The organism is Ralstonia soli (assembly GCF_023955655.1).
Taxonomy (GTDB): domain Bacteria; phylum Pseudomonadota; class Gammaproteobacteria; order Burkholderiales; family Burkholderiaceae; genus Ralstonia; species Ralstonia soli.
Map to the genome: position 1 here is coordinate 624668 of NZ_JAMXHT010000001.1, position 200933 is coordinate 825600.

The 200933-nt window shown below is 65.2% G+C and carries 184 protein-coding genes, 2 tRNA genes, 1 other RNA gene and 1 pseudogene (1 of these 188 cut by a window edge); 95 read left to right on the plus strand and 93 right to left on the minus strand.

Annotated features, from left to right (window positions below):
- The 4 genes from NG900_RS02915 to NG900_RS02930 all read left to right on the plus strand — a co-directional run.
- A protein-coding gene (locus NG900_RS02915) for a M16 family metallopeptidase (protein ID WP_252676500.1) crosses the window boundary here: on the plus strand, nt 1–817 show its 3' portion. It extends 536 nt beyond the left edge of the window; 817 of the gene's 1353 nt are visible here — the last part of the coding sequence; the start codon falls outside the window, past its left edge; it ends in the stop codon at nt 815–817.
- 73 nt (nt 818–890) lie between these two features.
- Nucleotides 891–1547, plus strand: a complete 657-nt coding sequence (gene rsmD / locus NG900_RS02920; RefSeq protein ID WP_252676502.1) for a 16S rRNA (guanine(966)-N(2))-methyltransferase RsmD — start codon at nt 891–893, stop codon at nt 1545–1547.
- A gap of 214 nt (nt 1548–1761) precedes the next feature.
- Nucleotides 1762–2265 carry a pantetheine-phosphate adenylyltransferase gene (gene coaD, locus NG900_RS02925; protein ID WP_252676504.1) on the plus strand — a complete coding sequence of 168 codons (504 nt, stop codon included), beginning with the start codon at nt 1762–1764 and terminating at the stop codon, nt 2263–2265.
- A 50-nt stretch (nt 2266–2315) separates the two neighbouring features.
- Nucleotides 2316–2576 carry a YfhL family 4Fe-4S dicluster ferredoxin gene (locus NG900_RS02930; protein ID WP_252676506.1) on the plus strand — a complete coding sequence of 87 codons (261 nt, stop codon included), beginning with the start codon at nt 2316–2318 and terminating at the stop codon, nt 2574–2576.
- A 56-nt stretch (nt 2577–2632) separates the two neighbouring features.
- Here the strand turns inward: NG900_RS02930 and NG900_RS02935 are convergent, their stop codons facing one another.
- From NG900_RS02935 to NG900_RS02970, 8 genes are all read right to left on the minus strand, one after another.
- Nucleotides 2633–3277 carry a DUF4124 domain-containing protein gene (locus tag NG900_RS02935; protein WP_252676509.1) on the minus strand — a complete coding sequence of 215 codons (645 nt, stop codon included), beginning with the start codon at nt 3275–3277 and terminating at the stop codon, nt 2633–2635.
- Between the two features lie 24 nt (nt 3278–3301).
- Entirely contained in the window at nt 3302–3904 is a 603-nt protein-coding gene (gene pth, locus NG900_RS02940; RefSeq protein WP_252676510.1) for an aminoacyl-tRNA hydrolase, read from the minus strand.
- A gap of 183 nt (nt 3905–4087) precedes the next feature.
- Nucleotides 4088–4714 carry a 50S ribosomal protein L25/general stress protein Ctc gene (locus tag NG900_RS02945; RefSeq protein ID WP_252676518.1) on the minus strand — a complete coding sequence of 209 codons (627 nt, stop codon included), beginning with the start codon at nt 4712–4714 and terminating at the stop codon, nt 4088–4090.
- Nucleotides 4715–4878: 164 nt separating this feature from the next.
- Nucleotides 4879–5829 carry a ribose-phosphate pyrophosphokinase gene (locus NG900_RS02950; RefSeq protein WP_252676520.1) on the minus strand — a complete coding sequence of 317 codons (951 nt, stop codon included), beginning with the start codon at nt 5827–5829 and terminating at the stop codon, nt 4879–4881.
- 82 nt (nt 5830–5911) lie between these two features.
- A tRNA-Gln gene (locus NG900_RS02955) sits at nt 5912–5988 on the minus strand.
- 50 nt (nt 5989–6038) lie between these two features.
- Nucleotides 6039–6908, minus strand: coding sequence for a 4-(cytidine 5'-diphospho)-2-C-methyl-D-erythritol kinase (ispE, locus tag NG900_RS02960; protein ID WP_252676522.1), 870 nt, complete (start codon nt 6906–6908; stop codon nt 6039–6041).
- Nucleotides 6909–6923: 15 nt separating this feature from the next.
- Nucleotides 6924–7553: a lipoprotein insertase outer membrane protein LolB gene (gene lolB, locus NG900_RS02965; protein ID WP_420804114.1), complete on the minus strand. Its 630-nt coding sequence runs from the start codon at nt 7551–7553 to the stop codon at nt 6924–6926.
- A gap of 5 nt (nt 7554–7558) precedes the next feature.
- Nucleotides 7559–9496: a tetratricopeptide repeat protein gene (locus NG900_RS02970; RefSeq protein WP_252676526.1), complete on the minus strand. Its 1938-nt coding sequence runs from the start codon at nt 9494–9496 to the stop codon at nt 7559–7561.
- 100 nt (nt 9497–9596) lie between these two features.
- Here NG900_RS02970 and mutM point away from each other — a divergent pair, with 100 nt between their 5' ends.
- From mutM to mutY, 3 genes are all read left to right on the plus strand, one after another.
- On the plus strand, nt 9597–10460 hold the full coding sequence (mutM, locus tag NG900_RS02975; protein ID WP_252676528.1) for a bifunctional DNA-formamidopyrimidine glycosylase/DNA-(apurinic or apyrimidinic site) lyase: 864 nt from the start codon (nt 9597–9599) through the stop codon (nt 10458–10460).
- 279 nt (nt 10461–10739) lie between these two features.
- Entirely contained in the window at nt 10740–12683 is a 1944-nt protein-coding gene (locus NG900_RS02980) for a dynamin-like GTPase family protein (RefSeq protein WP_252676530.1), read from the plus strand.
- 103 nt (nt 12684–12786) lie between these two features.
- Nucleotides 12787–13935, plus strand: a complete 1149-nt coding sequence (gene mutY / locus NG900_RS02985) for an A/G-specific adenine glycosylase (RefSeq protein WP_252676532.1) — start codon at nt 12787–12789, stop codon at nt 13933–13935.
- Between the two features lie 22 nt (nt 13936–13957).
- Here mutY and NG900_RS02990 read toward each other — a convergent pair whose 3' ends face one another.
- The 12 genes from NG900_RS02990 to NG900_RS03045 form a co-directional block, all read right to left on the minus strand.
- Complete coding sequence (locus tag NG900_RS02990) at nt 13958–14611, minus strand: LON peptidase substrate-binding domain-containing protein (RefSeq protein ID WP_252676534.1); 654 nt, start codon at nt 14609–14611, stop codon at nt 13958–13960.
- Nucleotides 14612–14712: 101 nt separating this feature from the next.
- On the minus strand, nt 14713–15606 hold the full coding sequence (gene rapZ / locus NG900_RS02995; RefSeq protein WP_252676536.1) for an RNase adapter RapZ: 894 nt from the start codon (nt 15604–15606) through the stop codon (nt 14713–14715).
- Nucleotides 15607–15699: 93 nt separating this feature from the next.
- Nucleotides 15700–16044, minus strand: coding sequence for a PsiF family protein (locus NG900_RS03000; RefSeq protein WP_252676538.1), 345 nt, complete (start codon nt 16042–16044; stop codon nt 15700–15702).
- Nucleotides 16045–16231: 187 nt separating this feature from the next.
- Nucleotides 16232–17206, minus strand: coding sequence for an HPr(Ser) kinase/phosphatase (gene hprK, locus NG900_RS03005; RefSeq protein WP_021196399.1), 975 nt, complete (start codon nt 17204–17206; stop codon nt 16232–16234).
- A gap of 82 nt (nt 17207–17288) precedes the next feature.
- Entirely contained in the window at nt 17289–17744 is a 456-nt protein-coding gene (gene ptsN / locus NG900_RS03010; RefSeq protein ID WP_252676911.1) for a PTS IIA-like nitrogen regulatory protein PtsN, read from the minus strand.
- A 347-nt stretch (nt 17745–18091) separates the two neighbouring features.
- Nucleotides 18092–18445, minus strand: a complete 354-nt coding sequence (gene hpf, locus NG900_RS03015) for a ribosome hibernation-promoting factor, HPF/YfiA family (RefSeq protein WP_252676540.1) — start codon at nt 18443–18445, stop codon at nt 18092–18094.
- A 50-nt stretch (nt 18446–18495) separates the two neighbouring features.
- On the minus strand, nt 18496–19995 hold the full coding sequence (locus tag NG900_RS03020; protein ID WP_252676542.1) for an RNA polymerase factor sigma-54: 1500 nt from the start codon (nt 19993–19995) through the stop codon (nt 18496–18498).
- A 108-nt stretch (nt 19996–20103) separates the two neighbouring features.
- A complete protein-coding gene (gene lptB, locus NG900_RS03025; protein ID WP_252676544.1) occupies nt 20104–20892 on the minus strand; it encodes an LPS export ABC transporter ATP-binding protein in 789 nt (262 codons plus the stop codon).
- 32 nt (nt 20893–20924) lie between these two features.
- Entirely contained in the window at nt 20925–21491 is a 567-nt protein-coding gene (gene lptA / locus NG900_RS03030) for a lipopolysaccharide transport periplasmic protein LptA (RefSeq protein WP_252676546.1), read from the minus strand.
- A 58-nt stretch (nt 21492–21549) separates the two neighbouring features.
- Nucleotides 21550–22182: an LPS export ABC transporter periplasmic protein LptC gene (gene lptC, locus NG900_RS03035; protein WP_252676547.1), complete on the minus strand. Its 633-nt coding sequence runs from the start codon at nt 22180–22182 to the stop codon at nt 21550–21552.
- Between the two features lie 4 nt (nt 22183–22186).
- On the minus strand, nt 22187–22783 hold the full coding sequence (locus NG900_RS03040; protein ID WP_252676549.1) for a KdsC family phosphatase: 597 nt from the start codon (nt 22781–22783) through the stop codon (nt 22187–22189).
- A 10-nt stretch (nt 22784–22793) separates the two neighbouring features.
- Nucleotides 22794–23777, minus strand: a complete 984-nt coding sequence (locus NG900_RS03045) for a KpsF/GutQ family sugar-phosphate isomerase (protein ID WP_252676551.1) — start codon at nt 23775–23777, stop codon at nt 22794–22796.
- Nucleotides 23778–24112: 335 nt separating this feature from the next.
- Here NG900_RS03045 and NG900_RS03050 point away from each other — a divergent pair, with 335 nt between their 5' ends.
- Nucleotides 24113–26092 carry a monovalent cation:proton antiporter family protein gene (locus tag NG900_RS03050; RefSeq protein WP_252676553.1) on the plus strand — a complete coding sequence of 660 codons (1980 nt, stop codon included), beginning with the start codon at nt 24113–24115 and terminating at the stop codon, nt 26090–26092.
- Nucleotides 26093–26107: 15 nt separating this feature from the next.
- Here NG900_RS03050 and NG900_RS03055 read toward each other — a convergent pair whose 3' ends face one another.
- Nucleotides 26108–26512, minus strand: coding sequence for a ribbon-helix-helix domain-containing protein (locus NG900_RS03055; protein ID WP_252676555.1), 405 nt, complete (start codon nt 26510–26512; stop codon nt 26108–26110).
- A 51-nt stretch (nt 26513–26563) separates the two neighbouring features.
- On the minus strand, nt 26564–27142 hold the full coding sequence (locus NG900_RS03060; protein WP_252676557.1) for a DJ-1/PfpI family protein: 579 nt from the start codon (nt 27140–27142) through the stop codon (nt 26564–26566).
- Nucleotides 27143–27267: 125 nt separating this feature from the next.
- Between NG900_RS03060 and NG900_RS03065 the strand changes: the two genes are divergently transcribed.
- From NG900_RS03065 to NG900_RS03075, 3 genes are all read left to right on the plus strand, one after another.
- A complete protein-coding gene (locus tag NG900_RS03065) occupies nt 27268–27876 on the plus strand; it encodes an adenine phosphoribosyltransferase (RefSeq protein WP_252676559.1) in 609 nt (202 codons plus the stop codon).
- Nucleotides 27877–28001: 125 nt separating this feature from the next.
- Nucleotides 28002–28619 carry a LysE family translocator gene (locus NG900_RS03070; RefSeq protein WP_252676561.1) on the plus strand — a complete coding sequence of 206 codons (618 nt, stop codon included), beginning with the start codon at nt 28002–28004 and terminating at the stop codon, nt 28617–28619.
- A 37-nt stretch (nt 28620–28656) separates the two neighbouring features.
- Nucleotides 28657–30339, plus strand: a complete 1683-nt coding sequence (locus tag NG900_RS03075) for a Na/Pi cotransporter family protein (RefSeq protein WP_252676563.1) — start codon at nt 28657–28659, stop codon at nt 30337–30339.
- Between the two features lie 46 nt (nt 30340–30385).
- Here the strand turns inward: NG900_RS03075 and uvrA are convergent, their stop codons facing one another.
- Entirely contained in the window at nt 30386–33250 is a 2865-nt protein-coding gene (gene uvrA / locus NG900_RS03080) for an excinuclease ABC subunit UvrA (RefSeq protein WP_252676565.1), read from the minus strand.
- Nucleotides 33251–33482: 232 nt separating this feature from the next.
- Here uvrA and NG900_RS03085 point away from each other — a divergent pair, with 232 nt between their 5' ends.
- Nucleotides 33483–34646, plus strand: a complete 1164-nt coding sequence (locus tag NG900_RS03085; protein WP_252676913.1) for an MFS transporter — start codon at nt 33483–33485, stop codon at nt 34644–34646.
- A 46-nt stretch (nt 34647–34692) separates the two neighbouring features.
- Complete coding sequence (locus tag NG900_RS03090) at nt 34693–35244, plus strand: single-stranded DNA-binding protein (RefSeq protein ID WP_252676568.1); 552 nt, start codon at nt 34693–34695, stop codon at nt 35242–35244.
- A 93-nt stretch (nt 35245–35337) separates the two neighbouring features.
- Here the strand turns inward: NG900_RS03090 and NG900_RS03095 are convergent, their stop codons facing one another.
- The 10 genes from NG900_RS03095 to NG900_RS03140 all read right to left on the minus strand — a co-directional run bounded on the left by NG900_RS03095 (nt 35338) and on the right by NG900_RS03140 (nt 45530).
- A complete protein-coding gene (locus tag NG900_RS03095) occupies nt 35338–35643 on the minus strand; it encodes a hypothetical protein (protein WP_420804115.1) in 306 nt (101 codons plus the stop codon).
- A 23-nt stretch (nt 35644–35666) separates the two neighbouring features.
- A complete protein-coding gene (locus tag NG900_RS03100) occupies nt 35667–36128 on the minus strand; it encodes a hotdog family protein (RefSeq protein WP_252676571.1) in 462 nt (153 codons plus the stop codon).
- Complete coding sequence (locus tag NG900_RS03105; protein ID WP_252676573.1) at nt 36125–36961, minus strand: beta-ketoacyl synthase chain length factor; 837 nt, start codon at nt 36959–36961, stop codon at nt 36125–36127. The genes NG900_RS03100 and NG900_RS03105 overlap by 4 nt, the downstream gene beginning before the upstream one ends.
- Nucleotides 36958–38196 (minus strand): beta-ketoacyl-[acyl-carrier-protein] synthase family protein, encoded by a 1239-nt coding sequence (locus NG900_RS03110; protein ID WP_252676575.1) that lies wholly within the window; start codon nt 38194–38196, stop codon nt 36958–36960. Before NG900_RS03110 ends, NG900_RS03105 begins: the two co-directional genes overlap by 4 nt.
- 71 nt (nt 38197–38267) lie before the next feature.
- Nucleotides 38268–39131 carry a polysaccharide deacetylase family protein gene (locus tag NG900_RS03115; protein ID WP_252676577.1) on the minus strand — a complete coding sequence of 288 codons (864 nt, stop codon included), beginning with the start codon at nt 39129–39131 and terminating at the stop codon, nt 38268–38270.
- A complete protein-coding gene (locus NG900_RS03120) occupies nt 39128–41569 on the minus strand; it encodes an MMPL family transporter (protein WP_252676579.1) in 2442 nt (813 codons plus the stop codon). Before NG900_RS03120 ends, NG900_RS03115 begins: the two co-directional genes overlap by 4 nt.
- On the minus strand, nt 41566–42177 hold the full coding sequence (locus NG900_RS03125; RefSeq protein ID WP_252676581.1) for an outer membrane lipoprotein carrier protein LolA: 612 nt from the start codon (nt 42175–42177) through the stop codon (nt 41566–41568). Before NG900_RS03125 ends, NG900_RS03120 begins: the two co-directional genes overlap by 4 nt.
- Entirely contained in the window at nt 42174–43136 is a 963-nt protein-coding gene (locus NG900_RS03130) for an LpxL/LpxP family acyltransferase (protein ID WP_252676583.1), read from the minus strand. The genes NG900_RS03125 and NG900_RS03130 overlap by 4 nt, the downstream gene beginning before the upstream one ends.
- Nucleotides 43133–44836 (minus strand): AMP-binding protein, encoded by a 1704-nt coding sequence (locus NG900_RS03135; RefSeq protein ID WP_252676584.1) that lies wholly within the window; start codon nt 44834–44836, stop codon nt 43133–43135. The genes NG900_RS03130 and NG900_RS03135 overlap by 4 nt, the downstream gene beginning before the upstream one ends.
- Nucleotides 44837–44864: 28 nt before the next feature.
- Nucleotides 44865–45530: a COG4648 family protein gene (locus tag NG900_RS03140; RefSeq protein ID WP_252676915.1), complete on the minus strand. Its 666-nt coding sequence runs from the start codon at nt 45528–45530 to the stop codon at nt 44865–44867.
- Between the two features lie 444 nt (nt 45531–45974).
- Here NG900_RS03140 and NG900_RS03145 point away from each other — a divergent pair, with 444 nt between their 5' ends.
- Together NG900_RS03145 and NG900_RS03150 are read left to right on the plus strand one after the other, a co-directional pair.
- Nucleotides 45975–46235 (plus strand): phosphopantetheine-binding protein, encoded by a 261-nt coding sequence (locus NG900_RS03145; protein ID WP_252676586.1) that lies wholly within the window; start codon nt 45975–45977, stop codon nt 46233–46235.
- 60 nt (nt 46236–46295) lie between these two features.
- Nucleotides 46296–47066, plus strand: a complete 771-nt coding sequence (locus NG900_RS03150) for a glycosyltransferase family 2 protein (RefSeq protein ID WP_252676588.1) — start codon at nt 46296–46298, stop codon at nt 47064–47066.
- 60 nt (nt 47067–47126) lie between these two features.
- Here the strand turns inward: NG900_RS03150 and NG900_RS03155 are convergent, their stop codons facing one another.
- Genes NG900_RS03155 through NG900_RS03165 form a run of 3 tightly spaced genes read right to left on the minus strand, consistent with a single transcriptional unit; the run spans nt 47127 to nt 48835 of the window.
- A complete protein-coding gene (locus tag NG900_RS03155) occupies nt 47127–47936 on the minus strand; it encodes a c-type cytochrome (RefSeq protein WP_252676590.1) in 810 nt (269 codons plus the stop codon).
- 49 nt (nt 47937–47985) lie between these two features.
- Complete coding sequence (locus NG900_RS03160) at nt 47986–48399, minus strand: DUF6691 family protein (RefSeq protein WP_252676592.1); 414 nt, start codon at nt 48397–48399, stop codon at nt 47986–47988.
- A gap of 1 nt (nt 48400) precedes the next feature.
- Nucleotides 48401–48835, minus strand: coding sequence for a YeeE/YedE family protein (locus tag NG900_RS03165; protein ID WP_252676593.1), 435 nt, complete (start codon nt 48833–48835; stop codon nt 48401–48403).
- 156 nt (nt 48836–48991) lie between these two features.
- Between NG900_RS03165 and NG900_RS03170 the strand changes: the two genes are divergently transcribed.
- Complete coding sequence (locus NG900_RS03170) at nt 48992–49951, plus strand: alpha/beta hydrolase (RefSeq protein ID WP_252676595.1); 960 nt, start codon at nt 48992–48994, stop codon at nt 49949–49951.
- Nucleotides 49952–50014: 63 nt separating this feature from the next.
- Entirely contained in the window at nt 50015–50818 is an 804-nt protein-coding gene (locus NG900_RS03175) for a hypothetical protein (RefSeq protein ID WP_252676596.1), read from the plus strand.
- 23 nt (nt 50819–50841) lie between these two features.
- Here NG900_RS03175 and NG900_RS03180 read toward each other — a convergent pair whose 3' ends face one another.
- Nucleotides 50842–51351: a gluconokinase gene (locus tag NG900_RS03180; protein ID WP_252676917.1), complete on the minus strand. Its 510-nt coding sequence runs from the start codon at nt 51349–51351 to the stop codon at nt 50842–50844.
- A 243-nt stretch (nt 51352–51594) separates the two neighbouring features.
- Here NG900_RS03180 and NG900_RS03185 point away from each other — a divergent pair, with 243 nt between their 5' ends.
- From NG900_RS03185 to NG900_RS03205, 5 genes are all read left to right on the plus strand, one after another.
- On the plus strand, nt 51595–53310 hold the full coding sequence (locus tag NG900_RS03185; protein WP_252676598.1) for an AMP-binding protein: 1716 nt from the start codon (nt 51595–51597) through the stop codon (nt 53308–53310).
- A 689-nt stretch (nt 53311–53999) separates the two neighbouring features.
- The gene (locus NG900_RS03190) at nt 54000–55283 is read left to right on the plus strand and encodes a hypothetical protein (protein WP_252676600.1); all 1284 of its coding nucleotides are present in this window, start codon (nt 54000–54002) and stop codon (nt 55281–55283) included.
- 127 nt (nt 55284–55410) lie between these two features.
- The gene (locus NG900_RS03195; protein WP_252676602.1) at nt 55411–55869 is read left to right on the plus strand and encodes a hypothetical protein; all 459 of its coding nucleotides are present in this window, start codon (nt 55411–55413) and stop codon (nt 55867–55869) included.
- A gap of 19 nt (nt 55870–55888) precedes the next feature.
- The gene (locus NG900_RS03200; RefSeq protein WP_252676604.1) at nt 55889–56569 is read left to right on the plus strand and encodes a C39 family peptidase; all 681 of its coding nucleotides are present in this window, start codon (nt 55889–55891) and stop codon (nt 56567–56569) included.
- Between the two features lie 30 nt (nt 56570–56599).
- Nucleotides 56600–57127 carry a hypothetical protein gene (locus tag NG900_RS03205; RefSeq protein ID WP_252676606.1) on the plus strand — a complete coding sequence of 176 codons (528 nt, stop codon included), beginning with the start codon at nt 56600–56602 and terminating at the stop codon, nt 57125–57127.
- A gap of 22 nt (nt 57128–57149) precedes the next feature.
- Here NG900_RS03205 and NG900_RS03210 read toward each other — a convergent pair whose 3' ends face one another.
- The 3 genes from NG900_RS03210 to ilvA all read right to left on the minus strand — a co-directional run bounded on the left by NG900_RS03210 (nt 57150) and on the right by ilvA (nt 61048).
- A complete protein-coding gene (locus NG900_RS03210; protein WP_252676608.1) occupies nt 57150–58472 on the minus strand; it encodes an acetate kinase in 1323 nt (440 codons plus the stop codon).
- A gap of 201 nt (nt 58473–58673) precedes the next feature.
- Nucleotides 58674–59522, minus strand: coding sequence for an NADPH-dependent 7-cyano-7-deazaguanine reductase QueF (queF, locus tag NG900_RS03215; RefSeq protein WP_252676610.1), 849 nt, complete (start codon nt 59520–59522; stop codon nt 58674–58676).
- Between the two features lie 5 nt (nt 59523–59527).
- The gene (ilvA, locus tag NG900_RS03220; protein WP_252676612.1) at nt 59528–61048 is read right to left on the minus strand and encodes a threonine ammonia-lyase, biosynthetic; all 1521 of its coding nucleotides are present in this window, start codon (nt 61046–61048) and stop codon (nt 59528–59530) included.
- 142 nt (nt 61049–61190) lie between these two features.
- Here ilvA and NG900_RS03225 point away from each other — a divergent pair, with 142 nt between their 5' ends.
- The 27 genes from NG900_RS03225 (at nt 61191) to NG900_RS03355 (ending at nt 94998) form a co-directional block, all read left to right on the plus strand.
- The gene (locus tag NG900_RS03225) at nt 61191–62108 is read left to right on the plus strand and encodes an ion channel (RefSeq protein WP_252676620.1); all 918 of its coding nucleotides are present in this window, start codon (nt 61191–61193) and stop codon (nt 62106–62108) included.
- Between the two features lie 31 nt (nt 62109–62139).
- Nucleotides 62140–63387 carry a nucleoside recognition domain-containing protein gene (locus NG900_RS03230; RefSeq protein WP_252676622.1) on the plus strand — a complete coding sequence of 416 codons (1248 nt, stop codon included), beginning with the start codon at nt 62140–62142 and terminating at the stop codon, nt 63385–63387.
- Nucleotides 63388–63444: 57 nt separating this feature from the next.
- A complete protein-coding gene (locus tag NG900_RS03235; RefSeq protein WP_252676624.1) occupies nt 63445–64026 on the plus strand; it encodes a YqaA family protein in 582 nt (193 codons plus the stop codon).
- A gap of 200 nt (nt 64027–64226) precedes the next feature.
- Nucleotides 64227–68249: a DUF3683 domain-containing protein gene (locus tag NG900_RS03240; protein WP_252676626.1), complete on the plus strand. Its 4023-nt coding sequence runs from the start codon at nt 64227–64229 to the stop codon at nt 68247–68249.
- A gap of 8 nt (nt 68250–68257) precedes the next feature.
- On the plus strand, nt 68258–68698 hold the full coding sequence (locus tag NG900_RS03245) for an HIT family protein (protein WP_252676628.1): 441 nt from the start codon (nt 68258–68260) through the stop codon (nt 68696–68698).
- 97 nt (nt 68699–68795) lie between these two features.
- Nucleotides 68796–70640 carry an ABC transporter ATP-binding protein/permease gene (locus NG900_RS03250; RefSeq protein WP_252676630.1) on the plus strand — a complete coding sequence of 615 codons (1845 nt, stop codon included), beginning with the start codon at nt 68796–68798 and terminating at the stop codon, nt 70638–70640.
- Nucleotides 70641–70675: 35 nt separating this feature from the next.
- A complete protein-coding gene (locus tag NG900_RS03255) occupies nt 70676–71092 on the plus strand; it encodes a gamma-butyrobetaine hydroxylase family protein (RefSeq protein ID WP_252676632.1) in 417 nt (138 codons plus the stop codon).
- A 52-nt stretch (nt 71093–71144) separates the two neighbouring features.
- A complete protein-coding gene (ubiE, locus tag NG900_RS03260) occupies nt 71145–71876 on the plus strand; it encodes a bifunctional demethylmenaquinone methyltransferase/2-methoxy-6-polyprenyl-1,4-benzoquinol methylase UbiE (protein WP_252676634.1) in 732 nt (243 codons plus the stop codon).
- Nucleotides 71877–72013: 137 nt separating this feature from the next.
- On the plus strand, nt 72014–73054 hold the full coding sequence (locus NG900_RS03265) for a Tim44 domain-containing protein (protein WP_252676636.1): 1041 nt from the start codon (nt 72014–72016) through the stop codon (nt 73052–73054).
- A gap of 136 nt (nt 73055–73190) precedes the next feature.
- Nucleotides 73191–73844 (plus strand): ubiquinone biosynthesis accessory factor UbiJ, encoded by a 654-nt coding sequence (locus NG900_RS03270; RefSeq protein ID WP_252676638.1) that lies wholly within the window; start codon nt 73191–73193, stop codon nt 73842–73844.
- The gene (ubiB, locus tag NG900_RS03275) at nt 73841–75418 is read left to right on the plus strand and encodes a ubiquinone biosynthesis regulatory protein kinase UbiB (RefSeq protein WP_252676640.1); all 1578 of its coding nucleotides are present in this window, start codon (nt 73841–73843) and stop codon (nt 75416–75418) included. Before NG900_RS03270 ends, ubiB begins: the two co-directional genes overlap by 4 nt.
- A 23-nt stretch (nt 75419–75441) precedes the next feature.
- Nucleotides 75442–76071, plus strand: a complete 630-nt coding sequence (locus NG900_RS03280; RefSeq protein ID WP_252676642.1) for a methyltransferase domain-containing protein — start codon at nt 75442–75444, stop codon at nt 76069–76071.
- 237 nt (nt 76072–76308) lie between these two features.
- Entirely contained in the window at nt 76309–77748 is a 1440-nt protein-coding gene (locus NG900_RS03285; RefSeq protein ID WP_252676650.1) for a high affinity choline transporter 1, read from the plus strand.
- Between the two features lie 269 nt (nt 77749–78017).
- Nucleotides 78018–78362: an FmdB family zinc ribbon protein gene (locus NG900_RS03290; protein ID WP_252676652.1), complete on the plus strand. Its 345-nt coding sequence runs from the start codon at nt 78018–78020 to the stop codon at nt 78360–78362.
- 30 nt (nt 78363–78392) lie between these two features.
- Nucleotides 78393–79130 (plus strand): DUF502 domain-containing protein, encoded by a 738-nt coding sequence (locus NG900_RS03295; RefSeq protein ID WP_252676654.1) that lies wholly within the window; start codon nt 78393–78395, stop codon nt 79128–79130.
- A 106-nt stretch (nt 79131–79236) separates the two neighbouring features.
- Nucleotides 79237–81063, plus strand: a complete 1827-nt coding sequence (gene aspS, locus NG900_RS03300) for an aspartate--tRNA ligase (RefSeq protein WP_252676657.1) — start codon at nt 79237–79239, stop codon at nt 81061–81063.
- A 150-nt stretch (nt 81064–81213) separates the two neighbouring features.
- Nucleotides 81214–82074 (plus strand): hypothetical protein, encoded by an 861-nt coding sequence (locus NG900_RS03305; protein WP_252676659.1) that lies wholly within the window; start codon nt 81214–81216, stop codon nt 82072–82074.
- Between the two features lie 136 nt (nt 82075–82210).
- Complete coding sequence (nudB, locus tag NG900_RS03310; RefSeq protein WP_252676661.1) at nt 82211–82696, plus strand: dihydroneopterin triphosphate diphosphatase; 486 nt, start codon at nt 82211–82213, stop codon at nt 82694–82696.
- A 1-nt stretch (nt 82697) separates the two neighbouring features.
- A complete protein-coding gene (locus tag NG900_RS03315) occupies nt 82698–83444 on the plus strand; it encodes an endonuclease/exonuclease/phosphatase family protein (protein WP_252676662.1) in 747 nt (248 codons plus the stop codon).
- The gene (clsB, locus tag NG900_RS03320) at nt 83441–84709 is read left to right on the plus strand and encodes a cardiolipin synthase ClsB (protein ID WP_252676664.1); all 1269 of its coding nucleotides are present in this window, start codon (nt 83441–83443) and stop codon (nt 84707–84709) included. The genes NG900_RS03315 and clsB overlap by 4 nt, the downstream gene beginning before the upstream one ends.
- Nucleotides 84710–84747: 38 nt before the next feature.
- Nucleotides 84748–86412, plus strand: coding sequence for an acyl CoA:acetate/3-ketoacid CoA transferase (locus NG900_RS03325; RefSeq protein ID WP_252676666.1), 1665 nt, complete (start codon nt 84748–84750; stop codon nt 86410–86412).
- A 401-nt stretch (nt 86413–86813) separates the two neighbouring features.
- Entirely contained in the window at nt 86814–87404 is a 591-nt protein-coding gene (locus NG900_RS03330) for a TetR/AcrR family transcriptional regulator (protein ID WP_252676668.1), read from the plus strand.
- Between the two features lie 52 nt (nt 87405–87456).
- The gene (locus NG900_RS03335; protein ID WP_252676670.1) at nt 87457–89244 is read left to right on the plus strand and encodes an acyl-CoA dehydrogenase C-terminal domain-containing protein; all 1788 of its coding nucleotides are present in this window, start codon (nt 87457–87459) and stop codon (nt 89242–89244) included.
- A gap of 83 nt (nt 89245–89327) precedes the next feature.
- The gene (locus NG900_RS03340) at nt 89328–91805 is read left to right on the plus strand and encodes a 3-hydroxyacyl-CoA dehydrogenase/enoyl-CoA hydratase family protein (RefSeq protein WP_252676672.1); all 2478 of its coding nucleotides are present in this window, start codon (nt 89328–89330) and stop codon (nt 91803–91805) included.
- 32 nt (nt 91806–91837) lie between these two features.
- Nucleotides 91838–93037 (plus strand): acetyl-CoA C-acyltransferase, encoded by a 1200-nt coding sequence (locus tag NG900_RS03345; RefSeq protein WP_252676674.1) that lies wholly within the window; start codon nt 91838–91840, stop codon nt 93035–93037.
- Between the two features lie 211 nt (nt 93038–93248).
- Nucleotides 93249–94202, plus strand: a complete 954-nt coding sequence (locus NG900_RS03350; RefSeq protein WP_252676676.1) for a DegV family protein — start codon at nt 93249–93251, stop codon at nt 94200–94202.
- A gap of 31 nt (nt 94203–94233) precedes the next feature.
- Nucleotides 94234–94998 carry an enoyl-CoA hydratase gene (locus tag NG900_RS03355; RefSeq protein ID WP_252676678.1) on the plus strand — a complete coding sequence of 255 codons (765 nt, stop codon included), beginning with the start codon at nt 94234–94236 and terminating at the stop codon, nt 94996–94998.
- 63 nt (nt 94999–95061) lie between these two features.
- On the opposite strand, the gene NG900_RS03360 is transcribed toward NG900_RS03355, so the two are convergent.
- Nucleotides 95062–95481 (minus strand): acyl-CoA thioesterase, encoded by a 420-nt coding sequence (locus tag NG900_RS03360; protein ID WP_252676680.1) that lies wholly within the window; start codon nt 95479–95481, stop codon nt 95062–95064.
- A gap of 109 nt (nt 95482–95590) precedes the next feature.
- Between NG900_RS03360 and NG900_RS03365 the strand changes: the two genes are divergently transcribed.
- Nucleotides 95591–97414: an ABCB family ABC transporter ATP-binding protein/permease gene (locus NG900_RS03365; RefSeq protein WP_252676682.1), complete on the plus strand. Its 1824-nt coding sequence runs from the start codon at nt 95591–95593 to the stop codon at nt 97412–97414.
- A 3-nt stretch (nt 97415–97417) separates the two neighbouring features.
- Here NG900_RS03365 and NG900_RS03370 read toward each other — a convergent pair whose 3' ends face one another.
- On the minus strand, nt 97418–98425 hold the full coding sequence (locus tag NG900_RS03370; protein ID WP_252676684.1) for an isopenicillin N synthase family dioxygenase: 1008 nt from the start codon (nt 98423–98425) through the stop codon (nt 97418–97420).
- A 620-nt stretch (nt 98426–99045) separates the two neighbouring features.
- Between NG900_RS03370 and NG900_RS03375 the strand changes: the two genes are divergently transcribed.
- From NG900_RS03375 to NG900_RS03420, 10 genes are all read left to right on the plus strand, one after another.
- The gene (locus NG900_RS03375; RefSeq protein WP_252676686.1) at nt 99046–100050 is read left to right on the plus strand and encodes an ABC transporter substrate-binding protein; all 1005 of its coding nucleotides are present in this window, start codon (nt 99046–99048) and stop codon (nt 100048–100050) included.
- A 57-nt stretch (nt 100051–100107) separates the two neighbouring features.
- Nucleotides 100108–100980, plus strand: a complete 873-nt coding sequence (locus NG900_RS03380) for an ABC transporter ATP-binding protein (protein ID WP_289813619.1) — start codon at nt 100108–100110, stop codon at nt 100978–100980.
- Nucleotides 100981–100994: 14 nt separating this feature from the next.
- On the plus strand, nt 100995–101789 hold the full coding sequence (locus NG900_RS03385; protein WP_252676688.1) for an ABC transporter permease: 795 nt from the start codon (nt 100995–100997) through the stop codon (nt 101787–101789).
- Nucleotides 101786–103240, plus strand: coding sequence for an amidohydrolase family protein (locus NG900_RS03390; protein WP_252676690.1), 1455 nt, complete (start codon nt 101786–101788; stop codon nt 103238–103240). The genes NG900_RS03385 and NG900_RS03390 overlap by 4 nt, the downstream gene beginning before the upstream one ends.
- Before the next feature lie 81 nt (nt 103241–103321).
- The gene (locus tag NG900_RS03395; protein ID WP_252676692.1) at nt 103322–104266 is read left to right on the plus strand and encodes a LysR substrate-binding domain-containing protein; all 945 of its coding nucleotides are present in this window, start codon (nt 103322–103324) and stop codon (nt 104264–104266) included.
- A 165-nt stretch (nt 104267–104431) separates the two neighbouring features.
- On the plus strand, nt 104432–105733 hold the full coding sequence (locus NG900_RS03400) for a Glu/Leu/Phe/Val family dehydrogenase (protein ID WP_252676694.1): 1302 nt from the start codon (nt 104432–104434) through the stop codon (nt 105731–105733).
- A 528-nt stretch (nt 105734–106261) separates the two neighbouring features.
- Entirely contained in the window at nt 106262–107170 is a 909-nt protein-coding gene (locus tag NG900_RS03405; protein ID WP_252676696.1) for a glutamate/aspartate ABC transporter substrate-binding protein, read from the plus strand.
- Nucleotides 107171–107270: 100 nt separating this feature from the next.
- Nucleotides 107271–107999: an amino acid ABC transporter permease gene (locus NG900_RS03410; protein WP_252676698.1), complete on the plus strand. Its 729-nt coding sequence runs from the start codon at nt 107271–107273 to the stop codon at nt 107997–107999.
- Nucleotides 108000–108017: 18 nt separating this feature from the next.
- Nucleotides 108018–108701: a glutamate/aspartate ABC transporter permease GltK gene (gene gltK / locus NG900_RS03415; protein ID WP_252676700.1), complete on the plus strand. Its 684-nt coding sequence runs from the start codon at nt 108018–108020 to the stop codon at nt 108699–108701.
- Nucleotides 108698–109432 (plus strand): amino acid ABC transporter ATP-binding protein, encoded by a 735-nt coding sequence (locus NG900_RS03420; RefSeq protein ID WP_252676702.1) that lies wholly within the window; start codon nt 108698–108700, stop codon nt 109430–109432. Before gltK ends, NG900_RS03420 begins: the two co-directional genes overlap by 4 nt.
- A 77-nt stretch (nt 109433–109509) precedes the next feature.
- Here NG900_RS03420 and NG900_RS03425 read toward each other — a convergent pair whose 3' ends face one another.
- Nucleotides 109510–110340, minus strand: a complete 831-nt coding sequence (locus NG900_RS03425) for a class II glutamine amidotransferase (RefSeq protein ID WP_252676704.1) — start codon at nt 110338–110340, stop codon at nt 109510–109512.
- A 189-nt stretch (nt 110341–110529) separates the two neighbouring features.
- On the opposite strand from NG900_RS03425, the gene NG900_RS03430 reads away from it, so the two are divergent.
- The 5 genes from NG900_RS03430 (at nt 110530) to rnpB (ending at nt 115148) form a co-directional block, all read left to right on the plus strand.
- Complete coding sequence (locus NG900_RS03430; RefSeq protein ID WP_252676706.1) at nt 110530–111621, plus strand: tartrate dehydrogenase; 1092 nt, start codon at nt 110530–110532, stop codon at nt 111619–111621.
- A complete protein-coding gene (locus NG900_RS03435) occupies nt 111618–112913 on the plus strand; it encodes a glycerate kinase type-2 family protein (RefSeq protein ID WP_252676707.1) in 1296 nt (431 codons plus the stop codon). The genes NG900_RS03430 and NG900_RS03435 overlap by 4 nt, the downstream gene beginning before the upstream one ends.
- Before the next feature lie 32 nt (nt 112914–112945).
- Nucleotides 112946–113980, plus strand: a complete 1035-nt coding sequence (gene pyrC / locus NG900_RS03440; protein ID WP_252676709.1) for a dihydroorotase — start codon at nt 112946–112948, stop codon at nt 113978–113980.
- Nucleotides 113981–113990: 10 nt separating this feature from the next.
- Nucleotides 113991–114788 carry a DUF3025 domain-containing protein gene (locus tag NG900_RS03445; protein ID WP_289813620.1) on the plus strand — a complete coding sequence of 266 codons (798 nt, stop codon included), beginning with the start codon at nt 113991–113993 and terminating at the stop codon, nt 114786–114788.
- Nucleotides 114789–114807: 19 nt separating this feature from the next.
- Nucleotides 114808–115148, plus strand: an RNA gene (gene rnpB / locus NG900_RS03450) — RNase P RNA component class A.
- Nucleotides 115149–115175: 27 nt separating this feature from the next.
- Here the strand turns inward: rnpB and NG900_RS03455 are convergent.
- Nucleotides 115176–115601 (minus strand): OsmC family protein, encoded by a 426-nt coding sequence (locus tag NG900_RS03455; protein ID WP_039599121.1) that lies wholly within the window; start codon nt 115599–115601, stop codon nt 115176–115178.
- A gap of 632 nt (nt 115602–116233) precedes the next feature.
- Here NG900_RS03455 and rplM point away from each other — a divergent pair.
- From rplM to erpA, 5 genes are all read left to right on the plus strand, one after another.
- Nucleotides 116234–116662, plus strand: coding sequence for a 50S ribosomal protein L13 (rplM, locus tag NG900_RS03460; RefSeq protein ID WP_009239122.1), 429 nt, complete (start codon nt 116234–116236; stop codon nt 116660–116662).
- A 12-nt stretch (nt 116663–116674) separates the two neighbouring features.
- On the plus strand, nt 116675–117067 hold the full coding sequence (rpsI, locus tag NG900_RS03465; protein ID WP_004633190.1) for a 30S ribosomal protein S9: 393 nt from the start codon (nt 116675–116677) through the stop codon (nt 117065–117067).
- 231 nt (nt 117068–117298) lie between these two features.
- Nucleotides 117299–118054 (plus strand): DUF6776 family protein, encoded by a 756-nt coding sequence (locus tag NG900_RS03470; protein ID WP_252676711.1) that lies wholly within the window; start codon nt 117299–117301, stop codon nt 118052–118054.
- A 47-nt stretch (nt 118055–118101) separates the two neighbouring features.
- A complete protein-coding gene (locus NG900_RS03475; protein ID WP_252676713.1) occupies nt 118102–118506 on the plus strand; it encodes a bactofilin family protein in 405 nt (134 codons plus the stop codon).
- A 127-nt stretch (nt 118507–118633) separates the two neighbouring features.
- A complete protein-coding gene (gene erpA / locus NG900_RS03480) occupies nt 118634–119008 on the plus strand; it encodes an iron-sulfur cluster insertion protein ErpA (RefSeq protein WP_252676715.1) in 375 nt (124 codons plus the stop codon).
- A 66-nt stretch (nt 119009–119074) separates the two neighbouring features.
- On the opposite strand, the gene NG900_RS03485 is transcribed toward erpA, so the two are convergent.
- Both NG900_RS03485 and NG900_RS03490 read right to left on the minus strand, forming a co-directional pair.
- On the minus strand, nt 119075–120253 hold the full coding sequence (locus NG900_RS03485; protein ID WP_252676717.1) for an anhydro-N-acetylmuramic acid kinase: 1179 nt from the start codon (nt 120251–120253) through the stop codon (nt 119075–119077).
- Between the two features lie 10 nt (nt 120254–120263).
- Nucleotides 120264–120431, minus strand: a complete 168-nt coding sequence (locus NG900_RS03490; protein WP_252676719.1) for a hypothetical protein — start codon at nt 120429–120431, stop codon at nt 120264–120266.
- Here NG900_RS03490 and tyrS point away from each other — a divergent pair.
- Genes tyrS through cobC form a run of 3 tightly spaced genes read left to right on the plus strand, consistent with a single transcriptional unit; the run spans nt 120430 to nt 122897 of the window.
- Nucleotides 120430–121701, plus strand: a complete 1272-nt coding sequence (gene tyrS / locus NG900_RS03495) for a tyrosine--tRNA ligase (protein WP_252676721.1) — start codon at nt 120430–120432, stop codon at nt 121699–121701. The genes NG900_RS03490 and tyrS overlap by 2 nt on opposite strands.
- Nucleotides 121698–122198 carry a D-aminoacyl-tRNA deacylase gene (gene dtd, locus NG900_RS03500; protein WP_252676723.1) on the plus strand — a complete coding sequence of 167 codons (501 nt, stop codon included), beginning with the start codon at nt 121698–121700 and terminating at the stop codon, nt 122196–122198. Before tyrS ends, dtd begins: the two co-directional genes overlap by 4 nt.
- Nucleotides 122199–122216: 18 nt before the next feature.
- Nucleotides 122217–122897, plus strand: coding sequence for an alpha-ribazole phosphatase (gene cobC / locus NG900_RS03505; protein ID WP_252676725.1), 681 nt, complete (start codon nt 122217–122219; stop codon nt 122895–122897).
- A 293-nt stretch (nt 122898–123190) separates the two neighbouring features.
- On the opposite strand, the gene NG900_RS03510 is transcribed toward cobC, so the two are convergent.
- The 9 genes from NG900_RS03510 to NG900_RS03550 form a co-directional block, all read right to left on the minus strand.
- The gene (locus NG900_RS03510) at nt 123191–123901 is read right to left on the minus strand and encodes a queuosine precursor transporter (protein WP_252676727.1); all 711 of its coding nucleotides are present in this window, start codon (nt 123899–123901) and stop codon (nt 123191–123193) included.
- Between the two features lie 19 nt (nt 123902–123920).
- The gene (gene ruvB / locus NG900_RS03515) at nt 123921–124991 is read right to left on the minus strand and encodes a Holliday junction branch migration DNA helicase RuvB (protein WP_252676729.1); all 1071 of its coding nucleotides are present in this window, start codon (nt 124989–124991) and stop codon (nt 123921–123923) included.
- Between the two features lie 288 nt (nt 124992–125279).
- Nucleotides 125280–125861 (minus strand): Holliday junction branch migration protein RuvA, encoded by a 582-nt coding sequence (gene ruvA / locus NG900_RS03520; protein WP_104655438.1) that lies wholly within the window; start codon nt 125859–125861, stop codon nt 125280–125282.
- A 95-nt stretch (nt 125862–125956) separates the two neighbouring features.
- A complete protein-coding gene (gene ruvC / locus NG900_RS03525; RefSeq protein ID WP_199029271.1) occupies nt 125957–126502 on the minus strand; it encodes a crossover junction endodeoxyribonuclease RuvC in 546 nt (181 codons plus the stop codon).
- An 83-nt stretch (nt 126503–126585) separates the two neighbouring features.
- Nucleotides 126586–128160 carry a bifunctional phosphoribosylaminoimidazolecarboxamide formyltransferase/IMP cyclohydrolase gene (gene purH, locus NG900_RS03530; RefSeq protein WP_252676731.1) on the minus strand — a complete coding sequence of 525 codons (1575 nt, stop codon included), beginning with the start codon at nt 128158–128160 and terminating at the stop codon, nt 126586–126588.
- An 88-nt stretch (nt 128161–128248) separates the two neighbouring features.
- Nucleotides 128249–128482 (minus strand): Fis family transcriptional regulator, encoded by a 234-nt coding sequence (locus tag NG900_RS03535; RefSeq protein WP_004635563.1) that lies wholly within the window; start codon nt 128480–128482, stop codon nt 128249–128251.
- Nucleotides 128479–129546, minus strand: coding sequence for a tRNA dihydrouridine synthase DusB (gene dusB / locus NG900_RS03540; RefSeq protein WP_252676733.1), 1068 nt, complete (start codon nt 129544–129546; stop codon nt 128479–128481). Before dusB ends, NG900_RS03535 begins: the two co-directional genes overlap by 4 nt.
- A 231-nt stretch (nt 129547–129777) precedes the next feature.
- Complete coding sequence (locus NG900_RS03545; protein ID WP_252676736.1) at nt 129778–131025, minus strand: UbiH/UbiF/VisC/COQ6 family ubiquinone biosynthesis hydroxylase; 1248 nt, start codon at nt 131023–131025, stop codon at nt 129778–129780.
- Nucleotides 131022–132398, minus strand: a complete 1377-nt coding sequence (locus NG900_RS03550) for an aminopeptidase P N-terminal domain-containing protein (RefSeq protein WP_252676738.1) — start codon at nt 132396–132398, stop codon at nt 131022–131024. The genes NG900_RS03545 and NG900_RS03550 overlap by 4 nt, the downstream gene beginning before the upstream one ends.
- Nucleotides 132399–132584: 186 nt before the next feature.
- Between NG900_RS03550 and NG900_RS03555 the strand changes: the two genes are divergently transcribed.
- Complete coding sequence (locus tag NG900_RS03555; RefSeq protein ID WP_252676740.1) at nt 132585–134642, plus strand: putative bifunctional diguanylate cyclase/phosphodiesterase; 2058 nt, start codon at nt 132585–132587, stop codon at nt 134640–134642.
- Nucleotides 134643–134654: 12 nt separating this feature from the next.
- Here NG900_RS03555 and murU read toward each other — a convergent pair whose 3' ends face one another.
- The 4 genes from murU to NG900_RS03575 are packed head-to-tail and all read right to left on the minus strand — an operon-like array spanning nt 134655 to nt 137485.
- Nucleotides 134655–135356 (minus strand): N-acetylmuramate alpha-1-phosphate uridylyltransferase MurU, encoded by a 702-nt coding sequence (gene murU, locus NG900_RS03560; protein WP_252676742.1) that lies wholly within the window; start codon nt 135354–135356, stop codon nt 134655–134657.
- A gap of 7 nt (nt 135357–135363) precedes the next feature.
- Nucleotides 135364–135690: an AzlD domain-containing protein gene (locus NG900_RS03565; protein ID WP_252676743.1), complete on the minus strand. Its 327-nt coding sequence runs from the start codon at nt 135688–135690 to the stop codon at nt 135364–135366.
- Nucleotides 135687–136412 (minus strand): AzlC family ABC transporter permease, encoded by a 726-nt coding sequence (locus tag NG900_RS03570; protein WP_252676744.1) that lies wholly within the window; start codon nt 136410–136412, stop codon nt 135687–135689. The genes NG900_RS03565 and NG900_RS03570 overlap by 4 nt, the downstream gene beginning before the upstream one ends.
- On the minus strand, nt 136412–137485 hold the full coding sequence (locus NG900_RS03575; protein WP_252676745.1) for an aminoglycoside phosphotransferase family protein: 1074 nt from the start codon (nt 137483–137485) through the stop codon (nt 136412–136414). Before NG900_RS03575 ends, NG900_RS03570 begins: the two co-directional genes overlap by 1 nt.
- A gap of 176 nt (nt 137486–137661) precedes the next feature.
- Here NG900_RS03575 and NG900_RS03580 point away from each other — a divergent pair, with 176 nt between their 5' ends.
- From NG900_RS03580 to rsmA, 4 genes are all read left to right on the plus strand, one after another.
- The gene (locus NG900_RS03580; protein WP_252676746.1) at nt 137662–140103 is read left to right on the plus strand and encodes an LPS-assembly protein LptD; all 2442 of its coding nucleotides are present in this window, start codon (nt 137662–137664) and stop codon (nt 140101–140103) included.
- A 7-nt stretch (nt 140104–140110) separates the two neighbouring features.
- Complete coding sequence (locus NG900_RS03585; protein ID WP_252676923.1) at nt 140111–141601, plus strand: peptidylprolyl isomerase; 1491 nt, start codon at nt 140111–140113, stop codon at nt 141599–141601.
- 87 nt (nt 141602–141688) lie between these two features.
- On the plus strand, nt 141689–142705 hold the full coding sequence (gene pdxA / locus NG900_RS03590; RefSeq protein ID WP_252676748.1) for a 4-hydroxythreonine-4-phosphate dehydrogenase PdxA: 1017 nt from the start codon (nt 141689–141691) through the stop codon (nt 142703–142705).
- Between the two features lie 31 nt (nt 142706–142736).
- Nucleotides 142737–143594 (plus strand): 16S rRNA (adenine(1518)-N(6)/adenine(1519)-N(6))-dimethyltransferase RsmA, encoded by an 858-nt coding sequence (gene rsmA, locus NG900_RS03595; protein WP_252676750.1) that lies wholly within the window; start codon nt 142737–142739, stop codon nt 143592–143594.
- On the opposite strand, the gene NG900_RS03600 is transcribed toward rsmA, so the two are convergent.
- From NG900_RS03600 to NG900_RS03660, 13 genes are all read right to left on the minus strand, one after another.
- Nucleotides 143581–144486, minus strand: coding sequence for a DMT family transporter (locus NG900_RS03600; protein ID WP_252676753.1), 906 nt, complete (start codon nt 144484–144486; stop codon nt 143581–143583). The two genes, rsmA and NG900_RS03600, sit on opposite strands and share 14 nt — an antisense overlap.
- Entirely contained in the window at nt 144470–144877 is a 408-nt protein-coding gene (gene gloA / locus NG900_RS03605; RefSeq protein ID WP_252676755.1) for a lactoylglutathione lyase, read from the minus strand. Before gloA ends, NG900_RS03600 begins: the two co-directional genes overlap by 17 nt.
- A 73-nt stretch (nt 144878–144950) precedes the next feature.
- The gene (locus NG900_RS03610; RefSeq protein WP_252676757.1) at nt 144951–146669 is read right to left on the minus strand and encodes a ShlB/FhaC/HecB family hemolysin secretion/activation protein; all 1719 of its coding nucleotides are present in this window, start codon (nt 146667–146669) and stop codon (nt 144951–144953) included.
- Nucleotides 146670–146759: 90 nt separating this feature from the next.
- Nucleotides 146760–148343: a two-partner secretion domain-containing protein gene (locus NG900_RS03615; protein WP_252676758.1), complete on the minus strand. Its 1584-nt coding sequence runs from the start codon at nt 148341–148343 to the stop codon at nt 146760–146762.
- Nucleotides 148344–148460: 117 nt separating this feature from the next.
- Nucleotides 148461–149330 carry a M48 family metallopeptidase gene (locus tag NG900_RS03620; protein WP_252676760.1) on the minus strand — a complete coding sequence of 290 codons (870 nt, stop codon included), beginning with the start codon at nt 149328–149330 and terminating at the stop codon, nt 148461–148463.
- Nucleotides 149327–150079, minus strand: a complete 753-nt coding sequence (locus NG900_RS03625; RefSeq protein WP_252676762.1) for a lysophospholipid acyltransferase family protein — start codon at nt 150077–150079, stop codon at nt 149327–149329. Before NG900_RS03625 ends, NG900_RS03620 begins: the two co-directional genes overlap by 4 nt.
- Before the next feature lie 10 nt (nt 150080–150089).
- Nucleotides 150090–150668: a D-glycero-beta-D-manno-heptose 1,7-bisphosphate 7-phosphatase gene (gmhB, locus tag NG900_RS03630; RefSeq protein WP_252676764.1), complete on the minus strand. Its 579-nt coding sequence runs from the start codon at nt 150666–150668 to the stop codon at nt 150090–150092.
- Between the two features lie 31 nt (nt 150669–150699).
- Nucleotides 150700–152796, minus strand: coding sequence for a glycine--tRNA ligase subunit beta (glyS, locus tag NG900_RS03635; protein WP_252676766.1), 2097 nt, complete (start codon nt 152794–152796; stop codon nt 150700–150702).
- A 73-nt stretch (nt 152797–152869) separates the two neighbouring features.
- Nucleotides 152870–153529 (minus strand): hypothetical protein, encoded by a 660-nt coding sequence (locus NG900_RS03640; protein ID WP_252676768.1) that lies wholly within the window; start codon nt 153527–153529, stop codon nt 152870–152872.
- A complete protein-coding gene (glyQ, locus tag NG900_RS03645) occupies nt 153526–154515 on the minus strand; it encodes a glycine--tRNA ligase subunit alpha (RefSeq protein WP_252676925.1) in 990 nt (329 codons plus the stop codon). The genes NG900_RS03640 and glyQ overlap by 4 nt, the downstream gene beginning before the upstream one ends.
- Nucleotides 154516–154712: 197 nt before the next feature.
- The gene (gene lnt / locus NG900_RS03650) at nt 154713–156215 is read right to left on the minus strand and encodes an apolipoprotein N-acyltransferase (protein WP_252676770.1); all 1503 of its coding nucleotides are present in this window, start codon (nt 156213–156215) and stop codon (nt 154713–154715) included.
- A gap of 64 nt (nt 156216–156279) precedes the next feature.
- Nucleotides 156280–157173, minus strand: coding sequence for an HlyC/CorC family transporter (locus tag NG900_RS03655; protein WP_252676779.1), 894 nt, complete (start codon nt 157171–157173; stop codon nt 156280–156282).
- A gap of 162 nt (nt 157174–157335) precedes the next feature.
- Nucleotides 157336–157689, minus strand: a complete 354-nt coding sequence (locus NG900_RS03660) for a hypothetical protein (protein WP_252676781.1) — start codon at nt 157687–157689, stop codon at nt 157336–157338.
- A gap of 44 nt (nt 157690–157733) precedes the next feature.
- Between NG900_RS03660 and NG900_RS03665 the strand changes: the two genes are divergently transcribed.
- On the plus strand, nt 157734–158015 hold the full coding sequence (locus tag NG900_RS03665) for a hypothetical protein (protein WP_252676783.1): 282 nt from the start codon (nt 157734–157736) through the stop codon (nt 158013–158015).
- Nucleotides 158016–159021: 1006 nt separating this feature from the next.
- Here the strand turns inward: NG900_RS03665 and ybeY are convergent.
- The 13 genes from ybeY to NG900_RS03730 form a co-directional block, all read right to left on the minus strand.
- Nucleotides 159022–159816, minus strand: a complete 795-nt coding sequence (gene ybeY / locus NG900_RS03670) for an rRNA maturation RNase YbeY (RefSeq protein WP_252676791.1) — start codon at nt 159814–159816, stop codon at nt 159022–159024.
- Between the two features lie 2 nt (nt 159817–159818).
- Nucleotides 159819–160811, minus strand: a complete 993-nt coding sequence (locus NG900_RS03675; RefSeq protein ID WP_252676793.1) for a PhoH family protein — start codon at nt 160809–160811, stop codon at nt 159819–159821.
- 21 nt (nt 160812–160832) lie between these two features.
- On the minus strand, nt 160833–162200 hold the full coding sequence (gene miaB / locus NG900_RS03680) for a tRNA (N6-isopentenyl adenosine(37)-C2)-methylthiotransferase MiaB (RefSeq protein ID WP_252676800.1): 1368 nt from the start codon (nt 162198–162200) through the stop codon (nt 160833–160835).
- Between the two features lie 57 nt (nt 162201–162257).
- On the minus strand, nt 162258–162662 hold the full coding sequence (locus tag NG900_RS03685; protein WP_252676802.1) for a hypothetical protein: 405 nt from the start codon (nt 162660–162662) through the stop codon (nt 162258–162260).
- A gap of 90 nt (nt 162663–162752) precedes the next feature.
- Nucleotides 162753–163751, minus strand: a complete 999-nt coding sequence (locus NG900_RS03690) for an NAD(P)/FAD-dependent oxidoreductase (protein WP_252676804.1) — start codon at nt 163749–163751, stop codon at nt 162753–162755.
- A 117-nt stretch (nt 163752–163868) separates the two neighbouring features.
- Nucleotides 163869–164789 (minus strand): OmpW/AlkL family protein, encoded by a 921-nt coding sequence (locus NG900_RS03695; RefSeq protein ID WP_252676805.1) that lies wholly within the window; start codon nt 164787–164789, stop codon nt 163869–163871.
- A gap of 212 nt (nt 164790–165001) precedes the next feature.
- Nucleotides 165002–165913, minus strand: coding sequence for a DUF1571 domain-containing protein (locus NG900_RS03700; protein ID WP_252676927.1), 912 nt, complete (start codon nt 165911–165913; stop codon nt 165002–165004).
- A gap of 20 nt (nt 165914–165933) precedes the next feature.
- The gene (locus tag NG900_RS03705; protein ID WP_252676807.1) at nt 165934–167673 is read right to left on the minus strand and encodes an AMP-binding protein; all 1740 of its coding nucleotides are present in this window, start codon (nt 167671–167673) and stop codon (nt 165934–165936) included.
- Between the two features lie 98 nt (nt 167674–167771).
- On the minus strand, nt 167772–169103 hold the full coding sequence (locus NG900_RS03710) for an acetyl-CoA C-acetyltransferase (protein WP_252676809.1): 1332 nt from the start codon (nt 169101–169103) through the stop codon (nt 167772–167774).
- 4 nt (nt 169104–169107) lie between these two features.
- Complete coding sequence (locus NG900_RS03715) at nt 169108–170037, minus strand: MaoC/PaaZ C-terminal domain-containing protein (RefSeq protein ID WP_252676811.1); 930 nt, start codon at nt 170035–170037, stop codon at nt 169108–169110.
- 8 nt (nt 170038–170045) lie between these two features.
- Nucleotides 170046–171458 (minus strand): 3-oxoacyl-ACP reductase, encoded by a 1413-nt coding sequence (locus tag NG900_RS03720; RefSeq protein ID WP_252676813.1) that lies wholly within the window; start codon nt 171456–171458, stop codon nt 170046–170048.
- 31 nt (nt 171459–171489) lie between these two features.
- Entirely contained in the window at nt 171490–174000 is a 2511-nt protein-coding gene (locus NG900_RS03725) for an acyl-CoA dehydrogenase (protein WP_252676815.1), read from the minus strand.
- A 113-nt stretch (nt 174001–174113) separates the two neighbouring features.
- Complete coding sequence (locus NG900_RS03730) at nt 174114–175178, minus strand: TetR/AcrR family transcriptional regulator (protein WP_252676817.1); 1065 nt, start codon at nt 175176–175178, stop codon at nt 174114–174116.
- A 526-nt stretch (nt 175179–175704) separates the two neighbouring features.
- Here NG900_RS03730 and NG900_RS03735 point away from each other — a divergent pair.
- Both NG900_RS03735 and NG900_RS03740 read left to right on the plus strand, forming a co-directional pair.
- On the plus strand, nt 175705–177363 hold the full coding sequence (locus NG900_RS03735) for a DEAD/DEAH box helicase (protein ID WP_252676818.1): 1659 nt from the start codon (nt 175705–175707) through the stop codon (nt 177361–177363).
- Nucleotides 177364–177368: 5 nt separating this feature from the next.
- Nucleotides 177369–178412, plus strand: coding sequence for a serine/threonine protein kinase (locus NG900_RS03740; protein WP_252676820.1), 1044 nt, complete (start codon nt 177369–177371; stop codon nt 178410–178412).
- A gap of 27 nt (nt 178413–178439) precedes the next feature.
- Here the strand turns inward: NG900_RS03740 and NG900_RS03745 are convergent, their stop codons facing one another.
- Entirely contained in the window at nt 178440–179345 is a 906-nt protein-coding gene (locus tag NG900_RS03745; protein ID WP_252676822.1) for a pirin family protein, read from the minus strand.
- Nucleotides 179346–179497: 152 nt separating this feature from the next.
- Here NG900_RS03745 and NG900_RS03750 point away from each other — a divergent pair, with 152 nt between their 5' ends.
- The 3 genes from NG900_RS03750 to NG900_RS03760 all read left to right on the plus strand — a co-directional run bounded on the left by NG900_RS03750 (nt 179498) and on the right by NG900_RS03760 (nt 182018).
- Nucleotides 179498–180415 carry a LysR family transcriptional regulator gene (locus NG900_RS03750; protein WP_252676824.1) on the plus strand — a complete coding sequence of 306 codons (918 nt, stop codon included), beginning with the start codon at nt 179498–179500 and terminating at the stop codon, nt 180413–180415.
- Between the two features lie 456 nt (nt 180416–180871).
- Nucleotides 180872–181612, plus strand: a complete 741-nt coding sequence (locus NG900_RS03755) for a response regulator transcription factor (protein ID WP_252676826.1) — start codon at nt 180872–180874, stop codon at nt 181610–181612.
- 73 nt (nt 181613–181685) lie between these two features.
- Entirely contained in the window at nt 181686–182018 is a 333-nt protein-coding gene (locus NG900_RS03760) for a cupin domain-containing protein (RefSeq protein WP_252676828.1), read from the plus strand.
- On the opposite strand, the pseudogene NG900_RS03765 reads toward NG900_RS03760, so the two are convergent.
- Nucleotides 182002–183216: pseudogene (locus NG900_RS03765) on the minus strand (FAD-dependent oxidoreductase). The gene NG900_RS03760 and the pseudogene NG900_RS03765 sit on opposite strands and share 17 nt — an antisense overlap.
- Nucleotides 183217–183276: 60 nt before the next feature.
- Nucleotides 183277–183945, minus strand: a complete 669-nt coding sequence (locus NG900_RS03770) for a TetR/AcrR family transcriptional regulator (protein ID WP_252676832.1) — start codon at nt 183943–183945, stop codon at nt 183277–183279.
- A 121-nt stretch (nt 183946–184066) separates the two neighbouring features.
- On the opposite strand from NG900_RS03770, the gene NG900_RS03775 reads away from it, so the two are divergent.
- Both NG900_RS03775 and NG900_RS03780 read left to right on the plus strand, forming a co-directional pair.
- Nucleotides 184067–185617 (plus strand): flavin-containing monooxygenase, encoded by a 1551-nt coding sequence (locus NG900_RS03775; protein ID WP_252676833.1) that lies wholly within the window; start codon nt 184067–184069, stop codon nt 185615–185617.
- 23 nt (nt 185618–185640) lie between these two features.
- A complete protein-coding gene (locus NG900_RS03780; protein ID WP_252676835.1) occupies nt 185641–186597 on the plus strand; it encodes an alpha/beta fold hydrolase in 957 nt (318 codons plus the stop codon).
- A 71-nt stretch (nt 186598–186668) separates the two neighbouring features.
- Here NG900_RS03780 and NG900_RS03785 read toward each other — a convergent pair.
- The 5 genes from NG900_RS03785 to NG900_RS03805 all read right to left on the minus strand — a co-directional run bounded on the left by NG900_RS03785 (nt 186669) and on the right by NG900_RS03805 (nt 191277).
- Nucleotides 186669–186745: transfer RNA gene (locus NG900_RS03785), tRNA-Met, on the minus strand.
- Nucleotides 186746–186793: 48 nt separating this feature from the next.
- Complete coding sequence (locus tag NG900_RS03790) at nt 186794–188497, minus strand: MFS transporter (protein WP_252676837.1); 1704 nt, start codon at nt 188495–188497, stop codon at nt 186794–186796.
- Nucleotides 188498–188697: 200 nt separating this feature from the next.
- Nucleotides 188698–189003: a sodium/substrate symporter small subunit gene (locus NG900_RS03795; protein ID WP_252676839.1), complete on the minus strand. Its 306-nt coding sequence runs from the start codon at nt 189001–189003 to the stop codon at nt 188698–188700.
- The gene (locus NG900_RS03800) at nt 189000–190562 is read right to left on the minus strand and encodes a sensor histidine kinase (protein WP_252676841.1); all 1563 of its coding nucleotides are present in this window, start codon (nt 190560–190562) and stop codon (nt 189000–189002) included. Before NG900_RS03800 ends, NG900_RS03795 begins: the two co-directional genes overlap by 4 nt.
- Entirely contained in the window at nt 190555–191277 is a 723-nt protein-coding gene (locus NG900_RS03805) for a response regulator (protein ID WP_252676843.1), read from the minus strand. The genes NG900_RS03800 and NG900_RS03805 overlap by 8 nt, the downstream gene beginning before the upstream one ends.
- 266 nt (nt 191278–191543) lie before the next feature.
- Here NG900_RS03805 and recA point away from each other — a divergent pair, with 266 nt between their 5' ends.
- The 9 genes from recA (at nt 191544) to NG900_RS03860 (ending at nt 200598) form a co-directional block, all read left to right on the plus strand.
- Entirely contained in the window at nt 191544–192602 is a 1059-nt protein-coding gene (gene recA / locus NG900_RS03810; RefSeq protein ID WP_252676844.1) for a recombinase RecA, read from the plus strand.
- Between the two features lie 93 nt (nt 192603–192695).
- Entirely contained in the window at nt 192696–193175 is a 480-nt protein-coding gene (gene recX / locus NG900_RS03815) for a recombination regulator RecX (protein ID WP_252676929.1), read from the plus strand.
- Nucleotides 193176–193461: 286 nt separating this feature from the next.
- Nucleotides 193462–194100, plus strand: coding sequence for a DUF2889 domain-containing protein (locus NG900_RS03820; protein WP_252676846.1), 639 nt, complete (start codon nt 193462–193464; stop codon nt 194098–194100).
- Between the two features lie 75 nt (nt 194101–194175).
- Nucleotides 194176–195342, plus strand: coding sequence for an ADP-forming succinate--CoA ligase subunit beta (gene sucC, locus NG900_RS03825; RefSeq protein WP_252676848.1), 1167 nt, complete (start codon nt 194176–194178; stop codon nt 195340–195342).
- 85 nt (nt 195343–195427) lie between these two features.
- Nucleotides 195428–196309, plus strand: coding sequence for a succinate--CoA ligase subunit alpha (gene sucD / locus NG900_RS03830; RefSeq protein ID WP_252676850.1), 882 nt, complete (start codon nt 195428–195430; stop codon nt 196307–196309).
- Between the two features lie 182 nt (nt 196310–196491).
- Nucleotides 196492–197187, plus strand: a complete 696-nt coding sequence (locus NG900_RS03835) for a TerC family protein (protein WP_252676852.1) — start codon at nt 196492–196494, stop codon at nt 197185–197187.
- Between the two features lie 219 nt (nt 197188–197406).
- A complete protein-coding gene (locus tag NG900_RS03845) occupies nt 197407–197880 on the plus strand; it encodes a pilin (RefSeq protein ID WP_289813623.1) in 474 nt (157 codons plus the stop codon).
- A 221-nt stretch (nt 197881–198101) separates the two neighbouring features.
- Complete coding sequence (locus NG900_RS26575) at nt 198102–198593, plus strand: pilin (RefSeq protein ID WP_289813624.1); 492 nt, start codon at nt 198102–198104, stop codon at nt 198591–198593.
- Between the two features lie 265 nt (nt 198594–198858).
- Nucleotides 198859–200598, plus strand: a complete 1740-nt coding sequence (locus NG900_RS03860) for a PglL family O-oligosaccharyltransferase (RefSeq protein ID WP_252676854.1) — start codon at nt 198859–198861, stop codon at nt 200596–200598.
- Nucleotides 200599–200933 lie beyond the last annotated feature (335 nt).

Genomic DNA, 200933 nt, shown 5'->3' on the forward strand with positions numbered 1-200933 from the left:
GGCCATCTACGGCACGCATCCGTATGGCCAGACGGCGTCGCCCGAAACGGTGGAGAGCATCACGCGCGATGACATCGTGCGCTACTACCAGGCCAACTACACGGCCAAGCGCGCGGTGGTGACGCTCATTGGCGCGATCAGCCGCCAGGAAGCCGAGACGATCGCTGAGCAGATCACGCGCGGCCTGCCCGCCGACGGCGCAACGCCTCCGCCATTGCCCGACGTGAAGATGCCGCTGGCGAAGGCCCAGACAATCCGCATTCCGCATCCGGCGCAGCAGGCCAGCATCATCATCGGCCAGCCCGGTATCACCCGCAGCGATAAGGATTACTTTGCGCTGCTGGTCGGCAACTACGTGCTGGGTGGTGGCGGCTTCAGCGCACGCCTGACCAACGAGGTGCGCGAGAAGCGCGGCCTTACCTACAGCATTGGCAGCTACTTCGCGCCGGCAGCGCAGCCCGGCCCGTTCGAGCTGGCATTGCAGACGCGCAAGGACCAGACCGAGGCTGCGCTGACCGTGGTGCGTGACACCGTTGCCAAGTTTGTCGCCGAGGGGCCTACCGACGTGGAATTGAAGGCGGCCAAGGACAATCTCGTCAACGGTTTCCCGCTGCGGCTGGACAGCAACCGCAAGCTGCTGGACAACGTCGCCAACATCGGCTGGTACAACCTGCCGCTGGATTATTTGGATACGTGGACGCAGCGCATCGCGGCCGTGACGCGCGACCAGGTGCGCGCGGCGTTCCAGCGCGTGCTGCAGCCGCAGACCATGGCGACGATCGTGGTGGGTGGTCCGGAGAAGCAAGCCGCGAACTGACGTAGGCGCCTTCATCCGAAAAAACCGGCGGCATTCCCGCCGGTTTTTGTTTGGGCCACTTACAATCGCGCGCATGGCACCTCGTACCCCCAGCTCCAAAGGCCCCAAGGCCAAGACCGCGACCTCGCACGCACGCGCGCCACAGCAGGTGCGCATCATCGGCGGGCAATACAAGCGCACGCCGCTGCCGGTGGTCGACGCCGATGGCCTGCGCCCCACCAGCGACCGCGTTCGCGAAACCGTCTTCAACTGGCTCGGGCAGGATCTGACGGGCTGGCGCTGCGCGGACCTCTTTGCCGGCACCGGTGCGCTCGGTTTTGAAGCCGCCTCACGCGGCGCTACCCAGGTGACGCTCATCGAGAACCACGCCCCCGCCGTGCGCGCGTTGCAGGCTGTGCGCGACAAGCTGGGCGCCAGCATGGTCCACATCGTCTCGGGCGACGCCTTTGCCTGGCTGGCCCGACAGCCTGACGCGGCGCTCGATGCGGTGTTCATCGACCCGCCGTTTGCGCAGGACTGGACGTTGCGCGCATTGGAAGCCGCCACGCGCGTGGTCAAACCGGGCGGCGTGATCTACCTTGAAGCCGCGCAGCCGCTCCTTGATGTGAGCGCTGATTCGCATGGAGATGACGTGGCCGCGGGTATCGCGCTGCCCACCGATTTGGTGCTGCACCGACATCTGCGCGCCGGTGCGGTGCACGCCCATTTGCTGCTCCGCAAAAACGGTTAAACTACGCCGCTCGCAACCGGTGCATGGGCACCGGGCGGCACCTGCATCGGGCGCGTTCCGGTTCTGGGGCTTGCCCGGCCAGTCTCGGAAGCGTGCAGGCGGCAGGCTCGGGATCTGCCGCGCTCGATAACGCAACGGTATCCGAACGCAGTACAGGCGCGGCCATGTCCCACGCCACGCTGACGGATGCGCTTTTCCCCTTGGTGGAGGAACCATGGTGATCGCGGTTTATCCCGGCACTTTTGATCCGTTCACGCGCGGCCACGAAGACCTCGTGCGGCGTGCGTCCAACATCTTCGACGAACTGATCGTCGGGGTGGCACAGAGCCCGAACAAGCGGCCGTTCTTCGCGCTGGAAGAGCGCATCGAGATCGCCCGGGAAGTGCTCGGCCATTATCCGAACGTGCGGGTCGAAGGGTTTTCCGGCCTGCTGAAGGATTTTGTGCGCAAGAACGGCGCGCGCGTGATCGTGCGGGGCCTGCGGGCCGTGTCGGACTTCGAATACGAATTCCAGATGGCCGGCATGAACCGCTATCTGCTGCCCGACGTGGAAACCATGTTCCTCACGCCGTCGGACCAGTACCAGTTCATCTCGGGCACGTTCGTGCGCGAGATCGCCGTGCTGGGTGGCGATGTCAGCAAGTTCGTGTTCCCGTCGGTCGAGAAGTGGCTCCAGGAAAAGACCGGCAAGGCGGAAGGGTCTGGCAAATCGGAATAAAATGATGCTTTGGCGGGCACGGGCTCGCCGGTCATTTCAAGGAAGGCATCATGGCGCTCATCATCACCGATGAGTGCATCAATTGCGACGTATGCGAGCCTGAGTGCCCGAACAACGCCATTTCGATGGGTACGGAGATCTATGTGATCGACCCGGGCAAATGTACCGAATGCGTCGGCCACTTTGACGAGCCTCAGTGCCAGCAGGTCTGCCCGGTGGATTGCATCCCCAAGGACCCCGCCCACGAGGAAACGCACGATCAATTGATGCAGAAATACATCCAACTCACTTCGGCCCCAGGCGCGGCGTGAGCATACAAGAAGAGACGGCCCAGGCCGTCTCTTTTCATTGGTGCCTGCCGAACGGCTTACTGGATCGGCAGCAGATCTTCCGGGCCTTCATACGCATAGCCCGGCTCGCAGACGATGCGGTAGTGCGGGTAATGCGGACGCGGTGGGCGCGGCGCGATCGGTGTGGGTGCCGCAGGAGCTTGCGCGAACGGCTTGGGGCCATTGCCGGGCTGACGCAGTGCACCGGCAGGGGGCGTCGGCATGGTAGTGGGCGGGTGGATCCCCGGCATCGGTGTCGGATAAGGCTGCGGGTAGGGCGTTGGCCCCACGTAGACGCGGTGACAGTAGCGAACGCCTTCCTGCGCAACCACCACCTTTCGCTGCTGCTCGCGACGCGCCTGTTCGGCGGCCTGCGCGGTGATCTGGGCCTGGCGCGCGTCTTCTGCAGCCTGGGTCTTGCGCCGCGTAGTTTCCATCTCGCGCACCTGGGCGGCTTCTGCGCTGGCGCGTTCGCGGGCGGCTTTCTGATCGGCGGCGGTTGGGGTGTTGTCGATCAGCGGCACGGCCACGGAGCGCGAGCCGCACGGATGATCCGAATACACCGTCTGCCCGCCTTCCGTGCACCGGTACACCTCTGCGTATGCCGACAGGCCGCCGGCAAGCCCGAGCACCAGAACTGCCAGCGCAGCGGCGCGTGAAGTGAATCTGGCGAGCGGCGTCATGGCGGTGTCCCGGGTGTTGGCGAATCAGCGTGCGGTGTGCAGGCGCATCATGGCCTTCTCAGCGTTGCCGGCGATCAGCTCGGGCAACGCATCGAGGCTCTGGTCGATGGCGCGGTCGATGAGGTCTTGCTCTTCCCTACGCGGCGCCTTCAACACGAAGTTGGCGACGTCGTGCTGGCCGGATGGGGCTGTGCCCGGCGGCAGCAGATTGCGCGGATGGCCGATGCCCAGCCGCAGGCGCCAGAACTGCTGGGTGGTTAGATGCGCAGCTATGTCCTTCAGGCCGTTGTGGCCGCCCGAGCCGCCGCCGAGCTTGAGCTTGACTGCACCAGGCGGCAGGTCCAGTTCGTCATGGACGACCAGGATTTCGTCCGGCATCACCTTATAGAAGCGCGCCAGCGCTACGGTGGCCAGGCCGGAGCGGTTCATGAAGGTCTGCGGCTGCAGCAGCCACACTTCATGGCCCCACAGGTTGGCACGCGCGGCATAGCCGTGAAAGCGCGTCTCGTTGCGCAGCGTCACGTTGCCAATGCGCGCGAGCTGGTCGACCAGCCAGAAGCCGGCGTTGTGCCGCGTCGCTGCATATTCGGCGCCCGGATTGCCGAGCCCGACGATGAGTTTGATCATGCGATTCGTATCAGGTTGAGGTGCAGGAAGCGCCCCGTGATCGTAGAAGCATAGCTGCTTTCCGGCAGCCTGGAGGCAGGTAGGCTCGGGCCGCGCGGGCAGAAAAAAAGCCCGGCGAGACAGGCTCAGCGGGCTTTTTTGACTCGCGCCGGAGCGCGAGGTGCGGCAGCTCAGTTTAACAACTTAGGCAGCCGGCTTGTCTTCGCCTTCAGCAGCGGCGCCTTCAGCGGCAGCGGCGGACACTTCGCCAGCCGGCACGGTGATGTTGGCGACGGCCGGGTTCTCATCGCCACCGTGGGTGAGGATGGTCACGCCCTTCGGCAGCTTCAGGTCGGCGATGTGCAGGGTCTGGCCGATTTCCAGCGCGCCCAGGTCCACTTCGATGAACTCCGGCAGGTCGGCCGGCAGGCACGACACTTCAACGTCGTTCAGGATGTGGTTCACGATGCCGTGGCCCAGCTTCACGCCCGGTGCGGTTTCCTGGTTCAGGAAGTGCAGCGGCACCTTGACGTGGATCTTTTCCTTGGCCGACACGCGTTGGAAGTCGACGTGCAGAACCAGTTGCTTGAACGGGTGCAGTTGGAAGTCGCGCAGCAGCGCCTTTTCCACCTTGCCGGCCACTTCGATGTCGAGGATCGACGAGTGGAAGGCTTCCTTCTTCAGCGCGTGGTACAGCGCGTTGTGATCGAGTTCGATCATCTTCGGATCGGCTTCACCGCCGTAGATGATGCCTGGGGTCTTACCGGCGTTGCGCAGGCGGCGGCTCGCACCAGTGCCCTGAACGCTACGCTCGAAAGCGACGACTTTCATGATTGCTCCAAACGAAAAAGACGACTCGCGACCAAGCCGTCCGGTGAACGGGGCGCCATATTGCGCCCCGCAGACACCGCAGAAATGCCGTTTAGTCGACGTTTTCTGCAGTAAAGCCTTGAATTATAACAGTAAGTCGACGAACTGCCGAACTGCGTGCTGAATTATTCAGCAAACAGCGACATGATCGAATCACCACGCACGATGCGGGTGAAGGTCTCGGCCAGCAGCGGGGCGGTCGAGAGCTGACGGATCTTGCTGCATTTGGCAGCGTCGTCGCGCAGCGGGATGGTGTCGGTCACAACCACTTCATCCAGCGCCGAGTCGGCAATGCGGGCGGCCGCGCCACCCGACAGCACCGGGTGCGTGCAGTACGAGAACACTTGCTTGGCACCGCGCTCTTTGAGCACCTGGGCGGCCTTGCACAGCGTGCCGCCGGTGTCGATCATATCGTCCATGATCACGCAGTTGCGGCCGTCGACTTCACCGATGATGTTCATCACCTCGGCCACGTTGGCCTTGGGACGGCGCTTGTCGATGATGGCGAGGTCGGTGTTGAGCTGTTTGGCGAGCGCACGGGCACGCACCACGCCGCCGACGTCCGGCGACACGACCAGCAGGTCGCTGTAGTTCTTCTTGCGCAGGTCTTCGAGCAGCACCGGCGACGCGTAGATGTTGTCGACCGGAATGTCGAAGAAGCCCTGAATCTGGTCAGCGTGGAGGTCCATCGTCAGCACGCGCTCGACGCCGGCGACTTCCAGCATGTTGGCCACGACCTTGGCCGTGATAGCCACACGCGCCGAACGCGGGCGGCGATCCTGGCGGGCATAGCCGAAGTAGGGGATGGCCGCCGTGATGCGGCGGGCAGACGCGCGCTTGAGCGCATCGACCATCACCATCAGTTCCATCAGGTTGTCGTTGGTCGGGGCGCAGGTGGATTGCAGGATGATCACGTGCTTGCCGCGCACGTTTTCCTGGATCTCGACCTGAACTTCACCATCGGAGAATCGGCCGACGAGGGCCTTGCCGAGCGGGATGCCTAGGTGCTTGACGACAGCTTCGGCGAGTTTCGGGTTGGCGTTGCCGGTAAAAACCATCAAGCCTTCGCTGCTCATCGGGGCACCTGTTTTTTCGACTTCAGACGCGCCGGCTGGTGAAGCACCAACCGGGCTATTGCTGGGAACATAAGGAAGAAAATGGCAGGGGCGGAAGGATTCGAACCTACGCATGCCGGAATCAAAATCCGGTGCCTTAACCAGCTTGGCGACGCCCCTACACAACCGATCGGTTACTGCTTCCATTGCAGAAGCAATAACTGCAAACCTTACACAGCAAATCTTGCGAGCGGGTGATGCGCCAGACCTGCCGCACACCGACCTTCCCATTCGGAAGGCACCTGATCCGCTACCGCTTGCGCATGCTCGACGTTGTCGAACGGAGCAAACACGCAGGCGCCGGATCCGGTCATTCTTGCCAGTGAACTGAATTGACGCAGCCACACAAGAGCTCGGGCGATTTCGCCGTATTTCCTTTCCGCCACCGCTTGCAGATCGTTGCGACCGTAAGCGAAAACAATTTGTTGGTCAGGAAAGTCCGTAATTATGGTGCGCGGCGTATCACGTGTCAACCCTTCATCGGAAAAAATTGCGGGGGTGGGTACATGCACGCGTGGATGGATCACCACGAACGCGGCCGGGGGCAGCGTGACGGGGGTGAGTTCTTCGCCGATGCCCTCGGCGAAGGCGTTCTGGCCGAACACGAAGAAGGGTACGTCGGCGCCGAGTTTGAGGCCGAGCGCCATCAACGTCGTGCGGGGCAGGTCGAGGCCCCACAGGCGGTTGAGCGCGAGCAGCGTGGTGGCCGCGTCGGACGAGCCGCCGCCGATGCCGCCGCCCATCGGCAGGCGTTTCTCGATGGCGATGTCGGCGCCGTAGGTGCAGCCTGTCTCGGCTTGCAGCAGGCGCGCGGCACGAATGGCGAGATCGTCGTCCGCCGGCACACCGGGGATGTCGGTGGTGCGCACGAGGCGGCCGTCGGTGCGGCGCGCGAAGTGCAGCGTGTCGCTCCAGTCGATCAACTGGAAGACCGTTTGCAGCAGGTGGTAGCCGTCGGGCCGGCGGCCGACCACGTGCAGAAAGAGATTGAGCTTGGCGGGCGCGGGGCAGTCGCGCAGCTCGACGGGCGAGGAAGACATCACGAAGCGATGGTGTTACTGGTCGAGCACGAGCCGCACAGAAAGCGGGCCGTTGGCGCCGTGCTGGCGGTCGAGGTCGAGCCGGCGGATGCGTGCCTTGGCGGCGTCACCGTTGTTGCTGTCATCGCTCCAGGCGACGTAGCGCACGGTCCAGCCGTTCTGCTCGATGGTTTCGGGGCGTGATTGCGCGTCGCGTGCTACGCGGGCCGGTGTGCCTTGCGCGGGGCGGGCGCGCAGCCAGTCGCGCAGGCCTGACACCGGCAGCGAGAAGCCGAGCGCGTCCTGCATCAGCGTGTCGACTTCGGGCGCGCGCCGCGGTGGCTGGTTCGGTAGTTCGAGCGTGGCGCCCCGGTTGCTTTGACTGACGATGGCCAGCGTCTGCCCCAGCGGCGACATCAGTTCGAGTTGCACGTCGGGTCCGCGCTCGCGCCAGAGGAAGCTGCCGACGGCGCTTTGCTCGGCGTTGCCTTGCGTGTAGCGGGCCGAGAAACGACCTTGATAGCGCGTGACGGTGGCATCGGCGTCTTGCGTGCCGGCGAAGAGGTCGTTGGCCGGCCGCAAGCTCGCGCAGCCGGTGAACAGCGCGCAACCGGCGCCCAGCATTAGCACACTGAGCGCGCGCGAACCCGCACGAAAGAACGGCATTGCCATCAGTTTGCGCTCACGGGCGCGTTGGGAATCGGCTGGCCGAAGCGGCGCAGCGTGTCGCGCAGGGTGGCGTCGTTCACGTCGAGCTTGGCGGCTTCGGTCCAGATCTGGCGGGCATCGTCCTGCTTGCCCGATTGCCACAGCACTTCGCCCAGGTGGGCGCCGATCTCGGCTTGCGGGGCAGTGGACCATGCCTTGCGCAGGATGTCGGTGGCAGCGGGCAGATCGCCGCGACGGTATTTGACCCAGCCGAGGCTGTCGGCGATGTACGGATCATCCGGCGCCAGCGACACGGCCTTCTCCAGCAACTCCTGCGCTTCCTGCAGGCGCACGTTGCGATCGGCCAGCGAGTAGCCGAGTGCGTTGTAGCCGATGGCCTGGCCGGGACGCAGGTCGATCACCTTGCGCAGCAGCGTTTCCATGTTGTCGTAGTGGCCGTCGTGCTCTTCGAGCATGGACAGCTGATACGTGTACTCGACGTTGTCCGGGTCGTTCTTCAGCAACTCGTTGACGCGGGCGCGGGCGCGGCCATAGGCCTTGGCGTCCATCAGCATGCCGATCTCGGCCTGCCGGATGCCATCCATCAGGGCCTGGCGGCGCGGGCCGTCGGGGATGTCTTCGGAATCGGCGACGAGTTCGTCGAAGGTCTGTTGCGCCTCGTCGATGCGGCGCAGCTTGCCGAGCAACTGGCCGCGCTTGATGCCGGCGGCGAGCGCGGTCTGGCCATCGGCGTCGCCGTTGGCGGAACCGGTGATCTTGTCGACCCAGCCCAGTGCGCCTGCGTAGTCGTGCTTTTCCTCGGCCAACTGCGCGAGGCCCTGGTAGCCGGGCTCGGGGCTCAGTGTGGGCGACTTGGCGGTGGCCGCTACGTATTCCTTCAGGTAGCGCTCGGCGTCGTCGTACTGGCGCTGCTGCAGGTTCAGCAGGCCCAGCGCGAGCGTGATGCGCGCATCCTTGGGCGCGATCTTCTTGAGCGTTTCGAATTCGGCCCGTGCCTTGTCCTGCTGATTGCGCACGAGGTACATGCGGGCGAGCGCCAGGTGGCCATCGATGGACGCCGGCGCGGCTTTCAGGAACGTGCGCAGGCCGGCGATGGCGGCATCGGGGTCACCGTCGGCGCGCAGCTCGGCGGCGAGGATGGCGGCATCTTCATAGCCGGGACGCAGCTTGAGCGCGGTGTCCAGTTCCGACAGCGCGCCGGGCAGATCCTTGGCGGCGACCTTGGCGCGCGCCAGGGCGAGGTGCGTTTCAGGGCGCTGCATGTCGTGCGCGGCGATGTGCTGCAGCGCGGTCACGGCACCTTCGGGGTCGTTGCTCTTGGACATCTGTTGCTGCAATTGCAGCAGGGCATCGGCACGCTGACCGGGCGACACCTTGTTCAACTGCGCCTGCAGCATCGGTTCGACTTCCGACCACTGGCCGGTGGCCACCAGCAAGAGCTGCTGCACCTGACGCGCCGGCATGGAAGTCGGCGACAGCTCCACCCACAGGCGCGAGGCGGTCAGCGCTTGCGTGGGCGAGCGCGTCAGGAAGGCGATCTCGGTGGCGCGCTGGGCGAAGCGCGGGTCGCGCGTGTCCTGCGCGAGGCTGAGGTAGGTGCGATAGGCCGGCTCGACGAGTCCGCGCTGCAGCGACACTTCCGAGGCCAGCACGCGATACATGATGTCTGCCGAGAGCGGCACCGACGGCAAATCTTTGCGCTCCGAATTCAGCAGCCCGGCGCGCGGGCGCGAGCGCTCGATCTGGATGGCTGCGCGGCCTCCGGTGCCGCCCTCTTGCGCGGCCTGGGCGAGCAGCGTGCCTGCCGCCGCCGAGTGCGCCGCCCACGCCGGCAGACTGGCCAGCCCTCCTGCCACCAGCGCGGCCAACAGGGCCGCTCGGCTGCGCGGGAATCGCCGCGGGCGCTGCGTCGCAGGCGAACGGGAGAGGGCGTGAGGCATGGTTTTGAAGCTCCGGAAGGGGTTCGAGGCATTGTAGCCTGACCGCTACAATCGCCCGCATCGTCAAAAAGATTGGAGCAGCACATGGGATGGAGGTTCGATGCCTGAGTTGCCGGAGGTCGAAGTCACCCGCCTTGGTTTGCTTCCGCATCTGACGGGGCGACGTATCGTGCGCGCCGTGGTGCGCCACCACGGGCTGCGCTGGCCGATCGATCCGGCGCTGCCCGAGTTGCTCGCCGGCCTGACCGTCACGCGCCTGCTGCGCCGGGGCAAGTACCTGCTCGTCGAATGCATGCCCGAGGCCAATCATCCCGATGCGGTTGGCGGCTGGCTGCTGATCCACCTCGGCATGACGGGCACTTTGCGCGTGCTGGAGACGCCCGTGCTGCCCGGCCCACACGATCACGTCGACATCGAACTGGCCGCCACAACCGGCGTGCCGATCACACTTCGCTACCGCGATCCGCGCCGTTTTGGCGCTGTGCTCTGGCATCCGGGCGATGAAGCTGGGCTGGCGGAGCACCCGCTGTTGCGCAATCTGGGTATCGAACCGTTCGACACGCGTTTTGACGGCGACTGGATGTACACCCGCACGCGCGGGCGCCGCGTTGCCATCAAGTCGGCGCTGCTGGCGGGCGACATCGTGGTGGGCGTGGGCAATATCTATTGCTCGGAGAGCCTGTTTCGTGCCGGCATCCGGCCGACCACCGCTGCCGGCCGCATCAGCCGGCAGCGCTATGCCGCGCTGGCCGAGGCGATTCGCGCCACGTTGGCCGACGCCATTTCCCGGGGCGGAAGTACCCTGCGCGACTTTGTCGGCTCGGACGGGCAGAGCGGCTACTTCCAGCTCGAGGCGTTCGTGTACGACCGCGCCGGTCTGCCATGCCGCGTGTGCAGCACACCGATCCGCCAGATCGTCCAGGGTCAGCGCTCCACGTTCTACTGCCCGACCTGCCAGCGCTGAACGGCCGGGGCCATCTGAAACCGCGCGCTGGAGCCATTCAGGCGCCATTTCGCAAGGGTTTCGAAGGGGGGTATGGGACTGCCGATGGCATCCCGCAACACTTGGCTGCCTGGGCTGGGGCCACCGGCGGAAAGTTCTCCCGGAAGCTAGCGGTTCGCTGTATCGTTCCACCTAAATTTGTGCATTTCTGTGCCGTAATGGGCGGTAATGGCGATGCCGAGGGGCGCGCGCGCGTTTTTTGGGACGCGTGGTCGGGTCGCGCACACAAAAGACAGAACGATGAACAACACGCTGAGCACACAGTTCGAGCAGTACAGCGCCTGGCGCGCTTCGGTATTGCAGTCGGTGGGCGAGTTCCAGGACTGGCTGCAAGCCCAGGAACTGTACGACGCCCAGGCCGACATGCGCGCGCAGCGCATCCGCGGTGTCCTGCGCAGCGACAAGCTCAAGGTCGCCTTCATTGCCGAGTTCTCTCGCGGCAAGAGTGAGCTGATCAACGCCATCTTCTTTGCGGACTTTGGCCGCCGCATCCTGCCGTCGTCGGCGGGCCGGACCACGATGTGTCCGACCGAGCTGATGTACGACGAAAGCTACCCGCCGTCGATCCGCCTGCTGCCGATCGAGACGCGTCTGCACGATGCGTCGACCGCCGACTTCCGCGATGCCGGCAGCCATTGGCTTTCGGTGCCGCTCGACCCGTCGTCGCCCGAGGGCATGCTCGATGCATTCCGCCACGTGGTGGAAACCGTGCGTGTGCCGAAGGAAGAGGCGGAGCAGCTCGGCCTGTACAACGACGCCGATCCGGACGCCTCCTTCTCGGTGGACGCCGCCGGCACGGTCGAAGTGTCGAAGTGGCGTCACGCGATCATCAATTTCCCGCACCCCATGCTCCAGCAGGGGTTGGTGATCCTGGATACGCCGGGCCTGAACGCCATCGGTACCGAGCCGGAACTGACGCTGCGCTTGATTCCGGATGCGCACGTCGTCGTGTTCGTGCTGGCCGCCGATGCCGGTGTGACCAAGAGCGACCTGGAACTGTGGCGCTCGCACGTGGGGGGCGGCCAGCGCAAGGGCTGCATCGCCGTGCTCAACAAGGTTGATGGCCTGTGGGATCCACTCAAGACCGAGCAGGAAATCGAGAACGAAGTCAGCCGCCAGATCATGACCACCGCGCAGGTGCTCGATATCGATGTCGAGCGCGTGTATCCGGTGTCGGCCCAGAAGGGGCTGCTGGCCAAGGTCAGCCACGACCGTGAACTGCTGGCCAAGAGCCGCCTGCTGGAACTGGAGTCGGTGCTGTCGGATCAGCTGATTCCGCAGCGCCGTGAAATCGTCACCGAGCAGGTGCAGCTGGCAGTGAAGGACATGGCCGCCGGCGCGCAGCAACTGCTGCAGATGCGCCGCCGCGACATCGTCGAGCAGTTGTTCGAGCTGCGCGGCCTGCGCGGCAAGAACCACACGATGGTCAAGCACATGCTGATGCGCGTGCAGGGCGAGAAGGACGAGTTCGAGCAGAGCATTGCCAAGTTCCAGGCGCTGCGCACGGTGTTCGGCCGCCACAGCGCGGAGATCATCAAGAGCGTGCAGCTCAAGCAGATCCGCTCGACCATGCGCGAAGCGCGCGAGAAGATGAAGGAGCGCGTGTTCTCGCGCGGCCTGCGCGACGACATGGACAAGCTCTTCGCCCATCTGACGGGTCTGGTGCGCGACGCCGCCGGCCGCATCGACCAGCTGCACCAGATGGTCGACGGCATGTACAAGAAGTTCAACACAGAGCACGGTTTCACGCTGTCGCCGCCGCTGCGCTTCCTGGGCACGCGCTACGACGCCGATCTGAAAGAGACGCTGCTGCTCGCGCACAACCATTTTGGCGCGTTCAGCTTCCTGACCCGCCCGAAGCCGCAGCTCGTGCACGGTGCGTTCTCGACGGTGGCCAGCCGCGTGCTGGATACCTTCCAGGACATGAACCGCGATATCGAGATCTGGCTGAAGTCGGTCATGACGCCGCTCGAAGCGCAGGTGCGCGATCACCAGAAGCAACTGCGCAAGCGTGTCGACTCGATCGAACGCATCCACGAAGCCACCGATACGCTGGAAGCGCGCATTACCGAGCTCGAAGCGCTGCTCAATACGTTGGATGAGCGAAGCGGCACGATCGCCCAGTACACCGACCGCATCCTCGCGGCGGGGACGATCCTGGAGCGGGAGTCGTACGCGGCCTGACACGCCCGCATGTTCGTGAAAAAGGCGCCTGGGGGCGCTTTTTTCGTTCTGGTAGGATCGCCGCCGGCGCGCATCTTCCGTGCGCCGCTTCTTCATCACACGCATGACCGCCACCCTACGCCGCACGCGCCGCGCCGCAACGCCTGCTCCTGCATTACCTGTGCTTCCCGACGATTTCGCCGTGCGCGTGATCGCATGGCAGCAGCGTCACGGCCGTCACCACCTGCCGTGGCAGAACACGGGCGACGCGTACCGCACGTGGCTCTCCGAGATCATGCTGCAGCAGACGCAGGTGAGTGCGGTGCTCGGTTACTACGCGCGCTTCATCGAGCGTTTCCCGACCGTGCAGGCCCTGGCTGCCGCACCGGCTGACGACGTGATGGCCGCATGGGCCGGCCTCGGCTACTACACGCGTGCGCGCAACTTGCATCGCTGCGCACAGATTGTCGTGGCCGAGCATGGCGGTATCTTCCCGCGTGATCCGGAAGTGTTGGCCTCGCTGCCCGGCATCGGCCGCTCGACCGCTGCGGCCATCGCCGCGTTTTCGTATGGCGTGCGGGCGGCGATCCTCGACGGCAACGTCAAGCGTGTGTTTGCACGCGCATTCGGTATTGACGGCTTTCCCGGCGACAAGCGGGTGGAAGACGCCATGTGGCGCATCGCCGAAGCCGTGTTGCCGCCGGCCGAGGGTATCCAGCCGTACACACAGGGCTTGATGGACCTTGGCGCCACCGTCTGTACGCGTGGCAAGCCCGCATGCCTGACGGGCGAGCGTGCTTGCCCGCTGGAATCGCTGTGCGAGGCGCGCAGTTCAGAGCGCGTGATGCAGTTGCCGGTGCCCCGCCCGCGCAAGGCGACGCCCGAGCGCGCAGCCACGCTCATCATCGCGCTGCATGGCGACGCGGTGCTGCTGCAACGGCGTCCGCAACGCGGCATCTGGGGCGGGTTGTGGTCGCTGCCGCTGGTGGGCGAGATGGACGACGCCCTCGACGCGCATCCGCTGGATGCGGCGACCGTGCGCCGTGCCGCGCAGGCCTATGGCGCCGTTTCGACCGTGGACATGGCCGGGGCGCTCACGCACACCTTCACGCATTTCCGCCTGCATATGCATCTGCTGCGCGCAGAGATCACCGCGCCTGCCGCGCTTGATGACGACTGGCGCTGGATACCGCTCGCGCAGCTCAATTCAGTGGGATTGCCCGCGCCGGTGAAATTGGCGCTGGAGACGCTGGTGCAGCCGAGCCTGATTTAACGCCAGCTCCGTCGACACTGCATCACAGGATGTGATGCTGCTTCATGTAACGGTGGACGATCTCGATGCGCATGCCCGCGTCCATCAGTTCCATGAGTTTTTGCTTGGCCTTGAGCGGCACCGGCAGCAGTTCACACAGCCGGTTCGCGACCCAGCTCGGGCTCGTCCACTCGTAAGGTTCCGCGATCAGCAGGTTGCCGTCTTCGCGCGTGCCAAGCGTGGTGATGATGCGGCGCAGGGCACTTACGCAGTCGTCGAAGAGCTCGCCCTTGCAGTCTTGCACGTCGGCACCGATGGGCTCCACCGTGCCGCGCATCAGGCCGTTGGGCGCGCTCTCGAACGACAGCACCTTGAAGCGCTGCGTGCCGCGCACCTTGATCATCAGCAGGCCAAGCTGCTCCATGTCGCATTCGGTGATGTGCGCGATGCAGCCGACATCCACCGGCACGGTGGTGCTGTCCGTGGTGGCGACTTCGTTGCCGCGCTCGATCAGACATACGCCAAACGGCGTCTGGTCGCGCAGGCAGGTGCGTACCATGTCCATGTAGCGGGCTTCAAAAATGCGCAGGGGGAGCAGGCCGCCGGGAAACAGCACCGTGTGCAGGGGAAACAGCGGCAGCTCGGTCGGCAGCGGCGGCAGCGGCGAGAACGGCGAGAGAGCGATGTCTTCTTGCATGGACGGGCTTTGGGCAGGCGGCGGCAAGACTTTCGCGTGGCGCCGCGCAAGCCGTATCCAAGCAGAGTTGTCCGGCGCGTCGGTTGTGTCCGGCGCCCGGTTCAGCCGTCTACGGCCAATTCGCGGTGGCGGACTAACACATTACCATGCGCGCGGAAGTACGTGGCAAGCCGTTCGGCGATGTACACGGAGCGATGCTGACCACCCGTACAGCCGATTGCCACGGTCAGGTAGCTGCGGTTGTCGGCAATGAAACTCGGCAGCCACTTTTCGACGTAGGCGCGGATGTCTTCGGCCATCGCCAGCACCATGGGCTGGCTTTGCAGGAAGTCGATGACGGGCTGGTCGCGGCCGGTGAGCGGGCGCAGTTGCGTGTCGTAGTACGGGTTGGGCAGCGAGCGCACGTCGAAGACGAGGTCGGCATCCGTGGGCACACCGTGCTTGAAGCCGAAAGATTCGAACATCAACGTGATGTCGTGCGGCTCGTCGCTGATGAATTCCTTGATGTAGGCGCGCAGGGCGTTGGTGCGCAGCGTGCTCGTGTCGATGCGGTGCGCGGGGTCGGCCAGCGGGCTGAGCAGTTCGCGCTCCATCTCGATGGCCTCGACGAGCGAGGTGTCGAGGCCCTGGGCGGCGGCTTGAACGTTGGCGGTGGCATCGGGGCGGCCGTTGCGGATCGACAGCGGATGGCGCCGGCGCGTCTCGGAATAGCGCTGCACTAGGGCGTTCGTGCTGGCGGTCAGGAACAGCATGCGCACGTCGTGTTCCTTGCGCAGGACGGTGATCGTCTCGGGCACCTTGCGCAGCGACTCGCGGCTGCGGATATCGGTGGCCACGCCCAGATGCGTGTACCCCTGATCCGCCAGATAGCGCGCCAGTTCGGGGATGAACTGCGCAGGCAGGTTGTCGACGCAGTAGTAGCCTGCGTCTTCGAGCACGTTCAGGGCGACCGATTTCCCTGAACCCGACATGCCAGTGATGAGAATGATCCGCATCCCGCGAGGATAGCATTCCTCTGTGGCAAACCAGCGACCCTACAAAAAGGCGACCGCTCGGGTCGCCTTTCGGGTGGTGCGCTAAGCGGAAGCTCAGTTCTTGAGGCAGTCGCTCTGGGCCTTCTTGTACTCGGCGCCCTTCTTGCCCTTGTTGGCCTTGGAGCAGGCGGCCATCTTTTCCTGCTGGGTCATCGGTGCGGCGGCCGGCGCGGCATCGGTCTTGCCCGACAGGCAGTCGCTCTGGGCCTTCTTGTACTCGGCGCCTTTCTTGCCTTTGTTGGCCTTGGAGCAGGCGGCCATCTTGTCTTGCTGCGAATTCTTGGCTGCCGGTGCAGCGGCGGGGGCAGCTGGCATGGCTGCCGGTGCGCTGGCTTGGGCGAACGCCTGGCCGGCCAGGAACGGGAGCGCCAGGGCGCAAGCGGCAATCAGTTGTTTCATCGTCGTGTTCTCCTTGGGTACCGTCAGAAGAGCGGGCAGAAGTATGCCGCCGCGCTCGCGATGAACGCCGCCGCGTGCGTGCTCGGCGCATTCCCTCCCACAACGGAGAGGGCGCATGTCGGGTTGACGTTTCGCAACGAAAACTAGGGTAAAACCCGTCCGATTGCGAAATTTTGTGGCGGCTTTGTTAAAGCAGACGGCCCTGAGGCGAATGCGAGGCCGCTTCGGCTTGCATGGCGGCGCGCTGGCGGTCCATGAAATCGCGCAGCGTGTCGATGCCGCGCAGGCGCAGGATGGTGTTGCGCACGGCGGCCTCAACCAGCACGGCCAAGTTGCGGCCGGCCGCCACCTGGATCTTCACCATATGGATCGGCAGGCCCAGCACATCGAGGTACTGCGAATCGAGCGGCAGGCGCTCGAACTCGCCGTCGTTGCGGCGCACGAGCTGGACGATCAGCTTGATCTTCATCTTCCGGCGCACCGCCGTCTCACCGAAGATCGTCTTGATGTCGAGCAGGCCCAGGCCGCGCACTTCCAGCAGGTTCTGCAGCAGCGGCGGGCAGCGGCCTTCAATGAAGTCCGGCCCCAGGCGCACGAAATCGACCGCATCGTCGGCAACCAGGCCGTGGCCGCGCGAGATCAGTTCCAGGCCCAGTTCGCTCTTGCCCAGGCCCGAGTCGCCCATGATCAGCACGCCCATGCCCAGGATGTCGAGAAACACCCCGTGCATCGTCACACGTGGCGCAGAGATGCGCGACAGGTACAGCCGCAGGTGGTCAATGACGGCAGCCGACGAAATCGGCGAGGTGAACAGCGGCGTGGACGAACGCGTGCAGCGCAGTTCCAGGTCCGGAGGCGGGTCCACGCCATCGGCCACCACCAGGAAGGGCGGCTCGAGCAGGATCAGCTCGCCCATCTGGCGCTTGCGGTTTTCTTCCGACAGACGCTGGTAGTACGTGATCTCGGGCTTGCCGAGCACCTGGATGCGGTTCGGGTGGATGAGGTTCAAGTGCCCGACCAGGTCAGCCGCGGACGTCGCTTCCTTGGCGAAATCCACGTCGAACGCGCGGTCCGCGCCCTCCAGGCCGGCGACCCACGACAGCTTCAGGTCCGCTGCGTTGTCGTCGAAGATCGATTGGGCGGTGACGCCGGTCAGTTCCATAGCAGGGCACAGTGGCGCCGATTGGGGCTCAACGCATTCGCAATCGGTTGCTGGCCAGGCCTGCGCACCGATTGCACTGCGATCAGGGCCGCCAGTCGGTCAGTAGCTGGTGAATCGCCTCGGGCGACGGCAGGGTGGCGAGGCCTTCGCGCATGTCACGGTCGGACAGCAGCTGGGCGATTTCAGACAGGATTTCCAGATGCTGCTGAGTGGCCTGTTCCGGCACCAGCAGGAAGATCAGCAGCGAGACCGGCTTGCCGTCGGGCGACTCGAACGGCACCGCTTCGGACAGGCGCATGAACGCCGCCAGCGGTTGCTTGAGCCCTTTGATGCGGCCGTGCGGGATGGCTACGCCGGCGCCCAGGCCCGTGGAGCCAAGCGACTCGCGCGCGAACAGGTTGTCGGTCACGACAGCGCGCGCCACACCGTGATTGTTCTCGAACAGCAGCCCGGCCTGTTCAAATACCCGCTTTTTGCTGGTTACGCTGACGTCGAGGGCAATGTTCCCGGGCGGCAGCAGTTTGGCCAAGCGATTCATGTGCAATGCGTGAAATGAGCGGCGTCCTTCTGCACCAAGATGGCGCGCGGACAATAGGGTCATTATAGACCACGTGTCGCGCGGCATTGTGCGGCGCACCAGCGGCGTGCCGCGCAGGACAGAGAGGCGAATCCCCCAAGGCTGCGATCGGCCGTTGCCGGCAAAGCGCGCCCGGCATCGACCCTGTTTTTGCCAGCATCGCGCCAAAAGCCACGCCACGCCAAGCATTCATACTTTCGTCAGATTTTAGCCCGACTTAAATCGGTTGCAATCGGATTCGTCGGGAATGCACCACGGCATAAAAAAACCGCGCCAACTCGGGGCGCGGTTTTTGCGGTGCAGCCTTCCTATTGCTGCATCTGCACGGCCTGGAAGGCTTGGTGCTTCATGCTGTCACGGTCGTGCCCTTGCACACGGTCCTTGTACTTGATCACTTGCCTGTCCAGCTTGTCGACTAGCAGGTCGATCGCCGCATAAAGATCTTCATGGTGTGATTCAACGAAGACGTCCTTACCCTTGAGGTGCAGGTTGATTTCCGCGTACTGGCGACGATCCTTCTCCTTGTGGTTATCGACCGATAGCAACACGCTGACGCCAATCACCTGATCGAAGTGCCTGATCACACGCTCCAGTTTCGTTTCCACGTACTCACGCAACGGGGGCGTGATGTCCAGGTGGTGTCCACTGAGTTTGAAGTTCATAGCGGTTCTCCTTCTCAAGATGGGCCGCATCGGAACTGCCCGCGATGCGGCTATAAAGACTTACGCAGATTCACTGCAGGGATCTTGAGGGCTTCGCGGTATTTGGCCACCGTCCGACGGGCCACCACGAATCCTTGTTCGCCTAACAGCTCGGCAATTCTGCTATCGGACAGAGGATTCTTCGGGTCTTCGGCTCCTACAAGTTGCTTGATGAGCGCGCGTATCGCGGTGGATGACGCGGCCCCGCCGGTTTCCGTCGATACATGGCTGCCGAAGAAGTACTTCAGCTCAAACGTCCCCATCGGGGTTGCCATGTACTTGTTGGTCGTCACACGGGAGATCGTGGACTCGTGTAGACCCAGTGTATCGGCTATTTCCCGCAAAACCAAGGGGCGCATGGCGATTTCGCCGTGCGTGAAAAAGCTCTTTTGACGCTCGACAATGGCTTGCGAGACTCGCAGGATCGTGTCGAAGCGCTGCTGGATGTTCTTGATCAGCCAGCGCGCTTCCTGCAGCTTTTGCTGCAGATTGGCGGCACCCGCTTCGCCGCGACTGCTGCGCAGAATCTGCGCGTACATGTCGTTGATGCGCAGGCGCGGCATGACGTCGGGGTTCAGTTGCGCCGTCCAGCCCGCGCTGGTCTTGCGCACGACCACGTCAGGCACCACGAAGTCCGCTTCCGCCCGACCAAACGCATGGCCGGGGAACGGTGCCAGCGAGCGAATCAGTTCATGCGCGGCCTTGAGTGCCGGCTCGTCGACGCACAGTGCCTTCTTCAGGCGCGTGTAGTCGCGCGCGGCCAGCAATTCGAGATGCTGATTGACGATGGTCAGTGCCAGCGCCTTCGCGGGCGAATCGAGCCGATGCAATTGCAGCGACAGGCATTCGGCGGCCGAGCGCGCACCGATGCCCGGCGGATCGAAGCTCTGCAGCATGCGCAGCGCGGCTTGCAATTCGTCGAGTTCGACTTCGAGTTCGGCGGGCAGGTCGGCGAGGATCTCGTCGAGCGTGGCCGAGAGATAGCCTTCGTCGTCGAGCGATTCGATCAGGAAGATGACGAGGCCCTTGTCGCGCATCGACAGCTTGAGCGGCGCGAGCTGTTCCATGAGGAATTCGCGCAGGCTTTGTTCGGCTTCACGCAGTTGCAGCGGAGCGCGGTCGTCCTCATCAGATTGCGGCTTGCGGGCGAAGTCGTCGAGACTCCAGTCGGAGCGGTCGGAGCCGTAGTCGCTGTCGAAATCGGCGCCGTTCTCGTAACTGTTGTCGGGCGTGTCGTTGCTGTCCGCGCCGTTGGGGGCGGGCGGCGGCGATTCCGTCGGCAGGGGCGTTGCGCTGTTGCTTTGCAGCGCGTTGACGGAGCCGTCCGCGCCGATGCGGGCAGACGTGTCGAGCCATTCGTTTTCCCGCTCCAGCAGTGGGTTCTCGGTCAGGGCCTGCTCGACTTCCTGCTGCAATTCGATGGTCGACAGCTGCAGCAACCGGATCGATTGCTGCAGCTGCGGTGTAAGCGCGAGATGTTGAGAGAGACGGAGCTGGAGCGACTGTTTCATGCGGGCTATTCTATGCCCAACAGTCAGCCGATGGAACGGAATTTGCTTTAAGGTGCGCCCTTACCACGCCCCTTCGCACGTCCTAACGACGTAGGTGTGCAACGCGGATTACATCCGGAAGTTGTCGCCCAGATACACCTTGCGCACATCCTCGTTTTCGATGATCTGCGCGGGGCTGCCGGCTGCCAGCACGGTGCCTTCGCTGATGATGTAGGCGTGATCGCAGATGCCCAGCGTTTCGCGCACGTTGTGATCGGTGATCAGCACGCCGATGTTGCGTTCCTTGAGGAAACTGACGATACGCTGGATTTCGCCCACGGCGATCGGGTCCACGCCCGCAAACGGTTCGTCGAGCAGGATGAAGCGCGGCGACGAAGCCAGCGCGCGGGCGATCTCCACGCGGCGGCGCTCGCCGCCCGAGAGCGACAGTGCCGGGTTGTCGCGCAGGTGGGCAATCTGCAGGTCGTCGAGGAGGGCGTCCAGGCGGCGGTTGACCTCGTCTTGCGACAGCTTCTTGCCGTCCTGCTCCTGCAGTTCCAGCACCGCGCGGATGTTCTCCTGGACGTTGAGCTTTCGGAACACCGAGGCTTCCTGCGGCAGGTACGACAACCCCATGCGCGCGCGCTGGTGGATCGGCAGGCGACTGATGTGCTCGCCGTCGAGCACGATGTCGCCGGCGTCCAGCGCCACCAGGCCGACGATCATGTAGAACGAGGTCGTCTTGCCCGCGCCGTTGGGGCCGAGCAGGCCGACCACTTCGCCGCTCTTCACGTCGAGCGATACGTCTTTGACCACCGTGCGCGTGCCGTAGCGCTTCTTCAGATGGCGGACGACCAGCGTGCTGGAGGTCGTGGCCTGCGGCGCAGCGGTTTTGGGGGCGAGGGTGGTGGTGGACATAAGCGAAACAGAAAGACTGGCGTGCGTGCGGATCAGGGTTTGGCGGCAGGGGTGCTCGTGCGCGGTGCTAGCACGGCGCGCACGCGGCCCGACGGGTTGGCGGCGGTGGTGTTCTCTGCGCCGCCGGAGGCCGTGTAGAACTCCTTCTGGCCGTCGTACGTGATGACCGCGCCGCGGATCTCGTCGAGCTGGGTGGCGCCCTGCAGGCGTTCCATGCGTGCGCGGCTGATCAGCTTCGAAATCTCCTGCTTGCCGTCGTATTCGATGCGCTCGGCCCAGCCTTGGATATATTCGTCGACGTTGTCGCGCTTCTGGCGGATGAAGGCCAGGTTGCCGGGCTTGGACGTGGCGATGGCGTAGTTGTAGCCCTCCGGGTCGGTGCGCAGATCGGCCTCGTCGGAGCGCAGCACCATGGTGCCCTTGGTCAGGACCACGTTGCCGGTCAGGTGGTAGACCTGCTTCAGATCGTCGTAGCTGGCGTTGTCGGCTTCGAGCACGAGCGGCTTGTCGCGGTCGGCGCGCTCGGCATGCGCGGTCAGGGCCGGGAGCAGCAGGGCAACGGCGATGGCAAGGCCGGCGGCGCGGAGGGAGTGGGTCATGGAGGTCAAGTCAGAGAAGAGCGCGGTCGATGGGCGTTTTCAGCTGCGGGGGTGAAGTCTACTGCTTCGGCGCCCCCAGCCCTTCGATTCGGCCGCGCACATTGCCCAGCAATTGTACTTGGCGCGTCACGTTATTGAAGGTGAGCCCGTTGGCGTTCATGATCGACGGGCCGCGGTGCAGCTCGACCGGCTTGTCGGTGCGCACGACGTCGTCGTTGAGCAGCACCTGGAAATAGGTCGAGTCGGCGGTCATCAGCGGGTCCTGGCGGGCGTCGGGCCCTTGCGCGCGGATGACCTTGGCGTTGTTGTACAGATCGATGATGGTGCCATCGCCGTTCATCTTGCCCAGGTCTGCGCGGGCCGTGACCTGCGGGCGGTCGGGCGCATACACGCGCAGCGCCGGGTACGTGACGTCGTAGGTCAGATCGTCCTCATAGTGGTTCATGTGGACGCCGGTGAAGCGGTATTTGGTCGTGCCGGTCTCATCCAGCGCGGTGGCCGAGACACCGTCCATGGTGTAGTCGGCGACGTGGCGCTTGGGCTGGTTGGCGGTTTCGTCAGCTTGCGGCGTGTTGACCTGCACGAGCAGGAAGGTGACGCCGCAGACGATCGCCATCAGCAGGATCGGCAGCCCGCGCAGCATCAACTGCATCACGGTGGAGACTAGGCGTTCGGAGCGTTCGCTGGCCATGTGGTCAGAAAGTTTGCGAGGCCTGCAGCACTTGCACGAGCAGGGCATCGTAGGCGCCTTGCGCCTTCAGGATCAGGTCGGCCACTTCGCGCACGGCGCCGCGTCCGCCCGTCGCCTGGGCGACGTAGTGGGCGCGGCTGCGCAGTTCGGCGTGAGCCTGGGCGGGGCAGGCGGCAAAGCCGACCATCGTCATCACCGGCAGGTCGGGCCAGTCGTCGCCCATGTAGCCGGCGTCGGCGGCCTGCAGTTCGGTGGCGGCCAGCAGATGGGCAAACGCCTCGCGCTTGTCGGCCACCCCTTGGTACAGATGTTCGATGCCGAGTTCCCCGGCGCGCCAGGCGACGATTTCGGATTGCCGCCCGGTGATGATGGCCGAGGGGATGCCGGCCTGCGCGAGCAGCTTGATGCCGTGGCCGTCCAGCGTGTCGAAGGCCTTGCTGATCTCACCCTCGGGTCCGACCAGCAGGCGGCCGTCGGTGAGCACGCCGTCCACGTCGAACACCATCAGGCGCACGCGGGCCGCGCGCTCCATCGCCTGCGGAAAGCGTGCGTCGATGTTGCTGTGGACGGTGTCGGTGGAGGACGGGGCTGGGTGCGTCATCAGCGGTTTGTCAGATGACCTTGGCGCGCGTCAGGTCGTGAATGTGCAGCGCGCCCACCAGCAGGCCGGCGGCATCAACCACCAGGAGTTGGTTGATGCGATGCGTTTCCATCACTTCGACGGCTTCCACGGCGAGCTGGTCGGGGCCGATCGAGCGCGGGTTGCGGTGCATGACCTCGTGGATCGGTACGGCGCGCCAGTCGCGCGGGGTTTCGAGCAGGCGGCGCAGGTCACCGTCGGTGAAGACGCCCACGGCGCGGCCGTCGGCATCGACCACGGCCGTCATCGCCATGCCCTTGCGGGTGATTTCCATCAGCGCCTGCGACAGCGGCGTGTCTTCGTTGACGCGCGGGATGGCCTCGCCGGCGCGCATGACGTCGCGCACGTGCGTCAGCAGCTTGCGGCCGAGCGAGCCGCCCGGATGCGAGCGCGCGAAATCGTCTGCGCCGAAGCCGCGCGCGTCGAGCACGGCCACGGCCAGCGCATCGCCCAGCGCGATCTGCGCAGTGGTGCTGGCGGTAGGGGCGAGGTTCAGCGGGCAGGCTTCCACGTCGACGTGCGAGTTGAGCACCACATCCGCATGTTTGCCGAGCGAGGACTCCGGGTTGCCCGTCACGGCGATCAGCTTGGCGCCCAGCCGCTTGACGAGCGGCAGGATGGCGTTCAGCTCGGAAACCTCGCCGGAATTGGAAAAGCCGATGAAGACGTCGTCGCGCGTGACCATGCCGAGATCGCCATGGCTCGCTTCAGCCGGGTGCACGAAGAAGGCCGGGGTGCCGGTCGAGGCCAGCGTGGCCGCGATCTTGCGCGCCACATGGCCCGATTTGCCCATGCCGGACACGACCACCCGGCCGGTGCAGCCGAGCACCATCTCGACCGCGCGCGCAAAGTCGGCGGACACCTGGGATTTGAGGCCGAGCACGGCTTGCGCTTCGATGTCGAAGGTCTGCTGGGCCAGCGCCAGCGCTCGATCCGGATTGAAATTCGCTATCATGGCGGCGAAGTATAACAACGATTGACACTGGCCCCCGGCCGCTTGCAGCGCGGTTTCGCATGCATCAGGGGCCGGGCTGCGGGGGAGTTTGCGGAGCGTACGGGCGCTTCGTTTGCTGCGCCGCGGCATTCGGCTTTCCAACCCCTTTTCTTCCCGTCGCCACGCCGTCATTTTTTGCTCTGCGGCGTCTCGCGTGTCACGCTCTTCGTATATACCCTGGCATCGGTCTTGCAGTGCGCCGCGTGCTGCGTGCGGCATGTTTGTCGCATGCACCGCCTTGGTGCGCGGGTGCCACCTGTCCTGTCCAACCTCTTTCGCCCGGTTTTTCGCGTCGCATGCATTCGCCGCTGGAACTCACCCTCGTGTTGTTGGCCGCCGCCGTGATTGGCGTGGTGCTGTTCCGCATGCTGCAACTGCCGCCGATGCTGGCCTACCTCGTGGTGGGCGTGCTGATCGGCCCGAAGGCGACGGGGCTGGAGTCTGATTCCGCCCAGACGCGCTACCTGGCCGAGTTCGGGGTGGTGTTCCTGATGTTCTCGATCGGGCTGGAGTTCAACCTCTCCAAGCTGCGGTCGATGCGGCGGCTGGTGCTGGGGCTGGGCGCGTCGCAGGTGGTGCTGACCATGCTGCTGACGATTCCGGTGTCGCTGCTGCTCTCACACTGGTATCCGCTGTCGTGGCAGGCGGGGCTCGCGCTGGGCGGCGCGCTGGCGATGTCGTCCACCGCCATCGTCTCGAAGATGCTGGCCGAGCGCCTGCAGCTGGAGACCGAGCACGGCCGCAACATCATCAGCGTGCTGCTGTTCCAGGACTTGGCGGTGGTGCTGCTGCTGATCGTGATTCCGTCGCTGGGCAAGAACCCGACGGACCTGGTGCTGGCGCTTTCCGTTGCCGCCCTGAAGATCACCGTGGCGCTGGTGCTGATCCTGTTCCTGGGGCAGAAGCTGCTGTCGCGCTGGTTCCATCTGGTGGCGGCGCGCCGCTCGCAGGAGCTGTTCATGCTGAACCTGCTGCTGGTGACGCTGGGCATGGCAGCGCTGACCGAGCGGCTGGGTTTGTCGATGGCGCTGGGTGCGTTTTTGGCCGGCATGCTGGTGTCGGAAACGCCGTACAAGCTGCAGGTGGAAGAAGACATCAAGCCGTTCCGCGACGTGCTGCTCGGCCTGTTCTTCGTGACGGTAGGCATGCTGCTGGACCCGCGCGTGGTGGTCGAGCACTGGGCGCTGGTGCTGGGGCTGGTGGCCGGGCCGGTGCTGTTCAAGTTCGTGCTGATCGCGTTGCTGGCGCGCGCCTTCGGCTCGGGCGGCGGCGCGGCGATTCGTACGGCACTGGGGCTGGCGCAGGCCGGTGAATTCGGCTTCGTGCTGCTCAACCAGATCGATGGCATGAAACTGATCGACCCGCTGCTCGGCCAGGCGATCCTGGCGGCGATGCTGCTGTCGATGCTGCTGGCACCGTTCCTCATTCAATACAGCGACGTGATCGCCATGCGGCTGTCGCGCACGGACTGGCTGATGCAATCGCTGGCGATGACGAAGATCGCCGCGCAGAGCATTGCCACCGAGCGCCACGTCATCATCTGCGGCTATGGGCGCAGCGGCCAGAACCTGGCGCACATGGTGGAGCAGGAGGGCATCGGCTACGTGGCGCTAGACCTCGACCCCGACCGCGTGCGCGATGCTGCGGCCGCCGGCGAACACGTGGTCTATGGCGATGCGGCGCGGCGCGAGTCGCTGGTGGCGGCTGGTATCCACCGCGCGGCGGCGGTTGCCATTACCTATGCCGATACGGCCTCAGCGCTGAAGGTGCTGCACCACGTGCAGGCGCTGGAGCCGACCCTGCCCGTGATCGTGCGCACGATCGACGATGCCGATCTGGACCGTCTGCAGCAGGCCGGCGCGACCGAGGTCGTCCCCGAGATCATCGAAGGGAGCCTGATGCTGGCCTCGCACGCGTTGGTGCTGCTGGGCGTGCCGCTGCGCCGCGTGGTGCGGCGTGCGCAGGAAATGCGTGATGCGCGTTACAGCCTGCTGCGCGGCTACTTCCACGGCCAGGATGACGAAGAAGACATGCTTGAGCGCGATGCCGTTCGGCTGCACTCGGTGCCGCTGGCCCAAGGCTCGCCGGCCATCGGGCGCAAGCTCGGCACGATGGGGCTGGAGACGTTCAAGACGTCAGTCACGGCGATCCGGCGCCAGGGGATACGCGCATTGGACCCTGATCCGGATACGGTGCTGGAGCAGGGCGATATTGTCGTGCTGCGCGGCACGCCCGAGGGCTTGCAGATGGCGGAAGAGCGGCTCTCGCCGCGCTGACGCCGATATGGGCGCCTATTTGATCAGCGCTTCCAGCAGCGGCCCACGCGAACGGCGCGGCGGCGGGACATCCGCCAGGTTGGGCGGCAAGCCTTCAAGCACCGCCGCTGCATCCAGCGAGCCGATCGATACCCGCGTGTCGGCGGGAATGCGCCCGTCCTGCTGCAGCATCAGGTAGCGCAGGCAGCACACCCGCAGGAACGAGGCGAAGTTCGCCACCTCGCCGCGCCGCTCGAACAGCTCGTCATAGAGCTTGCTGATGAGCTGGTTGACCGTCAGACCGTCGCGCTGGCCGATCTCTTCGAGCACCTCCCAGAACAGGCACTCCAGCCGCACGCTGGTCGCCACGCCGTGCAGGCGTAGCGAGCGCGCGAGGCTGTCGTACGAGTGGGGATTGGCGCGGATGAAGATTTCGCACATGACCGGGGCTCCTGAAGTGCCCGGTGGACGGGGCACCGGCGGGCAACCGGATCAGTGTAGAACCCGCGTGCCCAGGACTTCAAGAAACTGTGCCAGCCACGCCGGGTGGGCCGGCCACGCGGGCGCGGTGACCAGCTTGCCGTCGGTGTGGGCCTGATCGACGGGGATGTCCTTGAAAGTGCCGCCCGCTGCCGTGACTTCCGGGCCACACGCCGGATACGCCGAGCACGCCTTGCCTTCCAGCACGCCCGCCGCCGACAGCAATTGCGCACCGTGGCAGATGGCCGCGATGGGTTTGTCTGCCTGGGCGAAATGCTGAACGATCTCAAGCACGCGGGCGTTCAGGCGCAGGTACTCCGGCGCGCGGCCGCCGGGCACGACAAGTGCGTCATAGGCTGCCGGATCGACGTCGGCAAAGCTGGTGTTGAGGGTAAAGCGGTGGCCGGGCTTTTCGGAGTACGTCTGCGCGCCCTCGAAATCGTGGACGGCGGTGGCCACTGTTTCTCCGGCATGCTTGTCGGGGCACACGGCGTGCACCGTGTGGCCGACCATCTGCAGCGCCTGGAAAGGGACCATGACTTCGTAGTCTTCAACGTAGTCGCCGACCAGCATCAGAATCTTCTTCGCCATCACCGTGTCTCCTGTATGGTTGCAATCCGAGGTAACAACCGGCCCATTGTGGTTCGGTGCCCCTCGGCCCGGGTGGTAGCCCATTACCGCAGACCACGTTTTCCCTGCTTTTTTCGTTTGTTGCCATGAGCCAAGTCCCGCACCATCAGGCCGCGTTGCTGACGCCGTCGTCTATTCCCGCCTCGACCGAACTGGGTGACGTGTCGCGCTACCTGCGTGACCGCATCCGCACGGTGCCGGACTGGCCGCAAGCCGGCGTGATGTTCCGCGACATCACGCCGCTGTTGCAGGACCCGAAGAGCCTGCGCGTGCTGGTGGACGTGTTCGTGCATCGCTACATGGGGCAGGGGCTGAATCTGGTGGCGGGCATCGATGCGCGCGGGTTCATCCTCGGCTCGATCGTGGCGTATGAACTGAACCTGGGTTTCGTGCCGATCCGCAAGAAGGGCAAGCTGCCGTTCAACACGGTGGCCGAGGAGTACATGCTCGAATACGGCAGCGCGACAGTGGAGATCCACGCCGACGCCTGCAAGCCCGGCGACCGCGTCCTGCTGATCGACGACCTGATCGCCACGGGCGGCACCATGATGGCCGGCAAACGCCTGCTCGAACGCCTGGGCGCAACCGTGGTGGAGGGTGCGGCGATTGTCGACCTGCCCGAACTGGGCGGCTCGCGACTGCTGATCGAGGGCGGGCTGCCGTTGTTCACCGTCTGTCGCTTCGACGGCCACTGAGCGGCCATTCGGCCCGCGGAGCGATGCCTGCACTGCATACGCTCATGTGACAAAAATATGACGCTCTGCTGCCGCGCGCAGTAGGATGATCCTTTTCTTTTTTTGCGTTGACCAGGGAGGCGCCGATGCCACATGTGCTCTTGTTCCTGCTGACTTCGATCGCCATCACGGTGATGCCGGGGCCGGACAATCTGCAGGTGATCGCGCGCGGCGCGAGCCAGGGGCGCAGGGCGGGCCTGTCGGCGGCGGCAGGATTTGCATCGGGTTGCCTGTTCCACACGACGCTCGCCGCGCTGGGGCTGGCGGCGGTACTGCAATCGTCGCCGGTGGCGTTTCAGGCGATCCGCTGGCTGGGCGCGGCTTACCTGCTCTGGCTTGGCGTGCAGGCACTGCGCAGCAAGGGCAGTGGCCTGAAGAATGCTGGACCGCAGGCGGCGCCCGATCTGTGGCAGGTGTACCGTCAGAGCGTCTTCGCCAATCTGCTCAACCCGAAGGTGACGCTGTTCTTCGTGGTGTTCCTGCCGCAGTTCGTCGATTCGCAGGCGGGTCATGCCGCGCTGCAGATGCTGCTGCTGGGCGGCGTGTTCATGGCGCAGACCATCGTCGTGTTCAGCGTGTACGGCTGGTGCGCGGCGGCACTGGGCGGCTGGATGCGCCGCACGCCGCGCGCGTCGCTGTGGCTCGATCGGGTGAGCGGCTGCATCTTCATCGGGCTGGGCTTGCGCGTGGCGCTGACCAAATAACGCATCAACCAATCAACCCATAGACGCAACGCAATCGATGTACACGCTGCTCAAACTGCTCTCTGGCGTGGCCCTGCTGGTGTGGGGCACGCAGACCGTCAAGGTCGGCATGCTGCGCCTGTACGGCGCGGACTTGCGCCGCCTGCTGTCGCGCAGCGTGTCAAACCGGTTTTCTGCGCTGCTGGCCGGCATCGGCGTGACGTGCCTGGTGCAGAGCAGTAACGCCACAGCCACCATCGTCGGGGCGTTTGTTGCGCAGGGGCTGATGGGCGTGTCGTCGGCGCTGGCAATTTTGCTGGGCGCCAACGTCGGCACGGCCATCATGGCGCAGGTGTTTGCGCTGGACTTGTCATGGCTGTCGCCACTGCTGATCTTCTTTGGCGTGATCCTGCACCTGTCGCGCAAGGGCAGCGCGGTGGGGCACTTCGGGCGCGTGCTGATCGGCCTGGGGCTGATCATGATGGCGCTGGAGCTGATCTCAGTGGCGTCGAGCCCGATGGTGGAGGCCAACGCGCTGCGCGTGCTGCTGAGCTCCTTCTCGTCGGATACCGGGCTGAACATGCTGATCGGCGCGGTCCTCACGCTGCTGTGCTACTCGAGCCTGGCTGTGGTGCTGTTCTGCGCGACGCTGGCGACGTCCGCCGCAGTGTCGGTCAAGGTGGCGTTTGCCATCGTGCTGGGCGCCAACATCGGCAGTGCAGTGGCCGCGCTGGCGACCACGCCGTCTTCGAGCCAGGCCGCGCGCCGTGCAACGCTCGGCAATTTGCTCTCGCGCATGCTGGGCGCGGCGCTGGTGCTGCCCTTCCTGGACAAGCTGGCCGAACTCGCGCCGCATGCGGGCGTGGCGCTGCAGCACGTGGTGGTGGCGTTCCATGTGGTGTTCAACGTGGCGCTGGCGGTGCTGCTGATCGGCCTGACCGACCAGATGGCGCGGCTCTGCGCACGCATCCTGCCGGGCGGCGCACATATCGATGACCTGGTGGCGCCGCGCTATCTCGACCCCTCGGCGCTGGCCACGCCAACGTTGGCGCTGGGCAATGCCGCACGCGAGGTGCTGCGCATCGGTGATCGTGTCGAACACATGCTCGACAACACCCTGCGCGTGCTCAAGACCAACGACGTCCGCCTGCTGCAGACCACGCGTGCCATCGATGACGAGGTCGATGCGCTCTATACCGCCATCAAGCTCTATCTCACGCAGTTGAGCCACGAGGCGCTGGATGCGCGCGAAGGCAAGCGCTGGGCCGACATCATCTCGCTCACCATCAACCTGGAACACGCCGGCGACATTCTCGACCGCCTGCTGCAGGACGTGCGTGAGAAGAAGATCGCGCACAAGCTGGCGTTTTCCGAGGCTGGCATGGAAGAGCTGGAAGACATGCACGCGCGGCTCGTCATCAACCTCAAGCTCGCACTGTCGGTGTTCCTGACGGGCGACCTGCGCAGCGCGCAGAAGCTGATGCTGGAGAAAGCGCACTTCCGCGATCTGGAGAAACGGTACTCGCGCAGCCACCTCACACGCGTGTCGGCGCAGACGGCCGAGAGCATCGAGACCAGCTCGCTGCACCTGGACATCATCAGCGACTTCAAGCGGCTGAACTCGCTGTTCTGCGCGGCGGCGTACCCGGTGCTGGATGAGGCCGGGGCGCTGAACCGCAGCCGCATGAAGGACGCCGACGAAGTGCAGTCCGACGCCGAAACGGCTCCGATCAGCCAATAAAAAAGCGCAGCCGAAGCTGCGCTTTGTCGTGACGCGATCGCCGCGCTTAATTCCGCTTGAGCAGTGGCGCGAGGTACTTCCCGGTAAAACTCGCCTTGTTCTTCGCCACATCCTCCGGCGTGCCCTTGGCGATGATCTGCCCGCCGCCCGCACCGCCTTCCGGCCCCAGATCCAGCAGCCAGTCCGCCGTTTTGATCACATCAAGGTTGTGCTCGATGATGACGATCGTATTGCCGTGGTCGCGCAGCTTGTAGATGACCTTGAGCAGCAGCTCGATGTCGTGGAAGTGCAGACCGGTGGTCGGCTCATCCAGGATGTAGAGCGTGCGGCCGGTGTCGCGCTTCGATAGCTCCAACGACAACTTCACCCGCTGCGCTTCACCGCCCGAGAGCGTCGTCGCCGATTGCCCCAGGCGGATGTAGCCGAGGCCCACGTCGAGCAGCGTCTGCAGCTTGCGGCGCACCACCGGCACCGGCGCAAAAAATTCGTGCGCCTGCTCGACCGTCATCTCCAGCACTTCGGTGATGTTCTTGCCCTTGTAGAGCACCTCGAGCGTTTCGCGGTTGTAGCGCTTGCCGTGGCACACGTCGCAGGGCACGTACACGTCGGGCAGGAAGTGCATCTCAACCTTCAGCACGCCGTCACCCTGGCAGGCCTCGCAGCGACCGCCCTTGACGTTGAACGAGAAGCGGCCTGGGTCGTACCCGCGCTCCTTGGCCGACGGCACGCCGGCAAACAACTCGCGGATCGGCGTGAACAGCCCCGTGTAGGTCGCCGGGTTCGAGCGCGGCGTACGCCCGATCGGGGATTGATCGACGTTGATGACCTTGTCGAAATGCTCCAACCCGTCGATACGATCGTGCGCCGCCGGCTCGGGCGTGGAGCCGTACAGATGCCGCGCCACCGCGTGATACAGCGTGTCGTTGATCAGCGTCGACTTGCCCGAGCCCGACACACCCGTAATGCAGGTCAGCAGCCCGATGGGGATCTCCGCCGACACATTCTTCAGGTTGTTGCCCGTGGCGTTGATGATGCGCAGCCAGCGTTCGTCATCCGGCGCGGTGCGCTGCTTGGGCACCTCGATGCGGCGCTTGCCCGACAGGTAGTCGCCCGTGAGCGACGCGGGCGATTGCTCGATCTGCTTCGGTGTGCCCTCCGCAATGATCTGTCCGCCGTGCACGCCGGCGCCGGGGCCGATGTCGACCACGTAGTCCGACGCGCGGATCATGTCTTCATCGTGCTCGACCACCAGCACCGAGTTGCCGAGGTCCCGCAGGTGCTTGAGCGTGCCGATCAGGCGATCGTTGTCGCGCTGGTGCAGGCCGATGGAGGGCTCGTCCAGCACGTACATCACGCCGGTCAGCCCCGAGCCGATTTGCGACGCCAAGCGAATACGCTGCGCCTCGCCGCCCGAGAGCGTATCGGCGCTGCGCTCCAGCGACAGGTAATCCAGCCCGACGTTGTTCAGGAAGTTCAGGCGCGCGCTGATCTCCTTGACGATCTTGTCGGCGATCTCGCGCTTGGCGCCGTGCATGTTCAGCGTCAGGAAATACGTGAGCGCGTCGCGCAGCGGCCACCCGTTGATCTCGTAGATGCCGCGCGCCTGGTCGGCCTCGCCGATCTTGACGAAGCGCGCCTCACGGCGCAGGCGGGTGCCGTGGCATTCCGGGCAGGGCTGGTTGTTCTGGTACTTGGCCAGCTCTTCGCGCACGGCGATGGAGTCGGTCTCTTTGTAGCGCCGCTCCAGGTTGGGGATGATCCCCTCGAACGCGTGCTCGCGCACCGTGGTCTTGCCGCGCTCGTTGATGTACGTGAACGGAATCTGCTGCTTGCCCGAGCCGTGCAGCACGATCTGCTGGATTTCGGCCGGCAGGTCTTCAAACGCGACATCGATGTCGACGTCATAGAAGGCCGCCAGGCTCTGCAGCATTTGGAAGTAGAACTGGTTGCGGCGGTCCCACCCCTTGATGGCGCCCGAGGCCAGCGATAGATTCGGGAAGGCCACCACGCGCTTCGGATCGAAGAAGGTGATCTGGCCCAGGCCGTCGCAATGCGGGCACGCGCCCATCGGGTTGTTGAACGAGAAGAGGCGCGGCTCCAGCTCCTGCAGCGAATACGAGCAGATCGGGCAGGCGAACTTGGAGCTGAAACCGTGCTCCTTGCCGGTGTCCATTTCCAGCGCGATGGCGCGGCCGTCGGCCAGGCGCAGCGCGGTTTCGAACGATTCGGCCAGGCGTTGCTTGAGTTCCGGATTGACCTTCACGCGGTCGACCACGACCTCGATCGAATGCTTGTCGTTCTTCTTCAGCGTGGGCAGGTTGTCGACCTCGTAGACCTTCGCTTCCGCCTCGTGTGCGGTGCCGCCGCCCGAGCGGATGCGAAAGCGCACGAAACCCTGCGCCTGCATCGCTTCAAACAGGTCGACGTGCTCTCCCTTGCGGTTGGCCACCACGGGCGCCAGGATCATCAGCTTGGTGTCGGCCGGCAGCGCCAGCACGGCATCGACCATCTGCGACACGCTCTGCGCTTCCAGCGGCTGGCCGTGGTCGGGACAGTAGGGCGTGCCGGCGCGGGCGTACAACAGACGCAGGTAGTCGTGGATCTCGGTAACCGTGCCCACCGTCGAGCGCGGGTTGTGGCTCGTGGCCTTCTGCTCGATGGAAATGGCAGGCGACAACCCTTCGATCAGGTCCACGTCGGGCTTTTCCATCAGCTGCAGGAACTGCCGGGCATACGCCGAGAGCGACTCCACGTAGCGCCGCTGCCCCTCCGCATACAGCGTGTCGAACGCGAGCGACGACTTGCCCGACCCCGAAAGCCCGGTGATCACGATCAGCTGATTGCGCGGCAGATCGAGGTTGATGTTCTTCAGGTTGTGGGTACGGGCCCCACGAATCTTGATTTCGTCCATGTGCGGCTGAATGCGGCTCAATGCAGCGTCGGAGCGCGGACCGCCTGCGGCAATCGGCGGGAGGGGTGAAAAAGGGTAAGCCTGCTAATATACCGAACTTCGGTTTTGCGGGTATCCGCCCCCAGATGGGGCAATCTGCAAATCGGTTCAAGTGTCCTTGCCGCCGCTTTTTTGCGGCGGTTTCCGCACCATGTCTTCCGCCTCCCCATCCATGACTTCCGCTTCCGGCCGCATGACCGGCCTTGAGCTGCGCGCCGCCGCTTCGCTGGCCGGCATCTTCGCGCTGCGCATGTTGGGTCTGTTCATGATCATGCCGGTCTTCGCGGTGTTCGCGAAAACGCTGCCGGACGGCAACAACACCCAGCTCGTCGCTTTTGCCATCGGCGTGTACGGCCTGACGCAGGCCGTGCTCTATATCCCGTACGGCTGGCTGTCGGACCGCTTCGGGCGCAAGCCCGTCATCGTGACGGGCCTGGTGATCTTTGCGGTGGGCAGCCTGGTGGCGGCGTTTTCGCACAGCGTGGCGGGCATCGCCGTCGGGCGGGCCATCCAGGGCGCCGGAGCAATTTCGTCAGCGGTCATCGCCTTCGTGGCGGATCTGACGCGAGAAGAACATCGCACCAAGGCCATGGCCATGATTGGCGGCAGCATTGGCCTGTCGTTTGCCGTGGCCATCGTGAGCGCGCCGGTCATCTTCCGCTGGGTCGGCATGCCGGGCATGTTCACGGCGATCGGCGTGCTGGCCATCGTCGCCATCGGCGTGGTGCTGTGGGTGGTACCGAACCCGCCGCGCCCGCCCGAGCATGTGAAAGCCCCGTTCCGTGAAGTGCTGCGCAACCCCGAGTTGCTGCGCCTGAATTTTGGCGTGTTCGCCTTGCATGCCACGCAGACCGCGCTGTTCGTCGTGCTGCCGCACATGCTGGAAGCCGCCGGTCTACCGGTCGATTCGCACTGGAAGGTGTACCTGCCGGTGATGGGCGTGTCGTTCGTGCTGATGGTGCCGGCCATCATCGCCGCGGAAAAGCGCGGCAAGATGAAGATCGTGCTGCTGTCGGCCGTGGCGCTGGTGATGGTGGCCCAACTGGCGCTGGGCGAGGTGCATCCGACGCTCACCGCGCTGGCGCTTGCGCTACTGGTGTATTTCCTGGGCTTCAACGTGCTGGAGGCCTCGCAGCCGTCGCTGGTGTCGAAGTACGCGCCGGGTGTGCGCAAGGGCGCGGCCATGGGCGTGTACAACACGACGCAGGCGCTGGGGCTGTTTGCAGGCGGTGCGGGCGGCGGCTGGATTTTGCTGCACGCAGGGCAGAGCGCGGTGTTCTTCACATGCGCCGGGCTGGCCTTGGCTTGGCTTATAATCGCGAGCCCCATGCAGATGCCGACGTTGCGTCGACACTAAACCGGGCCTACGGCGGCATCACTCAACCTACCTTCGGAAACTCATCATGGCGTCCGTCAACAAAGTCATCATCGTCGGCAATCTCGGCGCCGATCCTGAAACGCGTTACATGCCCAGCGGCGACGCCGTCACCAACATCCGCGTGGCGACCACCGACCGCTACAAGGACAAGGCCAGCGGCGAAATGAAGGAAGCCACCGAGTGGCACCGCATTGCCTTCTTCGGCCGCCTGGCTGAAATCGCCGGCGAATACCTGAAGAAGGGTTCGTCGGTCTACATCGAGGGCCGCCTCAAGACCCGTCAATGGGAAAAGGACGGCCAGAAGCAATACAGCACCGAAATCGTCGCAGACCAAATGCAGATGCTCGGCGGCCGCGGTGGTGAGGGCGGCGGTGGCCAAGGTGGCGGTGGTGGCTACTCGCGCGGCGGCGAAGGCGGTGGCGGTGGTGGTTACGGCGGTGGCCGCAGCCAAGGCCAGGGCGGTGGCGGTGGCTACTCGCGCGGCGGCGAAGGCGGTGGTGGTCAGGGCGGCGGTGCGCGCCGTCAACCGGCGCCGTCAAATGGCTTCGAGGATATGGACGACGATATTCCGTTCTGAGTCCGTCTCACCAGACAACAAAAAACCCGGCAGTCCGCCAAGGACGCCGGGTTTTTTGTTTGGGTGCCGCCGTGCCGCGGTGTTCTGAGCCGGTCAGTTGTTCGAGCAGGGCTTGTTGAATACATGCTTGACGCCGCACTTGGTGGCGTGCGCAGCGTCCCGGAAGCCGTGGCCGACGGTGCGGGCGCCGTTGGCGGTGGCATGGCCGACGGCCTTCGCTCCATCCCGCGTGGCGTGGCCCACCGCTTTCGTGCCGTCACGCGCGGCGTGGCCAGTTTTCTTTGCGGCGTCCTTGGTACCTTGCTTGATGTCCTGCTTCATTTCCGTCAGGTCGGCGTGTGCAACAGGGCTCAGGAGTGCCAGCATCAGCGTGGCGGACAGGAACAGGCGGCTTTTCACGGCAGACATCCTTTCAATCGGGTTCAGACGGCAGAGGCATCGAGCACCACGGCGGCGCGGCCCGTCAACAGGATGCGCGCACCGTCGCGCACGGTAAAGCAATACAACATGTTGTTACCGTCGCCGCCGATGCGTTCGGCTTCGACGTCCAGCAGCGCATCGACCGTATCGAGCCGGGCGACATGGGCCTCAACGCCACGCACGCTGGCGAGAAACCCGGCGCGCGGGCGCTGCTGCGTGGCGTCGCACAGGGCGCCGTGCACGGCCATTGCCTGCGCGGCGTATTCGATGCCGCAGACGGCTGCCAGTTGGTCGTGCGAGCGCAGCGGGTTGGCCGGATCGCGGTGGCTCGTGGCGGTGCAGTGGATGTGCGTGTTGCTCCAGGAGACGACCGCATCCAGCAGGCACATGGCGCCGCTGTGCGGAATGCGTGCGGCGATCCAGTCGCGATCTAGCGGCGGCGATGGCTGGGCTTGCAGGTTCATGGCGTGCCGACGGGCTCGCTGAATTGGCCCGACGCATCCGGCAGGGCGATGTCCACCTGCACTCGCGTGTCCGGCAGATAGTCGAGCGCGACGCGGGTGGCGCGCGGCGCGGCCAGCGCCTCCAGCAGCGGCAGCACGCGGGCGGCGGCGTTGCCGCGCCACAGCGTTTGCAGTTCGGCGTGTGCCGGTGCGGTGGCGGGCGCCTCGGTGAGCACGACATCGATGCGCGCGAGTGTGCGCACGCTGGGCTCGGGCGTGAGCACCAGCGCCACCGCAAACGCATCGGGCACCGGGCGCACGGCATGCAGCGGCTCGGGATATTCGCCGTCGTACGCAACCAGCAGGACCGGTGTCGCGTCGATCGTGACCTGGCAGAGGCCATCCAGCAGGCCCGCGGCGAAACTGCCATCGTGCGCGCACAGCACGTTCGACGGTGCCATCGCTTGCGTGGCGATGCTCCAGTAGCCGGCCGGCGCGTTGTGCACGGAGTTGTGGAAGCGCGTGGGCGAGAGCTTGCGATCGTCGCTCGCCAGGGTTTCGCAGATCGCGTGGCAGTTCTGCCCATCCCCGCCCGAGGAGGTGAACACGGCGGCCAGGGTGGCGGCATCGCGCCCGCTGCCGGCCACGGCTTCGTGGCCGACCGCCAGCGCCAGCTTGACGACCGGCCCTGTTCTACGGCGCTCGACTGAGGGCAGACCGGCGGGCGGCGGCAGCTCGGTCGGCGCATGCGCATAGGGCGTGCGGTCAGCAAGCACATCGGCGGTGCGCGGCCAATTCGGCAGGCCCGGTCCGAGCACGCCGATGCTTTCGATGAAGGCGCTCAGTCGAGTCATGACGACAGGCCCAGGGTGTCCAGTTGATCGGCACGGCCGAAGACCAGGCTGCAGTTTGTGCCGCCAAAACCGAAGGCGTTGCTCAGCGCGGTGCGCACGCGTGCGTCGCGGCTGGTGGTCAGGTAGTTGACGCCCAGCGCCAGGTCGGGTTGTGTGGTGTTGATGCCGGCGGGCAGCAATTGATGCCGCAGCGCCAGCATAGTGATGACTGCTTCCAATGCCCCGGCTGCGCCCAGCGTATGGCCGGTCGCGCCCTTGGTCGAACTGCTTGGAGGGGCAGATGCGGTACCGTCGAACAGCGCGTGAATGGCGCGGGCCTCCGCCGCGTCGTTGCTGGGCGTGCCGGTGCCGTGCAGGTTGATGTAGTCGATGTCCGAAGCGGCAAGGCCGCTGCTGGCCAGCGCTTGCGCCATCGCCGCGCGTGCGCCCAGCCCATCCGGATGCGGCGACGACATGTGATGCGCGTCGCTCGATTCACCGATGCCCAGCAGCAGGATTGCGTTGTCGTCCAGCGCGCCGTCAGCTTCGGGTGCGCGCTCCAGCAGCGCAAAGGCTGCCGCCTCGCCGATCGAGATGCCGTCGCGCGCCACGTCGTACGGACGGCATGGTTGCCGCGACAGCAACTCCAGCGAGTTGAACCCGTACAGCGCAGTCAGGCACAGCGAATCGACACCGCCCACCACCGCCGCATCGATCAGCCCCGCAGCCAGCATGCGCCGCGCCGATGCAAACACCTTGGCCCCGGACGAACACGCCGACGAGATCGCCATGGCCGGCCCGCCGAGCCCGAAATACGCCCGCACGAACGCGGCGGGCGAGTAGATGTTGTGCGTTTGCGCGTACCGGAAATCGCCCGGCAGCGCGCCCGTCTGTGGATCGCGGTGCTGGTAGGCGTGTTCCGTTTCGAGAATGCCCGACGTGCTGGTGCCCACGAACACGCCGATGCGCTTGGCACCGTAGCGCGCCTTGGCGGCCTCGACGCGTTCGGCAAAGCCGTCCTGCGCCAGGCCGATCTGGGCGAGGCGGTGGTTGCGGCAATCGAACGCCGCCAGGTCTGCGCGCATCGGCTCGGCGTCGACGCCGTCGACCGCACCGATCCACGTGTCGAGATCAGCCCGCGGGAAGTCGCATGGCGCAAGGCCGCCTCGTTGCCCGCGCAACGCATCCAGCGTGGCGTCGAGGCCACGTCCGAGACAACTGGTGGCGGTGAAATGCGTGAGCAGTAAGGGCTTCACGGGGGCGGCGTCGAGATGATGAAGGCGCAGGGTGGGCTCGGCAGATGGGTGCCGCTAATGAACAAATTTTATCAAACGGCCATTTTGGCGCTCGCTACTCGCGTGGCATCGAGTGCGAGTGCCGCGCGCAGTGTCGTGCAGCGCAATTGGGCTTGTGCAGCGGCTTCGAGCAGTTGCGGCAGGGCGGCCAGAAGCACCGGCTCACCACGTGCATCGCGCGCCGCATGGCCGTCGTGAAGCAGCAGGATGTCTTGCGGCGCCAGGCCGCGTAGAAGCCGCTGCGTAATGGCGTCGGCGCTGCGCGAGCGGGTGTCGAAGCCGCGCCGGGTCCAACTGGCCAGTTGCAGGCCCAGCTGGCACAGCACCGGTTCAAGAAACGGATTGCGCAATCCCGCCGGCGCGCGGAAGAACAGCGGGCGCGTACCGGTGATCTGCGCGAGCGTGTCTTGCGCGGTTTCGATTTCACGCCGCAGCGCGCCCGGCCCCTGCAGCGAGAACGTATGTCGATGGCGCTGGCTGTGGTTTTCCACCGCGTGCCCGCGCGCGACGATGTCTTCTACGCAGCGCGGGTGCCGTTGCGCCAGCTCGCCGATGCAGAAGAAGGTGGCGCGGGCACCGTAGCGGTCGAGCACATCCAGCACGCGCGGCGTGACCTCGGGGTCGGGGCCGTCGTCGATGGTCAGGGCGATCTGCTGGCCGGCGGCGGCGGGCAGGCGGGTCCAGTTCGGGCCGAGCCATGCACTGCGCGGCCACAGTCCGCCGGCCATCAACACCAGATGCGAGGCGATCACGCTGCCGCCAGCCCATGGCCACGTCGATGGCGCTGCTGCCACGGCAACCGCTGCGCCGGCATGCAGTGCCAGCGCGCCGCTGATCAGCGGGGTCGGCTTCCAGCGGCGTGCGGTGTTGGGTGGCGGGGTGAGCGGTGCGTTCATGCGGCAGCGGGGTGAGCGTGATCGGGCGGCGGCGCCAGGATGGCGGCAAACACCAGCGCGAGCATGGCGCCGGGGCCAACGGTCAGCCCGAACGTTTCCAGCATCGGCACATGCGAGAAGGCGAGCAGGCCGAAGCCGGCGACCGTCGCGAGGTTGGCCACCAGCAATGACACCAGCGTCTGCGGCGCGATACGCTGTTCCGCCGCGCCCACGCGCTGGTTGAAGAACAGCGCGTAGTTCGACCCCACCGCCACGATGAGCAGCATGCCAACCAGATGCAGGATGGTGAGCTGCACGCGGGCCAGCGCAAAGCCGGCCGTCACCACCAGCACCGCAGCCACCAGCGGGGCCAGCGCACGCAACGTCCGCTGCAGCGAGCGCAGCGCGACGAGCAGCAGCAACGCAATCACCACGAACCCGGCCAGCGACAGGTGGAGGTCTTCGCGCACGTAGTCCACGTACAAGCGGTCCGCTTCGGCTTTCAGATCGACGAAGAGCGCGCCGGGCACGTTCGCATGCTCGACGGCGGCGCGAATCGGCCCGGCATCCAGGCTGGGCTGGTTGGCTGCGGTGGTTGCGCTGGCCGGTGCGCGCAGCGGCAACATGGCGCTCCACTGGCCGGCGCGTTCGGTCAGCAGCGCATCGACGGCCAGCGCCATCGACGTGCCTTTCAGATCGGCGCGTTGCAGCAGCGGCTGCGATCGCGCGGCATTCACATCGGCGATGAACGGTGCGAAGAGATCGGGCTTCACGCGGATCGGCTGGTCTTCAACGGCGCTGCGCATGCGTGCTGCGAGCGTGCCGGCGTCGGGCAGGCTGGCGAGGCGTGCGCGCTGCGTGGCATTGCTGGGCAGATAGCGGGCGGGATTTTCGAAGCCGGCGAGCACGCCGCTGTCGACCAGCGGTTGCAGCTGCGCGGCGATCTTTTCGGCGGCTTCAAGCGCGGCCTGTTCTGTCGCACCCGGGATCACGACGAGGTAGCGCACGTCGGGTGCCCCCACGTCAGCGCGCAGGCTGGCATCGAGCGCCTGGCTCTTCGCGGGCACGGGGCTCAGTGCGGCGAGTTCGCGGCTCCACAGGCCATTGCGATGCAGTGCAAGCGCAGCACACGCGCCCACCAGTACAAGCACCAACAGCCAGCGCAGGCGCGGGGCTACCCGTGTCGCCCGGGCCAGCCATGCACCGAGCCGCGATACGTCGCGAATCGCCACCTGCGTGCCCCGCAGATGCGGTAACACGTAACGCGTGACGAGCGCCGCCGTCACCAGCCCGACAATCGAATACAGCCCCAGCTGCACGAGCCCCGGAAAGCCCGAGAACAGCATCGACGCAAAGCCGCACACCGAGGTCAGCACGCCCAGGCGGATGGTCGGCCAGTACGCTGCAATCCACGCGCGCAGGCTTTCGCTGGGATTGGCATTGCGTGCGCGGGCGGTCTGCGCGGATTGCACGAACAGGTAGATCGAGTAGTCCACCGCCTCGCCGATGAGCGTGGTGCCGAAGCCGAGCGTGAGCCCGTGCACCGCGCCGAACGCCAGGCTGACCGCCGCCACCCCGGCCGCCACGCCTGAGAGCACCGGCAGCAGCCCCAGCGCCACCGTGCGCGGCGAGCGATACACCGTCAGCAGCAGCGCCACCACCAGCACGAGGCTCAGGGTGGAAAGCCGCTCCACGTCGTGCTTGATGGTGTCGCGCGCATCGACGGAGAAGACACCCGGGCCGGTCATGACGATGCGCGTGGATGCTGCGTTCGGCACCGTGCGTGCAGCGGCATCGAAAGCGCGGCGCACCGTGCCGATGGCGCGTGCCTGGGCGTCGGTGTCGGAACCGGCGGCGGCTGTCTGCACGACCAACACGGCGCGCTGGCCATCGCGCGAGGCCCACACGCCCTGCACCGACGACGGCAGCGCGGCGCTGTCGAGTTGACTGACCAGCGCCGCCACCTCACCGGTCGGGTCGCGCGGCAGCAACTGCTTGGCGAACAGCCCGGCGGATGAGCTCAGCAGGTCGAGGCTCTCGCCCAATGCGGCGTGCAGCCCTTCGGCGGAAAAGCGCTGCGGTGTGACGGTAGGGCTGAGTACGTAGCGATGGTCGAAGATGAACTGCCGGTCGCGCGCTTCGCTCACGGGCTCGCCGTTGTTGACGGCGCTGAACTGCGCATTCGCACGCAGCGTGGCGGCGAGCTGCTTCGACAGTGCCGCCCGCGTGGTCGCATCGCCGCCCTCGATGCCGACGAGGATGAGCCGCGACACCAGCCCCTCGCGCAGCTGATCGACCAGCACGCGTTGCTCGGCACTCGGCGAGTGCGGCAGAAACGCCGACAGGTCGGCCGTGAAGCTGGTGCGCCCGATCACCAACGCGCAGAGCAGCAGCCCGATCAGCCACACCAGCACTGCAGGCCGGCGCAGGGCATGAAGGCGTTCCGCGTGCCCGCTCACTGGCTGCCCTTGGCGGTGTCGGGTATGCGCTGTAGGCGCATCACCGAATGATCGCCGTCGGCCTGGCGGATCGCCACGCTGCGCAGCACGTCACGCGTGCCATCGAGCGTGATCGTGCTCACCACCTTCTGCATGCGTGCGTCGATCGGAGTGAGGGTGAGCGTCCAGTCATCGCCGCGGCCCGTGATGGCGACGGTGTAGATCGCCTCTAGTGCGTAACGGTTGCCGGCCAGCGTGGCGCGGATGCTCTCGATGAACGCGGCCAGCTCCGGATACTGCCCGAGCGGCATCGTGAACTTGCGCTGGTTGCGCTCCACGGTGAGCTTGTCGCCATCGATCACCATGTGTTCGGGCTTCGGGCGCAGTGTGTGCTTTTCCAGATGATCGGGCGCAATGAACACCAGCTCGCCGGACGACACCACAGGCTCCGCCGCAATCGACAGCGTCTTGGTTTCCGTGAACGTGGCGCGACCCGATTTGTTGTGCGCGAGGGTGGACATCAGGCGGTCGAGCGTCCAGGCGGTGTCTGCTGCGTGGGCGGCAGCGGCCAGCAGGGTCGCTGCGAGCACGGCCTGAACGGCGCGGAGGAGCGGGCGCGTTGCAATCATGGCGTTGGGGTGGTCGGGTGCGTGGCCGGGGGGCGTTGCCGTGCGCTGGCCGCGTCGGCATCCTGCCAGAAGTCGAAGAAATTGAACCAGTTGTATGGCGCGATGCGGCAGTCGTGCTCGATGCGCTGCACGTAGCGGGCCAGCGCGGTTTGAACCGCGGCGGCACGGTTTTCGCGGCGGACATCGGTGAAGTCGGCCAACTGATCGAAATGCACGGCGTAGCGGTTGCCGCCCAGGTGCAGCCCCGTCATAAACAGCACGGGCCGCTTGAGCATGGCCGCCATGTGCAGCGGTCCGAGCGGAAACGCCGCCGGGCTGCCCAGAAACATCATGCGCTGCACCGACGGGCCCGCTTCGCGCAGCAATGTACGGTCGGCCAGCATGCCGACGAGGCGGTTGTCGTCGAGCGCCTCGCGCACTTGCAGCATGGCGTCTACGCGCCCGAGCGGAATGACTTCGGGCGCGGCCTTCGGGTTGATGGCGGCGACGGCGGCGTTGATGTTGCGGGCGTTGTCCTCGTACATGGCGACGGCCACGTGCAGGTCCGGCACCGTGCGGCCGAGCGCGCGCACCACCTCGAAGCTGCCCATGTGTGCGCCCAGCAGGAACGCACCACGCCCTTGCGCGAGCACGGCATGCACGTGCTCCTGCCCCTGCAACTCAATGTCGAACAGATCGAACCGTCCGCTGATCAGGTAGATGCGGTCATGGATGGTGGTGGCAAAGGTGAACATGTGGCGGAACACGTCGCGCAGGCGCACCGGCCGGCCCAGCGTACGGCGCAGGTAATCGCGCGAAGCACGACGCGCCGCCGGCGAGAACGCCACGAAGTACACCGCAACGAGCCGCAGCAGGACGCGTCCGAACGGCCGCCCCAGGCGTAGCGAGAGCCACGTCATCACGCGCAGCAGCGCGAGGTTGCTGCGCTCCGGACGCTCGGCCCATTCCGTGCGCTTCATGCCGGTACGCCCTCCGTGGGTGCCGACAGCACGCCGCTGGCCACTTCCCGTTCGCCTGCGCGGATCGAGAAGCGGATGGCGCCGCTGGCCGTCGTCTCGAACGTGAGATCGAGCGGCTGGCCGGGTGCCGCCGGGCTGAGGAACTTGGCCGAGCTGATCCGGCACGCGTCGAGCGATTGGCCCAGCGCGGTGCCGATGGCGTGCAGCGCATGATCGAGCAGCACCACGCCCGGCACGATCGGGTGGCCGGGAAAGTGGCCCGGCAATGCCGGATGATCGGCGGGAATGGTGAAGCGCATGGCAGGCTTGTTGGAAGTGCGCGCGTTGCGCGGCCAATGTTGTGCGACCAGCGCGGTCAGGACGTCGCGCGCGAGCTTGCCCGTTTCGTTACGCGGCAGCGCGTCAACCATGAGCAGCGGGCGCGGCAGGAACGCGGCATCGATGCGCTCGTGCAGGGCGCGCAGCACATCCGCTGCGCTGAGCCCCGGCGCCGCCACCAACGCCACCAGACGCGTGACCGCCGCCACGCCGTACGCATGCGGAGCGGTGGGCGCGTCGTCGGGCATGAAGAACACGCCGTCGACCACGCCGGGAATCGCGTTGAGCTGGTGGTTCAGATACGCCAGCGACGTCCGCTTGCCGGCAATATTGATCAGGTCCGCCTTGCGGCCGTGCAGCAGGAAATGCGTGTCGTCGATCCGTTCGATGGCGTCGCCCATCGGCACCGGGGTGTCGACGTGTCCGCCGCAGACCCAGACGGTGGGGTCGTCGTCTTCGGCGGTGCCGGGGCGCAATTCCATGCGCACGCCCGGGTACAGGTGCCACGCTGTTTCCTGCGCCGTGCGGCGGGTGGCGATCTGGCCGGTTTCGGTGCTGCCGTAGATCTCAAGCAGCGGCGCGGCCAGGCGGGATTCAGCCTCGCGCGCAAGCGCCTCGGACAGCGGCGCGGTGGCCGACAGCACGAGCGATGCACTGGGCAACGTCGGCTCCGACGCCAGCAGCGCGCGCAGATGCACCGGCGAGGTCACCAGCACGCGCGGTTGCGGCACGGCCTCCATCGCCTCGCGGATGTCGGCCGGATAGAACGGCAGCCGGTTGCTGAACGCCAGACCACCCTGCAGCGCAAGCAGCACCGTTACCTCGAAGCCGTACATGTGTTGCGCGGGCACCGTGCCGACCAGCGTGAACGCGCGGCCATCATCCAGTCCCAGCCGCGCCACTGCGGTGCGCATGCATTGCACGAGCGCGCCCCAGGTCTTGCGATGCGGTACCGGCGTGCCTGTCGAGCCGGATGTGAAGAGCACGGCCATGACCTGCGCGGCGTCGATCTGCGGCACGTCTGCGGGGGCTTCGCTTGGCGGCAAACCGTCGGGGTAACGGAAGCCCGGCAGATCCACCGGGCAGGCATCCGTGTCGTACAGGCAGAACACATCGGGCGCGAACGCTGCGAGCTGGCGCACCATCTGCGGCGTCTGCATGGGCGGCAGCAAGCTGATCTTGCCGGCCACCAGCGTCGCGCACAGGCCGACGGCAAAGCGATAGCGGTCCGCGCAGGCGTTGAACACATGGCCGCCCGGCGGCAGCATCGCGGCCAGCGTCATCACATCGCCGAGGAATGCGCGCGCGGAGACGGGCGCACCGTCGCGCCAGGCAAGCGTGTCATCCAGCGATGGGTGGGAGACCAGCGGGTGAGTCGGCATCAAGCGAATCTCGGGTGAGTCGGGGAGGTCAGCGGGGGCGGTCCGTGGCGGCTGGCGTGGAGTGCCCCGATTGACGATAGGCGCGCACTGCGTCGAACAGGCTTGAGCTCGGCTCGCCGCGCAGCACGACGCGCCGGCACAGGTATTCCACCACGAACATCACGCCCACCAGCGGCAGCGACAGGGTGTTCGCGAACGTCGACCATGTGACGATCGACGCCGTGGCAAACAACAGCGTGGAGATGGCGGCCGTGGCCAGGAAGAACAACGTCCACGCCAGCGTGACCTGCCGCGAATAGCGTGCAATGCGCGGCGTCAGCGTGCCGTGCACGATGCGTGCGAAGTGCGTACACAGCGGCTCGCGCCCCGCCATGAGCGTGCGGCCGAATACGTAGGCCATCATCACGTTGAAGCTGGCGTGCTCAAGATACAGGCCCCAGCCAAACTGGCGCGCGAGCGGCTCGCGTGCCATCCAGAGCGTCGCGCAGACGAGCGTCCAGACCGGCACCAGCCACGCGCGTCGGCCCGAGCGGATTGCGGCCACCAGGGCGATCGCCAGCGGCGGCACCAGCGCCATCGCCAGCCCCAGGCCGTGCGCACCCGGCGTGGCCGCCGCGTAGTGCGCACCCGCCTGATATGCTACGACCGCACCGACGCCGCCCGCGCCGCGCGCGAAGCTCGTCAGTCGGCCCATGGCGGAACGGGGTGGGAGAAACGGCGCTGCATCGGTGTCATCAGGTTGGCCGGGCATTTTTTTCATCATACGCATGCCTTCGGCCATGGGCAGGGCACGCGTTCGGGCGCCACATTCTAGGGCCCGGCACGTGCCTCGCCGGGCGTGAGGCCGATAGGTTTGTAACCGGATGTACAACGTGCCGCCGGCGCATTGGCTGCGGGCTTGCCGATTTTCGGCACCGTGCAAGCGGTTGAATCGTTTGCGTCACTTCGTGTAAACGCGCCGATATGCGGTCTTTGTCACGGTTTCTCGCTATACGAGGTGTGACCCTTCGACTAGAATCCGCCTAGCTTAAACGACCCCCGTTCACAGGCGGGGCAGGGCAAGGCAGGGCTTCAGGCGAGGAAAACGTCGTCGTTTCTGGCCGCGTCCCGCAGTGCGCTGCCTGTGCATGCAAGACCGATGAACGATCTGGAAAAAGAGCTCGCCGCGCTGATGATCGGCGAACTGAATCTCGAAGACATTCAACTCGACGCCCTGACCGCCGATACGCCGCTGTATGGCGAAGGGTTCGGGCTCGACTCCATCGATATCCTCGAAATTGCGCTGCTGATCTCCAAGAAGTACGGCTTCGAGCTGCGTTCGGGCGATCCGGACAACCAGAAGATCTTCGCCTCGCTGGGCGCACTGGCCGCCTACGTGGCCGTACATCGCACGCGCTAGGCAGGCGCCACTGCCCGACATTCCCAGCGCTGTTTCCCCAAGTCTTGCCGGACCGACGCCATGCCGATGACCGGCGCATCTTCCACGCACCTCGTCCTGATCCCCAGCTACAACCCTGGCCCCAAGGTTGACGACACCGTGCGCAGTGCGCGCGCGCAATGGAACCCGGTGTGGGTGGTGGTGGACGGCAGCACCGACGGCAGCACCGAGCGCCTGCAGGCCCTGGCTGCGCAAGACCCCGGGTTGCGCGTGATCGTGCTGCCGCGCAATCGCGGCAAGGGCGTGGCCGTGCTGGCCGGATTGGAAGCCGCCACCGCGCAGGGCTTTACCCACGTGCTGACCATGGACGCCGACGGCCAGCACCCGGCACACCTCATTCCGGAGTTCATGGCTGCTTCGGCGGCTGCACTCGATGCGATGATCCTCGGGCAGCCGGTGTTCGACGCCAGCGCGCCGTGGCCTCGCGTGCAGGGCCGGCGCCTGTCCAACGGGTGTGCAGACCTTGAAACGCTGTGGGCCGGCATCGGCGATACGCTGTTCGGCTTCCGCGTGTACCCGATCGCGCCGCTGGCTGCGATCATGCGGCGGCACGCGTCCATGCGCGGTTTCGATTTCGACCCGGAAGCGGCGGTACGCCTGTGCTGGGCCGGCGTGCGCCCGATCCGGCGGGATGCCCCGGTGCGCTACTTCCGCGCGCATGAGGGCGGTGTATCGCACTTCCAGTATCTGCGCGACAACGTCCTGCTGGTCGGCATGCACCTGCGCCTGCTGGCCGGGGGCGCATTACGGCTGCCGTCGATGATTGCGCGGCGCGTGCAGCGCGGCTGGTAGCCGGCCACTCAGGCCGTCTCCTTTTTCCTGGCGACGGCATGGTCTCCTGGCGCGGAGGACCTAGCGCGCGTCTTTCGGGCGACCGCCCTTGGGCCAGTCGTTCGCGCGTGCCGCAAAGTCCGGGCGCGGCTGCTGGGTGAAGAACGCGGCGACATCCACGGCTTCCTGCGCGGTGAGCGTATTGCCCTGGCCGAGCGGCATGTTGTGCTTCACGAACGCAGCGGCGGTGAACATACGCGCCATGCCTGCCCCCACATTGAACGAATCCTTGCCCCACAGCGGCGGCATGGCGTAACCGCCTTGCCCGTTGGGCACGCCCTGGCCTTCCGCGCCATGGCATGCGGCGCAGCGTTGCGCGTAGATGGCCTTGCCGTTTTCGCTGTTCGGGGTGAGCGCGGTGTCGATCTTCTCAAAGCCGCGCCCGGCCACGTTGGTGCCCACGGGCACGCCGCTCGACAGCCATTTCATGTAGGCGAGGATGGCGTTCATGTCGTCGCCGTCGAAGGCGATCGGCTTGCCGTTCATCGAGCGCTGGAAGCAATCATTCACGCGTTCCTGCAGCGAGATCACCTTGCCGCTGCGCGAGCGGTATTCTGGAAACGCGCCCGTCAGCCCCACCCACGGCGAGGCGTAGGCGGTCGTGCCGCCGTTCAGGTGGCAGTTCGTGCAGTTCAGGCCGTTGCCCACGTTGTGCGGCAGCTGGCGCTTGGTGTCGGTCAGGATCACCTTGCCGCGCCGGATGGCATCGCCCACCGGGCCGGCGGGGATCGTGGCGTCATCCGGCACGGGCATCGTGACCGGTGCGGTTTGCGCGAACGCGGATGTGCTGATGGCAAGCGCCAGTACGGCGCTCAGCTTGCGCAGCGTCATGTTGTCTCCTGTGGGTTATTGATTGGTGTGGAGGCGCGATGCGGTTTGGCTAGCGATTGCGTTCCAGCCAGCCGAAGACGGCCATGCCCGCCAGCATGGCCGCGACAAAGCCGATGGCCTTGGGCACGCCCGCGCCCAGCGCCACCAGTGCGGGCCCCGGGCAGAATCCCGCCAGCCCCCAGCCGATGCCGAAGACCGCGCTGCCGAGCACCAGCCGCTTGGTGATGCCCATCGCGGCCGGCCATTGAATCCACGATCCGAGCAACGAGCGGCCGCGCCGCCGGGCCATGAAGAAGGCCACCGTGCCGACGGCAATGGCCCCGGCCATCACGAACGCGAGCGACGGGTCCCAATGGCCGAACAGATCCAGAAAGCCGAGCACCTTGGCCGGATTAGCCATGCCCGACACGATGAGCCCCGCGCCAAACAGCAGGCCCGCGATGAGCGCAATCACGATCCCCATGTCAGCCCCCCACCACGTGACGAACCACGAACACCGTGACGATGCCCGCAGCCATGAACGTGAGCGTCGCCACCAGCGAACGCGCCGAGCCGCGCGACAGCCCGCACACACCATGGCCGCTCGTGCAGCCGCCTGCGTAGCGTGTGCCGAGGCCGACCAGGAACCCCGCCGCCAGCACTTCGCCCCACCCGGCCGCGATGTCCGGCACGACGGGGTGCCCGAGGAGCCCGGCAATGACCGGCGCGCCGATCAGCCCGATCAGGAAGGCAATGCGCCAATCCATATCGCCGCGCGGGCGCTGCAGCAGCCCGCCCACGATGCCGCTGATGCCGGCGATGCGGCCATTGCCCAGCACCAGCACTGCGGCCGCCAGCCCGATGATCAGGCCGCCGGCGAGGGCGGCGCCCGGCGTGAAATGTGCAAAGTCGATCGACATGAGGAGGGGGAAGCGTCAATTAAGCTTCTTATAATATATAAATTTGTAGATTGTTTGTCAGCCCCCTAGACAGCCCTTGGCTTAAACAGGGTCCGAACCGATTGTCTGGGCAGCGCATCCTCGCTAGGCTGGTGTTTTGCTGTGGAGGGTCGCGCGATGAGCTGGCAGAACTGGGTCGTCTCGTGGATGGTGCGAAACCAGGTCAAGAAGCCGACCGAGCGGGAGCCCTTCGACCCCGTCGCCACGCGCCTGCATGCCGAAAAGCGCAAGATGCCCTCGCCGGTGGAGCTGCCGGCGGACTGGCGCATCGTGGCTGCAAACCATGGCCTGACCGGTGAGTGGATCGAACCCGCCGATCCCGACTTGCACGACGATGCGCCCGTGGTGCTCTACCTGCACGGCGGTGGCTACTTCTTCTGCAGCCCGCGCACGCATCGCCCCATCACCATCGGCCTGGCCACGCATGCGCGGGCGCGCGTGTGCGTGCCGGATTACCGCCTCGCGCCCGAGCACCCGTTTCCGGCACCGGTGGAAGATGCGCTCTTCACGTATCGCACGTTGGTGGCGCGGGGCGTGGCGCCGTCGCGCATTGTGGTGGCAGGGGATTCTGCCGGCGGCGGCCTGGCGCTGGCGCTGCTCGTGGCCCTGCGCGATGCGGGCGACCCCCTGCCGGCCGGCGCGATTCTCTATTCGCCATGGACGGACCTGGCCGCCACCGGCCAGAGCCTGATTGACAACGACGAATCGGATGTGATGTTCCGCGGTGCCTGGATGGCCCACGGCGCGGCGCTGTACCTCGGCGACTCCGGTGCGCCGACCGACCATCCGCTCGCCTCGCCGCTGTATGCCGATTTCACGGGCCTGCCCTCGCTGCACTGCTATGTGAGCACGAGCGAGGTGCTGCGCGACGACACCCTCCGAATGGCCGAGCGCGCGCGGGCCGCCGGGGTATCCGTTTCGGTAGAAATGGGCCGCCGGCTTCCGCACGTGTGGCCGATCTTCTATCCTTTCCTTCCGGAGGCGCGCTTTGCGCTCAGGCAATCGGGCGCGCAGATCCGCGCGCTGGTTGCCGCCCAACACGAGAAACGAGAACCGGCGGAACTGACACCGGCATGACCCCACCGGCGCCTATCGCAAGACCTGGCAGGCCGGCAGGGAGGCGAGAACGGGGAGCCCAGCATGCGTCGGGTGGTGGTCTTGGGATTGATGCTGGTGGCTGTGGCGGGCGCGGGCGTGTGGACCCGGCACCATCGCGCATGGTTGGCCAAGGTGCGGTTCGAACCTGTCGAGCCCGTTGCCGCGGCAACCGGCCCGGGCGCCGTGGGCGTGCCGGTCAGCATGCCGGGCCCCAAGGCGTACTGGCTCAAGGTCTGCGACGAGAAGCTGGGCCCCATGCAGGTGACCGTGCATGCCAGCGAAACACCGCTGCGCTTTTCCAACGACCGCACGGTCGACCAGTTGACCGCCGAGGCGCCGCCCTATGACCGGGCCGCGCGGGTCCTGGGCAAGACCTACGCCACGCTTGTCGCGCAGTTTGGCGTCAGTACGCGCTACCTGGCCTTGCCCACGCAACCGCCCACGACCTGCCTGCGGCCGTCGGTCGAGGTGGAGCTGATCGTGAACGATTTTCGTGTGGCGGTGGCGCGCGAGTTTGTCCCTGGCTCCTGCGCGTACAACGCCATCCGCGAACACGAGCTGCGGCACGTGGCCGTCAATCGCGCAGTGCTGCCGCACGCCGCTGAAATGATCCGCAGGGAAATCCAACGCGCGTATGGCGGCCGGCTTTATTTTGGCGACCCGGATCGCATTGCCGACGATCTGCAGACGGCGCTGACGCGGCATTGGTTGCCGCGCGTGCAATCGTTGATCGAACTGGGGTTGCAGGCGCACGAGCAGATCGATACGCAGCAGGAGCAGGAGCGCATGAGCCGCGTCTGCAATGGTGACGTGCAAGCCGTGCTGCAGCAGCTCATGCGCAGTTAGCGCACGGGTTGCGTGCCGGGACGTCAGGCTGCCGGGCGGTGCGCGGCGCGTGCCTGCAGTTGCGCCACAGCCTGGTCGACGATGGCCTCGGGCGCCAGCGCAATGCTGACGACGATGGCATCGGTCGGTTCTTCCAGCGCATCGAACTGGCTGCGCAGCAGATTGGGGTTGAAGAAGTGGTCCTTGCGGGCCGACAGGCGGCTTTGCAGCAATTCGAAATCGCCCTTCAGATAGACGAACTCGGTGTTGGCCGCGGTGCCACGCAGCACGTCGCGGTAGCGCTGCTTGAGTGCGGAGCACGCGACCACCAGCGAGCGGCCGCCGCTCGTCATCTCGTCCATGTAGGCGCGGATGGATTCGAGCCAGGGTTTGCGGTCGTCATCGCCCAGCGGAATGCCGGCATGCATCTTGGCGCGGTTGGCATCGCTGTGGAATTCGTCGCCATCACGGAAAGCGCAGCCGAGCCGCTCGGCGATCTTCTGGCCCACCGTGGATTTGCCGCAACCCGAGACACCCATCACTACTACGATCATCGTCATTCCTACGTGCAGAAAAGCGCGCACCCACGCGCAGAACGTCAGGCCGGCATGTTAGCGCGTTGGCGGCGGCGGACGCCGACTTTTGCTGCTGCGGCGCAGCATTTGTTCCGCATCATTGTTCGTCTGGGAGCGGATTGCCAAAAGCGTCAAGCTGCGTCAAATTGCGGGCAAAGCAGTGGTTACAAATCGTTCAAAACAAGGCCTCAAAAGGGCCAACGTTGATTGGAGGAGACATCCATGGCTGGTGAAGTTTTCGACCCGCGACCGCGCAACAACGCATCGTACGTAGTGGGCGACACGACGGTGCCGCTGGCGCACGTGACGGTCTCGGCGTTGCTGGCGGAGACCGTGCGCCGATACCCTGATGACGAGGCGGTCGTGTTCCGCGAGCAGGGCGTGCGCTGGACGTGGCGTGCCTTTGCCGAGCAGGTCGACGCGCTGGCCGCGGGCCTGCATGCGCTGGGGCTGGAGCGCGGAGACCGCATCGGCATCTGGTCGCCCAACCGCCATGAATGGGTGCTCACGCAGTTTGCGACCGCGCGCCTGGGGCTGATTCTCGTCAACATCAATCCGGCGTATCGGCTCTCGGAGCTGGAATACGCGCTCAACAAGGTCGGTTGCAAGGCCATCGTGGCGGCCGAAGCGTTCAAGACCTCACGCTACCTCGAGATGCTGCAGACGCTGGCGCCCGAACTGGCGACCGCGCAGCCTGGTGCACTGCACGCTGCCAAGCTGCCCGCGCTGCGCTGGGTCATCCGGATGGGCGAGGACAGCACGTCGGGCATGATCAACTTTGCCGACGTGATCGCGCGCGGCAAGGGTGTACCTGTTGAAGCGCTGGATGCCATCACCAACACGCTGTCGCCCGACGACGCCATCAACATCCAGTTCACTAGCGGCACCACCGGCGCGCCCAAGGGCGCCACGCTCACGCACATGAACGTGGTCAACAACGCGCGCTTCGTCGCTATGGCGATGAACCTTCAGGCGGGCGACCGGCTGTGCATTCCCGTGCCGCTGTATCACTGCTTCGGCATGGTGATGTCGGTGCTCACGTGCACGGCCACCGGCGCGTGCATGGTGTTCCCGGGCGAAGCGTTCGACCCGCTCGCCGCGCTGCAGACCGTGGCGCAAGAGCGCTGCACGCAGCTGCACGGCGTGCCGACCATGTTCATCGCGCAGCTTGATCATCCGGACTTCAAGACCTTTGACGTATCGAGCCTGCGCGGCGGCATCATGGCCGGCTCGCCCTGCCCGATCGAGGTGATGAAGCGCGTGGTATCCGAGATGAACCTGCGCGAAGTCACCATCGCCTACGGCATGACCGAGACGAGCCCCGTGTCGTTCCAGAGTGCCGTGACCGACCCGCTCGACAAGCGCGTGACCACCGTCGGCCGCATCCAGCCGCATCTGCAGGTCAAGCTGGTGGACGGCGCGGGCGAGGTGGTGCCGGTGGGCGAGAAGGGCGAACTCTGCACCAAGGGTTATTCGGTCATGCTCGGCTACTGGGATGACGAGGCCAAGACCGCCGAGTCCATCCACGACGGCTGGATGCACACGGGTGACCTGGCAACCTTCGACGCCGAGGGCTACTGCAACATCGTCGGCCGCGTGAAGGACATGCTGATCCGCGGCGGCGAGAACGTGTACCCGCGCGAGATCGAAGAATTCCTCTTCCGCCACCCCAAGGTGCAGGCCGTCAACGTGTTCGGTGTGCCCGATGCGAAGTACGGCGAAGAGGTGTGCGCGTGGATCGTGCTCAAGCCCGGCCAGCAGGCCACGGAAGACGAGATCCGCACGTTCTGCCAGGGCCAGATCGCGCACTACAAGATCCCGCGCTACATCCGCTTTGTCACCGAGATGCCGATGACGGTGACGGGCAAGGTACAGAAGTTCGTCATGCGCGACCGCATGATCGAAGAGCTCAAGCTGACGGTATCGGCCACCGCTTGAGCCTGCAGTTTCGCGGCTGAAATGCGAACCCGTTGCGCGCGGCATGTCGTTGCCATGACGATGCTTGCCGCGCGCAATGTTTGTATCTGCGCTTGGCGATGTCACGGGCTGCGCATCAAGACGCGGTTCCCGCACGTGTCTTGCCGATAGGGAGCACTCGCGAGCCACCGGCGGCCCGCTCCACGTGGGCGCGGTCACCGGCCGGCGCGCGGTGACGTGCTCACGCACCAAGTGCATCACGGGATGCACGCTGTCAGGAATCGGCCGCTCGCGCAATGTGAGTCGGAAGGCGCCGATGTATCCATGGTGAAACCTCTCGCGAACGGGCGTCCGCAAACACCAGCGTGATGGCGATCGGCGGGCGGCGTCTGCATCTTCGGCCGATGGTGGAACGCCGGTGGGTGCATTCGGCCCGGAACGGGTGTTACAGCACTGCAACCGAATGCCGTCAATCGCTCGGCCGAAATGACGAGGTCCTGACACGATTGTCCGCGACCTATCGCGCGGCGATTTTTTGATTCCTTGCGTTTTCAATTGCTTAGCCACGCGACGCGTGTGTGCGTGGCCGGATGGCATTGAATATGCAAACGACGCGCCCCGGGGGTGGGTGATGTTTTTCCCACTGGCAGAGCGAGCCGGCCGTATCGGTCGCGCTTCCAACCGCCCCTCTCACCTTTATGGAGTGCGTTATGAAGAAGACCTTACTGGCCACCGCGATCGCCATGGGATTGGGGGTCTCTGGCGTTGCACTGGCCGATATCGGGAACGTTGCGTCTGGCCCGGGTAACAAAACCCAGACCAACACAGCGACCATTACCAACACCAGTACCGACACAGACACCACCACCACGAATACCAATAACTCCAACCAGCACAACAACCAAAGCCAGGGAAATAACCGCGACAACGCTGGATGGGCGAATGCCGCGGGTTATGGCACCGCTGCTGCCAATAATGGCGGCGTTTCCACTGCGACATTCAGCAATGCCTTCAACACCAGCAAGGCGATTGCCATCTCCAGGCTGGAAGGCACGGTTACCAACCTCAGTGTCTCGGGCATCGGCAATGTCGCCACCAATAACGGCGGCACGGCCAATGGCGGCAGTGGTGGACGCGGCGGTACGGGTTATGGCGGCGTTGGCATGGGTGGCAACGGCGGCAATGGCGGCGCGGGCGGCGCGGGCGGCAGCGGCGGCTCGGGCGGCAGCTCCGGCAATGTCACGCACGGTAGCGCGACCAACGGCGGCGCCACGGCAGGCGATGGCGCCAATGGCGGCAACGCCACGGGCAACGCCGGCAATGGCGGCGCCGGCGGCAGCTCCGGCACGCTGTCGGCCAGCCTCGGGGCAGGCCTTGGCGGTTCGGCTGGCAGCGCCAGCGCTGCGGCCGGCGGCCATGGCGGCAGCGGCGGCGGAGCTGGCGCCAGCGGTGGCGATGCCAATCGCCACAGTGGCAGCGGGTCGGCAACCGGCGGCACGGGCGCAGCAGCAGGCGGCAACGGTGCGGCTGGAGGCGCCGGTACGGCTGGCACTTCGACGGCTTCCGGCGGCGCAGGCACCGGCACGAGCGCGGCAACCGGCACCAGCACGGGCGGTGCAGGCGCGGCGGGCGGTGCTGCCACCAACGTGGCCGGCAACGGCGGTGCTGGCGGCGCAGCCGCCAACGGCAGCGCAACCAATGGCTCAGCCTCGTCAACCGCCGGCAACGGTGCGGTGGGCGCGATGGGCGCCATGGGCGCGGCGGGTGGTGCAGGCGGCACGGGCAACGGCGGTGTCGGCAACGGTGCTGTTGGCGGTGCAGGCGGTGCAGGCGGCGCAGTGATGGTGGATGCGGGCACGTTCAACATGTCCAATGCCATGACCAGCGTCGGCCAGTCGGCTGCCGGGATCATGATTGCGAACCAGAACAGTGGCTTCGCTTCGCTGATCCAGCAAAGTGTCAACGTGCAAGCCAACCTGAACGTCGGCCACTGAGCGGGCATCGGGCTTGAGCGGGGAAGCGTCGCTGCCGGTGCCATGTCGTTGTGGCATGCAGGCAGCGGTTGACCGGCCGGGCTGCGTTGGCGGCTCGGCCCCAGTTGGAGCGTAGAGGAGACATTCGATGCGATCCGACAGAAGAACCACAGCAGGACGGATGGCATGGCCGGTGGCGTCACTGCTGGCGTGCGGTCTGGCAGTGTGGCCGGCGGCAGCAGCGATGGCGGCGGACGACGCGCCGATCGCAGACAGTGCGCAGACAACCCACACGGAAGCGGTGCGTCCCCCGGTCGCCGCAGCCGTGTCGGTGCCTGCGTTTGTCCCCAGGCTGGGTCATGCGGTGGGTGCAGACACGCTCGAGCGCTATCGCGGCGGCACGCAGGATCTCTACCAGACCGTCAACGATGCGCGCCTGTCGGGCACCGTGAGCGACAACGCCGCCGTGAATGTGGCGACGGGGTCGAACATCGTGCGCGACGGCTCGCTCACCAATGCCGCCGGGATCCCCACGGTCATCCAGAACACGGGTGCAAACGTGCTGATCCAGAACGCGACCATCGTCAACGTGCAGTTCCGGCCCTGAGTGCATGAAGGATGCGTTGATGCGCAAGACGTGCGGTGCATTGCTGATGGCACTGGTGTGCGGGCCTGTGCTGGCGGGCGAGATCGACATGCTCGGGTCGGGCGGCGGCACATATGCCGTGCCCGTGACGAGCATGAAGGCGGCCCGCTACCTGCGCACCGTGCATCAGCGGTTTGACTTCAGTTGCGGGTCGGCCGCCGTAGCGACGCTGCTCACTTACCAGTACGGCTATGCGGTGAGCGAGCAGGTGGTGTTCCAGGCCATGTACACGCATGGCAACCAGGAGAAGATCCGGCGAGAGGGTTTTTCGCTGCTCGACATCAAACGCTACCTGGAGTCGCAGGGCTTTGCCGCCGACGGTTTCGAGCAGCCGCTGGATGCATTGAAGGACGCCCATCTGCCGGCCATCGTGCTGTTGAGCGAGAACGGCTATCACCACTTCGTGGTGGTCAAGGGCGTGCAGGAAGGGCGTGTGCTGGTGGGCGATCCGGCCATGGGCACACGCGCCATCCCGCGTGCGAGTTTCGAGAGCATGTGGGACAACCATTTGCTGTTCGTCGTCCACAACCACGAGGCGGGGGCGACGTTCAACGCGGCATCGGATTGGCGCGTTGCGCCGCGCGCGCCGCTGGAGGAAGGGATGGATCGCAGCGGGCTGGGGAACATCGTCGTCCCCAAGCATGGCCCGAGCGATTTTTGAACGCAGTCCGGTGGCATGCAGGAGGGCATCATGAGGCGGTTTGGCAAGGCTGCGTGGGCCATCGGTTGGCTCGCGCTGACGGCGGCCGGGCACGCGTGCGGCGCCGGCATGGATGGCAACCCCGTCCACGCATGGCAGGCCGTGTCCGAAGATAAGCTCGACGATATGCGTGGCGGGTTTGATGTGCCGTCCGCCGCGGGGCTGCGTATCTCGTTCGGCATCGATCGCGCGGTGTATATCAACGGCGATCTGGTGGCGAGCGCGTCGGTCAATGTTCCCGATGTGGCGCGCATGACGGCCGCGCAGGCGCAGCAACTCTCCAACGTCGTGAACACGGTCAACCTGGTGCAGAACGGGCCGAACAATGCCGCGCCGCCGGACATTGCGGCGGGCACCGCTGCGGCGGCCACCATCATTCAGAACACCCTGAACAATCAGACGCTGCAGGCCGTGACGACCATCAACGCGGCCGTCAACAGCCTGCCGCAGTTCCGCCAGATGAATCTTGCCAACGTGCTCCAGGGAGCGCTTGCCAACGTCGCCACCGTGCTGCACTGAAGGTGCCGACGCGGCTTCGCACTCAGAACTGGATCGGCACGCGCAGCGTCACCGTCAGGTCGGGCGTGTCGCGCGTGAGGCCGGCGCCCACCGACAGGTTCATCGTCATTCTGGGTGAGAACCGGTACGAATAGCCGACCAGCAGCGTGCCCAGGATGGTGCGCACCGAGCCCGGCACGCGCTGGCCGTTCTGCTTGGTCGGCCCGATGATGCTCTGGTCGTAGCCGATCGAGAACGATGCCTTCTCGTTCAGTGCCAGCCCCATGCCGAAGTTCAGGCCGATGATGTCGCCGGCCTTCACGTTGCCCAGAAACTGCTTCGAGCCATCGACCAGGTTCAGGCTCACGTCCTTGCGCTCGAAGTTGTGCAGATAACTGACGCTGCCGAAGAACACCGCCGGGTCGGTCGGGAACAGCCACGTCAGGCCCGGCTGCACGGCGAAGAAGCCTGAGCCCGTGGGTTGCTGCAATGGCAGGCCGGTGCCGGTGGTGTTGCTTACACAGCGCGTTACGCAGTCGGTGGTGACTTCGAACGGATCTTTGCCCGTGCGTGTCTTGAAGCGCATCCAGCCGATGTAGAACGGCTTGTCGACGCCGCCCGCGTTGAGCTGGTAGCGCGCCGTCAGTTCCACGTCGCCGATGCCGTGGCCGTGCGAGCTGAAGGCGTTGTCCGTCGCGGTGCCCGTGAAGATCTCGCGGCTGACGGTGTCGCTGGTGCTGTAGACGTACGGCACGCGCGCTTCCAGTTCCCAGCGCTTGGCCAGGCCGTAGCGCACGGCCAGCGTGCTGGTGAGCGTGGTGGTCTTCACCTGCCGTACGTCGATCAGCCCGATCAGCAGCGCGGGGATGATGGTGTAGCCCACCAGCGCCACGCGGTCGGACGACGAATACGCCATCTGCAACGACGGCTCGACGACGAACTTGCCGGGCGGCGTGAGCGCGCTGGGCTCATCAAAGATCTGCGCGATGCGCGGCGGCTGGTCGGGCGGCTCCGGCGGCTTGCCGACGGGCGTGTTGCCCGGCTGCTCGTTCTGCGCGAGCTGCGGCACGTCGGCGCCTGCGCCCGGCGCACCCGCACCGCGCACGGTATCGAGCTGGCGCTCGCTCATGCCGAGCGCGCGCCGCATGCTGCGCAAATGGGCTTCCTGCTGCTGGATCGAGCGCTTGAGTTCCTGCAGGCGCGCCTGCGCTTCGGCAAGCTGCCGCTGGATGGCTTCCAGGCTGGGTGGTTTGTCGTCCACCGGCTCGTTGGTCTGCGCGAAGACCGGCCCGCTGCACAGCAGCAGGCATGCGCACGCAACCGCATGCATTGATCCGCACTGCGGCCACCATGGCAAAGGCGTCATGGCACTGTCCCCCGTCGAGAGCGTCCTGCCCGCACACAGCGGACGGACCCTTCACGATTCCCCCGGGTGGCTTACTGCGGATATCACTATAGGCGAGCGCGCGTGAAACGACAGGGCGTTGGCGTCCACAAAAAGGACGAGGCGCACACGCCCGTTTGGTCGATCGTCAGGGCAAGAAAAAAGCGCCCGAAGGCGCTTGGCTTACTGGCGGGCGTTCCTGGTGTTGTCGGGCCACGGCGTGTTGTAGTTCGTGCGGAAGGGGTTGATGTCCAGCCCGCCGCGCCGCGTGTAGCGCGCATACACGGCCAGCTTGACCGGCCGGCACTGGCGCAGGATATCGGTAAAGATGCGCTCGACGCACTGCTCGTGAAACTCGTTGTGCTCGCGGAACGAGATCAGATACTTGAGCAACGCTTCCTGGTTGATCGGCGCGCCCACGTAGCGGATCTGCACGCTACCCCAGTCCGGCTGGCCCGTCACCAGGCAGTTGGACTTGAGCAGGTGCGACACCAGCGTTTCTTCCACCGGGCTTTCTTCCTCGTCCGTGTGCAGCAGTTCGGGCGTGGGCTGGTAGACGTCGGTTTCGATATCCAGGCGGTCGAGCAGCATGCCGTCGAGTTCGCCCATTTTCTGCCGCGCAAATTCTTCCTGCGGCACGATGCGCACCTGCACCGGTGCACCGCACGCTTCCGACAGATCGTGGTGGATCAGCTGCTGCAGCGCTTCGTGCGACGCCACCTTGGTCTGGTTGAACGAGTTCAGGTACAGCTTGAACGACTTCGATTCGACAATGTTGGGCGAATCCGCTGGCACGATCACGGTACCCACCGCCACCTGTGGCTTGCCGCGCAGGTTCAGCCACGACAGCTCGTACAGGTTCCACAGGTCCACGCCGAAGAAGGGCAGGGCGCTGCCGGCGGGCAGGCCGATCTCGTCGCGCTTGCCCTGGCGCGGAATCGGAAACAGGAGGCTCGGGTCGTATTCCGTCTTGTAGGCGGAAGTCTTGCCTAATGGCGACTGCTCGGGCGAATGTTCGGGGTGGTTGCTCATCACACTTACAAAAACAGGCTGTAGACGGGATTTTCGCTTTCGTCCCAATAGGTATAGCCCAGCGTGGAGAGGAACGCCTTGAACTCGCGCTTCTCGTTCTTCGGCACCTGGATGCCGACGAGGATGTTGCTCGAATCGGCGCCCTGATTCCGGTAGTGGAACAGGCTGATGTTCCAGTTCGGGCTCATGCTCGAGAGAAACTTCATCAGCGCGCCCGGCCGCTCGGGAAACTCAAAGCGATAGAGGTGCTCGTTCTCCGCCAGCGGCGAGCGCCCGCCCACCATGTAGCGGATGTGTTGCTTGGCCAGTTCGTCGTTCGACAGGTCCAGCGTCGGGAAGCCGTGCTTGCGGAAGTTCTCGGCAATCTTGTCGCTCTCGGAGCGCGACGCAATCTGCACGCCCACGAAGATGTGCGCGGCGTCTTTGCTGGCAATGCGGTAGTTGAACTCCGTCACGTTGCGCGACCAGCCGACCAGCTCGCAGAAGCGCTTGAAGCTGCCGCGCTCTTCGGGAATCGTCACGGCAAACACGGCTTCGCGTGCCTCGCCCACTTCGGCGCGCTCGGCCACGAAGCGCAGGCGGTCGAAGTTCATGTTGGCGCCGCTGGCCACGGCCACCAGCGCTTCGTTCTTGAGCTTGTTCTTCTCGGCGTATTGCTTGAGACCGGCCACCGCCAGCGCGCCCGAGGGCTCGAGCAGGCTGCGCGTGTCCTGAAACACATCCTTGAGCCCGGCGCAAATCGCATCCGTATCTACGGTGATGATCTCGTCGACTAGCTCGCGCGTGAGACGGAAGGTCTCCTTGCCCACCAGCTTGACGGCGGTGCCGTCGGCAAAGAGGCCCACATCCTTCAGCTCGACGCGCTTGCCTGCAGCCACTGAGCGCGCCATCGCGTCGGAATCCACGCTCTGCACACCGATCACCTTGATGTCCGGCCGCACGGCCTTCACATACGCCGCGATGCCCGAGATCAGCCCGCCGCCGCCGATCGCGCAGAAGATGGCATGGACCGGCTGCGGATGCTGGCGCAGGATTTCCATGGCGATGGTGCCCTGGCCGGCAATCACTTCCGGATCGTCGAACGGGTGCACGAAGGTGTAGCCGTGCTTTTCCTGCAGCTTGGCAGCGTGGTTGTAGGCGTCGGAATAGCTCTCGCCGTGCAGCACGACTTCGACCCACTCGCCGCCGCGCGAGCGCACACCGTCAATCTTGAGCTGCGGCGTCGTCACCGGCATGCAGATGATGGCCTTGCATTCCATGCGGGCCGCGCTGAACGCCACGCCCTGCGCGTGGTTGCCGGCGGAGGCCGTAATCACCCCGCGCTTGCGCTCGGCCGGCGTGAGCGAGGCCATCTTGTTGTAAGCGCCGCGCAGCTTGAACGAAAACACCGGCTGGTCGTCTTCCCGCTTGAGGTAGACGCGGTTGCCGGTGCGCGCCGACAGGTTGGGCGCGAACTTGAGCTCGGTTTCCACCGCGACGTCGTAGACCTTTGCGGTCAGGATTTTCTTGAGGTAATCGATGGCCATGGTGCGGACCGGGTTGGACTTGGGGGATAGCCCGTAAGCCTATCATGCGGCGCCGGGGCCGCCTTGCAGGACGGGCGGGGCGGTCGGTACACTGCCCCGGCCGCGCCAACGGGGTGCGGCCCCTCATCGGCGCGAGGCTCCCATGAACACCCCGTCGTCTTCGTCCCGGCCCTCCCGCGATACGCGCCAGGGCCGCAGGATCTGGTCCGGTACCCAGCACGTCATCGCCTACGGCATGCCCCCGCTGGGCTGGCGCGACATCTACCACCACGCGCTGGAGGTCAACTGGCCGACCTTCTTCGCGCTGCTGGCGACGATGTTCCTGACGCTCAACGCGGTATTTGCGGGGCTGTATTCACTGGGCGATGCTCCGATTGCCAACCAGTCACCGCCGGGCTTTGCAGGGGCGTTTTTCTTCAGCGTCGAGACGCTGGCCACGGTCGGCTATGGCGATATGCACCCGCAAACGCTCTATGCCCACATCATCGCCACGCTGGAGATCTTCATCGGCATGTCGGGCATTGCCATGGCGACGGGGCTCGTGTTTGCGCGGTTCTCGCGCCCGCGCGCCAAGATCATGTTTGCGCGCAACGTGGTGGTGCGGCAACTCAACGGCAAGCCGACATTGATGCTGCGCGCTGCCAACGCGCGCCAGAACGTCATTGCCGAGGCCACGGCGCGGCTGCGCCTGATGCAGGACGAGCGCTCGCCCGAGGGCTACCTGATCTACAAGATCCGCGACCTGAAGCTCGAGCGCAGCGAGCACCCGATCTTCCTGCTCGGCTGGGTGATGATGCACGTCATCGATGAGGCGAGCCCGCTCTACAACGCCACCGCCGAGTCGCTCGCCGCGGGCGATGCCTTGCTGCTGCTCACCATCGAAGGCGCTGACGAGACCGCCGCGCAGACGGTGCAGGCGCGTCACTCCTGGCGGCATGACGAGATCCGCTGGAACCACCGCTATGTCGACATCATCCGCGATGAAGGCGGCGTCACGTCGGTCGACTACGACAACTTCCACCTGATCGAGCCGATCGACGCGCCGCCGCAGGCACAATGAGCGCCTTGTCGAATTCCCGCTCGCAACGTCCGTGGCACTGAACCTCGTCTGGCTTGGCTTCTTCCTCATCGCCTTTGTCACCGCATGCGTGCAAGTCGTGCAGGGCGACATGGAAGTCTTCTCCCGCATGCTGACCGGCATGTTCGACGCCGCGCGCACGGGCTTCGAGATCGCGCTGGGGCTGACCGGCATGATGGCGCTGTGGCTGGGCATCATGCGCGTGGGCGAGCGCGCCGGGGTGGTCGACCTGTTTGCGCGGCTGGTGAACCCGCTGATGCGGCACCTGTTTCCGTCTGTGCCCGCCGGTCACCCGGCCAACGGCGCGATGATGATGAACGTGTCGGCCAACGTGCTGGGCCTCGACAACGCCGCCACGCCGCTGGGCCTGCAGGCCATGCGCGAGCTGCAAGAGATCAACCCGCAGCCGCAGCGCGCCAGCGATGCGCAGTTGATGTTCGTGGTGCTCAACACGGCGGGCGTCACGCTGGTGCCGACCTCCGTCATCGCCATCCGGCAGGCCATGGCGGTCAAGCAGGGGCTGGTGGGCTTCAACGCGGCGGACATCTTTTTGCCGACGCTGCTGTCCACCTTCATCGGCTTCTGTGCGGGCATTGCGGCGGTGGCGTGGTACCAGCGCATCAACCTGTTCAAGCCGGCGCTACTGGCGTATTTCGGCGGCTTTGTCGCGGTGATGGGGTTGCTGTTTGCTTGGCTGCGCCAGTTTCCGCCGCAGCAGATGGCGGCGTGGATCGGGCTGATCGGCGCCGGGTCCATCCTCACCATCGTGGTGGCGTTCCTGACCTGTGGGGCAATTCGCCGCATCAACGTCTACGAAACCTTCGTGGATGGCGCCAAGGACGGCTTCCAGGTGGCCATCGGCATCGTGCCGTACCTGGTGGCCGTGCTGGTGGGCATCGCCGTGTTCCGCGCGGCGGGCTGCATGGAATTCCTGATGCAGGGGCTCGCCGCGCTGTTTTCGCATCTGGGCATCGATACGCGCTTCGTGCCGGCGCTGCCCGTCGGCATCATGAAGACGCTCTCCGGCGCTGGCGCGCGCGGCCTGATGGTCGACGTGATGACGACCTACGGCGTCGACTCCTTCCAGGGCAAGCTGGCTGCCATCATCCAGGGCTCGACCGAGACCACGTTCTACGTGCTGGCCGTGTACTTCGGCAGCGTCGGCATCAAGGACACCCGATACGCGCTCGCCTGCGGGCTGTGGGCCGATTTGATCGGGCTGATCGGCGCCGTGCTCGTCGCCTACCTGTTCTTCACCTGACCCGGTAGGGCGGCCCCCAAGCGACGTCTGGGCCGCACGCCCACTACAATCGACCACATGGAACAGTGGATCGACACGCTTTTTGCCACCCTCGCCTTGCCCAAGGTTGGGCTGCCAGCCATCTTTCTGGTCAGCTTCATCTCGGCGACGCTCTTGCCGCTGGGCTCCGAGCCCGCCGTCTTTGCCTATATCAAGCTCAACCCGGAGATGTTCTGGCCGGCCATCATCGTGGCCACCATCGGCAATACGCTGGGCGGCGTGGTCGACTGGTGGATGGGCTATGCGGCCAAGCTCGCGCTGGTGCGCTACCACCTGGCGCGCCGCCGCCGTCAGCACGACGCCGAGCACGCACACCATGTGCCGCACCCCAAGCGCCACCGCGAGCCGCCGCTCGACAAGAAATACTTCCGCTGGATGCGCCGCATCGGGCCGGTGTCGCTGCTGGTGTCGTGGCTGCCGGGCATCGGCGACCCGCTCTGTACGCTGGCCGGCTGGCTGCGTCTGAAGTTCTGGCCGAGCGTGATGTACATGGCGATCGGCAAATTCCTGCGCTATCTGGCCATGACCGGCGCGTTGATGACGCTGCCTGACGGTTTCTGGCGGGGCATCCTCGGCTGGGTCAAGAACCTCCTGATGTGACGTTTGCGCGGCGCATTCGTCACATAATGGGCGGCCGATCTGTCGCAAGCCTTTGATAACGCGGCAGTTTTTGCGGCCATGCTCCCGGCATGGAATACCGTTGCTGCATCGCATCAACGCCAAAGCATGCAGTACAATCGCCCTTTAAAGACCGCGCGGCTCGGGACTTCTTTGCCGCGCCCCCTCCCCAGCGGCACGCCATGAATGCCCCACTTCTGATCGACGCCAAACTCACGGCGCACGACGCTGCGCCCCGGCTGCGCGAGATTCCCTACAACTACACCTCGTTCTCGGATCGGGAAATCGTCATCCGTCTGCTGGGCGAATCTGCATGGCAGATCCTGAGCGAGCTGCGCGCTGAGCGTCGCACCGGCCGATCGGCACGCATGCTGTACGAAGTGCTGGGCGACATCTGGGTGGTGCGCCGCAACCCGTACCTGCAGGACGACCTGCTCGAGACGCCCAAGCGCCGGCAGATGCTGATCGACGCGCTCAATCACCGCCTGGCGGAGATCGAGAAGCGCCGCGTGGCCGACCACGATTCGCACCACGACCCCGAGGGCGACGAGCGCGCCAGCAAGGTCGAGCAACTGGTCGTGCATGCCCGGCGCGCCGTCAAGGCGTTCCAGGAAGAATTCGCCCAGGTGTATGACCTGCGCCGCCGCGCCCAGAAGGTGCTCGGCCGCGTCACCGCCAAGGACAACATCAAGTTCGATGGCCTGTCGCGCGTCTCGCACGTGACGGACGCCACCGACTGGCGCGTCGAATATCCGTTCGTGGTGCTCACGCCCGATACGGAAGAAGAGATCGCCGGCATCGTCAAGGGCTGCTTCGAGCTGGGCCTGACCATCATCCCGCGCGGAGGCGGCACCGGCTACACCGGCGGCGCCGTGCCGCTCACGCCGTTCTCGGCCGTGATCAACACCGAAAAGCTGGAACGCCTGGATGCGGTAGAGATGACCGATCTGCCGGGCGTCGACCAGCCGGTAGCGACCATCTATTCGGGCGCCGGCGTGGTGACGCGCCGCGTGGCGGAAGCCGCTGAAAAGGCCGGCCTCGTCTTCGCTGTGGATCCGACCTCGATCGACGCCTCGTGCATTGGCGGTAACGTCGCCATGAACGCGGGCGGCAAGAAGGCCGTGCTGTGGGGCACTGCGCTGGACAACCTCGCCTGGTGGCGCATGGTCGATCCGGACGGCAACTGGCTGGAAGTCACGCGCCTTGACCACAACCTCGGCAAGATCCATGACGCGCCGATGGTGACGTTCGAGCTGAAGTGGTTCGACGGCAATGCGCCGGTCGGAGCCAAGCTGCTGCGCACCGACACGCTCACCATCGAAGGCCGCAAGTTCCGCAAGGAAGGCCTCGGCAAGGACGTTACCGACAAGTTCCTGGCCGGCCTGCCCGGCGTGCAGAAGGAAGGCTGCGACGGCATCATCACGAGCGCGCGCTGGATCCTGCATCGCATGCCCAAGTCGATTCGCACCGTGTGCCTGGAGTTCTTCGGCCAGGCGCGCGATGCGATCCCGAGCATCGTCGAGATCAAGGACTACCTCGACGCCGAGACCAAGAAGCCTGGCGGCGCCATCCTGGCTGGCCTGGAACACCTGGACGAGCGCTACCTGCGCGCGGTCGGCTACGCCACCAAGAGCAAGCGCAACGCATTCCCGAAGATGGTGCTGATCGGTGACATCGTCGGTGACGACGATGATGCCGTGGCGCGCGCCACCTCGGAGGTGATCCGCCTGGCCAACGGCAAGAGCGGCGAAGGCTTCGTGGCCGTGAGCCCCGAGGCGCGCAAGAAGTTCTGGCTTGATCGCTCGCGCACCGCCGCGATTGCCAAGCACACCAACGCCTTCAAGATCAACGAAGACGTGGTGATCCCGCTCAACCGCATGGGCGAGTACACCGACGGCATCGAGCGCATCAACATCGAGCTGTCGATCAAGAGCAAGCTCAAGCTGGTCGACGCGCTGCTCGAGTTCTTCGCCGGCAGCAACTTGCCGCTGGGCCGCACCGACGACGCCAACGAGATCCCGAGCGCCGAGCTGCTGGAAGACCGCGTGCAACAGGCGCAGCAACTGCTGCGTGCCACGCGCGCACGCTGGCAGTACCTGCTGGACCACCTCGACACGCCGGTTGCCACCGCGCGTGCCAGCCTGATCGGCCTGGGCCTGGGCTATCTTGCGCAGACCATCGAAGACCGTCTGCAAAGCCAGCCCGACGCCAACCTGTTCCACCTGCTGCAGGACCGCACGATCCGCGTGTCGTGGAAGGCGGAGATTCGCGCCGAGCTGCGCAAGATCTTCAACGGCGGTGAGTTCAAGCCGATCCTTGACGAGGCCCAGGCGATCCACAAGAAGGTGCTGCGCGGCCGCGTGTTCGTGGCCCTGCACATGCACGCCGGCGACGGCAACGTGCACACCAACATCCCCGTCAACTCGGATGACTACGACATGCTGCAGGACGCCCACAAGGCGGTGGCCCGCATCATGACGCTGGCGCGTTCGCTCGACGGCGTGATCTCGGGCGAGCACGGCATCGGCATCACCAAGCTGGAATTCCTGACCGACGACGAGATCGCCGATTTCGCGGCCTACAAGCGCCGCGTCGATCCGCATGGCCGCTTCAACAAGGGCAAGCTGCTGCGCGACGTGAACGACCCGCAAGGGCTGGCCGCTGATTTGCGCAATGCCTACACGCCGTCGTTCGGCCTGATGGGGCACGAGTCGATCATCATGCAGCAGAGCGACATCGGCGCCATCTCGGAGAGCATCAAGGACTGCCTGCGCTGCGGCAAGTGCAAGCCGGTGTGCGCCACGCACGTGCCGCGCGCCAACCTGCTGTACAGCCCGCGCAACAAGATCCTCGCCACCTCGCTGCTCATCGAAGCGTTCCTGTACGAAGAGCAGACGCGCCGCGGCGTGTCGGTCAAGCACTGGGAAGAATTTGCCGACGTGGGCGATCACTGCACGGTCTGCCACAAGTGCGTGACGCCGTGCCCGGTCAAGATCGACTTCGGCGACGTGTCGATGAACATGCGCAACCTGCTGCGCAAGATGGGGCAGAAGAAGTTCAACCCCGGCACCGCCGCGTCGATGTTCTTCCTGAACGCGACCAACCCCGAGACGATCAACCTGACCCGCAAGGTGATGATCGACTGGGGCTACAAGGCACAGCGTCTGGGCAACGACATCCTGAAGAAATTCGCCAAGAAGCAGACCGCGCATCCGCCCGCCACAGTGGGCCGGGCGCCGGTGCGCGAGCAGGTGATCCACTTCATCAACAAGAAGATGCCGGGCAACCTGCCCAAGAAGACGGCGCGCGCGCTGCTGGACATCGAGGACAACGAGATCGTCCCGATCATCCGCAACCCGAAGACCACCACGCCCGACAGCGAGGCGGTGTTCTACTTCCCGGGCTGCGGCTCGGAGCGCCTGTTCTCGCAGGTGGGTCTGGCCACGCAGGCGATGCTGTGGGAAGCCGGTGTGCAGACGGTGTTGCCGCCGGGTTACCTGTGCTGCGGCTATCCGCAGCGCGGCACCGGCCAGTACGACAAGGCCGAGAAGATCGTCACCGACAACCGCGTGCTGTTCCACCGCGTGGCCAACACGCTCAACTACCTCGACATCAAGACGGTGGTGGTGAGCTGCGGCACGTGCTATGACCAGCTCGCCGGCTATGAATTCGACAAGATCTTCCCGGGCTGCCGCATCATCGACATCCACGAGTTCCTGCTCGAAAAGGGCATGAAGATCGACGGCGTGCAGGGCGCGCGCTACATGTACCACGATCCCTGCCACACCCCGATCAAGACGATGGACCCGACCAAGCTGGTCAACCAGCTGATGGGCGGCAACATCGGCGCCGATGGCGAACTGCGCGCGATCGAGAAGAACGACCGCTGCTGCGGGGAATCCGGCACGCTGGCGGTCACGCGTCCTGACATCTCCACGCAGATCCGCTTCCGCAAGGAAGAGGAGATGAAGAAGGGCGCCGACAAGCTGCGCACCGATGGCAACGGCCAGGCGTTCAACGGCGACGTGAAGATCCTCACGAGCTGCCCGTCGTGCCTGCAGGGCCTGTCGCGCTACAGCGAGGATGCGTCGGTGCAGGCCGACTACATCGTGGTTGAAATGGCGCGCCACGTGCTCGGCGAAACCTGGCTGCAGGACTACGTGGCCAAGGCCAACGCCGGTGGCATCGAGCGGGTGCTGGTGTGACGACCGGCATGACCGGTGAGCGGGCCCCTGGCTGCGCGCTGTGCGAAACCGACGGCGGTGAGCCCGTCTGGCGCAATGCCAGGGCGCGCGTGGTGCTGGTCGAGCACGCGCGCTTCCCGGGCTTCTGCCGCGTCATCTGGAATGACCACGTCGCCGAGCAGACCGACTTGTCCGACGCCGACCGACATTGGCTGATGGAAGTCGTCACCCGTGTCGAGCGTGTGCTGCGTACCGAGCTGGCGCCGGACAAGATCAATCTCGCCAGCTTCGGCAACTTCGTGCCGCATCTGCACTGGCACGTCATTCCGCGCTACCGGTGGGACACGCATTTCCCGGAAGCCGTGTGGGGCCCTGCGCAGCGTGAGGCGGATGCCGCGCGCATGGCCGAGATCACGGCCAGGCTGCCGGCGCTGTCGTACGCGCTGCAATCGGCGCTCGCTGACGTCTGACCGGTTACCGCCAGTAACGCATCGCCACGACCCTGCGCGGAACCCCCACGGCGCGCAGGCCGTCAGATTCTTTTTCTGTCGTGCTACAGCCACCGCCATGACGACACCGCGCACCGCCGCCACGCCCGATTCCCACAAGGATTCCATCGCCGAGCTGAATGTTCACCACGGCCGTCTGAACCTGTCAGAGACGTGGCAGCTTATCAAGCCGTTCTGGGTGTCTGAGGTCCGTTACAAGGCGTGGGGGCTGCTGGCGCTGGTGGTCGCGCTCAGCCTGTTCGTGGTCTACATGAACGTGCTCTTCACCGACTGGAACCGGCTCTTCTATAACGCGCTGGAACAGAAGGACAAGGCCGAGTTCTGGCACCAGCTCGGGCGCTTTTCGTGGATTGCGGCGCTGATCATCATCGCGTCCGTGCTGCGGCAGTACTACACGATGATGCTGCGCATGCGCTGGCGGACGTGGATCACCGGCAGTTTCGTCGACAGTTGGCTCGGCAAGCAGGCGTTCTATCGTCTGGAGCAGACGCACACCGCCGACAACCCCGACCAGCGGATCGCCGACGACCTGCGCAACTTCACCGATGCCACGCTCACGCTGGCGCTGGGCTTTCTCAACGCGGCGGTCACGCTGGTGTCGTTCTTCGGGATCCTGTGGGCGGTATCGGGACCGCTGGCCTTCGCGCTGGGCGGGCATGACTTCGTCATCCCCGGTTACATGGTGTGGTTCGCGCTGCTGTACTCGGTGCTGGGCTCGGTCATCATCCACTTCGTTGGGCGACCGCTGATCGGGCTGTCGTTCCAGCAGGAGCGCTACGAGGCGTATTTCCGTTTCCTGCTCGTGCGCGTGCGCGAGAACAGCGAGAGCATCGCCCTGTACCGCGGCGAGCCCACCGAGAAGGCGATCCTGCGCGGCCGCTTCGAGCGCATCCGCGCCAACTGGGATCAGTTGATGGACTACACGCGGCGCCTGAACTTCGCCAGTTCGGGCTATGCGCAGTTCGCGATCATCTTTCCGTTCCTGGTGTCGGCGCCGCGCTACTTTGGCGGCACGCTCACACTGGGCGGCATGATGCAGGTGGCCACGGCGTTCGGGCAGGTGCAGGGCGCGATGTCGTGGTTTGTCGACAACTACAGCACGCTGGTGAGCTGGAAGGCCTCCACCAACCGTCTGATCGAATTCCAGCGTGCCATGCGCGCCGCCGAGCGCGAGGAAGAACACCGCGCCGGCGTGCGTGACGTTGAAGTCGAAACCGTCGCCGTGCCCGCCATCGAGGCCCACGACCTCGCCCTCAACTTGCCGAATCGCCAGCCCGAAGACCTGCTGGTCGAGCCCTTCGACATGACCCTCGCGCGCGGCGAACGCGTGCTCGTCAACGGCCCGTCGGGCTGCGGCAAAAGCACGCTGGTGCGCGCCGTGGCCGGCATCTGGCCGTACGGCAGCGGCCGCATCGAGATTCCGGACGACGCCCGCGTGCTGTTCCTGCCGCAGCGCAGCTATCTGCCGTCGGGCACGCTGGCCGATGCGTTGTCGTATCCGGATCTGGCCACCCAGTACACCGCTGAGCGCCTGGCCCAGGTACTGATCGCGTGCCGCCTGCCGGCACTGGTCGACCTGCTGGACGAGGTCAGCAACTGGAGCCTGCGTCTGTCCCCCGGTGAGCAGCAGCGGCTGGCCTTCGCACGCGCGTTGCTGCAGCGTCCCGACTACCTGTTCCTCGACGAGGCCACCAGCGCACTCGACGAAGACACCGAGGCGTTCATGTACAGCCTGATGCTCGAATCGATGCCCCATGTCACCATCGTCAGCGTGGCGCACCGCAGCACCGTGGCGCGGTTCCACCATCGCCGCCTGCGCTACATCCCAGAGGGCGACCCGTTGACTGCGGTAAGCTATCGGGTGGTGGAAGAGCCGGCACACGTAGCGCTGGCGGCTTCCTGAAGCGCAGTTTTGACGCAATCAACGAGACGTTTTTCATGGCCGGACTTTCCGCCGACACCCCGCACCCGACTGGCTTGACCGTGCACACGCAATCGCGTGTGCTGGAGATCGCCTTTGCCGATGGCAAGCAGTTCCGCCTGCCGTTTGAATACTTGCGTGTGCTGTCGCCGTCGGCCGAAGTGCAGGGGCATGGGCCGGGGCAGGAGGTGCTGCAGACCGGCAAGCGCGAGGTGGGCATCGTCGGCGTCGAGCCGGTGGGCAATTACGCGATCCGGCCGCTGTTCTCCGATGGTCACGATTCCGGTATCTACGATTGGGCCTACCTGTATCGCCTGGGCGTCGAGCACGACGCGCTGTGGCAGGGCTATCTCGATCGTCTTGCCGCCTCGGGCCTCGACCGTGACGCCCCGATGGCTGCCAACGGCGGCCACGCCTGCGGCCACAGCCACTGATTCCCGATTCACTTCGCGGCGCGCATGCGCCGCATCCGTATCCCTTTCTGTCATGAGCCAAACCCACTTCGGATTCCAGCAGGTCGATGAGCAGGAAAAGGCCGGCAAGGTCGCCGGCGTGTTCCACTCCGTCGCCAGCAAGTACGACGTGATGAACGACCTGATGTCCGGCGGCATGCACCGGCTCTGGAAGATGTTCACCATCGCCCAGGCCGCGGTGCGCCCGGGATACAAGGTGCTCGACATTGCCGGCGGCACGGGTGATCTGGCCAAGGCCTTTGCGCGCCAGGCCGGCCCTACAGGCGAGGTGTGGCTGACCGACATCAATGAGTCGATGCTGCGCGTCGGCCGCGATCGCCTGCTCGACGCTGGCGTGCTCACCCCCACCGCGCTGTGCGATGCCGAGCACATTCCCTTTCCAGATGCTTACTTCGACGTAGTGACAGTGGCATTCGGCTTGCGCAACATGACGCACAAGGATCGCGCGCTCGCCGAGATGCGCCGCGTGGTGAAACCGGGCGGCAAGGTGATGGTGCTGGAATTCTCCAAGGTCTGGCAGCCGCTGGAGAAGGCCTACGACGTGTACTCGTTCAAGGTGCTGCCGTGGCTGGGCAGCAAGGTGGCGGGCGACGCCGAGAGTTACCGCTATCTGGCCGAGTCCATTCGCATGCATCCGGATCAGGAAACGCTCAAGCAGATGATGGAACAGGCCGGATTGGATTCGGTCGAATACTTCAACCTGACGGCGGGTGTTGTTGCACTGCACGTCGGTCGCCGCCTCTGAGCTGTTTTCGGTCCACCGGATGGGCGATGCAGCACGCTGCGACCGTATGTCACGATCCGGCCATGATCCTTCACATTGAATTTCGGCGTTGACGTCTTCATCTAATGGCGTCACTGCCTATTGGAGAGAAGACAGCGATGAGTTTGCATTGGGGTGGAAAATTGATGGCGGGCGCGCTGGTCGCGACGCTCGCATTCGGCACGGCGCTGGACGCCAACGCCAAGCGCATGGGCGGCAGCCGCAGCGTCGGCAAGCAGTCGTCCACCGTGACGCAGCGCCAACAGACGCCGCCGGCCACGACGCCGTCTCCCACGCAGCAAGCTGCACCGGCTGCACAGCCGTCGCCGGCGGCCCCAGCTCCGGGTGCTCCCGCCGCAAAGCCTGGGCGTAACTGGGGCGGCATGCTGGGGGGCTTGGCTGCCGGTCTGGGCCTGGGTTACCTGCTGTCCAAGTTCGGTCTGGGTGCGGGCCTCGCTTCGTTCCTGTCGAACCTGATCCTGATTGCGCTGATCGCCTTTGTTGTAATGTGGATCATCCGCAAGGTGCGCGGCAGCCGTCCGCAAGGTCCGGCTTACGCCACGGGTGGTCCGTCGCTGGGTGCTGGCCGCGAGCCGTATGTGCCGCAACCCGCAGCACCGGCTCCGCAGGCCGCCGCACCGGCCGCTTCGGCGCTCAACACTGGCAATACGTCGGGCCTGGGCGCCGGCGCTCCGACCGCTGCGCAATCCTGGAACCTGGGTGGCCCGGCCGAACCGGCTGTCAACGCGCAGCCTGGCGCAGCCGCGCCGCAGCGCCCGTGGGGCGTGCCTGCCGACTTCGACACGCAAGCGTTCCTGCGCAACGCCAAGGTGTACTTCATCCGCCTGCAAGCCGCATGGGATGCCGGCAATCTGAATGACATCCGCGAGTTCACCACGCCTGAGATGTTCGCCGAGATCAAGATGGACCTCGCCGACCGTGGTACCACGCCCAACAAGACCGATGTCGTTTCGGTCGAGGCGGAAATGCTCGGCATCGAGACGCAGGCGAGCGAATACCTGGCGAGCGTGCGCTTCTCAGGCATGATCCGCGAAGAAGCCAACGCACCGGCACAGCCGTTTGCCGAGGTATGGAACCTGTCCAAGCCCACGCAGGGCGCGGGTGGCTGGGTGCTGGCAGGTATCCAGCAGTTGCAGTGATACGGTAACCACTGGAAGCGGCGCAAAACGGCCGTTTCAGCATTCCCCGTAAAATAGGGCCCGACCGTCCGGTTCGGGCCCTTTTTCTTGTCCGCTGGCCAGCCGGCTTCTTGCTGCTTTTGCGCACCCTCACCGCATGTCTTTGACAGCCACTTTGTCTCCGTTTCCGCTTGTGCTGATGCAGCCGCTGCTGCTCGCGCTCAATCATCTGCTGCGCCAGGAACCCTGGGCGCAGGAGACGCTGCGCCCTTTCTCCGGCCGTGTGGCGCGCTTCGATCTGGCACCGATGTCGATGACGCTGCAGGTGGACGCTGCAGGCCTGGTGAGCGCGCCTGACGCCGACGCCGAGCCCGCGGTGACCGTGGTGGTGCCGCTCGCGGCCGCGGCCAGCGATTACGCCACGGGCGGGCAGGCTGCCGTGCTCAAGCACGTGCGTATCGAAGGAGAGGCCGAGTTTGCCAACGTGCTGTCGACACTGCTGCGCAACCTGCGCTGGGATGCGGCGGAAGACCTCTCGCGCGTGTTCGGCGACGTGATCGCGCAGCGCATGGTGAGCGGCGCACAGGCCGCCCGCACGGAAGCCACGCGTGTCGGCCGTTCACTGGCGGAGTCGGTGGCGTCGTACCTGACCGATGAGCAGCCCACGCTTGTGCGCCACGCGCGCCTTGCGCAATTTGCCGCCGACGTGGCTGCGTTGCGCGATGCCGAAGCGCGTCTGGCCAAGCGCCTGGAGCGGCTCGAAAAGCGCCCGCGCGCCCATCAGGCCGCACGTCGGAGTGAATCGGCATGACGCGCTTCTTCCGGCTGGGCAAGATTATTTTCGTCATCCTGTATTACGGGCTCGACCAGCTCGCGCTGTCGGGCTTCAAGAGCCGCCGTATCCGGGCGCTGGTCTGGCTGCTGACGCTGGGCCGCAAGCCGAAGCGCCCGCGTGGTGAGCGGCTGCGCCTGGCGCTTGAGCAGCTCGGGCCCATCTTCGTCAAGTTCGGCCAGGTGCTGTCGACGCGCCGCGACTTGCTGCCGCCCGACGTGGCCGACGAGTTGGCCAAACTGCAGGACCGCGTGCCGCCGTTCGACCCGAAGGTGGCGGCGGCGATTGTCGAGAAATCGTTGGGCAAACCGTTGTCGGCGTTGTTCCATCGGTTCGACCATCACCCGGTAGCGAGCGCGTCGATTGCACAGGTGCACTTCGCCACGCTGCGCGGCGGCCCGTGCGATGGCCGCGAAGTGGCGGTGAAGGTGCTGCGCCCGGGCATGCTGCCCGTGATCGACAGCGACCTCGCGCTCATGCGCGACCTGGCCACGTGGATGGAAAAGCTGTGGCCGGACGCCCGCCGCCTGAAGCCGCGCGAGGTGGTCGCCGAGTTCGACAAGTATCTGCACGACGAGCTCGACCTGATGCGCGAGGCAGCCAACGCCAGCCAGCTGCGCCGCAACTTTGCCAAATCCGACTTGCTGCTGGTGCCGGAGGTGTTCTGGGATTGGTGCACCTCCGACGTGTTCGTGATGGAGCGCATGCACGGCGTGCGCATCTCACACACGGAAGAGCTGCGCGCCGCCGGCGTCGACATGCACAAGCTCGCGCGCGACGGCGTGGAGATCTTCTTCACGCAGGTGTTCCGCGACGGCTTTTTCCACGCCGACATGCACCCCGGCAACATCCTCGTGAGCGTGGCGCCCGAGACACTCGGCCGCTATATCGCGCTGGATTTTGGCATCGTCGGGGCGCTGTCGGAGTTCGACAAGAACTACCTCGCGCAGAACTTCCTGGCATTTTTCCAGCGCGACTACCACCGCGTGGCGGTGCTGCACATCGAATCCGGCTGGGCGCCGGAAGAGACGCGCGTGGAAGAGCTCGAAGGCGCCATCCGCGCATGCTGCGAACCTTACTTCGATCGGCCGCTGGGCGAGATCTCGCTGGGCCTGGTGCTGATGCGTCTGTTCCAGACCTCACGCCGCTTCAACGTGGAAGTGCAGCCGCAGCTCGTGCTGCTGCAAAAAACGTTGCTCAACGTGGAGGGCCTGGGCCGCCAGCTCGACCCGGACCTGGACCTGTGGAAGACGGCCAAGCCGTTCCTTGAGCGCTGGATGCACGAACAGATCGGCTGGCGTGGCTTTGTGGAGCGCTTGAAGGTCGAAGCGCCGCAGTGGGCCAACAAGCTGCCGGACTTCCCGCGCCTGGTGCACCAGATTCTGGATCGGCACGCGCGCGATGACAGCAATGCCCAGACCGCCGCGCTGACCGCGCTGCTCGCCGAGCAACGTCGGACGAACCGGCTGCTGTCGGCGGCATTGCTGTTCATCGGCGGGTTTGCGGTCGGCATCATCGCGACGCACGTGCTGGCCTGGATGGCCCGCTACTGATCGCTCGATACCACCCGAACACCATGCCCGACCAGCCCGTTTTTCAATCCCGCGATGCCGCCGACCCCGCCTTCTGGGATGAGCGCTTCAACCGCGAACACACGCCCTGGGATGCCCATGGTGTACCCGAAGCGTTCCGGCGGTTTTGCGAGGCGCAGCCTGCGCCGCTTTCCACGCTGATCCCCGGTTGCGGCAACGCCTACGAGGCCGGTTGGCTGGCCGAGCGCGGCTGGCCCGTCACCGCGATCGATTTTGCGCCGAGCGCCGTGGCCTCCGCCAAGGCCGTGCTCGGCCCACACGCTGACGTGGTGGCGCTGGCGGATTTCTTCCGCTTTGCGCCGGAGCGTCCGGTGCAATGGATTTACGAACGCGCCTTTCTTTGCGCGATGCCGCGCCGCCTCTGGCCGAACTACGCCGCGCAGGTGGCAAAACTGCTGCCACCGGGCGGGCTGCTGGCGGGCTTCTTTGCCGTGGTCGAGGGCCGTGAGGCCGTACCCAAGGGGCCGCCGTTCGAGACCACCCAGCCGGAGCTGGATGCGCTGCTCTCGCCAGCTTTCGAGCGCATCAGCGACACGCCGATTGCCGAGACCGATTCGATCCCCGTCTTTGCCGGGCGCGAGCGCTGGCAGGTCTGGCGCCGACGCGACGCCTGATTTGCGTGGGCGATTGCGGCCAGTGTTGGTGCAAAGCAACATCGGCCGCCGCCCCGAAAAAGCCTGTGGACGCCCGTTGCGGGCCGTTGCCTAAAAAAGCGGCAATGTGTGCGGCATTCGTGGTCGCATCGATGCCCCGGCGCGAGGGCCCGTCGCTATAATCGCGCCACTTCGCCCGGCGCCCTGGAGGCCCAAGCCGGGCCGCCACGGGGTTTTCCAGCTTCTTTCCGCGCTGCCATGCTGATCTGGTTCGTCATTATTTACTGGGTGATTTCGGTCGGGATCGGCCTGTGGGCTGCGCTGCGTGTGCGCGACACGGCTGACTTTGCAGTGGCCGGCCGCGGCCTGCCGTTCTATGTCGTGACCGCCACGGTGTTTGCCACCTGGTTTGGGTCCGAGACGGTGCTTGGCATTCCTTCCGTGTTTCTCAAGGAGGGCCTGCACGGCGTGGTGGCTGATCCGTTCGGCTCCTCCCTGTGCCTGATCCTCGTGGGCCTGTTTTTCGCCCGGCCGCTGTATCGGATGAACCTGCTCACCATCGGCGATTTTTACCGCAACCGCTTCGGCCGTCTGGCCGAGGTGCTGACCACGCTGTGCATCGTCGTGTCGTACCTGGGTTGGGTGGCGGCGCAGATCAAGGCGCTGGGCCTCGTCTTCTACACCGTATCGGACGGCGCGCTGTCGCAGGAAACCGGCATGATGATCGGCGCGGCCAGCGTGCTGGTGTACACGCTGTTTGGCGGCATGTGGTCGGTGGCGGTGACGGACTTCATCCAGATGATCATCATTGTGATCGGCATGATGTACATCGGCTGGGAAGTCTCTGGCCAGGCCGGCGGCGTGAGCACGGTGGTGGCACACGCGGCGGCATCGGGCAAGTTCTCGTTCTGGCCGGCGTTCAACCCGATCGAGGTGATTGGCTTTGTGACCGCGTGGATCACCATGATGCTGGGTTCCATCCCGCAGCAGGACGTGTTCCAGCGCGTTACCTCTTCGCGCACCGAGCGCATTGCCGGCACGGCGTCGGTGCTGGGTGGCGTGCTGTACTTCCTGTTCGCCTTCATCCCGATGTTCCTGGCGTATTCGGCCACCCTGATCGACCCGGCGATGGTGGAGAAGTACATCAACACCGATTCGCAGCTGATCCTGCCGCAACTCGTGCTGCAACACGCGCCGCTGATCGCGCAGGTGATGTTCTTCGGCGCGCTGCTCTCGGCCATCAAGAGCTGCGCGAGCGCGACGCTGCTGGCGCCGTCCGTGACCTTTGCCGAGAACGTGCTGCGCCCGCTGCTGCCGCGCATGGATGACCGCCGTTTCCTGCGCGTGATGCAGGCCGTGGTGCTGGTCTTCACGGTGCTGGTGACGCTGTTTGCGCTGAACTCGCACCTGTCGATCTTCCACATGGTCGAGAACGCCTACAAGGTGACGCTGGTGGCCGCCTTCGTGCCGCTGGCCTTCGGCCTGTTCTGGAAGCGCGCGACGAAGCAGGGCGGCCTGCTGGCCATCGTTGTAGGCCTGGTGGCCTGGATCTGGTGCGAGGTCTTCATGCCAGAAGCGATGTTCCCGCCACAATTGGTCGGCCTGTTGGCCAGCCTGGGTGCGATGGTCCTCGGCTCGCTCGGGCCACAGTGGATCGAAAACCGCGCCCCGACCACCAAGGCAGCCACCCAGGCCTGACCGCGCGGGGGTGCGCATCGGACGGCGAAATGCACGGTGTGCCACTTTGTGGCGCGCCGCCATCGCCGGCGCCGAATCTGCGGTCGGGAATTCCCTCAAAAGGGTTTATAATTCAAGGCTTTGCGCGACAGCACTCGCCAAATGTGCTTGTACTGTGCGCGTCTGCCCCGATCTTCCATGAGCCCGTGCGTGCTGCGCGCCATGTTCGTGGTTTGCGCGGGCACTCCAACCGTTTTCTCGAATCTCGTTTGTTTCAGGGTGAGGACACCATGCCGATCTATGCTTATCGATGCGACGCCTGCGGCCACGCCAAGGATGTGCTGCAGAAGATGAGCGACGCGCCGCTGACGGATTGCCCGGCCTGCGGCGCGCCGGCGTTCAAGAAGCAGCTGACCGCTGCGGGCTTCCAGCTCAAGGGTTCGGGCTGGTATGTGACCGACTTCCGCGGCGGTTCAGGCGGTACGTCGGCGGCCGGCACGGCAGCCAAGACGGATGCCGCTGCGCCTGCTGCCGCAGCACCGGCCGCTTCGTCCGACAGCGCATCGTCCACTGCCAGCGCGTCCAGCACGCCGGCGGCGTCCGGGGGTTGCGGCACGTCGTGCGCGTGCCACTGATCCATCGTTGATATCTCGGCCCATCGCTCCATGAAACAGAAAACCAGCGCACTCAAGACATGGTTCCTGACCGGTCTTCTGGTGCTTGTCCCGCTTGCGATCACGCTGTGGGTGCTGTCGCTCATCATCGGCACGATGGACCAGAGCCTGGCGCTGCTGCCGTCAGCCTGGCAGCCGGATCAGCTGTTCGGCATGCGCATCCCCGGCGTGGGCGCGATTCTCACGCTGGCGTTCATCCTGATCGTCGGCGTGGCCGCGCACAACTTCATCGGCCAGAAGCTGGTGCTGTGGTGGGAAGCGGTGCTGGGCCGCATCCCTGTGGTCGGCCCGATCTATTCGAGCGTGAAGCAGGTGTCGGACACGCTGCTGTCGTCCAATGGCAATGCGTTCCGCAAGGCGCTGCTGGTGCAGTATCCGCGCGAAGGTTCATGGACGATCGCCTTCCTGACCGGCCGCCCCGGCGGTGATGTCGAAAACCACCTGCAGGGCGAGTACGTCAGCGTGTACGTGCCGACCACGCCGAACCCGACATCGGGCTTCTTCCTGATGATGCCCAAGGCCGACACCATCGAGCTGGACATGACGGTGGATGCGGCGCTCAAGTACATCGTATCGATGGGGGTGGTGGCACCCGAAACGCTGCCGCGCCGCATGGACCCGCCCGATGCAACGCCAGAAACGGAGGACCGGTCGCCGGCAAGCATGCCGCGCGACCCTTCGAATCCGACCGCGCTGCCCGATGGCGGCGGCGCTGTTTCAGCTCCGTAAAGCCCCTTAAAGCCATCTGGCCGGTAGCGCGAGTCAACCGTTCCGGCCTCGATCAACTTTCACGCGCGACGCTCTGTTGGCGGCGCGCTTCGCGGAAAACCACAACATGCAAATGCGTACTCAATACTGCGGTCAGGTCACCGAACAACTGCTCGGCCAGAGCGTCACGCTGTCGGGCTGGGCCCATCGCCGTCGCGACCATGGCGGCGTGATCTTCATCGACCTGCGTGACCGTGAAGGCCTGGTGCAGGTCGTGTGCGACCCGGACCGCCCGGAGATGTTCAAGGTGGCCGAAGGCGTGCGCAACGAGTTCTGCCTGCAGGTGAAGGGCGTTGTGCGCGCCCGCCCGGAAGGCACCACCAACGCCAACCTCGCCAGCGGCAAGGTCGAGGTGCTGTGCCACGAGCTGACGGTGCTCAACGCCTCCGTCACGCCGCCGTTCCAGCTGGATGACGACAACCTGTCGGAAACCACGCGCCTGACGCACCGCGTGCTGGACCTGCGCCGCCCGCAGATGCAATACAACCTGCGCCTGCGCTACAAGGTGGCGATGGAAGTGCGCAAGTACCTGGACGACAAGGGCTTCATCGACATCGAAACGCCGATGCTGACCAAGAGCACGCCCGAAGGCGCGCGCGATTACCTCGTGCCCTCGCGTGTGAACGCCGGCCAGTTCTTCGCGCTGCCGCAATCGCCGCAGCTCTTCAAGCAGATGCTGATGGTGTCGGGCTTCGACCGCTACTACCAGATCACCAAGTGCTTCCGCGACGAAGACCTGCGCGCTGACCGCCAGCCCGAATTCACCCAGATCGACTGCGAAACGTCGTTCCTGACCGAGCAGGAAATCCGCGACCTGTTTGAAGAGATGATCCGCACGGTGTTCAAGAACACCATGTCGGTGGAGCTGGATGCCAAGTTCCCGGTGATGGAATTCCGCGAGGCGATGGCCCGCTTCGGTTCGGACAAGCCGGACCTGCGCGTGAAGCTGGAATTCACCGAGCTGACCGACGCCATGAAGGACGTCGACTTCAAGGTGTTCTCGGCTGCAGCCAACGCCGAAGGCGGTCGCGTGGTGGCACTGCGCGTGCCGGGCGGTGCGGCGCTGTCGCGTGGCGATATCGACGCCTACGGCAAGTTCGTCGAAATCTACGGCGCCAAGGGCCTGGCCTGGATCAAGGTCAACGAAGTGGCCAAGGGCCGCGACGGCCTGCAATCGCCGATCGTGAAGAACCTGCACGACGCGGCCATCGCCGAGATCCTCAAGCGCAGCGGCGCGCAGGATGGCGACATCCTGTTCTTCGGTGCCGACCGCGCCAAGGTGGTGAACGACGCTATGGGCGCGCTGCGCTTGAAGATCGGTCACTCCGACTTCGCCAAGGCCAACGGCCTGTTTGAAGACGTCTGGAAACCGCTGTGGGTGGTCGACTTCCCGATGTTCGAGTACGACGAGGAAGACGCCCGCTGGGTTGCCATGCACCACCCGTTCACGAGCCCGAAGGACGAGCACCTGGAATACCTGGAAACCGATCCGGGCAAGTGCGTCGCCAAGGCGTATGACATGGTGCTCAACGGCTGGGAAATTGGTGGCGGTTCGGTGCGTATCTATCGCGAAGACGTGCAGAGCAAGGTGTTCCGCGCCCTGAAGATCGGCGAGGAAGAAGCGCGTGCCAAGTTCGGCTTCCTGCTCGATGCGCTGCAATACGGCGCGCCCCCGCACGGCGGCATCGCCTTCGGCCTGGACCGCGTTGTCACGATGATGGCCGGTGCTGACTCGATCCGTGACGTGATCGCCTTCCCGAAGACGCAGCGCGCACAGGATCTGCTCACGCAGGCTCCGAGCGCGGTCGACGAGAAGCAATTGCGCGAACTGCACATCCGCCTGCGTGCCGCCGAGGCCAAGGTGGCTGCACCGACGGCTGCAACGACGGCCTGATCGTCGCTGCTAACGCTGCACAACAAACCGCGCCGACCCGCAAGGGCGGCGCGGTTTGTTTTTGGGCGTATGCAACAAGCGGGAACATTGCGTGCTAAACCGAATCTTTCGTTTCTGTCACGTTGGGTGACAACGAAGGAGGATGTTGAGATGGAATTCATCGACTTTGCGCGCACGTGGGTGGCCGCACACGCCGAGCTGTTGCTGACCTGGCTGATTGTCGCGCTGGTGGTGATAAGCCTGGCCTGGATCGAGATGCGCCGCGCCACCCGTCGCGCCGCCCGGGCCATGACCGAGGCGGTGGCCACGACCGTCGCGGCTTGCGTGCCCGACATTGCTGCTGCGGCGCAGAGTGCGCATCCGGCCACACCCGCATCGGCATCGTCCTTGCACTTGACCGAGGCCATGCGCGCGCTGGGGCACTTGTCGGCGGAGCGGATGCATTGGCTGCACGCCGTCGCCAATCTTCGCCTGCCGGACACCGCGTTGCCGCCGGCCGCGCCCGGTGCGCCTGTGCATCCGCTCGTGTATGACACGCCACGCCCACTGGCCGAGGCGCATCTGGCGGCCGAGCACCGCTTTGCCGACCACGCGCGCGTGTTGCAGGCCGAGCGGCGTGCGCTCCAAGCGCTGGAAACCGCCGAGCGCGAGGGCGCCAGCGAGCTGCATCGCATCGAGCGTGAAACGTCTGCCATCGTGGAGCGCTTCGACCAGGCCAACGCGCAGTCGCAGCAGACCGATGTGCAGCGCTTCCTCATCCAGAAATTCAACACACTCGGCAATCGCGAGCGCGAACTGACCGCGCAGCTCGCTGCGCTGCGTCAACAATTGGCCGAGCGTACGGAAGCGCTGTGGGCACAATCGCAACGCGCGGCCGAAGACTACGCCGCGATGCTTGACCCGCTACTGGCGGTGGCGCGCCGCGAGCTTGGCCACGAGACCGCCGTCGACGAAACAGCGTTGTGGCTCGCACGCACGCGCACCGGCCAGGGCGCGCTACGGGCAGGTTGATTGCCGCGGCATGGCGGCGCCCATGGCGGGCGATGAACATCGCGGTGGCACGCTTCTGGCTGCGGTAAGCTATGGCCTTACCGCGCGTTCGCGCCGCTCATCGCAACACCTAGCAACACGTAGCAACACGCTCGCCATGTCTCACAAGATCCCCGTCTCCGTACTCGTCGTCATCCACACGCCAGACCTGCACGTGTTGGTGATGGAGCGGGCGGATCATCCGGGCTTCTGGCAATCCGTCACCGGCAGCTGCGACGCGCTGGATGAGCCCCTGGCCGACACGGCCCGTCGCGAGGTGCAGGAGGAAACCGGCATCGACACGGCCCGGCATCATCTGATCGACTGGGGCCACCACATCGAATACGACATCTACCCGCGCTGGCGGCACCGCTACGCGCCGGGCGTCACGCGCAACACCGAGCACTGGTTCGGCTTGCTGGTGAGCGGCAAGGTGCCGGTGCGGCTGGCGCCGCGCGAGCATCTGCAGGCCGAATGGCTGCCCTACGAGGATGCTGCAGCACGCTGCTTCTCGCGCAGCAACGCCGAGGCCATCCTGCAATTGCCCGAACGCCTGGCTGCTTACAACGCCCGCCAGGCAGCGCTGACAAAGGACCAAGTCTGACATGCTGCGCTTGCGCGTCGCCACCTACAACATCCACAAGGGCGTGACGGGCATTGCGCGGCGTGTGCGCGTGCATGACGTGCGGCAGGGCCTGCACACCATGGACGCCGACATCGTCTTTCTGCAGGAAGTGCAGGACCGCAACGACCGCCTGGTCGCTGCCGAGCTGTTCGACCCGAACTACACGCAGCTGCGTTACCTGGCGACCGACGTCTACCCGCACAGCGTCTACGGCCGCAATGCTGTGTACGAGCACGGGCACCACGGCAACGCCATCCTGTCGCGCTTTCCGATCCTGCTGTCGGAGAACCTCGATATCTCCGACCACCGCTTCGAGCAGCGCGGCCTGCTGCATGCGGTGACCGACCTCGGCTTTGGCGAGGTGCATCTGCTGTGCGCGCACTTCGGGTTGTTCGCACGCAGCCGGCTGCGGCAGGCCGAGGCCCTGATCGACCGCGTGCGCTCGGTGGTCCCGAAGGATGCGCCACTCGTGGTGGCGGGGGATTTCAACGATTGGAACAACCGCCTGGACCGCTACATCTGCCAGGCGCTGGGTGCCACCGAAGTGGCTGACAAGGCGGCCGATGCGCGCCCCCTGCGCACCTTCCCGAGTCACATGCCGTGGCTGCGGCTCGATCGCATCTACGTGCGCGGCTTCGACATCGAACGCGCGCATGCGCTGACCGGCCGCGAGTGGGCGCAACGCTCTGATCACGTGCCCCTGCTGGCCGAACTGGCCCACCCATGAGGGTCGTGCGCGATGCGGGTCCGCTGCGCTCCGAGTGGCGGCGGGGCAAGCCGCTGCCGGGCAACGACGTCGACCTGCTGTGCGGCGGGGCCGAGTTCTTTCCTGCCCTGATCGAAGCCATCGACGCGGCACAACGCCGTGTGGCCATCGAAACTTACATCTACACCGACGATGCCACCGCGCGCAGCGTGACCGAGGCGCTCGTGCGCGCGGCACGCCGCGGCGTGGAGGTCCACCTGACCATCGATGGTTTCGGCACCGGCGTGCTGCCTGCCGATATCGTCGCGATGCTCGATGCCGCAGGCGTGGCCTTGCGCATCTATCGGCCGGTGCGCGGCTTTCGGCTGCGGCGCCGTTACCTGCGAAGGCTGCATCGCAAGATCGCCGTCATCGATGACGGCGTCGCGTTTGTCGGCGGCATCAACATCATCGACGACCTCAACCACGCGCCGTTCAACGGCACCGCGCTGGGGCCGCGCTACGACTTTGCCATGCGGGTGCGTGGGCCGCTGGTCGCGCAGATCGCGCTGACGGTCGATCGGCTGTGGTGGCAGATGGGCGTGCGCGCCGGCATGCGCGAGGTGGGGGTGACGGGTGTGGCCGCCGATTTTCCGGTGATCACCGACACGCCGCGGCCCCGCCATCGCGGGGCGTCCGGGCGCGAAAGCGAACGTGCGCCGGGCACGGTGTTGGCCTCGCTGGTGCTGCGCGACAACGTGCGCAACCGCCGCGCGATCGAGCGCGAATACCTGCGCGCGCTAGGCACGGCACGGCACGAGGTGATCATTGCCAACGCGTACTTTCTGCCCGGTGTGCGCTTCATGCGCGCACTGGCAGCGTGCCGGCGCCGTGGCGTGCGCGTGCGCCTGTTGCTGCAGGGCCAGGTCGAATACCGCTTGCAGCATTACGCGACGCGCTCGCTGTATCACTTGCTGCTGCGCGACGGTGTGGAGATCCACGAGTACACCGCCAGCTTCCTTCACGCCAAGGTGGCCGTCGTGGACGACCGCTGGGCCACGGTCGGTTCCAGCAACATCGATCCGTTCAGCTTGCTGCTCGCGCGCGAGGCCAACGTGGTCGCATGGGATGCCACCGTCGCCAACGAACTGCGTGGCGCGCTGGAAGATGCCATCGCCCATCATGCACGCCGCGTCCTGGCCGACGCGCATGCCGCGCGCCGCTGGTGGTGGCGCCTGGCCGACTGGTGCGCCTACCGGCTCGTTCGCCTCGGCGTGGTGATCAGCGGCCGCGCAGCACAGTATTAGCTTTGCCCATCAGACAAAACAACGAAAACGGAGGAGACATGCAAGTCATCACAGCAGATGAAGCCGCGCGGCTGGTGCAGCCCGAGTGGACGGTCGCGTGCGCCGGGTTTGTCGGCGCCGGCCACGCAGAGGCCGTCACGCACGCGCTGGAGCGCCGCTTCCTCGCGACCGGCGAGCCGCGCGATCTGACGCTGGTCTACTCCGCCGGGCAGGGCGATCGTGCCACGCGTGGCGTCAATCACTTCGGCAATCCCGGGATGACGCGCTGCGTGGTCGGCGGCCATTGGCGTTCGGCCACGCGCCTGGCTGACATGGCACTCGCCGAGCAATGCGATGCGTTCAACCTGCCGCAGGGCGTGCTCACGCATCTGTATCGCGCCATCGCGGGCGGCAAGCCGGGCGTGCTGACCAAGATCGGCTTGCACACTTTTGTCGACCCGCGCACGGAGCTCGATGTGCGCTACCAGGGCGCCGCCATCAATGCGCGCGCCAAGGCCGCACGCGCGGCAGGCACGGCCGCCTGGGTCGAATACGAGCGCTTTCGCGGAGAGGACTATCTGTTCTATCCCAGCTTCCCCCTGCACTGCGTCTTCCTGCGCGGCACCGCGGCCGACCCGCGCGGCAACATCAGCACGCACGAAGAGGCCTTCCACCACGAACTGCTGGCCATGGCACAAGCGGCGCGCAACTCGGGGGGCATCGTCATTGTGCAGGTGCGCCGGTTGGTCGATCGGCATGACAACCTGCAGGCGATCCACGTGCCGGGCATCCTCGTCGACTACGTGGTCGTCGCCGAGGACGAAGCCGAGCACCAGATGACCTTCGGCGAGGCGTTTAACCCGACCTACATCCGCCCCTGGCAGGGTGAGGCGATCCAGCTGAAGGAAGATGCCCTCGAAGCCGGCGAAGCGCTGGAGACGAGCCTGCACGGCGCGCTGGATGCCCGCACGCTGGTGCAGCGCCGCGCCGTGCTGGAACTCATGGCGCAGCAGCCGCGCGTGGTGAACCTGGGTGTGGGCATGCCGGCGGCTGTCGGTGCCCTGGCCGAGCAGGAAGGCGCGCGCGGCTTTACGCTCACCGTGGAAGCCGGGCCCATCGGCGGCACGCCGGCGGACGGCCTCAGCTTTGGCGCCTCGGCGTATCCGGAGGCGGTGGTCGACCAGCCCGCGCAGTTCGACTTCTACGAAGGTGGCGGCATCGACCTCGCCATCCTCGGCCTGGCGGAGTTGGACGGCGCCGGCAACGTCAACGTGAGCCTGTTCGGCGAGGGCGGCGACACCATCGTCGCGGGGGTCGGCGGGTTCATCAACATCACGCAGAGCGCGCGCTCGGTGGTGTTCATGGGCACGCTTACCGCAGGCGGCCTGCAGGTCGAAGCCGAAGACGGCAAGCTGCGCATCGTGCGCGAAGGGCGCCTGAAGAAGATCGTGCCGGCGGTGTCGCACCTCACATTCAACGGGGAATACGCGGCGCGCTCGGGCATCCCGGTGCGCTACGTGACCGAGCGCGCCGTCTTCGAAATGCGCGAGGACGGACAAGGCGGCCGCCGCCTCACACTCACCGAGATCGCCCCCGGCATCGACCTGCAGTGCGATGTGCTCGACCAATGCGCCGCCGAGATCGTCGTGGCCCCGGACTTGCGGGAAATGGACGCCCGGATCTTCCGTCGCGGCCCCATGTGCGCGGGCATCGTGCAGGCCTGATTTCCGGTCGGTTTATTTACTGATGGGTAGCACTAGAAAACCCGTCGACGATGCTGCGCCGCACGCATTTTCTGTGTGCGATGCACACCCCGTAAAGCTTTGTGTTTAAAGGCTTTGCGGGATTCGCACTGCACTGCGAAAAGCGTCTTTGCGGCACTTCCATTTAGATGCCGCTTTCTAATAAAACACTTGCCGCTCACCGGGGCCCTGTAAATAATTGAACGACCGTTCGATTTTGGGCTAGAGTGTTTGCGCGGGCTGGTTTACAGTCCTGCCCGGCACGCGAAAGGCGCCTTGAAAAACGCCATTTTTCGCGCGTCATGCCCAGAAAAGAACGGAGAGAAATCATCATGCGTCACCCGACCGCTCGTCTCGAATCGAATCACGCAGCAGCCACGCCGATGCGCAAGGGCGAGCTGACGCGTGCGGCGATTCTCGATGCCGCGCTTGACCTGGCCTCGCGCGACGGACTGGAAGGATTGACGATCGGTGTGCTCGCGGAGCGCATGCAGATGAGCAAGAGCGGGGTGTTCGCGCACTTCGGCTCGCGCGAGGATTTGCAGGTGGAAGTGGTTCGCGAGTATCACAAACGGTTCGAGCAGGAAGTCTTCTACCCGAGCTTGACGGAACCGCGCGGTCTGCCGCGCCTGTGGAGCATGGTGCGACGCTGGATGGAGCGTCGCATTCAGGAAGTGACCACGGGCTGCATCTACATCAGCGGCGCGGTGGAGTACGACGACCGGGCCGAAAGCCCGGTGCGCGACGAACTCGTCAAAAGCGTGACGATCTGGCGGGCAGCATTGACCCGCGCGATCGAGCAGGCAAAGGAAGAAGGCCACCTGCGTGCAGAAGTGGACCCGAAGTTGATGCTCTTCGAGATGTATGGCCTGGAACTCGGCCTGCACCACGATGCGCGTTTTCTGCGGCTTCCCGACAGCGCCGAGCTGGCCATGGTGGCACTCAACAAACTGATTCAGTCTTACCGAACCTGACGCGGCCATTGCACACCTAGCGGGTCGCGCAGCAACAACCAAGGAGCCCAAGATGGGTCAATACACCGCACCGTTGCGCGACATGCAGTTTGTCCTCCACGAGCTTCTCGACGTCGAGGGCCATCTCAAGCAGATGCCGCAGCACGCGGAGATCGATGCCGACACCATCAACCAGGTGATCGAGGAAGCCGGCAAGTTCTGCTCCGAGGTCATCTTCCCGCTCAACCAGTCGGGCGATCGCGAAGGCTGCACGTACCACGGCGACGGCGTGGTGACCGCACCCAAGGGCTTCAAGGAAGCGTATCAGCAGTACGTCGAGGCCGGCTGGCCCGCACTGGGCTGCGATCCTGAGTACGGCGGCCAGGGCCTGCCCATCCTGATCAACAACGCGCTGTACGAGATGCTCAACTCGGCCAACCAGGCCTGGACGATGTATCCCGGGCTGTCGCACGGCGCGTATGAAGCCCTGCACGCGCACGGCACCGACGAGCTCAAGCAGCGTTACCTGCCGAAGCTGGTGTCGGGCGTATGGACCGGCACGATGTGTCTGACCGAGCCGCACTGCGGCACCGACCTCGGCATCCTGCGCACCAAGGCCGAACCGCTGGCCGATGGCTCGTACGCCATCACCGGCACGAAGATCTTCATCTCGGCAGGCGAGCACGACCTGTCGGAAAACATCATCCACCTCGTGCTGGCGCGCCTGCCGGATGCGCCGGGCGGTACCAAAGGCATCTCGCTGTTCGTGGTGCCGAAGTTCATCCCCGATGCCAATGGCAATCCGGGCGAGCGCAACACCGTGGCCTGCGGTGCCATCGAGCACAAGATGGGCATTCACGGCAACGCCACCTGCGTGATCAACCTGGACGGCGCCCGCGGCTGGATGGTCGGCGAGCCGAACAAGGGCCTGAACGCCATGTTCGTGATGATGAACGCCGCCCGCCTGGGCGTCGGCATGCAGAGCCTGGGCTTGACCGAAGTCGCGTACCAGAACTCGGCCGCCTACGCCAAGGAGCGCCTGCAGATGCGCAGCCTGTCGGGCCCGAAGGCACCGGACAAGCCGGCCGACCCGATCATCGTGCACCCGGACGTGCGCCGCATGCTGCTGACGCAACGTGCCTTTGCCGAAGGCGGTCGCGCGTTCAGCTACTGGATCGCGCTGCAGATCGACCGCGAGCTGTCGCACGAGGACGAATCCGTGCGCAAGGACGCCGCCGACCTCGTCGCGCTGCTGACTCCGATCGCCAAGGCCTTCCTGAGCGACAACGCATTCATCTCGACCAACGAAGGTATGCAAGTGTTCGGCGGCCACGGCTACATCGCCGAGTGGGGCATGGAGCAGTACGTGCGCGACGCCCGTATCAACATGATCTACGAAGGCACGAACACCGTGCAGTCGCTGGACCTGCTGGGCCGCAAGATCCTGGGCGACATGGGCGCCAAGATGAAGAAGTTCGGCAAGCTGGTGCAGGACTTTGTTGAAGCCGAAGGCACCAACGAAGCCATGCAGGAGTTCATCAACCCGCTGGCCGACATCGGCGACAAGGTCCAGAAGCTGACCATGGAAATCGGCATGAAGGCCATGGCCAACCCGGATGAAGTCGGCGCCGCTGCTGTTCCGTACCTGCGCGTGGTCGGTCACCTGGTGTTCTCGTACTTCTGGGCCCGCATGGCCAAGATCGCCCTGGAGAAGCAAAACAGCGGCGACACGTTCTACAAGGTCAAGCTGGCGACGGCGCGCTTCTACTTCGCCAAGCTGCTGCCCGAAACGGCTTCGCAGATCCGCATGGCCCGTGCGGGCGGCGCGACGCTGATGGCACTCGAAGCCGACCTGTTCTAAGCAAACAGCGGCACTCTCCCTCGGGGCGACACGCACAGACTGTCGCCCCGCTCGTCTCTTTCCTCTTTTCAGTTGAGGATGTCATGACCCGCACCGAACTCCCCGTCGCCCAGCCGCAAGCTGGCGCGCGTTCCAACTTCCTCGTCCGACGCGTTGCAGTGCTGGGCGCAGGCGTGATGGGCGCGCAGATTGCCGCTCATCTCATCAACGCCAAGGTCCCCGTCACGCTGTTCGACCTGCCGGCCAAGGAAGGCCCGAAGAGCGGCATTGCGCTCAAGGCGATTGAAAACCTGAAGAAGCTGTCGCCGGCGCCGCTGGGCATCAAGGATGACGCCAACCTGATCCAGGCCGCCAACTACGAAGACGACATCGAGAAGCTGCGCGATTGCGACCTCGTGATCGAAGCGATTGCCGAGCGCATGGACTGGAAGCACGACCTGTACAAGAAGGTTGCGCCGCACATCGCGCCGCACGCGATCTTCGCATCGAACACCTCGGGCCTGTCGATCACCGAGCTGTCGGATGGGTTTGACGCGGAGCTGAAGTCGCGCTTCTGCGGCGTGCACTTCTTCAACCCGCCGCGCTACATGCACCTGGTCGAGCTGATTCCGACCGCGCACACGCGTGGCGACATCCTCGACAAGCTGGAAACGTTCCTGACCTCCGCGCTCGGCAAGGGTGTGGTGCGCGCGAAGGATACGCCCAACTTCATCGCCAACCGCGTCGGTATCTTCTCGATCCTGGCGGTGTTTGCGGAATCGGCCAAGTACGGCATTCCGTTCGATGTGGTGGATGACCTCACGGGCTCGAAGCTGGGCCGCGCCAAGTCAGCGACGTTCCGCACGGCGGACGTGGTGGGCCTGGACACCATGGCGCACGTCATCAAGACGATGCAGGACAACCTGAAGGACGATCCGTTCGCAGCAGTCTATGCCACACCGCCCGTGCTGGCCAAGCTGGTGGAAGCAGGTGCCCTGGGCCAGAAGACCGGCGCCGGCTTCTACAAGAAGGAAGGCAAGGACATCAAGGTGCTGGACCCGCAGACGGGCGAATACGGCCCGAGCGGCAAGAAGGCGGACGACATCGTCGTGCGTATCCTCAAGAAGGAGCCCGCCGAGCGCCTGAAACTGCTGCGTGAATCGACCAACCCGCAGGCGCAGTTCCTGTGGGCGGTGTTCCGCGACGTGTTCCATTACATCGCCGTGTACCTGGAGCAGATTGCGGATTCGGCTGCGGAAGTCGATCTGGCCATCCGCTGGGGTTTTGGCTGGAACAGCGGCCCGTTTGAAGACTGGCAAGAGGCCGGCTGGAAGCAGGTGGCCGAGTGGGTGAAGGAAGACATCGAAGCCGGCAAGGCGCTGTCGAACGCCGCGCTGCCGCAGTGGGTGTTCTCGGGCCCGGTGGCGGACAACGGTGGTGTGCATTCGGCACAAGGTTCGTGGTCGGCCAACAAGGGCGCGTTCCTGCAGCGCAGCACACTGCCGGTGTATAGCCGCCAGGTGTTCCGCGCACCGATCAAGGGCGCGACCACGGTCAACCCGCTCACGTATGGCAAGACCATCGAAGAGACCGACGCCGTGCGCATCTGGGTGGACGATGCAGCGGGTCAGGACGACGTGCTGATCATCTCGTTCAAGAGCAAGATGAACACGATCGGACCGAGCGTCATCGATGGCCTGACGCGCGCGGTGGATCTGGCCGAAGCCGGCTACAAGGGTCTGGTGGTGTGGCAGCCGACGTCGCTCAAGCTGGGCGCGCCGGGTGGTCCGTTCTCCGCCGGTGCGAACCTGGAAGAAGCCATGCCGGCCTTCATGATGGGCGGCGCCAAGGGCATCGAGCCGTTCGTCAAGAAGTTCCAGGACGGCATGATGCGCGTGAAGTACGCCGGTGTGCCGGTCGTGTCCGCTGCGTCGGGCATTGCACTGGGTGGCGGCTGCGAACTGCTGCTGCACTCGGCCAAGCGCGTGGCTGCGCTGGAAACGTATATCGGTCTGGTGGAAGTGGGCGTCGGCCTGGTGCCGGCCGGTGGTGGTCTGAAGGAAGCTGCGCTGGCAGCGGCCAACGCTGCGCAGGCTGCAGGCAGCACGAACATCCTGCAATTCCTGACCAACCGCTTCCAGGCGGCGGCCATGGCCAAGGTGTCGTCTTCCGCGCTGGATGCGCAGAAGATCGGCTACCTGCAGCCGACCGACACCATCGTCTTCAACGTGCACGAACTGCTGCACGTGGCGCGCAATGAAGTGCGCGCGTTGTCCGATGCGGGCTACCGCGCGCCGCTGCGTCCGGTGGGTATTCCGGTGGCGGGCCGTTCGGGCATCGCGACCATCAAGGCGTCGCTGGTGAACATGCGTGACGGCGGTTTCATCTCGCAGCACGACTTCACGATCGCCTCGCGCATTGCCGAGGCCGTGTGCGGCGGCGACGTGGAAGCCGGCGCGCTGGTGGATGAAGAATGGCTGCTGGCGCTGGAGCGCAAGGCCTTCGTCGATCTGCTCGGCAGCGCCAAGACCCAGGAACGCATCATGGGCATGCTGCAGACCGGCAAGCCGGTGCGTAACTAATCGCCGCGACGACAGAGAACAGGAGTTTCATCATGACCAAGCAACTGCAAGACGCCTACATCGTCGCCGCGACCCGTTCCCCGATCGGCAAGGCGCCCAAGGGTACGCTCAAGAACCTGCGTCCGGACGATCTGCTGGCGACCATCCTCAAGAGCGCAGTCGCCCAGGTGCCGAACCTGGACCCGGCGCTGATCGAAGATGCCATCGTTGGCTGCGCGATTCCCGAAGCGCAGCAGGGCCTGAACGTCGCGCGTATCGGCGCGCTGCTGGCCGGCCTGCCGAACACCGTGGGCGGCGTGACCGTCAACCGCTTCTGTGCCTCGGGCCTGACGGCCGTGGCCATGGCCGCCGACCGCATCCGCGTGGGTGAATCCGACGTGATGATCGCCGCCGGTGTGGAATCGATGAGCATGGTGCCGATGATGGGCAATTCGCCGTCGATGTCGCCGGAGATCTTCACGCGTGACGAGAACGTCGGCATCGCCTACGGCATGGGCCTGACCGCTGAGAAGGTCGCCCAGCAATGGAAGATCTCGCGCGAGGCGCAGGATGCCTTCTCGCTGGCGTCGCACCAGAAGGCGCTGGCCGCACAGCAAGCCGGCGAGTTCAAGGACGAGATCACCCCGATCGAGATCATCGAGAAGTTCCCGAACCTGGGTACGGGTGCGATCGACGTCAAGACGCGCACGATGTCGCTGGACGAGGGCCCGCGTGCTGATACGTCCGTTGAAGGCCTGGGCAAGCTGCGCGCCGTGTTCGCCAACAAGGGCAGCGTGACGGCCGGCAACAGCTCGCAGACGTCGGACGGCTCGGGCGCGCTGATCCTGGTGTCGGAGAAGATCCTCAAGCAGTTCAACCTGGTGCCGCTGGCGCGCTTCGTGTCGTTTGCGGTGCGCGGTGTGCCGCCGGAGATCATGGGCATTGGTCCGAAGGAAGCGATTCCTGCGGCGCTGAAGGCGGGTGGCCTGACGCAAGATCAGCTCGACTGGATCGAGCTGAACGAAGCGTTTGCCGCGCAGTCCCTGGCTGTGATTCAGGACCTGGGCCTGGACACTAGCAAGATCAACCCGCTGGGCGGCGCGATCGCGCTGGGCCACCCGCTGGGCGCGACCGGTGCCATTCGTGCGGCCACCGTTGTGCACGGCCTGCGCCGTCGCAACCTGAAGTACGGGATGGTGACGATGTGCGTCGGCACCGGCATGGGCGCAGCGGGCATTTTCGAACGCATGTGACCCCACGTCAGGGGGAAGGATTAGGTTCTTCCCCCTGCTTGTAAATCGCCCGTCTCACCACGCATGATTGCGCAGGCGCGCACAGCACTACAGAACAAGCGCGCCGAAGAGTGCGGCCCGGCCACCGGGCACGCCCATAGAAGCGGAACCACGATTCCGCAACAGAGGAGACACACCACCGGGTCACCGGCGGTGCACCAAGGAGGGCGCAATGGGAGACACGATTGTGTTGACCGACGCGGCATGCGACATGCCGCGGCGGGTGATCGATCAACTGGGTTTGGGCGTCGTGCCGTTCCGCATTCGCGCGGGCGAGCTGTTTGTGGAAGACCGCCGCGACGAGGCGGCCCTGCCGCAGCTCTATCGCAAGTACCTCGTCGACAAGCAGGACCACTACGCCGAATCGATCCCGCTGCTGGAGCGCGAGATCGAAGACTTCCTGCTCAAGCATGTGGTCACGCAGCACGATCGCGCCTTGCTGCTGACGATCGCCAGCTCGCGCAGCCAGTTCTACAGTCATGCCACCGGCGCGGTGGTCGGCACCACGGCGAAGAGTTTCAAGCCGCGCAAGGACGCCGGCCGCTCGGGCCTGTTCGAACTGACGGTGGTGGACACCGGCGCCATCGGCCCCGGCCAGGCGCTGATGGTGCACGAGGCCGCGCGCATGCTGCGCGAAGGCGCCGAGGTGCGCGACGTGGTCAACGTGATCGAGAACCGCCTGCGCGATGCCTCGCATGTTTACCTCGTGCCCGACGAGCTGCTGTACATGTACACGCGTGCCAAGCAGAAGGGTGAGAAGAGCATCACGTGGGGCCGCTACATGATGGGCACGGCGTTCAACGTGCGCCCGCTCATCCATATGCATCGCGGTGAGACCGAAGCGATTGCCAAGGTGCGTGGCTCTGAAGAGGGCATCCGCCGCCTGCTCGCGCATGTCGAAACCATGATCGCCGAGGAGCGACTGGCCACGCCGGTGGTAGCGATCACGTATTCCGGTTCGCTCGACACCGTGCGCCGCATGGAGCCGGTGCAAGCACTGATGCGAACCGCGCAGGACCACGGTGTGGAAGTGCTGCTCGCGCCGATGAGCCTGACCGTGGCGTTGAACGTGGGGGCCAACGCGTTCTCCGTCGGCTATCTGTCTGATTCACCCGTGCCGATTTAGTCGCCGCACGGGCTCTTACCCTGGAGTACTCATGTCGATTCGTACCGAGACCGCAGACGGCGTCCTCACCCTCACCTTCGACCGTCTGGACCGCAAGAATGCCATCACTGCCGCGATGTACCAGACGCTGGCGGATGCCCTGGTGGCCGCCGAGACCGATCCCGCCATCCGCGTGATCGTGCTGGCGGGCCACGAGAGCGTGTTCACGGCCGGCAACGATCTCGAAGATTTCATGAAGAACCCGCCCAAGGACGAGAACGCGCCGGTGCACCAGTTCCTCAAGGCGATCAGCACGGCCACCAAGCCGCTGATTGCCTCGGTGAGCGGCGCGGCCGTCGGCGTGGGCACGACGATGCTGCTGCATTGCGATCTCGTGTATGCCTCCGACACCGCCAAGCTGTCGATGCCGTTCGCGCAACTCGGCCTGTGCCCGGAAGCCGCATCGAGCCTGCTGTTGCCGCAACTGGCCGGCTATCACCGCGCGGCGGACAAGCTGCTCTTCGGCGAGCCCTTTGATGCGAACGAGGCACGCGAGCTGGGCCTCGTCAATCGCGTGCTGCCCGCCGGCGAGCTGGATGCCTTCGTGCGCACGCAGGCGCGCAAGCTGACGCTGCTGCCGCCCGCTTCGCTGCGTGCAACCAAGCGCCTGATGAAGGAGGGCGCCATGCCGCAGATCGCCGCGCGCATGTCGCTGGAAGGCAAGCAGTTCGGCGAGATGCTGCGTGCGCCGGAAGCGCGCGAGGCGTTCACCGCGTTCTTCGAGAAGCGCCGCCCGGACTTCTCCAAGTTCAACTGAGCAGGCATCTGCGTGCAAAAGAAAACCCGGCCTCGGCCGGGTTTTTTGTTGGGCGTTGCCGATTCAGAGCGCAGGCAGTTCGCGCGGCTTGCGGCTCTCGTCGGTCGCCACGTAGGTGAGGGTGGCTTCCGTGACTTTGACAGTGGCGTGGCGGCCGTTGCTGCCCATGCGCTGCGCATAGACCTCCACGTCTACAGTGATCGACGTGCGGCCCGTCTTGACCACGTTGGCGTAGAAGCTCACGAGGTCGCCCACGTACACCGGCTGCTTGAAGACGAACGAGTTGACCGCGACCGTGGCCACGCGCCCATTGGCGCGCACCACCGCCGGGATCGATCCCGCAATGTCGACCTGCGACATGATCCAGCCGCCGAACACGTCGCCATGGACGTTGGCGTCGGCGGGCATCGGCATGACGCGCACGGCGGGCTGCTTGTCGGCGGGCAGCTTGACGTTCTCAGTGGTGGCTTGGGGTTCGGACATGATGATGCAGGGCAGCATTGAGGCGGGAACGGACCCCGGCCAGGAAGCGTGCGGCGAACCAGGGTGATCGGTGGGAGAATACACAATCCGCCATTTTATTGCACCGCACATGCGCCGCTTTCCCGCCTCTTCCGAACCGCCTCCGCCGGGGGGACCCCGCGGCGACTGGCGCACCATCAGGAGCCTGCTGCCGTACCTGCTCGCTTACAAATGGCGCGTGGCGCTGGCGCTGTCGTTCCTGATCGCCGCCAAGGTCGCCAACCTGGGCGTGCCGATGGTCATGAAGCGGCTGATCGACGCGATGAACGTGTCGCCCTCCGACCCGCGTGCGCTGCTGGTCGTGCCGGTGGGCATCATCATCGGATACGGGTTGCTGCGGCTGTCGACGTCGCTGTTTTCGGAGCTGCGCGAAATCCTGTTCTCCAAGGTGACGGAGAGCTCGGTGCGCACGCTCGCGCTCCAGGTGTTCCGCCATCTGCATGCGCTGTCGCTGCGGTTTCATCTGGAGCGCCAGACCGGCGGCATGAGCCGCGACATCGAACGCGGCACACGCGGCATCCAGTCGCTCATCTCGTACTCGCTCTACAGCATTCTCCCGACGCTCGTCGAGGTCGGTCTCGTCATCACGTACTTCTTCGTGAAATACGACGTCTGGTTCGCGCTCATCACGTTCTGCGCGCTGGTGAGCTACATCGTGTTTACCGTGACGGTGACGAACTGGCGCACGCACTTCCGCCGCAAGATGAACGAGCTCGATTCGCGCGCCAACCAGAAGGCGATCGATTCGCTGCTGAACTTCGAGACGGTCAAGTACTTCGGCAACGAAGAGTACGAAGCACGCCGCTACGACGAGAACCTGCTGAACTATCGCACTGCCGCTATTCGCTCACAGCGTTCGTTGTCGATCCTGAACTTCGGTCAGCAGTTCATCGTGGCCACGGCGCTGATCCTGATCCTGTATCGCGCCACACAAGGCGTGGCGGCCGGGCACATGACGCTGGGTGACCTCGTGCTGGTCAATACGCTGATGCTGCAGATCTACATTCCGCTCAACTTCCTGGGCGTGATCTACCGCGAACTGAAGCAGGCCGTGACCGACATGGACCGCATGTTCCACCTGCTGCAGACCAACCGCGAGGTGGCCGACAAGCCTGACGCGCCGCCGCTGGCCGTGCACGCCGGTGAAGTCCGCTTCGCGCATGTCGACTTCAGCTACGAGGCCAAGCGGCAGATTCTGTTCGATGTCGACTTCACCATCCCGGCCGGCACGACGACGGCGGTGGTGGGGCAGAGCGGCTCGGGCAAGTCGACGCTCGCGCGTTTGCTGTTCCGTTTCTACGACGTCACATCCGGCGCGATCGAGATCGACGGCCAGGATTTGCGCGACGTCACGCAATCGAGCGTGCGCGCGGCCATCGGCATCGTTCCGCAAGACACGGTGCTCTTCAACGACAGCATCTACTACAACATCGCCTACGGACGCCCCGATGCCTCCCGCGAAGAGGTGATCGAGGCCGCCCGCGCCGCGCAGATCCACCACTTTGTCGAATCGCTGCCCGACGGCTACGACACTCAGGTCGGCGAGCGTGGGCTGAAGCTCTCCGGAGGCGAGAAGCAGCGCGTGGCCATCGCACGCACGTTGCTCAAGCGTCCGCCGATTCTCGTGTTCGACGAGGCCACTTCCGCGCTGGATTCGCGCACCGAGCATGCCATCCAGGAAGAGCTGATGAGCCTGGCGCAGAACCACACCACGCTGGTGATCGCGCACCGGCTGTCCACCATCGTGCGCGCGCACCAGATTCTGGTGATGGAGCACGGCCGCATCATCGAGCGTGGCACGCATGAATCGCTGTTGCGCGCAGAAGGGCGCTACGCGCAGATGTGGCGCATGCAGGCGCGCGAGCCTGAGCGCGAACCGGAGGCGGCCGCCTGACGCTTACATCGCGGCCTGCGCCGCGTGGAAGTTGGCAGCAACTCGCTGGCGCAGGTAATCCTCCGCGCTGATCGGCGCGTACCGGCCCGATGGGCTTTCGATCATCACATCGCGGTTGGCCTGGCAGAAGAACGCCAGGCTGTAGCGCGAGCCCTGATACTCGTGCGGCAGCGGGTTGCGCACGCGGTGGAAGTTCGACGGCAGCTGATCGTCGCTCCAGCGCATCAGCATGTCGCCGATATTGCAGGTGATGATGTCGTCGGCGGGTTCGATGCTGGTCCACTGCTGGCCGTCCATCTCCTTGCCCGGACAGAGTTGCAAGCCGCCCTGGCCGGCGCGCTGGAACAGCAGCGTCAGGCAATCGAAATCCGTATGTGCCCCCGCACGCCAGAGGCCGCTCGCCACGGACGGGTCGGTCGGAAAGTAGTGCAGCAGGCGCAGCGTGCTCTGATAGGTCGCGCTGGACGGGTCGTGCGCGCGGGTAAAGAAATCGGCATCGAAGCCAAGCTTGTCGGCAAAGCAGGACAGCACCCGCATCCCCACCTGCCAGCACTGCGTTTCGAAGGCCAGCATGGCGGCACGAAAGCCCGGCAGCTCGTCTTCACTCGGCCAGAGCGGCGCCATGTGCGGCAGCGTGATCTGATACGACTCCTTCTGGTCTTGCGTGCCCGTGGAGGGGCGCACCTGTGCACGGCTTTCCCAACCGCTGTTCAGCGCGCGCTGCAGCGGGTACTGCGCCTTGACGCCGTCCGGCAGCGCGAAGAAGCGTTGCGCCATGTCGAACGCGTCTTGCATCTGTGTCAGCGCAATGCCGTGGTTGACCAACTGGAAGAAGCCGACGTCCGTGGCAGCCGCCCAGAGTTCGTCGGCGATCTGCGCGCGGCGGGCATCGAAGTCGGACAGGTCGATGCGGCGAATTTCCCGCGTCTGCGTTTCCGAACCCAGGCCGCCCATGCGGGCTTCCTTGTCGAGTTCGGCGAGTGTGTGGGGCAAGGTGGCGAGCGTGCTCATGTGGGCTCCGTGCAAAAGACAGGTCGATGAATGTCGGACCAGGAGCCGCAAGACCATGCGCAGAAGCGGTGGCGGTGTCTTGAAGTTCCAACGGCGCGCAGGCCAACCCGTGCCTCAGGGGCTCGGTGGGCCTGTTCCGACTTCAAGAGCAATTCCCGGCCAGCCGACAGGGTGTGTGCGGCTGGTGAACGCTTCTACTCTTGCCGGCCATCAATGCAAGGTTCAGGCCAACACCCAACGCGCGCGTGGTGCGCTGAGGTTTGCCTTTGCATGCACCATAGAGGGAAATCAAGCACTGTTGGTGGGCGCGCCGCGCACTGTGCTGGCGTGTTGATGCGGTGCATTCGCGCAGGCGTACGCCACCGAGGCAGATGGTATGGAAGTTGCAAAACACCGAGCGAGAGTAGAAGCGTTCACTGCCGCGTGAAGTGTCGTCTGGCACTTCGGGTCGATCAGCGCGGCAGCCGGAAATTGCTCTTGAAAGCCGCGCCTGCGCGTCCGGTTCTCCGGCGCATGGCCGTGCCTTCATGACGCAATGTCCGGCATCCATCGAACCGCGCGGGCTCTCATGACGGCATTGCCGCGGGCGTGTTGAACGATCGCTCAAACCGCGCCCCGCCATGAAACCTCGCTTCTTGCCTCGCCGCCTGTTCCGTCGATCCTTTGGGCTGGCAGTGGCAGCCATTGCCACCATTTGCTGGTCTGCCAGCGCCTTCGCACTCGACAAGGTCGTCTTTCTCACCTCCTGGTATGCCCAGGCCGAACATGGCGGCTTCTATCAGGCGGTCGCCACGGGCCTCTACAAGAAGTACGGTCTCGACGTGCAGATCCGCATGGGCGGGCCGCAGGTCAACGGCATGCAGATCCTGACCAGCGGGCAGGCGGATTTTCTGATGGGCTACGACTTGCAAGTGCTCAAGAGCGTTGAGCAGGGCGTGCCCGTCACCACCGTGGGCGCCTCCATGCAGACCGACCCGCAAGGCATGATGACCCATGAAGACGTCAAGAGCCTGGCCGACCTGAAGACGCGCACCATCCTCGTCTCCACCTCGGGCCGCACGACATGGTGGCCGTGGCTCAAGGGCAAGTACAAGCTGGATGAGTCCCAGTCGCGCGTCTATACGTTCAACCTGCAGCCGTTCTTTGCCGACCCGAAATCTGCGCAGCAGGCGTATGCCTCGTCCGAGCTGTTCAGTGCCGACAAGGCCGGCGTGAAGACGCACTTCTTCCTGTTTGCCGACGATGGCTACCCGCCGTACGGCACCACGATCGTCACGATGGACAAGACCATCAAGGACAAGCCCGACCTCGTGGCCCGCTTCGTGCGCGCATCGATGGAAGGCTGGAAGAGCTACCTGTCCGACCCCGCGCCCGCCAATGCACTCATCAAGCGCGACAACCCCAACATGAAGGACGACCAGCTCCTGTACGGGCTGGAAAAGCTCAAGCAATTTCACATGATCACCGGCGGCGATGCTGCCACGCAGGGCATTGGCGTCATGACCGACGGGCGTTGGAAGCAGACGCGCGACTTCATGGTCAACGCGGGCTTGCTGAAGGCCGATGTGGACTGGAAGCGCGCCTACACCACGCAGTTCGTCAAAGACCTGAAGGTGATGCCGTGAGTGCCTCATTGCTTCCGCAATCGCAATCGCAACCGATGTCGGGCCAAGGAGATCGCCATGTCGCTCACGTTTCGTAGCAATCGGACAGCGCCGGCATCGCATGGCGGTGGACAGCCCCCACTGGACGGCGAGCGCACGAGCCATGCGCCGGTGCTGTTCGCCAACCAGGTCGAGAAGACGTATCCGAACGGCACCGTGGCGCTTGAGCGGGTGAAGCTCGCCATCCAGCCGGGCGAGTTCGTCTCGCTGCTGGGGCCGTCCGGTTGCGGCAAGAGCACGTTGCTCAAGCTGTTCGCCGGGCTGGAGCAACCATCGGCCGGCCATGTGCGCTGGTGGGGCGGGCCGACGCTCGCGGCTGGCATCGGCGCGCCGGGCCGCACGCTGGCGATGGTGTTCCAGGAGGCCACGCTGATGCCCTGGGCCAAGGTGGCCGATAACGCCCGCCTGCCGCTCGACCTCGCGCGCATGCCGCGCACCGAAGCCGACGAGCGCGTGCGGCGTGCGCTGGCGCTGGTGGGGTTGGGCCAGTTCGGGCAGGTGTATCCGCGCGAACTGTCCGGCGGCATGCAGATGCGCGTGTCGATCGCCCGCGCGCTCGCAACGCATCCGGATCTGTTGCTGATGGACGAACCCTTCGGCGCGCTGGACGAGTTCACGCGCAACAAGCTCGATGCCGATCTGCGCGCGCTGTGGGCCGAACGCGGCCTGACGGTGGTGTTCGTCACGCACAGCATCTACGAGGCGGTCTACCTGTCGAGCCGCGTGATCGTGATGGCGGCGCGCCCCGGCCGAGTGATCGCCGATGTGCCGATCGAAGGGCCGGCCGTGCGCGACGAAGCGTTTCGCGTATCACCGGCCTTCATGCAGACCTGTGCGCAGTTGTCGGCCTTGCTTGCGCAAGCCAACACCGGCGTGCCCGTCGTCGATTGACCTGGGAGTTCATCATGCATTCACCACTGTTGTCGCGTCCTGCCGTGCAGCGGGTAGCCGCACCGCTCGCGGTGGGCGTTGTGCTGCTGCTTGTGTGGCAAGCCGTTTGCGTGGCGTTTGAAGTGCCACCGTATCTCGTGCCGTCGCCGGCGGCCATCGGCAAGACCCTTGTTGAAGACTGGTCGCTTTTGGCCGGCTCGTTGTGGGTGACGCTGCAGATCACGCTCCTGGCGTTTGCCCTGGCCGTGGTGTGCGGCACCGTGGCGGCCTTTCTGTTTGTGCAGAGCCGGTTGATCGAAGCGAGCTTGTTTCCGTATGCGATTCTGTTGCAGGTCACGCCCGTCGTTGCCATCGCGCCGCTGATCATCATCTGGGTCAAGCAGCCGACGCTGGCGCTCGTCATCTGCGCGACGCTGGTGGCGGTGTTCCCCATCATCTCCAACACCGTGCTGGGGCTGCGCAGCGTCAACCCGGGGCTGGCCAACCTGTTTCGCATCAACCGCGCAAGCCGGTGGGATACGCTGGTTCGCCTGCGCATTCCGAGTGCATTGCCCTATTTCTTCGGCGGCCTGCGCATTTCATGCGGGCTGGCGCTGATCGGTGCGGTGGTCGCCGAATTCGTGGCGGGCACGGGCGGCACGGGCGCGGGGCTGGCCTACCAGATTCTGCAAGCCGGTTTTTCGCTGAACATTCCACGTCTGTTTGCGGCGCTGTTTCTGATTACGCTGACGGGCATTGCGCTGTTCGCGATCATGGTTGCGCTGTCGCGGCTGACGTTGTCCCACTGGCATGAAAGCGAGCTTGCATGACACAGCCTATCGAACCCTCGCTCCTCATTCGCAATGCGGCGGCCATCCTCACCGGGCAGGATGCGCGGGCAGGACATGCCGAGCGCACCGCCGGGCCGGATATCCGCGTGGCCGGCGGCAAGATCGAAGCCATCGGCCATCTGCCGCCACGGCCTGGCGAGCGCGTCATGGATGCGACCGACTGCGTGGTGTACCCAGCGTGGATCAACACGCATCACCACCTGTTTCAGTCGCTGCTCAAGGGCGAGCCGCTTGGCTTGAATCTGACGCTCACGCCATGGCTGGGTGCGACGCCCTATCGGTTTCGTGCGGCGTTCGATGAGCACACCTTCCGCCTGGCGGCCCGCATCGGCCTGATCGAACTCGTGCGCAGTGGCTGCGGCACGGTGGCGGACCACAATTACCTCTACTACCCCGGCATGCCGTTTGACAGTTCGGCGATCCTCTTTGAAGAGGCCGAAGCGCTGGGCCTGCGCTTCGTGTTGTGCCGTGGCGGAGCCACGCGCACGCGCGGGCTGGAGAGCGCCTTGCCGCAGGCCTTGCGCCCCGAAACGCTCGACGCCTTCCTGGCCGACTGCGAGCGGCTGACGGCGCGCTACCACCAGACCGGTCCGGATGCCATGCGCCGCGTGGCGATGGCACCCACCACGCCGCTGTATTCGATGGCACCCGAGGAATTGCGCACCTGCGCACGCACCGCGCGCCGCCTGGGGATTCGCCTGCACAGCCACCTTTCGGAAACGGTCGAATACCAGAATGCGGCGGCAATCGCGCATGGCGCCACACCCGTGGCCTTCTGTGCGGAATACGAATGGAGCGGCCCCGATGTCTGGTTCGCGCATCTGGTCAAACTCAGCCCCGCGGAGATCCGCATGCTCGGTGAGACCCGCACGGGTATCGCCCATTGCCCCCAAAGCAACGGCCGGCTTGGCAGCGGCATTGCCGACATACCCGCGCTGGAAGCGGCTGGCGTGCCGGTGTCGATCGGGGTGGATGGCGCCGCCTCCAACGAGGCCGCCGACATGATTTCCGAAACCCACGCCGCCTGGCTGATGCAGCGCGCACGACGCGGCGAGCTGGCGCGTGCGCAATCGGAGGGTGGCAGTATGGAAGGCGGTGCGGATGCCGCGCGCATCGAAGACGTGGTGCGGTGGGGAACCGCTGGCGGCGCGGCCGTGCTCGGCCTGGATGGCATCGGCACCCTCGTACCGGGCCAGGTTGCTGACTTAGCGGTCTACCGGCTGGATGATCCGCGCTACTTCGGCCTGCACGACCTGGCGATTGCGCCGGTGGCCAGCGGTGGCCGGCCGGCGTTGCGGGCGTTGCTGGTGGGTGGGCGCGTCATCGCGCAGGACGATGCCATTCCCGGCGTCGATCTTGCCGAGTTAAGCGCGCAGGCCCGCGCCGCCGTCGGGCAACTCAAGCAGCGTGCCGAGAGGATGGCCGCCTGAGGTTGCCGGCGCTTAAAATACCCTTCCAGCAGGCGCCCGAACGCGGCGCTACCGACACCGCGCGGAAGGGGGCGCAAGGCGATGGAACTCAAATGGCTGGAAGACTTCATCAGCCTGGCGGAAACGCGCAGCTTTTCGCGCTCGGCCGAATTGCGGCACGTCACGCAGCCGGCGTTCTCGCGCCGTATTCAGTCGCTTGAAGCGTGGCTGGGCAATGAGCTGATCGACCGATCAAGCTACCCGACGCGCCTGACGACCGCGGGGGAGGTCTTCTACGAGCAGGCGCTTGCCATGCTCGCGCAGGTGAGCGAGACGCGCGCGCTGATGCGCGGCCAGCGGCCGGCCAGCGCCTCGACGATCGACTTTGCGGTGCCGCATACGCTGTCGCTCACGTTCTTTCCGGGGTGGCTTGCCGAGGTGGAGGAGAAGGTCGGCAAGCTGCAATGCCGGCTGCGCGCGCTCAACGTGCACGATGCGGTGATGACGCTGGTGGAAGGCGGCTGCGATCTCGTCATGGTCTATCACCATGCGCGACAGATGATCCAACTCGACCCGACGCGCTACGACATGCTGGTGCTGGGTACCGAGCGGCTCTCGCCATTTTCCAAGCCCGATGCGAACGGTCGTCCGATTTACCGGCTGGCGCCCGCCGCCCGCAAGCCGATTGCGTATCTCAGCTATACGCCCAATGCGTTCCTGGGCCGCATGGTCGATGTGCTGCTGGAGAACTCGCCGGTGGCGCCGTTGCTCGACAAGTGCTACGAAACCGACATGGCCGAGGCGCTCAAGGTGATGGCGCTGGCCGGGCACGGCGTGGCATTCCTGCCCGAGAGCGCGGTGCGGGACGACGTGGCAGCCGGCCGCCTCGTGCGTGCGGAAGGCAAGGGCGGCGGGACGTTGTCGATCGAGATGGAAATCCGGCTCTATCGCGAGCATCCGCAAAACGGCACACCTGACCGCAGGCACCCGCAATCCAAGCACAAGCGCGAGTTGATCGACACGTTGTGGAGCGTGCTGGCGGGCTGAGCGGGGTGCCTGCATGCCACCGGAAGGTTATGCGCAAGACGCATAACCCGATGTAAAAACGGCATTGGATTTCAATCTGGCGGGTCCCTAAGCTGGCGAGCATTTTGTGGGACCGCACATTCCCAAACCAGGGACCTTACCGAGGTCCAAAACAGGAAGCCAGCCATGTCCAATGTCGCATCTCCGTCGACACTCCAGCATTCCATCCCGTCCTATCTGCCGGCCGATAACCTCGGCCCGTGGGGCATCTATCTGCAGCAGGTCGATCGGGTTACCCCCTACCTCGGCTCGCTCGCACGCTGGGTCGAAACCCTCAAGCGCCCCAAGCGCGCGCTGATCGTCGATGTGCCCATCCAGATGGATGACGGCAGCATCGCCCACTACGAGGGCTATCGCGTGCAGCACAACACCTCGCGCGGCCCGGGCAAGGGCGGTGTGCGTTTCCACCAGGACGTGACGCTGTCGGAAGTGATGGCCCTGTCCGCCTGGATGTCGGTAAAGAACGCGGCCGTGAACGTGCCGTACGGCGGTGCCAAGGGCGGTATCCGCGTCGACCCGCGCAAGCTGTCTTCCGGTGAGCTGGAGCGCCTGACGCGCCGCTACACCAGCGAGATCGGCATCATCATCGGCCCGAACAAGGACATCCCGGCACCGGACGTGAACACCAACGCGCAGATCATGGCGTGGATGATGGACACGTACTCCATGAACGAAGGCGCCACCGCCACCGGCGTGGTGACCGGCAAGCCGATCGCACTGGGCGGCAGCCTGGGCCGTCGTGAGGCCACCGGCCGCGGCGTGTTCGTGGTCGGCAGCGAAGCCGCACGCAACCTCGGCATCGACGTCAAGGGCGCGCGCGTGGTGGTGCAGGGCTTCGGCAATGTGGGCAGCGTGGCCGCCAAGCTGTTCCATGATGCCGGCGCAAAGATCATCGCCGTGCAGGATCACAAGGGCATCGTGTTCAACGGCAACGGCCTGGATGTCGACGCGCTCATCCAACACGTCGACCACAACGGCAGCGTGGCCGGCTTTGCCGCCGAGACTGTCTCGCAAGACGATTTCTGGGCGCTGGACTGCGAATTCCTGATCCCGGCCGCACTGGAAGGCCAGATCACCGCCAAGAACGCGCCCCACATCAAGGCAAAGATTGTCGTCGAAGGTGCAAACGGCCCGACGACGCCCGAGGCGGACGACATCCTGCGCGACAAGGGCACGCTGGTCTGCCCCGACGTGATTGCCAACGCCGGCGGCGTGACGGTCAGCTATTTCGAGTGGGTGCAGGATTTCTCGAGCTTCTTCTGGACCGAAGACGAGATCAACCAGCGCCTGGTACGGATCATGCAAGACGCCTTCCGCGCCATCTGGCAGGTGGCTCAGGACAACAAGGTAACCCTGCGGACGGCGGCGTTCATCATCGCCTGTACGCGGATTCTGCAGGCCCGCCAAGAGCGCGGTCTGTACCCCTGATCGGCGACGCGTCGATCAATTCCGGCGCGGCGCTCCACCAGGGCGCTGCTCCGGTCTATCGCGTCGCCGCCGATCAGGCGGTCATGCGCGACGGTTGAAGCAAGCCGGTGTCCATGAGGAGAACCATAACGTTCCGGGGCACCGCACCATGAAAAGCGCGGCAGCGTCAACGATGCTGCCGCGCTTTCCATCCTCAAGTCGGGTTCGTGTAAGCGACAGAGAGCGCACATCGGGCGGACTTTTTTCCCTTGGTTTTCCTTAGCAAACAGACGGTCATCCGCTCAAGCCATCGGGCATGCCTGCCGATTGTGTTGGGCGCTTCGATGATCCGCATCGCGTGTATTTTCCGGTTTTTCGGAAAAGCACAACGTAAGGTGTCCGGTTGCTCGGAAAGCGTGGTTGCGGCAGGGTCCGCGCCAGAGGAAAAACTCCGTTGGATTCAACGATTTAGTGGCAACACCAATACTGTCGCCAAACGTTTTTTGGTACAGTCCCGTCTTTCTCTTTCATGGTCAAAAGGAGACTTTCATGAACCTCGCCAAACTGGCAACTGTGCTTGCTGCCGTTGGTGTCGCTGTTGGTACGTTCGGCGGCGCTGCGCACGCTGAAGAGCTGACTGGCACGCTGAAGAAGATCAAAGACACCGGCACCATCACGCTGGGTGTACGCGATTCGTCGATTCCGTTCAGCTACAACGTGGGCGGTGTCCGCACGATCGGCTATTCGTACGACGTTGCCACCAAGATTGCTGAGGACGTGAAGAAGCAACTCGGCCTGAAAGATCTGAAGGTCAACGAGATCCCGGTCACCTCGCAGAACCGCATCACGCTGCTGCAGAACGGCACCATCGACCTGGAGTGCGGCTCGACCACGAACAACCTCGAGCGCCAGAAGCAGGCTGCCTTCACGAACACCATCTTCATCATCGGCACGCGCATCATGGTGAAGAAGGATTCGGGCATCAAGGATTGGGCTGACCTGAAGGGCAAGAACGTCGTGACCACCGCCGGCACGACGTCCGAGCGCCTGCTGCGCAAGATGAACGACGAAAAGCAGCTGGGCATGAACATCATCAGCACGAAGGATCATGGCCAATCGTTCCTGACGCTGGAATCGGGCCGCGCTGTTGCGTTCATGATGGACGACGCGCTGCTGTACGGCGAGCGCGCCAAGGCCAAGAACCCGGCTGACTGGGTGGTTGTGGCCAAGCCGCAATCGCGTGAGGCCTATGGCTGTATGGTTCGCAAGGACGACAAGCCGTTCAAGGCCCTGGCCGACAAGACCATCGCCGGCATGATGAAGGACGGCACGATCGCTGCCGAATACAAGAAGTGGTTCGAGCAACCGGTTCCGCCCAAGGGCGTGAACATGGAGTTCCCGCTGTCGGACGACATGAAGGCGCTGATCAAGAACCCGAACGACAAGGCTCTTGACTGATCGGCTCCCTCAACGAGCCTGACATAAGCGTCATCGAAACGGAAGGCAAAGGCCGGTCAACAGGTCCTGTTCCTTCCGTTTCTTTTTGAGGGGAACCATCATGAATTACCACTGGAACTGGGGCGTCTTCTTTACTGAAGCCGCCCAGAATCAGACCTATCTCGACTGGCTGCTGGCGGGGTTGAAGACCACCGTCACACTCGGTCTCTCCGCCTGGATCATCGCGCTCATCATCGGCTCCGTACTCGGCGTGCTGCGTACCGTTCCGAACAAGTGGCTGTCGGGTTTTGCCGCTGCCTACGTGGAACTGTTCCGCAACATTCCGCTGATCGTGCAGCTCTTCATCTGGTACTTCGTCATGCCTGAACTCGTGCCGGGCGGCGACTACATCAAGCAGATGAACCCCGCCACGGCGATGTTCCTGAGCGCGATGCTGTGTCTCGGTACCTTTACCGCGGCGCGTGTTTGCGAACAGGTGCGCTCGGGCATCAACTCGCTGCCGCGTGGTCAGCGCAACGCGGGCCTGGCAATGGGCTTCACGCTGGCACAGACCTATCGCTACGTGATGCTGCCGATGGCGTTCCGCATCATCGTGCCGCCGCTCACGTCGGAATTCCTGAACATCTTCAAGAACTCCGCCGTGGCATCGACCATCGGCTTGCTCGAGCTTGCCGCGCAGGGCCGCCAGCTGGTGGACTACACCGCGCAGCCGTACGAGTCGTTCATCGCCGTGACGCTGATGTACATGCTGATCAACCTGACCGTAATGGGCCTGATGCGCTGGGTGGAAGCACGCTCCCGCCTGCCAGGCTTCATTGGTGGCAAGTAATCGAGGCGAGGACACTTCATGGCTTATCACTTCGATTTTTCGTCCATCAACGCCGACAACATGCGCGTGCTCGGCGAGGGCATGCTGCTCTCGCTGGAGATCACGGGCACGGCCATCCTGGTCGGCATCGTCTGGGGCACGCTGCTGGCGATGATGCGCCTGTCGGGCATCCGGGCGCTGCAGCTGTTCGGGCAGGCGTATGTGAACCTCTTCCGCTCCATCCCGCTGGTGATGGTGCTGTTGTGGTTCTTCCTGATCGTGCCGCAGGTGCTGCAGAAAATCTTCAACCTGTCGCCGGCCACCGACATGCGCATGACGTCCGCGCTGGTCGCCTTCGCGCTGTTCGAGGCGGCGTACTACTCGGAGATCATCCGTGCCGGTATCCAGAGCGTGTCGCGCGGGCAGATGTTCGCGGCGTATGCGATGGGTATGACGTACGGACAGGCGATGCGCCTGGTGATCCTGCCGCAGGCGTTCCGCAACATGATTCCGCTGCTGCTCACCCAGGCGATCGTCCTGTTCCAGGATACGTCGCTGGTGTATGTGAGCGCGCTGTCGGACTTCTTTACGCAGGCGTACAACATTGGTGAGCGCGACGGCCGTATCGTCGAGCTGCTGCTGTTTGCCGGCCTGTGCTATTTCGTGATCTGCTTCGGCGCCTCCGTGCTGGTGAAGCGACTTCAGAAGAAGGTGACCCAATGATCGAGATCAAGAACGTTTCCAAGTGGTACGGCAGCTTCCAGGTGCTGACCGATTGCACCACCAGCGTGAAGAAGAGCGAGGTGGTGGTGGTGTGCGGCCCGTCGGGTTCGGGCAAGTCCACGCTGATCAAGACCGTTAACGCGCTGGAGCCGTTCCAGAAGGGCGAGATTCTCGTTGACGGCACCTCGGTGGGCGCCAAGGGCACCAATCTGCCGAAGCTGCGTTCGCGCGTGGGCATGGTGTTCCAGAACTTCGAGCTGTTCCCACACCTGTCGATTACCGACAACCTGACGATCGCGCAGCAGAAGGTGCTGGGCCGCTCCAAGGACGAGGCGACCGCCAAGGGCCTGAAGTACCTGGAGCGTGTGGGCCTGAAGGCGCACGCTGCCAAGTACCCGGGCCAGCTGTCGGGCGGTCAGCAGCAGCGCGTGGCCATTGCCCGTGCGCTGTCAATGGACCCGATCTGCATGCTGTTCGATGAGCCGACCTCCGCGCTGGATCCGGAAATGGTCAACGAAGTGCTCGACGTGATGGTGGAGCTGGCCAAGGAAGGCATGACCATGATGTGCGTGACCCACGAAATGGGTTTCGCCCGCAAGGTCGCCAACCGCGTGATCTTCATGGATCAGGGTCGCATTGTCGAGGATTGCGAGAAGGAAGAATTCTTCGGCAACATCAACGCTCGCTCGGATCGCGCCAAGCAATTCCTGTCGAAGATCCTGTCGCACTGAGCGCAGGTTCCAGGCGAAAAAAACCGCTCCGGGGTGTAGCTCACCTCGGAGCGGTTTTTTATTGGGCGACAATCGCGTCAGGTGCAGGCCGTGTTGGCTGCGTTGGCGATCTGCACGGCTTCCGGAATCGGCACCTTGGTCGCCATGGTGGCCTGCCCCGATTCGAACATCAGCAATTCGCCGGGCACGAACTGGGTCCAGACCTCGTTGTCGGTGAGCGGCGCGGTGGCGATCACGGCCACGCGGTCGGCGGGCGTGGTGTATTTGGCAAAGTCGATCGTCATGTCGGCGTCGATCAAATGCGCTGTCGAAAACGGCCACTGCCGCACGATGTAATACAGCCGCGTCGAGCAATGCGCGAACTGCGCCTGGCCGTTGCACAGCAGGAAGTTGAACACGCCGTAGCGGGTGATCTCCTTGGTGATGTCTGACAGCGCGTAGAACAGCTCGTTGAGCGGCGGCTGCGACCCCGGAAAGCGCTTGCGCAGCGACTGCATGATGAAGCAGAAGGCGAGTTCGCTATCGGTGTCGCCCACGGGCTGATAGACGCCCGAGAGAAACGGCGAGAAGTTCTTCAGATCGCCGTTGTGGGCAAAGATCCAGTGCCGTCCCCACAGCTCGCGCATGAACGGGTGGCAGTTTTCCAGCCGCACCGTGCCCTGCGTCGCCTTGCGAATGTGCGAGATGACGTTCTTGGATTTGATCGGGTAGCGCTTGACCAGATCGGCCACCGGCGAGGTGCCGGCCGACTGGTTGTCGATGAAGAGGCGGCAGGCCTTGTCTTCGAAGAAGGCGACGCCGAAGCCGTCAGCATGATGGTCGGTCACGCCACCGCGCGCGGCGAACCCGGTGAACGAGAACGTCACATCGGTTGGTTCGGCGCAGTTCATGCCCAGCAGCTGGCACATGGTGGGGAAAAAGTCGGATGCAATAAAATAAGCATTATCCCGCCGGCTGCCGGGGGTGCCAAGCGCCTTGCCGAGGCAGCGCCGCCTGCAGCCGCTGGCCGTTGCGCTCACGCCGCACCGCGCCCGGTTTGGCATCAAATGCAGCCATTCGAACGACGCTCAATTGGACTCACCCAGGAATCCATTCCCATGAATTCGTATCGCATCGCCGTGATCCCCGGAGACGGGATCGGCAAGGAAGTCGTTCCGGAAGGCCTGCGTGTGCTTGATGTGGCGGCGCGCAAATTCGGTTTTGCGTTGCAGACCGATCATTTCGATTTTGCAAGCTGCGACTACTACGCCCGCCACGGCAAGATGCTGCCCGACGACTGGTTCGACACCCTGCGCGGGTACGACGCCATCTTCTTCGGCGCAGTCGGCTGGCCCGATACGGTGCCCGATCACATTTCGCTGTGGGGCTCCCTCCTGCAGTTCCGGCGCGGTTTCGATCAATACGTGAATCTGCGCCCGGTGAGGCTGATGCCCGGCATCCGCAGCCCGCTGGTCGACCGCAACGGCCAGCCGCGCGCGCCTGGCGCGATCGATTTCTACGTGGTGCGCGAGAACACCGAGGGCGAGTACTCCAGCGTCGGCGGCCGCATGTACGGCGGCACCGAGCGCGAGATCGTCATCCAGGAAACGGTCATGAGCCGCACCGGCGTCGACCGCATCCTCAAGTTCGCCTTCGATCTGGCGCAGCGCCGTCCGGCCAAGCATCTGACGTCGGCCACCAAGTCCAACGGCATCTCCATCACCATGCCGTACTGGGACGAGCGCGTGGAAGCGATGGCCAAGCAGTACGCCGACGTCAACGTCGACAAATTCCACATCGATATCCTGACCGCCCATTTCGTGCAGAAGCCTGAGATGTTCGACGTGGTGGTCGCCAGCAACCTATTCGGTGACATCCTGTCGGATCTCGGCCCGGCCTGCACGGGCACGATCGCCATTGCACCGTCGGGCAACATCAACCCGGACCGCACGTATCCGAGCCTGTTCGAGCCGGTGCACGGCTCGGCACCGGACATTGCGGGGCAGGGCATTGCCAACCCCATCGGGCAGATCTGGTGCGCGGCCATGATGCTCGAACACCTGGGCGAGCCGGAGGCGGGCGCCGCGGTGCTTGCTGCCATCGAGCGCGTGCTGGCGGCAGGCCCGGGCCATGCGCCGCTCACGCGCGACATCGGCGGCACGGCCGGCACCGCCGACCTGGGCCGTGCGATTGCAGAGGCACTGGCATGAAGCTCGATCGCAGTGCCGCTCGCGCGCTCCTGCTGGAGAGCTATGCCGCCGCCGTCAGCGCGGCCGACCCGCTGAAGATCGTTGCCGACTTTCTGCCGCCGCATGCCGATGGCACGACGCTGGTGGTCGGCGCCGGCAAGGCGGCTGCCTCGATGGCGCTGGCTGTCGAGCAGGCATACGCTGGCCGCACACAGATCGAAGGGCTGGTTGTCACGCGCTATGCGCACGGCTTGCCGACTGAGCACATCCGCGTGATCGAAGCCGGGCACCCGGTGCCGGACGAGGCCGGCGAGCAGGCCGCACAGGAAATTCTCGATCGCGTTTCCGCCCTCACCGAGAACGACCGCCTGATCGTGCTGGTGTCGGGTGGCGGTTCGAGCCTGCTCTCATTGCCCGCCGAGGGCATCCCGATGGCAGATCTCAAAGCCGTCACGCGCGAGCTGCTGCGCTGCGGTGCGCCGATCACCGACATGAACGTCGTGCGCAAGCACTTGTCGCGCATCCAGGGCGGGCGTCTTGCAGCGGCATCACGCGCACCAGTGACGACGCTAATCGTTTCCGACGTGGCTGGCGATGACCCGAGCGCCATCGCCAGCGGCCCGACCGTGCCCGACGCGAGCACCTACGCTGATGCACTGGCCATTCTCAAACGCTGGGGCGCCCAGATGCCTGATACCGTGCGCACGCATCTCGAACGCGGCGCGCGCGGCGAGATTGCCGAAACGCCCAAGCCTGGCGACGCCTGTTTCGCGCGCGTGGCCAATCATGTGATCGCTACGGCGCAGCAAAGCCTGCAGGCCGGTGCGCGGGTATTTGCCGCGCGCGGCATCCACACGGCCATCCTCGGCGACACCGTCACCGGCGAGGCGCGCGAGGTGGCGCAGGTGTATGGCGCCCTGGTGCGCCAAGTTCGCCAGCACGGCACACCGTTTGTGGCGCCGGTTGCACTTATCTCGGGCGGCGAATGCACGGTGACGATTCCGCCGGGCCTGACAGGTGGCCGCGGCGGGCGCTGCGCGGAGTTTCTGCTCTCGCTCGGCGTCACGCTCGAGGGCGTGGGCGACGTCTATGCCCTCGCCGCCGATACAGACGGCATCGACGGATCGGAGGACAATGCGGGGGCGCTGCTTGACCCCGCGTCCATCGCCCGCGCTGCCGACAAGGGCGTCGCCGCCCGCGCCGCGCTCGACGCACACGACGCCTACGGATTCTTTGCCGCCGCCAATGACCTGATCGTCACCGGCCCGACGCGTACCAACGTCAATGACTACCGCGTCATCCTCATTCTCTGATTCACGTTCTTGCTGACCGCTTCCCACGCATCATGATCGACACTCTGACTATCGTCCGCCCCGATGACTGGCACTTGCACCTGCGCGACGGCGAAACGCTCGCCGACGTGGTGGGCGACACCGCGCGCCAGTTCGGCCGGGCGATCATCATGCCCAACCTCAAGCCGCCGGTCACGACCACCGCACAGGCGCGCGCCTACCGCGAGCGCATCCTCGCCGCGCTGCCCGCAGGCGCGCAGTTCGAGCCGCTGATGACGCTGTACCTGACCGACAACACCGCGCCCGAGGAAATCCGCGAGGCCAAGGCGAGTGGCCTCGTGCATGGCGTGAAGCTTTACCCGGCCGGCGCCACCACCAATAGCGATGCCGGCGTGACGGACCTGCGCCGCTGCGCCAAGACGCTCGAAGCGATGCAGGAAGTCGGCATGCCGCTGCAAGTGCACGGCGAAGTGACCGACCCGACGGTCGACATCTTCGACCGCGAAGCCGTCTTCATCGACAAGGTGATGCTGCCGCTGCGCCGCGACTTCCCCGAGTTGAAGGTCGTGTTCGAGCACATCACCACCAAGCAGGCTGCCGAGTACGTGCGCGACGCGGAAGGCCCGGTTGGTGCGACCATCACCGCGCATCACCTGCTGTACAACCGCAACGCGCTGTTCGTCGGCGGCATTCGCCCGCACTACTACTGCCTGCCGGTGCTCAAGCGCGAAACGCACCGGGAGGCGCTGGTGGCCGCCGCCACCTCCGGCCACCCGCGCTTCTTCCTCGGCACCGACAGCGCGCCGCACGCCAAGGGCGCGAAGGAGCACGCCTGCGGTTGCGCAGGCTGCTACACCGCGCTGCACGCCATGGAGCTGTACGCCGAGGCCTTTGAAGACGCCAACGCGCTCGACAAGCTGGAAGGTTTCGCGAGCCTGAACGGCCCGGATTTCTACGGCCTGCCGCGTAACGCCGGCACGTTGACGCTCACGCGCTCCGAATGGCAGCTGCCCGCCGAAGTGCCGTTCGGTGAGCAGACCGTCGTTCCGCTGCGCGGCGGCGAAAAGCTGCGCTGGAAAGCCGTCTGAGCGATCTGCCTTGGTGTTCGAGGGTTTGCGGGCGATCGACTGGAGCCATCCGGCGTTTGCTCCGCTGGCATCGGTCGGCGCTCCCATCGCCGCGGCGATGGCGCGTGGCGCCGATCTGCGTGATGCACTGAACGCGCATCCTGCCGCATCGGCGATCCGCATATCCGCAGGACACGCCTTGCGCTTCATCCCGCAAGACGCCTTGCCGGCGGATGCGGCCTATGAGGCGCACATCGCCGCGACCGGCGAAGTGCCGACGCGCTACAACCTCCACGACTTCTTCAACGCGCTGATCTGGTTGCATTGGCCGCGTGCCAAGGCGGCGCTCAATGCGCGTCAGGCACGGGCCATCATGCAGGACGGGATCGGCGCGGCACGGGGCGCCGTGCGTGACGCCGCCACGTTGTTCGACGAGAACGCACTCATCTTCCTGTACACCGACGATGTGCCCGAGCGCTGCCTGACCGGCTTCGACTGGCGGGGGTTATTCGTGGAGGGCAGGGCAGCGTGGGGCGCGACGTGTGCTGTTTTGCCATTCGGCCATGCCTTGCTGGAAAAACTGGTCACGCCCTACAAATCGGTGACTGCCCATGCGTGGCCGGTGCGTGTGGCCAAGCTGCCGGCGGATCGAGCATCGCTCGATCCCGCGCTGGCGGACGCGCTGCTCAATACCGAACTGACACCACGCGATTTCCGTCCGTTGCCCGTCATGGGCATCCCAGGCTGGTGCAACGCCAACGAAGACGCCGACTTCTATCTGGACACGACTGTCTTTCGCCCGGGTCGCCGCAGGGCTGTACCTGAATAGTGCTAGACTCGCGCCTCGCGAAGCGGACCAGACAACCGCTGCTTGGCGCCCCTCGTGTGCGCCAAGGGGAGGAAAGTCCGGACTCCATAGAGCAGGGTGATGGCTAACGACCATCCACGGTGACGTGCGGAATAGGGCCACAGAGACGAGTCTTCGCCCCGGCTTCGGCCAGGGCGAAGGGTGAAACGCGGTAACCTCCACCCGGAGCAATCCCAAGTAAGCAGGCGATGAAGCGGCTCGCTGAGTCTGCGGGTAGGGAGCTTGAGCCGGCTGGCAACAGCCGGTCTAGAGGAATGGTTGTCACGCCGCTGGTTTCGGCCATGCGGCGCACAGAATCCGGCTTATCGGTTCGCTTCGCTTCTTCCTTCAGCCGGATTGGTCCTCCAATCAGGCCAACTCAACCAGTTCCAGCGAGTGCGTGATCTCGGCCGTCTTGGCCAGCATGATCGACGCCGAGCAGTACTTCTCGTGCGACAGCTGGACCGCACGTTCCACCGTTTCCCGCTTGAGGTTGCGCCCCGTCACCGTGAAGGTGAAGTGGATGCGTGTGAACACCTTCGGGTCGGTCTCGGCGCGGTCAGCATGCAGCTTGACGCTGCAGCCCTGCACGTCCACGCGGCCGCGCTTGAGGATCAGCACCACGTCATAGGCGGTGCAGCCGCCGGTGCCAAGCAGCACCATTTCCATCGGGCGGGGGGCCAGGTTGCGGCCGCCGCCATCGGGCGCACCGTCCATCGTGACGAGGTGGCCGCTGCCGGTTTCCGCCAAAAAGGCCATGCCGTCCGGGCCGGTCCAGCTGACTGTGCAATCCATGTCCAATCCTTGTGCAGAGGTCGGCCAGCGCCGACGAAAAGCCACATTGTAGCGACCGGCCTCCATGCGCGCAGGCGTCCTAGGGTGAACGCGGCTTGACAGTGACACCGATGTAAAAAGGTGCAACCCAGGGTTTTTGCACCGAAATCGCACCAAAATTGGAGGGATACCTCTAGTGTGTCGCCGTCTTTGTGCCAGGCGTTTAAGTCAAGTCATTGATTTATATGGGTATTTGAGTGTTTCAGGCCTCCTCTTGTGTTTTTCGTATTACGAAATGCGATTTCGTAGTGCAAATTTCCTTGCGCGTGCCCCAGAAGTGGGTATAATTCACCTCATTGGATCGGCTGAGGCGGTGCAACCCACCAAATCAACGATCAGCAGGTGTCTCCTCCACCCTCCTCCTTTGGTGGATTCAAACCCAAGCTAAATGGCTTGGGTTTTTTTTCGCCCGTTGTCCGTGGATCTTGCCTTTTTCCTTGTGTCAAGGCTTCGTTGCGCGGTACAATCGAAATCTTTTCCGGATTGCCCGCGGAAAAACAGGCAGCACAAGACGATCCGTTCGTGAGCAGTTGGGCGCAAGTCTCGGCACGATACGGGTCCACTCGGGCACTGACTCAATATTTGGAAAAATCATGAAGACCTTTTCCGCAAAGCCCCATGAGGTGAAGCGCGATTGGTACGTGATTGACGCGACGGACAAGGTCCTCGGGCGTGTCGCCAGCGAAGTGGCACACCGACTGCGCGGCAAGCACAAGCCTGAATTCACTCCGCACGTCGACACGGGCGATTTCATCATCGTCATCAACGCAGCCAAGCTGCGCGTGACGGGCGCCAAGACGACCGACAAGAAGTACTATCGCCACTCGGGCTACCCGGGCGGTATCTACGAAACGACGTTTGGCAAGATGCAGCAGCGTTTCCCGGGCCGTGCCCTGGAAAAGGCCGTGAAGGGCATGCTGCCGAAGGGTCCGCTGGGCTACGCGATGATCAAGAAGCTGAAGGTCTACGCCGAAGGCTCGCATCCGCACGAAGCACAGCAGCCGAAAGCGCTGGAAATCTAAGGGGCCACATCCATGATCGGTAACTGGAACTATGGCACCGGCCGCCGCAAGAGCGCTGTGGCACGTGTCTTCATCAAGTCCGGCAAGGGCGACATCATCGTCAACGGCAAGGCTATCAACGAGTACTTCGCTCGTGAAACCTCGCTGATGATCGTGCGTCAACCGCTGGAGCTGACCAACCACGCAGCTACGTTCGACATCAAGGTCAACGTAGTTGGCGGCGGTGAAACCGGCCAAGCCGGTGCCGTGCGTCACGGCATCACCCGCGCCCTGATCGACTACGATGCAACGCTGAAGCCCGCCCTGTCGAAGGCCGGTCTGGTGACGCGTGATGCGCGTGAGGTCGAGCGTAAGAAGGTTGGTCTGCGCAAGGCCCGCCGCGCCAAGCAGTTCTCGAAGCGTTAATCCGCTTTCTACTGCTTCAGCAAAGAACCACACCCTCGGGTGTGGTTTTTTGTTTTTGGAGCGCCGTAATCCAATGTGTGATCTTGCGAGCGCCTCGCTTACCGTTTGCAACAGCTCCGACATGTCAGCGGGACTACAATTCACATTTCGTTAGCGTTCGGTCCGTATGATGCAATCCGCTGTTTCGCCTAATCCGCTTCTGATTCGCCACGCGGGTCGGGAGATGCCCGCATGAAGGCGCGTCGCTTGCTGCGTCGCGCTTCCGTACTGGCTCCGAACGTCACTGTACGTTCGCGTCTGCCATGGCCGGTGACGGTTCTGCTGATTGCGGTGGTGCTTGGGCTGGGGGCGGCTGCGGCGCTATGGGCCTTCGAAGAGGGGCGTCGCCTGACTGGTCCGCACGACAGCGACCTGCGGGCGATGAATCGCGAGCTGACCGCCAAGCTGGCTGCTGTGCAGGCAGAGCGCGACAAGCTTGCCGCATCCGCCGGCACTGTAGATGCCCGGCTGGGCATCGCCGAAGGCGCGCAGGCGCAGATGGCCGAGCAGCTCAAGGCGCTGGAAACCGAAAAGGCGCAATTGAAGGAGGATCTGGCCTTCTTCGACAGCCTGCTGCCCGCGCCTACCAACGCCGCAGGCATTTACGTGCGCAGCTTCCGCATCGCCCCCGACGAGGCGCAGCCGACACGCATGCGGTTCCGTGTGTTGCTGATGCAAGGCGGCGGCAAGGCGTTCGCGCCGGTCTCGGAATTCGAGGGGCAACTGGCGCTCAGGCTGAACGTGGTGCAGGGTGGCAAACCTGCTACGATCGATTTCCCAGGGGCGGCGGCTGGCGGATCGGCGGCCACCGCCACCCGTGTCAAGCTCACACACTACCAGCGCCTTGAGGGCTGGGTCGACGTGCCCCCCGGCACCACCGTGCAGTCGGTGATGGTGAAGGTGCTGCAGAACGGCAAGATCAAGGCAAGCCAGAGTTTTTCCATCTGACGGACGTACCCGATCGGATCCGTATATACAGAGCAGAGGAGTCGACGATGCTGTTTGGCAAGAAGAAAGGGCTGGCGATCGAAACGCTGCTGGGGGCCCGCACCAAGCTGGAAGGCGACCTGCGCTTCTCGGGCGGTCTGCGGATCGACGGCGAAATCAAGGGCAACGTCTACGGCGATCCTGAAAAGCCCAGCATGCTGGTGATTACCGAAAGCGCGCGCGTCGAGGGCGAAGTGCACGTCGGGCATCTGATCCTGAACGGCACGGTGGTCGGCCCGGTGCATGTGGCCGATTTGCTCGAATTGCAGCCGAAGGCACGCATTGAGGGCAACGTGCGGTACGCTGCGCTTGAAATGCACCAAGGCGCCGTCGTCATGGGCACGCTGACGCACGCGGCGCCTGGCGATGTGAAGCTGCTGCCCAATCTGAAACTGGCGTCGAATCAGGATTGATCCCATGCGGTGCCGGCCGTTGCGGGCGCACCGCACAATGTCCCCTTGAAACCCGGGGCTTCGGCACGATTTGCTGCTTGCGCTTAAAATACAGGCAAGTTTCAGACGTTCCCCACAGGAGATTTTCATGAACGCAGTCGCGCAGGCAGCCACGCCCGATGTGAACGAGGTTCCGGCTCCGCTGGTCTTTACCGACAGCGCTGCGGACAAGGTCAAGCAACTGATTGAAGAGGAAGGCAACCCGGCGTTGAAGCTGCGCGTGTTCGTGCAGGGCGGCGGGTGCTCGGGCTTCCAATACGGCTTCACCTTTGACGAAGAGACCAACGAAGACGACACGACCATGACCAAGAATGGCGTGTCGCTGTTGATCGACTCGATGAGCTACCAATACCTGGTGGGCGCCGAGATCGACTACAAGGAAGACATCAACGGCGCGCAGTTCGTCATCAAGAACCCGAATGCCTCGACCACGTGCGGTTGCGGCTCGTCGTTCTCGGTCTGACGCGGCATCGCTGCCAAAGAAAAAGCGCACTTCGGTGCGCTTTTTTGTTGCCTGCTGATCCGGCGCTCAAGCCGGATAGATGGCGCCGAGGATGCGGCCGCCAGACGCGCCGGTTGCCGTGTGCAGATTGCCGTGGGCGCGGAGCACACACTGGCGAGCAAGCCATGCAAAGGCCAGCGCCTCCACCTGATGTGCGGGCACGCCGAAATCGTCGGTCGGTGCGACCTGCACGCCGGGCAGTTGCTGTGCGATGCGCGCCATCAACGCGCCGTTGCGCGCGCCACCGCCGCAGACCAACAGCGACGCCGCCTGCGGCGCATGCGCGCGCACGGCATCAGCGATGGTGTCGGCAGTCAGCGCCAGCAGCGTGGCTTGCACGTCTTCGGGGCGGGCTGTATTCAGCGCATCACCGAGCGTCTGTTGCAGCCACGCCGGATTGAACAGGTCGCGGCCGGTGCTCTTGGGCGGCGGCGCGGCGAAGAACGGTTCGGCCTTCAGGCGCGCGAGCAGGGCTGCGTCGACGTGGCCGGTGCGGGCCCAGGCGCCATCGGCGTCATAGCGGCTGCCTTGGTGCGTGTGGACCCAGTAGTCCATCAACGCGTTGCCGGGGCCGCAGTCGAAGCCGAGCACGGCGTCGCGCGCGTCCGAAGCCTGCGGGGGCAACACGGTCAGGTTGGCGATGCCGCCGATGTTGCAGACCACGCGCCACGCGTTGGGCAGGCCGAACAGCGCGCGGTGCAACGCCGGCACGAGCGGTGCGCCCTGGCCGCCGGCGGCAATGTCGCGGCTGCGGAAATCGGCGATGACGTCGATGCCGGCGCGCTCGGCCAGCACCGCGGCGTGCTGCGTCTGGCGCGTGTAGCCGAGACCATCGTGCGCGCCGGGCTGGTGGCGGATCGTCTGCCCATGCGCGCCGATGGCTCGCACGTCGTGCGGGGTCAGCCCCGTGGCGGCGAGCAGCTTGGCCACGCACTCAGCGTAGACGGAGGCCAGCGCGTTGGCGGCTAGCGCTTCGCGATGAATCTCATCATGGCCGGCGTGCTGCAGGTCCAGAAAACGCTGGCGCAGTTCGGCCGGAAAGGGCACGTACGCATCGGCCAGCACGGCCGGATGCTCGCCGGAAAAGTCCGCCAGCACGCCATCGACGCCGTCCAGGCTGGTGCCGGACATCAGGCCGATATAGTGGTCACTGCGGTGGTCACCGCCGCGATCGCTGCGGGCAGGGGTGTCGTTGGGATGCTTCATGCGCGACAGCTTACCAGCGCGAAGGCGGGCCGGATGGGCACATCACGGTAAAATCACGGGATTGCGCAGCCGGCTCGCTGGATTCGATGTCGGCCATCGCGCACGCACTGGTTTCCCCGATTGTTGATCCGTTCGCGCCGTTTTCCACCTGCGGCGCGGTGACCTTTCCTTTTGCCATGACCGCTTCTGACGCTTCCAACGCACCCGCATCCGACAACGCTACGCCGGGCAAACCGAAATATCCGGTGACGCCGGAGGTGCTCCACGCGATGGAAGTCTCGCTGCGCGGCTGCGATGAACTCCTCGTCGCGGCCGACTGGGAGCAGAAGCTGGCCCGCAGCGCCGCCACCGGCGTTCCGCTGCGCATCAAGCTGGGTCTGGACCCGACCGCGCCCGACATCCACATCGGCCACACGGTGGTGCTCAACAAGATGCGCCAGTTGCAGGACCTGGGGCATCAGGTGATCTTCCTGATCGGCGATTTCACCTCGACCATTGGCGATCCGTCCGGCCGCAACTCGACCCGCCCGCCGCTCACGCGCGAGCAGATCGAGGCCAACGCGCAGACCTACTACCGCCAGGCCAGCATGGTGCTGGACCCGAGCAAGACCGAGATCCGCTACAACAGCGAATGGTGCGACCCGCTGGGCGCGCGCGGCATGATCCAGTTGGCCTCGCGCTACACCGTCGCCCGCATGATGGAGCGCGATGATTTCACCAAGCGCTTCAAGGCCGGCGTGCCGATCTCGGTGCACGAATTCCTGTACCCGCTGATGCAGGGCTACGACTCGGTCGCGCTGAAATCCGACCTGGAGCTGGGCGGCACCGACCAGAAGTTCAACCTGCTGGTCGGCCGCGAGCTGCAGAAGGAATACGGCCAGGAGCCGCAGTGCATCTTGACGATGCCGCTGCTGGTCGGCCTGGACGGCGTGGAGAAGATGTCCAAGTCCAAGGGCAACTACGTCGGTATCAGCGAGGCACCGAACGAGATGTTCGGCAAGCTGATGAGCATCTCCGACGACCTGATGTGGACGTACTACACGCTGCTGTCGTTCCGTCCGCAGGCCGAGATCGACATGATGAAGGAAGAGATTGCGCTGGGCCGCAACCCGCGCGATTGCAAGGTGCTGCTGGCGCAGGAGATCGTCGCGCGTTTCCACAGCCAGGCCGATGCCGAGCGCGCGCTGGAAGACTTCAACCACCGTGCGCGCGGCGGCGTGCCGGATGACATTCCGCAGATCGAGCTGTCGGGGGCGCCGCTGGGCATCGCGCAACTGCTCAAGCAGGCGGGCCTGTGCCCGTCTACGTCGGATGCCAACCGCAACATCGAACAAGGTGGCGTGAAGATCGACGGCACCGTCATCAGCGACAAGGCGCTGAAGGTGGAAGCTGGCACGTTCGTCATGCAGGTCGGCAAGCGCCGCTTTGCGCGCGTGGTGCTGTCGTGATCGGATTGATCCAGCGTGTGTCGGAAGCGGCCGTTCGGGTGGATGGCCGCGTGGTCGGCGAGATCGGCCCGGGGCTGCTCGCGCTTGTGTGTGCCGAGCGTGGTGATACGGCTGCCGAGGCTGACCGCCTGCTGGAGAAGCTGCTGAACTACCGCGTGTTCTCCGATGCGCAGGGCAAGATGAACCTGCCGGTGCGCAACATCGACGGCAACGGGCAGGCAGGCGGCTTGCTGATCGTCTCGCAGTTCACGTTGGCGGCGGATACCAAGTCCGGCACGCGCCCGAGCTTTACACCTGCGGCAGCGCCGGAAGATGGCCGCCGACTGTATGAGCACTTCGTGGCGCGCGCTCGGGCTCAGCACCCCATCGTCGCCACCGGCGAGTTCGGCGCCGACATGAAGGTGTCGCTCGTCAACGATGGCCCGGTCACGTTCTGGCTGCAGATCGCGCCGCAGACTGCGCGCGTTGCCACGCCGGAAGTGGCCAAATCCGTCTGATTCGTCTGGGAACCTTTGATGCCACGCGCCGCCGCCATCCCCCTGCCGATGCCGCAGATCACCCACATCGTGCTCATCCGTCATGGCGAGACCGATTGGAACCGCGAACGCCGCCTGCAAGGCCAGCTCGACGTACCGCTGAATCCGCAAGGGCAGGAGCAAGCCGCGCAACTGGGCAAGGCGCTCGCGGGTGAACGCTTCGATGCCGTGTATGCGAGCGACCTGTCGCGTGCGAAGCAGACCGCGCAGGCGCTGGCCGACGAGGTCGGCACCACCGTGCGCGACGACGCCGGCCTGCGCGAGCGCCACTACGGCCAGTTCGAAGGCCTGACCTACGCGGAGGTCGCAGAGCAGCATCCGGCGGAATTCGACGCGTGGCAGAACCGCGTGCCCGAGTTCGCTCCGCCAGGCGGCGAGACGCTCACCGAATTCCACGAGCGCGCAGTGCAAACCGCGCTGCGCCTGATTCGCCGCCACCCCGGCGAACGTATCGCGCTGGTCAGCCACGGCGGCGTGCTGGACTGCCTGTACCGCCACGCCAACGCCATGACGCTTACCGAACCGCGCCGGCATGAGTTGCGCAACGCAAGCATCAACCGGCTCTCATCTGATGGTCATCAACTGACCGTGTTGCATTGGGGGGATGTCGCGCACCTGGATTTGCTGGTGCTCGACGAGGTGGACCGCCGCGTGCCGTAGCTGCCAGTCTCGGTCCCCCAACGTTGGCACTCAAAGAGCCAGTTTCGGGACCCAGAGAACCAGCTTCGAGGCTCGAAGAGCTGGCGGTGGGGTTCACCGAGCCAACGTTGAGACTCAAAGAGCTAGCGTTGGGAATCCAAAGAGTCAGGGTATGGGACTCAAAGAGCGACCTTCGGGACTCAGAGAGCCAGCTTCGGCGCGTGGAGAGCCAGCATTACGACTCGAAGCACCAGGGTAGGAGACTCAGAGAGTCGGCTTCGGGAGTCTGGCAGCCGGGCTCGGCAGCGGCAGCGCTACACCCTCAGCCGGAACGGCGTGAAGTCCGTATCGCGGTCGTAGTAATCCTCGTTCTCGGCACGCTTGAGGAAGGCGACGACGCGATAGGTGATCGGCGTGGCGACGATTTCCCAGCCGGTCTTGAGAATGTATTGCGCGATGGCCACGCGCAGCACCTGTTCGTGCGGCCAGATGCCGTAGAAAGCGATCACGTAGAACAGCGACGAATCCACCGCCTCGCCCACCACCGTGGAGCCGACAATGCGCGTCCACAGCCATTTCCCTTCCGTATAGATCTTCATCTTCGCCAGCGTGTAGCTGTTGGCGAAGCTGCCGCACCAGAACGCGATGAGCGACCCAGCCACGATGCGCGGCGTGTTGCCGAACACGTCGTTCAGGCTCTTCTGGTAGTCGGCCATGAACGGCGCCACCGGCAGCGCCAGCACCACCAGCGACATGAACGACGCGAAGATCAACGCACCAAAGCCGGCCCACACCACGCGGCGGTCGCGCCCGTAGCCGTACACCTCGGTGAGGATGTCGCCGAAGATGTATGAGATCGGGAAGAACAGTACGCCCGCGCCAAACGTGACCGGCCCGATGATGGGCAACGTGATCTGCGCCGCCTTGGCCGCCCCGATCAGGTTGGAGCACAGCAGTACCGTCACGAAGGCTGCCATGACGAAGTCGTAGTACCGGAAATTGCGCTGAGGACTGGGGACGGTCATGGCGGCGGGGCGGTGAGGGTTAGTTGTTGTCGTCCCAGAGGTCGCCCTTGGGAGCGCCTAGGCCAAAGTGCTGGTACGCCGAGGCCGTGGCCACACGCCCGCGCGGCGTGCGTTGCAGGTAGCCCTGCTGGATCAGATAGGGCTCGAGCACGTCTTCAATCGTGTCGCGCTCTTCGCCGATGGCAGCGGCCAGGTTGTCGATACCGACCGGGCCGCCGTTGAACTTGTGCAGGATCGCTTCGAGCAGCTTGCGGTCCATCAGGTCGAAGCCGACTGCGTCCACATCGAGCATCGCCAGCGCGGCATCGGCCACTTTGCGGGTGATGACGCCGTCGGCCTTGACCTCGGCATAGTCGCGCACGCGGCGCAGCAGGCGGTTGGCGATACGGGGCGTGCCGCGCGAGCGCTTGGCGATCTCCAGCGCGCCGTCTTCGGCGATTTTGGCGTTGAGCAGGCCAGCCGAGCGCGTGACGATCTTCGCCAGCTCACTCGGCGTATAGAACTCCAGCCGTGCGACGATGCCGAAGCGGTCGCGCAGCGGGTTGGTCAGCATGCCGGCGCGCGTGGTGGCGCCCACCAGCGTGAACGGCTGCAGATCGAGCTTGACCGAGCGCGCCGCCGGGCCCTCGCCGATCATGATGTCGATCTGGTAGTCCTCCAGCGCCGGGTACAGGATTTCCTCCACCACGGGCGAGAGCCGGTGGATCTCGTCGATGAAGAGGACGTCGTTGGCTTCGAGGTTGGTGAGCAGCGCGGCCAGGTCACCCGGGCGTTCCAGCACGGGGCCAGAGGTCTGGCGCAGGTTGACGCCCATCTCACGCGCGATGATGTGCGCCAGCGTCGTCTTGCCCAGACCCGGCGGGCCAAACAGCAGCACGTGGTCCAGCGCTTCGCTGCGGTTCTTGGCCGCCGTCATGAAGATGTCGAGCTGGCCGCGCACCTTTTCCTGGCCGACGTATTCGTCAAGCAGCTTGGGGCGCAGCGCGCGCTCGAAGGCCTCCTCGTTGGGGGAGGCGGGGGAGGCTGAGATGATGCGTTCAGCCTGCACAGGATTGGCGGCCTTGGCGGCGAGCTTGTCGGTTTCGATCATGGCGAGATGGCGGCGTTGGCGGCCATTTTACCGCCGCCTTGTTGTGGGGCGCGATTTCACAACAAGGGCTGCTGGGCTGGCTTCTGAAGCGCCCATACCATGGCTTGCAAGCGCTGCCCGAGCGAAATTCGACCGCGGGCCGGCTTCCTTAATTCTCGGAATACTGCGCTTTCCGAATACCCATGGAGCTTTCTCAATGATGAACAACCTGACTTCGCTGTTTCAAGCCGCTACCGCACTGGTGACCGCTCTTGTGGCGCTTATTGTGTTGCTGCGACGCTAGTCGTGTCAGCCCTTGGAAAGCGCCTTGAGCGCCAGCTTGATGCCTTCGGAGACGCCCGTGCCGGCCGGCACCTGCTTGATAGCGAGCGCCGCTTCCTTGTCGGAATAGCCGAGCGCCAGCAGGGCGTTGAGCACGTCCACCGCGTCGTCCGAGACGGCCGGGCCACCCGGTACCGCACCCAGGTCCGCGCCGAGCTTGCCCTTGAGTTCGAGCAACAGGCGCTCGGCGGTCTTCTTGCCGATACCGGGGATGCGCGTCAGCCGCCCGGCTTCCTGCAGCGTGACGGCCTGCGCCAGTTCGGCCACGGACATGCCCGACAGCACCGCCAGCGCAATCCGCGCGCCGATGCCGGAGATCTTGATGAGCTGGCGGAACGTCTCGCGCTCGGCGGCGGTGCCGAAGCCGTACAGCAGGTGCGCATCCTCGCGCACGATCTGCTGGATGAGCAGCACGATCGGCGCGCCGGTGGCGGGCAAGTTGTAGAACGTGCTCATCGGCACGTCGATCTCGTAGCCGACGCCGTGGCAATCGACCAGCAGGTGCGGCGGGTTCTTTTCGATCAGCGTCCCGGCGATGCGTCCGATCATGGGTGGGGTTCCTCCTCCAAAACGGGACGCAGTGTAGCCGATGCGGCGCGCACCTCAGTGCTTGAAGGTGAGGGGCGCTGAGGGTGTTGATTGAATCAGCCGACCAACCGCCCGCGTCGCACGCGCAATCCCTTTTGCGCAAGCTGGGGAGCGAGGCCAGCCATGGCGGCCAGCGTCTCGCCACCGTGCGCATGGCAGATCGCCACGCCCAGCGCATCGGACGCATCCGAGCCGGGTTTGCCTTCGAGGTTGAGCAGGCGCACGACCATTTCCTGCACCTGGTCCTTGTTGGCGCGGCCGTAACCGACCACGGCCTGCTTCAGTTGCAGCGCGGTGTATTCGAACACCGGCAGGTTGCCGCTCATCAGACCGCAGATCACCGCGCCGCGCGCCTGGCCCAGCAGCAGCGTCGATTGCGGGTTGACGTTGACGAACACCTTTTCGATGGAGGCGCAGTCGGGCCGGTACGTGCTGACCAGTTCAGAGACGCCGTCGTAGAGCGTTTTCAAGCGGCTGGGCAGGTCGGCGTTGCCGTTGCTCTTGATCGTGCCCGAGGCCACGTACACAAGCTTGTGGCCGTGCCGTTCGAGCACGCCAAAACCTGTTGTGCGAAGGCCGGGGTCGATGCCGAGGATGCGCATGAAATGGAGCGGAGTAGAAAAGAAAAACGGGGCAGGCGACAGTCTACGCCTTGCCCCGTTGATCGGGAGAACCGCCGTGTTGCTTAGTGACGGAAGTGGCGGGTGCCCGTGAAGATCATCGCCACGTTGCGCTCGTCGGCGGCGGCGATCACTTCATCGTCGCGCACCGAGCCGCCCGGCTGGATCACGCACGAGGCGCCGGCATCGACCACCACGTCCAGGCCGTCGCGGAACGGGAAGAACGCGTCCGATGCCACGGCAGAACCAGCGAGCGTCAGGCCTGCGTTCTGCGCCTTGATGCTGGCGATGCGGGCCGAGTCCACACGGCTCATCTGGCCGGCGCCGACGCCCAGCGTCATACCGCCGCCGCAGAACACGATGGCGTTCGACTTGACGAACTTGGCGACGCGCCACGCGAACATCAGGTCGTCCATTTCCTTCGGGGTCGGGTGGCGCTTGGTGACCACGCGCAGCTCGCTCGGCTGCACGTTCTTGGCGTCCGGGCTCTGCACCAGCAGACCGCCGCCGACGCGCTTGAAGTCATACGCGTTCACGCCGTTGCCCAGCGGAATTTCCAGCACGCGGACGTTCTGCTTGGCCGCGAACACGGCACGTGCGCCTTCCGAGAAGCCCGGGGCGATCAGCACTTCCACGAACTGCTTGGCGACGATCTGCGCAGCGGCTTCATCCAGCGGCACGTTGAAGGCGATGATGCCGCCGAAGGCCGAGGTCGAATCGGTCTTGAATGCCTTTTCGTACGCTTCCTGCGCGGTGCCGCCGATGGCCACGCCGCACGGGTTGGCGTGCTTGATGATGACGCACGCGGCACCCTTGGCCGGGTCGAACGACTTCACGCATTCCCACGCGGCATCGGCGTCGGCGATGTTGTTGTACGACAGCTCCTTGCCCTGCAGTTGCTTGTAGTTGGCGAGTGCGCCGTTCACGGCCTTCAGGTCACGGTAGAAGGCGGCGGACTGGTGCGGGTTCTCGCCGTAGCGCATTTCCTGCACCTTGTCGAAGGCCAGGTTCAGCGTTTGCGGATAGGCGCTGCGCGTGCTGTGCGATTTGTCGGCGCCCAGGCTCGTCAGGTAGTTGGTGATGGCCCCGTCGTACTGCGCGGTGTGCGCGAACACCTTCTTGGCCAGCATGAAGTTCGTCTCATAGCCGACGGTGTTGTTGTTGGCCTGCATCTCGGCCAGCACGGTGGCGTAGTCCGCCGGGTCGACGATGACCGTCACGTCGCGGTGGTTCTTGGCCGCCGAGCGCAGCATGGTCGGCCCGCCGATGTCGATGTTCTCGATGGCGTCGGCCAGCGTGCATTCGTCCTTGGCAACGGTCTGCTGGAACGGGTACAGGTTCACCACCAGCAGGTCGATGGTCGGGATGCCGTGTTCGGACAGCTTGGCCATGTGCTCAGGCAGGTCGCGGCGGGCTAGGATGCCGCCGTGCACCTTCGGGTGCAGCGTCTTGACGCGGCCGTCGAGCATTTCCGGAAAGCCGGTGTAGTCCGCCACTTCCGTCACGGGCAGGCCGGATTCGGCGAGCAGCTTGGCGGTGCCGCCGGTGGAGAGGAGCTTGACGCCGCGCTCGTGCAGGGCACGGGCAAAGTCGACGATGCCGGTCTTGTCGGAAACGGAAAGCAGGGCTTGCTGGATCATGGTGGGAACGCCGGTGGGCGGGTGTGGCGCCAGGTTGGTCTTGGACGCCGTCAGAAAGAAAAATCGGTACGAAGGCCGGTCCGCAATCTCAGATGAGGCCGTGCTGCTGCAGCTTCTTGCGCAGCGTGTTGCGGTTGATGCCGAGGTAATCAGCCGCCTGCGACTGGTTGTTGGAAGCCCATTCCATCACGGTTTCCAACAGCGGGCGTTCGATGGCCTGCAGCACCATGTCATAGACGTTGGACGGGTTCTCGCCGTCCAGGTCGCGGTAGTACGCATCCAGGCTGTCCCGGATGCAGCGTTCGATCGGGTTGCGGCTCATGCGGCAAGCAGTTCCTTGTTGTTGTCGTTGTTGCCCGTCGTGGGGTGGTCGCCACCGCTGGCTTGATCTTCGTAGACCAGGCGGTCGGACAGCGCACGCTGCTCGTCGAAGAACGCATTCACGGCGGCCAACTGCTCGGCCGTGTCTTCGATGGTGTTCATGCGGTGGCGGAACAGGTTGGCCCCCGCCAACCCGCGCGTGTACCAGGCGATGTGCTTGCGTGCGGTGCGCACGCCGGTGTACTCGCCGTAGAACGCGTAGTGCTCTTCCAGGTGCGTGTTCATGATGCCGCGGATCTCTTCCACCTCCGGCGCCGGCAGCAGCGTGCCGGTCTGCAGGAAGTGCTCGATTTCGCGGAACAGCCACGGGCGCCCCTGCGCGGCGCGGCCGATCATGATGGCGTCGGCGCCCGTTACGGCCAGCACATGCTTGGCCTTGGCCGGCGTGGTGATATCGCCGTTGGCGACCACCGGAATGCGCACCGATGCCTTGACCGCGGCGATGGTGTCGTATTCCGCATCACCGTGGTACAGATCGGCCCGTGTGCGGCCATGCACGGTCAGCATGCTGATGCCGGCGTCCTGCGCGATGCGCGCCACGGTGAGCGCATTGCGGTGTTCGCGGTCCCAGCCGGTGCGGATCTTGAGCGTGACGGGCACGCGGTCACCCACGGCACCCACCACCGCCTCAACGATGCGCTGGACCAGTGGCTCGTTCTGCAGCAGCGCGGAACCGGCCGCCACGTTGCACACCTTCTTGGCCGGGCAGCCCATGTTGATGTCGATGATCTGCGCGCCACGGTCGACGTTGTAGCGCGCGGCCTCGGCCATCATCATCGGCTCGGCGCCGGCGATCTGCACGGAGATCGGCTCGACCTCGCCTTCGTGATTGGCGCGCCGCATGGTCTTCTCGCTCTTCCAGAGCTGCGCGTTGGACGCGACCATCTCCGACACCGCATAGCCTGCGCCCAGCCGCTTGCAGAGCTGGCGGAACGGGCGATCCGTCACACCCGCCATGGGGGCGACGAACAGGTTGTTGCGAAGGGTATGCGGTCCGATCTGCAAGGCGGCGTGGAAGAAGCGGCTGAAAGAAACGAAAAAACACCCCTTCCGCCCAAATCTGACAACAGAGTGGCGGAGCGACGGGAGTGAAAAATGCGAGGACGGGATTTTACCGCCAAACCGCCGGATTGCCTAAATGTTGTGCACAAACTATGCGGCGGTGCGGTTGGCGGCAGGGTCGTTGCCGCGGCGGGAATGGCCGGAGCCGCCGCAGGCTTGGGCAAGCCCGGCGCACTAGCTCCGTTGCCCGAACATCATCTGCCGTGCCAGCCCGTGCTTGAGCGGCGGCAGGCATTCCAGCAGCGTGAGCGCCGCACCGCGCAGGTGGCCGAACGGTCGGCCCGGCACGGCAAACGCACGCGGCAGCAGATCGGTCAGCCCGATGGTGACGGCGCGGTCGAACGCGCGTTCGCGAGCGAAGCGTGAGAGCGTGACCGGCGTTGCACCGTCACGCAGCGCGCGCGCCATCTCGAAGGCATCGCGCAGCCCGAGGTTGAAGCCCTGACCCGCCACGGGGTGGATTGTCTGCGCGGCATTGCCGATGGCGGCGACACGCCGATCCACCGGAATGCGCTGCGCATGCAGCCCAAGCGCGAACGTGTGGCGCGGGCCGGTGTGCGTGAAGCGGCCCATCCGGTCGCCGAACGCGGCGCTCAACTCTGCGAGGAAGGTGTCGTCGGGCAGCGCGGCGCGGCGGCGGGCCTCGTCGGGCGAGCAGCACCAGACCAAGGCGTAGCCCGGACCGTGCGCATCGTCCTGCGGCAGCAGCGCGAGCGGGCCTTCGGGCGTAAAGCGCTCCCAAGCCCAGCCTTCCAGCGGCGCGCTGCAGCGCACATGCGCAACGATGGCGGTCTGGCCGTAATCGCGGCGGCGCGCGTGGGCGAGGCTGCCCGCCTGCTTGCGCGCATCGTCGAACAAGCCGCCTTCGGCCTGGATGACGACTTCGGTTTCGATGGCCAGCGGATGGCGTCCCTCATGCCGCTCGCCTTGGAGTGCCCGCACGCGGGCCGGGGCGACAGTGCCGTCGGCACGCGGCAACTGTTCGACACGCTCGACCGGCGTGTGGTCGTAGCGTGTGAGGCGGTTCGGGTGACGCTGCATCTGCGTGGCCAACGCGGCGTTGAGCGCGGCGCTCAGATCGCCGTATTGCACGACGTGGCCGAGTGCGGGGACGTTGTAGTCCTCACGGCGGATATGCGCTTGCCCGAAGTGGCCGCGCTGCGACACGTGGATATGCGTGATGGGCGTGGCGCGCGCGGGCCAGCCGCCAATCTCCTGCAGCAGCACGCGCGAGCCATGCGAGAGTGCCAGGGCACGCGGGTCGCGCGCGGCGGCTTCGGCATCGCGCGCATCGAACAGGGCGATGCGCCAGTCGGTGTCGCGCAGCAGCCAGTTGGCCAGCGCCAGCCCCACCGGACCCGCGCCGACGATGGCGACGTCGAAGTCCACCGTGGTGGTGCCCGACGTTGTGCTGTCGGTCATGCCTGGCTCCGCATCACGAGTTCGATCTCGTCGGGGGCGACGGGCACGTCGCGCGTGATGAGCTCGCAGCCTTCCGGTGTGACGATGGCGTCGTCTTCAATGCGGATGCCGATGTGCCAGTACTGCTCAGGCACGCCCGGCGCGGGGCGCACGTAGATGCCGGGCTCGACGGTCAGCACCATGCCGGCCTCCAGCGGGCGCCACGGGCGTTCGCCTTCCGTCGGGGCAGCGCCCGGGGTGCGGTATTCGCCCACGTCATGCACGTCCATGCCGAGCCAGTGGCCGGTGCGGTGCATGTAGAACTGGCGGTACTGGCCGCCGGCGATCACGTCGTCGAGCGTGCCGACTTTGTTGGCGTCGAGCAGGCCGGTGTCGAGCATCCCTTGCGCCAGCACGCGCGTGGCAGCGTCGTGCGGCACGTTGTAGGGCACGCCGGGGCGAGTTTCAGCGATGGCCGCTTCCTGCGCCGCGACCACGAGTTCATACAGCTCGCGTTGCGGCCCGGTGAAGCGGCCATTGACGGGGAAGGTGCGCGTGATGTCCGACGCGTAGCCGTCGAGCTCGCAGCCGGCGTCGATCAGGCAGAGGTCGCCGTCGCGCAGTTCGGCGTTGCCGGCGCGGTAATGCAGCACGCATGCGTTCGGGCCGGTGGCGACGATGGAGTTGTAGGCGACGCTCTGTGCGCCGTGGCGGCGGAATTCGTACAGCAACTCGGCTTCGAGGTGGTACTCACGCAGCCCGGCGCGCGAGGCCTGCATGGCACGCACGTGCGCCCCGGCGGAGATGCGCGCGGCGCGCCGCATGATGTCGAGTTCGCCCGCATCCTTGAACAGGCGCAGCTCGTCGAGGATGGCGCGCACGTCCAGCGCCTGGTGCGGCGACGACACCCCGGCACGACCCTGCATGCGCACGGCGTCGAGCCAGCGGCGCATGCGGCGGTCGAACGTGCCGCTCTCGGCCAGCGGATACGCCACGGCGGCAGCGTTGGCGAGCAGGCCCGACAGCGTCGCGTCGATGTCTTCCACCGAATGCGCTTCGTCCAGGCCGAAGGCGTCCTTCGCAGCTTCGGGGCCGAAGCGGAAGCCGTCCCAGATTTCGCGTTCTTCGTGCTTGGGGCGGCAGAACAACACGCTGCGTGCCGGTGCGTTGCCCGCAGGCACCACGATGGCGAGCACCGCTTCGGGCTCGGTGAAGCCGGTCAGGTAATAGAAGTAGCTGTCGTGGCGATAGGGGTAGTCGCTGTCGCGGTTGCGCATCGCTTCGGGCGCGGTCGGCACGATGGCGACACCACCGCCTGCCGCGCGCAGCCATTGCGCGACACGCTCGCGGCGTTGGCGATAGGTCTGGAGGAAAGCGAGTTCGGTGGCGGACATGGCGTGTTTTCCAGCGGCAGAAAGGATCGTTGAATTGTAACGCCGGGCCCTGAGTGGCATCGGCGCCGATCTCAATTGCAAAGAAAATTGTGACGTGCGAGGTCCTCCTCTAAAGTCTTGGGCGGAGGCGGTCGATGAACCGCGATGGTGTCTGGCCGCATTGCATCGGTCTACCCAGGAGAACCAATGCTCGCCAGCAGTTACAACCCCCTTCTTGTCCTTCTTTCGCTTCTGGTGGCCATCCTCGCGTCTTACACGGCGCTGGACATGGCCGGGCGCGTGGTCACGGCACAGGGCCGCGCGGCTGCCTGGTGGCTGGCGGGCGGCGCATCGGCCATGGGGCTGGGCATCTGGTCGATGCACTTTGTCGGCATGCTGGCGTTCAGCCTGCCGATTCCGCTTGGCTATGACGTCTCCATCACGCTGGCTTCACTCGCCATTGCCATTGCGGCGTCTGCGTTTGCGTTGTGGCTGGTCAGCCGAAGCGAGCTGCCGTGGCCGCGTTTGGTGGGTGGCGCGCTACTGATGGGCACCGGCGTTGCGGGCATGCATTACACCGGCATGGCGGCGTTGCGGATGCTGCCGGGCATCGAGTACGACCCCGCCATGTTCGCACTGTCGGTCGTGATTGCCGTGCTGGCTTCGGGCGCGGCGCTGTGGATTGCGTTCCGGCTGCGGCGCCAGTCGCACCGTGTGCGGGCCCTGCGGGCCGGTGCCGCGGTGGTGATGGGCGTGGCCATCGTAGGCATGCATTACACGGGGATGGCGGCAGCCGCCTTTCCCTACGCCAGCGTGTGCGGCGCGGCCCATACCGGCGTGAGCACCGAATGGCTGGCGCTGGTCATCATCATCGTGACGCTGGCGGTGCTGGCCATTGCGCTGATCATTTCCGTGCTCGATATGCGGATGGAGGCGCGCACGGCCTTGCTCGCCAATTCGCTGGCCGCCGCCAACAAGGAGCTCGCCTATCTGGCACTGCACGACAACCTGACCAAGCTCTCCAACCGCGTGCTGCTGGAAGACCGCCTGAGCCAGACCATCCGCACGGCCGATCGCGAGAAGCGCCGCTTTGCGCTGATGTTCATGGACCTGGATGGCTTCAAGGCGATCAACGACGTCTATGGCCATCACGTGGGTGATCTGCTGCTGATCGAGGTCGCGCAGCGCATCGTTTCGCGTGTGCGCCAGCAGGACACGGTGGCGCGCGTGGGTGGTGACGAATTCGTCGTGCTTGCCCACGTGGACGACCCGCAAGACGCCGGGACCCTCGCCGATGCCCTGCTGGAAGCGGTGCGCGAGCCGTTCATGGCGGGCGGGCACGAGTTGCGTGTCTCCACCAGCATCGGCATCGCGGTCTACCCCGGTGATGGCGGCAACCAGCACGATCTGCTCACCAATTCCGACGCGGCCATGTACCACGCCAAGGGTTTGGGGCGGAACGCCTACTGCTTCTTCGAGGCGTCGATGAACGCCAACGTGCACAAGCAACTGCAACTGGTACAGGACCTGCGCTCGGCGATCGAGCGCAACGAGCTTGTGCTGCACTACCAGCCGAAATTTCATGCGCCGGATGGCCCCATTGCGGGCGTGGAGGCGCTGGTGCGCTGGCAGCATCCGGTGCGCGGTCTCGTGCCCGCCAACGAGTTCATTCCGCTGGCCGAGAAGACCGGCCTGATCGTGCCGATGGGCAACTGGGTACTCAACGAAGCTTGCCGCCAGATGGCGCAGTGGCATCGTGAGGGGCGCACCGGCTGGACGGTCGCCGTCAATCTTTCGGCGCTCCAGTTCGGTCACACCGCCCTGATCGACACCGTGCGCGAGACGCTGGCGCGCCATGCGCTCGATCCGCACAGCCTGGTGCTGGAGATCACGGAATCCACGGCCATGCGCGATGCGGATGCCAGCCTGTTGATCCTCCAGCAGCTCGACGCGATGGGCGTGCGCATCTCGATTGACGATTTCGGTACCGGCTATTCGAGCCTGCTGTATCTGAAACGTTTGCCGGCCAGCGAACTGAAGATCGATCGCGGCTTCGTGCGCGATCTGGCGCACGACACGGAAGACGCAGCCATCGTCTCGGCCATCGTGGCGCTGGGGCAGACGCTGAATCTGCGCATCGTCGCAGAGGGCGTGGAGACCGCCGAGCAGCAGGCGTTTCTTACGCGGCTCGGCTGCCACTCGCTGCAGGGCTATCTGCTGGGCCGCCCGATGACGGCGGAATCGCTGAGCGCCGCGGCAACGTAGGGCGTCAGGACATTAGGGCGATCCGACTTCGGCGTTCAGGGCCGCCAGCTGGGCGGGCGTGCCGACGTTTTCCCAGCGGCCATTGAAGCGCTCGCCGGTGGCGCGGCCTTCGGCGATGGCCCGGTGGTACAGCGGCGTCATCGCCAGCCGCGTGCCGGGCGCGATGCCGGCAAACAGGCGCGTGTCGTACAGGCCGATGTTGCCGAAGGTGAGTCGCGCGGCACCGTCGGGGCGGAGTACCCCGGCGTCGTCCAGTACGAAATCGCCGTGAGGGTGGTAGGGCGGGTTGGGCACCATCACCAGGTGCATGCCCGGCGTGTGTTGTGCGGCCATTGCCGGGGCGCGCTCGCGCAGCACGGCGTAGTCGTAGTCACAGAACACATCGCCACTGATGGCAATGAACATGCTGTGGCCATCGCCCACATGCAGCAGCGGCAGGGCTTTGACGATGCCGCCCGCCGTTTCCAACGCTTCGCCTTCCGCCGAATACGCGAGGCGCACGCCCCAGGCGCTGCCGTCGCCGAGCGCGGCTTCGATCTGCATGCCGAGCCAGGCGTGGTTGATGACGATGTCGCGCACACCGGCCGCAGCCAGGCGTTCGATCTGCCAGACGATCAGCGGTTTGCCGCCTACCGCCAGCAGCGGCTTGGGCGTGTGGTCGGTCAGTGGGCGCATGCGGTCGCCGCGGCCAGCAGCAAAAATCATGGCTTTCATTGCGGGTTCAGGCCATTACCTTCATGAAAATCAGCAGAACGGCCATGCCGCCGACGATGGTCCACATCGCGCTCTTGGTCACCCGTGCGATGACGATGGCGACGAGGCCGGCAAGCAGGCGCGGGTTGTCGACCGAGACTGCCAGCGCACCATCGCGCATCAGCAGGTCGGGCGCAATCAGTGCGGTCAGCATCGCGGCCGGCACGTAGGGCAGGGCACTGCGGAACCACATCGGCAGGTTCATGCGCCCCTCGAGCGCGATGAACGACAGGCGGATGAGGTAGGTGGCCGCGCCGGAAATCAGCAGCACGCCGAAGAGGATCAGCGCCTTCATGCCGTTGCGCCCTCCTTCTTCACATTGGCGAGCCGTTCAACCAGCGCGCCGACGGCGATGCCCACGCACGCCGCGCTCATCAGACCCAACTTGTGCGGCCAGCCCGTCCACGCCACGGCCAGTGCAGCGCCAGTCAGCGCGGCGGCCAGTTGCGCGCGCGTGCGCAGCGCCGGCACCACGATGGCGATGAACGTGAGCGGCAGGAAGAAATCGAGCGGCCACGTGGTCGGCACCTGCGCGCCCAGCACCACGCCGACGAGGGTCGACGCTTGCCAGCTCGTCCACAGCGCCACGCCGGCGCCAAGGAAGTACCAGTGGCGATAGGTCGTTTCTTCAGACCCCGCGCGCGCATTGACGACGCGCCGGTTCATGGCTGCAAAGGCTTCGTCTGTCAGCAGATAGGCGATCAGCCATTTCCAGCGGCGCGGCAGGTGCGCCAACGATGGGGCAATGCTGGCGGAGTACAGCGCATGCCGCAGGTTGACCATCGACACCGTCGCCGCAATCACCAGCGCGGGCGCGCCACCGGCCCACAGCTGCACGAGGATCATCTGCGAGGCGCCACCGAAAACGATCGCGCTCATCGCCACGGCAAGCCACGCAGGCATGCCGGCCGATGTGGCCAGCACGCCGTAGATCAGGCCGAACGGCACCACGCCGAGCAGCATGGGTGCGAGCGCCAGCATACCGGCGCGGAATTCGGCGGCGCGCGAGGATGCCATCAGAACGTGTAGCCGACCTGCTGGGCGCGATCCTCAAGCTGATCGAGCAGACGTGCGAGCGGTGCCAGCGCGTTGTAGCGGCTGCACACGCGGCGCAGGTACGCGATGAAGCGCGGGGTGTCTTCCACGTAGCCGGTCTTGCCGTCGCGGTAGCACAGGCGCGCGAAGATGCCGGCCACCTTCAGGTGGCGCTGTGCGCCCATCCATTCGAGCGCCCGGTAGAACTCGCCGAAGTCTTCATCGACCGGCAGGCCGGCTTTGCGCGCGGCTTCCCAGTAGCGCACGGCCCAGTCGAGTTCCTCTTCTTCTTCCCACGACAGGAAGGCGTCGCGCAGGAGCGAGGCGGCGTCGTAGGTGATCGGGCCGTAGACGGCGTCCTGGAAGTCCAGCACGCCCGGCTGCGACGGGTCGGCCGCGTTGATCATCAGGTTGCGCGGCATGTAGTCGCGATGCACGTACACGCGCGGCTGGGCCAGGGCGCTGTCGACCAGCAGCTTGAACACCTTGTCGAGCGATTCGCGCTGAGCGGCGTCGAGCGGGCGCTGCAGGTGGCGGTCGATGTACCAATCCGGGAACAGCGACAGCTCGCGGCGCAGCAGCGCCTCGTCGTACGGCGGTAGCTCGCCCTCGCGCGAGGCCAGTTGCCAGCGCACCAGGGTCTGGATGGCCGGGCGGAACAGCGTGTTGGCGTAGGCGAGGTCGAAATCGTGCTCACGCAGCGATTGCAGGTAGGTCTGCGGGCCCAGGTCAGTCAGCAGCAGGAAGCCTTGCGCGAGATCCTGCTCCAGCACCTGCGGTGCGTGCACGCCGGCACCGTTCAGCAGGCCGGCCACGTGGACGAACGGGCGGCAATCTTCCTGCGGCGGCGGGGCGTCCATGACGATCAGCGTGCCGGGGTGGTCACTGACGGCGCCGTCCAGGCGGAAATAGCGGCGGAAGCTGGCATCGGCCGAAGCGGGCTGCAGCGTGTCGATGCGCAGGCTGTGGGCGGCGGGCAAAGTGCTGAGCCAGTCGCGCAGTTGGCTGAGGCGTGCGTCGGTTGCGCCGGTGGCGGCGCCAGGGGTCGAAGCCATGCTGAGGGAACGCTGGAAAGGAGCTGGAAAGAAGCCCCGTATAATACCCGACCGAGTTTCGCCGCGAGCGCGCGCCGGCCCTGTCCAGGCCGCGTCTGGCGGCGGGATTGCCCCGCAGTACTGACTGATTTGTGCCCGTGCGTGCCGTTGTGCGCGCGGCCCCGTTCCCGATCTGCATGACCGAACCGAACCGAGCCAGGAAAAACAGGCAGCGCGCTGCTGTTACCGCGCCCGATCAGTGGACCGCCGACTGGGCCACCATCAGGCGTGGCACGCTGGCATTGCGCCCGCTGGTGTTCGCGGTGGCCGGTGTCTGGACGGCGACGTCCGCGGCGCAGACTGCGGATACCACGCAATCGACGACGCCCGCCGCAACACCGGCCTCGTCCGTGACCGCGCTGGCCACGTCCGGCCCTACCACGCCCGGCGGCAGCCCGCTGGTGCCCAAGATGGCCGAGCCCGTCCAGCGGCCCGACAACACCGTCCCCACTTTTACCGCGGCCGACAAGATGGACGGTCGCACCAACGAAGACATCCACCTGCGCGGCAACGGCGAGTTGCGCCGCAACGGTTCGGTGCTCAAGGGCGACACGCTCGACTACAACCAGGACACCGACGTTGCCACCGCGACGGGCAACGTGCGGTTGTTCAAGGGTGGCACGCTCGTCACCGGCCCGGACGCCAAGCTCAAGGTCACCGCCAACGAAGGCACCATGAGCACGCCGGCCTACGAGTTCCACACGACCGGCGGCCGCGGTACGGCAGACCGTATCGACTTCATCGACAAGGACAACAGCCGCATCACGCGCGGCACGTACACGACGTGCTCGCCCGACAACGTCGACTGGTACTTCAGCGCGAGCCGCATCGATATCGACAGCGATCGCCAGGTCGGCAGCGGCCGCAACGGCGTGCTGCACTTCTTCGGCGTGCCGGTGTTTGCCACGCCGGTGATGGATTTTCCGCTCAATGACGATCGCCGCAGCGGCTTTCTCCCGCCGGTGTTCGGCTACAACAGTCGCAGCGGGGCGGATGTCACGCTGCCGTATTACTTCAACATCGCGCCCAACCGCGACCTGACGCTGTATCCGCGCCTGCTGACCACGCGCGGCTTGCAACTGGGTGCCGAATACCGCTATCTCGATACCGCGTACAACGGGGTCCTGCGTGGCGAATTCCTGCCCGATGACCGCGAGGCCGGCCGCAACCGGTGGTCGATTTCGGCGGTGCATACGCAACGCCTGGCACCGGGCCTGACTGCTTTCCTGAACTACAACAAGGTCTCCGACAATACCTACCCGGACGATCTGGGGCGCAGCATTGTCACGGCGACACAGCGCCAGTACATGCAGTCGGGTGGTGTCACGTATGCCATCGGTGACTGGGTCGCCATGGCGCAGGTGCAGAAATTCCAGACGCTCTCGACCGCTACCACGCCCCTCTCACCTCCGTACGAGCGCGTGCCGCAGTTGAACCTGTCGTACACGAAGTACGACCTCAACGGGTTTGATCTCAGTTTCCAGACTGATTACACGCGCTTCTCAATCCCGACAGCCAATACCGTCCAGGGCGAGCGCCTGTTCATGCAGCCGACGATCAGCTACCCGATCGTCCGCCCCGGCTGGTACGTCACGCCGAAGTTCATCCTGAACACCACGGCGTATCGCCTGGACCGCCCGGCCGGCGACACGCAGAATTCGCAGATCAACCGCACGCTTCCGACCTTCTCGCTCGATTCGGGCATGACGTTCGAGCGCGATGCGCCCGCTGTCTCCAAGCTGTTTGGTGTGAGCTACATCCAAACGCTGGAGCCGCGCCTGTTCTACGTGTACACGCCGTACCGCGATCAGTCGCAGATCCCGTTGTTCGACACCGCGCAGTCGGACTACAACCTCGGCCAGATCTTCACCGAGAACCCGTATACCGGCTACGACCGCATCGCGGATAACAACAAGCTGACGGCGGGTGTCACCACCCGCTTCATCGAGGCGGAATCGGGCATTGAACGCCTGCGTGCCACGATCGCGCAGCGTATCGATTTCGAAGGCCAGCGCGTGACGCTGGCGGGCGCCGCGCCCACGTCGGTGCGCCGCTATTCGGACCTGCTGGGCGCGACCACGATCCAGATGTTCCGCGGCATCTTTTTCGATACGAACCTTCAGTACAATCAGGACATCGATCGCATCATGCGCTCGACCGTGGCGTTCAGCTGGAAGCCGGAAGCGAACAAGGTGATCAACCTCGGCTACCGCTATTACCGGCAAGACACCAACACCGGCCAGTTGCCGCTGGAGCAGGCGGATATCTCGGCGCAGTGGCCGATCACGCGGCGCTTGTACGGTTTGGGCCGCATCGGTTACGACCTGGATGCGAAGAAGCCGTCCGACATGCTGCTCGGCCTCGAATATGTGGCGGACTGCTGGGTTGGCCGCCTGGCGGTGCAGCGTTACAGCAACGCGATTTCGGGCTACACGACGCACATCTTTGCCCAGATCGAATTCAAGGGCCTGTCGAAGGTGGGGAACAATCCGATCGACGTGATTCGCCTGAACGTGCCCGGCTACCAGCCGGTGACCGCGCAGCCGATTACGCCGTCCGTGCTGGATCAATATGAATAACGACATCATGGCTTTCCAATCGACCGCTTTTGCCACGCGTGTGGCACCTCTGCGCCGTCTACGCGTTGCGACTGGCGTGCTGGTTGCGCTCATGGCGGGCGCGGTTCTATCGCCCGCCGTTCACGCACAGCAGGCGCAACCGGCGCAAAAGAAGGGTGCGCCGTTGCGCGGTATCTTCTCCGGCCCCAATGCGTCACCCAGCCAGCCGCTGCTGCAGGGCACGCTGCCGGGTCCGACGGCCGCAGGCGCGCCGCGCAGCCAACTCGTCGACGAGGTGGTGGCCGTGGTCAACACGGATGTCATCACCCGCCGCGAACTGCTCAACCGTGCCGATCTCGTCGAGAAGACCTTCCGCGCACAGAACCGTCCGCTGCCCCCGCGTGCGGACCTGCTCGGTGAAGTGCTCGAGCAGTTGATCCTGGAACGTGTGCAGGCGCAGACGGCCAAGGAAAGCGGTATTCGCGTGTCCGACGCCGATGTGGATCGGGCCGTGGAAAGCGTGGCCCAGCGCAACAACCTGTCGGTGGCCCAGCTCAAGGGCAAGCTGACGGAGGCCGGCATGGCCTACAACAAGTACCGCGACGATTTGCGTCAGGAGATTCTGCTGGCGCGCCTGCGCGAGCGCGAAGTCGACTCCAAGGTGCAGGTCTACGACGGCGAGATCGACAACTATCTGGCGCAGCAAGGCGGTGGCGCAGCCGCTGCGGGTGAGCAGCAATACAACGTTGCGCAGATCCTGGTGCCGGTGCCCGAAGGTGCGACCGATGCCGAAAAGGCGGCCGCGCGCAGCAAGGCTGAAAGCCTGCTCAAGCAGGCCCAGGGCGGTGCGGATTTCGCCAAGTTGGCACGGGACAATTCCGGCGCGCAGGATGCGTCGCAGGGCGGCGAGCTGGGTCTGCGTCCGATTGGCCGCCTGCCCGCCGTATTTGCGAACGCGGTGCTCGACATGAAGGCCGGTCAGGTGGCCAGCCAGGTGATCGAGAGCCCCGCCGGTTATCACGTGATCAAGCTGCTTGAGAAGCGCGCGCCGAGCACGGCCATTGCCGCCAAGGTACAGCAGACGCAGGTGCGCCACATCCTGATCAAGACCGGCCCGACCATGTCGCCTGACGACGCGCGCCGCCAGCTGGCGGGCCTGCGTGATCGCATCGTCCATGGATACGACTTTGGCGACGCGGCACGCCGATACTCGCAGGATGGTTCGGCCAGCGCTGGCGGCGAGCTGGGCTGGGTGTCGCCGGGCCAGCTCGTGCCGGAGTTCGAGCATGCGATGGACGAACTCAAGCCGGGCGATGTTTCGCAGCCGGTGCAGAGCCAGTTTGGCGTGCACCTGATTCAGGTGGAAGGCCGCCGCGAGGCCGAAGTGCCGGTGGACCGCCAGCGCGATTACGCACGCTCTAAGATTCGCGAGCAGAAGGTGCAGGCCGCGTACGAAGACTGGCTGCGTGAGATGCGCGACTCTGCGCACGTGGAATACCGCGTGAACCGTCAGGAGTAAGCGACGGCGTTACGCATCGCTGACGGCCGCCTGCGGGCGGCCGTGGCGTTTCTGGACCAACCTGACACTGTTGTAGGAAAGCGGCGCATGCTGAACATTGCGATCACCACCGGCGAACCCGCCGGCATCGGCCCCGACATTACCGTGGCAGCGCTGCTCCATCTGGCGCGGCAGGCGCCGTCGCGCTATGCCGATGTGCAGTGGCATGTGATCGGCGATGCGGCCTTGCTACAGGCGCGCGCGGATGCCATCGGACAGGGGGAGTTCTGGCGCGTTGCCTCGACGGCGCTCACGCTCGTGGAGCGTCCGCTCGGCGCGCCGGTGCGCGCCGGTGTGCTCGATGCCGCCAACGGGCGCTACGTGCTGGACCTGCTCGACGCAGCCATCGACGGCTGCGTGCAGGGCGCTGCGGACGGCGTGCGCTATGACGCCATGGTGACGGCACCCGTGCAGAAGAGCACCATCAACGACGCGGGTGTGCCGTTCACGGGCCATACCGAATACCTGGCCGAGCGCAGCCGCACGCCGCGCGTGGTGATGATGCTGGCCGGCCCGCAACCGGCGCACAACAACGCGATGCTGCGCGTGGCCCTGGCGACGACGCATCTGCCGCTGCGCGAGGTGGCGGACGCCATCACGCCGGCCGTGCTGGATGAAACGCTCGACATCGTGCAGCGCGATCTGCGCGCCCGCTTCGGACTGAACGCGCCGCGCATCCTCGTGACGGGGCTGAACCCGCATGCCGGCGAATCGGGCCACCTCGGCCGCGAAGAAATCGAGGTGATCGAGCCCGCCATCGCCCGCGCGCTGGACCGAGGCATCCATGTCCGTGGCCCGTATCCGGCCGACACGCTGTTTCAGCCGCGTCTGCTGGCCGATGCCGACTGCGTGCTGGCGATGTATCACGACCAGGGCCTGGCGCCGCTCAAGTACGGCACCTTCGGCCACGGCGTGAACATCACGCTGGGCCTGCCGTTCGTGCGCACATCGGTCGATCACGGGACTGCGCTGAATCTGGCAGGCACGGGCCGCGCCGAGTTCGGCAGCATGATCGAGGCGATCGACACCGCCATCGCCATGGCTCGCCACGCAGCACGTTCCTGAATTTTTGACCTTTCTGATCTCGAGTACCGCGATGGCACGATCCACGACCGGCGTTCACCAGGGGCACCAGGCCCGCAAGCGCTTCGGCCAGAACTTTCTGGTCGATGACGGCGTGATCCACGCCATCGTTGCCGCCATTGACCCGCAGCCCGACGACGTGCTCGTCGAAATCGGCCCGGGCCTGGGCGCGCTTACCGTACCGCTGATGGAGCGCGTGCGCACGCTGCAGGTGGTCGAGCTGGACCGCGACCTCGTGGCGCGCCTGCAGAAGCGTTTCGGCGATCGGCTGATCGTGCATGCGGGCGATGCGCTGGCGTTCGATTTCGGTTCGCTGCACGAGGCAGGCCGGCCGCTGCGTATCGTCGGCAACCTGCCGTACAACATTTCGAGCCCGCTCTTGTTTCACCTGGCGGCGTTTGCCGACCGTGTGCGCGACCAGCACTTCATGCTGCAGAAAGAGGTCGTCGACCGCATGGTGGCGGCACCCGGGAGCAAGGCGTTCAGCCGACTGTCGGTGATGCTGCAGGTGCGGTACTACATGGAGCAAGTGCTGGATGTGCCGCCGGGCTCATTCAACCCGCCGCCCAAGGTGGATTCAGCGGTGGTGCGGATGATTCCGTGGCCCGCCGACAAGTCGCCGTATGCGCCGGTCGACATGCGTGCACTGGGCACGGTGGTGACGATGGCGTTCTCGCAGCGGCGCAAGGTGCTGCGCAACACGCTGGGCGCGCTGCGCGATGTGATCGATTTCGAGGCGCTGGGCTTCGATCTGGGCCGCCGTGCGGAAGAAGTGCCGGTCGAGGACTTCGTGGCGGTGGCGAATGCGCTGCCGGCGGATCGTGTCACCACGGGCATCGTCGGCAGCGCGTCAGACCTCAGCGAAGATTGACGAGCAGGATGCCCGACAGCACGAGCGCCGCGGCCAGCGCAAACCGCAGGCCCACCGGCTCGTGCAACAGCAGTACGCCAAACGCCACGCCAAACAGCGGCGTCAGGAACGAGAATACCGACAGCCGCGACGCCAGGTAGCGGCGCAGCAGCCAGAACCACGTCAGATAGCTGGCAAACGCGATCAGCACGGACTGGTAGGCGAGGCTGGCCATCGCCGTCGGCGTCAGATTGGCCGTGGCGATCTGGCCGGTGCCGGCGGCCATCAGCATCAGCAGCGCGGCAGAGACGACCAGTTGATACAGCAGCGTCTTGGCTGCCGGCGCTTCCGAGAGCTTGGTTGCCCGCACGACGATGGTCGTTGCGCCCCACAGCGCGCCGGCCACCACGCCCAGCGCATCGCCCAACGTCGTTGACGGGCCGGCTGCCGGGTGCAGGATGCCATCGGCAAACGCCAGCACGATCCCCGCAAATGCAATGCCGATGCCGATCCATTGGCGTGGACGCAGATGTTCGCCGGAGACGAAAAAGTGCAGGCCCAGCGCCGTGAAGATCGGCGCGGTGTAGAGAAACACCGCCATGCGCGACGCCGTGGTGTAGCCCAGGCCGATGAAGATGCACAGGAACTCCACGCCGAACAGGACGCCCGCCACCACGCCGCCGGGTAACGTACCGTCGCGCACCGACAGACCCGTGCGGCGCCACAGCGCAAACGCAAGCACGAGCACCGACGCAATCGCCGAACGCACGCCGGCCTGCATGACAGGCCCGACGTCGTGCGCGGCGACCTTGATGGCGACCTGCTGAAAGCCCCAGCACATGCACAACACCACCATCAGGCCGATGGCGGTGCCGTCCAACGGGCGACGGAGCGCCTCAGTGGCGGTTGCCATCGGGCATCGAGCGTGCCTGGATCAGCTCGATCTTGTAGCCGTCCGGATCTTCCACAAACGCAATGATGGTGCTGCCGCCCTTGACGGGGCCGGCTTCGCGCGTGACCTTGCCGCCCGCATTGCGGATCTGGTCGCAGGCCTGCGCGGCGTTGTCCACCTCGATGGCGAGATGGCCGAAGGCGGTGCCGAGTTCGTATTCGCTCACGCCGTAGTTGTAGGTCAGCTCGATGACCGTGTTACCGGCTTCCGGGCCATAGCCGACGAAGGCCAGCGAGTACTTGTATTCCGGGTTGTCGCTCGTGCGCAGCAACTGCATGCCGAGCACCTTGGTGTAGAAGTCGATCGAGCGCTGCATGTCGCCGACGCGCAGCATGGTGTGGAGCATTCGCATGGGAGTTCCTTCCTGGGGGACTGCGGGGAAGGCGATATTGTAGGAGCGGATGCCAGAACGTGCAGGAGCGGATTCAGAATCGGATGACGGCGCTGGCCCAGGTCATCGCGCGAGGCTGGTCGCCGAGCAGCGGATCGTTTTTTCCCCGGATGGCGTGGCTGAGGTTCAAGGTGGCGCGCTTGCCGGCCGTGTAGCTCACGCCAGCGCCATAGCCGTCCAGCGTGACCCGGTTGGCGCCGTTGCGCACGAACTTCTGCACCGCTGCCTGGGCGCGGTCGTAGAACGCTTGCACCGTCAAGCCTTTGACGACGGGCACGGCCACGTTGAGCGTGGCGGAAGTCACGTAACCGCTGTCTGCGCTCGCCGTGTCGTTGCTGTAGGCACGCACGGCGCCAGGGCCGCCGAGCACCATCTTTTCCGAACCGTCGAGATTGCGGGAGGCCTGCTGCGTGTTGATCGACAGATCGAGATACGTACCGCGCTGCAACCCCTGGCTGAGTTTTGCGAAGGTCGTCATCTTGTAATAGGCGCCCCGCGTCTGCGCGCCATTCCAGTCATCGGTATTGCGCAAGCGTCCGGCGCTGGTACCGATCTGGTATTGCAGAACGTTGGGCTGGCCGGCCAACTGGCCCTGCCGGTCTCCGGAGAGCTGCAGGTTCAGCACATGGGCCGACCGCTGATTGGGCAGATCGAAGAGCGAATCCGACATGCGCTTGGCATCCAGATTCGCACTGACATCCAGGTTGCTCGACCGGCCGCGCACGAGGGGATAACTCCCATACAGGCTGAACACCGTCGCATCGCCCTCACCGAGATCGCGGTACAGCCCGCCCAGTGTGTAGTCGACACGCGAGAGGGCGACCCCGGCGCGGGCGCCCTGCACACCAACGGGTCTGTCGTACGACACGCGCCCGATGAGCGTGCGTCCGCCATCGCTGTCGTGATTGAACTGGAGGAAGTCCGGGGCGCCGTACAGCACCGCCTGGAGCCGGTCACCCAATCCGAGTGGGCTGTTGACGTTGATCTGTGCACCCACCCGGTTGCGCCCGCTGACGCGCGAACCTGCATTGTCCAGTACGAAGGCGCCCTCCACGCGCGGGCCGGCATCGGCTTCCACGGACAGCACCGTGCCACCGGCGGTTTGCCCAGGGGAGAGCACGGGCGTCAACGTGCCGACACCAGGCAGTTCGGACAGGCGGGTTAGCTGGTCCTGGGCGGTTTGCACATCGCCGGTCTGGCTGACACCGCGTGCCAGATAGCGTTGCAACACGCGATCCCGCACCAGTGAGCGGTTGGCCTTGATTCGCATCGCCTCGACATGGCCACGCAGCACGCGCAAATGCACGACGCCGTCGGCAAGGTCGGGCTGCTCTTGCGGCACGTAGGCGTACGAGATGCTTTCGCCGTTGTCCAGCAGTACGCCCGTGATCTGAACGGCCACGTCGCGCACATCCGTGAGCGACATCTCCCGGTCGCGATAGGGGGCGACGAGGGCATCGATACGCGGCTTCAGGCGCTCAGGCACGTTGTCGACTTCGATGCGCGCGACATGCATGCGATCCGCATCGGCAGCGGCGGACGCAGTAGCGGGTGGCTGCGCGCTTTCGATGGCGGGTGCATCGCCGACGTGCCGATCGATAGGCGCATTCAGGATGGGGTTGCTCTGCAGCAGCGAGCCGCTGGACGGCGTGCCGACAGACTGGCTTGGCACGCCCTGCGCGCCGGCAGGCGCGCACGAAAGCACCCCCGAAGCGAGCAGCCCCAGCGACAGGAAAGAGGAACGGGTCTTCATGGCAAACAAGAGGTGAAAAACCCGGCGGTTGCCGGGTTTTCCGCGCCAGCCCGTGTTGATCCGGATTGGCGCATGGCGTTGCGTCAGACGTTACCGGCGAGGCAGGCCGATGACTTGGCCGTACACAACGTCAGGTTTGGCGCCAGCGAACACCAGGCTGGTGGGGGCGAGCTTGTAGGTCAGATCCCCAAAGACCTGCAAGCCGAACCAGTTATCCACGTTGCCGGCGGTCTCCAGCGTGAGGTTTCCCGTTTCGCCACGGCCTGCGATGGTGATGCCCTGGGCGCCACGCAGATAGGTATCGCCATAGGTGGTCAGTGCGCCCACCATGAGTTGGCCATTGTGCGCGGTGATGTTTGTCGTGTTGCTAAACAGCCGGCCAGACAGGAGCACGTTATCGAAGCCGTCGATCGTGGTGTTGCCGCGCACGTCCAGCAACGGGGCGTTGTAGCTTCCGTTCGTGGCGATGACATTGGTACCGAGGACGTTCAGGTCACGTCCGATGGTGGTCTGCCCCGTGAAGGTGATCGTGTCACCCCAGATCGACAGGTTGCCGGGGGTAAAGATGTCGCCGAAGCGGAGTTCGCCGGTTTCTGCGAAGGCCTGAATGTTAAGGGCCTGCGTGCTATCAACGGTACCGCCTGTGCGGGCCGCGATTTCAAGATCGCCGACGATCTGGTTCGACTGGGTCCCGCCGCGCGAGCGCAGGAAATTGACCTTCTGGCCTGCCGACGCCACCGCACCACCCATCACGCGCAGGTTGGTGAAATTGATGTTGCTACCCGTGTGCGCGCCTAGATTGCCGCCAGCGAAAAGCGAACCGGAACTGTTGATGTCGCCGCCGTTGCCGATGCTCTCCAACCAGACATTGCCGCGCGTGGGCGCACACGTAAGGCATGCGCGCTGCGTGAGGTTCAGCTTGGCGGCCTCGATCACGCCGGTGTTGTTGACGGCCGTGCGGGCCAGTGCATCCCGCGCCCACGCGGCCAGCGTGATGTCACCGTCGCGCGTGGTGAGAATGCCGCGGTTGACCACCAGCGCTTCCAGGCTCGCCTTGTCCAGGCCCACTTGCAGGTGGGAATCGGCAAACGTCAGGTAGATGGCGTCGCCGGCAGCAAGCGCCACGTCGCCATTGAAGGAGGTGATCCGGCCGCCGTTGGTGACGTTCTTCGCACCGATCAGGGCCACCGATTCGTTGGCGATGACGAAGCCGTTGTTGGTCACATCGCCTTGTCCGCCGCCGGTAAAGCGCAGCCGGTCAGCCTTGAAATCCTCGTCACTGATGTTGAGCGACGAGGCGACCAGGCTGCCCACGTTGACCCGGGCGCCGTTGCCGATCAGCACACCGTTCGGGTTCACGATGAACACGCGTCCATTGGCGTTGAGCGTGCCAAGAATGGTGGTCGGGTCGGCGGAGTTGATGCGGTTCAGAACGGCCGCGGAGGCGTTCTTCTGTGCGAAGGTCAGCGTGTCGTTGGCGCCGACGTTCATGCTGTCCCAGTTGACGATGAGCTTGTTGCTCGTTTGTGTGACGGTGGTGGTATTGCCGTTGCGGCTGATGCTGCCGGTGCCGTCGGTGATGGTACCGGTGCCGACCGCGTGTGTGGCTTGCGCGCTTGCCATCAGCAGGGCAGCCAGCGCAATGGAGCGAACTGGAGTGGGCGTTTGTGTCATGTCGTTCATCCGAGTTGATGGACGAAAGACCATACAAACAACCCGCCGCCGAAAGAATCAGACAAGCCCCAAGGCCGCCTCCGTAGTCAAACGGATGACGGCAATGCGGGTGTTCGGCTAGAACGCCGGCAAATATTCCGGCGGATGGGAACGCAGTTGCTCGCGCGCTTCGCGGAACTCGGGGAAGATCGACTCCACCGTGTCCCAGAACCGCGGGCTGTGGTTCATTTCCTTGAGATGCGCCAGCTCGTGCGCGACCACGTAGTCGATCAGGCTCAGCGGGAAATGCACGAGACGCCAGTTCAGGCGGATCTTGCCGTCGGCAGTGCAGCTTCCCCAGCGTGTGGCGGCGGAGGACAGCGCGTACGCGCTGTGCCGCACGCCCAGGCGTTCGGCATACACCTCGAGCCGCTCACCGAACAGGCGCCGCGCCTGCGTCTGCAGCCAGCCCTGTACGCGGTCCTTGATCTGCTGCTCGGTGGTGGTGGGCGGCAGGCCCAGGTGCAGCACGCTTGTGTCGGCATCGAACATCAGCGCGCCGATGGGCGATTCCAGCTTGAGCGTGATCGTCTTGCCGAGGAACGGCAGTGCGGCGCCGTCCTGCCATTCCATGGGCGGCAGCATGCGTCGCGCGGCATTTGTGCGCCATTCTGCCAGCTTGGCGAAGATCCACTTCTGCTTTTCGGCAATGGCGTGCTCGATCTCGGCGAGCGTGACCCAGCGTGGTGCCGTGATGGACAAACCGCGGTCATCGATGACAAAGCCGATGGTGCGGCGCGACGAACGCTTGAGGTTGTAGACCAGCGCCCGCTCGCCCAGCGTCAGGCGGCGCTGGTTGGGACCCAGCGGCGCGGTGGACGGATCCGGTGCGGGCGGTGCGAGGAGGGGCGTGTCCGGCTGCGGTTCAACTTCGGGCGCGAGCAGCGGCAGCTCGAGCTGGACGCTGTCGGCGGTGGTGGGCGAAGTCGGTGGGCGCAGCAGTTTCATGCGGGCTCGCGGTAGCTGTCGGCGTCGATTCTACGCATTTCTGCTTCGATCCACGCTTGGACTTCGCGGTTGAGCTGGTCGCTGGTCTTGCCGGCGGTCGAGATGGCCGGGCCGACCGACAGTGTGATCATGCCTGGATACTTCAGGAACGAGTTGCGCGGCCACACTCGCCCCGAGTTGTGCGCGATGGGGATGACCCAGGCGCCGGTATCGACGGCAAAGCGTGCACCGCCGCTCTTGTAGCGCGGCTTCGGATCGCCCGAGCGTGTGCGCGTGCCTTCCGGAAACATGATGACCCACGCGCCTTCGGCCAGGCGCTCCTTGCCCTGGCGTGCTACCGAGGCGAACGCGTTGGCGCCGTCCTTGCGGTTGATGTGCACCATCTTGAGCATGCCCAGCGCCCAGCCGAAGAACGGCACATACAGCAGCTCGCGCTTGAACACGTAGCACAGCGGGCGCGGCATGGTGGCCACGAAGGCCATGGTCTCCCACGCCGATTGGTGCTTGGAGAGCAGCACCACCTGCTTGTTGGTGGCGACGGCTTCTTCGATGTGCTCCCAGCCCTGGTATTGCCAGCGGATGCCGAGCAGCCAGCGCGCCATCCAGATGGCGGACTTGGTCCAGCCCGACACCATCCAGAAGCGGCGGGCCGGGTTCATGAACGGAAACACGATGAAGCAGGCCACCGCATAGATCGGCGTCCAGACAATCAGGAAAACGAGATACAGCAGCGAACGGATGAAAGTCATGGGGGCGAATTCAAGGGGCGCGCGAGGGCATGCCCTGGGACGCGGGGGACAGCAGCGCACGCGCAAACGCGCGCAGGTCCTCGTGAATCTGGGTGCCGGGTGGCAGGTTGCCGGCATCGCGGGTCTTGATGCCCTTGCCGGTCAGCACGAGATGCGGCACCGCACCGACTTCCGCGCCGGCCTGCAGGTCGCGCAGCGAATCGCCGACCACCGGCACGCCGGTCAGGTCAACGTCGAAGCGGCGGGCGATCTCGCGCAACATGCCGGATTTCGGCTTGCGGCACTCGCAGGCGTCGGCGGCGGTGTGCGGGCAGAAGAAGACCGCATCGACGCGCCCGCCGTAGGTGGCGAGCGCCTTGTACATCTTCTCGTGCATCGCGTTGAGCGCAGCGGCCTCGAACAGGCCGCGCCCGATGCCGGACTGGTTGGTGGCCACCACCACCTGGTAGCCGGCCTGGTTCAACTCGGCGATGGCTTCCAGGCTGCCGTCGAGGGCGATCCACTCGTCGGGCGATTTGATGAACTGGTCGCTGTCGTGGTTGATGACGCCGTCGCGGTCGAGGATCACCAGCTTGGGGACGTGGGGCATAGCAGACTCCGGACGACGCTCAGGGTACCAATCAGGCGGCCAGCTTGGAGATGTCCGCCACGCGGTTCATCAGGCCATGCAGTTCGCCCAGCAGCGCCAGGCGGTTGTCGCGCAGTGCGGTGTCGTCGGCCATCACCATCACGCCGTCGAAGAAGGTGTCGACCGCTTCGCGCAGGCCGGCCAGCGTCTTCAGTGCAGTGGTGAAGTCGCCGCGCACGAAGGCATCGTGCACGTGCGGCTCGGCCGCGGCGACAGCGTCGTGCAGGGCGCGCTCGGCGTCTTCCTTGAGCAGTTGCGGCTGCAGCGCGCCGATGGCAACGTCAGTCTTCTTCAGGATGTTGGTGATGCGCTTGTTGGCGGCAGCCAGCGCTTCGGCTTGCGGCAGGGCGGCAAACGCACGCACGGCTTCGAGGCGCGCGACGATGTCGTCCAGGCGCTGCGGGCGCTGACTGACCACGGCTTCGACTTCGTTGGTGCTGTAGCCCTTGTCCTTCAGGTAGCCGCGCAGGCGGTCGTACAGGAAGTCGGTGATGGCGGCCAGGTCCGGCTTGACCGCGCCAATACCGTCGAAGCTCGCAGCGGCAATCTGCAGCGCATCGTCAATCGTGAGCGTGAGCGGCTTCTCGATCAGCATGCGCAGGATGCCCAGCGCGTGGCGGCGCAGCGCGAACGGGTCTTTCTCGCCCGTGGGTTGTAGGCCGATGCCCCAGATGCCGACCAGCGTTTCGAGCTTGTCGGCCAGCGCCACGACGGTGCCGGTGGCGGTGCTGGGCAGCGTGTCACCGGCAAAGCGCGGCTGGTAGTGCTCGGAGCAGGCCAGCGCCACGTCGTCGGGTTCGCCGTCGTGGCGCGCGTAGTAGGTGCCCATCGTGCCTTGCAGCTCGGGGAACTCGCCCACCATGTCGGTCAGCAGGTCGGCCTTGGCCAGCAGCGCACCGCGCGAGGCGTGTGTGACATCCGCGCCGAGCTTCTCGGCCAGTTGGCCGGCAATCGCCTGCAGGCGCGACACGCGCTCAAGCTGCGTGCCGATCTTGTTGTGATAGACCACGCGCGAGAGCAGCGGCACACGGTCGGCCAGCGGCTTCTTCTTGTCTTGCTCGAAGAAGAAGCGGGCGTCGGCCAGGCGCGGGCGCACCACGCGCTCGTTGCCTTCGATGATGGCTTGCGGCGTGTCGGTGGCGATGTTCGAGACGATCAGGAAGCGGTTGCGCAGATGGCCTTGTGCGTCCGTCAGCGCAAAGTACTTCTGGTTGGTCTGCATGGTCAGGATCAGGCACTCCTGCGGCACGGCGAGGAAGGCCTCCTCGAAGTGGCAGGGGTAGACCACGGGCCATTCGACCAGCGCGTTCACTTCATCCAGCAGCGCTTCGGGCATGACGACCGTATCGGCGCCAGCCGTTTTGAGCAGCTCGGCGCGGATGGCGTCCTTACGCTTGGCATAGCTGGCGATGACCTTGCCCTGGCTCTCCAGCGTGCTCGCGTACGAGGCGGCGTCGTTGATGACGATCTCGCCTCCCGCCGACAGGAAGCGGTGGCCCAGCGTGACGTTGCCCGATTGCAGCCCAAACGCGCTCACGGGAATGACGTCGCTATCCAGCAGCGCGATCAGCTTGTGCGCGGGGCGCACGAATTGCACGTTGTCACCGTTCGGGCGCTGGTACGTCATCACCTTCGGAATCGGCAGGTTGGCGATGGTCTGCGACAGCGCGGTCTGCAGGCCATCGGCCAGCACGGCGCCGCGCGCGGTGTAGCGGTAGAAGAGCGACTCGGCCTTGCCATCCGGTGCGCGCTCGAGCGAAGCAGGATCGATCGAGTCCACGCCCACGGTCTTGGCCAGCGCGGCCAGCTTCTTGACCAGCGGTGCGGCGGGCTTGCCCTCGGCGTCGAAGGCGATGGTCACGGGCAGCACCTTCTCGCGCAGTTCGCGGTCGGGCGCGGTGCGGCGCACGCCGGTGATCGATGCGGCCAGGCGGCGCGGCGTGGCAAAGCCTTCCACGGCGGCGCCTTCTTCGAGCAGGCCTTGCGCCGACAGACCCTCAAACAGCCCGCGTGCAAACGCCTCGCCCAGGCGGGCCAGCGCCTTGGGCGGCAGTTCTTCGGTCAGCAGTTCGATCAGGAGGGTGGACATAGCGTTTGAATCGGTGACGTCGTTGTTCTGCGCTGCGCATGCGCAGCGGTTACGTTGTGAGGTTCAGCAGGGCTTAACAGGGCGAACCCGGCACGGGCTCCACGCCCGAGAGCAGCCACACGCCGTTCTGCTGCTGGAACTGCAACTGCGTGCCGGCACACTGGCCCGGCGGAGGCGGCGGTGCGATCGGCGCCGGCGTCGTGCCGGGCGCGGCGGCATCACGGCGCAGGAAGCGTGCAGACAGCGTGCCGCGGCGCGCGTCGTAGCGCACCTCCTGCAGCGTGCCCGACACGTTGAATTCCAGGCGGCTCGGCAATTGTGCCGACGAGCGGAACATGCGCGCACGCCGCTGCGCCTTCGCGCCGGTGCCTTGCCATTCGACCCACGTGAACGGGAAGCGCAGGGCGGTGGCGTACGTGCGCAGCGGCACGCGGTGCCAGCCTAGATCGCGTGCGCCGGACAGGTCGCAGGCCATCGTGCGCGCCAGGCTCGTCCACTGGTCGAGCGAGGGCGGGGGCGGCGTCCATTCTGTGCCCAGCGCTTGCTGCAGCGGCTTGGAATCCGCCACGCAAAGCTGCGTCAGGTTGCTCGGCACGACAAAAACCTTTTCCGTCGATGCCGGCTTGGACGAGCGGTGCCGCGCCGCTTGCGCAACGCCGGCCGGCAGCGCCAGCGCGGCGATGGACGCAGCGGTCAGCAGAGCCAGGCCGCGCCGCGCACGGGAGGCCGTCATGCAGCCTCCGTCGTCTTGGCAGCGGTAGCAGCGGCCGTGCCGCACATCGGGAAGCCCAGGCGCTCGCGCGAATCGTAGTAGGCCTGCGCGACCAGGCGCGACAGATTGCGGATACGGCCGATGTAGGCGGCGCGCTCGGTCACCGAAATGGCGCCGCGTGCGTCCAGCAGGTTGAACGTGTGGCCGGCCTTGAGCACTTGCTCGTACGCGGGCAGGGCGAGCTGTACGACCGGGGCATCGCCCTCGGCGGCGGCGTCCCCCTCTGCGCGCACGCCCATCAGGCGCTTGGCTTCGGCTTCGTGCTCGGCAAAGCGGCGGAACAGCACGGCGGTGTCGGCCTGCTCGAAGTTGTAGGTCGATTGCTCGACTTCGTTCTGGTGGTAAACGTCGCCGTAGGTCAGGCGGCGCTTGACCGGGCCATTCGGGCCCGGCTCTTCCCACTCGGTCCAGACCAGGTCGTAGATGTTCTCGACCTGCTGCAGGTACATCGCCAGGCGCTCGATACCGTACGTGATCTCACCGGTCACCGGCTTGCAATCCAGGCCGCCCACCTGCTGGAAGTACGTGAACTGAGTGACTTCCATGCCGTTGAGCCACACCTCCCAGCCCAGGCCCCAGGCGCCGAGCGTGGGGTTTTCCCAGTCGTCTTCCACGAAGCGAACGTCGTTCTGCTTCAGGTCCAGGCCCAGTGCTTCCAGCGAACCCAGGTACAGATCGAGGATGTTTTCCGGCGCCGGCTTGAGCACCACCTGGTACTGGTAGTAGTGCTGCAGGCGGTTCGGGTTCTCGCCGTAGCGGCCGTCCTTGGGGCGGCGCGACGGTTGCACGTAGGCGGCTCGCCACGGCTCGGGGCCGATCGCGCGCAGGAAGGTGTGCACGTGCGAGGTGCCGGCGCCGACTTCGAGGTCGATCGGCTGCAGCAGGGCGCAGCCCTGAGCGTCCCAGTACGACTGCAGCTTGAGAATGAGTTGCTGGAAGGTGAGCATGGTGGGTCCCGTTGGTCCGCTGCGGCGTGCAACGGTGCTGTACGCCGCGCGGCGGTGGAATGCAGCGGCGGGCACGAGAAGCGCCTGGCTCCGCAGTTACGTGCATGAGCGCCGCAAAACGTTGAATTTTAGCGTTTTTTGTCAGCCACTCCGGAAAGTGGCTGGAAAGTCTCCGAGCGCAGGCGAATCAGTTCGCGCTAGCCCCGGCGACGGCGCACGCATGCGATCAGCAAGACCAGCATGCCCAAGCCAAGTGCAGGTGCGTTGCCGACGCGCACAAACGGCGTCAGACCTTGCGTGCCCTGCACGTTTGCCTGCAGCGTGCCAAGCGTAAATACAGGGAGGAGCGCCTGCACGCTGCCGTCCGGGCGCACCACGGCGGTCGCCCCCGTATTGGTGGCGCGCAGCATCGGGCGGCCGGTTTCCAGTGCGCGCATGCGCGAAATCTGTAGGTGCTGGTCCAGCGCGATCGTGTCGCCAAACCACGCCAGGTTCGTCACGTTGGCGAGCATCGTGGCGGGCTGATCCGCGTGCCGCAGCGAGGCGGCGATCTCCTCGCCGAACAAATCTTCATAGCAGATGTTGGGGGCGATGCGCTGATCGGCCACCGTCATGGGCGGCTGCACCGGCAGGCCGCGGCGGAAATCGCCCAGCGGCATGTTCATCATGTTGACGAACCAGTGGAAGCCGAAGGGGATGAACTCGCCAAACGGCACGAGATGGTGCTTGTTGTAGCGGTACACGCCCTGGAAGTCGGGGCCGATGCCGAACACGCTGTTGGTGTAATCGACGCGCGAATCCTCGCTGGCAGCGCCGAAAAGCACGCTGGAGCGCGTGGTGTCCACATACGTGCGCAGGGCCAGCGCGATCTCCTGCGGCATCTCCTGGATCATGATCGGAAAGGCCGTCTCGGGCGTGACCACCAACTGCGCGGGCTGCTCGGTGACCAGCTTGGTGTACAGCGCCAGCGAGCGCTCGATGCCGGTTTGCTGGAACTTCACGTCCTGCGGCACGTTGCCTTGCAGGAGGCGCACCGAGATCGGCTTGCCCACCGGCTGCGTCCACGCAATGCCGTGCAGCGGCCAGCCGGCCACCAGCACGATCGCGCCCACGATGCCCGCCAGCCAGTGCAGGCGGCGCTCGGCCGCCACGCACAGCAGGCCGGCCAGCACGGCTGCGATCAGCACGATGCCGTACACGCCCACCAGCGGCGCGTAGCCTGCCAGCGGACCATCGGTGTGCGCATAGCCGCCGTTGATCCAGGGGAAGCCCGTCCACACCGTGCCGCGCAGCCATTCCGTCACGGCCCATGCCGCACCGAATACCAGCGCGGATGCAGTACCAGACCATCGCCCGCGTCTTGTTAGCCCCTGCCACGCCCACACCGCCAACGCCGGATGTAGCGCCAGGTAACCCGCGAACAGCAGCACGGCCAGCGCAGCCATCCACGCCGGCATGTCGCCGTAGACGTGCATGCTGATATAGAGCCACCAGATGCCCGACAGGAACCACCCGAGCCCGAAGGCGTAGCCCAGCCATGCCGCATCACGCAAGCGCGGCGCGCGCTGCACCAGCGCGGCCAGCCCCGTCAGCGACAGGATCTGCAGCCACCACCAGTGGTTTGGCGCGAACGACAGCGTATGCATGACGCCCAGCAACGCCGCCAGCGGCATCGCAAAGCGCAGCCGAGCGAGCGGCACAGGATGGGCGTCCTGCCGACGGGACGGTGCGGCAGGGGTAGAGAACTGAGCGGGCACGGAAGAATCAGGCGGGGTGAGAACCGGAGGTGTCGGTCGCGGTATTGCCGCCGGCCGGCGTGGTGATGCGGCGCACGAGCAGCACCTGCACCTGGCGTGCATCGGCGCGCAGCACGTCGAACTGCAGCGTGCCCAGGACGATCTTTTCGCCACGGTGCGGCACGCGGCCCAGGTGGTTCGACAGCAACCCACCGATGGTGTCAACGTCGTCGTCGGAGAAGTGCGTGCCGAAGGCTTCGTTGAACTGGCTGATCTCGGTCAGCCCGCGCACGCGCATGTGGCCATCGGCGGTGGGCAGGATGTTGTCTTCTTCCTGGTCGAAGTCGTATTCGTCCTCGATGTCGCCGACGATCTGCTCCAGCACGTCTTCAATCGTGATGAGGCCCGCCACGCCGCCGTATTCATCCACGACGATGGCGATGTGGTTGCGATTGACGCGAAAGTCGCGCAGCAGCACGTTCAGGCGCTTCGATTCGGGGATGAACACGGCCGGGCGCAACATGTCGCGCACGTCGAAGTCTTCATCGGTATAGAAGCGCAGCAGATCCTTGGCCAGCAGGATGCCGATGATGTTGTCACGGCTGCCTTCGTAGACGGGGAAGCGCGAATGCGCAGCTTCCTGCACGAAGGGGATGAATTCGGACGGTGCGTCGGCGATGTTGAGCGCATCCATCTGGGCGCGCGGGATCATGATGTCGCGCGCGCACAGGTCTGAGACCTGGAAGACGCCTTCGATCATCGACAGGGAGTCGGCGTCGATGAGGCTGCGCGCGTGGGCGTCTTGGAGGATTTCCAGAAGCTCGGCCCGCGATTCGGGCTCGGGCGAGATGAGGTCGGTCAGGCGTTCCAGCAGCGTACGGGGTTTGTCGGCTGGCTTCGGACTGGGATACGGATCATTCATGGCGCGGTCGCGCGTCGTTCAACATCGGGCCAGCATACACCAAAAGCCCCGCCGTCCCGATGACGGCGGGTGGCCGCCCGGCCTCCGTATGTGCTTCGAATTTCACATCTGGAGGCCGGGTTCGAGCGGGTTGGAGCGATCGGTCTGCCGAGGGGGGAGCGGTCAGTCGTCGCCCTTTTCGCCGCCGTGTTGCTGGCCGTTGTGCTGCCCGTTGTTGCCCTCGTTGCCTTGGTGGTTGTCGTTCCCGCCGTGGTCGTCGCCGTCGCCACCGTGGTCGTGGTCTCCGCCATGGTCGCCATTACCGTTGCCCTCGCCGTAGTGATGGCCGTTGTTGCTGTGGCCGTCGTCGCCATCGTGGTGACCCCGGTGGCCGTGACCGCCGTCGCCGCCATGGTCGTGGTCACCGCCGTGGTCGCCGTCGCCACCGTGGTCATGATCGCCGCCATGGTTGCCGGGGTGATCCGGATGCGGCGGATGAACGGGATGCGGCGGGTGATCCGGGTGGGGCGGATGCACAGGGTGCGGCGGGTGATCCGGATGCGGCGGATGTACCGGGTGCGGTGGGTGGTCCGGATGCGGTGGGTGCACCGGATGAGGCGCCGGGGTCGGTACCGGGACCGGCGTTGGCACCGGCGTCGGCGTCGGAGTCGGCACCGGAGTCGGAGTCGGAGTCGGAGTCGGTGTCGGTGTCGGTGTCGGTGTCGGTGTCGGTGTCGGTGTCGGTGTCGGTGTCGGAGTCGGAGTCGGAGTCGGAGTCGGAGTCGGAGTCGGAGTCGGAGTCGGAGTCGGAGTCGGAGTCGGAGTCGGAGTCGGAGTCGGAGTCGGAGTCGGAGTCGGGCTAGGGGTCGCGCCGGGGCCGGGCGCCGGGGCCGGCGTCGGGCCGGGGCTGGGCGTGGCACCAGGTGCCGGGGCGGGTGTGGGGCTGGGTTTGGACGGTGCCGGTGTGTTGTTGCTGTTGGGGGGCGGTGTGTCGTTGTTGCCCGTCGGCGTGGTTGCCGTCGGTGCTGGGGCGGCGGATTGCGCGCTGCTGTGATACCGGCCCAGCGTGCTGGCACCGCCGTAGGCCGTCCAGCGGCCCGCGATTTCCTTGTCGACGCCCGCAAGCCAGTGGTCGCCGGTGACACCGACGCCCACCAGCGCCTTGCTGCTCGCAAAGTCGTAGCCGCCGCCGATGAGTGCCTGCACGCTGGTGCTGCCGACCACCGCCTGCACGCGCGGCCGGATGGTGCCGGGCGCGACCATCAGATTCACTTCGGCGCCGACGACGTTGTTGCCATCGGAGATGTTGACCGTGCGGCAACCGACCACCGCGCCTGGATGCCACGCGCCGTCGAACACGACGACAATGCCCGCGTAGCACGATTGCTTGTGGTCCGCTCGCGCGGTGCCTGGTGTGACCGCAAGCGCTGTGCCGACTCCCACGCCGAGCAACAGCGTGGTCCACGGAATGCTGTCCATGAAGCGTTGACGCATGATGACCTCCCCGCAGTGCCGCGCCCGTCTGTGCGTGGGGGCGGCCGATGGCGCTCGTTTGCGCCGACATTCGTTTGCTCGCTCGGGTGGCGGCTTATGCGAGGAGGATAGAAATCGCACCGGCAAAACCCCATGCGCCGTACGGAGAGCGGCGAGGGTGTCGGATGGCCGACGGGGAAGCCGGGGCGTATGCGCGGTTTGACGGGCGCAGGCATGCGCCAAATGGCGGAGGAAAACCCGGAAACCCTTATCCAGACTGGGTCTTCGTCAATGCGGTTGATTCAGCGTTGAAACAGCTGCATTGACAAAGGTAGGGCGCCTGAAATGCAAAACGCCGGCATGAAGCCGGCGTCGGAACAACAAGCGCGTTGCGCTTCAGCGATCTGCGTACGGATCGGCAAAACCGAGATCGCCGAGGATCTGGGTTTCGATGCCTTCCATCTCTTCGGCGTCGGCCGCGTCTTCGTGGTCGTGGCCCTGGGCGTGCAGCGCGCCGTGCACGATCAGATGCGCGTAATGCGCCTGCAGCGGCTTGCCCTGTTCCTTGGCTTCCTTCTCGACCACCGGGCAGCACAGCACGATGTCGGCCGAGACCGGGTCTTCCTCGCTCTCGGCGTACGAGAAGGTCAGCACGTTGGTCGCGTAGTCCTTGCCGCGGTACGTGCGGTTGAGCGTGCGGCCTTCCTCTTCGCTGACGAAGCGCACGTTGAGCTGCGCATCGGCAAACAGCGCGGGCGCGATCCACGCTTCGATGTCCGCTTCCTTGGGCAGCGCCTTGCGGGCAGCGGCCTTGAGATCATCGCCGTACTGCACGGTCAGGTCGAGCGTGAGCATGTCTGCGCCGCCGAACGTGTCGTCGAGGTCTTCCGTTCGCTCGGTTTGCACCGGCTCGGCTTCAATACGAAGCGTGACGCTGTCATGGTGCTCCGGACGCAGCGACAGCATGGCGTTCGTGTTGGTGTCCGAATGCTCGGCGACGAGGGTGATGGCGCCATCGGCAGTGTCGGGCACGCTGATGATCAGGCTGCGGCCGTCGGCAAAGGCGATGCGCACGGCGCTGGCATCCACCGTCTTGGGTTTGCCCTTGGCGTCGAACACGTCGACGCGCGGGCCGAACGACTCGGTGGCTTCGGGTTGGGTCTTCTTGGTTTTGGTTTTAGCTTTGGCCACGTTCAGGCGTCCTTGTGCTGTGCATGGAATTCGTCATAAGCCTCGACGATGCGCGCCACCAGCGGGTGACGCACCACGTCGACGCTGGTAAAGCGCGTCATCGCCACGCCGCGCACGTCACGCAATACGTGCTGCGCTTCGATCAGGCCGCTCTTCTGGCCGCGCGGCAGGTCGATCTGCGTCGTGTCGCCGGTAATCACGGCCTTGGAGCCGAAGCCGATCCGCGTGAGGAACATCTTCATCTGTTCCGGCGTGGTGTTCTGGGCTTCGTCCAGGATGATGAAGGCGTGGTTGAGCGTGCGGCCGCGCATGTACGCAAGCGGCGCGATCTCGATCATCTGGCGCTCGAACATCTTCTGCGTCTTGTCGAAGCCGAGCAGGTCGTACAGCGCGTCGTACAGCGGGCGCAGGTACGGGTCGACCTTCTGCGCGAGGTCGCCGGGCAGGAAGCCCAGGCGTTCGCCGGCTTCCACGGCGGGACGCGTCAGCACGATGCGCTTGATGGCGTCGCGCTCGAGCGCATCCACCGCGCAGGCTACGGCCAGATACGTCTTGCCCGTGCCCGCTGGGCCGATGCCGAACGACAGGTCGTGCGAGAGGATGTTGCGCAGGTATTCGCGCTGCATCGGCGTGCGGCCATGCAGATCGGTGCGGCGCGTGTGCAATACCGGCGACAGGTCGTTGCCATCCGGCGCGTCGAGGTTCGACTCGGGCAGATAGGCGCCGTGCGCGGCCACCTGGCGGGTTTCCACGAGGCCGAGCTGGATGTCATCCACCGACAGCGGCTCGCGCGCGCTGTTGTAGAAGGTCTCCAGCGCGTTAGCCGCGCCCTGCGCGTTGGCGCCGCGCACGGTGAACTTGGCACCGCGCCGGTTGATGGTCACGTCCAGCGCCTGCTCGATCTGGCGCAGGTTTTCATCCAGCGGCCCGCACAGGTTCTGCAGGCGTGCGTTGTCGTTCTTGGGCGCGGTGAATTCAGCGGTGGTCGGTTTCATCCAATCCGTCTGTGTTGATGATCAGTGGGTCACACGGTCGCCATCAGCGACCACCTCACCACGCAGCGAGTGCGGGAACGCGTGCACGATGCGCACGTCGAGCATCTGGCCGATCAGTTGATCGCGGCGTGCCTGCGGCAGGTCGGGCAGCGCAAAGTTGACGACGCGGTTGTTCTCGGTGCGGCCGTGCAGCTCCGTCGGGTCCTTGCGCGACGGGCCTTCCACGAGGATGCGTTGCACGCTGCCGACCATGCCCTGGCTGATGCGCGCGACGTTCTCTTCGATGGTCGCCTGCAAATGTTTCAGGCGTTCGAGCTTGACGGCCTGCGGCGTATCGTCGTGCAGGTTGGCCGCTGGCGTGCCGGGGCGCGGGCTGTAGATGAAGCTGAACGAGGTGTCGTAGCCGATCTCGTGGATCAGGTCCATCGTCTTGGCGAAGTCCGCATCGGTTTCGCCCGGGAAGCCGACGATGAAGTCGGTGGCGATGGAGATGTTCGGCCGGATCGCGCGCAGGCGGCGGATGCTGCTCTTGTATTCGAGCACCGTGTAGCCGCGCTTCATCGCCATCAGGATGCGGTCGGAGCCGTGCTGCACGGGCAGGTGCAGGTGATCGACCAGCTTCGGGTTGGTGGCGTAGGCCTCGATCAGGCGCGAGGAGAATTCCTTCGGGTGACTGGTCGTGTAGCGGATGCGCTCGATGCCCGGAATTTCGGCCACGTATTCGAGCAGCAGCGCGAAGTCCGCACGCTCGGTGGTGTCGCCCATCTTGCCGATGTAGGCGTTGACGTTCTGGCCCAGCAGCGTGACTTCGCGCACGCCTTGTTCGGCCAGGCCCGCCACTTCGGCCAGCACGTCGTCGAACGGGCGCGAGACCTCCTCGCCGCGCGTGTAGGGCACCACGCAGTAGCTGCAGTACTTCGAGCAGCCTTCCATGATCGACACGAAGGCGCTGGCGCCATCCACGCGCGCAGGCGGCAGGTGGTCGAATTTCTCGATCTCGGGGAAGGACACGTCGACCTGCGAGCGGCCTGTGCGGCGGCGCGCGGCAATCAGCTCCGGCAGGCGGTGCAGCGTCTGCGGCCCGAAGACGACGTCCACATACGGCGCGCGCGCCACGATGGACGCGCCTTCCTGGCTGGCCACGCAGCCGCCCACGCCAACGACGAGGTCCGGCTTGAGGGCCTTGAGCGCCTTCACGCGGCCGAGTTCGGAGAACACCTTCTCCTGCGCTTTCTCGCGCACGGAGCACGTGTTGAAGAGGATCACGTCCGCGTCTTCGGGCGTGTCGGTGGGGACGAGACCTTCAGCCGCATTGAGCACGTCGGACATCTTGTCCGAGTCGTACTCATTCATCTGGCAGCCGTAGGTTTTGATGAAGACTTTTTTCATGTGCCGTTCACAGTGGTTGACCTGGGGGCACGTGCTTCGTGGGGCGTTCTGTTCTGACTACTGAGACTGGGCTTGTGCGGCCACGGCCGCCTTGTAGTCGTCATCGCTGACAACCCAGGCTGTCAGCAACTGCTGATACAGATCGAGCTGATAGCGCACCTTGAACGACTGGCCGATCACCGAACCCGGTAGCAGCAGGCGCCCATCCAGCGACAGGATCCGCACGCCCGGGGCGAAACGGATGTCTGCACTGGTACTCCCGAAGCCCAGCAGCAGGATGCGGACAAGCCCGGTGCTGCCGGTGCTCAGCGTGCCCGAATTGGCCGAGTTGACGGTCAACTGGGCCGCCGGAGCCGTCGCCGGAATATTGCGCAGCACCTGCGCATGGGCGGACAGCAGCGGCGCCGATGCCGCCACACTGGCAGCAAAGGCTAGGGCGAGGACTTGGCGTCGGGTGCGCATGGCGTCGTCAGGGGAAAGCCACCGCCGGGTGAGCGACCCGGCACACGAAACACGAGACAACCCGACATTGTACCGCCGGCAGGTGCCTTCCTACAGCGCTTCGGCGATCTTTGCGGCCAGCGCCACACCGCTGAGGAATGCTGCTTCGACGCGCGGGCCTTCGCACCAGTCGCCGCAGGCCCCCAGGCGGATGGCGGCATCCCAGTGGCAGGGCAGGCCGGCGGGCTGCTCAACCAGCGCGTGCGGCCACAGGTGGGCAGCCATCACGTCGGGCTCGGGCGTGCCCGGGAAGGCCTCGGCAAAGCGGGCGTGCAGGGCGTGCAGCGCCTGCTCGTGAGTGTCATTGGCGTGCTGGGCCGACCAGCCCGGCGACGCATGCACCACCCACGATTCCTCGACCATCACGCGGCCCGGCTTGGTGTTATCGCGGGCGGCCCAGGCGAGCATGTCGTCGTCGATGCGGATGCCGTCGTAGGGCAGGCCGAGCGGTTGCGCAAAACCCATCATCAACGCCCAGCACGGCGCGTAGCGCACGGGCGCGATGGTCTCCTGCAGCGAGGCGGGTGTTGCCCCGTGGAACAGCGCCGGCAGTTCGGGCGCGGGCAGCGCCAGGGCGACGATGTCGGCATGCGTGGTATCCGTGCCGTTGCGCTCGACCGTCCAGTGCCGGCCATCGTGCGCCACGCGCGTGACGGCATGGCCGAAGCGGATGTCCAGCGGCGCGGCCAGGCTGCGTACCAGCGCGCCCATGCCGGGCAGGCCAACGTAACGGGCTTCATCGCGCGTGTCGGCTTGCAGCGCGTCGGCTGTGCGATGGCCCCAGCGCGCAGGCCACGGCAGCACGGAGCCTTGCCGGCCGGCGGCATCCACCGCCCGGCGGAAGGCTTCGCTGCGTACGTTGAACGACTGTGCGCCGTGGTCGAACGCATACGCCGGAGCGGCCTCGGGCAGGACCGTGGTGGCCAGCCGCCCCCCAACGCCGCCCGCCTGCTCATAGACGGTGGCGGCAATGCCTTCTGCAGCAAGCGCGTTGGCACAGGCAACGCCGGCAATGCCGGCTCCGACGATGGCGATGGAAGGCTGGGTCATGGACGTGACGTGGGAATCGGGGCTGGGAAGTTTCGCCATCATATCGGGTCGCGCCCCAATGAAAAACGCCACCCGAAGGTGGCGTTTGCGACAGCGCAAATCCGCGCAACGCGGCCGTCAGAACTTGTAACCGATCGCCAGCCCGAACACGACCGGGTCGACCTTGATGTCGGTCTTGTTGGTTGCCAGTACCTGGCCTTCCTGGCTGCGGATCGTGATGGTCGAGGTCGTCTTCAGCGGCAGGTACGACACCGTGCCGATGGCGGACCAGTTCTTGGCGAATTCATACGACACGCCGACGCTGGCCACCGGCGTCCAGGAGCTGGAGGTCTCGGCGCTCACCTTGGCCGGGCCGGTCGGCACCTGTCCCATGCCCAGCTGCAGCACCTGCCCCAGGTTCTGCATGGCGTTCACGAAGTTCGAGTTCAGTCGCAGGTTGGTGAAGAAGTTGTAGCTGACGCCGCCGCCGATGAACGGGCGGAACTTGCTTTCCTTGGTGCCGAAGTAGTACTGCGCGACGATCGTCGGGCTCCACTCCCGCACCGTGGCAACGGGGTTGTTCTGCGGCAGGCCCAGGTTGATCAGCGTCAGCGGCCCGATCACCGGCACCGGCGCGATCACGTTGCCGCTGCCGTACAGGTTGAACTTGGGCGGCACGCCACCGACGAACGTGCCGGCGATGTTGTCGTTGAAGAAGTGTGTGAACGTGACCGACAGCGTGTTGGCGTTGCTGACCTTCACATCTGTGCCCGGCGACTGGTACGTGCCCAGACCCAGGGCGCTGGTCGTGGTGGTCAGCGGCGTGGCTGAATCCATCGGGCGGATGTAGAACCAGCCCACCGCCATGACGTTGCGGCCCCAAACGTAGTCGTCCATGAACTGACCGAATCCGCCGCCACTGGAGCTGCCTGAGCCGGTGCTGGCGCTTGCAGCGACGTTGGCTTCTGCCGTGGATTGCGCATGGGCGAGGGTGCCAGCGAAGGTGCTGACGGCCGCGCAGGCAAAGGCGGCGGCGATGCGGCGGGTGGTGCGGTTCATGTGGTCGTCTCTCTGGATGGGATTGTTATAACGCCGAGGTGTGGCGATTTGTGTTTCCGCAGCATAACGCAGCGCTTTTGTTACGTTGCGCTGCGTTGATCGAAGTTTTCCTCTAGCTTGTACGCACGCAACAAGGGGTTTCCCCCTAGGCACGTTTCATACTGCCCACCGGTCGGCGGAGCCTTGGTGCACAACGATCTGCGGGCGGTGCGCTAAAACTTGTATTCCGGGTTTTTGGGGTTGAAAGTCTGGTCGTTCCAGGTCTTGCGGGTCACGCTTTCGATGACGATTTTCTCGAGCTGGTTGCCCGATTCGTCCCACGATTCTTCGATGCGCACCCAGGGGTTTTTCAGGTCGAAATACAGGCGCACCCGCTTGGCGTAGAACGTGGGTGGGCCGCTGGGAGCATCCCAGGTCAGGCGCAGCATGCGTTCGCCGTCTTCCGTCACCAGCTTCGCTTCATTGAACTTGCCGCTGCCGCCAGCCGCCACGTGGGCGCGCCCATCGCGCTCGACCGTGTCGACGATGAACTGCAGTCCGAGCTCGCGCGCCGTGTGGTTCGACTGCGATTTCGCGAGCGCGCCGTCCAGCGCACTCCAGATCGCCACAAAGCCGACGAGGCCGCCAAGGTGGCCGTACATCGCATCCTTGCGCACAGTTTCGTCATAGATGATTTCCTGCCCAGCGTGCGCGCCGCCCTTGAGCCAGCGCGCGTAGAGCTGGCGCGGCGCGTCGCGGTAGCGGACGAGCATGAGCGCGGGCTGGCTCTGCCACTGGCCTTTCACGCGTTCCTGGCGGCGCATGCGGTATTCGTACTCGGGCAACTTCGCCACCTCGGCCTTGAGCCAGCGCACCAGCGTTTCAGGCTTCATGGCCTGCGCCATGGCGAGGACGTCTTCGTCCGGCCAACTGGCGAACGCGTTGGCATGCACCTGGCTGCCGAGCCAGGCCGTCTGCTTTGCGATGTCCATGGCGGCAAAGGCGTTGATGGCCGCCGATTGCGATGCGGCTGAGGTGGCTGCAGTGGTTGCGGCAGGCGCGGATGCATCGGGGGCAGCAGGCTGGGCCCAGGCCGTGGCGGCGCAGGCCAGCGTGGCGGCCAGGGCGAGGGCACGCAATCGCACGCCGGTTCCGTTTGAGCCGGTCATTGCTGTGCCTGCGCGCGGGCGCGCTTGATGTCGGGGTCCGCATCGCGCAGCTCGCGGCGCAGGATCTTGCCCACGGTGGATTTGGGCAGCTCTTCATGACGGAACTCGACGATGCGCGGCATCTTGTAGCCGGTCAGATGCGCGCGGCAGTGTTCGAGCAGCGCGGCTTCCGTCAGCGCGCTCGTGCGCGGTACCACGATGATCTTCACGCGCTCGCCGGCCACCGGGTCGGGCACGCCGATGGCGGCCACCTCCAGAACCTCGGGGTGGAGTGCCACCACGTCTTCGATCTCGTTCGGGTACACGTTGAAGCCCGAGACCAGGATCATGTCCTTCTTACGATCGATCAGGCGGATGTAGCCGTTGGCATCCATCACGCCGATGTCGCCGGTGGAGAACCAGCCGTCGGCGTCGATGGCCTTGGCGGTTTCATCGGGGCGCTGCCAGTAGCCGCGCATGACCTGGGGGCCGCGCACCTGCAACTCGCCGGGTTCGCCCAGCGGCGCGATGGTGCCGTCGTCGCGTTTGAAACGCACTTCGGTGGAGGGCGCCGGCAAGCCGATCGTGCCGCTGAATTCGGTGATGTTCGGCGGGTTCATCGATACCACGGGCGAGCATTCCGTCAGCCCATACCCTTCCACGATGGTATGGCCAGTGACCTTCTTCCAGCGTTCTGCAATGGCGCGCTGCACCGCCATGCCGCCGCCGATGGTGATCTTCATCGCGGAGAAATCGCGCTTGGCAAACTCGGGGTCTTCCAGCAGCAGGTTGAACAGCGTGTTCACGCCCGCAATGCCCGAGAAGCGCTCCTTGCGCAAGATGAAGAGCACCCGTTTGGTATCGCGCGGATTGGCGATCAGGATGTTGCGTCCGCCCATGGTCATGAACATGAGCAGGTTCACCGTGAGCGAGAAGATGTGATACAGCGGCAGCAGCGTGACGTTGGTCTCCGCACCGCCGGTGAGCATGCTCTTGGACCACTCCTCTGCCTGCAGCAGGTTCGCGATGATGTTGCGGTGGGTGAGCATCGCGCCTTTGGCCACGCCGGTGGTACCGCCGGTGTACTGCAGAAAGGCGATGTCTTCCGGTGCCAGTTGCACCGGCTGCAGCGCACGCGAGCGCCCCGCAGCCAGCGCATCGCGCAGCCAGATCGGCGAGGGTAGCTTGTACGGTGGCACTTGCTTCTGCACATGCCGCATCACGAAGTTCAGCGCTCGGCCCTTGACGTTGAGCGCGCCGCCCATCAGGTCACCAATACCCGTGATGACGATGTTGCGCACCTGCGTGCCAGGCAGCGCCTGCTGCAGCGTGCGCGCAAAGTTCTCCAGCACAACGATGGTCTGTGCGCCGGAATCGCACAGCTGATGTGCCAGTTCCGGCACCGTGTACAGCGGATTCACGTTGACGACGATGGCGCCGGCCAGCAGCGTGCCGAACAGGCACACCGGATACTGCAGGCTGTTGGGCAGCATGATCGCCACGCGGTCGCCCTTCTTCACACCTCGCGATTGCAGCCATGCCGCGAAGTGCTGGGCCTGGCGCTCGCATTCGTCGTACGTCATTTCGGTGCCGACGCTCACGTAAGCGACACGCGTACGGTACTTCTCCACCGATTCGCGAAACACTTCGGCCAGCGAGCGATAGCGGTCGGGGTCGATCTCCGCAGGCACGCCTTCAGGGTACGACTTCAGCCAGATGCGTTCGGTCAGATTGTTGTGGTCAGCAACGGTGTTCATGGTGTCTCCGTCCATGAAAGCGAGCGGCATGGTTTTGTTATGTGCCGCGTGGGTTGGGCGAGTTTTCTGAATCTGGGCCGTCCCATGGGCCCGTCGATTCAATGCGACATGTTTTCGGGGCGCTCCAGAATGGCGACCACACCTTGGCCGCCCGCCGCGCAGATCGACACAAGCCCGCGCCCGCTGCCACGTTGCGCCAGCATCTTGGCGAGCGTGGCGACAATGCGCCCGCCCGTGGCGGCAAACGGATGCCCGGTGCCGAGCGAGCTGCCATTCACGTTGAGCTTGCTGCGGTCGATGCTGCCCATCGGGGTGCTGCGGCCGAGCTTTTCGCGGCAGTATTCCGGCGATTCCCACGCGGCCAGCGTGCACAGCACCTGCGCAGCAAAGGCTTCGTGGATCTCGTAGTAGTCGAAGTCCTGCAGCGTCAGGCCCGCGCGTTGCAGCATGCGCGAGACGGCGTAGGCCGGCGCCATCAGCAGCCCTTCGTTCTGCTCAGGCGTGCCGCTGAAGAAATCGACGGCGGCCGTGTCGGCGCAGGTCATGTAGGCGAGCACCGGCAGGTTGTGCGCACGCGCCCAGTCTTCACTGGCGAGCAGCACGCACGATGCGCCATCGGTAAGCGGCGTGGAGTTGCCCGCAGTCAGGGTGCCCGCCGCGCTGCGATCGAACACCGGCTGCAGTTTCGCCAGTTGCTCGATGGCGAGGTTGCTGCGCAGGTTGTTGTCGCGGTCCAGCCCGAGGTGGGCGGTCATCAGATCGGTGAAGAAGCCGCGCTCGTAGGCGGCGGTGAGATTGTGGTGGCTGCGCAGGGCGAGGGCGTCCTGGTCTTCGCGGCGGATGCCGCAGCGCTTGGCCATCAGTTCGCAGTGCTCACCCATCGATAGGCCTGTGCGCGGCTCGCCGTTGCGCGGCAAGAGCGGGCGCACGAACATCGACGGCCGCAGCCCGGCCAGCGCCTTGATGCGCGCGCCGGTGGACTTGGCGCGGTTGGCCTCCAGCAGGATCTTGCGCATCTTCTCGTTCAGGCCGACGGGCGCGTCGGAGGTCGTGTCCGTGCCGCCCGCGATACCCACATCGATCTGCCCGAGCGCAATCTTGTTGGCGACCAGGATGGCCGCTTCCAGCCCCGTGCCGCACGCCTGCTGCACATCGTATGCGGGCGTCTGCTTGGCGAGCGTGGTGGAGAGCACCGTCTCTCGCGCCAGGTTGAAATCGCGCGCGTGCTTGATGACGGCACCGGCCACGACTTCGTCCAGACGCATGCCGTGCAGGTTGAAACGATCGACCAGACCCTGCAGCGCAGCGGTCAGCATCTGCTGGTTCGATGCCGTGGCGTAAGCGGTGTTCGAGCGGGCGAACGGAATGCGATTTCCCCCGAGGATGGCGACGCGGCGCGGCTGCCCGGTTCCGTGCGCATTGACGAGCATGGCTTCAGTCTCCCGAAAGTTCTTGTTGTGTCTGCGTCAGCGTCAGCACGCCACGCAGATAGGGTTTGTCGCCGGCGGCATTGCGGACTTCGAACGGGCCGCCCGGTGCAGCATCATCGGCTCGCCACAGCGTGGCCGCGCCCGGCAGCGGCAAGGGCGTCTTGAACTCGGCCACCACCTCGCCTTGCGTGAGCGGGGCAGCGGGCAGCAGAGCGGCCAACGCGCGCGCCTTGGTCCACATTCCGTGCGCGATCGGGTGCGCAAAGCCGAACAGCTTCGCGCCGATGTTCGAGACGTGGATCGGGTTCCAGTCGCCCGACACGCGGGCGTAGCGGCGGCCGGTGTCGGCGGGTACCTCCCAGTGGCTGTCGAGCGACAGGGCTTGCGGCGTCGGCAGTGCAATCAGCGGTGCGCCCTGTTGCGATGGCACGCCTACGCGCAGGTACGTGGACAGCGATTCCCACACCACCGCCCCCGACTTGACGACGGCGGTCTCAATGGCGAACGCCTGCCCGCGCGCGTGCTGGAACAGCCGGCGCGGGCGCACCTCCACGCGTACGCGTTCGCCGGGTTGCAGGCGCCGGTGCTGGCGGATCGTGTTGCCCAGGTGCACCAGGCCAATCACCGGATACGGAAACGCGGACTCCGTCATCAGCAAGAGTTGCAGCGGAAAGCCAAGCAGATGCGGATACGTCATCGGCACGCCGTGCGCGGGCGAGAAGCCGCACACCGCGGCGTATTGCGCGATGTGCGCGGCGTCGAGCGGCACCTCCTGGCGCACCAGCGTATGGCGCGGCAGCGGTCCGCCGCGCTTGCCCTTGCGTTGCGACAGCAGCGCGCGCCATGCCAGCGCACCGGCTGACGGCGGCTCGGTCACCAGCGTCTTCGTGGCGACCATCGGAGCGGGCAGGGGCGATCGGGCAATGGCGCGCATGATCGATCTCAGGCCCCCAGCAGGCTCTGCCCGCACACGCGCACGACATTGCCCGTCACGCCATTCGATGCGGGGTTCGCAAACCAGGCAATCGCCTCGGCCACGTCGACGGGCTGGCCGCCTTGGCTCATGGCGTTCATGCGGCGGCCCGCCTCGCGGATGGCAAACGGCACGGCCGCCGTCATCTGCGTTTCGATAAAGCCCGGCGCCACCGCATTGATGGTGATGCCGCGTTCGGCCAGCAGCGGCGCCCCGGCCTGCACCAGGCCGATCACGCCAGCCTTGGAGGTTGCATAGTTGGTCTGCCCGAGGTTGCCGGCAATACCGCTGATGGACGACACGCACACGATGGCGCCACCCGCGTGCAGCGCATTGGCCGCGAGCAACGCATCGTTGATGCGCAACTGCGCGGCCAGGTTGATGTCGAGCACGCTGCGCCACGCGGGCTCGGTCATGCGGGCGATGGTCTTGTCGCGCGTGATGCCGGCGTTGTGTACGAGGATGTCGATGCCGCCCATCGCCGCGAGTTGCTGCGCGAGCAGGGCCGGTGTTTCCGGTGCGGCGATGTCATACGCCAACGCTTCGCCGCCGATCGCCTGCGCCACGGCATGGAGGCCGTCCTGCGCAGCGGGCACATCCAGGCACAGCACGCGCGCGCCGTCACGCGCAAGCACGTGCGCAATGGCGGCACCGATACCGCGCGAGGCGCCGGTCACCAGCGCGGTGCGCCCGGTCAGCGGCTTCTGCCAATCCACGGAGACTGTCGCTGCTGCATGCACACGCACCACCTGCCCCGATACATAGGCCGAACGCGCCGACAGCAGAAAACGCAGTGTCGATGCCGCTGCGTTCTCCGCACCTTCGGCCACGTAGACGAGCTGTGCCGTACAGCCGCGCCGGACCTCCTTGCCGAGCGAGCGCGTGAGCCCTTCCAGCGCACGCTGCGCAATCGTGGCTTCGGGTGTCTTACAGCCCTCTGGTGGTCGTCCAATCACCACGATGCGCCCGCAGCGACCGATGGCACGCACGCCGTCGTGGAACACGTGATACAGCGCGTCGAGGCCATCGATGGAGGTGATGCCCGTCGCGTCAAAGACGATGCCGCCGATGCGGTCGAACGCATCGCCGTCCTTGCCGGTAGGCGCGACAAAACGGCCCGTGATCTGCCCGTGCCGGTTGGCCGCGCCCAGCCATTCCGGATCGCTCTCATGAAACCGCGTGGGCACCCCGATCTCGGCAAACAGCGCGGCAAGCGTCTCGCGCATTGCACCGCCAGGTGCCAGGCCGACCAGGAACGGCCCGACGAATTCGGGCTCCTCAGGGACGTAGCGGCGCAGCGGCACCGGCTGCGGCAGGCCGAGGTTGGCCGACAGCCACTTGCCGAACCCGGAACCCACGAAGTCGAGATACTTGTCTTGCATCGTTGTTGTTGTGTCGTCTGATGTCGCGCCGTCAGGCCGCGCGGCGCTCCGCAGCCTGCAGAGTGTCGAGCGCATCCTTGCGGCGCTGCAGGTCGGCCAGCAGGTTGAAGTCGGGCGGGAAGTCGTCCACGGCGACGGCGTGTTCGCCGTAGCGCGCGTAGTCGCAGAGCTGCTTGCGCTCGGCTTCGTCGATCAGGCCTTGTGCCACGGCCTGCGCGGTCCACGCTTCGAAGTCGGGCAGGCTCTGCGGCACGGGCGGCAGCTTGCCTGCGCGGATGGCGGGTTTCAAGCGCAGCTCAATCGCGTCGACGGCAGGCTGCAGGCGGAAGGCAGCTTCGCCGTAGGCAATCGGGTCGACTTCGGGCGACGGGCAGTACGAGTCGGCCAGCAGTCGATCACGCGCTGCGCCTGGCGTCTGCATCAGCTCGGCCACTTGGGCGGCCAGCGCGTCCGACGGTTTGCGATAGGGCGCACCAAACGGGAAGATCAGCACGCGCAGCACTCCTGCCACGCCGCGGTTCGGGAAATTCGCCAGCACCCCGTCGAGCGCGTCGTGCGCTTTCACCAGCGCGTCCTGCACGGACCAATGCACCAGCGGCGCATCTGCAGCGGGGCGGCCCTCGTCTTCAAAGCGCTTGAGCGTGGACGAGATCAGGTACATCTGCGAAAGGATGTCGCCCAGCCGTCCGGTGATGCTCTCGCGCCGCTTGAGCGTGCCGCCCAGCGTGAACATCGACACGTCGGCCAGTAGCGCCAGCGCAGTTGAGAAGCGGTTGACGGCCTGGTAGTAGCGCTGCATTTCGGGCGCCGCACTCGAGGGTGCCGGCGCTACGCGTCCGCCCGACAGCGCATGCAGGAACGCACGCACGAAGTTGCCCGCGATGAATGCCCCATGGCCGAACAGCGCCGTGTCGAAGGCGCGCAGCGTCTCGGGGGAATCGGGCCCTTGCGCCGCCGTCATCTCGCGCAGCACATACGGATGGCAGCGGATCACGCCCTGCCCGAAGATGATCAGGCAGCGCGTCATGATGTTCGCGCCTTCCACCGTGATGGCGATCGGCACCTGCTGATACGCGCGCGCCAGGAAGTTGTTCGGGCCCATGCAGATGCCCTTGCCGCCCACGATGTCCATTGCATCGGTGACGACATCGCGCGCCCGTTCGGTGACGTGGTATTTGGCGATGGCGGAGATGACCGACGGCTTCTCCCCCAGGTCCACGGCCAGCGCAGACAGGCGCCGCGCCGCATCCATCATGTACAGGTTGCCGCCCATGCGGCCGAGCGCTTCCTGAATGCCTTCGAACTTGCCGATGGGCGTGCGGAACTGGCGACGCACGGCGGCATACGCGCCGGTGCTGCGCACAGCCAGCTTGGCCATGCCCACATTGGACGACGGCAGCGAAATCGCGCGGCCCGCCGCCAGGCATTCCATCAACATGCGCCAGCCACGGCCGACCTGCGCTTGCCCGCCGATCACCCAGTCGATCGGGATGAATACATCCTTGCCCCAGTTCGGGCCGTTCTGGAACACCGCGTTCAGCGGCCAATGGCGTCGGCCGATATTGACACCGGGATGCTTCGTCGGGATCAATGCGCACGTGATGCCCGGTTCCTTGTCGCTACCGAGCAAGCCATCCGGATCGACCGCACGGAAGGCCAGGCCCAGCACCGTCGCGATCGGGCCAAGCGTGATGTAGCGCTTGCTCCAGGTCACGCGAAAGCCCAGCGTTTCGCGGCCCTCGTGCATGCCGCGGCAGACCACGCCGACGTCGGGGATGGCCGCGGCGTCGGAGCCGGCATACGGGTTTGTCAGCGCAAAGCAGGGGATCTCTTCACCGCGTGCGAGGCGCGGCAGGTAGTGGTTCTTCTGCGCTTCGGTGCCGTAGTGCAGCAGCAGTTCGGCGGGCCCGAGCGAGTTGGGCACCATCACCGACACGGCCGCTGCCGAGCAGCGCGTCGACAGCTTCATGATGACCTGCGAATGCGCGTAGGCCGAGAAGCCTTTGCCGCCGTACTCCTTCGGGATGATCATGCCGAGGAAGCCCGCCTGCTTGGCATAGGCCCACGCCTCGGGCGACATGTCCTGCCAGATCTGCGTGCTTTCCCAATCGTTGGCAAGGTCGCAGAGCTTCTCGGTTTCCACGTCGAGGAATGCCTGCTCTTCCGGCGACAGGCGTGGCGGCGGCGATGAGAGCAACCGCGACCAGTTCGGCCGGCCGGAGAAGAGTTCGGCATCCCACCAGACCGTGCCGGCTTCAATGGCGTCGCGCTCCGTGTCGGACATCTCCGGCATGATCTTGCGGAACATCGCCAGCACACGGCGTGTGATCAGCGCGCGGCGCAGGGGCTTGATCGCGAGCACCAGCGCGGGCAGTACGAAGACGATGGCAAGTACCGTGGTCATCACCGGGCCGACCAGGCCGAGCCACGCGCCGGCCAGCAGCCACACACCGGTGGCGACCAGCCACGCCGCTGCCGAGGCTTCCATGCTGGCGAGCCCGAGCGCGCCGATGCAAAGCAGGACGATCCAGATCGTCGTCATGAGGGTCTCCAATCGATGCGGTCTTGTGCCGCAGGCGTCGGGCAGGCGGCGCCTGCCGAATGCCCGAGCGACTCTTGTGCCTGCGCGCGGAAGATCCGCGCGGCGTCTGGGTATCAGGCGCTGGGGTTGCGCCAGGGGCGCATCGGGTTGGCCGGGAAGATCGCGCGCGCGGCGTTGCTGCGGCGGATGGCCAGCGCCCGGGTGCGCGCCGTCGGTGCGGCGGTGGCGTCGCTATCGTCGCTGCCGTCTCCCTGATCGTCGTGGTCATCGGCGGCGAGGGCGTCGTGCTCGTCTGCGTCTGCGCTGGAGCGCGCGACGGGCGTGCGGCCGAACAGATCCCCGGCGAACGGCGAGGCGGTAGCGGGCGTCGTGGGACGCTCGGCCGTGCGGCCGTTGCCGTGCCCGGCCAGGCGCCCGGAGCCGCTGCCGTTATTGCCGCTGGAGGCGTCGTCGGCGCGGGCCACAGGCGTGGGCACCTGCGCTTCGGCCAGTTCGACCACCTGGTCGAGCGCGCCGGCCTCGCCGGTGTCATTGGGTAAGGGGGCGTTGAGCGTGGCCACCACCAGCGCCGTCAGGCGCGCCAGCAGCGAGGCATCGGTCATCGGCTTGCCCTGCGTGAACATCGGCAGCAGGTTGTTGAGGTCGTCGCCCGCCAGCACGCCGGCGAGTGCCTTGAGCGAGAAGTGCAGGCGCCAGCCAAGCTCAGCGCGCGGGACGTGCGGCAGCGCGCCCGAGAACGCCTCAAAGAAGCGACCAAACACCGGCGCGTAATGGCCGAGCAGATAGTTCTGCACGAACGGCGAGGTGTCGGAATACACGCGGCCCATCAGGCGCAGGAAGGCTGGGCCGCCGGTGTCCGGGTTGCGCGCCATCTGCAGCGCCGGCACGAACAGCGCGCCGAGCACGTGGTCGCAGGTGAGCTGCTCCTTGGTCCAGCGTTCTTCGCAGGCGGTGAGCAGCGCCAGGCGGCGCGTGTTGAGCGGATCGAGTCGGCGGCCGAGCACCGACTGCATCAACGCTTCCTTGCTGCCGAAGTGATAGTTGACCGCCGCCAGGTTGACCTTGGCACGCGCCGTGATCTGCCGCAACGACATCGCCTCGTAGCCGAACTCGATGAACAGCAGTTCGGTGGCTTCCAGAATGCGGCCCTTGGTGTCTCCTGCTCCAGGTCGTCCCATGTCTCCTACCTCGTTTTTTTGGTTCGATATCGGGGGCGATTGCTGCACTGCAGCGCTCGAACAGACGATTCAAACGTGTGTATTTGTATTGCTTGGGCATGTTAGGAACAGACGTTTGAAAACGCCAAGCGACCAATTCGAGCGCCGACTCTAAAGCGCAGTAGTCAGACGCACAAATTCAAGCCAAACAAGGTGTAAAAAGAAAGTGAGCACAAACATTACTCGGGTGATGAGAACGAGCCCATCTAGCCTGACCACTCAGCCGGCCGGCTGAAGCCTGCTTGAAGTCCGGCAAGGCGGGCGGCAACGGCGTGTGCGAACGCAGCCGTGGACAATCCGTCGCGGAGGCCGAAATCGGACACATGAAGCGCACAAAACCAGGCCCCGGGCCGCATCCTGCTAAACTACGGCCCTTCTTGCAGTTCATGCAGTCCCCGGGGTCCAGTCGCCCCGTCACCTACCTAGGCTTTGTCCACGATTGGCGCACGAACGAATGCGCGGGACACGCCGGTCCAATCGCTTTTCCATGTCGTTTTCCGAACTCGGCTTGTCAGACAAGCTGGTACGCGCCGTGGCCGAACTCGGCTACACCGAACCCACTCCGATTCAACGCCAGGCCATCCCCGCAGTCCTTAAGGGCGGTGACCTGCTCGCCGGTGCACAGACCGGCACCGGCAAGACCGCCGGTTTCACGCTGCCGCTGCTGCATCGCCTCTCTGCCACGCAGCCGAACAAGGTGCAGACGCCCAACGGCATGCGCTTCCCGATCCGCGCGCTGGTGCTCACCCCCACGCGTGAACTTGCCGCGCAGGTGGAAGAGAGCGTGCGCGCCTACGGCAAATACCTGCCGCTGAAATCGATGGTGATGTTCGGCGGCGTTGGCATCAACCCGCAGATCGATGCGCTCAAGCGTGGTGTCGATATCGTCGTGGCTACGCCGGGCCGCCTGCTGGACCACGTGGGCCAGCGCACCATTGATCTGTCGCATATCGAACTGCTGGTGCTGGACGAAGCCGACCGCATGCTCGACATGGGCTTCATCCACGACATCCGCAAGATCCTCAACATCCTGCCGCCCAAGCGCCAGAACCTGCTGTTCTCGGCCACGTTCTCGGACGACATCCGCGAACTGGCCGACCGCCTGCTCGACAAGCCGGCGCTGATCGAAGTCGCACGCCGCAACACCACGGCCGAGACGGTCGAGCAACGCATCTACCCGGTAGACCGCGAACGCAAGCGCGAACTGCTCGCCAAGCTCGTGCGCGACAACGACTGGCACCAGGTGCTGGTCTTCACGCGCACCAAGCACGGCGCGAACCGCCTGGCCGAACAGCTCTCGCGTGACGGCATTCCGGCGCTGGCGATTCACGGCAACAAGAGCCAGTCGGCACGCACGCGTGCGCTGACCGAGTTCAAAGCCGGGACGCTGCGTGTGCTGGTTGCCACCGACATTGCTGCGCGCGGGATCGACATCGATCAACTGCCGCACGTCGTCAACTTCGACCTGCCGAACGTGCCGGAAGATTACGTGCACCGTATCGGCCGTACGGGCCGTGCGGGCGCGCAGGGCGAGGCGATCTCGCTGGTCTGCGTGGATGAGCATGGCCTGCTGCGCGACATCGAGCGCCTGATCAAGCGCGAACTGCCGCGCACCGTGCTGGAAGGTTTCGAGCCGGACCCGAGCATCGCGCCGGAGCCGATTCCGAACGGTCGCAACTCGGCGGGCCGCGGTGGCAACGCGCGTGGTGGCCGCCCGGGTGGTGGTCGCAACCAGCAACCGCGCCAAGCTGCTGGTGGCAACGCTGCACCGCGTGAACCACGTGCGCCGCGTGAGCCCCGCGAACCGCGTCGTGAATCGAGCGGTAGCGGCAATGGTCAGGGTCAGAGCCAAGGCCAAGGTCAGGGCCGCAATGGTGGCGGCAGCCGCCAGCGTCAGGCACAAGGCCAGCGCGATGGTCAGGCAGCACCGAAACCACGCACCGGCAACGGCGCGGGTAATGGTCAGTCGCACGCACGTGGTCAACGCCAGGGTCAGACCCAGGGCAATGGCAACGGGCAGGGCGGTCAGCGTCGTTCCTCGAACACGCAAGCCGCGCAACCGGCCAAGGTGGCACAACCGGCCAAGCAGCCGTTCAACGGCCTGTTCGCCAAAGCAGCTGCATTGCTCGGCGGCCGCAAAGCCTGACGTTCATGCACGGTAGCGACGACAGCGGCCAACCCGCATCCGCCGACGCCCCATACGACGGCCTGACGCCCGACAGCATCCTCGATGCGCTGGCGCAGGTTGGGCTGATGCCGGACGGCCGCATGTTCGCGCTCAACAGCTACGAGAACCGCGTCTACCAAGTCGGCGTGGAAGACAGCGCACCGGTGGTGGTCAAGTTCTACCGCCCGGGCCGTTGGAGCGACGCACAGATCGTTGAGGAACACGCCTTTACCGCAGAGCTTGCGGCGGCTGAAATCCCGGTGATCGCGCCGCTGGAAATCGAAGGCAGCACGCTGCACGCGTTCGAGCGCTGGCACTTTGCGGTCTTCCCGCGTTGTGCGGGCCGCGTGCCCGCGATTGATCGCGACGACACGCTCGAATGGATGGGGCGCTTTCTCGGCCGCATCCACACCGTGGGTGCGCAACGCCCGTTCATGGCGCGGCCCGCGCTCGACATCGACACCTTCGGCGTGCAATCGCGCGACTGGCTGCTCGAGCACGACTTCATCCCGCCCGATTTGCTGCCCGCTTGGCGCAGCGTGGCCGATGCCGCGCTCGACGGCGTGCGCCGCTGCTACGACCGCGCAGGCGATGTCTCGCTGCTGCGCCTGCACGGCGATTGCCACGCCTCCAACGTCCTGTGGATCGAGGAGGCAGACGCCAAGCAGGGCGACCCGCTGCGCTCGGCCGGCCCGCACTTCGTCGACTTCGACGATAGCCGCACCGGCCCCGCCGTGCAGGACTTGTGGATGCTGCTGTCAGGCGATCGCGCATCGATGCAGTCGCAACTCGCCAGCCTGCTGGCCGGCTATGAGGACTTCTGCGAATTCGACACGCGCGAGTTGTATCTCGTGGAAGCGCTACGCACCCTGCGCCTGCTGCACTACAGCGCTTGGTTGGCGCGTCGGTGGAATGATCCGGCATTCCCAGCCGCGTTTCCGTGGTTCAACACGCAACGCTACTGGCAGGACCGGGTCTTGGAATTGCGCGAGCAGATCGCGCTGTTGGACGAACCGCCGCTCTGGTGAAACCGAGCGGCGGTTTTTCTTTAGGCTTTAAGCGAACTTGCCAGCCTGGAAGTCACGCACAGCCTGGAAGATCTCTTCCTGCGTGTTCATCACAAACGGGCCGTATTGCGCGATCGACTCGTTCAGCGGCTTGCCCGCCACCAGCAGCACGCGGGTCTCTGCATCCCCCGCGCGGATGACCACGCCGTCGCTGCCTTCCGTGTTGGCGAGGATGGCCATCTGCTTGTCATCCACGCGTTGCAGGCCTGCGTTGCCCGGTGCTTCGGCATCGCCCACCTGCGCGCTGCCGCGGAACACGTAGACAAACGCGTTGTGCTTTTCCGGCAGCGATTGCGCGAACGATGCCCCGGCCGGCAACGTGATGTCGAGGTACAGCGGTTGCGTGGCCTCACGCGTCATCGCGCCTTGCACGCCTTGCGATGCACCGGCGATCACGCGCACCGCCACGCCGTCTTCCGTCGTGAACTCGGGAATCTCTTCCGACGGGATGTCGCGGTACCACGGCGTCGTCATCTTGTCGCTGGCGGGCAGGTTCAGCCAGAGCTGGAAGCCTTCCATCACGCCGTCTTCCTGTTCGGGCATCTCCGAATGCACGACGCCGCTGCCGGCCGTCATCCACTGCACGCCGCCGTGCTGCAGCAGGCCTTCGTGGCCGGCGCTGTCGCGGTGGCGCATGCGGCCCGCGATCATGTACGTCACCGTTTCAAAGCCGCGGTGCGGGTGATCGGGGAAGCCGGCCAGATAGTCGTTCGGATCATCGCTGCGGAACGCGTCGAGCATCAGAAACGGGTCGAGCCGGCGCTGCAGGTTGTTGGTCAGCACGCGGGTGAGCTTCACGCCCGCGCCGTCCGACGTGGGCCGGCCGGTCACGATGCGCTCCACGCGACGAGCGCGCTGCACTTCATTCGCTTGCGATTGCACGAGGGTTTCCATGTGCTTCTCCTGAAATTCGGGATTTGTCATACCCACAATGTAGGGTGGTTGCCCCTTTTGCACTAGTCGGTTATGGTGGGAAAAAATGTTGCTCGCGGCGGGACAATTCCAAACAGAGACCGGCAGGCACAACGATCAGAGGAGGAAACCACGTGGATCTGAACCAACTGGCGCTGTTCGTGCGCGTTGTCGAAGCGGGGAGCTTCACAGCGGCGGCAACGCGACTGGATTTGCCCAAATCGTCCGTCAGCCGGGGCATTGCCGCCCTGGAACAGGATTTGAACGTACGCCTGTTACAGCGCACCACGCGCACGCTGCATCTGACCGACGCGGGCCAGAGCTTGTATCAAGTGGCGTCGCATGCACTGGAAGACATCGAGCGCGCCACGACGTGCGCGGGCGAGTTGCAGGACTTGCCGCGCGGCAAAGTGCGGATCACGTCCTCGGAAGACGTGGGACGTTTGTTGGTGGCGCCGGTGGCTGCACGCTTCATGCAGCAATACCCGGAGATCGACCTGGACGTGGTGCTCACGCCGCGCAATGTCGATCTCGTGCAGGAGGGCTTCGATCTGGCGGTGCGTGTCGGACGCCTGGCCGACAGCTCGCTGGTGGCGCGGCCGCTGGGCGTGCTGCGTATCGGCCTGTTCGCGTCACCGGAGTACCTGCAGCGCAGTGGCGTGCCGGAGACCGTGCACGATCTTGCGGGCCACTGCTGCCTCGACTTTCGCGGCACCGGCCGCGGTGAGACGCAATGGCGCCTGGTCGGCCCCGATGGCCTGAAGACCGTGGCTGCGCGCGCGCGCCTGAACGCCGACAGCCTTATCTACCTGGAAACGCTGATCGCCTCCGGCGCCGGCATCGGTCCGCTGCCGCTATACGCGAGTGCCGTGGCGCGTGCCAATGCGCCGCTGCCGCGTCTCGTGCGCGTACTGCCCGACTATGCCACCAGCGGCGAGCCGATCAACCTCGTCACGCCGTCCGCGCGCTTTGTGCCCAAGCGCGTTCGCTTGCTCATCGACATGCTGACGGAGTCCGTTCGCCAGGAACTTGAGAACGCCGATCCCGCCTGAGGTGTCGCACTACGTTGGGCGTCAAATGTTGTCACGACTGATCCGGCTGTGCCGATCGCACGGCATCATGCGCCCACGTGTGCCGGACAAATACGTCGTTCCCTCCTTGACGTACCCCCCGTGAAGCGTTGCAGTGCGTCCCCCCGGTGCACTGCGATGTGTCCGGCATACGCGACCCTTGGGTGTTTCTGATCCCGTCACGTTGTGAGAAACACCGCAGCCCGGACCTCGTTGTCCGGGTTTTTTTTTTGCCGTTTTCCGCCGAGAGCATACGGATTGCGGCGTTTCAAGGGACTTCACAAATTAGGACTCTTCTCATGGTTCGTGGCAAACCTCGCCATGAAAATTGCAGACACGTAACACATGCAACGGATCGCGTTAAAGCGCGACCGATCGGGGCCAACCGGTGCCCGCGCCATCCCGGCAGGCATGTGAGCAACTTTCACGGAACCGAACATGCGAATCGCCTTACTTGAAGACGATCCCTTCCAGAGCGAAGTCATTGTCCAGATTCTTTCCCAGGCCGGCCACGACGTGGTCACCTATACCGACGGCGCTACCCTGCTGCGCATGCTGGGCCGCTCTTCATATGACATGCTGATCCTCGACTGGCATACGCCGGGCATGCTCGGCATCGACGTGCTGAGCGTGGTGCGCAGCCGCCACAAGGACGTGTTGCCGATTCTCTTCGTCACGGCCGAAGAGGGTGAGAAGAGCCTTGTGCGTGCGCTGACGCAAGGCGCCGACGACTACATTGCCAAGCCGTTCCGCATTCCCGAGCTGCGCGCGCGGGTCGATGCGCTGCTGCGCCGTGCGTACCCGATTCCGTACGGCCGCCTGCCATTCGACGTGGGCCCGTACCACTTCAACCCGCAGCGCCAGCAGGTCACGCTGCACGGCGAGCCTGTCACGCTGACGGGTATTGAATTCCAGCTCGCACTGCTGCTGTTCTCGAACGTGGGCCGCACGCTGTCGCGCGACCACATCTTCGGGCAGGTGTGGGGCCGCAACTCGTCGGAGTACACCCGCACGATCGACAGCCACGTCTCGCGCATCCGCATGAAGCTGAACATCGAGCCGGTGAACGAGGTGCGCCTGGTGGCGGTGTACAAGCACGGCTACCGGCTGGACCACCTGAAGCCGGCGGATGACAACAGCGCATTGATGGACGATGACGCATTGTCGTACGCCCGCTAAGCACGGACCCGCATAACGAGGGCGACACTGCAGCACATGCGGTGTCGCCCTTGGTGCTTTTTCATCGGCTGGTATGCTCGACGCCTCTTATTTTTCAGCCGAGGCCGGTGTGCCGCTTGTCAATCTCAATGCTGTTGCCGAAGCGCTTCCGAATGCGTGGTCGTCCTGCGTGGTGGAGCGGCTTGGCGGCGGCAATTTCAAGGTGCTGCGCATGGATGGCACGGCGTATCCGGATGAGGTGCATGACTACGCCGAGGGCCTGCTGGTGATCGAGGGGGGGCTGCGTCTGCGCATTCACGATGCCGCGGTGACGGTCTCGCGTGGCGAGCTCTACGTGGTGCCGGCCGGGGTGCCGCACAGTGTGGATGCGGGCAGCGCGGGCACGCTGGTCATTCTGGACGTGTAAGCGAGCCGTCTGTTGTCTCGCTGACGGGGGCTGGGGCGAATGCGGCATCGCGCGCAGGCGGTTCCGCCAGGCTGCGTTTCATGAGCCAGGTGACGCCGGGGATGCGCAAGCCGGCCGTGAACACGACGTCGCGCATCCAGCCACCATACCGCGCCTAGAAACATGGCGTGAGTGCGCGGCTGAGCGTCTGGTAGGCCTGCACGGTGCGCAGCCGCCGAGCGTGGTAGGCAAGGGCGCCATCCACTGGGCCGTGGGCTTGTACGCACGATGCCAGTGCCAGGGCATCTTGTGCGGCCAGCGTGGTCCCCAGGCCGAGTTGCGGGCTCATCGCATGCGCGGCGTCGCCGATGACGCAGTAGGGCGGCTTGGCCAGTGCGCGCGGCCATGTGTGGCGATAGAACGCGAAGGGCAGGTCGTCGTGCGCGCGGATCTGCTCGACGATGGGCGCGGCTTGCGGCCAGAGGCTCAGCACGTGGGCTTTCCAATGCGTGATATCGGTCTGGCGCCAGGTATCGACGGCATCGCTGCGCAGGCTCCAGAACATCGAGAGCCGCGTGCGGGTGCCATCCACCTGGGTGGGCAGCAGGCCCATCATTTCGCGTGTGCCGCGAAAGCGCTGCTGCAGCACGCGCGCGTTCCAGCCGTCGACCCATCCCTGGAACCACAGCGTGCCCCAGCGGTATGTGCTTGACGGCCCAGCCAGACCAGCCGGCTCGCGCAGCGCGGAGGCTGCGCCGTCGGCAATCGCGAACAGGTCGAAGGTCGATTCACCGCGCGCATGGGTGACGCGTGCGCGCGGGCCGTCGCGATGCAGTTGCGCGATGCCGCAGCCGAAGTGGAATGTCGCGCCCGCGTGCAGAGCGGCGTTGTAGAGCATTGACGACAGGGCATGCCGAGTGACCGCCCGGCCAGGGGTATCGGCGTAGTCGATGTCGAGCAGGCGCCAGCCGCGATGGCTCAGGCCGATCAGCCGGTCGATCGGTGCGCCGATGCCTTCCAGCTCACGGCCCACGCCGAGCGCTTCGAGCGCACGGATCCCCTGCGGCTGGATCAGCAGGCCCGCGCCCACGGCGGTCAGTTGCGGATGCTTTTCGAAGACGTGCACGTCATGCCCCTCGCGGGCAAACGCAATGGCGGCGGCCAGGCCGGCGTTACCGGCACCGGCAATGCCGATGGACAGCGGGTGGGGTGCAGTCATGAGCGTGGCGGATCGTGTGTCCACGATGATAACGATACGGCACGCAGGTGAAGGCTGCGCCTAAGCGCCCATCATGGTGCGCAACGTGCCGAGCAGCACCTGCCGGCAATTGCGCACCATTTTTTCTTCGGGGTCCCGGTACCCTGTCAGCAACCACGCGGCCCCCACGTTGGTCATGGCGCCCACGAGTGCAAGGCCGATGATGCGCTGATCGGCGCGCAGGTCGGCGTCGTCGACCTCCGGTGCGCCGGGCGGTTGCGCGTTCGCCATGATCTGCCTGCCGAACTCCAGCAGGTTGCGCTGGTAGGTCGCGTCCGTTTCGGGGCTCACGCCCATCACTTCCAGCAGCAGAACACGCGCCGCGCACGGGTCGCGCAGGAACGTGAAGAACGCGTGCAGGCCGGCGTCGACGCGTGCTTCCAGGGTGCTGTCTGCCGCAGCGGTCGCTTGCCCGACCTGTGCGCGCAGGTCTTCGGCATGTTGCTGGTAGGTGGCGCGCAGGAGCGCTTCGGTGCTGTCGAATGCGGCGTAGAAATACCGGTCGTTGAGCTTCGCCTCCTGGCAGATCGCCCGCACGGTGGCTTTGCGGAATCCCACCGTGCCGAAGACGCACGTGCCGGCCCGGATCAGCGCGTCGCGGCGTTCCGCATCACGTGCTTCTGGCGCCACACCGCCGTATGGGCGGCCTCGTTTGGCCGGTGCGTTGGCCGTTTCAAATGTTTTCTCCATTCCGCTATTTGACGTCAGGACGCGGGAAAATTAAAGTGGTGACGAATCACACCACATTTAAGGCGACAGTTGCCGGGCTGCATCGCTGGGCTGCGTCGCCGGTTGCCAACGAGGAGACCGCATGGACACCACGATCGAGCGAAGCGCCAGCGCACAAGCGCCGCGCCACCGCGCAAGCGCGCCGGACACCGATTTCGATGTGCTGATCGTGGGGGCGGGGCTATCCGGCGTGGGCGCCGCCTATCACCTGCGCGAGCGCTGCCCGTCCGCACGCTTCGCCATCCTGGAGGGGCGCGAGACGATCGGCGGCACGTGGGACTTGTTCCGCTATCCCGGCATCCGCTCGGATTCCGACATGTTCACGCTCGGCTACAGCTTTCGCCCGTGGCACAGCAACAAGGCCATCTCCGATGGCCAGACCATTCTCGATTACATCCGTGACACGGCGCGCGTGTTCGGCATCGACAAGACAATCCGCTTTCGCCACAAGGTGACGGGCGCAAGCTGGGATTCCGCCGCCGCGCGCTGGACCGTGCAGGCGCTGCGCAGCGACGGCACGCGCGACGAGCCGGTGCAGTTCACCTGCAAGTTCCTCTACATGTGCAGCGGCTACTACGACTACGAAGAAGGCCACGCCCCCACGTGGCCCGAGATGGACGAGTTCCAGGGCCGCATCGTGCATCCGCAGCATTGGCCGCAGGATCTGTCGTACGCCGGCAAGCGCGTGGTGGTGATCGGCAGCGGCGCGACGGCCGTCACGCTCGTGCCTGCAATGGCCGACACCGCGCAGCACGTGACGATGCTGCAGCGCTCGCCTACCTACATCGTGTCGCGGCCGGAGCAGGATGCCGTCGCCAACCGCTTGCGCAAGTGGCTGCCTGCGGGGCTGGCGCACCGGCTGGTGCGCACGAAGAACGTGCTGCTGACGATGTACTTCTACAACCTCGCACGCCGCAAGCCGAAGGCCTTCAAGAACTTCATCATCAGCATGGCGGGCAAGCAGATCGGGCCCGGGTTTGATGTGCGCAAGCACCTCACGCCGCGCTACAACCCGTGGGACCAGCGCCTGTGCCTGGTGCCCGACGGCGATCTGTTCAAGACCATTCGCTCGGGCAAGGCCTCCATCGCCACCGACGAAATCGAGCGCTTCACGCCCACCGGCCTGCAGCTTAAGGGCGGCGAGCATCTTGCTGCGGACGTCGTCGTTACAGCCACGGGGCTCAAGCTGAAGGTGCTGGGTGGGACGTCGATCACCATCGACGGCCGCCCGGTGAACCTAGCGGACACCGTGTCGTACAAGGGCATGATGTACAGCGGCGTGCCGAACCTGGCGTCGTCGTTCGGCTATACGAATGCCTCCTGGACGCTCAAGGCAGAGCTGATCGCGCAGTATGTGTGCCGGTTGCTCAACCACATGCAGTCCAACGGTTTCGATACCTGCGTGCCGCGTCTCGACGACGACGCCATGGCGCGCGAACCCGCCGTCGACCTGAGCTCCGGCTACATCCAGCGGGCCGCGGCCATCCTGCCCAAGCAGGGCGACAAGCAGCCGTGGAAGTCGCACCAGAACTACGCGCGCGACCTGATGATGCTCAAGTTCGGGTCGCTTGCCGACAGCGCCATGCAGTTCGAGCGCCGTGCGCAGCCGATCGGCGCCGCACAACCCGCCTAACCGCCACCCGCATCGGGAGCATCATGACCAGCATCGTTCTTGGCGTTATCGCGCTTGCCGTCTTGGCACCTGTCGCATTCACGTTCTTCATCGCGCGTCGCGTCACCAAGGGGTTTCCGCCCGAAGGCAAGTTCGTCGATGTCGGTGGAGACCGTGTGCACTACACCGATCGAGGCGCGGGCCCGGCCATCGTGTTCGTACATGGCCTGTGCGGCAACCTGCGCAACTTCGCCTACATGGATCTGCAGCGGCTGGCGCAATCGCACCGCGTGATCGTGATCGATCGCCCCGGGGCAGGGCGTTCGGTGCGGGGTGCGGATTCGACGGCCAATATCTACGCACAGGCGCGCATGGTCGCCCAGTGCATCCAGAAACTAGGCTTGGACAAGCCGGTGCTGGTGGGGCACTCGCTGGGCGGGGCGATTGCGCTGGCCGTGGGGTTGAATCACCCGCAGGTGATTCGCCGCCTCGCATTGATTGCGCCGCTCACGCACCTCGAGAGCACATCGCCCGGTGCATTCAAGGGGCTGGTGCTGCCGTCGCCGCTGATGCGCAAGCTGGTGTCGTGGACGCTCGCGATCCCCATGTCGATCATCAATGCGCGCAAGGCCACCGACGTGGTCTTTGCGCCCGAGTCGATGCCGAAGGATTTCCCGTTCAGGGGCGGCGGCTTGCTGGGGCTGCGTCCGCACGTCTTCTATGCGGCATCGACCGATCTCGTTTCCGCGCCGGAAGACCTGCCTGACATGGAGCGCCGCTATGCCTCGATGACGGTGCCGGTCGACGTGCTGTACGGCCGCGGCGACCGCATCCTGAACGTCAAGCGCCAGGGCGAGGCGCTCAAGCAGAAGCTTGACCGCGCGAACCTGCGCATCATCGACGGCGGCCACATGCTGCCGGTGACGCAGCCGGCGTTGACGACGGATTGGGTGCTGGGTATTGCAGCGATGGTGCCAGCGCCAACCGAGGCTGTTGCATAACCCCAAGCGGGGCCGCCAGCGCGGTGGCCAGAAAAGCAAAAAGCCCTGCCGAAGCAGGGCTTTTTGGTATTTGGTGGCGAATCAGGGACTCGAACCCCGGACCTGCGGATTATGATTCCGTCGCTCTAACCGACTGAGCTAATTCGCCGAAGAAGCGGGATTCTACCGTTTTCTGAGGATGTGTCAACCCCCTTCGTCAATCATTGCGATAAATATCCACGTCCTTGGTTTCGCGGACGAACAGCGCCCCGATCACGAAGGTAATGGCCGCGATCCAGATCGGGTACCACAACCCGTGATAGATATTGCCGTTCTGGGCCACCAGGGCGAACGAGATGGTCGGCAGCAAGCCCCCGAACCAGCCGTTGCCGATGTGATACGGCAGCGACATCGACGAGTACCGGATGCGCGTCGGGAACATCTCCACCAGCATCGCCGCGATCGGGCCGTAGACCATGGTCACGTAGATCACCAGAATCACCAGGATCACCAGCACCATGACCGTGTTCATCTGGGCCGGATCAGCCTTGGTCGGGTAGTTGGCTGCCTTGAGCGACTCGGCCACCTGCTTCTTGAAGTCGGCGATCTTGGTCTTGCTGTCGGCGTCGAAGCTTTGGCCGTCGGCCGTGCGGCTGGCGTTGAGCGAGGCGATTTCCTTGCCGGCGATCGTCACCGTGGCGACGGTGCCTGCGGGGGCGTCTTCCGACTCATAGCTGGCCGACGATTGCGCCAGCGTGCGCTTGGCGATATCGCACGACGAGCGGAAATCCACTTCGCGCGCGATCGGGCTGCCCTGGAACGAGCATTCCTTCGGATCGGCCTTGACGACGATCTGCGCCGTTTGCTGGGCACGCTCCAGCGCCGGGTTGGCGTAGTGCGTGAGCGCCTTGAACAGCGGGAAGTACGTCAGCACCGCCAGCAGGCAGCCGGCCAGGATGATCCACTTGCGGCCGATGCGGTCCGACAGCGAGCCGAAGAACACGAAGAACGGCGTGCCGATGGCCAGCGCCACCGCAATCAGCACGTTGGCCGTGAACGCGTCGACCTTCAGCACCTGCGTGAGGAAGAACAGCGCGTAGAACTGGCCCGTGTACCAGACCACTGCCTGGCCGGCGGTCAGGCCGATCAGCGCCAGGATCACGATCTTCAGGTTGCGCCATTGGCCGAAGGCTTCCGTCAGCGGGGCCTTGGAGGTTTTGCCTTCGGCCTTCATCTTCTGGAACGCCGGCGATTCGCTCATCGAAAGGCGGATGTAGACCGATGTGGCCAGCAGCAGAATCGACACCAGGAACGGGATACGCCAGCCCCAGTCGTCAAACGACTTGCCGGTCAGCTCGCGCACCACCAGGATGACGATCAGCGAGAGGAACAGGCCGAGCGTGGCGGTGGTCTGGATCCACGACGTATACGCACCGCGACGGCCGTGCGGGGCATGCTCGGCGACATACGTGGCAGCGCCGCCGTACTCACCGCCGAGTGCCAGGCCCTGCAGCAGGCGCAGCGCGATCAGGATGACCGGTGCGGCCACGCCGATCGTGCCATACGAGGGCAGAAGGCCGACGATGAAGGTCGACGTGCCCATGATCACGATGGTCACCAGGAACGTGTACTTGCGCCCGATCATGTCGCCCAGGCGCCCGAACACCAGCGCGCCGAACGGACGTACCAGAAAGCCCGCCGCGAATGCCAGCAATGCAAAGATGAAGCCGGCCGTCGGATCCAGGCCCGAGAAGAACTGCTTGGCGATGATGGCCGCAAGCGAGCCGTAGAGATAGAAGTCGTACCACTCGAACACCGTTCCCAGCGACGAGGCGAAGATGACCTTCTTCTCCTCCTTCGTCATGGGCGCGGGCTGGACGCGGCCTGTGGGCGCGTTCGGTGCACTCTGCACGGTTGCCATGTTGTCTCCTGTTTTCGTAGGTCGTCCCGCTGGGCATGGACATGACAACGCAAAGCAATTCGCCCGCGGAATTGTGAGCGATTGTGGAAACCGAAACTTACTGCGTTCTGACACGGATGCCTCGTCAACAAGGCATTTTCATCGGGGTATACACGAAGATGTGCACGCCGCGTGGCAGCGCAAAACCGTGCTTCAGCGCATCAAATGGAAGGGGGCGGAGGGGGCTCGTAGGCGTCGGCTTGCGGCGCATCGGCATCCTGCGATGCAGCATCGGCGGCCCGATTCGTGCGCCACGCGTAGAGCACCGTAATCAGCACGTAGACGATGGGCGCGCCCTGAGCGCCGACCCAGTAAGCGAAGTTCCAGTCGAAAAAACGCAACGAGAGGTCGCGTGCGAAGAACGCCACCACGAACGTCACCACAAACCACACGACCAGCAGCGCCGCGATCCAGCGCATGTTGGTGAGCCATCGGCGGCGTGCGGGGGTGCCCGGTGTGATGCTCATGCGGCGGGCTCCTCGCCGGGTGAACCGCGGTGCAGCGTGATGCGAAAGCGCGCGCCCGCCAATCGCGGCGATGCTTGGTAGACGTTGTCGAGCACCTCGATGTCGCCGCCGTGCTGCTGCACGATCTCGCGCACGATGGCCAGGCCCAGCCCGCTGCCCTCTGCCTGCGTGCCGAGAATGCGATAGAAGCGCTGCATCACGCGTTCACGTTCGGCCACGGGGATGCCGGGGCCGGTGTCGTCCACGTCGATGAACACGAACGGCTCGAACGGCGCAGTGGTTACGCGCACGGTGACACGGCCGCCGTCGGGCGTGTAGCGGATCGCGTTATCGAGCAGGTTGTTGAGCATCTCGGCGAGCATCGTGGCGTTGCCGGAGGTCATGACCGGTGCGCCGGGCTCTTCGAAGCCGAGGTCGATCTGCTTGGCCCACGCCTTGGGCAGCCAGTCGGCTACCACCTGGCGCGAGAGCGCGCAGATATCGAGCGGCACCATGCCATCGGTGGCACCCATGTTTTCCATGCGCGCGAGCGAGAGCAACTGCTTGACGAGGTGCGCGGTGCGGTCCGAGCTGTCGGCGATATGCGCGAGCGTGCGGCGCAGCTCATCGGGCGATTGCTCGCGCTGCGCCAGCTCAGCCTGCATGCGCAGGCCAGCCAGCGGCGTCTTCATCTGATGCGCGGCGTCTGCGATGAAGCGTTTCTGCGTCTGCACCGATTGCTCCAGCCGCCCGAGCAGATCGTTGAACGACGCCACCAGCGGTGTCAGTTCCTGCGGCGCGGCGCCTTCGTCGATGGGGCTGGTGTCGCCCGGGTTGCGCGCGCGGATGCGCTCCTGAATCGCATTGAGCGGCGCCAGCCCGCGCGTGAGCCCGAACCACACCAGGATCACCGCCAGCGGCAGGATCACGAACTGCGGCAGGATCACGCCCTTGATGATTTCGTTGGCGAGCTGTGCGCGCTTGTCCAGCGTCTCGGCCACCTGCACAAGCGCGGGTCGGGCACCTGGCTGCTGCACAAACGTATAGGCGACACGGATTTCCGCGCCGTGGATGTGGTCGTCGCGCAGCTGCACGAGGCTCCCGGCACTGGCGTCTTCCTCGGGCGGCAGCGGCAAGTCGCGGTCGCCGGAGACGAACTCGCCATTCGTGCCGAGCACCTGGTAATAGATGTTGTCGGTCTCGTCCGCGCGCAGGATCTCGCGCGCCGAGATCGGCAACTGCAGCGTCACGCGCCCGTTCACCTCGCGCAATTGCTGGCTGAGCACGATGGCGCTTGATTCCAGCGCGCGGTCGTACGGCGCATTCGCTATCGACTTGGCCACCAGGTACGTCACCGCAATGCTCATCGGCCAGAGCAGCAGCAGCGGCGCGAGCATCCAGTCGAGAATCTCGCCGAAGAGGGATCGGGCAACGGGCCGGGTGGCGTCGTCTTCCAGGTGGGGGAGGGTATCGGCGAGGTCGCTGTCGTTATCGGCCCCGCCAGCCTGCGGTGCCGTATCGGATGAACCGGCCAGCGATGCGCGGTGGCGGCGCCACGGCCAGGCCAACCTGTCAGCCATGGGCGGTGGTCGCGGAGGTGTTCGCGCTGGCCGTCGGGGTGGTGGTGCGCTCCAGGCAGTAGCCCAGCCCGCGCACCGTCGCGATGCGGATGCCTTCCACCTCGATCTTCTTGCGCAGCCGGTGGATGTACACCTCGATGGCGTTGTTGCTCACTTCCTCGCCCCAGCCGCACAGGTGGTCGACGAGTTGCTCCTTCGACACCAGTCGGCCCACGCGCGCGAGCAGAATTTCCAGCAGCCCGATCTCGCGCGCGGATAGTTCCACCACCTGGTCGTGGATATAGGCAATGCGCCCGACCTGGTCGAACGCCAGCGGTCCATGCCGGACGAGCGTGGCGCCGCCGCCCGTGCCACGCCGCACCAGGGCCCGCACGCGGGCCTCCAGCTCGGACAGAGCGAACGGTTTGGCCATGTAATCATCGGCGCCCAGATCCAGGCCCTTGACGCGTTCTTCAACGCTGTCGGCGGCGGTCAGGATCAGCACCGGCAGCATGGCCCCGCGCGAGCGCAGGCGCTTGAGCACCTCCAGCCCCGACATGCGCGGCAGGCCCACGTCGAGGATCAGCAGGTCATAGGTTTGGGCCGTCTGGGCGGACAGCGCCGCATCGGCGGCGGCGCCGTCAGCGGCCCGGTCAACGGCATAGCCCGCCTGGCGCAGCGAACGGGTCAACCCGTCGGCCAGCGTGGCGTCGTCTTCGGCAATCAGGATGCGCATGCGTGTCTCCCCGCGATGCCGGGCAAGGTGTCTTGCCCACCCCGCCCGCTACATTGTTTTCGCGCGACACTCGTATTGGAGACTTGTCAAAACCACTGGTTTTTTATACAGTACTCCGAATTCGCGGTGCTGTAGTCTTGGCGGCGCTAAAGTCATGGAATTGGGCCGTATCAAAGCGATTACCCCGCGGCCCGTTGTTGCAGACAACCGCTGGAATCGCAAGCCCTTGCGGCCCATTTATACACCAATTTGCACGAAGGACGACCATGGAAGACGGCAAGAAGGCAGCCACGATGAGCGCAGAAAAGCAGAAGGCGCTGGCTGCCGCGCTCGCGCAGATCGAAAAACAGTTCGGCAAGGGCTCCATCATGAAGATGGGCGATGCCGAAGTGGAGCCGGTCCAGGTCGTGTCGACCGGTTCGCTGGGGCTGGATGTCGCCCTGGGCGTCGGTGGCCTGCCGCGCGGCCGCGTGATCGAAATCTACGGTCCGGAATCGTCGGGTAAAACCACGCTGACGCTGCAGGTGGTGGCCGAGATGCAGAAGCTGGGCGGCACCTGCGCGTTCATCGACGCCGAACATGCGCTGGATGTCACTTACGCTGACAAGATCGGCGTGAGCGTCCCTGACCTGCTGATCTCCCAGCCGGACACCGGTGAACAAGCTCTGGAAATTGCCGACGCGCTGGTGCGCTCGGGTTCGGTCGACCTGATCGTCATCGACTCGGTGGCTGCCCTGGTGCCGAAGGCTGAAATCGAAGGTGAAATGGGCGATGCGCTGCCCGGTCTGCAGGCGCGCCTGATGAGCCAGGCGCTGCGCAAGCTGACCGGCACCATCAAGAAGACCAATTGCATGGTCATCTTCATCAACCAAATCCGCATGAAGATCGGCGTGATGTTCGGTTCGCCGGAAACCACCACGGGTGGCAACGCGCTCAAGTTCTACGCTTCGGTGCGTTTGGATATCCGCCGTATCGGCTCGATCAAGAAGGGCGACGACGTGGTCGGCAACGAAACCAAGGTCAAGGTCGTGAAGAACAAGGTGGCGCCCCCGTTCCGCGAGGCCATCTTCGACATCCTGTATGGCCAAGGTGTATCGCGCGAGGGCGAGATCATCGACCTGGGCGTGGAAGCCAAGGTGGTGGAAAAGTCCGGTGCCTGGTACAGCTACGGCGGCGAGCGCATCGGCCAAGGCCGCGACAACTGCCGCGAATACCTGCGCGAGAATCCGGACCTGGCCCGCGAGATCGAGAACAAGGTCCGCGAAGTCCTGGGCGTGACGCCGATGGACGCCATCGCGGTGGCCGAGGAAGTCGGCGAAGAGTAATTGGGTTGGCCGTCGGCGCAGATCGGCGGCTCTATCGAGCTTCATACGCCTGCCGTCCCCCAACGGCGGGCGTTTTTTCTTTGGGGCGATCGCATGCCGTTGCCGCGTCAACCGTTATCGCTGAAGGCGCGTGCGCTGGGCTATCTGTCCCGGCGCGAGCATAGCCGTGTCGAATTGCGCCGCAAGCTGGCTCCGCATGCCGAGTCTGCGGAAGAAGTCGATGCGTTACTGGACTGGCTGGAGCGCGAGAACTGGTTGTCCAATACCCGTTTCGCTGAAAGCGTGGTGCACCGCCGCGCGGGACGATACGGGACCGCCCGTCTGATGCAGGAACTGAAAACGCACCAGCTTGGCGAGGAGACGCTGGGCGAGGTCAAGGCCCAGTTGCAGAGCAGCGAGGCATCGCGCGCCAAGGCCTTGTGGGAGAAGCGCTTCGGCCGTCCGCCCACCGATCTGGCCGAGCGGGCCAAGCAGGTGCGATACATGATGGCGCGCGGGTTCTCGCGCTCGGTGGTGTCGCGCATTATTTCCGGCGCAGATGAGTTGCTGGGCGACAGTGACGAATCGATCTGAACGTCGGCGATCTTGCAACAATTTGCACAGACAATCCGTTTGCGTGCAGATGTGACGGGTTGCACCCGCGGCGGTTGTTGCAACCTTTCTCGCACCGCATTGCAGCATGTAGCCCGGTCACGTCGTGACGACGTGTTAAAATCCACGGCTTTGATACCGTCTTCACCTTCGGTTACGGCGGTTGCGTTCGTATGTGGCGGCTGATGCGCCGGCGCATGCGTCCCGCAGGAGATGCGCGAGATCCGCGCGCCCCTGCCTCCATCGGTCCTATCGGTCTGTCTGGTCCATGCCTTTGTCTGCTCCTGTCCCGCGCGTCATGCGCCACCGCCGTGCCATCACGGTGGATGCCTATTTGCGGGAAGACGGATTGTGGGACATCGAAGCGCGCCTGACCGACACCAAACCACGCGACATCCCCCTGGCTAGCGGCGGCGTGCGCCCCGAAGGCCAGCCGCTGCATGACTTGTGGCTGCGCGTGACCATCGACACCCGCATGAACGTCGTCGACGCCGAAGCGTGCTCCGACTGGGTGCCATACCCCACGCACTGCGACACGATCGGCCCGGCCTACCGCAAGCTCATCGGCCTGAACCTGATGAAGGGTTTCCGAAAGGCCTCGCGTGAGAGACTCGGCGGCGTGGCCGGCTGTACGCACCTGACCGAGCTGTGCGGCGTGCTGCCGACCGCCGCCATCCAAGCCTTCGCGGGCGATGTCTTTCCGGTGCGCGACAACTCCGACGACCATCGGCCGATCGAGCCCGGCGAAACGCCGCCTTACCAACTCCACGGCTGCCATGCCCTGCATTTCGAGGGCGAGGTGGTCCGCAAGCATTATCCGCGCTGGTTTGCGTATCAGCCCAAAAACCAGCCCGAAGCCAAGATCCTACCGCCAGTCACCGAGCCGTCGTCTGAGCCGTCGTCCTGACGGGCTGCGTCGCTCGCGCGTTTTTTTCGCACTTAACATTCATCACACTCACTCTGCCTAGCAAAGGAAACACGCATGAATATCCATGAGTACCAAGGCAAGGAAATCCTGCGCAAATACAATGTGCCGGTTCCGCGCGGCATCCCGGCCTTCTCGGTGGCCGAGGCTCTGAAGGCCGCTGAAGATCTGGGCGGCCCGGTGTGGGTCGTGAAGGCGCAGATTCATGCGGGCGGCCGCGGCAAGGGCGGCGGCGTGAAGGTTGCCAAGAGCATCGAAGAGGTCAACACCTACGCCAGCAGCATCCTGGGTATGACGCTGGTGACGCACCAGACCGGTCCGGAAGGCAAGCTGGTCAAGCGCCTGCTGATCGAAGAAGGCGCGGACATCAAGAAGGAACTGTACGTGTCGCTGGTGGTGGACCGTGTGTCGCAGCAAGTGGCGCTGATGGCCTCGAGCGAAGGCGGCATGGACATCGAAGAAGTCGCCGAAAAGCACCCGGAAAAGATCCACACGCTGCTGATCGATCCGCAAGCTGGCCTGCAAGACGCTCAGGCTGACGACATCGCCCGCAAGATCGGCGTGCCGGATGCTTCGATCGCGCAAGCCCGCCAAGCCCTGCAAGGCCTGTACAAGGCATTCTGGGAAACCGACGCTTCGCAGGCTGAAATCAACCCGCTGATCCTGACCGGCGACGGCAAGGTCATCGCACTGGACGCCAAGTTCAACTTCGACTCGAACGCGATGTTCCGTCACCCGGAAATCGTGGCTTACCGCGATCTGGATGAAGAAGACCCGGCTGAAATCGAAGCCTCGAAGTTCGACCTGGCCTACATCTCGCTGGATGGCAACATCGGCTGTCTGGTGAACGGCGCCGGCCTGGCCATGGCCACGATGGACACCATCAAGCTGTTCGGTGGCGAGCCGGCCAACTTCCTCGACGTGGGCGGCGGTGCCACCACCGAGAAGGTGACCGAAGCCTTCAAGCTGATGCTCAAGAACCCGGACGTGAAGGCCATCCTGGTCAACATCTTCGGCGGCATCATGCGTTGCGACGTGATCGCCGAAGGCGTGATCGCTGCGGCGAAGGCTGTGTCGCTGTCGGTGCCGCTGGTCGTGCGCATGAAGGGTACCAACGAAGACCTCGGCAAGAAGATGCTGGCGGACTCGGGTCTGCCCATCATCGCCGCTGACACGATGGAAGAGGCCGCCCAGAAGGTCGTGGCCGCAGCCGCCGGCAAGTAAGCCGCCCGCTGACCCAACCCTACGCGAACGCGAGCGGCGCCCGTTGAACATGGCGGCGCGGCTCGCTGCATACAAGGATTACAGCATGTCGATTCTGATCAACAAAGACACCAAGGTCATCACCCAGGGGATCACCGGCAAGACCGGTCAGTTCCACACCCGCGGCTGCCGCGACTACGCCAACGGCAAGAACTGCTTCGTCGCCGGCGTGAACCCGAAGAAGGCCGGCGAAGACTTCGAAGGCATTCCCATCTACGCAACCGTCAAGGACGCCAAGGCACAGACCGGCGCGACCGTGTCGGTGATCTACGTGCCGCCCGCAGGCGCCGCTGACGCCATCTGGGAAGCCGTTGAGGCCGAGCTGGATCTGGTGGTCTGCATCACCGAAGGCATCCCCGTGCGCGACATGATGATGGTCAAGGACAAGATGCGTAAGGCCGGCAGCAAGACGCTGCTGCTGGGCCCGAACTGCCCGGGCCTGATCACGCCGGACGAAATCAAGATCGGCATCATGCCGGGCCACATCCACCGCAAGGGCCGCATCGGCGTGGTGTCGCGCTCGGGCACGCTGACGTATGAAGCCGTGGGCCAGCTGACCGCGCTGGGCCTGGGCCAATCGTCGGCAGTCGGTATCGGCGGCGACCCGATCAACGGCCTGAAGCACATCGATATCATGAAGATGTTCAACGACGATCCGGAAACGGACGCCGTGGTCATGATCGGTGAGATCGGCGGTCCGGACGAAGCCAACGCGGCTTACTGGATCAAGGACAACATGAAGAAGCCGGTGGTGGGCTTCATCGCTGGCGTGACCGCGCCTCCGGGCAAGCGCATGGGCCACGCCGGCGCGCTGATCTCGGGCGGTGCCGACACCGCACAAGCCAAGCTGGACATCATGGAAGAGTGCGGCATCAAGACCACCAAGAACCCGTCTGAAATGGGCCGACTGCTGAAGTCGCTGCTGTAATCAGCTAGGTTTGAGGTTGTGCGAGAACGGGAGGCCAGGCCTCCCGTTTTTGTTGGTGCGCCGCAGGATCCGGCCCGCGTGTGCGAGCCGGGCACGACATGTGTATCAGCGCCACTGCAACCGGCTCACAGTATTCCCTGGTTCACCGCATTCCATCTAACGCGCATCTCTTCGGAAACACCATGGCGCTCACCTCCAGCGCATTCTGGTTCGCACTCGGCTCCATCATCCTGACCAACGTCGTGCTGTCGGGCGACAACGCGGTCGTCATCGCCCTGGCCGCGCGCAACTTGCCCAAGCGCCAGCAGAAGCAGGCCATCTTCTGGGGGAGTGCCGGTGCCATCGCCCTGCGCATCGTGCTGACGGTGCTGGCTATCCAGCTGCTTGCGCTGCCGTACCTGAAAACCGTTGGTGCGGTGCTGCTCGTCTACATCGGCGTGAAGCTGCTCACCGAAGCGGAGGAGGAAGCCGCTGATCACTACCAGCGCGCCGGCCTGTGGCCCGCCATCCAAACCATCCTGATTGCTGACTTCGTGATGTCGCTCGACAACGTCGTCGCCGTTGCTGCCGCGGCAGAGAAGGGGCCGCTGGGCACGACGTTTCTGCTGCTGGTGCTCGGGCTGGGATTATCGGTGCCGCTGATCGTGTTCGGCAGCACGCTGTTGGTAGGGCTCATGGCGCGCTTTCCGGTCATCATCACGCTTGGGGCAGCGCTGCTTGGGTACCTTGGTGGCGACATGGTCGTCACCGACCCCATTGATGCGGTCTGGTTTGAGCGGGTAGTGCCGTATGCGGATGTGGTGATGGGGTGTGTGGGGGCGCTCGTGGTGTTGCTGGTGGGCTGGTGGCTTGGTCGGCGCGCGCTACGTCAGGCGTAAGCTCGACGCGCCCGAGACAAACGGCGGTGAGGTCGCTGAGTTGACAAAACTTGTCAATTCGTGTCACGAAATGTCATCCGGACGGCGGGTGCTCCTGCGCAGCGTGTCAGTTTTTCTCTGACAAATGCAGGTTTTCGGCTTGGCATGGTCCATGCTCTACCTTCCCCGCTGCACCTTTAACCAAACAATCCGGGGGATGTTATGAAATCGATGCGTCGTATGACGAAGCGTGTCCAGAAGGGCTTCACGCTGATTGAACTGATGATCGTGGTGGCGATCATTGGTATTTTGGCTGCCATCGCTATTCCGCAATATCAGGACTACACGATTCGCGCTCGCTTGGCGAAGGTGACGGGAGCAGTCGAGCCCCTGAAGACGGCAGTGGCTGAGTACTCCCAATTTAACGGTGGTGACCTGTCGGCGCTTACGGCCAGCAATTGGACTGGGGGGCAAACCGCGGGTGGATTGGGCCTCACCGCAGCACCGACCACCACGAACGAAATCTCGGGTTATGCCCTCACCGCTGCGACCGGGGCCATTGTCGTGACGCTTCAGAACATCGGTTCCTGTGGCAATGGCAAGACGATTACCTTTACGCCGGCCGCCACCGCCGGGAGCAACGTCATGAAATGGACCGTGACGACAAGCGCTACTACGGCACCGTGCACCACGGAAATTGCCAAGTGGGTGTAATTTGATGAGAGGCGCCCTTTCAAGGGCGCTTCCGTTTTTTGTGGATGATAAAAGCAAAGTGAGTATTTTGAGCTCATCTCGGAAGACTCTCGATTTTGCGTGGTCCACCGCTGTAAATCTTTGGTTTTTGGGGTGAGATTTTCGGAAAAAAGAGTTTTTTCGCGATGCAACTAAAGCGTGCATAGCATATTTTTCTATCCGAAAAAATAGGGTTACTCATAATGAAAAAAGCACATATCGGGATCAAGCGTGCACAAAAAGGCTTCACGCTGATCGAGCTAATGATCGTGGTCGCGATTATCGGTATTTTGGCAGCAATTGCGATTCCTCAGTATCAAGACTACACAATCCGTGCCCGCTTGTCGAAGGTGGTCGGAGCGGTCGAGCCGCTGAAGACTGCGGTGGCCGAATACGCCCAATTTAACGGCGGCGACCTGTCGGCGCTTACGGCAAGTAATTGGACGGGGGCGCAAACCGCGGGCGGATTGGGTCTTACCGCAGCGCCGACTAACACGAACGAAATTTCAGGCTATGCGCTCACCGCTGCGACGGGGGCTCTTGTTGTGACGCTTCAGAATATCGGTTCCTGTGGCAACGGCAAGACCATTACATTTACGCCAGCCGCCACTGCAGGGAGTAATGTTGTGACTTGGGCGGTCACGAGCACAACGACGGGTGCACCGTGTACCACGGAAGTCGCCAAGTGGCAGTAATTTAGAGGCCGCTTTTAATGGAAGCGCTCCTCAAAATGGGGAGCGCTTTTGCTTTCCGGGTGAGTTGCTGTAAGCCGTGGAACGGCCGTGCACGCAACTGAACATCAGCCTGCACTCTTTCACTAACATTTGACTTGGCTGCTTAGGATAGCGTGAGTATGCAGTTTGCCAAGCCGGTTTGGGGTCCAGCGCCGCTGAATTCAGCTACACTACCTCGCCCCACAAGAGCGCCTTCGGGCGCTTTTTTGTTGTTCGCTACCTTCCCATGCCGCGATCTTCTTCTCCGACGCCGTTGACCTGGATTGCCGTCGCCGCGTGCTGGTCCGTCCCGTTCCTGGTGGCGCCACACACCTACCCCATCCCCACGTTCTATTCCGAGTTTGCCGCGGCCGTCTGCTGGATCGCCTTTGCAGTGGCTACGCTAGGCGGCACCTGGAACCAGAAAACCCACCTCCCAACAGTCGCCCTGGCGCCGCTCGCGCTGATTGTCGTACTGCTCCTGCAATTGGCGATTGCGCCACCGCTGAATCCGTTCTTCTCGTTCGGTGCCATTGCCGCGCTACTTGCGGCCGCCGCCATCTGCGGGTTGGGCGCACGATGCCGAGACGTTCCTGGCGTGCTGACGGTCATTGCGGTTGCCGTCATCGTCGGCGGTTTGCTCACGGTCGCGATCGAGCTGCTGCAACTGTTTCGCGTGCCGAACCTGCCTGGCGATTTTTTCTCGATCAATCCCACGGGCACAGCGCGGCGCATGTGGGGCAACCTGAATCAGCCGAACCACGTCGGCACGTACCTGGCGTTCGGGCTGGCCGCGTGCCTGTTTTTGGGCCATCGGCACAGGAAGTGGCTTGCGCTTCTGATGGTCGTCGTGCAGATGCTGTTGATCGGCATGGCGTTGACGTTCTCGCGTGTGACGTGGGTGCACATCGCGGTGATCGGGGCGTTGGCCGGCATTCCGCTGGCAGTGGAGGCAAAGGGCCGTGCCTGGCCGGTCAGGCTTGTTGCCCTGGTCGGGCCGCTGCTGCTGCTCGTGGTGGCATACCAGGGTTGGAACTGGGCCATTTCGTTTGCCAACGCAGCCTGGACGCTCGATCTTCCCGGCTCAATGGGGCAGCGCATGCAGGAGGGCGCCGGCCTCAGGCCCTTGCTGTGGAAACACGCATGGCACATGTTCCTGGCGCATCCCTGGCTGGGCGGCGGTTGGGGCGACTACGCGTGGAACCAGTTCGTGCAAACCGACACGGTTGGTCAGGTCGAGATGTCGTTGAACGCACACAACATCGTGCTCGATCTGCTCGCCAAGGCGGGTGTGGTGGGCTTGGCGGCGGTGTTTGCTCCGCTCGCGTGGTGGGCGCTGGATGTGCGCAAGCGGTTGCAGCAACCGGAGACGGTATTTCTGGGCGCAGTGGTTGCGGTGCTGATGGTGCATTCGCTACTCGAATATCCGCTCCACTACGTCTTCTTTCTTTTCCCGTTTGCCTTTGTGTTGGGCTATCTGGACCATCGGCAACTGCGCCTGCCATCCGGACCCGTCGTGTGGACACTTTCAGGCGTTGTCGTGATTTGTGGCGTGGTGCTTCTGGTGCGCCTTTGGGCTGACTACCGCGTGCTCGAACGGCTGTACTTCGCGCAAGAAGGGGCGGTCAAGCAACTCGCGAAAGCGCAGGGCAGTGGCCCTATGTTGCTCGCACCGTATGCCACGCTCATTTCGGCCATGAACGCCTCAGTCAATCAAGAAACGGCCGCATCGCTGGAAGGGGGCGAGCAGCGTGCTGCGCAGTTTTATCCAGCGCCAGCCACTGTCCAGCGATATGCGCTGGCGCTGGCGTTCCAAGGCAAGAACGAGGCGGCGGTCGCTCAGATCCGGCGTCTGCATCACCATTACTGGACGGACTTTGCCGCGCAGACCGCTGTGCTACGGCAAGCATGCCAGCGCAACGCTGTCGAATTGAAGACGTTTTGCTCACGCCTGAAAGCGGATGGTCTGCTCGTCGGCGTAGATTGAGAAACTAAGCCGATCTCTCCAATTTCAAAGCGCCTCTTCGGCGCTTTTTTTATAAGAATTGGATTAGGTTTTGGTGAAAATTGGTTGTGAACAGGCTAAAGGAGAATGCTGTCAATTAATCTCGACCCACCTCACTTCTTCCCGATGAAGTGAGCTTTCAATTATGGAGAAATCTATGCGGGTCAAGTATCAAAAAACGCTTCAGAATCGTAAGCGTGTCCCCAGCACCGTCTCGACGGTGTGAAAGGAAGTTGCCAGAGTGATCCCCACCAAAAAGTAGTGGGGACCACAGTGGCAACAGAAGCACCGAAGAGACGTTCACGTAGAGGCATCCC

Bases quoted from the DNA above. Each gene is read 5' to 3' on its own strand.
- rsmD (WP_252676502.1), top strand. From the start codon at position 891: ATGGCACCTCGTACCCCCAGCTCCAAAGGCCCCAAGGCCAAGACCGCG.
- coaD (WP_252676504.1), top strand. From the start codon at position 1,762: ATGGTGATCGCGGTTTATCCCGGCACTTTTGATCCGTTCACGCGCGGC.
- NG900_RS02930 (WP_252676506.1), top strand. From the start codon at position 2,316: ATGGCGCTCATCATCACCGATGAGTGCATCAATTGCGACGTATGCGAG.
- NG900_RS02935 (WP_252676509.1), bottom strand. From the start codon at position 3,277: ATGACGCCGCTCGCCAGATTCACTTCACGCGCCGCTGCGCTGGCAGTT.
- pth (WP_252676510.1), bottom strand. From the start codon at position 3,904: ATGATCAAACTCATCGTCGGGCTCGGCAATCCGGGCGCCGAATATGCA.
- NG900_RS02945 (WP_252676518.1), bottom strand. From the start codon at position 4,714: ATGAAAGTCGTCGCTTTCGAGCGTAGCGTTCAGGGCACTGGTGCGAGC.
- NG900_RS02950 (WP_252676520.1), bottom strand. From the start codon at position 5,829: ATGAGCAGCGAAGGCTTGATGGTTTTTACCGGCAACGCCAACCCGAAA.
- ispE (WP_252676522.1), bottom strand. From the start codon at position 6,908: ATGTCTTCCTCGCCCGTCGAGCTGCGCGACTGCCCCGCGCCCGCCAAG.
- lolB (WP_420804114.1), bottom strand. From the start codon at position 7,553: ATGCCGTTCTTTCGTGCGGGTTCGCGCGCGCTCAGTGTGCTAATGCTG.
- NG900_RS02970 (WP_252676526.1), bottom strand. From the start codon at position 9,496: ATGCCTCACGCCCTCTCCCGTTCGCCTGCGACGCAGCGCCCGCGGCGA.
- mutM (WP_252676528.1), top strand. From the start codon at position 9,597: ATGCCTGAGTTGCCGGAGGTCGAAGTCACCCGCCTTGGTTTGCTTCCG.
- NG900_RS02980 (WP_252676530.1), top strand. From the start codon at position 10,740: ATGAACAACACGCTGAGCACACAGTTCGAGCAGTACAGCGCCTGGCGC.
- mutY (WP_252676532.1), top strand. From the start codon at position 12,787: ATGACCGCCACCCTACGCCGCACGCGCCGCGCCGCAACGCCTGCTCCT.
- NG900_RS02990 (WP_252676534.1), bottom strand. From the start codon at position 14,611: ATGCAAGAAGACATCGCTCTCTCGCCGTTCTCGCCGCTGCCGCCGCTG.
- rapZ (WP_252676536.1), bottom strand. From the start codon at position 15,606: ATGCGGATCATTCTCATCACTGGCATGTCGGGTTCAGGGAAATCGGTC.
- NG900_RS03000 (WP_252676538.1), bottom strand. From the start codon at position 16,044: ATGAAACAACTGATTGCCGCTTGCGCCCTGGCGCTCCCGTTCCTGGCC.
- hprK (WP_021196399.1), bottom strand. From the start codon at position 17,206: ATGGAACTGACCGGCGTCACCGCCCAATCGATCTTCGACGACAACGCA.
- ptsN (WP_252676911.1), bottom strand. From the start codon at position 17,744: ATGAATCGCTTGGCCAAACTGCTGCCGCCCGGGAACATTGCCCTCGAC.
- hpf (WP_252676540.1), bottom strand. From the start codon at position 18,445: ATGAACTTCAAACTCAGTGGACACCACCTGGACATCACGCCCCCGTTG.
- NG900_RS03020 (WP_252676542.1), bottom strand. From the start codon at position 19,995: ATGAAACAGTCGCTCCAGCTCCGTCTCTCTCAACATCTCGCGCTTACA.
- lptB (WP_252676544.1), bottom strand. From the start codon at position 20,892: ATGTCCACCACCACCCTCGCCCCCAAAACCGCTGCGCCGCAGGCCACG.
- lptA (WP_252676546.1), bottom strand. From the start codon at position 21,491: ATGACCCACTCCCTCCGCGCCGCCGGCCTTGCCATCGCCGTTGCCCTG.
- lptC (WP_252676547.1), bottom strand. From the start codon at position 22,182: ATGGCCAGCGAACGCTCCGAACGCCTAGTCTCCACCGTGATGCAGTTG.
- NG900_RS03040 (WP_252676549.1), bottom strand. From the start codon at position 22,783: ATGACGCACCCAGCCCCGTCCTCCACCGACACCGTCCACAGCAACATC.
- NG900_RS03045 (WP_252676551.1), bottom strand. From the start codon at position 23,777: ATGATAGCGAATTTCAATCCGGATCGAGCGCTGGCGCTGGCCCAGCAG.
- NG900_RS03050 (WP_252676553.1), top strand. From the start codon at position 24,113: ATGCATTCGCCGCTGGAACTCACCCTCGTGTTGTTGGCCGCCGCCGTG.
- NG900_RS03055 (WP_252676555.1), bottom strand. From the start codon at position 26,512: ATGTGCGAAATCTTCATCCGCGCCAATCCCCACTCGTACGACAGCCTC.
- NG900_RS03060 (WP_252676557.1), bottom strand. From the start codon at position 27,142: ATGGCGAAGAAGATTCTGATGCTGGTCGGCGACTACGTTGAAGACTAC.
- NG900_RS03065 (WP_252676559.1), top strand. From the start codon at position 27,268: ATGAGCCAAGTCCCGCACCATCAGGCCGCGTTGCTGACGCCGTCGTCT.
- NG900_RS03070 (WP_252676561.1), top strand. From the start codon at position 28,002: ATGCCACATGTGCTCTTGTTCCTGCTGACTTCGATCGCCATCACGGTG.
- NG900_RS03075 (WP_252676563.1), top strand. From the start codon at position 28,657: ATGTACACGCTGCTCAAACTGCTCTCTGGCGTGGCCCTGCTGGTGTGG.
- uvrA (WP_252676565.1), bottom strand. From the start codon at position 33,250: ATGGACGAAATCAAGATTCGTGGGGCCCGTACCCACAACCTGAAGAAC.
- NG900_RS03085 (WP_252676913.1), top strand. From the start codon at position 33,483: ATGACCGGCCTTGAGCTGCGCGCCGCCGCTTCGCTGGCCGGCATCTTC.
- NG900_RS03090 (WP_252676568.1), top strand. From the start codon at position 34,693: ATGGCGTCCGTCAACAAAGTCATCATCGTCGGCAATCTCGGCGCCGAT.
- NG900_RS03100 (WP_252676571.1), bottom strand. From the start codon at position 36,128: ATGAACCTGCAAGCCCAGCCATCGCCGCCGCTAGATCGCGACTGGATC.
- NG900_RS03105 (WP_252676573.1), bottom strand. From the start codon at position 36,961: ATGACTCGACTGAGCGCCTTCATCGAAAGCATCGGCGTGCTCGGACCG.
- NG900_RS03115 (WP_252676577.1), bottom strand. From the start codon at position 39,131: ATGAACGCACCGCTCACCCCGCCACCCAACACCGCACGCCGCTGGAAG.
- NG900_RS03125 (WP_252676581.1), bottom strand. From the start codon at position 42,177: ATGATTGCAACGCGCCCGCTCCTCCGCGCCGTTCAGGCCGTGCTCGCA.
- NG900_RS03130 (WP_252676583.1), bottom strand. From the start codon at position 43,136: ATGAAGCGCACGGAATGGGCCGAGCGTCCGGAGCGCAGCAACCTCGCG.
- NG900_RS03135 (WP_252676584.1), bottom strand. From the start codon at position 44,836: ATGCCGACTCACCCGCTGGTCTCCCACCCATCGCTGGATGACACGCTT.
- NG900_RS03140 (WP_252676915.1), bottom strand. From the start codon at position 45,530: ATGGGCCGACTGACGAGCTTCGCGCGCGGCGCGGGCGGCGTCGGTGCG.
- NG900_RS03145 (WP_252676586.1), top strand. From the start codon at position 45,975: ATGAACGATCTGGAAAAAGAGCTCGCCGCGCTGATGATCGGCGAACTG.
- NG900_RS03150 (WP_252676588.1), top strand. From the start codon at position 46,296: ATGCCGATGACCGGCGCATCTTCCACGCACCTCGTCCTGATCCCCAGC.
- NG900_RS03155 (WP_252676590.1), bottom strand. From the start codon at position 47,936: ATGACGCTGCGCAAGCTGAGCGCCGTACTGGCGCTTGCCATCAGCACA.
- NG900_RS03160 (WP_252676592.1), bottom strand. From the start codon at position 48,399: ATGGGGATCGTGATTGCGCTCATCGCGGGCCTGCTGTTTGGCGCGGGG.
- NG900_RS03165 (WP_252676593.1), bottom strand. From the start codon at position 48,835: ATGTCGATCGACTTTGCACATTTCACGCCGGGCGCCGCCCTCGCCGGC.
- NG900_RS03170 (WP_252676595.1), top strand. From the start codon at position 48,992: ATGAGCTGGCAGAACTGGGTCGTCTCGTGGATGGTGCGAAACCAGGTC.
- NG900_RS03175 (WP_252676596.1), top strand. From the start codon at position 50,015: ATGCGTCGGGTGGTGGTCTTGGGATTGATGCTGGTGGCTGTGGCGGGC.
- NG900_RS03180 (WP_252676917.1), bottom strand. From the start codon at position 51,351: ATGATCGTAGTAGTGATGGGTGTCTCGGGTTGCGGCAAATCCACGGTG.
- NG900_RS03185 (WP_252676598.1), top strand. From the start codon at position 51,595: ATGGCTGGTGAAGTTTTCGACCCGCGACCGCGCAACAACGCATCGTAC.
- NG900_RS03190 (WP_252676600.1), top strand. From the start codon at position 54,000: ATGAAGAAGACCTTACTGGCCACCGCGATCGCCATGGGATTGGGGGTC.
- NG900_RS03195 (WP_252676602.1), top strand. From the start codon at position 55,411: ATGCGATCCGACAGAAGAACCACAGCAGGACGGATGGCATGGCCGGTG.
- NG900_RS03200 (WP_252676604.1), top strand. From the start codon at position 55,889: ATGCGCAAGACGTGCGGTGCATTGCTGATGGCACTGGTGTGCGGGCCT.
- NG900_RS03205 (WP_252676606.1), top strand. From the start codon at position 56,600: ATGAGGCGGTTTGGCAAGGCTGCGTGGGCCATCGGTTGGCTCGCGCTG.
- NG900_RS03210 (WP_252676608.1), bottom strand. From the start codon at position 58,472: ATGACGCCTTTGCCATGGTGGCCGCAGTGCGGATCAATGCATGCGGTT.
- queF (WP_252676610.1), bottom strand. From the start codon at position 59,522: ATGAGCAACCACCCCGAACATTCGCCCGAGCAGTCGCCATTAGGCAAG.
- ilvA (WP_252676612.1), bottom strand. From the start codon at position 61,048: ATGGCCATCGATTACCTCAAGAAAATCCTGACCGCAAAGGTCTACGAC.
- NG900_RS03225 (WP_252676620.1), top strand. From the start codon at position 61,191: ATGAACACCCCGTCGTCTTCGTCCCGGCCCTCCCGCGATACGCGCCAG.
- NG900_RS03235 (WP_252676624.1), top strand. From the start codon at position 63,445: ATGGAACAGTGGATCGACACGCTTTTTGCCACCCTCGCCTTGCCCAAG.
- NG900_RS03240 (WP_252676626.1), top strand. From the start codon at position 64,227: ATGAATGCCCCACTTCTGATCGACGCCAAACTCACGGCGCACGACGCT.
- NG900_RS03245 (WP_252676628.1), top strand. From the start codon at position 68,258: ATGACCGGTGAGCGGGCCCCTGGCTGCGCGCTGTGCGAAACCGACGGC.
- NG900_RS03250 (WP_252676630.1), top strand. From the start codon at position 68,796: ATGACGACACCGCGCACCGCCGCCACGCCCGATTCCCACAAGGATTCC.
- NG900_RS03255 (WP_252676632.1), top strand. From the start codon at position 70,676: ATGGCCGGACTTTCCGCCGACACCCCGCACCCGACTGGCTTGACCGTG.
- ubiE (WP_252676634.1), top strand. From the start codon at position 71,145: ATGAGCCAAACCCACTTCGGATTCCAGCAGGTCGATGAGCAGGAAAAG.
- NG900_RS03265 (WP_252676636.1), top strand. From the start codon at position 72,014: ATGAGTTTGCATTGGGGTGGAAAATTGATGGCGGGCGCGCTGGTCGCG.
- NG900_RS03270 (WP_252676638.1), top strand. From the start codon at position 73,191: ATGTCTTTGACAGCCACTTTGTCTCCGTTTCCGCTTGTGCTGATGCAG.
- ubiB (WP_252676640.1), top strand. From the start codon at position 73,841: ATGACGCGCTTCTTCCGGCTGGGCAAGATTATTTTCGTCATCCTGTAT.
- NG900_RS03280 (WP_252676642.1), top strand. From the start codon at position 75,442: ATGCCCGACCAGCCCGTTTTTCAATCCCGCGATGCCGCCGACCCCGCC.
- NG900_RS03285 (WP_252676650.1), top strand. From the start codon at position 76,309: ATGCTGATCTGGTTCGTCATTATTTACTGGGTGATTTCGGTCGGGATC.
- NG900_RS03290 (WP_252676652.1), top strand. From the start codon at position 78,018: ATGCCGATCTATGCTTATCGATGCGACGCCTGCGGCCACGCCAAGGAT.
- NG900_RS03295 (WP_252676654.1), top strand. From the start codon at position 78,393: ATGAAACAGAAAACCAGCGCACTCAAGACATGGTTCCTGACCGGTCTT.
- aspS (WP_252676657.1), top strand. From the start codon at position 79,237: ATGCAAATGCGTACTCAATACTGCGGTCAGGTCACCGAACAACTGCTC.
- NG900_RS03305 (WP_252676659.1), top strand. From the start codon at position 81,214: ATGGAATTCATCGACTTTGCGCGCACGTGGGTGGCCGCACACGCCGAG.
- nudB (WP_252676661.1), top strand. From the start codon at position 82,211: ATGTCTCACAAGATCCCCGTCTCCGTACTCGTCGTCATCCACACGCCA.
- NG900_RS03315 (WP_252676662.1), top strand. From the start codon at position 82,698: ATGCTGCGCTTGCGCGTCGCCACCTACAACATCCACAAGGGCGTGACG.
- clsB (WP_252676664.1), top strand. From the start codon at position 83,441: ATGAGGGTCGTGCGCGATGCGGGTCCGCTGCGCTCCGAGTGGCGGCGG.
- NG900_RS03325 (WP_252676666.1), top strand. From the start codon at position 84,748: ATGCAAGTCATCACAGCAGATGAAGCCGCGCGGCTGGTGCAGCCCGAG.
- NG900_RS03330 (WP_252676668.1), top strand. From the start codon at position 86,814: ATGCGCAAGGGCGAGCTGACGCGTGCGGCGATTCTCGATGCCGCGCTT.
- NG900_RS03335 (WP_252676670.1), top strand. From the start codon at position 87,457: ATGGGTCAATACACCGCACCGTTGCGCGACATGCAGTTTGTCCTCCAC.
- NG900_RS03340 (WP_252676672.1), top strand. From the start codon at position 89,328: ATGACCCGCACCGAACTCCCCGTCGCCCAGCCGCAAGCTGGCGCGCGT.
- NG900_RS03345 (WP_252676674.1), top strand. From the start codon at position 91,838: ATGACCAAGCAACTGCAAGACGCCTACATCGTCGCCGCGACCCGTTCC.
- NG900_RS03350 (WP_252676676.1), top strand. From the start codon at position 93,249: ATGGGAGACACGATTGTGTTGACCGACGCGGCATGCGACATGCCGCGG.
- NG900_RS03355 (WP_252676678.1), top strand. From the start codon at position 94,234: ATGTCGATTCGTACCGAGACCGCAGACGGCGTCCTCACCCTCACCTTC.
- NG900_RS03360 (WP_252676680.1), bottom strand. From the start codon at position 95,481: ATGTCCGAACCCCAAGCCACCACTGAGAACGTCAAGCTGCCCGCCGAC.
- NG900_RS03365 (WP_252676682.1), top strand. From the start codon at position 95,591: ATGCGCCGCTTTCCCGCCTCTTCCGAACCGCCTCCGCCGGGGGGACCC.
- NG900_RS03370 (WP_252676684.1), bottom strand. From the start codon at position 98,425: ATGAGCACGCTCGCCACCTTGCCCCACACACTCGCCGAACTCGACAAG.
- NG900_RS03375 (WP_252676686.1), top strand. From the start codon at position 99,046: ATGAAACCTCGCTTCTTGCCTCGCCGCCTGTTCCGTCGATCCTTTGGG.
- NG900_RS03380 (WP_289813619.1), top strand. From the start codon at position 100,108: ATGTCGCTCACGTTTCGTAGCAATCGGACAGCGCCGGCATCGCATGGC.
- NG900_RS03385 (WP_252676688.1), top strand. From the start codon at position 100,995: ATGCATTCACCACTGTTGTCGCGTCCTGCCGTGCAGCGGGTAGCCGCA.
- NG900_RS03390 (WP_252676690.1), top strand. From the start codon at position 101,786: ATGACACAGCCTATCGAACCCTCGCTCCTCATTCGCAATGCGGCGGCC.
- NG900_RS03395 (WP_252676692.1), top strand. From the start codon at position 103,322: ATGGAACTCAAATGGCTGGAAGACTTCATCAGCCTGGCGGAAACGCGC.
- NG900_RS03400 (WP_252676694.1), top strand. From the start codon at position 104,432: ATGTCCAATGTCGCATCTCCGTCGACACTCCAGCATTCCATCCCGTCC.
- NG900_RS03405 (WP_252676696.1), top strand. From the start codon at position 106,262: ATGAACCTCGCCAAACTGGCAACTGTGCTTGCTGCCGTTGGTGTCGCT.
- NG900_RS03410 (WP_252676698.1), top strand. From the start codon at position 107,271: ATGAATTACCACTGGAACTGGGGCGTCTTCTTTACTGAAGCCGCCCAG.
- gltK (WP_252676700.1), top strand. From the start codon at position 108,018: ATGGCTTATCACTTCGATTTTTCGTCCATCAACGCCGACAACATGCGC.
- NG900_RS03420 (WP_252676702.1), top strand. From the start codon at position 108,698: ATGATCGAGATCAAGAACGTTTCCAAGTGGTACGGCAGCTTCCAGGTG.
- NG900_RS03425 (WP_252676704.1), bottom strand. From the start codon at position 110,340: ATGTGCCAGCTGCTGGGCATGAACTGCGCCGAACCAACCGATGTGACG.
- NG900_RS03430 (WP_252676706.1), top strand. From the start codon at position 110,530: ATGAATTCGTATCGCATCGCCGTGATCCCCGGAGACGGGATCGGCAAG.
- NG900_RS03435 (WP_252676707.1), top strand. From the start codon at position 111,618: ATGAAGCTCGATCGCAGTGCCGCTCGCGCGCTCCTGCTGGAGAGCTAT.
- pyrC (WP_252676709.1), top strand. From the start codon at position 112,946: ATGATCGACACTCTGACTATCGTCCGCCCCGATGACTGGCACTTGCAC.
- NG900_RS03455 (WP_039599121.1), bottom strand. From the start codon at position 115,601: ATGGATTGCACAGTCAGCTGGACCGGCCCGGACGGCATGGCCTTTTTG.
- rplM (WP_009239122.1), top strand. From the start codon at position 116,234: ATGAAGACCTTTTCCGCAAAGCCCCATGAGGTGAAGCGCGATTGGTAC.
- rpsI (WP_004633190.1), top strand. From the start codon at position 116,675: ATGATCGGTAACTGGAACTATGGCACCGGCCGCCGCAAGAGCGCTGTG.
- NG900_RS03470 (WP_252676711.1), top strand. From the start codon at position 117,299: ATGAAGGCGCGTCGCTTGCTGCGTCGCGCTTCCGTACTGGCTCCGAAC.
- NG900_RS03475 (WP_252676713.1), top strand. From the start codon at position 118,102: ATGCTGTTTGGCAAGAAGAAAGGGCTGGCGATCGAAACGCTGCTGGGG.
- erpA (WP_252676715.1), top strand. From the start codon at position 118,634: ATGAACGCAGTCGCGCAGGCAGCCACGCCCGATGTGAACGAGGTTCCG.
- NG900_RS03485 (WP_252676717.1), bottom strand. From the start codon at position 120,253: ATGAAGCATCCCAACGACACCCCTGCCCGCAGCGATCGCGGCGGTGAC.
- tyrS (WP_252676721.1), top strand. From the start codon at position 120,430: ATGACCGCTTCTGACGCTTCCAACGCACCCGCATCCGACAACGCTACG.
- NG900_RS03490 (WP_252676719.1), bottom strand. From the start codon at position 120,431: ATGGCAAAAGGAAAGGTCACCGCGCCGCAGGTGGAAAACGGCGCGAAC.
- cobC (WP_252676725.1), top strand. From the start codon at position 122,217: ATGCCACGCGCCGCCGCCATCCCCCTGCCGATGCCGCAGATCACCCAC.
- NG900_RS03510 (WP_252676727.1), bottom strand. From the start codon at position 123,901: ATGACCGTCCCCAGTCCTCAGCGCAATTTCCGGTACTACGACTTCGTC.
- ruvB (WP_252676729.1), bottom strand. From the start codon at position 124,991: ATGATCGAAACCGACAAGCTCGCCGCCAAGGCCGCCAATCCTGTGCAG.
- ruvA (WP_104655438.1), bottom strand. From the start codon at position 125,861: ATGATCGGACGCATCGCCGGGACGCTGATCGAAAAGAACCCGCCGCAC.
- ruvC (WP_199029271.1), bottom strand. From the start codon at position 126,502: ATGCGCATCCTCGGCATCGACCCCGGCCTTCGCACAACAGGTTTTGGC.
- purH (WP_252676731.1), bottom strand. From the start codon at position 128,160: ATGATCCAGCAAGCCCTGCTTTCCGTTTCCGACAAGACCGGCATCGTC.
- NG900_RS03535 (WP_004635563.1), bottom strand. From the start codon at position 128,482: ATGAGCCGCAACCCGATCGAACGCTGCATCCGGGACAGCCTGGATGCG.
- NG900_RS03545 (WP_252676736.1), bottom strand. From the start codon at position 131,025: ATGACCGACAGCACAACGTCGGGCACCACCACGGTGGACTTCGACGTC.
- NG900_RS03550 (WP_252676738.1), bottom strand. From the start codon at position 132,398: ATGTCCGCCACCGAACTCGCTTTCCTCCAGACCTATCGCCAACGCCGC.
- NG900_RS03555 (WP_252676740.1), top strand. From the start codon at position 132,585: ATGCTCGCCAGCAGTTACAACCCCCTTCTTGTCCTTCTTTCGCTTCTG.
- murU (WP_252676742.1), bottom strand. From the start codon at position 135,356: ATGAAAGCCATGATTTTTGCTGCTGGCCGCGGCGACCGCATGCGCCCA.
- NG900_RS03565 (WP_252676743.1), bottom strand. From the start codon at position 135,690: ATGAAGGCGCTGATCCTCTTCGGCGTGCTGCTGATTTCCGGCGCGGCC.
- NG900_RS03570 (WP_252676744.1), bottom strand. From the start codon at position 136,412: ATGGCATCCTCGCGCGCCGCCGAATTCCGCGCCGGTATGCTGGCGCTC.
- NG900_RS03575 (WP_252676745.1), bottom strand. From the start codon at position 137,485: ATGGCTTCGACCCCTGGCGCCGCCACCGGCGCAACCGACGCACGCCTC.
- NG900_RS03580 (WP_252676746.1), top strand. From the start codon at position 137,662: ATGACCGAACCGAACCGAGCCAGGAAAAACAGGCAGCGCGCTGCTGTT.
- NG900_RS03585 (WP_252676923.1), top strand. From the start codon at position 140,111: ATGGCTTTCCAATCGACCGCTTTTGCCACGCGTGTGGCACCTCTGCGC.
- pdxA (WP_252676748.1), top strand. From the start codon at position 141,689: ATGCTGAACATTGCGATCACCACCGGCGAACCCGCCGGCATCGGCCCC.
- rsmA (WP_252676750.1), top strand. From the start codon at position 142,737: ATGGCACGATCCACGACCGGCGTTCACCAGGGGCACCAGGCCCGCAAG.
- NG900_RS03600 (WP_252676753.1), bottom strand. From the start codon at position 144,486: ATGGCAACCGCCACTGAGGCGCTCCGTCGCCCGTTGGACGGCACCGCC.
- gloA (WP_252676755.1), bottom strand. From the start codon at position 144,877: ATGCGAATGCTCCACACCATGCTGCGCGTCGGCGACATGCAGCGCTCG.
- NG900_RS03610 (WP_252676757.1), bottom strand. From the start codon at position 146,669: ATGAAGACCCGTTCCTCTTTCCTGTCGCTGGGGCTGCTCGCTTCGGGG.
- NG900_RS03615 (WP_252676758.1), bottom strand. From the start codon at position 148,343: ATGACACAAACGCCCACTCCAGTTCGCTCCATTGCGCTGGCTGCCCTG.
- NG900_RS03620 (WP_252676760.1), bottom strand. From the start codon at position 149,330: ATGAAACTGCTGCGCCCACCGACTTCGCCCACCACCGCCGACAGCGTC.
- NG900_RS03625 (WP_252676762.1), bottom strand. From the start codon at position 150,079: ATGACTTTCATCCGTTCGCTGCTGTATCTCGTTTTCCTGATTGTCTGG.
- gmhB (WP_252676764.1), bottom strand. From the start codon at position 150,668: ATGCCCCACGTCCCCAAGCTGGTGATCCTCGACCGCGACGGCGTCATC.
- glyS (WP_252676766.1), bottom strand. From the start codon at position 152,796: ATGTCCACCCTCCTGATCGAACTGCTGACCGAAGAACTGCCGCCCAAG.
- NG900_RS03640 (WP_252676768.1), bottom strand. From the start codon at position 153,529: ATGACGGCCTCCCGTGCGCGGCGCGGCCTGGCTCTGCTGACCGCTGCG.
- glyQ (WP_252676925.1), bottom strand. From the start codon at position 154,515: ATGCTCACCTTCCAGCAACTCATTCTCAAGCTGCAGTCGTACTGGGAC.
- NG900_RS03655 (WP_252676779.1), bottom strand. From the start codon at position 157,173: ATGAATGATCCGTATCCCAGTCCGAAGCCAGCCGACAAACCCCGTACG.
- NG900_RS03675 (WP_252676793.1), bottom strand. From the start codon at position 160,811: ATGAAACCGACCACCGCTGAATTCACCGCGCCCAAGAACGACAACGCA.
- miaB (WP_252676800.1), bottom strand. From the start codon at position 162,200: ATGAAAAAAGTCTTCATCAAAACCTACGGCTGCCAGATGAATGAGTAC.
- NG900_RS03685 (WP_252676802.1), bottom strand. From the start codon at position 162,662: ATGCGCACCCGACGCCAAGTCCTCGCCCTAGCCTTTGCTGCCAGTGTG.
- NG900_RS03690 (WP_252676804.1), bottom strand. From the start codon at position 163,751: ATGACCCAGCCTTCCATCGCCATCGTCGGAGCCGGCATTGCCGGCGTT.
- NG900_RS03695 (WP_252676805.1), bottom strand. From the start codon at position 164,789: ATGAACCGCACCACCCGCCGCATCGCCGCCGCCTTTGCCTGCGCGGCC.
- NG900_RS03705 (WP_252676807.1), bottom strand. From the start codon at position 167,673: ATGAACACCGTTGCTGACCACAACAATCTGACCGAACGCATCTGGCTG.
- NG900_RS03710 (WP_252676809.1), bottom strand. From the start codon at position 169,103: ATGCTCGTCAATGCGCACGGAACCGGGCAGCCGCGCCGCGTCGCCATC.
- NG900_RS03715 (WP_252676811.1), bottom strand. From the start codon at position 170,037: ATGCGCGCCATTGCCCGATCGCCCCTGCCCGCTCCGATGGTCGCCACG.
- NG900_RS03720 (WP_252676813.1), bottom strand. From the start codon at position 171,458: ATGCAAGACAAGTATCTCGACTTCGTGGGTTCCGGGTTCGGCAAGTGG.
- NG900_RS03725 (WP_252676815.1), bottom strand. From the start codon at position 174,000: ATGACGACGATCTGGATCGTCCTGCTTTGCATCGGCGCGCTCGGGCTC.
- NG900_RS03730 (WP_252676817.1), bottom strand. From the start codon at position 175,178: ATGGGACGACCTGGAGCAGGAGACACCAAGGGCCGCATTCTGGAAGCC.
- NG900_RS03735 (WP_252676818.1), top strand. From the start codon at position 175,705: ATGTCGTTTTCCGAACTCGGCTTGTCAGACAAGCTGGTACGCGCCGTG.
- NG900_RS03740 (WP_252676820.1), top strand. From the start codon at position 177,369: ATGCACGGTAGCGACGACAGCGGCCAACCCGCATCCGCCGACGCCCCA.
- NG900_RS03745 (WP_252676822.1), bottom strand. From the start codon at position 179,345: ATGGAAACCCTCGTGCAATCGCAAGCGAATGAAGTGCAGCGCGCTCGT.
- NG900_RS03755 (WP_252676826.1), top strand. From the start codon at position 180,872: ATGCGAATCGCCTTACTTGAAGACGATCCCTTCCAGAGCGAAGTCATT.
- NG900_RS03760 (WP_252676828.1), top strand. From the start codon at position 181,686: ATGCTCGACGCCTCTTATTTTTCAGCCGAGGCCGGTGTGCCGCTTGTC.
- NG900_RS03770 (WP_252676832.1), bottom strand. From the start codon at position 183,945: ATGGAGAAAACATTTGAAACGGCCAACGCACCGGCCAAACGAGGCCGC.
- NG900_RS03775 (WP_252676833.1), top strand. From the start codon at position 184,067: ATGGACACCACGATCGAGCGAAGCGCCAGCGCACAAGCGCCGCGCCAC.
- NG900_RS03780 (WP_252676835.1), top strand. From the start codon at position 185,641: ATGACCAGCATCGTTCTTGGCGTTATCGCGCTTGCCGTCTTGGCACCT.
- NG900_RS03790 (WP_252676837.1), bottom strand. From the start codon at position 188,497: ATGGCAACCGTGCAGAGTGCACCGAACGCGCCCACAGGCCGCGTCCAG.
- NG900_RS03795 (WP_252676839.1), bottom strand. From the start codon at position 189,003: ATGAGCATCACACCGGGCACCCCCGCACGCCGCCGATGGCTCACCAAC.
- NG900_RS03800 (WP_252676841.1), bottom strand. From the start codon at position 190,562: ATGGCTGACAGGTTGGCCTGGCCGTGGCGCCGCCACCGCGCATCGCTG.
- NG900_RS03805 (WP_252676843.1), bottom strand. From the start codon at position 191,277: ATGCGCATCCTGATTGCCGAAGACGACGCCACGCTGGCCGACGGGTTG.
- recA (WP_252676844.1), top strand. From the start codon at position 191,544: ATGGAAGACGGCAAGAAGGCAGCCACGATGAGCGCAGAAAAGCAGAAG.
- recX (WP_252676929.1), top strand. From the start codon at position 192,696: ATGCCGTTGCCGCGTCAACCGTTATCGCTGAAGGCGCGTGCGCTGGGC.
- NG900_RS03820 (WP_252676846.1), top strand. From the start codon at position 193,462: ATGCCTTTGTCTGCTCCTGTCCCGCGCGTCATGCGCCACCGCCGTGCC.
- sucC (WP_252676848.1), top strand. From the start codon at position 194,176: ATGAATATCCATGAGTACCAAGGCAAGGAAATCCTGCGCAAATACAAT.
- sucD (WP_252676850.1), top strand. From the start codon at position 195,428: ATGTCGATTCTGATCAACAAAGACACCAAGGTCATCACCCAGGGGATC.
- NG900_RS03835 (WP_252676852.1), top strand. From the start codon at position 196,492: ATGGCGCTCACCTCCAGCGCATTCTGGTTCGCACTCGGCTCCATCATC.
- NG900_RS03845 (WP_289813623.1), top strand. From the start codon at position 197,407: ATGACGAAGCGTGTCCAGAAGGGCTTCACGCTGATTGAACTGATGATC.
- NG900_RS26575 (WP_289813624.1), top strand. From the start codon at position 198,102: ATGAAAAAAGCACATATCGGGATCAAGCGTGCACAAAAAGGCTTCACG.
- NG900_RS03860 (WP_252676854.1), top strand. From the start codon at position 198,859: ATGCCGCGATCTTCTTCTCCGACGCCGTTGACCTGGATTGCCGTCGCC.